At 65.6% G+C, this 172,499-nt stretch carries 188 protein-coding genes, 5 tRNA genes and 2 pseudogenes; 58 read left to right on the top strand and 137 right to left on the bottom strand.

The genetic code is table 11. From position 1 onward, the window contains the following. The 4 genes from AO501_RS31685 to AO501_RS31670 form a co-directional block, all read right to left on the bottom strand. Positions 1–1,147 (bottom strand): serine/threonine-protein kinase (locus AO501_RS31685; RefSeq protein WP_082658958.1); only part of this gene is annotated, 1,147 nt, incomplete at its 3' end. 236 nt (positions 1,148–1,383) lie between these two features. Beyond that, entirely contained in the window at positions 1,384–1,677 is a 294-nt protein-coding gene (locus AO501_RS36565; RefSeq protein ID WP_231752677.1) for a DUF732 domain-containing protein, read from the bottom strand. A gap of 93 nt (positions 1,678–1,770) precedes the next feature. After that, positions 1,771–3,354 (bottom strand): gamma-glutamyltransferase, encoded by a 1,584-nt coding sequence (ggt, locus tag AO501_RS31675; protein WP_055581521.1) that lies wholly within the window; start codon positions 3,352–3,354, stop codon positions 1,771–1,773. Between the two features lie 79 nt (positions 3,355–3,433). Continuing rightward, positions 3,434–4,345, bottom strand: a complete 912-nt coding sequence (locus tag AO501_RS31670; RefSeq protein WP_055581520.1) for an esterase — start codon at positions 4,343–4,345, stop codon at positions 3,434–3,436. A gap of 55 nt (positions 4,346–4,400) precedes the next feature. Here AO501_RS31670 and AO501_RS31665 point away from each other — a divergent pair, with 55 nt between their 5' ends. After that, complete coding sequence (locus AO501_RS31665) at positions 4,401–5,063, top strand: TetR/AcrR family transcriptional regulator (protein WP_055581519.1); 663 nt, start codon at positions 4,401–4,403, stop codon at positions 5,061–5,063. Here the strand turns inward: AO501_RS31665 and AO501_RS31660 are convergent. Beyond that, a complete protein-coding gene (locus AO501_RS31660; RefSeq protein WP_055581518.1) occupies positions 5,006–5,764 on the bottom strand; it encodes a DUF429 domain-containing protein in 759 nt (252 codons plus the stop codon). The genes AO501_RS31665 and AO501_RS31660 overlap by 58 nt on opposite strands. 109 nt (positions 5,765–5,873) lie before the next feature. On the opposite strand from AO501_RS31660, the gene purB reads away from it, so the two are divergent. Together purB and AO501_RS31650 are read left to right on the top strand one after the other, a co-directional pair. Next, entirely contained in the window at positions 5,874–7,292 is a 1,419-nt protein-coding gene (gene purB / locus AO501_RS31655; protein WP_055581543.1) for an adenylosuccinate lyase, read from the top strand. Continuing rightward, complete coding sequence (locus tag AO501_RS31650; RefSeq protein ID WP_197419992.1) at positions 7,268–8,527, top strand: cytochrome P450; 1,260 nt, start codon at positions 7,268–7,270, stop codon at positions 8,525–8,527. Before purB ends, AO501_RS31650 begins: the two co-directional genes overlap by 25 nt. Before the next feature lie 13 nt (positions 8,528–8,540). Here AO501_RS31650 and AO501_RS31645 read toward each other — a convergent pair whose 3' ends face one another. Further along, positions 8,541–9,158 (bottom strand): hypothetical protein, encoded by a 618-nt coding sequence (locus tag AO501_RS31645; protein WP_055581516.1) that lies wholly within the window; start codon positions 9,156–9,158, stop codon positions 8,541–8,543. Positions 9,159–9,219: 61 nt separating this feature from the next. On the opposite strand from AO501_RS31645, the gene AO501_RS31640 reads away from it, so the two are divergent. Next, on the top strand, positions 9,220–10,107 hold the full coding sequence (locus AO501_RS31640) for a phosphoribosylaminoimidazolesuccinocarboxamide synthase (protein ID WP_055581515.1): 888 nt from the start codon (positions 9,220–9,222) through the stop codon (positions 10,105–10,107). Next, positions 10,104–12,218, top strand: coding sequence for a S9 family peptidase (locus AO501_RS31635; protein WP_055581514.1), 2,115 nt, complete (start codon positions 10,104–10,106; stop codon positions 12,216–12,218). The genes AO501_RS31640 and AO501_RS31635 overlap by 4 nt, the downstream gene beginning before the upstream one ends. Here AO501_RS31635 and AO501_RS31630 read toward each other — a convergent pair. Then, complete coding sequence (locus AO501_RS31630) at positions 12,215–13,825, bottom strand: DHA2 family efflux MFS transporter permease subunit (RefSeq protein WP_055581513.1); 1,611 nt, start codon at positions 13,823–13,825, stop codon at positions 12,215–12,217. The genes AO501_RS31635 and AO501_RS31630 overlap by 4 nt on opposite strands. A 123-nt stretch (positions 13,826–13,948) precedes the next feature. Here AO501_RS31630 and AO501_RS31625 point away from each other — a divergent pair, with 123 nt between their 5' ends. Both AO501_RS31625 and AO501_RS31620 read left to right on the top strand, forming a co-directional pair. Then, positions 13,949–14,653, top strand: a complete 705-nt coding sequence (locus tag AO501_RS31625) for a DUF2334 domain-containing protein (RefSeq protein WP_055581512.1) — start codon at positions 13,949–13,951, stop codon at positions 14,651–14,653. A 45-nt stretch (positions 14,654–14,698) separates the two neighbouring features. Continuing rightward, positions 14,699–16,366 carry an FAD-binding dehydrogenase gene (locus AO501_RS31620; protein ID WP_055581511.1) on the top strand — a complete coding sequence of 556 codons (1,668 nt, stop codon included), beginning with the start codon at positions 14,699–14,701 and terminating at the stop codon, positions 16,364–16,366. 72 nt (positions 16,367–16,438) lie between these two features. Here the strand turns inward: AO501_RS31620 and AO501_RS31615 are convergent, their stop codons facing one another. Beyond that, entirely contained in the window at positions 16,439–17,077 is a 639-nt protein-coding gene (locus tag AO501_RS31615) for an MBL fold metallo-hydrolase (protein WP_055581510.1), read from the bottom strand. On the opposite strand from AO501_RS31615, the gene AO501_RS31610 reads away from it, so the two are divergent. The 4 genes from AO501_RS31610 (at position 17,054) to purQ (ending at position 19,528) form a co-directional block, all read left to right on the top strand. Next, positions 17,054–17,785, top strand: coding sequence for an ATPase (locus AO501_RS31610; protein ID WP_197419989.1), 732 nt, complete (start codon positions 17,054–17,056; stop codon positions 17,783–17,785). The two genes, AO501_RS31615 and AO501_RS31610, sit on opposite strands and share 24 nt — an antisense overlap. A gap of 20 nt (positions 17,786–17,805) precedes the next feature. Continuing rightward, positions 17,806–18,555 (top strand): LLM class flavin-dependent oxidoreductase, encoded by a 750-nt coding sequence (locus AO501_RS31605; protein ID WP_055581508.1) that lies wholly within the window; start codon positions 17,806–17,808, stop codon positions 18,553–18,555. Between the two features lie 62 nt (positions 18,556–18,617). Then, entirely contained in the window at positions 18,618–18,857 is a 240-nt protein-coding gene (gene purS / locus AO501_RS31600; RefSeq protein ID WP_055581507.1) for a phosphoribosylformylglycinamidine synthase subunit PurS, read from the top strand. After that, positions 18,854–19,528, top strand: a complete 675-nt coding sequence (gene purQ / locus AO501_RS31595; RefSeq protein ID WP_055581506.1) for a phosphoribosylformylglycinamidine synthase subunit PurQ — start codon at positions 18,854–18,856, stop codon at positions 19,526–19,528. Before purS ends, purQ begins: the two co-directional genes overlap by 4 nt. Before the next feature lie 5 nt (positions 19,529–19,533). Here purQ and AO501_RS31590 read toward each other — a convergent pair whose 3' ends face one another. The 3 genes from AO501_RS31590 to AO501_RS31580 form a co-directional block, all read right to left on the bottom strand. Beyond that, positions 19,534–20,004 carry a hypothetical protein gene (locus AO501_RS31590; RefSeq protein WP_231752676.1) on the bottom strand — a complete coding sequence of 157 codons (471 nt, stop codon included), beginning with the start codon at positions 20,002–20,004 and terminating at the stop codon, positions 19,534–19,536. A gap of 91 nt (positions 20,005–20,095) precedes the next feature. After that, complete coding sequence (locus AO501_RS31585) at positions 20,096–21,097, bottom strand: TIGR03619 family F420-dependent LLM class oxidoreductase (protein ID WP_055581504.1); 1,002 nt, start codon at positions 21,095–21,097, stop codon at positions 20,096–20,098. Between the two features lie 3 nt (positions 21,098–21,100). Then, positions 21,101–21,910 carry a GntR family transcriptional regulator gene (locus tag AO501_RS31580; protein WP_055581503.1) on the bottom strand — a complete coding sequence of 270 codons (810 nt, stop codon included), beginning with the start codon at positions 21,908–21,910 and terminating at the stop codon, positions 21,101–21,103. A gap of 25 nt (positions 21,911–21,935) precedes the next feature. Between AO501_RS31580 and AO501_RS31575 the strand changes: the two genes are divergently transcribed. After that, positions 21,936–22,361, top strand: coding sequence for a VOC family protein (locus AO501_RS31575; protein WP_055581502.1), 426 nt, complete (start codon positions 21,936–21,938; stop codon positions 22,359–22,361). Between the two features lie 7 nt (positions 22,362–22,368). On the opposite strand, the gene AO501_RS31570 is transcribed toward AO501_RS31575, so the two are convergent. The 6 genes from AO501_RS31570 to AO501_RS31545 all read right to left on the bottom strand — a co-directional run bounded on the left by AO501_RS31570 (position 22,369) and on the right by AO501_RS31545 (position 28,401). Then, a complete protein-coding gene (locus tag AO501_RS31570; protein WP_055581501.1) occupies positions 22,369–22,815 on the bottom strand; it encodes a cupin domain-containing protein in 447 nt (148 codons plus the stop codon). A gap of 15 nt (positions 22,816–22,830) precedes the next feature. Beyond that, a complete protein-coding gene (locus tag AO501_RS31565) occupies positions 22,831–24,282 on the bottom strand; it encodes a dihydrolipoyl dehydrogenase family protein (protein ID WP_055581500.1) in 1,452 nt (483 codons plus the stop codon). A 2-nt stretch (positions 24,283–24,284) separates the two neighbouring features. After that, the gene (locus tag AO501_RS31560) at positions 24,285–24,974 is read right to left on the bottom strand and encodes a haloacid dehalogenase type II (RefSeq protein WP_156452889.1); all 690 of its coding nucleotides are present in this window, start codon (positions 24,972–24,974) and stop codon (positions 24,285–24,287) included. A gap of 18 nt (positions 24,975–24,992) precedes the next feature. After that, on the bottom strand, positions 24,993–26,051 hold the full coding sequence (locus tag AO501_RS31555) for a zinc-binding alcohol dehydrogenase family protein (protein ID WP_231752675.1): 1,059 nt from the start codon (positions 26,049–26,051) through the stop codon (positions 24,993–24,995). Positions 26,052–26,135: 84 nt separating this feature from the next. Further along, complete coding sequence (locus tag AO501_RS31550; protein ID WP_055581499.1) at positions 26,136–27,470, bottom strand: TetR/AcrR family transcriptional regulator; 1,335 nt, start codon at positions 27,468–27,470, stop codon at positions 26,136–26,138. A 58-nt stretch (positions 27,471–27,528) separates the two neighbouring features. After that, positions 27,529–28,401: an alpha/beta fold hydrolase gene (locus AO501_RS31545; RefSeq protein WP_055581498.1), complete on the bottom strand. Its 873-nt coding sequence runs from the start codon at positions 28,399–28,401 to the stop codon at positions 27,529–27,531. Positions 28,402–28,516: 115 nt separating this feature from the next. Here AO501_RS31545 and AO501_RS31540 point away from each other — a divergent pair, with 115 nt between their 5' ends. Then, the gene (locus AO501_RS31540) at positions 28,517–30,199 is read left to right on the top strand and encodes an MOSC and FAD-binding oxidoreductase domain-containing protein (RefSeq protein WP_055581497.1); all 1,683 of its coding nucleotides are present in this window, start codon (positions 28,517–28,519) and stop codon (positions 30,197–30,199) included. Here AO501_RS31540 and AO501_RS31535 read toward each other — a convergent pair whose 3' ends face one another. Genes AO501_RS31535 through AO501_RS31525 form a run of 3 tightly spaced genes read right to left on the bottom strand, consistent with a single transcriptional unit; the run spans position 30,200 to position 32,771 of the window. Then, a complete protein-coding gene (locus AO501_RS31535; RefSeq protein WP_197419988.1) occupies positions 30,200–30,937 on the bottom strand; it encodes an SDR family NAD(P)-dependent oxidoreductase in 738 nt (245 codons plus the stop codon). Positions 30,938–30,942: 5 nt separating this feature from the next. Continuing rightward, complete coding sequence (locus AO501_RS31530) at positions 30,943–31,749, bottom strand: family 1 encapsulin nanocompartment shell protein (protein ID WP_055581496.1); 807 nt, start codon at positions 31,747–31,749, stop codon at positions 30,943–30,945. Beyond that, positions 31,746–32,771: a Dyp-type peroxidase gene (locus tag AO501_RS31525; RefSeq protein WP_197419987.1), complete on the bottom strand. Its 1,026-nt coding sequence runs from the start codon at positions 32,769–32,771 to the stop codon at positions 31,746–31,748. Before AO501_RS31525 ends, AO501_RS31530 begins: the two co-directional genes overlap by 4 nt. A 44-nt stretch (positions 32,772–32,815) precedes the next feature. On the opposite strand from AO501_RS31525, the gene AO501_RS31520 reads away from it, so the two are divergent. Both AO501_RS31520 and AO501_RS31515 read left to right on the top strand, forming a co-directional pair. Next, positions 32,816–34,081 carry a M18 family aminopeptidase gene (locus AO501_RS31520; protein WP_055581495.1) on the top strand — a complete coding sequence of 422 codons (1,266 nt, stop codon included), beginning with the start codon at positions 32,816–32,818 and terminating at the stop codon, positions 34,079–34,081. 10 nt (positions 34,082–34,091) lie between these two features. After that, on the top strand, positions 34,092–34,439 hold the full coding sequence (locus tag AO501_RS31515) for a VOC family protein (RefSeq protein WP_055581494.1): 348 nt from the start codon (positions 34,092–34,094) through the stop codon (positions 34,437–34,439). On the opposite strand, the gene AO501_RS31510 is transcribed toward AO501_RS31515, so the two are convergent. Next, the gene (locus AO501_RS31510; protein WP_055581493.1) at positions 34,433–35,077 is read right to left on the bottom strand and encodes a GNAT family N-acetyltransferase; all 645 of its coding nucleotides are present in this window, start codon (positions 35,075–35,077) and stop codon (positions 34,433–34,435) included. The genes AO501_RS31515 and AO501_RS31510 overlap by 7 nt on opposite strands. Positions 35,078–35,161: 84 nt before the next feature. Here AO501_RS31510 and purL point away from each other — a divergent pair, with 84 nt between their 5' ends. The 3 genes from purL to AO501_RS31495 are packed head-to-tail and all read left to right on the top strand — an operon-like array spanning position 35,162 to position 39,090. After that, positions 35,162–37,438 (top strand): phosphoribosylformylglycinamidine synthase subunit PurL, encoded by a 2,277-nt coding sequence (purL, locus tag AO501_RS31505; protein WP_156452894.1) that lies wholly within the window; start codon positions 35,162–35,164, stop codon positions 37,436–37,438. Continuing rightward, positions 37,426–38,076, top strand: coding sequence for a CPBP family intramembrane glutamic endopeptidase (locus tag AO501_RS31500; protein WP_197419991.1), 651 nt, complete (start codon positions 37,426–37,428; stop codon positions 38,074–38,076). Before purL ends, AO501_RS31500 begins: the two co-directional genes overlap by 13 nt. A gap of 57 nt (positions 38,077–38,133) precedes the next feature. Next, positions 38,134–39,090, top strand: a complete 957-nt coding sequence (locus tag AO501_RS31495; protein ID WP_055581491.1) for a phosphodiesterase — start codon at positions 38,134–38,136, stop codon at positions 39,088–39,090. On the opposite strand, the gene AO501_RS31490 is transcribed toward AO501_RS31495, so the two are convergent. From AO501_RS31490 to AO501_RS31480, 3 genes are all read right to left on the bottom strand, one after another. Further along, positions 39,035–40,615 carry a stealth family protein gene (locus AO501_RS31490; RefSeq protein WP_055581490.1) on the bottom strand — a complete coding sequence of 527 codons (1,581 nt, stop codon included), beginning with the start codon at positions 40,613–40,615 and terminating at the stop codon, positions 39,035–39,037. The genes AO501_RS31495 and AO501_RS31490 overlap by 56 nt on opposite strands. A gap of 162 nt (positions 40,616–40,777) precedes the next feature. Continuing rightward, entirely contained in the window at positions 40,778–42,013 is a 1,236-nt protein-coding gene (locus tag AO501_RS31485; RefSeq protein ID WP_082658951.1) for a haloacid dehalogenase-like hydrolase, read from the bottom strand. Further along, on the bottom strand, positions 42,010–43,224 hold the full coding sequence (locus tag AO501_RS31480; RefSeq protein ID WP_055581489.1) for an MCE family protein: 1,215 nt from the start codon (positions 43,222–43,224) through the stop codon (positions 42,010–42,012). Before AO501_RS31480 ends, AO501_RS31485 begins: the two co-directional genes overlap by 4 nt. A 19-nt stretch (positions 43,225–43,243) precedes the next feature. On the opposite strand from AO501_RS31480, the gene AO501_RS31475 reads away from it, so the two are divergent. From AO501_RS31475 to purM, 3 genes are all read left to right on the top strand, one after another. Then, positions 43,244–43,636 carry a sterol carrier family protein gene (locus AO501_RS31475; RefSeq protein WP_055581488.1) on the top strand — a complete coding sequence of 131 codons (393 nt, stop codon included), beginning with the start codon at positions 43,244–43,246 and terminating at the stop codon, positions 43,634–43,636. A gap of 137 nt (positions 43,637–43,773) precedes the next feature. Beyond that, positions 43,774–45,309, top strand: a complete 1,536-nt coding sequence (gene purF, locus AO501_RS31470) for an amidophosphoribosyltransferase (RefSeq protein ID WP_055581487.1) — start codon at positions 43,774–43,776, stop codon at positions 45,307–45,309. Between the two features lie 60 nt (positions 45,310–45,369). After that, a complete protein-coding gene (gene purM / locus AO501_RS31465; RefSeq protein ID WP_055581486.1) occupies positions 45,370–46,464 on the top strand; it encodes a phosphoribosylformylglycinamidine cyclo-ligase in 1,095 nt (364 codons plus the stop codon). Between the two features lie 48 nt (positions 46,465–46,512). On the opposite strand, the gene AO501_RS31460 is transcribed toward purM, so the two are convergent. Both AO501_RS31460 and AO501_RS31455 read right to left on the bottom strand, forming a co-directional pair. Continuing rightward, entirely contained in the window at positions 46,513–46,692 is a 180-nt protein-coding gene (locus AO501_RS31460; RefSeq protein WP_055581485.1) for a DUF3073 domain-containing protein, read from the bottom strand. 150 nt (positions 46,693–46,842) lie between these two features. After that, complete coding sequence (locus AO501_RS31455) at positions 46,843–47,937, bottom strand: YgfZ/GcvT domain-containing protein (RefSeq protein WP_055581484.1); 1,095 nt, start codon at positions 47,935–47,937, stop codon at positions 46,843–46,845. A 132-nt stretch (positions 47,938–48,069) separates the two neighbouring features. Between AO501_RS31455 and AO501_RS31450 the strand changes: the two genes are divergently transcribed. After that, positions 48,070–48,936 (top strand): aminodeoxychorismate lyase, encoded by an 867-nt coding sequence (locus tag AO501_RS31450; RefSeq protein ID WP_055581536.1) that lies wholly within the window; start codon positions 48,070–48,072, stop codon positions 48,934–48,936. A 253-nt stretch (positions 48,937–49,189) separates the two neighbouring features. On the opposite strand, the gene AO501_RS31445 is transcribed toward AO501_RS31450, so the two are convergent. The 7 genes from AO501_RS31445 to lmeA form a co-directional block, all read right to left on the bottom strand. After that, on the bottom strand, positions 49,190–50,710 hold the full coding sequence (locus AO501_RS31445; RefSeq protein ID WP_055581483.1) for a sensor domain-containing protein: 1,521 nt from the start codon (positions 50,708–50,710) through the stop codon (positions 49,190–49,192). Between the two features lie 111 nt (positions 50,711–50,821). Continuing rightward, positions 50,822–53,191 (bottom strand): RyR domain-containing protein, encoded by a 2,370-nt coding sequence (locus tag AO501_RS31440; protein ID WP_055581482.1) that lies wholly within the window; start codon positions 53,189–53,191, stop codon positions 50,822–50,824. A gap of 93 nt (positions 53,192–53,284) precedes the next feature. Beyond that, positions 53,285–53,938, bottom strand: a complete 654-nt coding sequence (locus AO501_RS31435) for an FABP family protein (protein WP_055581481.1) — start codon at positions 53,936–53,938, stop codon at positions 53,285–53,287. Between the two features lie 194 nt (positions 53,939–54,132). Next, complete coding sequence (locus tag AO501_RS31430; protein ID WP_055581480.1) at positions 54,133–54,435, bottom strand: DUF1416 domain-containing protein; 303 nt, start codon at positions 54,433–54,435, stop codon at positions 54,133–54,135. A gap of 1 nt (position 54,436) precedes the next feature. After that, positions 54,437–55,270 carry a sulfurtransferase gene (locus AO501_RS31425; protein ID WP_055581479.1) on the bottom strand — a complete coding sequence of 278 codons (834 nt, stop codon included), beginning with the start codon at positions 55,268–55,270 and terminating at the stop codon, positions 54,437–54,439. A gap of 123 nt (positions 55,271–55,393) precedes the next feature. Beyond that, the gene (locus tag AO501_RS40910; protein WP_396891262.1) at positions 55,394–55,483 is read right to left on the bottom strand and encodes an Ms5788A family Cys-rich leader peptide; all 90 of its coding nucleotides are present in this window, start codon (positions 55,481–55,483) and stop codon (positions 55,394–55,396) included. 68 nt (positions 55,484–55,551) lie between these two features. Continuing rightward, on the bottom strand, positions 55,552–56,358 hold the full coding sequence (gene lmeA / locus AO501_RS31420) for a mannan chain length control protein LmeA (protein WP_055581478.1): 807 nt from the start codon (positions 56,356–56,358) through the stop codon (positions 55,552–55,554). A gap of 236 nt (positions 56,359–56,594) precedes the next feature. Between lmeA and AO501_RS31415 the strand changes: the two genes are divergently transcribed. From AO501_RS31415 to pstB, 6 genes are read left to right on the top strand one after another with little or no spacing between them, the layout of a single operon-like run. After that, positions 56,595–57,365 carry a winged helix-turn-helix transcriptional regulator gene (locus AO501_RS31415; RefSeq protein ID WP_156452888.1) on the top strand — a complete coding sequence of 257 codons (771 nt, stop codon included), beginning with the start codon at positions 56,595–56,597 and terminating at the stop codon, positions 57,363–57,365. After that, the gene (mshD, locus tag AO501_RS31410) at positions 57,362–58,267 is read left to right on the top strand and encodes a mycothiol synthase (RefSeq protein ID WP_055581477.1); all 906 of its coding nucleotides are present in this window, start codon (positions 57,362–57,364) and stop codon (positions 58,265–58,267) included. The genes AO501_RS31415 and mshD overlap by 4 nt, the downstream gene beginning before the upstream one ends. A 57-nt stretch (positions 58,268–58,324) precedes the next feature. Next, complete coding sequence (gene pstS / locus AO501_RS31405) at positions 58,325–59,446, top strand: phosphate ABC transporter substrate-binding protein PstS (RefSeq protein ID WP_055581476.1); 1,122 nt, start codon at positions 58,325–58,327, stop codon at positions 59,444–59,446. A gap of 37 nt (positions 59,447–59,483) precedes the next feature. Then, positions 59,484–60,524, top strand: coding sequence for a phosphate ABC transporter permease subunit PstC (pstC, locus tag AO501_RS31400; protein WP_055581475.1), 1,041 nt, complete (start codon positions 59,484–59,486; stop codon positions 60,522–60,524). Beyond that, a complete protein-coding gene (pstA, locus tag AO501_RS31395) occupies positions 60,521–61,435 on the top strand; it encodes a phosphate ABC transporter permease PstA (protein ID WP_055581474.1) in 915 nt (304 codons plus the stop codon). The genes pstC and pstA overlap by 4 nt, the downstream gene beginning before the upstream one ends. A 16-nt stretch (positions 61,436–61,451) precedes the next feature. Beyond that, entirely contained in the window at positions 61,452–62,228 is a 777-nt protein-coding gene (pstB, locus tag AO501_RS31390; protein ID WP_055581473.1) for a phosphate ABC transporter ATP-binding protein PstB, read from the top strand. Between the two features lie 129 nt (positions 62,229–62,357). Here pstB and phoU read toward each other — a convergent pair whose 3' ends face one another. The 5 genes from phoU to AO501_RS31365 form a co-directional block, all read right to left on the bottom strand. Continuing rightward, on the bottom strand, positions 62,358–63,026 hold the full coding sequence (phoU, locus tag AO501_RS31385) for a phosphate signaling complex protein PhoU (protein ID WP_055581472.1): 669 nt from the start codon (positions 63,024–63,026) through the stop codon (positions 62,358–62,360). Between the two features lie 70 nt (positions 63,027–63,096). Then, on the bottom strand, positions 63,097–65,223 hold the full coding sequence (locus tag AO501_RS31380; RefSeq protein WP_055581471.1) for an LCP family protein: 2,127 nt from the start codon (positions 65,221–65,223) through the stop codon (positions 63,097–63,099). Between the two features lie 194 nt (positions 65,224–65,417). After that, positions 65,418–66,551: a tRNA dihydrouridine synthase DusB gene (dusB, locus tag AO501_RS31375; RefSeq protein ID WP_055581470.1), complete on the bottom strand. Its 1,134-nt coding sequence runs from the start codon at positions 66,549–66,551 to the stop codon at positions 65,418–65,420. A gap of 6 nt (positions 66,552–66,557) precedes the next feature. Continuing rightward, positions 66,558–67,580 carry an acyl-ACP desaturase gene (locus AO501_RS31370; RefSeq protein ID WP_055581469.1) on the bottom strand — a complete coding sequence of 341 codons (1,023 nt, stop codon included), beginning with the start codon at positions 67,578–67,580 and terminating at the stop codon, positions 66,558–66,560. A gap of 146 nt (positions 67,581–67,726) precedes the next feature. After that, on the bottom strand, positions 67,727–68,359 hold the full coding sequence (locus AO501_RS31365; protein WP_055581468.1) for a TetR/AcrR family transcriptional regulator: 633 nt from the start codon (positions 68,357–68,359) through the stop codon (positions 67,727–67,729). A gap of 66 nt (positions 68,360–68,425) precedes the next feature. Here AO501_RS31365 and AO501_RS31360 point away from each other — a divergent pair, with 66 nt between their 5' ends. Next, positions 68,426–69,457, top strand: coding sequence for an oxygenase MpaB family protein (locus AO501_RS31360; RefSeq protein ID WP_055581467.1), 1,032 nt, complete (start codon positions 68,426–68,428; stop codon positions 69,455–69,457). A gap of 4 nt (positions 69,458–69,461) precedes the next feature. On the opposite strand, the gene AO501_RS31355 is transcribed toward AO501_RS31360, so the two are convergent. The 3 genes from AO501_RS31355 to AO501_RS31345 are packed head-to-tail and all read right to left on the bottom strand — an operon-like array spanning position 69,462 to position 70,622. After that, the gene (locus AO501_RS31355) at positions 69,462–69,659 is read right to left on the bottom strand and encodes a hypothetical protein (RefSeq protein WP_055581466.1); all 198 of its coding nucleotides are present in this window, start codon (positions 69,657–69,659) and stop codon (positions 69,462–69,464) included. A 35-nt stretch (positions 69,660–69,694) separates the two neighbouring features. Then, on the bottom strand, positions 69,695–70,063 hold the full coding sequence (locus tag AO501_RS31350) for an ArsR/SmtB family transcription factor (RefSeq protein ID WP_055581465.1): 369 nt from the start codon (positions 70,061–70,063) through the stop codon (positions 69,695–69,697). 49 nt (positions 70,064–70,112) lie between these two features. Continuing rightward, on the bottom strand, positions 70,113–70,622 hold the full coding sequence (locus tag AO501_RS31345; RefSeq protein ID WP_055581464.1) for a nucleoside deaminase: 510 nt from the start codon (positions 70,620–70,622) through the stop codon (positions 70,113–70,115). An 84-nt stretch (positions 70,623–70,706) separates the two neighbouring features. Here AO501_RS31345 and AO501_RS31340 point away from each other — a divergent pair, with 84 nt between their 5' ends. Continuing rightward, complete coding sequence (locus tag AO501_RS31340; RefSeq protein WP_055581463.1) at positions 70,707–71,612, top strand: SAM-dependent methyltransferase; 906 nt, start codon at positions 70,707–70,709, stop codon at positions 71,610–71,612. Between the two features lie 18 nt (positions 71,613–71,630). Here the strand turns inward: AO501_RS31340 and AO501_RS31335 are convergent, their stop codons facing one another. Further along, positions 71,631–72,449, bottom strand: coding sequence for a TIGR04255 family protein (locus tag AO501_RS31335; RefSeq protein ID WP_055581462.1), 819 nt, complete (start codon positions 72,447–72,449; stop codon positions 71,631–71,633). 485 nt (positions 72,450–72,934) lie between these two features. Here AO501_RS31335 and AO501_RS31330 point away from each other — a divergent pair, with 485 nt between their 5' ends. Continuing rightward, the gene (locus AO501_RS31330) at positions 72,935–73,726 is read left to right on the top strand and encodes a tyrosine-type recombinase/integrase (protein WP_231752673.1); all 792 of its coding nucleotides are present in this window, start codon (positions 72,935–72,937) and stop codon (positions 73,724–73,726) included. Between the two features lie 63 nt (positions 73,727–73,789). Beyond that, positions 73,790–74,377 (top strand): DUF732 domain-containing protein, encoded by a 588-nt coding sequence (locus tag AO501_RS31325; protein ID WP_055581461.1) that lies wholly within the window; start codon positions 73,790–73,792, stop codon positions 74,375–74,377. A gap of 82 nt (positions 74,378–74,459) precedes the next feature. Here the strand turns inward: AO501_RS31325 and AO501_RS31320 are convergent, their stop codons facing one another. The 70 genes from AO501_RS31320 to AO501_RS40430 form a co-directional block, all read right to left on the bottom strand. Next, on the bottom strand, positions 74,460–74,819 hold the full coding sequence (locus AO501_RS31320; protein ID WP_055581460.1) for a DUF7427 family protein: 360 nt from the start codon (positions 74,817–74,819) through the stop codon (positions 74,460–74,462). A 13-nt stretch (positions 74,820–74,832) separates the two neighbouring features. Then, positions 74,833–75,219 (bottom strand): DUF2746 domain-containing protein, encoded by a 387-nt coding sequence (locus tag AO501_RS38525; RefSeq protein WP_055581459.1) that lies wholly within the window; start codon positions 75,217–75,219, stop codon positions 74,833–74,835. After that, on the bottom strand, positions 75,216–75,650 hold the full coding sequence (locus tag AO501_RS38520) for a hypothetical protein (protein ID WP_055581458.1): 435 nt from the start codon (positions 75,648–75,650) through the stop codon (positions 75,216–75,218). Before AO501_RS38520 ends, AO501_RS38525 begins: the two co-directional genes overlap by 4 nt. Then, on the bottom strand, positions 75,647–77,026 hold the full coding sequence (locus tag AO501_RS31305) for a M15 family metallopeptidase (protein WP_231752672.1): 1,380 nt from the start codon (positions 77,024–77,026) through the stop codon (positions 75,647–75,649). The genes AO501_RS38520 and AO501_RS31305 overlap by 4 nt, the downstream gene beginning before the upstream one ends. Positions 77,027–77,121: 95 nt before the next feature. After that, positions 77,122–77,250 carry a hypothetical protein gene (locus tag AO501_RS40440; protein ID WP_269435195.1) on the bottom strand — a complete coding sequence of 43 codons (129 nt, stop codon included), beginning with the start codon at positions 77,248–77,250 and terminating at the stop codon, positions 77,122–77,124. 200 nt (positions 77,251–77,450) lie between these two features. Next, a complete protein-coding gene (locus AO501_RS31300; protein ID WP_055581457.1) occupies positions 77,451–77,966 on the bottom strand; it encodes a hypothetical protein in 516 nt (171 codons plus the stop codon). Positions 77,967–77,980: 14 nt separating this feature from the next. Next, positions 77,981–80,131: a hypothetical protein gene (locus tag AO501_RS31295; RefSeq protein WP_055581456.1), complete on the bottom strand. Its 2,151-nt coding sequence runs from the start codon at positions 80,129–80,131 to the stop codon at positions 77,981–77,983. Further along, the gene (locus tag AO501_RS31290) at positions 80,128–80,979 is read right to left on the bottom strand and encodes a hypothetical protein (RefSeq protein ID WP_055581455.1); all 852 of its coding nucleotides are present in this window, start codon (positions 80,977–80,979) and stop codon (positions 80,128–80,130) included. The genes AO501_RS31295 and AO501_RS31290 overlap by 4 nt, the downstream gene beginning before the upstream one ends. Before the next feature lie 7 nt (positions 80,980–80,986). Beyond that, positions 80,987–82,702 carry a hypothetical protein gene (locus tag AO501_RS31285; RefSeq protein ID WP_197419986.1) on the bottom strand — a complete coding sequence of 572 codons (1,716 nt, stop codon included), beginning with the start codon at positions 82,700–82,702 and terminating at the stop codon, positions 80,987–80,989. Positions 82,703–82,759: 57 nt separating this feature from the next. Then, positions 82,760–84,454 (bottom strand): DUF7257 domain-containing protein, encoded by a 1,695-nt coding sequence (locus AO501_RS31280; protein ID WP_055581454.1) that lies wholly within the window; start codon positions 84,452–84,454, stop codon positions 82,760–82,762. Beyond that, a complete protein-coding gene (locus AO501_RS40435) occupies positions 84,451–88,215 on the bottom strand; it encodes a transglycosylase family protein (RefSeq protein WP_055581453.1) in 3,765 nt (1,254 codons plus the stop codon). The genes AO501_RS31280 and AO501_RS40435 overlap by 4 nt, the downstream gene beginning before the upstream one ends. A gap of 12 nt (positions 88,216–88,227) precedes the next feature. Continuing rightward, complete coding sequence (locus AO501_RS31270) at positions 88,228–88,587, bottom strand: hypothetical protein (RefSeq protein WP_156452886.1); 360 nt, start codon at positions 88,585–88,587, stop codon at positions 88,228–88,230. Positions 88,588–88,636: 49 nt separating this feature from the next. Next, positions 88,637–89,218, bottom strand: coding sequence for a hypothetical protein (locus AO501_RS31265; RefSeq protein WP_055581451.1), 582 nt, complete (start codon positions 89,216–89,218; stop codon positions 88,637–88,639). Positions 89,219–89,318: 100 nt separating this feature from the next. Continuing rightward, entirely contained in the window at positions 89,319–90,371 is a 1,053-nt protein-coding gene (locus AO501_RS31260) for a hypothetical protein (RefSeq protein WP_063892965.1), read from the bottom strand. 134 nt (positions 90,372–90,505) lie between these two features. Beyond that, positions 90,506–90,847 (bottom strand): hypothetical protein, encoded by a 342-nt coding sequence (locus AO501_RS31255; protein WP_055581449.1) that lies wholly within the window; start codon positions 90,845–90,847, stop codon positions 90,506–90,508. Then, positions 90,831–91,052: a hypothetical protein gene (locus AO501_RS37550; protein WP_156452885.1), complete on the bottom strand. Its 222-nt coding sequence runs from the start codon at positions 91,050–91,052 to the stop codon at positions 90,831–90,833. Before AO501_RS37550 ends, AO501_RS31255 begins: the two co-directional genes overlap by 17 nt. Then, entirely contained in the window at positions 91,052–91,480 is a 429-nt protein-coding gene (locus AO501_RS31250) for a hypothetical protein (protein WP_055581448.1), read from the bottom strand. Before AO501_RS31250 ends, AO501_RS37550 begins: the two co-directional genes overlap by 1 nt. Continuing rightward, the gene (locus tag AO501_RS31245) at positions 91,477–91,815 is read right to left on the bottom strand and encodes a hypothetical protein (protein ID WP_055581447.1); all 339 of its coding nucleotides are present in this window, start codon (positions 91,813–91,815) and stop codon (positions 91,477–91,479) included. Before AO501_RS31245 ends, AO501_RS31250 begins: the two co-directional genes overlap by 4 nt. Beyond that, on the bottom strand, positions 91,812–92,390 hold the full coding sequence (locus tag AO501_RS31240; RefSeq protein WP_055581446.1) for a hypothetical protein: 579 nt from the start codon (positions 92,388–92,390) through the stop codon (positions 91,812–91,814). The genes AO501_RS31245 and AO501_RS31240 overlap by 4 nt, the downstream gene beginning before the upstream one ends. A 3-nt stretch (positions 92,391–92,393) precedes the next feature. After that, positions 92,394–92,807 (bottom strand): hypothetical protein, encoded by a 414-nt coding sequence (locus tag AO501_RS31235; protein WP_055581445.1) that lies wholly within the window; start codon positions 92,805–92,807, stop codon positions 92,394–92,396. Next, a complete protein-coding gene (locus tag AO501_RS31230) occupies positions 92,807–93,064 on the bottom strand; it encodes a hypothetical protein (protein WP_055581444.1) in 258 nt (85 codons plus the stop codon). Before AO501_RS31230 ends, AO501_RS31235 begins: the two co-directional genes overlap by 1 nt. Before the next feature lie 74 nt (positions 93,065–93,138). Further along, on the bottom strand, positions 93,139–94,674 hold the full coding sequence (locus AO501_RS31225) for a phage major capsid protein (protein WP_082658949.1): 1,536 nt from the start codon (positions 94,672–94,674) through the stop codon (positions 93,139–93,141). Further along, positions 94,671–95,588, bottom strand: a complete 918-nt coding sequence (locus tag AO501_RS37545) for an HK97 family phage prohead protease (protein ID WP_055581443.1) — start codon at positions 95,586–95,588, stop codon at positions 94,671–94,673. The genes AO501_RS31225 and AO501_RS37545 overlap by 4 nt, the downstream gene beginning before the upstream one ends. Then, positions 95,572–97,017, bottom strand: coding sequence for a phage portal protein (locus AO501_RS37540; RefSeq protein WP_055581442.1), 1,446 nt, complete (start codon positions 97,015–97,017; stop codon positions 95,572–95,574). The genes AO501_RS37545 and AO501_RS37540 overlap by 17 nt, the downstream gene beginning before the upstream one ends. Continuing rightward, positions 97,014–97,196: a hypothetical protein gene (locus AO501_RS37535; RefSeq protein WP_197419985.1), complete on the bottom strand. Its 183-nt coding sequence runs from the start codon at positions 97,194–97,196 to the stop codon at positions 97,014–97,016. Before AO501_RS37535 ends, AO501_RS37540 begins: the two co-directional genes overlap by 4 nt. Further along, positions 97,178–98,746, bottom strand: a complete 1,569-nt coding sequence (locus AO501_RS31210) for a hypothetical protein (protein WP_055581441.1) — start codon at positions 98,744–98,746, stop codon at positions 97,178–97,180. Before AO501_RS31210 ends, AO501_RS37535 begins: the two co-directional genes overlap by 19 nt. Beyond that, positions 98,727–99,020: a hypothetical protein gene (locus tag AO501_RS31205; RefSeq protein ID WP_055581440.1), complete on the bottom strand. Its 294-nt coding sequence runs from the start codon at positions 99,018–99,020 to the stop codon at positions 98,727–98,729. Before AO501_RS31205 ends, AO501_RS31210 begins: the two co-directional genes overlap by 20 nt. Before the next feature lie 370 nt (positions 99,021–99,390). Then, complete coding sequence (locus tag AO501_RS31200; RefSeq protein WP_055581439.1) at positions 99,391–99,627, bottom strand: hypothetical protein; 237 nt, start codon at positions 99,625–99,627, stop codon at positions 99,391–99,393. Positions 99,628–99,655: 28 nt separating this feature from the next. After that, a complete protein-coding gene (locus AO501_RS31195; protein ID WP_055581438.1) occupies positions 99,656–99,964 on the bottom strand; it encodes a phage tail assembly protein in 309 nt (102 codons plus the stop codon). A gap of 21 nt (positions 99,965–99,985) precedes the next feature. Then, positions 99,986–100,387: a hypothetical protein gene (locus tag AO501_RS31190; RefSeq protein WP_055581437.1), complete on the bottom strand. Its 402-nt coding sequence runs from the start codon at positions 100,385–100,387 to the stop codon at positions 99,986–99,988. A 5-nt stretch (positions 100,388–100,392) separates the two neighbouring features. Continuing rightward, positions 100,393–100,593, bottom strand: coding sequence for a hypothetical protein (locus AO501_RS31185; RefSeq protein ID WP_055581436.1), 201 nt, complete (start codon positions 100,591–100,593; stop codon positions 100,393–100,395). A 2-nt stretch (positions 100,594–100,595) separates the two neighbouring features. Next, positions 100,596–100,895 (bottom strand): hypothetical protein, encoded by a 300-nt coding sequence (locus AO501_RS31180; RefSeq protein ID WP_055581435.1) that lies wholly within the window; start codon positions 100,893–100,895, stop codon positions 100,596–100,598. Continuing rightward, the gene (locus AO501_RS31175; RefSeq protein ID WP_055581434.1) at positions 100,895–101,371 is read right to left on the bottom strand and encodes a hypothetical protein; all 477 of its coding nucleotides are present in this window, start codon (positions 101,369–101,371) and stop codon (positions 100,895–100,897) included. The genes AO501_RS31180 and AO501_RS31175 overlap by 1 nt, the downstream gene beginning before the upstream one ends. Positions 101,372–101,563: 192 nt before the next feature. Continuing rightward, positions 101,564–101,719, bottom strand: a complete 156-nt coding sequence (locus tag AO501_RS37530) for a hypothetical protein (RefSeq protein ID WP_156452883.1) — start codon at positions 101,717–101,719, stop codon at positions 101,564–101,566. A 37-nt stretch (positions 101,720–101,756) separates the two neighbouring features. After that, entirely contained in the window at positions 101,757–102,068 is a 312-nt protein-coding gene (locus AO501_RS31170; RefSeq protein ID WP_055581433.1) for a hypothetical protein, read from the bottom strand. Between the two features lie 228 nt (positions 102,069–102,296). Continuing rightward, positions 102,297–103,247, bottom strand: coding sequence for a hypothetical protein (locus tag AO501_RS31165; RefSeq protein WP_156452882.1), 951 nt, complete (start codon positions 103,245–103,247; stop codon positions 102,297–102,299). A gap of 101 nt (positions 103,248–103,348) precedes the next feature. Next, positions 103,349–103,744: an HNH endonuclease gene (locus AO501_RS40905; RefSeq protein WP_197419984.1), complete on the bottom strand. Its 396-nt coding sequence runs from the start codon at positions 103,742–103,744 to the stop codon at positions 103,349–103,351. Positions 103,745–103,952: 208 nt separating this feature from the next. After that, entirely contained in the window at positions 103,953–104,573 is a 621-nt protein-coding gene (locus AO501_RS31160; RefSeq protein WP_055581431.1) for a hypothetical protein, read from the bottom strand. Positions 104,574–104,760: 187 nt separating this feature from the next. Beyond that, positions 104,761–105,198, bottom strand: coding sequence for a hypothetical protein (locus AO501_RS31155; RefSeq protein ID WP_156452881.1), 438 nt, complete (start codon positions 105,196–105,198; stop codon positions 104,761–104,763). A gap of 112 nt (positions 105,199–105,310) precedes the next feature. After that, on the bottom strand, positions 105,311–105,649 hold the full coding sequence (locus AO501_RS40900; RefSeq protein ID WP_419775692.1) for a hypothetical protein: 339 nt from the start codon (positions 105,647–105,649) through the stop codon (positions 105,311–105,313). Beyond that, positions 105,646–105,861, bottom strand: a complete 216-nt coding sequence (locus AO501_RS31150) for a hypothetical protein (protein ID WP_055581429.1) — start codon at positions 105,859–105,861, stop codon at positions 105,646–105,648. The genes AO501_RS40900 and AO501_RS31150 overlap by 4 nt, the downstream gene beginning before the upstream one ends. Next, positions 105,854–106,228, bottom strand: coding sequence for a hypothetical protein (locus AO501_RS31145; protein ID WP_055581428.1), 375 nt, complete (start codon positions 106,226–106,228; stop codon positions 105,854–105,856). The genes AO501_RS31150 and AO501_RS31145 overlap by 8 nt, the downstream gene beginning before the upstream one ends. Next, positions 106,225–107,160 (bottom strand): hypothetical protein, encoded by a 936-nt coding sequence (locus tag AO501_RS31140; protein WP_055581427.1) that lies wholly within the window; start codon positions 107,158–107,160, stop codon positions 106,225–106,227. The genes AO501_RS31145 and AO501_RS31140 overlap by 4 nt, the downstream gene beginning before the upstream one ends. A gap of 37 nt (positions 107,161–107,197) precedes the next feature. Continuing rightward, the gene (locus AO501_RS37520; RefSeq protein WP_156452879.1) at positions 107,198–107,428 is read right to left on the bottom strand and encodes a hypothetical protein; all 231 of its coding nucleotides are present in this window, start codon (positions 107,426–107,428) and stop codon (positions 107,198–107,200) included. Further along, positions 107,421–107,837: a hypothetical protein gene (locus tag AO501_RS31135; protein WP_055581426.1), complete on the bottom strand. Its 417-nt coding sequence runs from the start codon at positions 107,835–107,837 to the stop codon at positions 107,421–107,423. Before AO501_RS31135 ends, AO501_RS37520 begins: the two co-directional genes overlap by 8 nt. After that, positions 107,830–108,144, bottom strand: coding sequence for a hypothetical protein (locus tag AO501_RS31130; RefSeq protein WP_055581425.1), 315 nt, complete (start codon positions 108,142–108,144; stop codon positions 107,830–107,832). Before AO501_RS31130 ends, AO501_RS31135 begins: the two co-directional genes overlap by 8 nt. Further along, positions 108,137–108,814: a hypothetical protein gene (locus AO501_RS31125; protein ID WP_055581424.1), complete on the bottom strand. Its 678-nt coding sequence runs from the start codon at positions 108,812–108,814 to the stop codon at positions 108,137–108,139. Before AO501_RS31125 ends, AO501_RS31130 begins: the two co-directional genes overlap by 8 nt. Positions 108,815–109,102: 288 nt before the next feature. Then, entirely contained in the window at positions 109,103–110,191 is a 1,089-nt protein-coding gene (locus AO501_RS31120; RefSeq protein ID WP_055581423.1) for a DUF5131 family protein, read from the bottom strand. After that, the gene (locus tag AO501_RS31115; RefSeq protein WP_055581422.1) at positions 110,184–110,432 is read right to left on the bottom strand and encodes a hypothetical protein; all 249 of its coding nucleotides are present in this window, start codon (positions 110,430–110,432) and stop codon (positions 110,184–110,186) included. Before AO501_RS31115 ends, AO501_RS31120 begins: the two co-directional genes overlap by 8 nt. Further along, entirely contained in the window at positions 110,429–111,961 is a 1,533-nt protein-coding gene (locus tag AO501_RS31110; RefSeq protein ID WP_055581421.1) for a DNA cytosine methyltransferase, read from the bottom strand. Before AO501_RS31110 ends, AO501_RS31115 begins: the two co-directional genes overlap by 4 nt. Continuing rightward, positions 111,961–112,416 (bottom strand): HNH endonuclease, encoded by a 456-nt coding sequence (locus AO501_RS40895; RefSeq protein ID WP_055581420.1) that lies wholly within the window; start codon positions 112,414–112,416, stop codon positions 111,961–111,963. Before AO501_RS40895 ends, AO501_RS31110 begins: the two co-directional genes overlap by 1 nt. Further along, positions 112,416–112,883 (bottom strand): hypothetical protein, encoded by a 468-nt coding sequence (locus AO501_RS31100; RefSeq protein WP_055581419.1) that lies wholly within the window; start codon positions 112,881–112,883, stop codon positions 112,416–112,418. Before AO501_RS31100 ends, AO501_RS40895 begins: the two co-directional genes overlap by 1 nt. A gap of 6 nt (positions 112,884–112,889) precedes the next feature. After that, a complete protein-coding gene (locus tag AO501_RS31095) occupies positions 112,890–113,120 on the bottom strand; it encodes a hypothetical protein (protein WP_055581418.1) in 231 nt (76 codons plus the stop codon). Then, complete coding sequence (locus AO501_RS39845) at positions 113,117–113,302, bottom strand: hypothetical protein (protein ID WP_055581417.1); 186 nt, start codon at positions 113,300–113,302, stop codon at positions 113,117–113,119. The genes AO501_RS31095 and AO501_RS39845 overlap by 4 nt, the downstream gene beginning before the upstream one ends. Next, positions 113,299–114,126 carry a hypothetical protein gene (locus AO501_RS31085; RefSeq protein WP_055581416.1) on the bottom strand — a complete coding sequence of 276 codons (828 nt, stop codon included), beginning with the start codon at positions 114,124–114,126 and terminating at the stop codon, positions 113,299–113,301. The genes AO501_RS39845 and AO501_RS31085 overlap by 4 nt, the downstream gene beginning before the upstream one ends. 16 nt (positions 114,127–114,142) lie before the next feature. Further along, positions 114,143–114,817 carry a lambda exonuclease family protein gene (locus AO501_RS31080; RefSeq protein WP_055581415.1) on the bottom strand — a complete coding sequence of 225 codons (675 nt, stop codon included), beginning with the start codon at positions 114,815–114,817 and terminating at the stop codon, positions 114,143–114,145. A gap of 121 nt (positions 114,818–114,938) precedes the next feature. Next, a complete protein-coding gene (locus AO501_RS31075) occupies positions 114,939–115,226 on the bottom strand; it encodes a WhiB family transcriptional regulator (protein ID WP_063892963.1) in 288 nt (95 codons plus the stop codon). A gap of 115 nt (positions 115,227–115,341) precedes the next feature. Then, on the bottom strand, positions 115,342–115,647 hold the full coding sequence (locus AO501_RS31070) for a hypothetical protein (RefSeq protein ID WP_055581414.1): 306 nt from the start codon (positions 115,645–115,647) through the stop codon (positions 115,342–115,344). Further along, complete coding sequence (locus AO501_RS31065; RefSeq protein WP_055581413.1) at positions 115,644–116,102, bottom strand: hypothetical protein; 459 nt, start codon at positions 116,100–116,102, stop codon at positions 115,644–115,646. The genes AO501_RS31070 and AO501_RS31065 overlap by 4 nt, the downstream gene beginning before the upstream one ends. Continuing rightward, positions 116,099–116,707 carry an exonuclease domain-containing protein gene (locus tag AO501_RS31060; RefSeq protein ID WP_231752671.1) on the bottom strand — a complete coding sequence of 203 codons (609 nt, stop codon included), beginning with the start codon at positions 116,705–116,707 and terminating at the stop codon, positions 116,099–116,101. The genes AO501_RS31065 and AO501_RS31060 overlap by 4 nt, the downstream gene beginning before the upstream one ends. 81 nt (positions 116,708–116,788) lie before the next feature. Continuing rightward, a complete protein-coding gene (locus AO501_RS39840; RefSeq protein WP_231752670.1) occupies positions 116,789–117,403 on the bottom strand; it encodes a hypothetical protein in 615 nt (204 codons plus the stop codon). A 480-nt stretch (positions 117,404–117,883) separates the two neighbouring features. Then, the gene (locus AO501_RS31050; protein ID WP_055581411.1) at positions 117,884–118,588 is read right to left on the bottom strand and encodes a hypothetical protein; all 705 of its coding nucleotides are present in this window, start codon (positions 118,586–118,588) and stop codon (positions 117,884–117,886) included. Further along, positions 118,585–118,851 (bottom strand): hypothetical protein, encoded by a 267-nt coding sequence (locus AO501_RS31045; protein ID WP_055581410.1) that lies wholly within the window; start codon positions 118,849–118,851, stop codon positions 118,585–118,587. Before AO501_RS31045 ends, AO501_RS31050 begins: the two co-directional genes overlap by 4 nt. Continuing rightward, the gene (locus tag AO501_RS31040) at positions 118,848–119,027 is read right to left on the bottom strand and encodes a hypothetical protein (RefSeq protein WP_055581409.1); all 180 of its coding nucleotides are present in this window, start codon (positions 119,025–119,027) and stop codon (positions 118,848–118,850) included. The genes AO501_RS31045 and AO501_RS31040 overlap by 4 nt, the downstream gene beginning before the upstream one ends. Next, the gene (locus AO501_RS31035; RefSeq protein ID WP_055581408.1) at positions 119,027–119,251 is read right to left on the bottom strand and encodes a hypothetical protein; all 225 of its coding nucleotides are present in this window, start codon (positions 119,249–119,251) and stop codon (positions 119,027–119,029) included. The genes AO501_RS31040 and AO501_RS31035 overlap by 1 nt, the downstream gene beginning before the upstream one ends. Next, positions 119,248–119,514, bottom strand: coding sequence for a glutaredoxin domain-containing protein (locus AO501_RS31030; RefSeq protein WP_055581407.1), 267 nt, complete (start codon positions 119,512–119,514; stop codon positions 119,248–119,250). Before AO501_RS31030 ends, AO501_RS31035 begins: the two co-directional genes overlap by 4 nt. Beyond that, complete coding sequence (locus AO501_RS31025; RefSeq protein WP_055581406.1) at positions 119,511–119,717, bottom strand: hypothetical protein; 207 nt, start codon at positions 119,715–119,717, stop codon at positions 119,511–119,513. The genes AO501_RS31030 and AO501_RS31025 overlap by 4 nt, the downstream gene beginning before the upstream one ends. After that, a complete protein-coding gene (locus tag AO501_RS37515) occupies positions 119,714–120,247 on the bottom strand; it encodes a hypothetical protein (RefSeq protein ID WP_156452878.1) in 534 nt (177 codons plus the stop codon). Before AO501_RS37515 ends, AO501_RS31025 begins: the two co-directional genes overlap by 4 nt. After that, positions 120,244–121,038: a phage regulatory protein/antirepressor Ant gene (locus AO501_RS31015; RefSeq protein ID WP_055581404.1), complete on the bottom strand. Its 795-nt coding sequence runs from the start codon at positions 121,036–121,038 to the stop codon at positions 120,244–120,246. Before AO501_RS31015 ends, AO501_RS37515 begins: the two co-directional genes overlap by 4 nt. Then, positions 121,035–121,235 carry an excisionase family DNA-binding protein gene (locus tag AO501_RS40430; RefSeq protein ID WP_082658945.1) on the bottom strand — a complete coding sequence of 67 codons (201 nt, stop codon included), beginning with the start codon at positions 121,233–121,235 and terminating at the stop codon, positions 121,035–121,037. The genes AO501_RS31015 and AO501_RS40430 overlap by 4 nt, the downstream gene beginning before the upstream one ends. A gap of 91 nt (positions 121,236–121,326) precedes the next feature. Here AO501_RS40430 and AO501_RS40890 point away from each other — a divergent pair. Next, positions 121,327–121,494 (top strand): annotated as a pseudogene (locus AO501_RS40890) (helix-turn-helix domain-containing protein); the annotation flags it as partial. A gap of 113 nt (positions 121,495–121,607) precedes the next feature. Here AO501_RS40890 and AO501_RS31010 read toward each other — a convergent pair. Continuing rightward, positions 121,608–121,683 (bottom strand) — tRNA-Lys (locus AO501_RS31010). Positions 121,684–121,808: 125 nt separating this feature from the next. On the opposite strand from AO501_RS31010, the gene AO501_RS31005 reads away from it, so the two are divergent. From AO501_RS31005 to AO501_RS30995, 3 genes are all read left to right on the top strand, one after another. Next, positions 121,809–121,881, top strand: a tRNA-Glu gene (locus tag AO501_RS31005). Positions 121,882–121,921: 40 nt separating this feature from the next. Next, a tRNA-Asp gene (locus AO501_RS31000) sits at positions 121,922–121,998 on the top strand. Between the two features lie 33 nt (positions 121,999–122,031). Then, positions 122,032–122,108: transfer RNA gene (locus AO501_RS30995), tRNA-Phe, on the top strand. A 146-nt stretch (positions 122,109–122,254) separates the two neighbouring features. On the opposite strand, the pseudogene AO501_RS40885 reads toward AO501_RS30995, so the two are convergent. The 5 genes and pseudogenes from AO501_RS40885 to AO501_RS30975 all read right to left on the bottom strand — a co-directional run. After that, positions 122,255–123,121 (bottom strand): annotated as a pseudogene (locus AO501_RS40885) (tyrosine-type recombinase/integrase); the annotation flags it as partial. 177 nt (positions 123,122–123,298) lie between these two features. Beyond that, complete coding sequence (locus AO501_RS30990; protein WP_156452891.1) at positions 123,299–123,526, bottom strand: helix-turn-helix transcriptional regulator; 228 nt, start codon at positions 123,524–123,526, stop codon at positions 123,299–123,301. A gap of 19 nt (positions 123,527–123,545) precedes the next feature. Then, positions 123,546–124,895, bottom strand: coding sequence for a hypothetical protein (locus AO501_RS30985; protein WP_055581402.1), 1,350 nt, complete (start codon positions 124,893–124,895; stop codon positions 123,546–123,548). After that, a complete protein-coding gene (locus tag AO501_RS30980) occupies positions 124,892–125,314 on the bottom strand; it encodes a hypothetical protein (RefSeq protein WP_055581528.1) in 423 nt (140 codons plus the stop codon). Before AO501_RS30980 ends, AO501_RS30985 begins: the two co-directional genes overlap by 4 nt. Positions 125,315–125,632: 318 nt before the next feature. After that, positions 125,633–127,246: a class I SAM-dependent methyltransferase gene (locus AO501_RS30975; protein WP_055581527.1), complete on the bottom strand. Its 1,614-nt coding sequence runs from the start codon at positions 127,244–127,246 to the stop codon at positions 125,633–125,635. A gap of 29 nt (positions 127,247–127,275) precedes the next feature. Here AO501_RS30975 and AO501_RS30970 point away from each other — a divergent pair, with 29 nt between their 5' ends. Beyond that, positions 127,276–130,320, top strand: coding sequence for an Eco57I restriction-modification methylase domain-containing protein (locus tag AO501_RS30970; RefSeq protein ID WP_055581401.1), 3,045 nt, complete (start codon positions 127,276–127,278; stop codon positions 130,318–130,320). A 73-nt stretch (positions 130,321–130,393) separates the two neighbouring features. Here AO501_RS30970 and AO501_RS36525 read toward each other — a convergent pair whose 3' ends face one another. From AO501_RS36525 to AO501_RS40880, 3 genes are read right to left on the bottom strand one after another with little or no spacing between them, the layout of a single operon-like run. Next, a complete protein-coding gene (locus AO501_RS36525; protein ID WP_082658944.1) occupies positions 130,394–132,280 on the bottom strand; it encodes a UvrD-helicase domain-containing protein in 1,887 nt (628 codons plus the stop codon). Next, positions 132,277–134,481, bottom strand: a complete 2,205-nt coding sequence (locus AO501_RS36520) for an ATP-dependent endonuclease (RefSeq protein WP_082658943.1) — start codon at positions 134,479–134,481, stop codon at positions 132,277–132,279. The genes AO501_RS36525 and AO501_RS36520 overlap by 4 nt, the downstream gene beginning before the upstream one ends. 55 nt (positions 134,482–134,536) lie before the next feature. Then, positions 134,537–136,027 carry a rolling circle replication-associated protein gene (locus tag AO501_RS40880; RefSeq protein ID WP_055581400.1) on the bottom strand — a complete coding sequence of 497 codons (1,491 nt, stop codon included), beginning with the start codon at positions 136,025–136,027 and terminating at the stop codon, positions 134,537–134,539. A 173-nt stretch (positions 136,028–136,200) separates the two neighbouring features. On the opposite strand from AO501_RS40880, the gene AO501_RS30960 reads away from it, so the two are divergent. Then, positions 136,201–136,265: transfer RNA gene (locus AO501_RS30960), tRNA-Phe, on the top strand. A gap of 190 nt (positions 136,266–136,455) precedes the next feature. Here the strand turns inward: AO501_RS30960 and AO501_RS40575 are convergent. Then, positions 136,456–136,518 carry a hypothetical protein gene (locus AO501_RS40575; protein ID WP_331457995.1) on the bottom strand — a complete coding sequence of 21 codons (63 nt, stop codon included), beginning with the start codon at positions 136,516–136,518 and terminating at the stop codon, positions 136,456–136,458. Between the two features lie 184 nt (positions 136,519–136,702). Between AO501_RS40575 and AO501_RS30950 the strand changes: the two genes are divergently transcribed. From AO501_RS30950 to AO501_RS30935, 4 genes are all read left to right on the top strand, one after another. After that, positions 136,703–137,470, top strand: coding sequence for an ArsR family transcriptional regulator (locus AO501_RS30950; RefSeq protein ID WP_055581398.1), 768 nt, complete (start codon positions 136,703–136,705; stop codon positions 137,468–137,470). A gap of 93 nt (positions 137,471–137,563) precedes the next feature. After that, entirely contained in the window at positions 137,564–139,033 is a 1,470-nt protein-coding gene (locus tag AO501_RS30945; protein ID WP_055581397.1) for a multicopper oxidase family protein, read from the top strand. Between the two features lie 15 nt (positions 139,034–139,048). After that, the gene (locus AO501_RS30940; RefSeq protein WP_055581396.1) at positions 139,049–139,729 is read left to right on the top strand and encodes a phosphate ABC transporter ATP-binding protein; all 681 of its coding nucleotides are present in this window, start codon (positions 139,049–139,051) and stop codon (positions 139,727–139,729) included. Next, on the top strand, positions 139,726–140,544 hold the full coding sequence (locus AO501_RS30935) for an ABC transporter permease (RefSeq protein ID WP_055581395.1): 819 nt from the start codon (positions 139,726–139,728) through the stop codon (positions 140,542–140,544). The genes AO501_RS30940 and AO501_RS30935 overlap by 4 nt, the downstream gene beginning before the upstream one ends. A 7-nt stretch (positions 140,545–140,551) precedes the next feature. Here AO501_RS30935 and AO501_RS30930 read toward each other — a convergent pair whose 3' ends face one another. After that, positions 140,552–142,234 (bottom strand): PE family protein, encoded by a 1,683-nt coding sequence (locus AO501_RS30930; RefSeq protein WP_055581394.1) that lies wholly within the window; start codon positions 142,232–142,234, stop codon positions 140,552–140,554. A gap of 650 nt (positions 142,235–142,884) precedes the next feature. Here AO501_RS30930 and AO501_RS30920 point away from each other — a divergent pair. The 3 genes from AO501_RS30920 (at position 142,885) to AO501_RS40875 (ending at position 146,694) form a co-directional block, all read left to right on the top strand. Then, positions 142,885–143,169, top strand: a complete 285-nt coding sequence (locus AO501_RS30920) for a GlsB/YeaQ/YmgE family stress response membrane protein (protein WP_055581392.1) — start codon at positions 142,885–142,887, stop codon at positions 143,167–143,169. Between the two features lie 1,372 nt (positions 143,170–144,541). Beyond that, a complete protein-coding gene (locus AO501_RS40425) occupies positions 144,542–145,321 on the top strand; it encodes a PE family protein (protein WP_063892962.1) in 780 nt (259 codons plus the stop codon). A gap of 8 nt (positions 145,322–145,329) precedes the next feature. Beyond that, complete coding sequence (locus tag AO501_RS40875) at positions 145,330–146,694, top strand: PPE family protein (RefSeq protein ID WP_156452877.1); 1,365 nt, start codon at positions 145,330–145,332, stop codon at positions 146,692–146,694. Between the two features lie 8 nt (positions 146,695–146,702). Here the strand turns inward: AO501_RS40875 and AO501_RS30905 are convergent, their stop codons facing one another. Next, the gene (locus AO501_RS30905; protein WP_055581390.1) at positions 146,703–147,353 is read right to left on the bottom strand and encodes a heme oxygenase (biliverdin-producing); all 651 of its coding nucleotides are present in this window, start codon (positions 147,351–147,353) and stop codon (positions 146,703–146,705) included. A gap of 85 nt (positions 147,354–147,438) precedes the next feature. Then, complete coding sequence (locus AO501_RS30900) at positions 147,439–148,005, bottom strand: TetR/AcrR family transcriptional regulator (protein ID WP_055581389.1); 567 nt, start codon at positions 148,003–148,005, stop codon at positions 147,439–147,441. A 163-nt stretch (positions 148,006–148,168) separates the two neighbouring features. On the opposite strand from AO501_RS30900, the gene AO501_RS30895 reads away from it, so the two are divergent. Continuing rightward, the gene (locus AO501_RS30895) at positions 148,169–148,801 is read left to right on the top strand and encodes a sensor domain-containing protein (protein WP_055581526.1); all 633 of its coding nucleotides are present in this window, start codon (positions 148,169–148,171) and stop codon (positions 148,799–148,801) included. On the opposite strand, the gene AO501_RS30890 is transcribed toward AO501_RS30895, so the two are convergent. Next, entirely contained in the window at positions 148,798–150,510 is a 1,713-nt protein-coding gene (locus AO501_RS30890) for a CocE/NonD family hydrolase (RefSeq protein ID WP_055581388.1), read from the bottom strand. The genes AO501_RS30895 and AO501_RS30890 overlap by 4 nt on opposite strands. 112 nt (positions 150,511–150,622) lie before the next feature. Between AO501_RS30890 and AO501_RS30885 the strand changes: the two genes are divergently transcribed. Both AO501_RS30885 and AO501_RS30880 read left to right on the top strand, forming a co-directional pair. Continuing rightward, the gene (locus AO501_RS30885) at positions 150,623–151,369 is read left to right on the top strand and encodes a M15 family metallopeptidase (RefSeq protein ID WP_197419982.1); all 747 of its coding nucleotides are present in this window, start codon (positions 150,623–150,625) and stop codon (positions 151,367–151,369) included. 61 nt (positions 151,370–151,430) lie between these two features. Then, entirely contained in the window at positions 151,431–152,246 is an 816-nt protein-coding gene (locus tag AO501_RS30880) for a class I SAM-dependent methyltransferase (RefSeq protein ID WP_055581387.1), read from the top strand. A 12-nt stretch (positions 152,247–152,258) separates the two neighbouring features. Here AO501_RS30880 and AO501_RS30875 read toward each other — a convergent pair whose 3' ends face one another. Next, the gene (locus AO501_RS30875; protein ID WP_055581524.1) at positions 152,259–152,909 is read right to left on the bottom strand and encodes a cutinase family protein; all 651 of its coding nucleotides are present in this window, start codon (positions 152,907–152,909) and stop codon (positions 152,259–152,261) included. 482 nt (positions 152,910–153,391) lie between these two features. Between AO501_RS30875 and AO501_RS30870 the strand changes: the two genes are divergently transcribed. Genes AO501_RS30870 through AO501_RS30855 form a run of 4 tightly spaced genes read left to right on the top strand, consistent with a single transcriptional unit; the run spans position 153,392 to position 157,370 of the window. Next, positions 153,392–154,969 carry a methylmalonyl-CoA mutase family protein gene (locus tag AO501_RS30870; RefSeq protein WP_055581386.1) on the top strand — a complete coding sequence of 526 codons (1,578 nt, stop codon included), beginning with the start codon at positions 153,392–153,394 and terminating at the stop codon, positions 154,967–154,969. Then, positions 154,970–155,395, top strand: a complete 426-nt coding sequence (locus AO501_RS30865) for a cobalamin-dependent protein (RefSeq protein WP_055581385.1) — start codon at positions 154,970–154,972, stop codon at positions 155,393–155,395. After that, entirely contained in the window at positions 155,380–156,336 is a 957-nt protein-coding gene (locus tag AO501_RS30860; RefSeq protein ID WP_055581384.1) for an LLM class F420-dependent oxidoreductase, read from the top strand. Before AO501_RS30865 ends, AO501_RS30860 begins: the two co-directional genes overlap by 16 nt. Then, positions 156,333–157,370, top strand: coding sequence for a CaiB/BaiF CoA transferase family protein (locus tag AO501_RS30855; protein ID WP_055581383.1), 1,038 nt, complete (start codon positions 156,333–156,335; stop codon positions 157,368–157,370). The genes AO501_RS30860 and AO501_RS30855 overlap by 4 nt, the downstream gene beginning before the upstream one ends. Before the next feature lie 7 nt (positions 157,371–157,377). On the opposite strand, the gene AO501_RS30850 is transcribed toward AO501_RS30855, so the two are convergent. The 4 genes from AO501_RS30850 to AO501_RS30835 all read right to left on the bottom strand — a co-directional run bounded on the left by AO501_RS30850 (position 157,378) and on the right by AO501_RS30835 (position 162,187). Next, positions 157,378–158,568, bottom strand: coding sequence for a sensor histidine kinase (locus tag AO501_RS30850; RefSeq protein ID WP_055581382.1), 1,191 nt, complete (start codon positions 158,566–158,568; stop codon positions 157,378–157,380). Positions 158,569–158,774: 206 nt separating this feature from the next. Beyond that, positions 158,775–159,905, bottom strand: a complete 1,131-nt coding sequence (locus tag AO501_RS30845) for a PPE family protein (RefSeq protein WP_063892961.1) — start codon at positions 159,903–159,905, stop codon at positions 158,775–158,777. A gap of 14 nt (positions 159,906–159,919) precedes the next feature. Further along, positions 159,920–160,801 carry a sterol desaturase family protein gene (locus AO501_RS30840; protein ID WP_055581380.1) on the bottom strand — a complete coding sequence of 294 codons (882 nt, stop codon included), beginning with the start codon at positions 160,799–160,801 and terminating at the stop codon, positions 159,920–159,922. Between the two features lie 78 nt (positions 160,802–160,879). Next, a complete protein-coding gene (locus tag AO501_RS30835; RefSeq protein ID WP_055581379.1) occupies positions 160,880–162,187 on the bottom strand; it encodes a hypothetical protein in 1,308 nt (435 codons plus the stop codon). Between the two features lie 193 nt (positions 162,188–162,380). On the opposite strand from AO501_RS30835, the gene AO501_RS30830 reads away from it, so the two are divergent. Beyond that, entirely contained in the window at positions 162,381–163,028 is a 648-nt protein-coding gene (locus tag AO501_RS30830) for a response regulator transcription factor (protein ID WP_055581378.1), read from the top strand. 5 nt (positions 163,029–163,033) lie between these two features. Here the strand turns inward: AO501_RS30830 and AO501_RS30825 are convergent, their stop codons facing one another. After that, the gene (locus AO501_RS30825) at positions 163,034–163,342 is read right to left on the bottom strand and encodes a DUF4286 family protein (protein ID WP_055581377.1); all 309 of its coding nucleotides are present in this window, start codon (positions 163,340–163,342) and stop codon (positions 163,034–163,036) included. Between the two features lie 19 nt (positions 163,343–163,361). Then, on the bottom strand, positions 163,362–163,643 hold the full coding sequence (locus AO501_RS30820) for a 2Fe-2S iron-sulfur cluster-binding protein (RefSeq protein ID WP_055581376.1): 282 nt from the start codon (positions 163,641–163,643) through the stop codon (positions 163,362–163,364). 93 nt (positions 163,644–163,736) lie between these two features. On the opposite strand from AO501_RS30820, the gene AO501_RS30815 reads away from it, so the two are divergent. Genes AO501_RS30815 through AO501_RS30800 form a run of 4 tightly spaced genes read left to right on the top strand, consistent with a single transcriptional unit; the run spans position 163,737 to position 167,879 of the window. Continuing rightward, entirely contained in the window at positions 163,737–165,140 is a 1,404-nt protein-coding gene (locus AO501_RS30815; protein ID WP_055581375.1) for a class I adenylate-forming enzyme family protein, read from the top strand. Beyond that, positions 165,118–166,035, top strand: coding sequence for an acyl-CoA dehydrogenase family protein (locus AO501_RS30810; RefSeq protein WP_055581374.1), 918 nt, complete (start codon positions 165,118–165,120; stop codon positions 166,033–166,035). Before AO501_RS30815 ends, AO501_RS30810 begins: the two co-directional genes overlap by 23 nt. Then, the gene (locus tag AO501_RS30805) at positions 166,022–167,110 is read left to right on the top strand and encodes an acyl-CoA dehydrogenase family protein (protein WP_055581373.1); all 1,089 of its coding nucleotides are present in this window, start codon (positions 166,022–166,024) and stop codon (positions 167,108–167,110) included. The genes AO501_RS30810 and AO501_RS30805 overlap by 14 nt, the downstream gene beginning before the upstream one ends. A 1-nt stretch (position 167,111) precedes the next feature. Continuing rightward, positions 167,112–167,879, top strand: coding sequence for an enoyl-CoA hydratase/isomerase family protein (locus tag AO501_RS30800; RefSeq protein WP_055581372.1), 768 nt, complete (start codon positions 167,112–167,114; stop codon positions 167,877–167,879). A 59-nt stretch (positions 167,880–167,938) separates the two neighbouring features. On the opposite strand, the gene AO501_RS30795 is transcribed toward AO501_RS30800, so the two are convergent. The 3 genes from AO501_RS30795 to AO501_RS30785 all read right to left on the bottom strand — a co-directional run bounded on the left by AO501_RS30795 (position 167,939) and on the right by AO501_RS30785 (position 170,070). Then, complete coding sequence (locus tag AO501_RS30795) at positions 167,939–168,175, bottom strand: CsbD family protein (RefSeq protein WP_055581371.1); 237 nt, start codon at positions 168,173–168,175, stop codon at positions 167,939–167,941. 145 nt (positions 168,176–168,320) lie between these two features. After that, positions 168,321–169,124, bottom strand: a complete 804-nt coding sequence (locus tag AO501_RS30790; protein ID WP_055581370.1) for a transglutaminase-like domain-containing protein — start codon at positions 169,122–169,124, stop codon at positions 168,321–168,323. 85 nt (positions 169,125–169,209) lie between these two features. Beyond that, the gene (locus AO501_RS30785; RefSeq protein WP_082658940.1) at positions 169,210–170,070 is read right to left on the bottom strand and encodes a proline iminopeptidase-family hydrolase; all 861 of its coding nucleotides are present in this window, start codon (positions 170,068–170,070) and stop codon (positions 169,210–169,212) included. 102 nt (positions 170,071–170,172) lie between these two features. Here AO501_RS30785 and AO501_RS30780 point away from each other — a divergent pair, with 102 nt between their 5' ends. Continuing rightward, positions 170,173–171,114, top strand: a complete 942-nt coding sequence (locus AO501_RS30780; RefSeq protein ID WP_371934994.1) for an ArgK/MeaB family GTPase — start codon at positions 170,173–170,175, stop codon at positions 171,112–171,114. Between the two features lie 9 nt (positions 171,115–171,123). Here AO501_RS30780 and AO501_RS30775 read toward each other — a convergent pair whose 3' ends face one another. Further along, positions 171,124–172,293, bottom strand: a complete 1,170-nt coding sequence (locus tag AO501_RS30775) for a glycosyltransferase family 4 protein (protein ID WP_055581368.1) — start codon at positions 172,291–172,293, stop codon at positions 171,124–171,126. Between the last annotated feature and the right edge of the window lie 206 nt (positions 172,294–172,499).

The following is a 172,499-nucleotide window of genomic DNA, read 5'->3' as shown; positions in this document are numbered from 1 at the left end:
GCAGGACGCCGTCGGCTTCGGAGCCGACGATGACGTCTCCGACCCGCGGCCGTCCGGGATAGTTCTCGGCCGCCAGCCGAGGTTGCACCGAAGCGGCTGACGCGGCCGGTGCGGCGACCTCGGATCTGTCGTCGATCTGGTAGTCACTGGCGGCGACGCCGGTGAGAGCTACTGCCGTTGCGGCAGCGGCGAAGATGCGCCGGCGTCGCCGTGCTGGTGTCGCGGGTGGTGGGGTTGTCGTGGTGGGTGTTCTGACGGCCAGGGGTCTGGGCATGGTGCGTGCTGAGTTGGTGGCCGGGGTCAGGGTGTGGGCGGCGCGGCTGAACGCGTGGGCGAAGTCGCTGCATCGGGTGTATCGGTCGGTGGGGTCTTTGGCCAGGGCGGTGGCGAAGACGGGGTCGAAGGCGGCCAGTGTGGGGCGGGTTTCGGCCAGTGCCGGCGGTGGAGTGTTGAGGTGGCGGCTGATGACGACGGCGGGGTTGGCGTGGGGGAACAGCGGGGCGCCGGTCAGCAGGTGGTAGGCGGTGGCGGCCAGGGCGTATTGGTCGGCGCGGCCGTCGATGGGTTCGTCGGTGAGTTGTTCGGGCGCGGCGTAGGGGAAGGTGCCGATCATCATGTTGGTCGCGGTCAGCCCGCCGGTGTCGCCGATGGTGCGGGCGATACCGAAGTCGCCCAGCAGGATTCGTTGTTCGTCGGTGCCCGGGGCGGCGAGCAGGATGTTGGCCGGCCCGACATCGCGGTGCAGCACGTCATGGTGGTGGTGGGCGTAATCGAGTGCGGCGGCGATCGCATCGATGATCAGGTCGACCTGATCGACGGGCATGCCGGCCGGATACTGTTCGCGGAGCAGGCTGGCGACGTCGGTGCCGTCGACGAAGTCCATCGCGATCCACAGTTGCCCGTCGGATTCGCCTCGGTCGTTGATGCGCACGATGTTCGGATGCCACAGCGCCGCAGCCAGATCGGCTTCTTTGATGAACCGCTGCCAGTAGGCTGGGTCGGCGCAGATGTCGTCGTTGAGGATCTTCAACGCCTCCCGGCGCGGCAGCCGTGGATGCTGGGCGAGATACACCTCGCCCATACCCCCAGACCCCAACAACCGGTCAATTGTGTACCCGGCGAACACATCTCCGGCACTCAAGCCCATGCCGGAGGGAATCGAGCCAATCATCGCACCATCCGTTACAGGAATGCCGACGCAGCATCCGCGTCAGCCCGCATTGCCGATCCGATATTACCCGCCGATTCACCATGCAGTCACGCTTAGTTTCCTATGAGTTTACCTTTAGTTCACCTTGGGGCTGCCGGGGCGACGGTGGCCTGCGCGCTGCGGGATCGGACCGGGCTCCGCGAGAGACGAAACGGCTCAACGCATTAGACGACCTAATGCGGATATTGCGGGCAATAGACGCCGATGGCGGCGTTGACACCGGCCGCGGCCTGTGCGGGCGTGAAGCCACTGTTGCCGTTCACACTGGCCTGCACGGACTCATTGCGGGTCCCCCCGTTCTTCAGGCTCTTGCAGATGGCGCGACCCGTTGCGGCGGCCGTCGCCGGGTCGGTGGCGGTGAGGCCGGGAATGTTGGAGAGCTGGTTGACGAACGTCTGGTCGCGAACGACCACTGCCGGCGGCGTGGGAGCGGGTGTTTTGACTTTCGGCGCAGCCGGAGCGGACACGGCGGCAGGTGCGCCGCGCGAGGAGCGGCGGGAACCGGTGCCGGGGAGGGCGGTTGCGCCGGCGCGGGGGCAATCGATGGTAGGGCCGGCGAATCAGAACGCGGCAGCTTGCCCGTCCCGCCGCGGGTCGCTGGCCGCGAGATACCCGTCGTCCAGACACCAGATCGCCTGGCAGCTACCGAACGCGTTGTAGTCGTCCACGGTGAGCAGATCATGCCCGCGCTGCCGCAGGTCGTCGAGCGTCGCGGTGGGAAATCCGTTCTCGCAGGCCACTTGCATGCCATCCACCCAGCGAAAGCGCGGGCCGTCGCAGGCTGCCTGCGGGTTCTGGCCGTGATCGGCGATGCGCACCAGCACCTGCAAGTGACCCTGCGGCTGCATCGGCCCGCCCATCACCCCGAAACTCATCACCGGTGCGCCGTCTTTGCTCACGAAGCCGGGGATGATCGTGTGGAAGGGACGCTTGGCCGGACCGATCTGATTGGGATGGCCCGGCGTCGCAACGAAATTCGCGCCCCGGTTCTGCAGTGCAATGCCGGTGTCCGGCACCACCACGCCGGAGCCGAATCCCATGTAGTTCGACTGGATCATCGACACCATCATCCCGGACGCATCGGCGGCAGTCAGATAAACCGTTCCACCCCTGGGTGTTCCGGCCCAAGCGGGCGTTGCGCGCCGAGGGTCGATCAGCGCGGCCCGCTGACTGAGGTACTCCTTATCCAGAAGACGTTCGGTGGTCACAGTCATGTGGTCGATGTCGGCGACACATGCGTGAGCGTCCGCGAATGCCAGCTTCAACGCCTCGATCTGTAGGTGGACGCTATCGGCGGAATCGACCGGCAACGAGGACATGTCGAAGTGTTCAAGGATGCCCAGCGCGATCAGAGCGACGATGCCCTGACCGTTGGGCGGTATCTCGTGCAGCGTGTAGCCCCGATACTGACCACTGATGGTGCCGACCCAGTCGGCCTGATGGGCCGCCAGGTCGCTGGCCCGCATCGCGCCGCCGTGGGCGGTTGAGTGCGCCTCGATCCTGGCGGCCAACTCGCCTCGGTAGAACGCCTCGCCGCCGGATAACGCGATCTTCTCCAGGGTGGTCGCATGGTCCGGGAGAGTGACCAATTCCCCGGCTTGGGGTGCTCGTCCACCCCGCAGGAAGGCGGCGGCGAACCCAGGCTGCGATGCGAAGACGGGAACCTGCGCCTGCCACTGCGAGGCCACCATCGGAGACACCAGGAAGCCGTTGCGGCCGTAAGAGATAGCGGGCGCGAACAGCCGGTCGAACGACAGCCTGCCGAACCGCTCGTGCAACTGCACCCATCCCGACACGGCTCCGGGCACCGTCACCGAATTCCAGCCGAAGGCCGGAACACCCTGACCGCCAAAGTATTCCGGTGTCCACGCCGCGGGTGAGCGTCCCGACGCGTTGAGGCCGTGCAGCTGCTTGCCGTCCCAAACGATCGCGAACGCGTCCGATCCGATGCCGTTGGACACCGGTTCGACGACCGTCAGGGTGATCGCGGTGGCGATGGCCGCGTCGACCGCGTTGCCGCCGGCGGCCAGCATCGACAGGCCGGCCTGAGCGGCGAGCGGTTGGGAGGTGCAAACGACGTTGGCACCGAGTACGGGTGTGCGAGGCCAGGGGTACGGATTGTGCCAGTCGAACGGTGCGCTCACATGACGACGGTATCCACGCGACGGCAGATGGCGGCGACCCGCGTCGCCCGGCGTCGCCGCGCTTGCGATGGCCGCGGGGCTACGCCGTCAATATCGGCGCCATCCACGTCATCTCGGCCGGCAGCTGCGAGCTCCAGAACCCCCCGTCGTGTCCGCCCGGTGAGAAACCGCCGGCCGGAGGATTCGGTAGCTGAGCGATGAACTGCTTGGTCGCCGAATAGAACGGGTCGCTGTCGCCGCAGTCGATGCGGATCGGGATGGAACCCAGGGCCGGCATCCCCCACACCGAGTTGGCCGCATAGTCGTCGGGCCCGTCGAAGGCACCGGGCGCGGCCGCGCCCGAGGACGTCCACAGCGCGGGGCTCACCGCGCAGATCGCCGCGGTACGACCCGCGCCGAGCCGGCCACCGAGTAGCAGCGCCCCGTAGCCGCCCATCGACCAACCCAGAAATCCCACCCGGGAGGTGTCCAGGCCGTGGCTGTCCAGCATCGGGATCAACTCGTTGAGCACCATCGCCCCGGCGTCGTCGCCGTCGGCCCGCTTGTGCCAGTAACCGCCGCCGCCGTCGACGGCGACGACCGCAAACGGCGGCAACCCGGCGTTGACCGCCTGCGCCAGGCCTTGCTCGACACCGCCGGCCATCACGGCGGCGGCGTCGTTGCCTTTTCCGTGCAACGCGATGACCGGTCGCAGCGGCTTGGTCTGTCCGGGCGGGCGCGCGATCGCCCAATTGGTCGATATGCCGCCCCGGGCTGCCGAGACGAACGAGCCCGTCAGCATCGTCGGAGCCGCCTGCGCCGGTGGTGCCGGATCCAGCGGCCGTGCCGGCGCCAATGGAACGTTTGTCCCAGTCCAGGAAACCGGGGCGGCGCCCGACGTGCGCGGCTGAAACAGCACGTCGAGCGCATATGCGCCGCCCGCGCCGCATGCGGCGGCAGCGCCGAGGCGCAGTACGGCGCGGCGGCTGATGTCTGGCATGCGGGCAATCATGCCATGTTCGTTTCGCGAAAATGGCAATGCAGTACCACTTTGGCTGGCAGCATGGGTGGGCGTGACAGCAGCAGCAGTTACTCCTAAAGGAGAACGACGGCGGTACGCGTTGGTGAGCGCCGCCGCCGAGCTGCTCGGCGAAGGCGGGTTCGAAGCGGTACGCCACCGGGCGGTCGCCCGGCGAGCCGGCCTGCCACTGGCGTCTACTACCTACTATTTCTCGTCGCTCGATGATTTGATCGCCCGCGCGGTCGAGCACATCGGGATGATCGAGGTGGCGCAGTTACGGGCCCGGGTCAACGGCCTGTCCCGGCGCCGCCGGGGGCCGGAGACCACCGCGGACGTGCTGGTCGATCTGTTGGTGGGGGACGTATCCGGACCGGGGCTCGCCGAGCAGCTGATATCGCGATATGAGCGCCATATCGCCTGTACCCGTCTTCCCGCCCTGCGGGAAAGCATGCGGCGCAGCCTGCGGCAGCGCGCCGAGGCCGTCGCCGAGGCCATCGAACGATCGGGCAGATCGGTCCAGATCGAGCTGGTGTGCACCCTGATCTGCGCCGTTGACGGTTCGGTGGTCTCCGCGCTGGTGGAAGGACGCGACCCGCGCGCCGCGGCGATGGCGACGGTGATCGACCTGATCGAAGTACTGGCGCCGGTCGATCAACCCCCGGTGCGGATCGTCAGCACGTCTTTGGACAACGACGGCGTCGCGATATAGCCACTCGTCGCGTCGCCGTAGCAGGTGATGTCGTCGGGGCGACGCTGCGCGTAGAGCGCCACATAGGCGCAGACCACGGCATCGGCGGGGTCCTCCGCGCGCCGCAGGTGGCTTTTGCGCTGCGCCGTCACCACGGCGTGGCGCAGCCGGACCCAGTCGGGGTGGTCGCCGACGTGCAGTGGTACCGGCGCGTCGGCCAGTGTCTCGACGAGATCCATCAGCCGCAGCAACTCCGACCGGAGCTGCCCGAGGTCCCTGCCCGGCTTGGCTTTGTACTTCAGCGTGCGGGGCAGCCGGAACAGGGCGACCGTCGCCGCGTGCGGATACACCTCGAGGGCCCGTCGCGGCGCGGGTGAATACGGGTCGAGGTTCAGGTCCAGGGCCGCCGCCAGCCGCGCGGCACGTGTTCCGTCGGCAAATTCGGGTTTGCCGGTATTGGATGGGTGCGCCCCCGCCTCGAACCTGCGGAAATCCCGGTTGAGCGCCGTCTCGGCCGGACGCTGACCGGTCGGATTGGTCACCACCAGCGGCGCATCGAAACCCACCACGCACTCGGCGCCCACCCACGGACGCAACGTTTCCAGCACGTCAGCGTCGGTGCGGACCGCGCCGACGCTGACCAGGACGCCGTCGTCATCGACCACCGCGATCCCGGTCGGGTTGCGGCCGGCCCAGGCGAGGTCGACGCCCGCGAAGTACATGGCGGCATCATGTCACTTGCGCCGCGGTGATCATGGCCCGGAGGGCGCCCCGTCGGGCATCGGCAGTCCTTCCTGGCCCAGACCCATCCCGACCGTAAGCTGTGTGTTCGTGAGCATTCCGAACGTGCTGGCCAACCGGTACGCAAGCGCTGAGATGGTGGCGATCTGGTCGCCCGAGGCCAAGGTGGTAGCCGAGCGGCGGCTGTGGCTCGCGGTGCTACGGGCGCAGTCGGGGCTCGGAGTGGACGTGCCGCAGCAAGCGATCGCCGACTACGAGCGGGTCCTGGACAACGTCGATCTGGCCTCCATCGCGGCGCGTGAGCGAGTGCTGCGCCACGACGTCAAGGCCCGTATCGAAGAATTCAACGCCCTTGCCGGCCATGAGCACGTCCACAAGGGCATGACCAGCCGGGACCTGACGGAGAACGTCGAGCAGCTGCAGATTCGGCAGTCGCTGGAACTGGTGTTCGGCCACGGGGTGGCGGTGGCGGCGCGGCTTGCCGAGCGGGCCGTGGCCTACCGCGACCTGGTGATGGCCGGGCGCAGCCACAACGTCGCCGCTCAGGCCACCACCCTGGGCAAGCGGTTCGCCTCGGCCGCACAGGAGACGCTGATCGCGCTGACCCGGCTGCGGGAACTGATCGACCGTTACCCGCTGCGCGGCATCAAGGGGCCGATGGGCACCGCCCAGGACATGCTCGACCTGCTCGGCGGCGACGCGGGCAAGCTCGCCGCCCTCGAGCGGCAGGTGGCCGAGTTCCTCGGCTTCACAACGGTATTGCACAGCGTCGGTCAGGTGTACCCGCGTTCGCTAGACCACGACGTGCTGTCCGCGCTGGTGCAACTGGGCGCGGGACCGTCGTCGCTGGCGCACACCATCCGGTTGATGGCCGGGCACGAGCTGGTCACCGAGGGATTCGCCGAAGGTCAGGTCGGTTCGTCGGCGATGCCGCACAAGATGAACACCCGCAGCTGCGAACGGGTCAACGGACTCCAGGTGGTGCTGCGCGGTTACGCCTCGATGGCTGCCGAGCTGGCCGGCGCGCAGTGGAACGAAGGCGACGTCTTCTGCTCGGTAGTGCGTCGAGTTGCGTTGCCGGACAGCTTCTTTGCCATCGACGGTCAGATCGAGACATTCCTGACGGTGCTCGACGAGTTCGGGGCCTACCCGGCGGTGATCCAGCGTGAACTGGACCGGTACCTGCCCTTCCTGGCCACCACCAAGGTGCTGATGGCTGCGGTGCGTGCGGGTGTGGGACGCGAATCCGCGCACCACGTGATCCGCGAACACGCGGTGGCCACGGCACTGGCCATGCGGGAACGCGGCGCGGAGCCGGATCTGTTGGACCGGTTGGCCGCCGACGAGCGGTTGCCGCTGGACCGCAAGGCGCTCGACGCCGCGCTGGCCGACAAGGAGGCTTTCATCGGCGCGGCCGGCGACCAGGTCGACGCGGTGGCCGCACTGGTGGACGAACTGGTGGGCCGCCATCCGGAGGCGGCCAAATATACGCCGGGGGCGATCTTGTGACCGCCGCGGTGACCAGTATCGACTTCACCGATCTGGACAACTTCGCCGACGGCTTCCCGCACGATCTGTTCGCCGTCCACCGCCGCGAGGCGCCGGTGTTCTGGCACGAGCCCACCGAAAACACACCCGACGGAGAAGGGTTCTGGTCGGTGGCCACCCACGCGGAAACCCTTGAGGTGCTGCGTGATCCGGTGACGTACTCGTCCGTCACGGGTGGTGCCCGTCCGTTCGGTGGCACACTGCTGCAGGATCTGGCGATCGCGGGTCAGGTGCTCAACATGATGGACGACCCGAGGCACTCGCAGATCCGGCGACTGGTCAGCTCCGGGCTCACGCCCCGGATGATTCGCCGCGTCGAGGACGACCTGCGGGCCCGGGCCCGCCGCCTGGTGGACGAGGTGGTGCCCGGCGAGCCGTTCGACTTCCTGGTCGACATCGCCGCCGAGTTGCCGATGCAGATGATCTGCATTCTGCTGGGAGTGCCCGAAAGCGAACGACATTGGCTGTTCGAGGCCATCGAGCCGCAATTCGACTTCGGCGGCTCGCGCAAAGCGGCGCTCTCACAGCTGTCCATCGAGGAAGCCGGGTCGCGGATGTACACCTACGGGCAGGAGTTGATCGCCGCCAAGCGTGCGCAGCCGACCGACGACATGCTGTCAGTGGTGGCCAACGCCATGGTCGAAGACGAAGCCGCCCAGCCCCTCTCCGATCTCGAGGTGTATCTGTTCTTCAGCCTGCTCTTCAGCGCCGGCGCGGAGACCACGCGTAACGCCGTCGCGGGCGGGCTACTGGCCCTGGCCGAGCATCCCGACCAATTACGCGTGCTGCGAGCCGATTTCGGGTTGTTGCCGACGGCGGTCGAGGAGATCATCCGGTGGACTTCGCCGTCACCGTCCAAGCGGCGCACCGCCACCCGCGACGTGACCCTCGGGGGACACGCGATCGGGGCGGGTCAGAAAGTGCAGATCTGGGAAGGCTCCGCCAACCGCGACGACGCCGTCTTCGAGCGCGCGGCCCAGTTCGACATCACCCGCAAACCCAATCCGCACCTGGGCTTCGGGCAGGGAGTGCACTACTGTCTCGGGGCAAACCTGGCCCGGCTCGAGCTCCGCGTGCTCTACGAGGAGTTGCTGTCCCGGTTCGGCGCAGTCCGGCTGGTGGAACCGCCGGAGTGGACCCGCAGCAACCGGCACACCGGCATCCGGCATTTGGTCGTGGAACTGCACCAGGGTTAGGGAGGCCGCCGGCTCAGGGCATGCGCAACCTGATCCCGGCGGCGCGCAGTTCCAGTGCGGCCAGGCCGCGGATGACCATCGGGTCCTCGTGGCGCCAGCCGCCGACCGGGTCGGCACTGACCGCCGCGAGTTTGGCCGGCGACCGGTTGGCCAATGCCCGCAGCGCCAGCAGTTGCTGTCCCGCCGCCGTCGCCGCCAACGCGGTCACCACCCACTTGCGCCGGAAGAACCGCCACCGCAGCAACAGCCACGGCACGGTCACCGCCAGAATCGGGGGCGACGCGACCGCCAGCGCCAGCACCCAGGCCAGCCAGCTCGCGGTGTAATCGAGGCTGTGACCAGCGCCGGCCACGTCCAGCGCCGCCTGGCTGGCCGCGTCGAGCGGTTTGCCGAGCGCATCACCGAGCAACGGAACGTTGTGCGCACCGTGCCCCGCCGACGCCAGGTTGCCGGCCAGGTCCTTGGAGCCGCTCTCCACTTGTCGGCCGGCCTCCGCGATCGTCGCGATCGCGTCGTGCACCGCGATGCCGACGAATACCCAGATCACGGTCCACAGCGAAATGGTGATGTCGCTGATCAGTTGACCGAACAGGCGGAAGGGCCGGGTGGAGTACGGCAGGTACCTCGTCATGTCTCCGATACCAGCACAGCTCGCCCCCAAATGGTGCCGGCTCGCCCGATAGGCTGACCCGATGCGACCCCCGTTGTCCGATTACCAGCATGTGGCCAGTGGAAAGGTTCGGGAGATCTACCGGGTCGACGACCACCACCTGTTGCTGGTCGCCAGCGACCGGATCTCCGCCTACGACTTCATCCTGGACAGCGTGATTCCCGACAAGGGCCGCATCCTGACCGCGATGAGCGTCTTTTTCTTCGGACTCGTGGACGCGCCTAATCACCTGGCCGGGCCGCCCGACGACCCCCGCATCCCCGAGGAGGTGCTCGGCCGGGCGCTGCTGGTGCACCGGCTGGAGATGCTCGAGGTGGAGTGCGTTGCCCGCGGCTACCTGACCGGCTCGGGACTGCTGGACTACCAGGCCACCGGAAAGGTCTGCGGTATCGCGTTGCCGCCGGGGCTGGTCGAAGCCAGCAAGTTCAGCGAGCCGTTGTTCACCCCGGCCACCAAGGCGGAGCTGGGCAGCCATGACGAGAACATCCCGTTCGACCGGGTGATCGAACTGGTGGGCGCCGTGGCGGCCAACGAACTGCGGGACCGCACGCTGCAGATCTACGTGCAGGCCGCCGACCACGCGTTGACGCGAGGAATCATCATCGCGGACACCAAGTTCGAGTTCGGCACCGACCGCAACGGCAATCTGCTGTTGGCCGACGAGATCTTCACCCCCGACTCCTCGCGGTACTGGCCGGCCGATGAGTACCGGCCCGGCGTGGTGCAGAACAGCTTCGACAAGCAGTTCGTCCGTAACTGGCTCACCAGCCCCGAGTCGGGCTGGGACCGACATGGCACCGAACCGCCGCCGCCGCTGCCGGACGACATCATCGCAGCCACCCGCGGCCGTTACATCGAAGCCTACGAACGGATTTCGGGCCTGCGTTTCGAAGACTGGATCGGTGCATGACCGACGCGCCGGTGCCGCCCGTCGCCAAACGGGTAGAGAAACGCCGCGAATTCCACGGCGATGTCTTCATCGACCCGTACGAGTGGCTGCGGGACAAGGACAGCCCTGAGGTCATCGGCTACCTCGAAGCCGAGAACGAGTATGCCGACCAGAGCACCGCCCACCTGGAGTCCTTGCGGCAGCAGATCTTTGACGAGATCAAGTCGCGCACCAAGGAAACCGACCTGTCGGTCCCGACCCGGCGCGGCGACTGGTGGTACTACGCCCGGACTTTCGAAGGCAAGCAGTACGGTGTCCATTGCCGCTGCCCGGTCAGCGATCCCGACGACTGGACACCCCCGCAGTTCGACGAGCACACCGAGATTCCCGGCGAGCAGGTCCTCCTCGACGAGAACATCGAAGCCGACGGTCACGATTTCTTCGCACTGGGTGCCGCCAGTGTCAGCCTCGACGCCAATCTGCTGGCCTACTCCGTCGACGTCAAGGGCGACGAACGATACACCCTGCGATTCAAGGACTTACGCACCGGCGAGGTATATCCCGACGAGATCGCCGATATCGGCGCGGGTGCTACCTGGGCGGCCGACAATCGCACCGTCTACTACAGCACCGTCGACGAGGCCTGGCGTCCCGACACGGTGTGGCGTTACCGGCTCGGTTCGGGCGGACCGTCCGAGCGGGTCTATCACGAACCCGACGAACGGTTCTGGGTGGGCGTGGGCCGCACCCGCAGCAACGCCTATGTGCTGATCGCGGCCGGGTCGTCGGTCACCTCGGAGGTGCGCTACGCGGACGCGGCCGAACCCGACGCCGAGTTCACCGTCGTGTTGCCGCGGCGCGAGGGCGTCGAGTACTCGGTGGAGCACGCCGTGGTGGGTGGGCAGGACAGGTTCCTGATCCTGCACAACGAGGACGCGGTGAACTTCACCCTGGTCGAGGCGCCCGTCGCCGACCCGACCCGGCAGAGCACCCTCATCCCGCACCGCGACGATGTGCGTCTCGACGGCGTGGACGCCTTCGCCGACCACCTGGTGGTCAGCTATCGCCGGGCAGCGCTGCCGCGAATCCAGTTGTGGCCGTTCGGCTCCGACGGCAGTTACGATGAGCCGCAGGAGATCGCGTTCGACTCCGAACTGATGTCGGCCGGGCTGGGGGCCAACCCGAACTGGCGCTCACCCAGGCTGCGGGTGGGAGCCGGGTCATTCGTCACACCGGCGCGGATCTACGACCTCGACCTGGCCACCGGGGAACGCACCCTGCTCAAAGAACAACCGGTGTTGGGCGGTTACCGCCGTGAGGATTACGTCGAGCGCCGCGACTGGGCGCTGACGGCAGACGGCACCCGGGTGCCGATCTCGATCGTCCATCGGGCAGGCATCGAATTTCCAGCTCCGGCACTGGTTTACGGCTACGGCGCTTACGAGATCTGCGAGGACCCGCGGTTCTCGATTGCCCGGCTTTCATTGCTGGACCGCGGCATGGTGTTCGTCATCGCCCATGTCCGCGGCGGCGGTGAGATGGGCCGATTGTGGTACGAGCACGGCAAGCTGCTGGAAAAGAAGAACACCTTCACCGACTTCATCGCGGTGGCACAGCATCTCGTCGACACCGGGCTGACCACCCCGCGGCAACTGGTGGCGCTGGGGGGCAGTGCCGGTGGGTTGCTGATGGGCGCGGTGGCCAATATGGCGCCGGAACTCTTCGCCGGCGTCCTGGCGCAGGTGCCCTTCGTCGACCCGTTGACCACCATCCTGGATCCCTCGCTGCCGCTGACTGTCACCGAATGGGATGAGTGGGGAAACCCGTTGACCGACAGCGATGTCTACGCGTACATGAAGTCGTATTCGCCGTACGAGAACGTGGAGGCCAAGCGGTATCCGGCGATCCTGGCGATGACGTCGCTGAACGACACCCGGGTCTACTACGTCGAACCCGCCAAGTGGGTAGCCGCGCTGCGCCACGCGAACACTGACGGTGCCGGTTCGCAAGGCAGTCCGGTGTTGTTGAAGACCCAGATGAAAGCCGGACACGGTGGAATCAGCGGCCGCTATGAACGGTGGAAGGAAACCGCTTTCCAGTACTCGTGGCTGTTGACGACCGCGCAGGACTAGACGGCCGGTTTTTTCGGCAGAAACGATGCCGGGACGAACGTGGTGGCCACCAGGGCGACCGCGATCACCAACACCACGGTGTAGGCGTGCGATAGATCGTGCAGCAGATTGGTGGCGAAGTCAGGGCTCAGGGTCCGCTGCGGCACCGCGGACGGGTCCAGCGGCACCCCGCGCCGCGCGGCCTCCTGCTTGCGGCGCACGAATTCGTTTGCCGCGGTGATGTTCTCACTGCGATTGAACTGGCTGGTCAGCACCATCGACATCAGCGCGGTCCCGATCGAGCCGCCCACCTGGAAGTTGACGCTGATCAGCGTCGAACCGCGGGCTATCTGGTGCGGGTTCAGTGCCTGCACCGACGCCCCGGACAGCGGCATCATCGTGCAACCCATGCCCATGCCCATGATGCCCAGTCCCAGTAGCAGGACGGGTGAGAAAACGGCCTGCCGGGCGACCCCGAAGGTGAAGAAGGCCAACCCGACCGTGATGAGCGAGATGCCGAACAGCACGCTCTTCCCGGGCCCTTTGCGGTCCATGAAGACCCCCGCCCACGGCATGGTCAGCATGGCGCCGAGTCCCTGCGGAATCAGGTGCAACCCGGACTGCATCGGAGTCTGTCCCATCACCTGCTGCAGATAGCTGGGAAGCAGCAGCATGGACCCGAAGAAGGCGATCGAGAAGATGAATGCGGTGACATTGGCCTGGGTGACCGCTGGAACCCGGAACAGTCGCAGGTCGATGAGCGGGTGATCTGCCCGGTACCACGCATGCAGGACGAAGGCCGTGATCAGCGCCAAGCCGATGATCACCGGTATGAGCACTTGGCGGTCGGCCAGTGTGCCGCGGCCGGGGATTGAGGACACCCCGAACAGAAACGTGGCGAGCCCGGGTGACAGCAACAGCACGCCGATGACGTCGAACGTCTCCGAAGGCGCCGGATCGTCCCGCGGGAACAGGAACTTGGCAAGGATGAACGCGCACAACCCGATTGGCAGATTGATCAGGAATATCCAGGGCCAACTGAAGGCGTTGATCAGCCAGCCGCCGAGGATCGGCCCCCCGATGGGGCCGAGCAGCATCGGGATACCCAGTACCGACATCAGACGTCCCAGCCGCTTCGGGCCCGCGACGCGCGTCAAGATCGTGAACCCCAACGGCATCAGCATGCCGCCGCACATCCCCTGCACCGCCCGGAATATGTTCAGCAGCAGAATGCTCGGCGCTATCGCACACAGCAGCGAGCCCACCATGAACGCCACCACCGAACCCATCCACAGGCGTTTGGTGCCGAAGCGGTCGGCCGCCCAGCCGGCCAACGGAATCACGGTGGCCAGGGCCAGCGTGTAGCCGGTCATGGTCCAGCCGACGACGGTCTGGGTGGATTCGAACTGAACGATGAACGTGCGCTGCGCGACGCTGACGACGGTGGTGTCCACCGACATCATCACCGAGGCCAGGATGCACACCCCGGCGACGCGGAGGGTGGCCGCGTCGAGCTTGTCGGGATAGCCGGGCGCGGTCGACTCTCCCGTTGCGTCTCCGGTCGGGGTGGTGGGCAACGCGGCGTCGGCCGGTGCGGATGGCGCCTTATCCATGGCGTTGCTGAGCATATCTAATTGATTGTGACGCCCGCCTCATGGGGAGGCCCGTTCGAGCAGATCAAAGGCCGGATATACGTCTGCCGTCCGTGTGTCCTTCACCGCTTCGACACTTGTGCTCGGCAAACTGCAAATATGTCTGGAAAACTGATCGTCTCGGTTTCAGGGATCGGCGAGCAAACGTTGGGCGATGTCGCGGACTTCTGCGCGCAGATGGATGCCCGTTCGGTGCCGGTGTCGTTGCTTGCGGCGCCGCGGCTGGGCAGTGACTACCGGCTCGACCGCGACCCGCGAACCGTGGAGTGGTTGACCGAGCGGCGTGCCCGCGGCGATGCCCTGGTGCTGCACGGCTACAACGAGGCCGCCACGAAGAAGCGACGTGGTGAGTTCGCCACGCTGCACGCCCACGAAGCCAACTTGCGCATCAAGGCCGCCGACCGAGTGCTCGAGCATCTCGGCCTGCGCACCCGGCTGTTTGCGGCACCCGGCTGGCTCGTCTCCCCGGGAGTCATCAAGGCACTGCCGAACAACGGCTTTCGTTTCGTCGCCGACGCGTACGGAATGACCGACCTGGTCCGCGATCACACGGTGCGGGCCCGGGTGCTCGGTATCGGCGAAGGGTTCCTGGCCGAGCCGTGGTGGTGCCGGATGGTGGTGTTGTCCGCCGACCGGATCGCGCGGCGCGGGGGTGTGGTACGGATCGCCGTGGCGGCCCGTCATCTGCGCAAGCCCGGGCCCCGGCAGGCGATGCTGGATGCCGTCGACCTGGCGCTGCTGCAGGACTGCGCGCCTTCGGTGTACAGCTGGCGTTCCGGCAGAGCGGTACTCGACGCCGCCTGACGCTCGGCCGGTGGCACCGCAGCGGGGGCACTACCCTGTTTCGACATGAGCGATGCGGGTTCGGACGCCTTCACAGCTGACGCGATCATCGTGGGGGCCGGCCTCGCCGGGCTGGTGGCGGCGTGCGAACTGGTGGACCGTGGCCTGCGGGTGCTCATCGTGGATCAGGAGAACAGCGCCAACCTCGGTGGTCAGGCCTACTGGTCGTTCGGCGGCCTGTTCTTCGTCGACAGCCCCGAGCAGCGGCGGCTCGGAATCCGCGACAGTCACGAACTCGCCCTGCAGGATTGGCTCGGGACGGCCGCCTTCGACCGTCCCGAGGACTATTGGCCGGAACAATGGGCGCACGCCTACGTCGATTTCGCGTCGGGGGAGAAGCGCAGTTGGCTGCGGGCCCGCGGGCTGAAGATTTTCCCGGTGGTCGGCTGGGCCGAGCGCGGCGGCTATGACGCGCAGGGACACGGCAATTCGGTGCCGCGTTTCCACATCACCTGGGGCACTGGTCCCGCTCTGGTGGAGATTTTCGCGCGGCAGCTGCGCGACCGGCCGAACGTGCGTTTCGCGCATCGCCATCAGGTCGACCGGCTGATCGTGGAGGGCGACGCGGTGACCGGGGTTCGGGGCACCGTCCTGGAGCCCTCCAATGAACCACGTGGAGTGGCATCGTCACGAAAGGCTCTGAGCAAGTTCGAATTTCGGGCCTCAGCGGTAGTGGTGACGAGTGGGGGCATCGGGGGCAACCACGACCTGGTGCGAAAGAACTGGCCGCGCCGGATGGGGCGGGCGCCCAAGCAGTTGCTCAGCGGCGTGCCGGCCCACGTCGACGGCCGGATGATCGGCATCGCCCAGAAAGCCGGTGCGCGGGTGATCAACCCCGACCGGATGTGGCACTACACCGAGGGCATCACCAACTACGACCCGATCTGGCCGCAGCACGGCATCCGGATCATTCCCGGCCCGTCGTCGCTGTGGCTGGACGGCGCGGGAAATCGCTTGCCGGTACCGCTTTTCCCCGGTTTCGACACGCTGGGCACCTTGGAGTACATCGCGGCGAGCGGCTACGACTACACCTGGTTCGTCTTGAACGCCAGAATCATTGAGAAAGAATTCGCACTTTCGGGTCAGGAGCAGAACCCCGACCTGACCGGGCAGAGCGTGCGTCGCCTGGTGCGGGCGCGGGCCCGGTCCGGCCCCCCAGCGCCGGTGCAGGCGTTCATCGACCGCGGCGTGGACTTCGTCAGTGCCGATACCTTGCCGGAGTTGGTGGAGGCCATGAACGGGCTACCCGATGTGGATCCGCTGGACTACGAGACCGTGGCGGCCGCGGTCACCGCCCGCGATCGTGAGGTGGCCAACAAGTTCACCAAGGACGGTCAGATCACCGCGATCCGGGCCGCCCGAGGTTATCTCGGCGACCGGCTGGGCCGGGTGGTGGCGCCACACCGGCTGGTCGACCCCAAGGCCGGGCCGCTGATCGCCGTCAAACTGCACATTCTGACCCGAAAGACGTTGGGCGGCATCGAGACCGATCTGGATTCCCGGGTGCTCAAGTCCGACGGCACCCCGATCACTGGGTTGTACGCGGCGGGCGAGGCCGCCGGCTTCGGTGGCGGCGGGGTGCACGGTTACCGAGCCTTGGAAGGGACCTTCCTGGGTGGCTGCATTTTCTCCGGTCGCGCCGCCGGCCGCGGTGTCGCCGACGACATCACCTGACCTTCCTTGGGCGAGCAGACGCAAAATCACCGTGGAGCATACGCTCCCGGGTGATTTTGCGTCTGCTCGTCGTCAGAACGTGACTGCGCTCTCTTCCGGCAGCACCTGGAAATCGGTGGTGGTCATCTCGGTGAGCCGGCCGTAGTAGATACCCCGCGCCTCGGGCGCGATCACACCCTGGTGAATGGGCACCGCGCGGTCCGGCGCCACGGCGCGCAGATAGTCGACGGCCTCCGAGATCTTCATCCACGGGGCGGCGGCCGGAGTGGCCAGGACGTCGACCGGTTCCTCCGGAACGAACAACGCGTCACCGGGATGCATCAGTCGGGCACGGTGTTCGCCATCGCCCACCAGAAACGAAATGTTCTCTATCACCGGTATTTCCGGATGGATGACGGCGTGCCGTCCGCCCACCGCCCGGATACTGAGCTGGCCGACCGAGAGCTCGTCGCCGACGTGCACCGCCCGGCACGGCTCGCCGAGTTGCTCGGTGGTCTGCGGGTCGGCATACAGCACGGCGTTCGGGTTGCCTTCGAGCAGCGCGGGCAGCCGCGAGACGTCGACGTGGTCGGGATGTTGGTGGGTGATCAGAATGGCCGACAACCCGGTGATCCCTTCGAAGCCGTGCGCGAAAGTGCCGGGATCAAAAAGAATTTTGGTCTGACCGAACTCGGCGAGTAAGCAGGAATGTCCGAAATGCGTCAGTTGCATGTCTACGATTGTGCCTTGATGGGGGCTGTACAGCTGAGGGTGTTTCTGGCGACCATGATGGTCGCCGGCAGCTTCGCGATCGCGCTCGTCGCCGCGACCCCTGCCCATTCCGAGCCGGAAACCTGCCCGCCGGTATGCGATCAGATCCCGGGCAGCGCCTGGATCGGCCAGCGGTCGATACCTCTGCACTCGGTGTACAACTGGCCGGCTTTGGCCGGTATCGACTCCGCGGTGACGGGCGGAGCAACCCCGCAGTTCAGGTTCGAGCAAGTGTGCAACACCATGGCGTTTCCCCAGGACAGCCGCAATTCCGCGGTGGCTGCGCGGGCCACGGTGGCGCGGCCGGAGGGGCAGTGGCAGCTATCCGCGCAGATCGTGCACTGGCGCGGGGACACCGCGCGCGGGGGTGCGCTCGCCGCGTCGGTGTTCGGCACCGCCGTCGCCGCGTTGCGCGGATGCCAGCTGGGAGCTCCCGCGCAATCGCCTTCGGTGACCGACGACGAACCCACCCGGATGGCCGCCGTGATCAGCGGTCCGGTCATCATGCACACCTACCTGGTCGCGCACGTGGCGAGCAGCACGATCAGCGAACTCACACTGTGGGCGGCCGGGACCCCTCAGGTGGACTGGCCGGTGCTGAGCGACGCCGCGGTCCTGGACGCCCTGACCGCCCCGCTGTGCGAGGCCTACATCGCGTCCTGCCCCTAGCTGAAACATGTTCTGAGACAATGAAACTCGACGTCCTCTACAGCGCGGCCAACCATCCCTGGCCGCAGCTTCGCGACCAGGTCCGGAAGGCCGAAGCCGAAGGCTTCGGCAGAGCGTGGATTTTCGACCACATATCCGGTGCCATGTTGTCCGGGACCCGGATGCTCGAGTGCTTCACGCTGGCCGGCGCCCTGGCGGCCGCGACCTCCACCATCGGCATCGGCACCCTGGTGGTGAACGCCGCCAACCGGCCGGCCGGAGTGGCGGTCGCAGCGGCGGCTTCGGTGCAGGAGATCAGCGGCGGGCGATTCGTCTTCGGCCTCGGCGCGGGTGCGGCTCCCGGCAGCTCGTGGGCCCGGGAGCATGATCTGCTCAACATCCCGCTGTACGACTCGATACGCGAGCGCCACCGCCACCTCGTCCACGTTCTGGACTTGTGTGACGCTCAGTGGGACCCCGATCGGGCCGACCGCTGGGCCGGCTTCCCGCTCCCTTCCCCTCGTCCGCCGGTGTTGCTGGGGGTCAACAGCTTGAGCCTGGCCAGGATCGCCGGCGCGCGATGCGACGCCATGAACATTGCGCTCGACCATCCCCGGATCGAGGAATTCATCGCGGCGGCCCGCGCCGCCCGCGCCGCGTCTGACCTGGCCGGCCGCGAATTCGAGGTCAACGCGTGGACCGCGCGCAGCGACGCCGCTCTGGATCCGGACGGGGACCCGCAGCGCCGCATCACCGAGCTGGGCGGCGACGGCCTGGTTCTGGTCGCCTAGGTGTCGCGGGGGTCGGTAGAGTTGGCCCGGACGCGCAGGCGTCAGAGCTGAGGAGGAACGCAGTGGCCCGGGTGGTCGTGCATGTGATGCCCAAAGCGGAGATCCTTGACCCGCAGGGTCAGGCGATTGTCGGTGCTCTGGGGCGGCTGGGCCACCCCGGAATCTCAGATGTCCGTCAGGGCAAGCGATTTGAGTTAGAGGTCGACGACACGGTGGATGACTCCCAGCTCGCCGAAATCGCCGAATCGCTGCTGGCGAACACCGTGATCGAGGACTGGACCATCAGCCGGGACCCGCAGTGACGGCGCGGATCGGCATCATCACTTTCCCGGGCACCCTCGATGACGTCGATGCCGCGCGTGCCGCACGCATGGTGGGCGCCGAGGCGGTCAGCCTGTGGCACGCGGATGCCGATCTCAAGAGCGTCGACGCCGTGGTGGTTCCCGGCGGCTTCTCCTACGGTGACTATTTGCGCGCCGGCGCCATCGCCAGATTCGCTCCGGTGATGGGGGAAGTGGTAGCGGCCGCCGGCCGTGGCATGCCGGTGCTGGGAATTTGCAACGGCTTTCAGGTGCTCTGCGAGGCGGGTCTGCTCCCGGGTGCTCTGACGCGCAATATCGGGTTGCACTTCGTCTGCCGTGATGTGTGGTTGAGCGTCGCTTCCACCTCGACCGCCTGGACGTCGCGTTTCGAGTCCGACGCCGACCTGCTGATACCGCTGAAGTCCGGCGAAGGCCGCTATGTCGCGCCCAAGCCGGTACTCGAACAGCTGGAAGGCGAGGGGCGGGTGGTCTTCCGCTACCGCGAGAACATCAACGGCTCACTGCACGACATCGCCGGCATCAGCTCGGCCAACGGGCGCGTTGTGGGCTTGATGCCGCACCCCGAGCACGCGATCGAGGCGTTGACCGGTCCGTCCGACGACGGCTTGGGGCTGTTCTATTCGGCGCTCGACGCGGTCCTGACCGCCTGACCGGGTCAGCTCGCGTCGAGTAGCAGAGGCGGCGAGGTTAATTCCGCGGCGACGGTCAACCGGCTGAACAGATCGATGGCCGCCGCGGTGGCCCGGTCGGCGAACGCCGCCAGGTCATCGAAGCGCACCCGCTCACCGATCCACCGGGACTGCTCGGCCATGACACCGATGCGCTGCGGGTCGGACGATCCGTGCACGATCGCGGTGACGTCGCGATGCTGCTCGTTCCAGGCGCCGGCGAGGGCCGCCAACCGGGGGCGTTCGGAGGCGGGGTAGAAGCACGCGGGGGTGACGCGGATGGTGAACACGTCCGGGTGCATGGGCGGGATCTCGAGATGGACATGCAAGCGCAGGGCGGTGTTGAGGACGAAGAAGAACTCGCCATCGTGCCGGCCGCGGAAGTAACGCCGCGCCCGAGTGCACAGGTAGCGTTCGATCAGGTTGGTGTTCAGCGGCTCGCCCATGGGCTCAGACATGGTCCCATGCTCCGGGAGCCGACTATGTGAATCCTTGAGCCAGGGCCAGGGAATCCGAAGAATCAGTTGAGAATTCGCTGAGCGACTCGGCTCACCCGGCTGCAAACCGCGGAATGATGTCGCTGCCGACGATATCGAGGTACTGGGACTCGACGACGTGCGGGATCGTGACGAGAAACTGGTCTATACCGCAGCTTCGGTATTCGCCGATGCGTTCGATGCATCGCTCGGGTGACCCGATGATCAGACCCGACTCGGGGATGGAGGCGAACTCGGTGCGGAGGCGTGCCTCCTCTTCCGCGGAGTCGGTCGGCGCGAGCAGCACCGTGACCGACATGCGCAGCGTTGCCGGGTCCCGGCCCGCCGACTCGCAGGCCCGGTCCAGGAAGTCGCGACGCCGGGTGACTTGTTGAGGCGACCACCACCGCACGTTGAGACCCTGGGCGGCCCGGGCGGCGATCCGTTGCACCCGATCGCCCTCCCCGCCGATCCACAGCGGCGGATGGGGTCGCTGAACCGGAGGCGGATCGCAGATGGCGCCGTTCAAGCTGTAGAACTCGCCGGTGAAGGCGGGGTTGGGTTGCGTCCACACCGCCTTCATCACCTCCAGCGCCTCGGCCAGCGCCGAGACCCGTTCGCGCACCGGCGGAAACGGAATCCCGTAGGCATCGAACTCACGCTGGAACCAACCGGCGCCCATCCCGAGATCGAGGCGGCCACCGGAGATGACGTCGAGCGTCGCGGCCATCTTCGCCAGCACCGAAGGGTGGCGGTAGGAATTGCACAGCACGCTGGTGCCCAGCCGTAGCCGGGTGGTGTCGCGTGCCAGCGCGCTGAGCGCCGTCCAGCACTCCAGCAGCGGAAGCGATGTGGGTGGCGGGCCGGACTGCGCCTCGCCCGATTCGCCCGCAATGCCGGCATCTTTGACGTAATCGTCGGGACTGATCGTGAGGAAGTGGTCGCACAACCACACCGAATCGAAGGCGTATCGTTCCGCCTTCTGCGAGACGGCGACCATGTCCGGATAGGCGCTCACTGCCAGGCCGTTGACGGTGAGCGCCAGGATGAGCCCGAATCGGGTATCGGAAGTCATTGGTCAGTGCCCACTTTCGATGAGTCCGGCCCCGGGACCGTCGATCCTTCGTGGCAATGTGACGGAGAACCGGTACCGCTCGGGACGATGGTGGAACACCACGACTTCGAGAGGTTTGTCGTCCTCGGCGTAGGTGATCCGGTCGACAACGAGGACGGGTGCGCCGGCCGGGAGGTCCAGCGCGGCGACGATGTCGTCCGACGCGCCCTCGGCTTGGATCTCATAGGTGGCGCGACCGATGCGCACGCCCAGTCGCTGCTCCCACATCGAGTAGGTGGTCTCGGTCGCCGGCGTGCCTTCGAGTAGTGGCTCGACGGCCAGGCCCAACCCCGTCGGCAGGTACGCGGTGACGACGGCCAGCGGTTCGTCTCCGGCCCGGAAGCGCCGACGCACGCAGAGCACCTCGTGGGTACCCAGGATGTCTGAGATCCGTTGCGGTGCGTTGGTGATGCCGTGAGAAAGCACATCCACCAACGGCGTGATGCCGGAGTCCGACAACACCTCGGTGATGGTACGGACGCCGGATGTGAGCTCCTGCTTGACGGGCTCGGCGACGAAGGTGCCCAATCCCTGGCGCCGAACCAGCCATCCCTGGCTTTCGAGCATCCCCACCGCGGCCCGCACGGTCACCCGGCTCAGTCCGGTGCGATCGATTAATTCCTTTTCGCTGGGCAACCGACCGCCGGCGGGTAAGCGTTGTGCGACGATCTGCGCCTTCAGGGCCTCGGCGAGCTGGGTGGTCGCCGGCACGCTGCCCCGCGATATTCGTAGCTCGGCGTCATCGAGGTCCAGTCGGTGCGATCCAGATGTCATAGGACGTATTAAAACGTCTTATAAGATGGGCGTCAAGTGGTGTAATGGGAAGGTGGGCATCGCCATCGAACGCTTCGACCACGTGGTGATCAATTGCCGCGACGTCGAGGACACCGCGCGGTGGTACGAGCGGGTACTGGGCATGACGCGCGAGACGTTCGGTGAGTCCGGCAGAACGGCGCTGCGTTTCGGTGATCAGAAGATCAACCTGCGCCCGGTCGGCGCGCTCGCCGACGATCCCCAGTGGGTGACCGGTTCGGTCGAAGCGGCCGGATCCGAAGACCTGTGCCTGATCACCCGAGCGAGCCCGGACGAGGTGCGTGCGCACCTGAGCGCCTGTGGCGTCGACATCGTGGCGGGACCGGTGACCAGGACCGGCGCTTTAGGACCGATGACGTCTCACTACTGCCGGGACGTCGACGGCAATCTGATCGAGATAGCCGTCTACTGAGCGCGTCTCACAGGGGATAGAGCTCCGGCAGGTTCACCACGATCGCCTCCTGGCTGTTGCGGGCGATGACCACCTCGGCCGGCGTGGCCGGGTCCGGGTTCTCCTCACGGTGCGGCACGAACGGTGGGACGAAGATGTAGTCACCGGGCCCGGTCTTGATGCGGACTTCCTGCACGCCATCGTGAAAGACGAACTCCGGGTGGCCGCTTCGCACATAGATCGCTGTCTCGGACTCGCCGTGGTGATGGTTGCCCGACGCCGTGTCCGGCTCGATGTAGGTCTCACCCATCCACAGTTGCTGTGCGCCCACCGATTTGCCGCTGATGGCGGCGAAGCGTTGCAAGCCGGCTGTCTGGGCGGTGTCCGAATCGAGTTCGGACGCCCGAATGTGATGAACGCGTTTACGGCGCTCGTCGGCATCGTGGGCGGTGAAGTCGGGATGGAATCCGTCCATCGTGGCTCCTTCTTCTCAGACCACCACGATAAACGAGTCTCGATACGCCTCAAGCAGTCTCAGCCACAGTTCACTGATCGTGGGAAAGCACGGCACGGCGTGCCACAACCGCTCGATCGGAACCTGACCCGCGACGGCGATGGTGGCCGCGTGCAACAGCTCGGTGACCCCGGGGCCCACCATTGTCACGCCCAGCACGTGGCGCGTGTCGACGTCGACCACCATGCGCGCCCGGCCGGTGTAGCCGTCGGCGAACAATTTTGCGCCGGTCACGACCTCGCCGATCTCGACGTCGATGATCTTGGCGCGATGGCCGTTCTGGGCGGCCTGCTCCGCGGTGAGTCCGACGGCGGCCGCTTCGGGGTCGGTGAAAAATGCCTGCGGCACGGCATGGTGATCGGCAGTGGTGGCATGCTCACCCCACGGCGCGGTGTCGAGGGGGCGTCCCGCGGCGCGGGCGCCGATGGCCGCGCCGGCGATCCGGGCCTGGTACTTGCCCTGGTGGGTCAGCAGCGCGCGGTGATTGACGTCGCCGGCGGCGTAGAGCCATCCGTCGTCGACTGCCGTCACCCGGCAGGTGTCGTCGACCTCGAGCCAGCTGCCTGGGTCCAAACCGATTGATTCCAAACCGATGTCGCCGGTCAACGGCGCCCGTCCGGTGGCGAACAGGATTTCGTCGACCTCCAGTTCGTTGCCGTCGTCAAGTGTGAGACGCACGGGCCCTTCCGGGTCCGGCCGGCTCAGTGCCCGGACCGAAACGCCCAGGCGCACGTCGACTCCGGCCGCCGCCAGTCCCTCACCGACGAGTTCACCGACGAAGGGTTCCATCCGGCCCAGCAGCGCGGAGCCCCGGACCAGTAGGGTCACCGATGCTCCCAATCCCTGCCACGCCGTGGCCATTTCGACGCCGACACCGCCCGCGCCGACGATCGCGAGCCGGCCCGGTACCGAACTGCTGTCGGTGGCTCGACGATTGGTCCACGGCCGGGCTTCACCGATGCCGGGCAGGTCGGGTAGCGCCGGACGGGTGCCGGTGCAGATGACGACCGCGTGTCGTGCCGTGAGCGACATCTGCTCACCGGCCGAAGTGGTGACGGTGACGCGGCGGGGACCCGCCAATCGCCCGTGGCCGCGGATCAGCGTGGCGCCGATGCCGTCCACCCAGTCGGCCTGACCGGTGTCGTCCCAGTCGCTTACATACCGATTGCGCCGGCCGAACACACCGGCGGCGTCGATCTGACCGGTCACCGCCTCGCGTGCGCCGTCCACCCGACGGACGTCAGCGACGGCAAGGACCGGACGCAGCAGCGCCTTGCTCGGGACGCAGGCCCAGTAGGAGCATTCACCCCCGACCAGTTCGCGTTCGACGACCGCGACGCTCAACCCCGTGGCCCGCGCCCGGTCCGCGGCGTTCTGCCCCACCGGGCCGGCGCCGAGCACTATCACGTCGTAATCGTCTACTGGCATGGTCAATCGGGTCCTTCCGCTGTCAGTTGCCGGGCGAGCGAGGGCAGGTCGGCGGCCACGAAATCCGGTTGCGGCAGCCCTTCGACAGGTAGTGGTGCATTGCCTGGCCGGGTGATCAGTGCCGTGCCGAAACCGGCGTTCCGGGCGCCCAACAGGTCCCACACATGTGAGGCCACCATCAGGCAATCGGCTGGCGTCACCCCGAGTTCCCGGCACACGTATTGGTAAACCGGTGGTGCCGGCTTGAACGCCTGGCAGGCGTCGACGGTGAACCGCCGCTCGAAGAGGCCGGCGAGCCCGGAGTTTTCCAGTGCGGTCGGCGTGCCCGGCGGGTGGGGCGAATTAGTCAGCGTGACGAGCCGAAAACCTTTGTCGCGCAGTAGTTTGAGTCCGTCGAGCGTGTCCGCGTAGGCGGGCATGGCACCCATGCGCGCGATGAGGCGGGTGACGTCGTCGTCGGTGACCTGGGCACGGTGGACGGCTCCCAGCATCCGTAACACCCCGCCGGCGAGCGTCGCGAAGTCGACGTAGCTGTTGGACAGCGTCGCCGTCATCGAATACATGACGAGTTGGTTGAACCATTCCCGCAATACCCGTCGGTCGCCGAACAGGTCGTCGAACAACGGCGCCATCGACTCGATATCGAGCAGAGTCTCATTCACATCGAATACGAGCACGGGCGGTGCGGCCACGCAACAGCCTCCTCTGCGTCACTCACGATCCATGACCACCACCATCTTGCCGCCGGCTTCACCGGCTTCCATGACGCGGTGCGCCTCGTGAATCTCCTCGAAGGAGAAGACCCGCGACGGTGTCGCGTCGAGCTCGCCGTCGGCCACCTGCTTCGCGATGCCCTGCAGTGGCACGTCGGAGAGCGCGAAGCCGGGTGTGCCGAAGACGAAGCTGGCGAAGAAGTTCAAGTTCACGCCGCTGGCCATGCGCAGCAGCGGGTTGAAATCCCCGATGGGGTCCAGGCCGCCCAGCCATCCGGCGAGGCAGGCTGTGCCGCCGCGACGCAGCATGTCCAGGGAGTCGAGGATGGTGCTGTTGCCCACCAGATCGAGGACGGCGTGCAACTGCTTGGATTCCGGCAGGTGGGCGGCGAGATCGGTTCTCTCCAGCTCGACGCGCGCGGCACCGAGTTCCTCGAGCATCGGGATGCGTCCGTGGCTGCGGGTGGTGGCAATGACGTGGGCTTCGGCGGCGACCGCCATCTTCAGCGCCGCCTGGCCGAAAGATGATGTCGCGCCACGTATCAGCAACGTCTGTCCAGACTTCACCTGTAGGTTGCGGAACAGGCAGGTCCAGGCGGTCGCATAGGTTTCGGGCAGCGCGGCCAGTTGCGACCAGGGCAGGTCGGATTCGATCAGCGCGACATTGGCCGCGCGCACCCGGGTGTATTCGGCGTAGCTGCCGTTGATGGTGCGGCCCAGGCCGCCCATCAGTGCCGCCACTTTCGCGCCGACCGGAAACTCGCCGCCCGGGCAGGCGTCGACGACGCCGACACATTCGATACCGCTCACTTCGGCGGCTTCAGCCCATTCGCCGCGCCGCATGTGCATCTCCGCGTGGTTGATACCGAAGCCCTTCACTTCGATGACCACCTCGCCGTCCTTGGGCAGCGGCTTGGGAATGTCGGTGTACACCAGACTGTCGAGTCCGCCGAAGCTATCCAAAATGATTGCGCGCATTGTTGTGTCGCCACACGTCTCACGTACGACGGCCGGTGCCGTGGGCAGTGTGCTGGTCCCCCGCGAGATGGTCTCCATCGGTGTCTCCCTCCCGAGACAAATGGGCTATGCGTCCCATTATTATGGGCGGATCATCCCATAAAGTCGAGACGCCCCGGGGTATCAGGATTTGGTGCGGCGCCGCGCCGCCCCCTGTGTCGCGTCGGGTGTGAAGGAACACACATAATCGACCGCAGCGGTGAGCGCGGCGCGAATCGGTTCTGCCTGACCGGTAGCGTGCGTGATCATCGCGCCACCCTGGTGGGCGACGACCAACGACACCGCCAGGTGGCGCGGGTCGGCGTCGGAGCGCAAATCTCCGCGTCGGCGCATGGAAGTCAGTCCGGTCGAAAAGATTTCGATCCACTCGTCGTAACCACGGGCGACGTCATCGTGAATCTCGCTGTCGGCGTCGATCAGTTCACCGGCCAGTGATCCGTACACGCACCCGCCGAGTCGATACACGGTGTCCACATCGGCCATGCAGGCATCGGCCCAGGCGCGCAAGGCATCGACGTTGTCGAGCGCACCCATCCGGTCCTGAGTGTGAAACGTTCGTACGTCTCGGCGGCGGTTGGCGACGACCTGACGGATGAGATCGCGTTTGTCCCGGAAGTAGTGCGTGATCTGCGATCCGCTCACCTCGGCACGGGTGCGCACCTCGTCGATGCTGGTGTTGGCCACCCCGCGTTCGAAGACCAGGCCGGCCGCGGTGTCGACGATCCGGCCTCGCGTGGCCATTCCTTTCTGGGTGAGCCGCGGGGCGGCATGGGCGGTCAGTTGTGGTGGGCGCTGGACGCGGCGACGCCGGGGCGGCCGGGGCGCGCGTTCGGCGGGGTCGGTGGCGAACATGCGCAGATAGTTGACGGCAAACCGGGTCGCATCTGCGTGCGGCCATTCCGCCCGATAGGTGAACGCCAGGGTGCCACCCCCTTGGTGTGCGCACACCAGCACCGATGCCAGAGCGCGCGGTTGCGCCGCGGCCGCGAGCAGACCGTTGTCCTTCATCTGCCGGATCGCCTGCTCGAACAGTTCGATCCACTCCTGATAGCCGGCGGCCAGGGCCGCGCGCGTCGAGTCATCGGACTTGGCGAGTTGGGCGGCGAGGGCGTGATAGGTGGGCGTGCCGGTGTATTTGATGCGGCGCAGGTAGCGCATGTTGAGATCCAGCCAGCGCTCGTAGTCGTCGAAAGTCGCCAGATTGCCCAGCTTCGGCTGGCGGTGGAAGTCTAGGACGACGCCGATCTGGCGCTCGATGACGGCACGGATCAACGCACGCTTGTCGGTGAAGTAGTGCGCCAGTTGGGAACCGCTCACCGAAGCGGCCTTGCGCACGTTGTCCATGTTGAACGCCGTCAGGCCCTCCGCGCCGATCAGTTCGGCGGTTGCCAGCACAATCCGGTCGCGGGTGGCGCGCCCCTTGGCGGTCAGCCGCTGTTCGACCTCCGGTTCGGCCATCGCGCCAGGCTAACCCCTGTCAGGCCGCAGTTATGGGATATTCAGCCCATTGACCGCGTCATGCGGCCACGCGATTGCCTGCCAGGAACGTTCGGGTCAGTTCGGCGACCTCGGCGTGTGCCGACTCCAGCAGGAAGTGCCCGCCGTCGAGCAGATGGACTTCGGCATGCGGCAGATCCGTGGTGAAAGCCGTGGCTCCGGCCGGGCCGAATATCTCGTCGCCGCGGCCCCACACTGCCAGCAGCGGAACGCCGGACGCGCGAAAGTACTCGTGCAGGCGTGGGTACAGCGGGGCGTTGGTCGCATAGTCGCGAAACAGCTTGAGCTGTAACAGATCATTGCCGGGCCGGGAGATCAACGCGAAATCGTGATGCCAGCACTCCGGGTCGACCAGCGTCTCATCCGGTACGCCGGTCAGGTACTGCCAGCGGGTGGCGTCCAGTGTGAGGAACTGCCGCACGGCCGCCTCATTGTCGGCGGTCGGGGCGTCCTGGTATGCCCAGACCGTCTTCCAGAAGCCCTCGACGAAACCGGCGTCATAACCATTGCCATTCTGGCTGATGATCGCGGTGATCGCGGACGGGTTGCGCAGCGCCAGGCGCCAGCCGATGGGTGCGCCGTAATCCTGCACGTACACGGCGTAGCGGTCGATGCCGAGCGCGAGCAACAGCCCGGCCGTCAACTCGGACAGTGCATCGAAGGTGTAGTCGAACTCATCGACGGACGGCGCGTCGGACAATCCGAAGCCCAGGTGGTCGGGTGCCACGACGTGGAAGCGGTCGGCGAGTTCGGGGATGAGGTTGCGGAACATGTAAGAACTGGTCGGAAACCCATGCAGCAGAACCACTGTAGGCAAGTGCGAATCGCCGGCCTCCCGGTAGAACAGGCGGTGACCGTCGACGGTGGCGTAACGATGGTGAACGGTCGGCATGTCGAACTCCTCGGCGGATAATTCTGGGTTACACATCCCAGTATGCACAACGCAGCCCGCCGGCACTAGGGTCAGTCGGTGACGGCACCCGATCCGGTGCCCGCTAGGAGGGCAGATGGCCAAGCTGGTTTCGGTCAACGTGGGCATGCCCAAAGATGTGCAATGGAACGACAGGACCGTTCACACCGGAATCTGGAAGACGCCTGTCGACGGGCGGGTGATGGTGCGCCGCCTCAACATTGACGGCGACGGCCAGGGAGACCTCGGCGGCCACGGCGGTGAGCAGCGCGCCGTGCTGGTGTACCAGACGGAGTCCTACGAGTACTGGGCGGGATACCTCGGCCGTGATGACCTGCGACCGGGTCATTTCGGCGAGAACTTCACCGTCTCCGGGCTCCCGGACGACGAGGTGTGTATCGGCGACCGCTACCGCATCGGCGACGCCGAGTTCGAGGTCACCCAGCCGCGCGTCACCTGTTTCCGGGTCGGGATGCGCCTGGGCGATCCGCGAATGCCGAATCTGCTTGTCTCCCAGCATAGACCAGGTTTCTATTGCCGCGTCATCTCCGAGGGCGGCGTGCAGGCCGGCGACGACATCGTGCGGACCCGCCGTGGCCGGCATGAGCTCACGGTGGCCGACGTCGACGCGCTGCTCTACCTTCCGGATCGCAACCCCGAGCAGCTGCGCAAGGTCGTCGACGTCCCCGAGCTGAGTCCCGGGTGGCAACAATCATTCACCGAGATGCTGGCGGCACCGGGCGGTGCGGCCGCTGCCGCGATTACGCCCAGCGGCTTTCGTCGACTGAGAGTGATTGCCACGCGACGTGAATCACCCTCCGTGCTGTCGATCACGTTGACCTCCGAGGATGGAACCGCGCTGCCGCCGGCGCTTCCCGGTCAGTACCTGACCGTGCGGATACCCGGCGAAACCGCCCAGGTGCGCAGCTACTCCCTGTCCGGCGATCCGCGCGCCGCCGAGTACCGCATCAGCGTCAAACGCGAAGAACACGGTGTCGTGAGTCGATGGCTGCACAGCCACGTCGAACCCGGTGCCGTCATCGAAGCAGCTGCCCCGCGAGGTGACTTCTGCCTCATCGAGGACGACAAGCCGGTGATATTGATCTCGGCGGGGATCGGTGTGACGCCGGTGCTGGCCATGCTGCACGCACTGTCCGCCGGGGGCGCCGACGTCGGTATCTGGTGGCTACACACCACCCGGAACCCGGACACCGAGGCGTTTGCCGCAGAGGTCGACGAGCTGATAGCCGTTATGCCGCAAGCGGTCCGGCGTGTCTACTACACCGAAACCCAGAATCGCCTGAATCGGCAGGCGATCGCCGCGCTGGGCCTGCCGACCGGCGCCACCGCGTACCTGTGTGGGCCGGCGTCGTTCATGGCGGATATGCGCACCGCCCTGACCGGGCTCGGATTCGATCCCGGCAGTATCCACAGTGAACTCTTCGGTGCGCGGGCGGCGATCAACCCCGGAGTAGTCGGTGCGGTGGCCAGGCCGCCGCACCAGCCGGCGGGCACTCCGGGCGCCGGCCCGGCCGTCACCTTCGCGCGCAGCGGACTGACGGTCAACTGGTCACCGCACTACGGCAGCATCCTCGACCTGGCCGAATCCTGCGATGTGCCAACGCGTTACTCGTGCCGCAGCGGGGTGTGCCACATGTGCGTCACCAGCGTCGTCTCCGGCACGACGACCTATGTCCAACCACCGCTGGAGTCGCCGAAGCAGGGTGAAGTGCTGATCTGCTCTGCCGCTCCCGAAACCGACCTGGTGCTGGATCTGTAACTACCGGGCGAACGACGTCTCTCCGCCGGTGACGTTGAAGATCGCACCGTTGACATAGCTGGCGTCCGGGGATGCGAGAAACACGACCGCGCTTGCTATTTCGCTGGCATCAGCGATGCGGCGCAGTGCGGTGACACCGGCCAGCTTCTCCAGGAGGCCGGGGGTGGCCTCCGTTCCGGGAGTGTCGGTGGGTCCTGCCGCCACCGCGTTGACCCGCACACCGGATTCCCCGAATTCGTCCGCCCACACCTTGGTCAGCAGTTCCAGGGCGGCCTTGGTGGCACCGTAGATTCCGCCTTTGCGTTTCGGCGCCGAGGCGGCCAGCGTGCTGATATTGACGATCGCACCGCGGCCCCGTTGCGCCATTGCCGGCGCGAGTTCCTGCACCAGCAGGTACGGAGCGCGCATGTTGACGTTCACGTGTTCGTCGAAGACGGCGTCGTCGGTGTCGACGGTATCGCCGAATATGAAGACGCCGGCGTTGTTCACCAGGATGTCGACGTCGCCGGCCTCGGCCGCCAGTCGCCGGACCTGGGCGGCGTCGTTGAGCTCCGCGGCGACGAATCGTGCGCTGCCGCCATCACTTTCGATCTCCTGTACCACCTCACGGCCGCGTTCCGTGTTGCGCCCGTGCACCACTACGTCGGCGCCCCGCTGGGCCAGTTGCAGCGCGATCGCGCGGCCGATCCCGGAAGTGGCGCCGGTGACCAGGGCCGTGTGGCCGCCGAACGTCGTCACGCTCCTCAGTCCCGCGGGGGCGTCAGCGCCACCGAGGCCTCGGCGGTGTAGCACAGGAACGTCAATGTCTCCTGTAGGTAGAGCTGCACGGTGTCGGCGTCGTGGCTGAGGTATCCGATCGACACGTCGGTGCCCAACTGCAGGTCGAAATCGCCACCGCGAGTGGTCAACACGAACGCGCCGTCGATGGCCGGCGCCCAGATGATGTCGCCGTCGACCAGCCGGTTGAGGTGCTCGAGGATCGGATAACCATGCTCGGTGGTCTCGCTCACCTTGGTGTAGGCGTCGGCTGACAACAGCACCGAATACGGGCCGTCGACGCCCGCCAGGCGCAGTTCCGTCAAAGCCTGGGTGATCACGTCGGGGATGTGGCGCGGGTCGTCGGGCAGGGTCAGGGGAGGGTTGGAGCTGCAGCTGCGGATGCCCTGGATGGACGCCGGGGCATACCCCTCGAAGATGCCGCGGTCCTCGACGAACGCCAGTTTTTTGGCGGCCACCTTGACCGGTTCCCAGTCGGAGTCGTTGGAGCCGCGCTCGACATCGTCGATCTCGTTGCGGGACAGGGTGAACGGTACGCGCAGCCGCACCAGGGGACGACTGTCGCGCAGATGAGCGACGACGCCGTCGGTGGGCGACTCCAGGTCGATCAGCCGGCCCGTGCTGACGGCCGCCGTCACCGGACCGCCCGGCTCGCTGACGTCGACGACGCGGCGGCCGGCGATGTGCCGCTTGAAGGTCCGCGCCGCTTCCACTTCGATCTCCGCCCAGGCGGATTCGGTGATCGGCGCCAGGTCGCGGTACAGATTGTTCATTGAGAGATTCCTTTCAGGCTGCCGATCGAAAGTGAGCCGTCATGCGAGGTCGAAGGCGGTGCGGCGGCCGGCGCCGGGGATTGCGGCAACGCCGGTGGGTCATCGAGAAAGTCGACGGTGGGAGAGAAGAACAAACCACCGGTGACGGCGGTCGAGAAGTCGAGGACCCGGTCGGTGTTGCCGGGCGGATCGCCGAGGAACATATTGCGCAGCAGGCGCTCGGTGACCGCCGGCGTGCGCGAATAGCCGATGAAGTAGGTGCCGTATTCGCCCTTGCCCACCTCGCCGAAGGGCATGTTGTGCCGCACGATCTTGAGCTCGGTGCCGTCTTCGTCGGTGATCACGTTCAGCGCGATATGCGAGTTGGACGGCTTGACGTCGTCGCCGAGTTCGATGTCCTCCAACTTGGTTCGCCCGATCACCCGTTCCTGCTCGGTGACTGAGAGCGAATCCCAGGACGTCATGTCGTGCACGTACTTCTGCACGTGCACGTAGCACGACCCGGCGAAGTCGGGGTCTTCGTCGCCGACCGTGGTCGCGCTGACCGCGATCGGACCGTCCGGGTTCTCGGTTCCGTCGACGAATCCCAGCAGGTCGCGGTTGTCGAAGAACCGGAAGCCGTGCACCTCGTCGACCACCGTCACCGCTCCGGCCATCGCCTTGAGGATGCGCCCGGCCAGTTCGAAGCACACGTCCATGGACTCGGCCCGAAGGTGCAACAGCAGGTCGCCGGGGGTCGCGGGTGCGGTGTGGCGTGGGCCGGTCAATTCGGTGAAAGGGTGCAACTCGGCGGGCCGTGGGCCCGAGAACAACCGGTCCCAGGCGTCGGATCCGATGGAGGCGATCGCCGACAGTCTCTTGGTCGGGTCGCGGAAGCCGATCGCCCGCACCAAACCGGAGATGTCGGGCAGTGCGGCGTGAACCGCCTCCTCGCCACCGTCGTTGATGGTGGCCACCAGAAAGATCGCGGCTGGCGTCAATGGCGCCAGTATGGGCTGCGGCTGAACAGCGGGCACAGGCATGACCCTAACGCCCCGGCCAAGGGGACGGTGCTTAACCTGGCTATATGGTGGCCACCGCCCCGGGCCTGGGTGAATTCATTGATGCGTCCCCGTCGCCGTTTCACGCGTGCGCCACGGCGGCCGCCCGGTTGCGCGACGCCGGCTACACCGAACTCAGCGAGTTCGATCGTTGGCCGGAGCAACCCGGGCGCCACTTCATCCTGCGCGCCGGATCGCTGGTCGCCTGGAGCGGGAGCGCCGGTCTCACCCCGTTCCGGATCGTCGGCGCGCACACCGACAGCCCGAACCTGCGCGTCAAGCAACACCCGGACCGCTGTGTGGCCGGCTGGAAGGTGGTGGCGCTGGAGCCCTACGGCGGCGCCTGGCTGAACTCCTGGCTGGACCGCGACCTCGGCATCAGCGGGCGGCTTTCAGTGCGGGACGGGAGCGGGGTGAGTCATCGGCTGGTCCGGATCGACGAGCCGATCCTGCGGGTTCCGCAGCTGGCCATCCATCTGGCGGAGGATCGCAAGTCGCTCGCGCTGGATCCGCAGCGACACCTCAACGCGGTCTGGGGCGTGGGTAGCGTGGCCGAGTCGTTCGTCGGGTACGTCGCCGAAGCGGCCGGAGTGGCGGGCGACGATGTGCTGTCCGCCGACCTGATGACGCACGACCTGACGCCCTCGACGGTGGTCGGCGCCGACGGCAGCCTGCTGAGCGCTCCGCGGCTGGACAACCAGGCGAGCTGCTACGCGGGACTGGAAGCGCTGCTCGCCCTGGACGCGGAACCCACTGAATTCCTGCCGGTGCTGGTGCTGTTCGACCACGAGGAGGTCGGCTCGACATCCGACCACGGCGCGCAATCCAACCTGTTGGGCACCGTTCTGGAACGGATCGTGCTGACCGCCGGCGGCAACCGCGAGGACTTTCTGAGGTTGTTGCCCGCCTCGTTGCTGGCGTCGGCCGACATGGCGCACGCCACGCACCCCAACTATCCGGAACGCCACGAACCGGGTCACCAGATCGCGGTCAACGGAGGCCCGGTGCTCAAAGTGCACCCCAACCTCCGGTACGCCACCGACGGACGCACCGCCGCGGCGTTCGCCCTGGCCTGCGAGCAGGCGGGGGTGCCGCTGCAACGCTACGAACATCGGGCCGACCTGCCCTGCGGGTCGACGATCGGACCGATGGCCTCGGCGCGCACCGGCATTCCGACGGTGGACGTCGGCGCTCCGCAACTCGCCATGCATTCGGCGCGGGAGTTGATGGGCGCGCACGATGTCGGTGCGTACGCGGCCGCCCTGCAGGCGTTTCTCGCGCCGCAGGCATAGTGTCGAGCCTATGGCGCTCAAACTCGAGATGGTCACGTTCGACTGCACCGACCCGGCGACGTTGTCTGGTTGGTGGGCCGAGCAATTCGGCGGCACGACACATGAGCTGCTGCCCGGGGAATTCATCGCGGTAGCCACCGCCGAAGGGCCGCGGTTGGGATTTCAGAAGGTCCCCGATCCGACCCCGGGCAAAAACCGAGTCCATCTCGATTTCGACACTCAGGATCTCGAGTCGGAAGTGGCCAGACTTACCGCGGCCGGTGCCAGCGAGATCGAACGGCACAGCTTCGGCGAAAACTTCCACTGGGTGGTGCTCGCCGACCCGGAGGGCAACCAGTTCTGCATCGTGAGTCAGTAACTCAAACCGAACAATGCTCGGCAGCGGTCGAACCCTTCGACCCGCACATTGTCCGCGTGACGGCGCTGCCAGTCATCGCGGGTCAGCCGGAACCGCAACTGCTCCACCATGATGCCCTCACGCGCCTTCTGCTCCGAGCCGTCGTCGCGGTAACCGAGGTGGCGCGAGACGGCGATCGAGGCCGGATTGTCGACGAAGGACGCGGACGTCGCGACTTCCGCACCCAGCGTGCTGAACGCGAAATGAAGTGCCGCTGAACGCATCTCGGTGCCGTAACGCTTTCCCTGGTGGCGCAGGCCCAGCCAGGATCCCGTTTCCACCTGGCGCGTCACCGGAAAGTCCTTGGCGATGAGTCCCTGCACGCCGACCGCGGCTCCGTCGACGATCACAGCCAGCGGCAGATGCCAGTCATCCGGGTTGAACCGGGCCAGTTCCCGCCACAGGAACGACAGCGTGTTGAACGGCAGCTGCTCGCGCGGCGCCCGCGTCCAGGGCACCGCGAACGGCATCCGGGTGGGGTCGTGCACGCCGGCGAGTGCGGTATCGATCAACTGGTCGATCAGATTCTCGGTGGGCAGCCGCAACTGCAGCCGCGGCGTGGTGATCCGCAGGTCGAACAGTGGCCAGTGGCGAGACATCCCGCCCATTATCTGGACCGCAGCGATCGAAGTCAGCTGGTTTTCCGGCGGGAACCTAGACTGTGGTCCGTGACGAGCCCCCACGTGACTGACACCGTCGAGCACGCCGCGAACAGCCCCGACCAGCCGCAGCCGTTTCACGAGCTCGGCCTCAAGGACGACGAGTACCAGCGGATCCGCGAGATTCTGGGGCGCCGGCCCACCGACACCGAGCTGGCCATGTACTCGGTGATGTGGAGCGAACACTGCTCGTACAAGTCGTCCAAGGTCCACCTGCGCTATTTCGGCGAGACCACCACCGAGGAGATGCGCACCGGGATGCTTGCCGGCATCGGCGAGAACGCGGGCGTCGTCGACATCGGCGACGGGTGGGCGGTCACCTTCAAGGTCGAGTCGCACAACCACCCGTCGTACGTGGAGCCCTACCAGGGTGCGGCTACCGGCGTCGGCGGCATCGTCCGCGACATCATGGCGATGGGAGCGCGCCCGGTCGCGGTGATGGACCAGCTGCGGTTCGGCGCCGCCGACGCGCCCGACACCCGCCGGGTCCTCGACGGGGTGGTCCGCGGCATCGGCGGCTACGGCAACTCACTGGGACTGCCCAACATCGGTGGCGAGACCGTCTTCGACGAGTGTTATGCCGGCAACCCGTTGGTGAATGCGTTGTGCGTCGGCGTATTACGGCAGGAGGACCTGCATCTGGCGTTCGCCTCCGGCACCGGCAACAAAATCATCCTGTTCGGCGCGCGCACCGGGCTGGACGGAATCGGCGGGGTATCGGTGCTGGCCTCGGACACCTTTGACGCTGAGAATTCGCGTAAGAAGCTGCCGTCGGTGCAGGTCGGTGACCCCTTCATGGAGAAGGTGCTCATCGAGTGCTGCCTGGAACTGTATTCCGGCGGCCTGGTGATCGGTATTCAGGACCTCGGTGGTGCCGGATTATCCTGTGCTACATCGGAGTTGGCGTCCGCCGGGGACGGTGGCATGGCGATCGACCTGGACACGGTGCCGCTGCGGGCCAAGGAGATGACTCCCGCCGAGATCTTGTGTAGCGAGTCCCAGGAGCGGATGTGCGCGGTGGTCGCGCCGGAGAACGTCGAGGCGTTCATGGCGGTGTGCCGTAAGTGGGAAGTGCTGGCCACCGTCATCGGCGAGGTCACCGATGGTGATCGGCTCCGCATCACCTGGCACGGCCAGACCGTCGTCGACGTGCCGCCGCGGACGGTGGCCCACGAGGGCCCGGTCTACCAGCGTCCGGTCGCCCGTCCCGACACGCAGGACGCGTTGAACGCAGACTCGTCGAAGAAGTTGCCCAGGCCGGTCACCGGGGACGAATTGCGTGCGACTCTGCTTGCGCTGCTTGACAGTCCGCATCTGTGCAGCCGCGCTCTGATCACCGAGCAGTACGACCGGTACGTGCGCGGCAACACGGTGCTCGCTGAGCACGCCGACGGCGGTGTGTTGCGCATCGACGAGGCGACGGGCCGGGGTATCGCGTTGTCCACCGACGCATCGGGGCGCTACACCAAGCTGGACCCCTACACCGGTGCGCAGCTCGCGCTCGCCGAGGCGTACCGCAATGTGGCCGTCACCGGCGCCACCCCGGTCGCGGTGACGAACTGCCTCAACTTCGGCTCGCCGGAGGACCCAGGCGTCATGTGGCAGTTCTCCCAGGCGGTCCGCGGCCTGGCGGATGGCTGTGCGGCTCTGGGGATTCCGGTCACGGGCGGCAATGTCAGCTTCTACAACCAGACCGGATCGACGGCTATCATGCCGACGCCGGTGGTCGGGGTCCTGGGGGTCATCGATGACGTGGGCCGGCGCATCCCCACCGGCCTCGGTACCGAGCCGGGAGAAAGCCTGCTGCTGCTCGGTGACACCCGGGACGAATTCGACGGCTCTATCTGGGCGCAGGTGACCGCTGATCATCTGGGCGGGTTACCGCCGGCCGTCGACCTGCAGCGCGAGAAGCTGTTGGCCGAGGTGTTGGCCGCCGGTTCGCGCGACGGGCTGATCACCGCGGCCCACGACCTGTCCGAGGGTGGCCTGGCGCAGGCGATTGTGGAGTCGGCTTTGGCCGGTGAAACCGGTTGCCGCATCGTGCTTCCCGAAGGAACGCAAGAGGGGCTGGACCCGTTTGTCATGCTCTTTTCCGAGTCTGCCGGGCGGGCGCTGGTCGCGGTGCCGCGCACCGAGGAGAGTCGCTTCCGGGCGATGTGCGAGGCGCGGGGCCTGCCGGCTGTCCGCATCGGCGTCGTGGATCAGGAGTCGGACGCGGTCGAGGTGCAGGGGCTGTTCACGGTGTCGCTGGCCGAGTTGCGCGAGACGTCCGAGGCGGTGCTGCCGCGATTCTTCGGTTAAGGCTTCGCGCACTGGGTCTGGCGGCCGCGCTGGTGGGCTGGAGCTTCGTCAGTCCGCGGCTTCCGCCGGCGTACCGGACGCCGGCGCAGGCGGCCGCCGGCAGCCTGCTGGCGCTGGCGACCCGCGCGCCGTTGGGATTCCGCCCACCACAGGTGTGGACGGGACTGCGACTGGGCTCGACGGCAGCGGCACTGGTGACGGTCACCATCTTGGCGACGACCCCGGTGCCCAAGGTGCGCCTGTCGATGTCGGCGCGCGAACTGCCCGTGTCGGTACCGGGCTGGCTGGGCTGGCAGATACCGGTCGGCACGGTATGGGCCGAGGAGGCCGCCTTTCGTGGCGCCCTGGGCCGCACGGCCGCCGAGGGTTTCGGCGCCACCGGCGGACGGTTGCTGCAGGCCGGCGCGTTCGGTCTGTCACACGTCGCCGACGCACGCGCGCTGAGTGAGCCGCTGCTGCCCATCGCGGTGGTCACCGGCGTGGCCGGCTGGGTGTTCGGCTGGTTGGCCGAGCGCAGCGGGAGTCTGATGGCGCCGATCCTGGTGCACCTCGCCATCAACGAGGCGGCAGCGGTGGCGGCGGTCGCCGTGCAGCGTCGGCAGTGGAACAGCTCACATGGCGCGCGATCTGGCGGCTGACGCCCTACACTTGTTAATTGCTTGTTAAATCCCCAGCTAGAGAGGGCGGCACCGGCGGTGCACAGACTCAGGGCCGCGGAGCACCCGCGGCCGGATTATGTACTCCTGCACATCAGCGACACCCACCTCGTCGGTGGGGACGGTCCGCTCTACGGTGACGTGGATGCCGACGGCCGGCTGGGTGAGCTGCTCGGGCAGCTGAACCATTCCGGGGTGCGCCCCGACGCGATCGTCTTCACCGGTGATCTGGCCGACAAGGGTGAGCCCGCCGCGTACCGCAAGCTCCGCGACCTGGTCGAGCCGTTCGCAGCCGAGCTGGGCGCCGAACTCATCTGGGTGATGGGCAACCACGACGACCGGGCTCAACTGCGCCGCATGCTGCTGGACGAAGTGCCGTCCATGGCGCCGCTGGACCGGGTGCGCAGAATCGACGGACTGCGCATCATCACGCTGGACACCTCGGTGCCGGGCCACCATCATGGTGAGCTCCGGCCCGCTCAATTGGATTGGCTCGCTGAAGAATTGGCGACACCGGCCCCCGACGGCACCATCCTGGCCCTGCACCATCCACCGATCCCCAGCGTGCTGGACATGGCCGTCACCGTGGAACTGCGCGACCAGGCCCCGCTGGGCCGGGTGCTGAAGGGCAGCGACGTTCGCGCCATCCTGGCCGGTCACCTGCACTACTCGACGAACGCCACCTTCGTCGGGATCCCGGTGTCGGTCGCCTCCGCTACCTGCTACACCCAGGACCTCACGGTCGCCGTCGGCGGAACGCGCGGCAGGGACGGGGCCCAGGCCTGCAACCTGGTGCACATCTACCCGGAAACCGTTGTGCACTCGGTCATTCCGCTGGGCGGCGGCAACACCGTGGGCACGTTCGTCTCTCCCGGTCAGGCGCAACGCAACATCGCCGAGGCGGGCATCTTCATCGAGCCGTCCCGTCGCGACTCACTTTTCAGGCACCCTCCGATGGCGCTGACGTCGACGGCACCGCGAGAGTCGGCGGACTGACCCCGCCGGCAACCTTTTCCCAGGGCGCCGGAATCGGGAAGTACCGCTCCAAGAAGTCGATGACCCGTGCGGCGCGTTCGGCCGCCGAGACCTCGGGAAAGCTGCTGTCGTTGAGGCAGAAGAAGTGGTGGCGGCGTCTCTTGCGCAGCTCCGGCAACAGGTCCAGGCCCGCCCGCGTGGTCGTGTTCACGTAGCGGACGTTGGCCTTCTCCTGCTGTACGGCGCGTCCGGTCAGCAACGCGTAGTAGTGATAGAGCGAATTGGTCACCGAGATATCGGTGCTGGCGCGAAACGGGCTGGCCTGAGTGCGGGCGAACTCGGCCGGGAATTCACGCTCCATCTCCAGCAGCACGCTCTTGCGCAGCGGGACGGCGGTGTGCTCGAGATGACGGGTGATGAGCTGCCCGAACCGCTCATTGAGTAGTTGCCGGTTCACCCGCGCCGCATTCTCGAATCCGCTGCGGCTGGGGTCGTTGGTGCCCAGGCCGATTCGGGTCTTGGCTTCGATGAACTTGCTGACCCCACCCGGGGAGAAGAACATGCCGGCCCGCAGCGGCCGGCCGAAGAACATGTCGTCGTTGGAGTACAGGAAATGCTCGCTGAGGTCGGCGATGTGGTGCAGCTGGCTCTCCACCGCGTGCGAATTGTAGGTCGGCAGCGCGGCAGGGTCCGAGAAGTGCTCGACCGCAGGGACAATGGTGATCTTGGGATGTTCGGCCAGCCACGCCGGCGGCGCCGAATCGGTCGCGATGAAGATGCGACGGATCCAGGGGGCGAACATGTTGACCGAACGCAGCGCGTATTTCAGTTCGTCGATCTGACGGATACGGGCGTCCGCGTCGTCGCCTTCGCCGACCACATGACCGGACAGCTGAGCTGCCCGCCGGGCCCGGAATTCCGGGTCGCTGCCGTCGACCCAGGAGAAGACCAGGTCGATGTCGAACGCCACGTCGCTGGCGTGCGGGGTGAACATTCCTTCCAGGGTCGGCCACTTGTAGCCGTGGAGCTTGACGGTCGCCGGCGTGACTTCGTCGCGGGGTAACACCGTGCGGGTCAGTGAGTTCGGCACCGGGCATCCGATCGCGGTGTCGTCGAATGCCCAGAATTGCAGATCGACACCGAACGCCGGGCCGTACCGGAATCCGCCCGGCGCGATCCGGTGCCGGTACAACCGCAGGGTGCGTGTGTCGGCAGCGGTGGACAGCCGTCCCTCGGCCAAAAGATGATGTCCGTCAACACTTTTCGCGTACATCGGTTCTGTGGCGCAGGCGGCCGCCAGGGTCCGCTCGACGGCGCCGCGCAAGCGGATGTCTACAGCCAGGATGGGCCGGTCTTTGTGATCGCGAACCAGTAGGTAGGGAATATCAGCCCGGTTCAACGTTTTTCGGAGGAAAAGCAGATCCTCGATCTGTGCCTCGTGTGGCGTGAGGCTTGCCTCCACCCGTGCGATCTTGCCGCGGCGGGTCACCACCACCGGTGCACCCTCGGCGGACCGATCACCGCCACTGGGAAAGGGCTCTGGCATCGGACACCGCCTCAGGTTGAAGTCACCTCGTCAACCGCAGAATTGCATACTTGGGCCGGGACCGCGCGGTGAGACGACAACTGTTGCAGGACAGTCGCTTCAGTCGAATACCGATACCTGGACTTAACTGTCAGTTCACGTTGATGTCATGTCGGAGCCGGATCAGTGAACCCGGTCCTGCTGGTCGGGCACGACGCTGCCGTCGGGGCCACGCAGCGCGGCCTGACCGCCGTCGGGTTGGTCGAACCCCTGGGTGGCACACGGATACGGTGGGCTCTGCGGCAGGGGGTCGATGAACGTCGGGTTGATCAGCCAGCGCCCGTCGGCATTGGAGTAGGCCCGGCACATCAGCTCGATCTGGTTGCGATTGAGGGCCAGTCGCAGCGCCGTCGCATCCGACACGAAGGTGGCGTCACCGTCAGAGTCACCGGCGGCGAACACCTGCCTTCGGGATTCCGGCGCCGGCTCGAACGCCGCGGGACCCCGTATGCCGAGCAACTGCTGGTTCACCCGGCACCGCTTGCCTTCGTTGAACGGCATGGACGGTTCCCCGCCGCATGTGGCGAGACGTGTTGTCACCACGTCGCCGTCGTGTTCGGTGAGCACGCCCATCACCCGGTCGGCCGGGATGCCGACATCCGCGGCCCAGACCCGCACCACCAGCTCAGGTGAGGCGGAGACGACGCGAACGTCGAATCCGTTGGCCTGCAAGGTGCCGACGAGATCACGCATCTGCCGGTAGTAACGCACCCAGCCGGTCTGCCGGGTGCCGCCGACGGTCTGCTCGGCGCCCTGGGGCGCGTCCAGGTTCTCCTGCCTTGCGGCCGAGGCGAATCCCGTGATGTCGCCGTCGGTCCAACCGGCCAGCAGCTGCAGTAGCCATGCGTCCACCGGCTTGAAGCGGCGATGGTTGTATCCGGTGAATGCCGTTTCACCCGATCGGGTCTGGCCGTTCGAGTAGATCGACACCAGCTCGTCGGCGCACCTGGTGTCGCGATCGGTCGGTAGCGGCTCGCCGGGCGGTACGAGGTTCCCGCACGCGGCGGCGAGGGCGGCCGCAGCCCCGGACGACAGAAAGGGGCTGGTGGTGCTCCAGTCTTTCGGCTGGCGAATCTTGGAGTTCCGCACCACCCAGTAGAAGGTCGCGTGGCCGATGTCATTGCGGATCATGGTGTTGTCCCAGTCGAACAACGCCAACGGCGCCGGAGTGCGAGAACTGGCGCAACTGCCAAGCTGTTTGATCATCGCGTCGATCCGGTCGCGGTTGTCGCCGTACCAGCCGGAGTCGACGACCAGTGTGCGGCAATCGTCATGCCGTGCGGTGCCGGTGCTGTGGCACGCGGTGACTACGAGCAGGGTTGCGATCACAGCGGTGAGCGCGCGCGCCACTGACGTCATGGATTGATTGTGTAGTCACCGATTTGCCGGCCCCACACGTAATCGAGAAACATCGGTGAACCCAGCTCGAAATGGTTGTACGGCGCCAGGTCGTAGCCGGCGTCCATCACCAGATAGGGAGCGGGCCACAAATCCCTGGTGATCTTCTGCCAGCAACCCGGTTTCCCGCCTGGGCCACCCCTGGTGTTGATCCGGGGCAGATTCTCCGGCCAGATATACGGGTTAGGTGCCCCGGAGATCGCGCCCGACGATGTCGCTCCGAGCGCATAGCCGTTGAAGCCCAGTGCGTTTCGGATTCTGGGCGCCACCTCGTCATAGTTGCGGATGGTGCACGCGATCTGCGGGCTGTACTCATCGAGCAGCTGGGCTGTGGGAAGAAGATCGGCGGCCCCCCGGGCGAGGTAGGGCCCCGACCGCTCGAACACCGGCGTCGCGGTGGCCGCGAACCCGGCCGCCGCCAGCAGTGCGGCGTCGAGGTCGGTGCGCTGCTGGCTGAGGGTGCGCGCCGTGGTCGTCGCCGCATCGAGCGCCGCCAGCAGGTCCGGCGCGGCGTCGGCGTAGACGTCACCGAGGGCCGCCAGCCGCTGTACGTCCACGCGGGCCGCGGGCAACCGCGGGTTCAGGTCGTCCAGGATCGCGTTTCCGTTGGTCAACGAGGCGCCGAACTTGTCGCCAAGGCCGGTCAGTGCCAGACCGGCCGCGCTCAGCGTCAGGTTGAGTTTCACCGGGTCGACCTTCTCCGCGATCGCGGTCAAAGTCTGGAACAGCGTGTTGAATTCGGTGGTCACCCGGGTCGCGTCGATAACGACTGCTGGCGTGATATGTTGCGGCGCAGATATTTTCGGTGAACTGAGCGACACGTACTTGTTGCCGAACACGGTGGTGGCCTTGATCTCGGCGGCCACATTCGCCGGGATCTGCGGGATGTACCTCGGGAAGATGTCGAGGACGAACTGGGCCGCCGGGACGCCGTCGCGGGTGATTTCGGAAATCTCGGCCACCCGGCCGATCTGAACGCCGTTGTAGGTGACCTTCGCGCCGGGGTCCATCACCAGGCCGGCGCGCGGGGCGACCATCGTCAGCTTCGTCATCGGGGTGAAGTTCCCGCGGAACTGCCAGTAGAGCGCGCCCAGGACGAGCGTCAGCGCCACCAGCGCGACAAGACCGATGGTTCGGTAGGGTGGCCGCGCGCCCGAACGACGACGCTCCATGATTCTGAGACCCTAAGGTATGGTCGCCCGTCCCAAAGCCGATCCGGCAAAGACACGGCAGGCCGTGTCGGTCATCGCGGACTGGTTGCGTGACGAGACCGTTCCGGCACCCGACCGGGCCGCCCTGGCGGGCGCCGTCCGGCTCACCGCGCGCACCCTGGCCGACCTGGCCCCCGGCGCCAGCGTGGAAGTGCGGATCCCGCCGTTCGTCGCCGTTCAGTGCGTGTCCGGTCCGCGGCACACCCGCGGGACGCCGCCCAACGTGGTGGAAACCGACCCGCGCACGTGGCTGTTGGTGGCAACGGGACTGATGGGGTTCAACGAGGCGTCGGCCAGTGGCGCGCTGTCCCTCTCGGGCTCGCGCGCCTGTGAAATAGAACACTGGCTGCCGTTGTTGCGTTTAGCGCCCTGACCTCTATTGACCTGGAGTTACGTGCGCGACACGCCGATTCTGCCCGGCGCAACACGCGGTTCGGCATTGCGCGGCCGGCCCGCGGTGCCCGTAGACTCCGTAGCGTCACCAACCGCGCCCTAGGGAGCCGCCACACCGTGACCGCGCAGCAGCCCGAAGAAGACTTCAGTTCGCCTCGTGAAGAGTGTGGCGTATTCGGGGTCTGGGCCCCCGGTGAGGACGTCGCCAAACTCACCTATTACGGCCTGTACGCCTTGCAGCACCGCGGCCAGGAAGCCGCGGGCATCGCCGTGGCCGACGGATCCCAGGTGCTGGTTTTCAAGGACCTCGGTCTGGTCAGTCAGGTGTTCGACGAGCAGACGCTGGCCGCCATGGAGGGCCACGTCGCCATCGGGCACTGCCGCTACTCCACCTCCGGCGACACCACCTGGGAGAACGCCCAGCCGGTCTTCCGCAATACCGCCGCGGGCACCGGGGTTGCGTTGGGGCACAACGGAAATCTCGTCAACGCCGCCGAACTTATGGCGCGTGCCCGGGACGAGGGGCTGATCGCGAAGCGGGCACCCGCCCCGGCGACCACGGACTCCGACATTCTCGGTGCATTGTTGGCCCACGGAGCCGCCGACTCCAGCCTCGAGCAGGCGGCGCTCGAACTGCTGCCGACCGTGCGCGGCGCGTTCTGCCTGACCTTCATGGACGAGAACACGCTGTACGCATGCCGCGACCCGCACGGGGTGCGGCCGCTGTCGCTGGGACGGCTGGATCGCGGCTGGGTGGTGGCGTCGGAAACCGCTGCTCTGGACATCGTCGGCGCGTCGTTCGTCCGGGACATCGAGCCTGGTGAGCTGCTTGCGATCGACGCCGACGGAGTGCGGTCCACCCGCTTCGCCAACCCCACGCCGAAGGGTTGCATCTTCGAGTACGTCTACCTGGCCCGCCCGGACAGCACCATCGGCGGCCGGTCGATCCACGGTGCCCGGCTGGACATCGGTCGCCAGCTGGCCCGCGAATGCGCGGTCGACGCCGACCTGGTCATCGGGGTCCCGGAGTCCGGCACCCCGGCTGCGGTGGGGTACGCGCAGGAATCCGGCATCCCGTACGGGCAGGGTCTGATGAAGAACGCCTACGTCGGGCGCACCTTCATCCAGCCGTCCCAGACCATCCGTCAGCTCGGCATCCGGCTCAAGCTGAATCCGCTCAAAGAGGTGATCCGCGGCAAGCGGCTCATCGTCGTCGACGACTCGATCGTCCGCGGCAACACCCAGCGCGCGTTGGTGCGCATGTTGCGTGAGGCCGGCGCTGTCGAGGTGCACGTCCGAATCGCCTCGCCGCCGGTCAAGTGGCCCTGCTTCTACGGCATCGACTTCCCGTCGCCGGCTGAGTTGATCGCCAACGCCGTCGAGGACGAGGGGGAAATGCTCGAGGCCGTCCGGCACGCCATCAACGCCGACACGCTCGGGTACATCTCGCTGCGCGGCCTGATTGCGGCCACCGAGCAGCCGGCGTCGCGGCTGTGCACGGCATGCTTCGACGGCACGTACCCGATCGAACTGCCCAGCGAGAGCGCTCTGGGCAAGAACGTCATCGAGCACATGCTGGCCAATGCGGCGCGCGGTGCGGGCCTGGGCGACCTGGCCGGCCAGGACGCGCCGGAAGTTCCGGTCGGACGCTGACGCGGGCTCTGCATAGGTAACCGTCACCAGCGGTGCCTAGGACCGGTAGCCTTTATCGCGATGACGGATCCCGAACTTAGCGCCAAACGCGGCGCGGGCAACCAGGGCATCACCTACGCATCGGCCGGGGTGGACATAGAAGCCGGTGACCGCGCTGTCGACTTGTTCAAGCCGCTGGCGACCAAGGCCACCAGACCCGAGGTGCGCGGAGGGCTCGGCGGCTTCGCCGGGTTGTTCGCGCTCCGCGGCGATTACCGCGAACCGGTGCTGGCTGCCTCCACCGACGGCGTCGGCACCAAGCTGGCGGTCGCCCAGGCGATGGACAAGCACGACACCGTCGGCCTCGACCTGGTGGCGATGGTGGTGGACGACCTCGTCGTCTGTGGCGCCGAACCGCTGTTTCTACAGGACTACATCGCCGTCGGCCGCACGGTCCCGGAGCGGGTCGCGGCGATCGTCGGCGGCATCGCCGAGGGTTGTGTGCGCGCCGGCTGCGCGCTGCTCGGCGGGGAGACCGCCGAGCACCCGGGCCTGATGGAACCGGACCACTACGACATCTCGGCCACCGGTGTCGGCGTCGTGGAAGCGGACGACGTGCTGGGACCTGACCGCGTCAAACCCGGCGACGTCATCATCGGGATGGGTTCCTCGGGACTGCACTCCAACGGGTACTCGCTGGCACGGACGGTGCTGCTGGAGATCGACCGGATGAATCTCGCCGGCTACGTCGAGGAGTTCGGGCGCACGCTGGGCGAGGAACTTCTCGAGCCCACCCGGATCTACGCCAAGGATTGCCTGGCGCTCGCCGCGGAGACCCAGGTCCGCACCTTCTGCCATGTCACCGGGGGAGGACTGGCCGGAAACCTCGAACGCGTCATCCCGCACGGTCTGGTTGCCGAGGTGGACCGGGGCACGTGGACGCCCGCACCGGTGTTCGCGATGATCGCCCAGCGCGGCCGCGTCGCCCGGCCCGAGATGGAGAAGACTTTCAACATGGGCGTGGGGATGATTGCCATCGTCGCGCCCGAAGACACCGACCGCGCATTGGCGATTCTGACCGCGCGGCATCTGGACTGCTGGGTCCTGGGCACGATCTGCAAGGGTGGAAAGGAAGGCCCGCGCGCAACGCTCGTCGGGCAGCATCCGAGATTCTGAATAGCTGCGGTGCCGATAGGCGCGGCTGGCGCGGTCAGTGGTGTCAGATCAGCGACGCCAGGTGTCCTCGTCGTCCCATGAATCGCTCTCGACGCTGTCGGATTCATCGGTGCTCGTGCTCGTCCCTGACAACTCGCGCTGAAGCCGCGTGAAGTCGGTCTGCGGGGAGCTGTATTTCAGTTCTCGAGCAACCTTGGTCTGCTTTGCCTTAGCCCGGCCGCGGCCCATGGGGGGACCCCCTCGCGAAATAACGGAGCGGCCTACGAGTAGGCGGCTCCGATCTCTAGTGTCGTTATTGTCCTGTCGACAGCTTACCGTGCCCCGAGGCCGAAGGTGGGCGCGCCCTGCCCAGCCGCGCATGGCGGATGTCACGTTGACTCATCGGGCGCCGCCGCGTAGCCGGTCGACCGCCAGCCGCCCGGCACCGACCTCATCCGTCGGTGGCAGCGAGTCCGCGTCGATCACCGCGGCGACCTCGCCCTCGGCCCCCGTCGTCAGCTGCGTGTCGGCGGGGATGCCGCGCTTGACCAGCGCCAGCGCCACCGGTCCGAGGTCGACGTGCTCGACCACTGTTCCCAGCCGGCCCACGGCGCGACCACCGGCGAGCACTGCGGCGCCGGTCGACGGCCGGTCCGCCGAGCCGTCCAGGTGCAACAACACCAGCATCCGCGGTGGCTTGCCCAGGTTGTGCACGCGTGCCACGGTCTCCTGGCCGCGGTAGCAGCCCTTGTCCAGGTGCACCGCGCCCTCGCCGGGCCCACCTATCCAGCGCACTTCGTGCGGGATGGTGCGCTCGTCGGTGTCGACGCCCAGCCGCGGACGCAGGGCGGCTACCCGGTGGGCTTCGTAGGCCCACACCCCGGCCGGCCGCACGCCGGCGCCGGTCAGCCGCTGCCTCCAGTCGGCCGCCTTGTCGCGCGGCACCAGCAGATCCAGCTCAATCGGGCCGTTCGTGGTGCTCGGCATCCGGCGCAGGAATCCCCCCGCGGGCAGCGGGACGGCCGACCATTCCGGCGGCAGGGCGTCCACACCCAACGCGGCCAGGACCGGAGCGTCAGCCAGTCCCGGCCCGATCAGCGACAGCACCGCCAGGTCGGCGGCGGCCGGCGCCACCTCCGACCAGAAAACCATCTTGCGCAGGTAGCCCAGCAGGGGTTCGCCGCGCCACGGCTCGGTATCCAGGTAGGTGGTGTCGCCCATTTCGGTCTGCACCCAGTGGTCCTCGACCCGGCCCTGGCCGTCCAGGCTGAGGTTCTGCGTGCTGGCACCCTCGGGTAGCTCACTGACGTGCTGGGTGGAGATGTTGTGCAGCCAGGCCCGGCGGTCGGATCCGGTCAGTGTGATCACCGCGCGGTGTGAGCGGTCGACGAGAATCGCGTCGGTCTGGCTCGCCCGCTGCTCGCCGAGCGGGTCGCCGTAATGCCAGATTGCGCCTGCGTCGGGCCCGGGATCGGGGGCGGGGACTGGATTCACACATCAACTCTACGGCGGGGCCGGTTCGCCCAGCGCCGAGCGTGAAGCAGGCCGCACGCTCGCCGGCGGCCGTGAAGCCAGCCGCACGCTCGGCGAACGCCCGGCCGATTAGGCTCACTCCCCATGGCTGGTGTGGTCGTCACTCTGGACGGCGAGGTTCTCGATACGGACACGCCCCTGCTGCACGCCGATGACCTCGCGGCGGTGCGCGGCGACGGCGTTTTCGAGACGGTGCTGGTACGCGACGGCAGAGCGTGCCTGATCGAGTCGCACCTGCAGCGATTGACCCACTCCGCGAAGTTGATGGACCTGCCCGAACCGGACCTGGCCGGTTGGCGGCGCGCGATTGAGACCGCGACCAGGCAGTGGCTGACGATCACCGACGATGAGGCCGCGATGCGTCTGGTGTACAGCCGGGGCCGGGAGAGCGCACCGGCGGCGCCCACGGCTTATGTCATGGTCAATCCCGTCCCGGACCGGGTGACCGCGGTGCGCCGCGACGGCGTCGCCGCGATCACGCTCGACCGCGGGCTGCCGGCCAACGGCATCGACACCATGCCCTGGCTGCTGGCCGGCGCCAAGACGCTTTCTTACGCCGTCAATATGGCCGTCCTGCGCCATGCGGCCCGGCAGGGCGCGGGCGACGTCATCTTCGTCAGCACCGACGGCTTCATCCTGGAAGGTCCGCGCTCCACGGTGGTCATCGCCGTCGACGGTGAGGATGGCCGGCCGTGTCTACTGACCCCGCCGCCCTGGTATCCGATCCTGCGGGGAACAACGCAGCAGGCACTGTTCGAAGTCGCGCGCGCAGGCGGGTACGACTGTGACTACCGCGCGCTGCGGCCCGCCGATCTGGTCGCGGCGCAAGGCATCTGGCTGGTGTCGAGCATGACGCTGGCTGCCCGGGTGCACACCCTCGACGGGCGGCGGCTGCCGCGGGCCCCGTTCACCGACACCTTCGCCGAACTGGTCGACGCGGCGATCGTCATTGATCGCTGAGCGCTTAAATCTGTTGTCGCCGGGCGACAGTCGCGGTAGCGTCGGCTTTACACAAGGAAGGAGGTGGTCCGCGAAATTGATAGCTTCATGGACATGTGAGGTGGCTGCGCGCTAGCTGCATTGGCTCGGAAGAGTCAGCGATTTACGCGCGCTGGCGAATTTCCCGCAGCCACCCGGCCCTCGAGCGTCCGGTCTGTCCAACCGGAGCGTCGCTCGGGGGCCGCTCCATCTCTGGGACCTTTTTTCAGGACCGCTACTTGTTCGCCCTCGCCATGATCTGGTCGGCCAACTTCGCGCCGCCGTCGGTGATGTCGTTACCGCACGCCTGAACCTCGATAACCAGGTCGCCTGCCGCGCCGAGCACATGCTGGCACGTCCGGGTGTTGTTGTCGGTTTCCGCGCGGGTCATGGTGATCTTCGGAGCAGCGCCGTTGACTTCGCCGAAGCTCCACTCGGTGCTCTTGCTCGGACCGGTGAATGTGACGGTCTTGTTGGCGCATGCCCGCCATTTCCCGGCGGATGACTCCACGAACGCGCGGGCCTTCTCGGCCGACGGGAATTTCGCGACGGCCTCGACGACCCGGTGAACGTCACCGGACGACTGCACGACCTGAGTGTGGATCGCGGTCGGGTCGTGCGGCCGGTACACCGACTCTTGGAACGGTTCGAATGCCGACAGGCACTCCTGATCGGACAAGGTGCCCTGCGGAGCGCGTAGTTGGTCGCTGTGTGCACTTTCCTTCATGTTGGGGTCGCCGAGCACATTTCCGATGTCGACGGCGCCGAGCAGGATGGAACCGGTTTCGGCCGGGGCGGTGGCCCCGTTGGAGGCGCCGGTCGCAGCGCCGCTGGGATTGGCCGCCGTCGGCTTGCGGGTATTGCCGCCGGAGGCGAAGACGACGATCAGGACGATGGCCAGCACAGCGGCCAGCGCGGCACCGCCGATGATGAGCAGCTTCTTGTTCGACCCTCCGGAGCTGGGCGCGGGTGCGGCGTGGCCGGTGGCGGGGCGGGCCTGTGGTGCGGCCGCCGGGGCCGCCGGGGCCGCCGGGGCCGCCGCAGGAGCAGCGGAGGCCTTGGCCGGCGCCCCGCTCGGCGCGCCCTTCGCCGCACCATCCTTTGCCTCGATTTCGGCCAGCACGTTGTCGATCTCGGTCCGGGTGCGGTAGGTGACGTCGTGGCGCATCCGCAGCATCCGCAGCAGCTGGGCGATGTCGCCGCGCGCGCTCGGGTCGTCGCCGTCCTCGTCGAGCCCGGTGCGCAACTCGAGCAACAGCTGGAGCTGTTGGGCGGGGGTGAGTTCCTTCTCGGACAGGTCGTTGCCCAGACGCATGATGTAGCCAAAGGGCACCGGCGGCTCCTCGGGCAACGGCGACGGCAGCGGCGCTGCCTTATCGCGCATCGCATGGATCGCGGTGACCAACTGGATGCCGGCATCGACGGTCGGGTTCTGGTAGTCGATGATCTGCAGCGTGGAGACGGGATTGACCCGCACGCTGTCTACCGGGCCCACCTTGACCGGCAGGATCGGGCGGTTCAGGGCTTGCGCGTAGCGCAGCTCGGCCAGGCTGGGCTTGGACTGCAGCCAGTTGTTGGACAGTGCGACGATGAACACGTCGCACGAGCGGATCTGCTCGAGGATCGCGTTCCACCAGGCGTCGCCGCCACCGAGTTCCTGGTCGAACCAAACCTTCTGCTGGGCGCGCTTCAACGCGGTCGTCAGCGCGTCGAGCGACGTCCTGTCCTGGCTCGAGTAGCTGATGAATATGGCCACGGCAGTCTCCTCAATTGAGGGCAGGGGGAGGCGGATACGGCGAAACCGTCATGCGACGGTAGCGCATGGTACTGGTCGCAGCAATCGGCTCTGGCAAACCTGACGCGGGGGTCAGTCCGTGGCGGGGACGTGCGCTTCGTCCGGCGGCTGGAACTCGGCGTAGCGCTGCGCGAACTCATGACCGGGCACGGGCCACTGTTCGCCCTCCGCGCCCCGCACCACCCAGTCGCCGTCGGCTGCGTTCGTCGGGCCTTCCAAGGTGTTGATCGACTCGCCAGGCTGCGCCGGACGGGCCTGGACGCGTCCCTTTCGGCGCCAAAGTCCGTCACCGGCCGGTTCGTAGGTGGCGTGGAAGATGTCGTCGCGCACCGACCAGGTCTTGCCGTCCGAGCGCACTTCCCAGTCGCCGGCGTCGGCGTGCATGGTGTGCCCCGAATCCGATGTCCAGGTCCACGGCGCGGTGCGTTGCTCGGCGGACACGGTCCCGACGCGGGTGAACGTGCGCCACAGCGGGCGGGAGCGGTAACCGAGCTGACGCAGGCTCCACAGCGTGGCCGCCAGACTGCGCACGGCGGCGTTGAGCAGGTCGGGGTTGTTCTCGACGGTGGACCAGTCGACCAGCTTGTCGTGGATCTTGCGGGCGTCGTCGCGCGGCGTGCCGTACTTCCAGCCGTTGCGGCGGTAGTAACGGCACCAGTCCTCGTGCTCCGCCTGTGCCATTGCCAGTGCCGAGTGCTGGTCGAAGCCCATCAACGCAAGCTGTTCCAGCGGCGGCGAATCCGCCATGTCTCGGCCGGACAGCTGGGCAGGGGGGCTGCCCCAGGTGTTCCACGTGTGGCCGGCGATCTGTTCGACCATCCACAGCGCGTTTCGCACCTGACGCCGGTTCGAGCCGCGGTAGAACTCGTCGAGTTCGACCCACGGCACCGAGGCGGGGCCCCGGGGCCAACTGGGGTCGATGGTGGCGACGTACCGCTCGTGGATCAGCCGGGCCGCCCGCTCCCAGGCGTCCTGAACCTGGCCTTCGCGGCTGTCCAGCACCAGCGAGTACGACTGCAACATGCCGACCACCTGTATCGAGTCGTCGGCGATGCTGGTGTTGAGGTCGGAGGTGTAGACGGGCATCTCGGGGAAACGGGCGGCCAGCCTGGTGCCGGTGGTCGCGGTGTGCGTGTCGACCAGGATCACCGCGCTCGTGTGGGGGTCGGTGTCGCCGATCAGCCGCAGGATGGTGGGTATCGTCGGACCCTCCGACACTGCGTCGATCGTCGGTCCGTTGGACGCGAATCCTGCTTGCTGCCGGTAGAACTCGTGATCTTTCAGGTATTCCTCGGCGTCGCGTTCCACCAGTGTCAGCGACGGCAGCGGGACTGCCCCCGGGGGCGTGTAGAAGTCGCGTTCCAGCGCGCGCCGGGTCAGGTCCGCGCATAGCGCCAAGGTCAGTTGTGAAGTGCCACAGACGAATACACGCTTGGTCCGGCCGGTCGCGACGATCCCGTCCAGTAACCGGCTCGCCGTGACTTCGTACTTGCCGACGACGTCGGCCGCCCAACGGGTGTCGGAGCCGCCGAACTGCTGGGCACGCCAGGCCTCGGCGAGCCAGGGATCGTCGATGCGCACGATGAGCGGTAGCCGTCGCTTGTTGGCGACTTCGGCCAACCGGCGGCTGATCAGGTCCAGCCACAGCAGGTTGATCGCGGGGTCGGGTGCCATCAGGTAGAGCCGGCTCAGGTGGCGCCACAGTCGCAGCGTCACCAGCGTGGCGGGCGTGTTGAAGTCCACCAGCACGACGCGGGCGCCCATTCTGCGGACCCGCTGTACGCGGTCGTCATTGGCGCTGGTGATGACGACCAGGGTGCCGCGCCGGTCCAACGTCCGTGCGACGCCGCTGATCATCGATTCGGTGTCGTCGTCGACCCCGACGATCGCGGTGACAGAATCGGCGAAGTTTGCGCGTAGCCGGTCCACCTGGGACCGGAAGACGCCGACCACCACACCGCCCAGGCCCGTGAAGATCGCCGAAACGGCTGCCATTCGGGCTAATTCGAGGCCCACCGGTGTCGGGCTGGGGCAGACGTGCCCGCCCAGCGAGTAGTCGCCGCTGCTGCCTTTGATCAGCTGGGCGGTCAGCATCAGCGGGGTGAAGACCGCGGGATGGTTCTCGTCGTGGCAGTTCCAGTACGAGCTGAGGCCCAGAATGGCGCTCATGGTGATCAGCACGGCGATCACGGTGAACGACACGCCCACCAGGCGGTGGCTGGCGTTGGACCGGAAGGTCATCACACACACCGCGGCCAGGACGGCGACGACGATCGCGGTCGTCGGCATCGATCCCGGCCGGCCGAACCAACCCACCCCGGACGGCAGCAGGTCCAGAATCGCCGGCTGGGCCGCCACCGCGGCCAGATAGGCGATCAACAGGACGGCGAGGACCGACATGGCCCAGCGCACCGGGGGCGGGGCGATTCTCTTCTGGCCCATCAAACCTCCCGTCCTGCAGCCCACTCGGACGCGAACAGTACACGCGCAAGCGCACGGGAAGGCAACAGCGAGAACTCGTTACGGAGGTTGCTCTCAGCCGACGAAACGGGACAACCGCGCCGACAGATGGGGGACCAGGCCGCCGTCGGCGTCCACCCGCTCTTCGACGTAGGCCAGATCGCCGCCCTCGACGATGCCGTAGAGCCGCTTGGCACCGCCGACCAGGACGCCCGACCGGCTCCGTGCCAGCGCATCGGTGACCAGTTCCCACGACGACTGGTTACGCGGGCGCCCGTAGAACAACTCGACATAACCGGCCGAGTGCGCCAGCAGCAGTTCGATGGCCTGCGATTCGCTGGGGTCGTCGGGGTCGGGCACAAACCGCCAGAATCCCGTTTCCCGCAATCCCGGCTGGTGGTACTCGCCGGCCTCGTCGAGGCGCCAGGAGCGTGCTTCCCAATTCAGGTAGTCGCCGCCGTCGTGCGAGACCACGATCTGCTGGCCGAACCGGTAATCGCCGTCGTGGGCACGGCCCTCGCCCTCGCCGCGCCACACGCCGACCAGCGGCAGCAGCGCCAGCAAAGCGTCGTGAAGGTTGGCGCCTTCGCGCAGGTTCGCGGTGTCGGCCGGCAGCGGCAGGTCGTCAAAGGCGGGGATATTCCGGGCAGCGGTCAGTTTCGCCCGCTCGGCCGCCTGTGACAGTTCGTCGGGGGCGTCTGGGGCGTCTGCGCCCTCACTGGAGGTCACGACTCGTCGGTGATCAACCGATAGAGCGCATAGAGCGCGAACCAGGAGATGACCACAGTCGCAAGGACCAGCATGATCTCGAAGAACAGCACCACGGGGACGAGTCTATGCGATCAAGTTTGTCGTTGACTCTGCGTTGAGGGTGGCGAGCACTCGAACTTCGTCGCCCTCAACGCAGAGTGAACCGCTGCCGGTCAGGCGACCTTGATGTCCACCTCGTGGATGCCGGCACCCGACGGCGCGATCACGGCGTCGCCGTTGCCGACTCGGGACAACGCCCGCAGCGTCCACGAGCCGGGCGCCGCGAAGAACCGGAAGTCACCCGTCGCCGACGCCACGACCTCGGCAGTGAACTCGTCGGACGAGTCCAGCAGCCGGACGAAAGCGCCGCCGACGGCCTGGCCCTCACCGTCCACGACGCGGCCGGTGATCACGGTTTCCTTCTCCAGGTCGACGCTGGCCGGCAACGTCAGCCCTTGCTTTGGTGCAGTGCACATGTCAGTTTCCCAACTCGATCGGGGCACCCACCAGGGAGCCGTATTCCGTCCAACTGCCGTCGTAGTTCTTGACGTTCTTGTGTCCGAGCAATTCCTGCAGCACGAACCAGGTGTGCGACGAACGTTCCCCGATCCGACAGTAGGCAATCGTTTCCTTCTGTCCGTCCAGTCCGGCGTCGGCGTACAGCTTGGCCAGTTCCTCGTCGGACTTGAAGGTGCCGTCCTCGTTGGCGGCCTTGCTCCACGGCACGTTGATGGCGGTGGGGACGTGGCCGGGACGCTGGCTCTGCTCCTGGGGCAGGTGCGCGGGTGCCAGGATCTTGCCGGAGAACTCGTCCGGGGAGCGCACGTCGACCAGGTTCTTGGTGCCGATGGCGGCGATCACCTCGTCGCGGAAGGCGCGGATGGAGTTGTCCGGCGCGGACGCGGTGTACGAGGTGGCGGGCCGGTTCACGACATCGCTGGACAGCGGCCGGCCATCGAGCTCCCACTTCTTGCGGCCACCGTCGAGCAGCTTGACGTCCCGGTGGCCGTACAGCTTGAAGTACCAGTAGGCGTACGCCGCGAACCAGTTGTTGTTGCCGCCGTAGAGGATCACGGTGTCGTCGTTGGCGATGCCACGGTCGGACAGCAGCTTGGAGAACTGCTCTGCGTCGACGAAGTCGCGCTTGACCGGGTCCTGCAGGTCGTCTCGCCAGTCCAGCTTGATCGCGCCGGGGAGGTGGCCTCCGTCGTAAGCGCTGGTGTCTTCGTCCACCTCGACGAAGACGACGTTTTCGGCATCCAGATTGCTCTCAGCCCAGTCGGCGGAGACCAGGACGTCGGAGCGTGCCATGGGGGATCCTTTCGATTTCTTCTGATGAACAGCTTTGGGGCTGGGTACGGCTATTGCGCGAGGAAGACATGCCACGGTGAGGACCCTGACCGCTTCGAGCACAGCGCAGATAGGCGCGGCTACTCAGCAGCAACAGCAACAGCAACAACCCGCGACGCGGCACAGTTGAACTGCGCGGCGCTTGGTGAGCACAGGCTCGATGCGGGCTGACACGTCGGTCAGCTTACCCAATGAAACAGTGATCAAGCCAACAGCGGCAGACAGCTCACAGCTGGCGAGCGTCACGACTGCTTGAAACCCTCCAGCGTGACGGTGACGTCGCGGGTGATGCCCTCGATGATGACGTCGGACCCGCGCGCTCCGACCGTGTTCGGTGCCACCCCGAACGGCAGCCTCTGGTTGGGCAGCCGGCCGGCGAATGCCCGCAGCACCGCGTCGCGTTTGTCGTCGGGGACCGCCTGGTTGGCGGTGTCGGGGCCGGTGAGCACCCCGGTCGGGCTGATCACCAGCGTGGCGGGGTCCTCGGGGGCAATGGCCAGGTCCACCGAGATGCTGACCCGGTGGTCGAAGCCGGCCGATTGCGGCGTCCCGCTGAACACCAGTCCGTGGCTGCCCGAGATACCGGACTCGGTGGTGCCACCGGTCGCGTCGTTGGATTCCTGAGGAGGCGCCTCCACCATCAGGTCGGTGATGCCCATGAAGCGGCCCAGGTGCACCGAGTCGATGATGATGCGGCTCTCCAGCTTCCCGACCGGCAGCTTTGCCTCGGGCCTGAGCAACCACGACGCATCGGTCAGGTCGATCGAGTGCATGGTGGCCTCGAGGGTGGCCTTGCCGACGGTCGCGTGATCGACGGCCCCGGCCTTGATCTCCAGCTCGTCGTAGTGGTGGGCCATCGCCTGGGGGATGAACGGAAAGGCGATGATGGCCACGAACGGGTCAGACCCCAGATCCGCGGCTCTGCGCACGTTGGTCGAGAGCCGGTACTCGGCGTAAATGCTCGCGCCGTAGTCGACGCCGACGGCGCCCAGCGCGATCACGCCGACGGCGATCGCCGCCGCGGTGGCACCGGTCAGGACTTTGCGCACGCGGACATTCTGACATCGCCGGGCCGTGTTGGGTTGCTCACAGTGGTCTTGCGGCCGGCAGCGCCCGCCCGCAGGTGGCGGGGGCATCGGCTAATCGTCCGGCTTGCGGTCGTTGCATCGCGGAAGGCCTCGTCGCCAGGCCGAATAACACGCGGCAAGTTATCGTTAGATGATCTTGCCGCTAACGTCATATGTCGCGATGATCTGGGAGGCCTTGCCCACGACGCTGGAGGGGCGTGTTGGAGCTACTACTGCTGACCTCGGAGCTGTATCCCGACCCGGTCCTACCCTCGTTGTCCCTGCTGCCGCACAGCGTGCGGACCGCGCCGCCGGAGGCGTCCTCTTTATTGGAGGCCGGTAACGCCGACGCCGTGCTGGTCGACGCGCGAAACGATCTCTCCGCAGCACGCGGTCTGTGCCGTTTGCTCAGCACGGCGGGCCGGTCCGCACCTGTGCTTGCGGTGGTGAGTGAAGGCGGACTGGTGGCCGTGAGCGCCGACTGGGGCCTGGACGAGATTCTGCTGCCCAGTACGGGGCCTGCCGAAATCGACGCGCGGCTGCGGCTCGTCGTGGGCCGCCGGGGTGGTCTGGCCGACCAGGAAAGCGTCGGCAAGGTGAGCCTGGGCGAGCTGGTGATCGACGAGGGCACCTACACCGCCCGGCTGCGTGGTCGCCCGCTCGACCTCACCTACAAGGAATTCGAGTTGCTGAAGTACCTGGCCCAGCACGCGGGCCGGGTGTTCACCCGCGCCCAGCTGCTGCATGAGGTGTGGGGGTACGACTTCTTCGGCGGCACCCGCACGGTCGACGTGCACGTACGTCGGCTGCGCGCCAAGCTCGGCCCCGAGCACGAGGCTCTGATCGGCACGGTGCGCAATGTGGGCTACAAAGCGGTCCGGCCGGCGCGCGGCCGGGCCCAGGCCGCCGAGCCCGACGAGCGCGAATCTGACGACGACGAATCCGACGCCGATATGGACCCGCTGGCCGACCCGTTGCGCAGTCAGTGACCGCGCCGCAATGGCGCCCGGCCCTCACCCGCGATGAACAGCGTCAGGTCCGTGAGCTCGTAACGGCCGCAACCGAATTCGACGGTGTAGCGCCAGTGGGTGAGCAGGTGCTGCGGGAATTGTCACAGGACCGCACCGAGCACCTGGTGGCCGGGGATCCCAGCGCCGGAGTCACGGGTTATCTGAACCTCACCCCGCCCCGAGACGACGCCGGCGCCATGTCGGAACTGGTGGTGCACCCGCAAGCCCGGCGCGGGGGTGTCGGCACGGCACTGGCGCGCGCGGCACTCGCCAAGACCGGCGGTCAGACCCGGTTCTGGGCGCACGGCACGCTGGATCCCGCCCGCGCCACCGCGTCGGCGCTGGGCCTGGTCACGGTGCGCGAACTGCTGCAGATGCGGCGTCCGCTGCGCGATATCGCCGAGCCCCTGACACCTGAGCGGCTGCGTGAAGTGCGGATCCGCACCTACGCGGGCCCTTCGGACGACGCCGAACTGCTGCGGGTCAACAACGCCGCGTTCTCCTACCATCCGGAACAGGGTGGTTGGACCGAACGCGAGATCGAGGAGCGGCGTGGGGAGTCCTGGTTCGATCCGGCCGGCCTGTTCCTGGCGTTCGACCGCGACGACAGACTGCTCGGCTTTCACTGGACCAAAGTGCACCCCGACCCCGCCGGGCTGGGCGAGGTCTACGTGGTGGGCGTCGACCCGTCGGCCCAGGGCAGCGGCCTGGGGCAGTTGCTGACCTCGATCGGCCTGGTGTCGCTGGCGGCGCGGCTGGCCGAGATGCCCGACCCCACCGTGATGCTCTACGTGGAGTCCGACAATGCGGCCGCGGTGCGCACCTATGAGAAGACGGGGTTCGCCGTCTACAGCGTCGACACCGCGTACGCCGCCGGCTGAGCCGTTCCCGCGGATGTTTTCTTGCGGGGCGAAGCATAGTTTCCGCGCTACCTGGCAATGTCCCCGTGGGTGAAATCCCGGTCCGTGCTGCGAGCGACGGCTGTGGCGCTGACCATCTGCGGTGCGGCCGTGACCGCCTGCGGCAGCGACGACAACCGCGGCGCCCTGACGCAGAGCTCGAGGGTGTCCGGCGAGGGCTCGTGCGGTGGTAAGAACGCGCTGACCGCTGAGGGTTCGACGGCCCAGCAGATCGCGATCGCGCTGTTCAATCAGGTGTGGGGCCAGCTGTGTCCCGGGAAGTCGGTGGCGTACAACCCCACCGGCTCGGGCGCCGGACGCGAGCAGTTCATCGCCGGCCATGTGGACTTCGCCGGATCTGATTCGCCGCTGGTCGCCTCCCAGATCGGCCCCGCTGCCCAGCGGTGCAACGGAAGTTCGGCATGGGATCTGCCGCTGGTGTTCGGGCCGATCGCGTTGGTGTACAACCTGCCGGGCGTCCCCAAGCTGGCCGTCGACGCCGACGCGTTGGCCAAGATCTTCAGCGGCGGCATCCGGCGCTGGGACGACCCGCTGCTGGTTGCGCTCAATCCCGGTGTGGCACTGCCCAAAACGACGATCACTCCGATCTACCGCAAGGACTCGTCGGGAACCACCGACAATTTCCAGAAGTACCTGACCACCGCGGCGCCGCAGAGCTGGTCCCGGGGCGTCGGAACCGAGTTCCAGGGCGGCGTGGGCGAGGGCGCCCCCCGGTCGGCCGGCGTGGTCGAGGCGGTGCAGACCACTCCGGGGGCAATCGGATACGTCGAGAAGGGCTTCGCCGATCGCGCCCGGGTGCCGTTCGCGCAGATCGACACGGGCAACGGCGTCGTCGCACTGACCGAGGAGACCGCCCGCAACGCCGTCAACGCCGTTACGTTCGCGGCCGGCGGGAACGATCTGGTGCTGGAGCTGGGCTCGATGTACGCCATCCAGGAGCCGACGGCCTACCCGCTGGTGCTGGCGACCTACGAGATCGTGTGCTCCCGGGGCTACGACCCGGACACGGCCGCCGCGGTGAAGGCGTTCCTCACCACTGCCGTCGGCAAGGGCCAGGCCGTGCTCACCTCCGCCGGGTACGTCCCGTTGCCGGATAAGGTCAAGGAGCGCCTGATCACCGCGATCAACGCACTGCAGTAACCGCACGGAGCACTTCGACGGGATCAACAGTGACTTGATGGACCGACAGCCAAACCCAGCCGACGCGGGTTCGGGTGAAGTCGTCGCCGCGCCCTTCCCAGAGCCGCCGGTGGTTCCGATCAGCCCGTGGGGCTATGGCCGGCCGCCGCTGGCGGACCGGATTTTCCGCCGCCTCTCGCTGGGGGCGGGCTTATTGGTCGTGGCCCTGATCGCAGGCGTCGGCGGGTTCCTGCTGTGGCATGCCATGCCGGCGCTGGCACGAAATCAGGTCAACTTCTTCACCTACCGCGGCAACTGGGTCACCACCGACCCTTCGGCGATGCGGTTCGGAATTCTCGAACAGCTGCACGTGACGATCTTCGTCTCGGTGTTCGCGCTGGCCCTGGCAATGCCGGTGGCGCTGGGTGTGGCGCTCTATCTCACCCAGTACGCGCCGCGCAGGCTGGCCGCGCCGCTGTCGTACACGGTCGACCTGCTGGCCGCGGTGCCGTCGATCATCTACGGGGTCTGGGGCCTGTACGTGCTGGCGCCGCGGTTGCGGCCGGTGGCCGTCTGGCTCAACGTCCACCTCGGGCAGCTGTTCCTGTTCTCGACCGGTAACGCATCGGCGGCCGGCGGCGGCACCATCTTCACCGCCGGAATCGTCCTGGCGGTAATGATCCTGCCGATCATCACCGCGGTCACCCGTGAAGTGTTCGTCCAGACCCCGCAGGAAGAGATCGAGGCCGCGCTCGCACTGGGTGCCACCCGCTGGGAAGTGGTCAAGACGACGGTATTGCCGTTCGGGCGGTCCGGATTCATCAGCGGGTCGATCCTGGGGTTGGGTCAGGCCCTGGGTGAGACGGTCGCTCTGCTGATCATCCTGCGCGGCACGCAGACGGCGTTCGGTTGGTCGCTGTTCGACGGCGGGTCCACCTTCGCCACCAAGATCGCCGCCGCCGCACCCGAATTCGACAATCAGTACAAGGCGGGGGCCTACCTGGCCGCGGGGCTGGTGCTCTTCCTGCTCACGTTCGTGGTGAACGCGCTGGCCCGAGCGGCCGTGGCCGGCACCAGAGCCGTAAGGCCGCGGTCGTGACCTCGATGCTGGACCGCCCGCTTAAATGGCGGACGCTCGCCGGGCGCGGCCTGCGTCGTCGCATCGCCAACACCGTCGCCACCATCCTGGTGACGCTGGCGATGCTGGTCGCTCTGGCGCCGCTGCTCTGGTTGCTCTGTTCGGTGGCGGTCAATGGGTTCAGGGCGCTGGCGTCGAGCACGTGGTGGACGCATTCGCAGGCGGGAACGACGGCTCTGAATTCCGGTGGGGGTGCCTACCACGCCATCGTCGGCACGCTGCTGCTGGGATTGGCGTGCGCGGCGATCTCCATCCCGATCGGTGTATTGGTGGGCATATACCTGGTCGAATACGGCGGCCGCAGCGCGTTGGCCCGGCTGGTCACCTTCACGGTGGACATCCTCGCGGGAGTGCCCTCGATCGTCGCGGCACTGTTCATCTACGCGGTGTGGGTCGCGGCGCTGGGTCTGCCACGCTCCCAGTTCGCGGTGTCGCTGGCGTTGGTCCTGATGATGCTTCCGGTGATCGCGCGGGCGACCGAGGAGATGTTGCGGATAGTGCCCGTGGACCTTCGGGAGGCCAGTTACGCGCTCGGGATACCGAAGTGGAAGACCATCGCCAGAGTGGTGATTCCGACCGGCCTGTCCGGCATCCTCACCGGGATTCTGCTGGCGCTGGCCCGGGTGCTCGGTGAGACGTCGCCGCTGCTGATTTTGGTCGGCTATTCGCGCGCTATGAACTTCGACATGTTCAGTGGGTTCATGGGGTCGTTGCCCGGCATGATGTATGACCAGACGACCGCCGGCGCCGGTGCCGACCCGGTTCCCACGGAGCGGATGTGGGGTGCCGCGCTTACTCTGATCTTGTTGATTGCAATCATCAATATCGGGGCCAGGATGGTCGCGAAGGCCTTTGCCCCGAAGAAGACTTAGCCAGGAGCTGCATCAGTTGGCCAAACGGTTGGACCTCAAAGAGGTCAACATCTATTACGGGTCGTTTCATGCGGTCGCCGACGTGACCCTGTCGGTGCTGCCCCGCAGCGTGACTGCCTTCATCGGCCCATCCGGCTGCGGCAAGACCACGGTGCTGCGCACTCTCAACCGCATGCACGAGGTGGTCCCCGGGGGCAGGGTGGAAGGCAGCGTGCTCCTCGACGATGAGGACATCTACGGCCCGCGCATCGATCCCGTCGGCGTACGCCGGGCCATCGGCATGGTGTTCCAGCGGCCGAACCCCTTCCCCGCCATGTCGATTCGCGACAACGTGGTCGCCGGTCTGAAGTTGCAGGGCGTACGCAACCGCAAGGTGCTCGACGAGACCACCGAGCACTCGCTGCGCGGCGCGAACTTGTGGGACGAGGTCAAAGACAGGCTGGACAAGCCCGGCGGCGGCCTCTCCGGTGGTCAGCAGCAGCGGTTGTGTATCGCCCGCGCCATCGCCGTGCAACCCGACGTGCTGTTGATGGACGAACCCTGCTCGGCGCTGGACCCCATTTCGACGATGGCGATCGAGGAATTGATCAGCGAGCTGAAGCAGGAGTACACCATCGTCATCGTCACGCACAACATGCAACAGGCGGCGCGCGTGAGCGATCAGACAGCGTTCTTCAACCTGGAGGCCGTCGGCAAGCCGGGGCGGTTGATCGAGATCGACGACACGGAGAAGATCTTCTCCAACCCCAGCCAGAAATCCACCGAGGACTACATCTCCGGCCGATTCGGGTAAGCGTCCCCGCTCGGCGGGGGTTGCGGGCCGCGTGCGCGCCCAGGCTGCAGATTTGCAGCGAAAGTTCGAGTGGCAGCCGCCAGATTTGCAGGCTCGGCGGTTACACCGCGTCCGCCCTCCTCCGCCCCGTCAGTGCGAGGTAGGGCTCGGCTCGCCCTCGGGGAATTTGCCCGTGGCTTGGAAGATGACCCGGCGGGCCACCTCGACGGCGTGGTCGGCGAAGCGTTCGTAGAACCGACCCAGCAGGGTGACGTCCACCGCGGCAGCTACGCCGTATTTCCACTCCCGGTCCATCAGCACGTTGAACAGGTGGCGGTGCAGGTCGTCCATCGCGTCGTCTTCTTCGCGGATCCGGGCGGCCTTCTCCGGGTCGCGGGTTTGCAGTACCTCTTGCGCGCTGTTGCCCAATTCGACTGCGATGCTGCCCATTTCGGCGAAGTAGCCGTTGACCTCCTCGGGCAGCGCATGCTGGGGATGGCGCCGGCGGGCGATCTTGGCGACGTGCAGCGCCAGGGCGCCCATCCGGTCGATATCTGCGACGATCTGAATTGCGCTGACGATCGACCTCAGATCACCGGCTACCGGCGCCTGCAGGGCCAGCAGGACGAAGGCGCTCTCCTCCGCCTGCGCGCTGAGCGCCGATATTCTTTCGTGGTCGGTGATGACCTGCTCGGCCAGCACCAGATCGGCCTGCAACAAGGCTTGGGTAGCCCGCTCCATCGCAATCCCGGCCAGCCCGCACATCTCGCCGAGTCGCTCGGATAATTCCGCGAGCTGCTCATGGTAGGCGGTTCTCATGTGTAAAGCCTACGTTCTGCACATAGCCGATGGCGTGCAGCGGCACGTGCTGTTCACAAACGTTGTCGCGCTATTCGCAGGTGGTGTCTGCCGCATTGGTGACCGTCAGATCCTCGGGCAGCCTGGTCGGCGTGCTGCTGGTGTTCCGGCTGACCTGCATGCTCACCGAGGAACCGCTGGGCGGGGGCGAGCTCACCGCGCTGAAGTCCGGCCCGAGCACCACCTGGACTACCGAGCCGATCCCGGTCACCCGCTCGACCTTCGAGTTACCGAACGCCGCGGCCACTGTGGCGGCGGCCTGTTCATTGCCGGGTGAGAAGAACACCGTCGTCGTCTTCAGTGAATTCGGATAGTCGTCCGGAGTCATCACGTTGAAACCGTTGCGCTTGAGTTGGCTCGCGGCGGTCGCCGCCAGGCCCTCGGTGCCGGTGCCGTTGGACACCTGGACCGTGACCTCCTGCGGGGAGGTCGTCGTCACCTGCTCGCGGTGCGTGTCATTGGCCGGGGCCGGCTGGGACTGAGGTTGCGGCGGCTTCTTGGTGGGGCTGGTGCCCGACCCGGACGTCTGCGAGGTGCCCAGACTCTGTGCGTTCTGATCGTTTTCCTTGGGCAGCGGATCGTCGTTGATGATCGCGGTGAACAGCGCTTTCATGTCCGCGGTCCGTGGCGGCTCGTTGCCGTCCTGGTCGGTGATGCCCGTGGGCACGGTGACGAACGTGACGTGCCCGGCCGCCATGTGTTGCAGGGAGCGGCCGAGTTCGACCAGGTCTCTGGTCTTGACGTTGTCGACGTAGCTGTTGCCGATGAACATGTTGACGACGTTGTTGAGCTTGTTGAGGTTCATCAACGTGTCCTCGGAGATCATCGTCCGCAGCAGCGAGGACAGGAACAGCTGCTGCCGCTTGATGCGGCCGTAGTCGCCGTTGCTCTCAGTGGTGACCTGCCGGGCGCGCACGTAGTTCAGCGCGGTGGGGCCGTCGATGACCTGGCGTCCGGCATGGGCGAGCACCGTGCCCAGTTCGTAGTCCTTCAGCGGCGTGGTGCTGCACACCTCGACCCCGCCGAGCGCCTCGACCATGCGACCGAATCCGACGAAGTCGATGGCGATGAACCGGTTGACGCTCAAACCGGACAACTTCTGGATCACCTTCACCAGGCACTTGGGGCCGCCGAAGGAGAACGCGGAGTTCAGCTTGGTCTCGGTGTAGACCATCCGGGGACCGGTCTTGCCGGTCTTCGGGTCGTAGATAGGTCCGTACTTGCCGTCCTCGGGATTCCACGCCTCGCACTGGATGGGAGTGATCGCCAGGTCACGGGGGAACGACACCGCGACCACACGCTTGCGGTCGGCGGGGATGTTGACCAGCATCACCGTGTCCGAACGGGCGCCGCCGGCGTCCTCGGTATCACCGGCCCCCACGTTGGCATTGGCCCCCAGGCGCGAGTCCATGCCGACGATCAGGAAGTTCTCGTCGCCGTACTGCGCGTTGGGGTCGACGATGTCGGCGGACCCGGGGTCCAGGGCGCTGACGGTGTTCAGCTGGTTGTTCTTCGACGAACTCCAGTGCCACGCGCCGCCGGTGAGCACCAGCGACAGCAGCGCGACGACCGCGACCAGGGAGCGGCCCGCGATCAGGATCGGCCGCCGGTGGGACTTTCGCTTCGGGGTGGTCGAGACGTTGGCCGGTGCGGTGGCGCGGCGCCGCTTCCGGCGCGAGGCCTTCTCGTCTGCTCCGGAATCCTCCGGGTAGTTGGCCGCCCCCAGGTCGGGGATTTCGGAGAGCAACTGCAGGGAGTACGCCGGAGTGGGGATCACCTGGGTGTCGAGCAGGTCGTCGCGCTCGCGTTCTTCGGCGGGTTCCGGCTCGTCGTCCACCTCTGGTTCGTCGGCCACGTGATGGTGAGTGGGGCGCTCCGGAAGGGTGGCACCGAGTTTTGCGATCAGGTCCGCGACGCTCAGGACCCCGTCGTTGTGGCTGCCCGGCTGGCCGTCCTCAGGTTCGGCGGGAGTCTCGGCTTTAGTGACGGAACCGGCGGACCAACGACTCAGTTCGTCATCGGCCGACGTCGCCGTGAAGCGCTCCCACGGCGCGGCGCCTGGCAATGCCTGCGCGTTTGCGGTAAGGAAGTCAGCAGCATCCCCGGCGCTCCGCGCGCGCCGATGGTCAGGAGTGGCGTCTTTCTCGCCGTCACTCATGTCCTACCGGCCTCCGAATGTCACTATGCGGACGTCCCCACCGATGGGGTGGTTTTTCGGGCACAACGCGCACACGTAGACGCAGCACCGCCGAACTCGGCGCCGCGGAATTGCATTAAGGCTCATATCGTACTGATTTCTCGGCTGAGACGCGATTTCGAGAGTGTCTCGGTTCAGCCACCGCGGCTTGCGGATCAGCCGCCGGAGTGCATGACGTCGGCGCCCTCGGGCACCCGGCAGTCGTCGGGATCGCTGAGCCAGCCGTCGGGCAGAGCCACCCGCGCCGGCGAACCCTGGCGGCCGCGCGGGCCGTTGCCGGCCTCCGGGAACGGCACGTCACGGTCCAGGCGGTCGAGCAGCTCGTCGAGTTCGTCAAGTGTCTTGACCAGCGCTAATGCGCGCCTCAGGTCGGATCCTGCGGGGAAGCTGTGCAGGTACCAGGCGACGTGCTTGCGGATGTCGCGCATGCCCTTGTCTTCACCGAAATGGGCGGCCAGCAGCGCGCCGTGCCGCCGGATGATGTCGGTCACCTCGCCGAGGGCGGGCGGCTCCGGGGCCGGTATCCCGGTGAACGCGGCCGACAGTTCGGCGAACAGCCAGGGCCGGCCCAGGCAGCCGCGGCCGATGACCACGCCATCGCATCCCGTGGCGGCCATCATGGCGAGCGCGTCGCTGGCGTCGTAAATGTCGCCGTTGCCCAGCACCGGAATAGTGCGCACCTGTTGCTTGAGCAGGGCGATCTGATCCCAGTCGGCGGTGCCGGAATAGCGCTGCGCGGCGGTTCGGGCGTGCAGCGCGACGGCCGCGGCGCCCTCGGACTCGGCGATGCGGCCGGCGTCCAGGTGCGTGTGGTGGTCGTCGTCGATGCCGATGCGGAACTTGACGGTCACCGGGATGTCGGTGCCGGCGGTGGCGCGCACCGCGGCGGCGACGATCTGGCCGAACAGCCGCCGCTTGTAGGGCAACGCCGCTCCGCCGCCGCGCTTGGTCACCTTGGGAACCGGGCAGCCGAAGTTCATGTCGATGTGGTCGGCCAGTCCCTCGTCGGCGATCATCTTGGCCGCCGCGAAGGTGGTGTCCGGGTCAACCGTGTAGAGCTGCAGCGAGCGCGGCGATTCGTCCGGCGCGAACGTCGTCATGTGCATGGTGACCGGGTGCCGCTCGACAAGCGCGCGCGCGGTCACCATCTCGCAGACATACAGTCCGCTGACCGTACCTACCTTCGACAGCTCCAGCTCACGGCACAGCGACCGGAATGCGACGTTCGTCACACCGGCCATGGGTGCCAGCACGACGGGGCTGGCGAGCTCGATCGTGCCGATGCGCAATGGGCGCTACCGCCCGCTCAGCGTCAGCTTGCCCGCGGTCTGGTGCAGCTCGAACGCGGTGGTCTTCTTGCCGGTGCGAACTTCCCGGTCCAGCTGGCGTTGCTTGGACTGCTCGAACTTGTCGCAGGACGCCTCGAGCTCCTTGACCAGCACGCCCAGGTCGTCGCGCAGAGCCGCGGCCTCGCCGGTGAAGTCCTCGCGCTCGAAAATGCGCCACTTCTTCAGTACCGGCATGACGACGTCATCGAGGTGGATCCGGGGGTCGTAGACGCCGCCGACGGCGATGAGCACTGCTTTGCGGCGGAACTCCGGCACCTGGTATCCGGGCATCTGGAAGTTGCGCAGGATCTTGTGCAGCGACTTCATCGCCTGGTTGGGTGCGATCTCGAACCCGGCTTCGCTGACGTCGCGGTAGAAGATCATGTGCAGGTTCTCGTCCGCCGAGATCTTGGCCAGCATCTGGTCGGCAATCGGTTCGTCGCAGGCCTTGCCGGTGTTGCGGTGCGAGATCCGGGTGGCCAGCTCCTGGAAAGTCACGTAGATGACCGAGTCGAACAGGCTCTCGGCGAACAGGTCGTCGCGCACCTGGTGGTTCTGGCCCGGGCTGAAGCCGCGGTTCACCACCTCCACGCGCAGCTTCTCCAGCTCGTAGGGGTCGACGGCGCGGGTCACCACCAGGTAGTCGCGCAGCGCGATCCCGTGCCGGTTCTCCTCGGCGGTCCAGCGGTTGACCCACTGGCCCCAGGCGCCGTCCAGCCCGAAGTTCATGGTGATCTCGCGGTGGTAGGACGGCAGGTTGTCCTCGGTCATCAGGTTCTGCACCATCGCCACCTGGGCGATGTCGGACAGCTTGGACTGTCCGGGCTCCCAATCCTGGCCGCCCAGCGCATAAAAGTTCTTCCCGTCCGACCACGGGATGTAGTCGTGCGGGTTCCAGTCTTTGTGCATGCTCTCGTGCCGGTTCAGGTACTTCTCGACCATCGGCTCGAGTTCCTGTAGCAGCTGCAGATTGGTCAGCTCGCCTGACATGGCAACTCCAGTTATCTGTGTCTGTTGGTTGCAGTCAATGTTATCTGTGCCTATCAGTAGCATCAAGTTTGCCGCCGGTGTGGCGCATCACGGTGCGGTCAAGGTTGATCGGCTACCTCGGAAAGGGTGCCCGGGGGCTGCGGCGGCTAATCGTGCGGCAGCGACGCGACGGTGATTTCGGCCGAGCCCTGTTCAACGTAGGTGGCGGCGGTGCCGAGCAACATGTTGACGCAGTAGTCGATGAACTGCTGGCGGGTGGCGCCCAGTTGATCGTTCAGGTAGGCGGTGAACAGCGCGGTCAACGCGCCGACCAAGCTGGTCGCGACCAGTTTCTGGGTCACCGGGTCGACTATGCGCGAGAGCTTGCGCTGCAGCAGATCGATGAAGTTGGGCATCCACTCGGCCCCGGAGCGGGTCAGTACCGGCTCGACGGCGGGAGCCAGCAGCAACACCCGCCCGCGGACCGGGTCGTCGACCATCAGCGCCACGAACTGCTCGACGGCCTCTCTGGGAGTTTTCGCTGACGTCAGCGTCGCCATCGCCCGGGTGCAGACATCGTCGTAAACCGCGCGAACGAAATGCTCGCGATCGTCGAAGCTTTCGTAGAAGTACCGCTCGGTCAGGTTGGCCTGGCGGCAGGCGGCGCGCACCGTGAGTGCGGGGCCGCCTTCGCCTCCGAGCAATTCGACGCCGGCCGCTATAAGCGTGTTACGGCGCAACGCGTGGCGGTCCTCCAGGGGGACGCCTGACCAGCGGCCCCGTCGTTGACCCGCCTGCACTTCGCTCCTAGAATTGATTCTGACAACGCGCGTAGTCAGATTTCCGACAGTTGAGGAATGACACCAGTGACTCAAGATACGTCCGCGACCTGCCCGGTGACCAGCGCCGAGCCGGCTGCCCCCGCTGACCGGCCGGCCGATCTGGCCGTCGGTTGCCCGGTATCGCCGCTGGGCTACGAGGCACCGCCGCAGCCGCTGGGTCCGGACTCGCTGACCTGGAAATACTTCGGCGACTGGCGCGGCATGCTGCAGGGGCCGTTCGCGGGATCCATGCAGAACATGCACCCTCAGCTGGGCGCCGCGGTAAAGGATCACTCGACATTCCTCCGCGAGCCGCTGCCCCGGGTGATGCGGTCGCTGTACCCGATCGGCGGGGTGGTCTTCGACGGTGACCGGGCCCCGACCACGGGGGCCGAGGTGCGCGACTACCACATCGACATCAAGGGCGTCGACGACCAGGGTAGGCGCTACCACGCGCTGAACCCTGACGTCTTCTACTGGGCTCACTCGACTTTCTTCGTCGGGACGCTGCACGTGGCGGAGTGGTTCTGTGGCGGTCTGACCGAAGCGGAGAAGCGGCAGCTGTTCGACGAACACGTCCAGTGGTACCGGATGTACGGGATGAGCATGCGGCCGGTGCCGAAGTCCTGGGAAGAGTTCCAGGCCTACTGGGACCACATGTGCCGCAACGTTTTAGAGGATAATTTCGCGACCCGGGTGGTCCTCGATCTGACCAATTACGGCAAGCCGCCGATCGCGCCGTGGCTTCCGGACTGGCTGTGGTCGGCCATGACCAAGCTGTCCGCGCCGTTCTTTCTGTGGTTGACCGTGGGCCTGTATCACCCGGCCGTCCGGGAGCGGTTGGGTTATCGATGGTCAGGCCGCGACGAGTGGCTGCACCGGCGCTTCGGCAGCGTGGTGCGGGCGATCTTCGCGTTCGTGCCTCCCCGGTACCGGAAGCACCCGCGGGCCCGTGCCGGCCTCGACCGCGCATCCGGGCGCATCCCGGCCGACGCACCGCTGCCGCAGACGCCTGCCCGGAACCTGCCGCCCCTGGATGAGCGGGGCGATCCCAAGCATTACTGCCCGCAGGTCTGAGCGCTCAGTGCGTGTGGCTGTGCACCTCTTCGAGGCCGGACTGGTGCACGTGCTCGTGAGTGTGTTCGGTGCCGTCGCTGTGTGAATGTGCGTGCTCGTGCGCGACATGCTCATGCTCGTGAGTGGTGTGGGCGTGGCTGTGGTGCACGTCCCCGTGCTGGTGTTCGTGGGCGTGTGCTTCATCATGGGTGTGCTGGGACATTTTGCTTCTCCTTATCGTGAAAATTGTTGTGGTGACTAGCTTTTGATTGCCTTCACCGCGCTGTCGCCCCGATGGTGACCGGGAACGCCGGGCCCGGCGTGTTCGGCGTTGTAGACGGCGTCGATGACGAGCTGGCGCACGTGGTCGTTCTCCAGGCTGTAGAAGATCGTGGTGCCGTCGCGCCGGGTGCGCACCAGGCGAGCCATGCGCAGCTTCGCCAGGTGTTGAGAGACCGAGGCGGCGGGTTTGCCCACGTGTTCGGCGAGTTCGTTGACCGACATCTCGTGCTTGGCCAGTGACCACAACACCTGCACGCGGGTGGCGTCGGCCAGCATCCGGAACACCTCGACCACCAGGCCGACCTGGTCGTCCGGCAACCGGCCAGCTCTATTATCTGCGTGCATACGTAGATAATAGGTTAAGTCACCGGCGCGGTGTCAAGGTGAGTCGGGGTCAGCCGGGAACGTCAGTCGCCCGGCGCTCCCCGCCGTTGCGCTCCTGCCAGGCCCGGTAGACGTCCACCGCCGCGGTTCTGATCGCGGGACGGGTTTCCTCGCGCATCGGCAGGCGGCGGTCCCGCCAGTCCTTGGCGAACTCGTCGTAGAAAGTGGCGAGCTCGAAGTACTTGCGGTCGTCGACGTAATGCGGCTCGTAGGCGTCGCGTGACGTCAGGAAGACGACCTCATCGGGGGAGCAGTAGTAGAGCGAACCCAGGCACATCGGGCAGGGGTGGGCCAAGACGTAGATGGTGGTGCCGACCAGATGCTCGGTGCCCAGCTTGGTGCACGCCTCGCGGATCGCCAGGATCTCCGCGTGAGCGGTGGGATCGCCGGTCTGCGCCACCTTGTTGGCGCTTTCAGCGAGAATCTCGCCGTTCCGGACGATGACCGTCGCGAACGGGCGCCCGCCTTCGGCGACGTTCTGACGGGCGAGGTCGATGGTTCGCTGTGCGAAGTCGGTCACACCCGGCAGAGTAGCCGCGCAGAATCATTGGCGGTTCTGTGATAGTAACTAGGTTATCTATATTTCTGAAGTCGAGGGAGTGCAATGGTGCGTACTGATCGGGATCGCTGGGACCTTGCGACGAGTGTCGGTGCGACGGCAACCATGGTCGCCGCCCAGCGGGCGCTGGCTTCCGACCCTGAATACGCGCTGATTGACGACCCCTTCGCGGCACCGCTGGTGCGCGCGGTGGGCATCGACGTCTACACCCGCCTGGTGAACGGTCAGATTCCCGTTGACGACGACTCCGAGTTCGATCCGCAGCGCATGGCCCGGGGCATGGCGTGCCGGACCAGGTTCTACGACGAGTTCTTCCTGGACGCCACCCGCGGCGGCGTCACGCAGGTGGTCATCTTGGCGTCGGGCCTGGACGCGCGCGCCTACCGCCTGCCGTGGCCGGCCGGCACCGTCGTCTACGAGGTCGACATGCCGGAGGTGATCGAGTTCAAGACGCTGACGCTGAGCGAACTGGGCGCCGAGCCCACCGCCGAGCGCCGGACCGTCGCCATCGACCTGCGTGACGACTGGGCTTCCGCTCTGCGGGCGGCCGGGTTGGACGCTGCCGCCCCGTCGGCGTGGAGTGCCGAGGGCCTGCTGGTGTATCTGCCGGACGACGCCCAGGATGCGCTGTTCGACAACATCACCGCGCTGAGCGCGCCCGGCAGCCGGCTTGCGTTCGAGTTCGTCCCGGACACCCGGATCTTCCAGGACGAGCGCTGGCGCGCCCATCACGAAAAGATGGCTGCGCTCGGGTTCGAACTCGACTTCAACGACCTCGTCTACCACGCCGAGCGCAGCCACCTCCTGGACCATCTGACCGGTACCGGTTGGCAGACCACGCCTCGCACCACCGCCGAACTGCACGCGGCCAACGGGTTCGACTACCCGGACGACGAGCTGGCGGAAGCATTTGCCGACATCACGTACACCAGCGCGGTGTACCAGCCATAGCGGCCCTGCTGGCCCGCTTTACTGGCTGCGGAGCAGTTCGTCCTTCAGCCGGCTGGTGAGCATGTCCTGGAACACCGTCTGTGCCGGGGCGTAGAGATCCCGGTACGTCGAGAGCAGGGCATCGCGGTTGTACTCCGGGATAGCGCCGGTGGGCGGGGTCCAGAAGCTGTCGATGTCCATCAGGAAGAACTGACCGGTCTGCGGGGGCGTGACGCGACGCAGGTGGTAGCTCGGGTCGAGTGCCTGACCGACGCCCGGTCCGTAACGCACGATGAGTGACTTACCCGGCTGGGCCTCACGGTAGACGGCGGCCCCCTGCCATTCGGTCAGGGTCAGCCCGCCCGGAGCCAGACGCTGGGGGCCGAGCAGGCTCTCGTCGATCCAGTTGGTCCATTCGATCCGGCCGTCGACACCGGCGGGGACCCGGATCTCCAGGACGTAGCGCAGGCCGATGCGCTCGATGCCCACGATCGACGAGACCGCCGAACGCGCGTCGACCACCCGCATGGCGATTTCCAGGAAGGTGTCGAAGTTGCTGTATGCGCTGGTCTCGACGACGATCGCCTGGTTCTTGAGCGAAGCGGCGGTGGTGTTCTCGCGGTTGGAGTAGCGCACGAAGCGGTCCGCGACCGGTTGGGGCGGCTGGCCGGGGGCGGTCATGCCCCACTGGACATCCTGGGCCTGGCGTTCGATGGGCAGGTCGTTGAGCAGCAGATGCTTGAGCTCGCGGCTTGCCGTCTCGGTGAGAGAGTCTGTTGCCGGGTGACGGATCTCCAGCGTCACCAGGGCTACGGGGGCGTTGGGTTGTACCTCAGCGGGATTCACGTCCGGAAGCATAGCCGCGAGCTTAACGAAGCGTGACGGCAATCACCCGGAGCGTCCGATCTCGTCCGATCTTTGCGGCTGTGGGTGCCTGGCGTGCCAGGTCACAGCCATTTGAGGGCGGCCTGAGGCCGGCGCGGTGCCCCCAGTAGGACTCGAACCTACGACCTGCGGATTAAACGACCGCCAGTCACACCCTTCCCCGTCCGTAAGACTGCCGCGTGAAGGTGGGCATGTCTTGCATACCGGAATAGGTCTCACGCCAGCTATCCCATACTTTCGGATGTATCCAACGTGGATTCCGTACCGCCTTCCTTTACACCAGCGGCGCGAGACGTGAGCGAAGTCGCATCGTGACCGCTCCGTTCTCGCATCAGCAAACATGGCTGCTGCAAGATATGCCGATGACAACGACGACCGGGCTTAGCGAATGGCGGGTTTGGCAAGTCGCTCAACGTCTTTCGCGCCGAACAATTGATGAGCGACTGCGAGTTGTCCAGATGCTGCACGCCGAGACGGGCACTCAGCCGATAGACATCGACGCGCACGGAATTGTGGACTGGATGGCCGACCACGAGGACTGGTCGGACGCCACGGCGTGCACCTACACCAGCTACCTCGCGGCGTGGTTCAAATGGCTGCAGATCACAGACCGGCGCGCCGACAACCCCATGGTCAAGGTCGGCACACCGCGCACCCCAGACCGCGAGCCGCGCCCGATATCCGACGCCGATGTGGTCACGCTGCTGCGAACACGAATGTGGTCGTCGACGCGCCGCATGATCATCCTGGCACTGCTCGCCGGACTGCGGGTCCACGAGATAGCCAAGGTGCGCGGCGAGGATGTCGACCTGAATGCCCGGCTACTTTGGGTCAAAGGCAAGGGGCGCAAGTTGCGATCGGTGCCGCTGCATCCGGCGCTGATTGAGATGGCCTCCGAAATGCCCGCGAACGGATGGTGGTTCCCGATGCGAGGCCATGAAGGCGAGCACGTGTTGTCCAAGTCGGTCTCAGACATCATCGGCCGCACAATGCGACGCGCCGGCATCCGTGGCACCCCGCACAGCCTGCGGCATTGGTACGCCACGGCATTGCTGGAAAACGGGATCGACATCCGAGTGGTGCAAGAGCTGATGCGACACAAGTCACTCGCGACGACGCAGGTCTACACGAAAGTGTCCAACGAGCGCAGGCAAGAGGCCATCGCGACGCTGGACCTGTTCCGCGCATTGCGGCCGCAGCTGAGCCCCGCCAACCGACTCCGCGCCACCGACCGAGACAGCGCCGCCTAGCTGATCATCGCAACTTGACCTGAGCCCTACCCGGCGGTCGCCTGACGGGTCTACCATGCCTGCATGGCCGAGTCGGTCGATGATGACACCGCCGTGCGAGGTGGCGAGGTTGAGACGGCCGTTGTGCCGGACCTGGCGCCGACACAGGCCGCTGAACTTGCATGGTCTGATGCGGACCCTCCGGAGCCAAAGGTGCGCAAGCCTCTGCCGCGCTCGCTCCGCTGGCTACTGGTCGTCGTTGCGGTCGGCGCAGTAGCGGCCGGGGCGTTTGTGGTCGGACACCAGGTGGCGCCGTCCATTTCTGCACCTAAGACCGTGACGGTCACACAAAGCGCCTTGGCCACCACATCGCCGACTGCCGCACCGCCGCCCATCGTCGGATCAACCACCAGGCGCCCAAGAGCGCGCGTTGACCAGGCGTTCCTCGATAAGATTCACGCGGCTGGACTCCCCTTCTATGGGGGGGACGACGCCGCGATCATCTCGGCGTACAGCATGTGTAATGCGATGTCGGATCGCGCGCATCCGATGTCGGTGGCTGATTTGATCGGAATATCGCAACGCTCAATCCCGTGGACTTATGAGCAGAGTGCCACGTTCGTACGGGAAGCAGTGCAGTCGTTCTGCCCGTGGCAGTGGAATCCGGAGTGATCCCCCTGAGAAACGCTAAAACCGCCCCCGCCTGACCTCGGAGCAGGGGAGGTCAGGCGGGGACGGTGTAGTTCCGGCGGGGTTAATTTTTCACCCCAGTTGCCGCGGCGGTGCAGGTCAGGGCTGTGCCGGTATGAAATCCGGTTATGTTTTCACCCTGGTTTCGTCTAGTGCGGGGTTGCCACGATTGTCTAGTGCGGGGTAGACGCCGCGCCGCCCAGAACTTCTGCGCCAGCAGGTCGTAGCGGTACGGCACGACATCGGCCAGGTGCCCGACGACCACGACACCGGCGGCCAGGATCACGGCGCGTCCGGCGACCGGCCACCGCGCGGTGAGGCGGCGGCACTCGTCGGTGATCAGCATGCCATCGCGTAGGTGCTCAGCCTCGTAGGCGATCAGGTCTGCCAGCATGGCCAGCATCTGGCGCTGGGCGGTGTTCACGGGGCCGGGTGGGTCAGTTCGGACGTTCGAGGCGCTTGAGGCGGTCGTCCAGCGTGCGGGCCAGATCGACGCGGGACTCACGCTCTTGGCGGATCTCACCGCGGATTCCGCCGATGTCCTCACGGATTCCGCCGATGTCGGAGCGGATGCCGCCGATGCCCGACTGTTGGGCGGTGAGCATCTCTTTGACCTCGCCTACAGTCTTGGCCAGGTTCGACCCGCCGTTCGTGACCTGTTCTTTGATCTTGTCCACGGCGTCACCGGTGGCCGCGATCTTACGCCCCTCTGCCCAGACCTTGATGATCAGCGTCCCCCACCCACCGACGACACCGACGACGGCTAGGGCGACGGCGGGCCAGGTGTTGACGGCCTGGGAGACGGACTCGGCGAGGGCGATCACCGGGGACCGCCGAGGCCCTGCGCTATCTCCATCGCCTGCTGTGCGAGCGGGCCGAGCGGTTGGCGCCACGCCTCTTGCGGGACCTGGTTGAGCACGTTCGTGATCGCGGGCACCGGCAGTAGCGTGCCGAGGTCGCCGACGGCGGCCTTGACGCGCTCGATGGACTCCACTGCCTGCGTGGTCAGCTTCTCGTGGGCTTCGGCGGTCTTGGTCACCACGTCCTGCACGGAGGCGACGGCCTTGTCGTTCGGCGTGGTCTTGCCGGACGGCGCCAGCAGCGCACCTGCGCCCATCACGCCGGCGAGCAGCATGGAGACGAGCTGGCCGGTGGACAGGGTGGCCCAGTCGCCGCTCTCTCCGGCACCGGCGGCCAGCGCGGGCCCGAGGAACGCCAAGACGAACCGCACGGGCATGGGGACGTTGAACTTCACTGGGGGGCTCCGTTCGCTGCGATGAAGGCTTTGAGCATGTCGGGGTTGTCGCGCTCGAGTTCGGTCATGAACTGGCGCGCTCGAGCAACGACGTACGGGTCGGTCGTAGCGCCGCGGCCGGTGGCGACGAGTGCGATGCGGGCCAGCTCGCGGAAGTCGCCCAGGCGCGCGGCGTCCTCGACATAGCGCGGGTGCTCCATGCCGTCGAGGTTGCGTATCTGCTCCCAGATCTTCCAGCGCGGACCCTCGCCGGGGGTGGCGTAGATGGACTGCGACGGGTACCTGCGGTCCACGTAGGTTTCCCACAGTTCGCGGATCATGCGTTCGGCTTCTGCGGACAAATCGTCACCACCTATCAAGGTCAGGAGCTGCTCGCCCAAAGCGAGGGCGCGGTTGTATCTGTCGCGGCGGTCGGCCAGCCCGTTGGTGCCGCCGTTGATGCGGCGGGTGACGGTTTCCAGGTCGCCGCGGTCGGCCAGTGCGTTGATGTCGGGGCGGGCGACAACCCAGTACCAGGCGGCGCCGAGTCCGGCGTACTCGTCGGAGGCTAGGGCTGCTGGGTTGTCCACAAAATAGGTAGCCGAGGGCACCAGCCCCTTGCTGTTGGCCCACTTGGATAGTTGTGTGTAGTTGCTGCGCCCCGTGATCTGAATCCACGAGCGGCCTTTGAATCGGACGCCGTCGCCGGGTTGGGTGTTACCGAGGTCGGCTCGTCCTTCGTATGCAGCTCCACTGGCTATCTCCTCGGTGTAGTAGAGGCCGCCGGACTCATGCCCGATCTGCGCGCACCACATGGCGATCCGGTCGACGGTGGTGCACTCGCAGGCGGTGAGGGATGCGGAGACGGCCGGGAGTAGTTGCCGGTAGCGGTCTAGGGACAGTCGCGCACCCATCGCGCGGGAGAGGGCGTCCGCCGCGCTCTCATCGCGCGGGAGAGGGCGTCCGCCGCCGGCATCGGGGTCGGACGGCGGGACAGCGCCGCGGCGGAACGTGCTGTACCCGTCGGCGCGAATCTTGCGCTTGACGAAGTCGCCCGTCTTCGGGTTGTTCCAGGTGCCATAACCCATCTGGTGGTGCATCTCGTCGATGGGGTCGTTCCAGTCGCCGGCCCAGAACACGGTGCCCTCGTAGAAGTCGAGCATCTGCCGTAGGGTTGCCATCTGAGACGCGGTGAACGTGCCGCGGACCCGGAACGGGTGAGTGTTCCAGTTCAAGTCACACGCGGTGCCGTTGAGGTGGTTGCTGGTGGCGACGGAGTTGGTTGGTGTCCAGGCCGCGGAGTCGGGGTCACGTAGCGGCTCGATGAAGGCGTTGTAGTCGGCGGCCCACGCCCGCAGGATCTGCAGCGGCCAGCCCTTCATGAATTGAAGGCGCACGTTGGTGCCAGGGACGGTTATCCACTCGGTGAGGTCCGGCGTGGCGCGCGCTGGCCGCCAACCGTTCTCGCTTTCAACGCCGACCTGAACCACGGCTAGACCCCGAGTGCGTTGGCGATCTGCTTGACCAGCCAGTCATCCACCTCACCGGGGATCAACGTGGGGTGGTCACGCAGGTATCGGATGACCTGGACGAGTAGGAACTTCGCGATCTTGGCTTTCATTTGTGTCCTTCTTTCATGTTGTCGCCCAACCATTTACAGACTGCGACGATCCCGGCCAGCGCGAGCGCGGCCGCTGCTGCGGTGGCCCACGGAGGGACGGTGATCATCGGCGGGCCAGTTGGGTGATGGCGTGCAGGAGTGAAAGTCCCGCGTGTCTGCGGCGGGTATGGCGGTGGGGGCGGCAGAGGCGGCAGCGGGCCTCACTTGGCGGGTAGTGCATCTCCGGCCAGCAGTGAGTCGGCACCCTGCGGGGCCTCGACAGGTGTCTCGATTTCGGCCGGGACCTCAACCTCGACAGGCGGTTCCACCTTCGGCCGCAGATACTTCTCTGGCACCTTCGGGGCCGCGACTTCGGCGAACTCGGCGGCGAAGTCTTCCCGGTTGAACGGCTGCGCCGGTCCACCGCCGTAGAGGGTGACGCTGGTCGTGGACGAGACGTACCACTCCTTGACCAGGCCGGTGTTCTCGTCCTTGGCGAAGTAGGCGTTTGACACCTTCAGCCAGTCGCCGTCGTAGGCGTGCTGGTCGGCGAAGTCTGCCCGTCGGATTGTGAGCCGCCCGATGCCGTCGAACTCTGCGGCGCAGTCCAGCTCAAAACGGTAGTTGTAGTCCTTGAGTGCACGGCCCAGCGAGATGATGTCCGCGAGAGACGTTGCAGTGACCTCGATTCCGACGTACGTCGCCGGCTCGATGCGCGTGACGCTGATTACTGTCATGTCTCTGTCTCTCCTTAGAGGGGGATGACCGCGATCCGGCGGTCTGCGAAAGTGCCTGTCGTGGCGCTCACCCGATACTTGGCCGTGAAGGTGTTCGATCCCGGGGCGAGGCCGGTCACCAGAAATGACCCAGCGAAGTGGCCCATGTTGGCAACGCTCGCGGCGATGCCAATTGCGATGGAGTAGGAGTCTGCGGCGGCTTGGGTAGATGCACCTGACACCGCGAACCCCATGTAGCTTCTGCTGGCCTGTGTGTTGTTCTGCAGGTTGGCACTCACCGTCACCAGCGCCATTCCGCTAGAGCCGATGGTGGTGGTCACCGCCGGGCCCGCCGTCGACAGATCGGTGAAACTCGTGGAAGTGGTTGTCTGGCTTGTCGAAACATAAGCCGCTGCGGCAGGTCCCGGCTTGAAGACCTGATCCGCGATGCTGAACACATTGATACCGAAGTTGTGCGGCTGCGTACCGGTATTGACCCCACTGAACCCGAATCCTGCGTAGCGGTAGGACGCCTCGACCTGGTGGGCAACGGACGTACCGACACTTCGCACGAGGACATCGTTCTCGTACAGGAAGATGTCTCGGGCCTGTGCCAGGTCACCACACTTGATGGTGTACTTAGCTCCCGGCCTCAAGCCGAAACTGAATGAGCCCTCGTTGGTCGGAGTTCCAGCTACCACGGCGATTATGCTGAGTGTGTCACCGTTGTTGAGCTCGAACTTCAGGTAAGAGGTTGCCGCCGAGTTCATCCGGGCGTATATCGCCACCAGCGACGGGCTACTATCCTGATCCCCCGTGTGCACCCAAGAGATCTCCTGGTAATCCGTGGTGGTTGGTGCGACGTTGTACCGGGCAATCTTCTGACTGGTGCCGGTGCCGCTCTTCTTGTAAACAGCACGACCATCGACAATCTCGATGCTGCCGCTTGTGCCGGCGTAGTAGGCGTTGTCGTTACTCAGGGTGAAGCTGCCGGGGAGGGCAGCCGATCCGTAGTCACCGAAGTTGAACTTGACGCTCATCAAGTTGGCCTTGGCAGCTTCGGCATTCTGCACACCCACAAAGGTGGCTGCGTTACCCACGTTGTTGGTGATGACAGCTTCAGCCGCTGCATCGACTTGTGCCTGTGAGTAGTTGGCGGGGGATGGTTGCCCCGTCAGGCCACCGAACAAGCCGTTGAGGAGTCCTGAGAAAGCCGTCTGCACCTGTGTCGCAGCGGTATTCAGCGAGCCGACGATGCCGGCTGCGGCATTCTGTGCTGCAGTTCCTATCTGGGCGATGTTGGTAGCAGCCAGGTTGATGTTCGTGGCGACATCGGCAGCAGTCGACGCGCCGGAAACGCCCGCGATCAACGAATTCACGTTGGTGACAGCGGCATTCCAGTTGGTCGCCAAGGTTCCGAGCTGGGTCCCGCCGACCGTGGCTGCGGTGTTGATTGCGCCCGTGATGCCCGCGCCGAGTAGCTGGCCGGACGAGTTGATGTTCGTGAACAGCGTCGACAGCGTCACGCCGCCGACTGTGAGCCCGGTGCCGAGCGCGCCCGTGATGCCGGCGGCCAGGATCTGCCCGGAGCTGTTGATGTTCGTCACCAGCGTGGACAGCGTTGTGCCGCCGAGTGTTACGGCACCGTTGAGTGCGCCGGTGAGTTGGGCGGCCGAGAACTGGCCTGCGGAGTTGAGGTACTGCAGGAGGGTGGACAGCGCCGTGCCGCTGAACGTGAGCGCGGTGTTGATTGCGCCGGTGAGCGCGGAGGCGTCGAACTGGCCGATGTCGCCGCCGGTCGGCGTGAGGTTCTTGAGCAGGGAAGTGGAGAGGTTGCCGAAGCCTGCCGCGGCGTTGTACAGGCCCGTCACACCGAGGTTGCCGAAATAGCCCAGCACGCCGCCGATGTCGCCCACCGACAGCCCGGACAGCAGCGCATCGAAGTTGGCTTTGGCCGCCGCGATGTTCTCGCCGATCTCCACCAGCGCCTCGTACGGCTTGAACCCGAAGATCTCGATGGCCCCGAGCGCAACAGCGACCTGGCGCAAGAACTCGTTGACCAGGCCGGAGACGATCTGCTGTAGCTGCTGCCAGGTGAACGCAACCGGGTCCGGCGCCGGGACGCGCGGGGGCGCGTTGTGAATCCCCGGCGTGAGCTGCGACCACCAGTCTGGCGGCTGGGTCATACGGGCACTGCCCAGATCTGGAAGAACGTCACGGTGTTACTGGCCGTGTAGGTGTCCGCGCCCGTGGAGCGTTCGGTGCGCAGGTGGAAATTCTTCACGTTGCCCGCGGTGACCTTGTCGAAGCTGTCGCCGCTGCCGGCAGCCAGCGCGGAGACGATCGTCAGCCGGTCGGTGACACCGGGCAGGCCGATGCAGCGCGCCACGATGTCGCCGTCGGTCGCCCCACCCATTCGGCACACGAGGTCAACAGCGACGTCTGCGCCCGTGCCGACGCGGATCGTGTGTGCGAACACGAGGGGCCGGTAGTCGTGGGTCTTGGCGTCGATGGAGATCGTGGCCATCGTGTAGTTCGCGTTGCCCGAGGGAACACTGCTGATCGTCGCCGGGACGTGGCGGGTGATGGGCTTGGGTGAGACCAGCTCGAACGCGCTCAGGTCGCCCTTGACCGCGAGAATCTGCCCAGCCACCGGGGTTTCGGCGTAGTCCTCGGGGTCCAGCACCGTATCGCCGTCGTCGCCCTTGGGGCCTTTGCGGTAGGTCGTGTTCAGTTGGTAGACGCCGGGGGTGTCCTCGGTGGGTGGCGTGAGGATCGTCCACGACATCGAATCTGGTGTGGCGTCCTCGTATTCGAGCACGTCGGTGATGACGATTTCCTCGTCGATCTCCGCGTGCTGGCCGGGGTCGCCCTGGACCAGTGGGCCGACGTTGGCGATGCCGCCGTTGGGCGTGCCGATCAGGATGAGCACCTGGGCGTTCGGGTCGGACTCCTTGGCAACACGGAACTTTCCGTCGACCTCCCAGTACTCCTTCTCGCCGACAACAACGGTCGGCCACGGTTCTACGGGCATGGCGCTCCTACTGACTCGGGGTAATCATGGCGACGTTGACGCTTTCTTGCAGTCCGGTGATGAGGCGCTGGAAGCGGGCCAGCGGTGCCTCTTCGCTCTTGCCGTCACCGATCTGGATGAACAGATCCCGCTCGGTCGGGCTGATCTTCCAGAATACCTGCTCGATGTAGTCGGTGAAGATCCGTTGCGGCCCAGTGGGACTGCTGTAGATCAGCGACATCAGGCCGCCGCGTGCGACATCGCGGCCGTAGGCGATGACCGACCCGTGGCGGATGATCACCTGTGCCGAGGTGTATCCCCGGCTATCCCATGTGGCGTTGATGAACGCGAAGAATGTCTCAATGTTGTACGGGGCCGAATTGGTGGGCGTGAACACCTCGACGGCGGGGTGGTACGGGCCGACATCGCTTCTGCGGCTGTATAACTGGACCAACTGAAACGCCATGATGCTGTCGTTGAGCAGGCCGGAAAGCAGATCGCCGGGAATGCCGGAGATGCCGACCAGAATCATGATGCTGTCGATCAGCCACGAAAGGGCTGCGTTGATAAGGGAATTCAGCCACCGGGGGCTCTTTCCGCCGATGATGTGCTGCCAGCCCATCGGCGTGTGATCGAAGATCTCACACGAGATGAGCGGGCTTCGGGGGTCTGGGGCGCCCGGGCGTGGTGCCACCACCACCACCAGGGGACGCACGAAGTTCAGGCCGATGGCGGGCGCGGTGAACACGCCCTGTGGCGCCCACGGATTCGCCGGACCCAGCAGCGGCGCAAGCAGATTGCCCAGCACCGAGCCCTGCACGTCGACCGCCGTGCGCAGCACCGAATCCAAAATCGTTTTCGTCGGCCCCTCGACCTGGCTGCGGTCCTTGACCGTCACGACGTACGTCGGCTGCGTCAGGTTGGCCCACGGGTCCGGCTGCGGCATCCCCGGCCGCCACAGGTCCACCCGCACGTCCACGCCATAGGGACGGGTGATGTCGGTGATCACCGCGCCGCATGACTGCATGCGAACGGTCCTGGCGTACAACGGACTTGAGTCGAAGAACGGGTTAGTCCTGACCACATACAGGGGCGTTTTCAACATCGTGAAGATGTTCCCGTTGGACTGCAGCAGCGTGCCGAACCACGCGCGCATATCCGGGTTGAGCGAGGTGACGTTGTTAACGAATTCCCAAAGGCCCGACTGGATTCGCAGCGCGCACTCCGAGATCATGTTCTCGATCACGGTGACCAGTGGGCCAATGAAGATCGCGTGCGAGAACGGCTGGAATATCAGCGGCATCCACCACACCGGCCAGATCTGGTAGAAGTTCAGAATGTCCCAGATGCCGCGGATTTCGAGAGTCGAAGTGTACGCGCCCTTTTCGTACTTGTAGCCGTGCCGCTTGACGTAGAAAGCGAACGTCAGCCCACCAACCTCGGCCTCGATGCCGATCATGGTGGTCTTGCAGGCCATGAACGTCTCGATCAGATCCGATTGGCCCTTGACCTTCAGCGTCGCGGTCGGGACGTTGTTGCGCGGGTCCAGCCCAGAGCCCTCCATGAGGTCCCCGCCGACCTGGCCGATCCGCGTCCAGAGTCGGTCGTTGACGTAGAACCGGAATTCGATCGGGATCTCGGTGTAGATCTGCGCCAGACGGTCAGCGGCATCCGCGCGCTGGGCGAGGCTGCCGTACTTGAGCAGCTCGTTCAGGCGCGCGAGTTCGCCGGGCTCGATGCTCACCGGGCAGCCTTCTTCGGCCGACTCCCCAGTGGGGGCCGGCTGACGCGGGTGGCCATCCTAGAGCGGGTACCTACGCAAGGGGGTCCCCGCGGCGACAATCATGGAGTCGGCAGTCCCTCCACTGATGGACACCGGAATGTACTGCGTTTCAGCGGGTTTGCCCGGTGACTTCGGCGGTATCGGGTTGCTGAAGCCGCCCGAGAGCAGCGAGTACGGATGGCCCTGCGGCGGCACGATGCCGAACTGGGACTTGATCTGCTGCAGCAGCGGCGGCACGTTACCCGCGGTAGCGAAGTTGATGAAGTCGTTGAGCGCTCGCTGAAAGAGCGTCATCTCCTGTGGCGTTGGCGCCACCGAGGTCATGTCAACAACGGGCCGCATCTCTTGGTCCGTGCGGACCTGCATCACCTGATTGGGCAGTAGCGGCCCGAACTGCACAAAGTCGTTACTTCCCGGGCCGTTGGCGAACCGGAACGTGCCCGGACCAAAGCACGTGTAGCGCGGCCACATCGGCTGATCACCGATGTTGGTCAGCTTGATGAACCCCGACTGTGCGCCAATGTTGTTGTCGGCGACATTCCAGCGTCGGATGGTCGCGGGGGTGGCCTGCGTGAGGATCGCGGCGCCGGCGTGCATTCCGAAGCCTGCCCCGCGGTACTCGGCACCGATGTTGGCGCCAGTCGGTTCGATCGCGGACAGCACTTCGATGTTGTTGCGGTAGACCTTGTAGAGGTTGGGGTTGCCGGGGAATCCACAAGCGAGCGTCCACTTTTCACCAGGCAGCGGCGGCACGATCAGCCCGCGGTCACGGATCACGTACTCGACCCCGTCGACGAACGACGACAGCCGCACGTAGCTGATACCGAAGATGAGCCGGATGCCCCACGCGCCGGGGGTGCCGGTGGTCTTCATCCGGCCCCACAGGAAGTTGTAGGCGTTATCGGGATACGACCACTCGGGGAAGCTGCCGATGATGCACTGGACCACTTGGTTGTCGGTGTCGGTCTCGAAGTCCACGCGTCGGCAGTCGGCGGTGCGCCCGCCGGTCAGGATCGGGTCTTCGGGGTCGTCCTGCCAGCGCGCCAGATCGCCGTCGGCGTAGATGAATCCGCCGCCGGTGCCGGTGTAGTTGACATCCCAGCCCTCACCGAGGTCTGTTGCGACATAGGAGAAGTCGTCAACGTCGGAGTCGTAGACGAACCCGAACGAGTCTGTCTGGTCGTAGGACTGCCAGAACGCGTTATCCGCCCGCCACACCTGCGTGAACGGCTGATTGCGCAGCAGCGCCAACAGGATCGAGTTCGGCGGGGACTTGTACCAGCGCAGCGGCGCCCACCACCGGCCGAGTTCCGTCGTGATGAACGACAGCTCCCCGGTCTTCATGTGCTCGTTGCCGGCGATCCACGCGCGCACCAACTCGCGCAGCGCCTTGCGGTCATCGCCCATCAGCTCGAGCTCGGCGGTGACCTCGATCGGGTCGAACAGGTTGGCCACCGTCGTGACGCCGTGCTGAGTCGCGCCCTTCTGGTCGACGAACTGCCATGGCGCGATCAAGCCCTTGAGCGACCTGACCAGCACCGCAGGCTGTTTCGGGTCGCAGTACGGGGCGGCCAGCCCGCCGAGCATGCGGAAGTCGATCGATCCGTCGTGCGCGTGGAAGTGCATCGACGGGATCTGCCCGTTGAGCAGGTGGTATTCGCCGTGTGGTGTGATGCCCGCGGGGTAGCGGACCACCTCGTCGAGGTTGGTCATGCGTACATCGCCTGCTGCTGCATCGCAATGGAGTTGGCCATGGATTGCTCGTTGTTGATGTTGGCCCCGTTGACGGTGATCTGATTGGTGACGTTCTTGCTGTTGTCGACGTTCTTGGCCTGGTCGGCGCCCGGCAGGCCCATGCCCTGCCCTTGGCCCACCACCTGATCGGGGGTGAGCTGCTGGGAACCCTCATCGCCCTCGCCTGCGATATTGGGAAGCATCGGGGCGGCGCCCGCAAGTCCGCCGGCAATCTTGGTGATCCAGTTGTTGTTGGCCAGCTCCGAACCGGCGGGCAGGAACGTCTCTGCCAGGCCCTGGACGCCGATGCCGGCGGCTTGACTGGCGAACTTGATCCCGCGGTTGGCCAGCTCCATCATCGCCTGGGCTGCAGCCGCTCCGGCCTGCCCGCCGAACGGGGCGCCGGCCATACCCGCCGCGCCGATACCGGCCTGGATACCGGCCATTGCCAGCCCGCCGAGCCCGGCGCCGCCACCGCCTTGGCCCTGCGGCGGTGGCACGCCGCCGATGCGGGTGGGATTGGCCGTGTAGGGCATCCCAGGTAGTCCCGGGCCGGGCCCAGCGCCCCAGCCGTGGATGTCCGACGCGCCACCACCGCCACCGAGCCCGCCTCCGATGCCGCCGCCCTGGCCGAAGCCCGCGGCCTGCACGCTGAAGCCGCCACCGGCGCCGCCAAGGCCCGGCATCATGCCGCCGGGGAGTGGGATCGACGTCGCCTGCCGGGTATGGACGTGGTTCTGGTGGTCGCCGTAATCGCCTGCGTAGTAGCCCGTGCCGCTGACATCGCGGCCGCCGGCAATGCCGATCCGCTGGCCCGTTCCGGGGTTCTGCCAGATGACTTGTTCCATCCCGGGCACCGAAGACACGTACTCGGCGAATCGCTGCATGTTCTCGACAGAGCCCGACCAGTCGATGCCACGGTTGAGGTGATTGGGGTTGGGCGCAAACCCCGCCTCTTGCCGGTCGCCTTCCTGGTGGCCGCCGTAGGTGCTCGGCTTAACGCCGAACGCTGCGCCGAGCGCATTGACCCAGTCGGGGAACTGCACGCCCGATCCGCCGTAGCCGCCGCTGTTAGACCCGGCGGGCAGGCCGTAGGGAATGCCGCCGCCAATGCCGCCGCCGCCAGTGCTGTAGCCCGCGCCGCCGAACATGGCCGCGAGCCCGCCGCCGGTGAGCCCCAGCGGGCCACCGCCGCCACCGCCGCCGAGTTGCTGCCAGTTCTGCGGCCATAGGGACTGCGGGCCGCCGCGGGCCTGAATTCCAGCCATGCCCGCTGCTATCTGCTGCTCACGCGTCGCCAGCGCGGGGTTGTCCGGTGCGCCGGCGGGCTTGTACGCCTTCCATGTCGGGAGGTCGAACTGCAGCCCGCCGAAGTAGCCATTGCCGGTGTTGGCGGCCCAGTTGCCGCCGGATTCCTTGGCGGCCAGCGCGTCCCAGTTGAGCGCGCCGCCGCCCACCTTGGCCATCGCCTGCGCGATGCTGCCGGAGATCTGGTACTGCGAGCCGAACGCGCCCTGTCCGGCCAACATGCCCATGAGCCCCTGCCCGGCCTCGCCCGGCTTGTAGCCCGCGGCGATCTGCGACGCGCCGAGTTGGCCCAAGATGGGCGCCGCCGCCAGGTTGGCAATGAACTTCGTGATGTTCTCCGCGATGCCCGCCAGGCCCTTGGAGATGCCGAAGTCCTGATCGAGAGAGGCGCCGATGTCGCCCAGTTCGGACAGCCAGGACTTGATCTGCTTGTTGTGCTTGGTGAAGATTCCCGCGCGTTCCTCGTACAGCCGCATCTCGGACTGCTGCAGGTCGCGGCCCGCGGTCACCACGTCGTTGCGGGCGTCGAGGACATCCTGCTCGGTGGCCGCGCCGTCCTTTTCGAGCTGAGCTAGCCGCGCCTGCTTCTCGGCCAACTTGTGCTTGTTGTCGAGATAGCTCGACTCGGCGCTGTAGAGCCCCGAGGACATCGGCAGGTTCTCGAAGCCGGGCGGCAGGGCGGTGTCGTAGGGAACGACGGGGGCCTTGGGGAGGTGCTTACCGTCGCCTTTGTCCCGCGGCGGCAGGAACGGGTTGCTGTTGTCCAGTCCCGGCGCTCCACCTGGACCGGGCCGGTTGCCTTTGTCATCGACCCAGCCGCCCTTGGCCCAGTCCCAGTGATACGTCGGCATACCCGGGCCGGGACTCCATGGTGTTGGCGTCGGCATCGGGGGCTTATCGCCGGGCTTGGCGCCGGGACGGAAGAACGGGGCGAGCTCCTGGGGCATCGGGCCGCTGCCCTGTAACCACTGCTGATAGCCCGGGGGCATCTTGCCGAACTTCTTGAAATATTCGTTGCCCGCGATCTGCTTGTCGTTGGCGGTCTCGGCCTTGCTCCCCGGAGCGTCGCCAGCCGTAAGTAGCGGAGGCAGGACGATGGCGGCGAACGACGCGCTGATTGCCGCTGCCGATGCCGCCGCCTGTGCGGGGAGTGTCACGCCCAGGAATGTGCTGATGGTCTTCAGGCTGGTGATCAAGGATGCGACTCCATCGATCGCCTTCCATGTCCCGAAGGCGACGACCACAGCCTTGATGGCGCCCTCGTGTTCGCCCAGATACCGCAGGACTTCGCCCAATACGCGCCCCAGTTCCCGGGCGGTCTCGGCGGCGTTCTTGAAGAAATTGTGGATTTCCTGCTGGTGGGCGGTCACCCACGCGCCCATCTCGTCGAGGCGGTCCTTGATGCTCTTGAGCGCCTCAACCATGGTGTTGTTCTGGTCAGTGGGCTTGCCGAAGATCGCGGCCAGGAAGTTCGCGCCCGCCCGCGAGACTGACGACTGCACATTGCTGATCGCGCCCTGGATCGTCTCGCCCATCGCCTTGGCCTGGCCGCCGGCGTGCTGCTCGATCGCCATTTCGAGCGCCTTGAGGCTGATCTGGCCCTTTTCCTGCATGCGCTCGTACTCGTCGCCGGTGAGTTTGAAGGTGTCCTTGAGCCACGCGGCGGCCGGGATGTTCTTCTCTGCGAGCTGCAGCACTTCCTCGCCCATGAGGCGGCCCTTGGCCTGCACCTGGCCGAATACCAGCGCGATTTCCTCGAAACTGCGCCCGGAATAGCCTGCGGCGTCAGCGATGTCGGTCAGATACCGCTTGAGTTCGTCACCCTGCTTGATGCCCGAACCGAGCGCCACCGTCACCGCACCCATGGCCTTGTCGATCCCCACGGGCGTGCCGATGACGACGTCGTTGACCGTCTTCATGATCCCGGCGATGTCGAGACCCGCCTGGCCGGCCGCCTGCATCGTCTTGGAGAGGTTCTGCAGCCGGTGCGTGGCGGCGTCGATCGTCTCGTACCGCTCGAAGCCCTTGAATAGCGTGTACGCACCGGCGCCCATTAGCGCGCCCGCGGCCGTGGTGAACGCCATGCCGAGCGCGCGGCCGGCGAGCGCGCCGGACTTCGCCGCCGCGCCCTCGTAACCCGCCATGGCAGAGGTGAATCCACTCACGCCGGGCAGGGATCGCGCCATCTGGGCGCCGAATCCGGCGCCGAAGCTCAGGCCCGCGTGCTCACCGTGCTTGGCGAACTGGTTGCGCAACTCGGCCTGCAGTTTGTCTGTCGCGATCTTGGAGCGCTGGGCCTCTTTTTCCAGGGCGGCCCTGAACGCCTCTCCGGAAACCTCCCCCGCGCGGACCATCTGGCCCTTGAGTCGGTTCGCCGCTGCGGTCGCTGCGCGTTCGTTCAGTTCGGCAACGATGTCGACGCGTAGGGCCATGATTAGTTCACCTCACTCTCGCTGGGTCCACATCGCGGCCATGCCGCCGGGTTCGTCGTCCTGTATGCGTTGGCGCTCGGCCTGCATGCGCTCGCGCTCGGCCCGGTTCTGACGCGCAATGGCGGGCGGCAGGAAGAATCCTGAACCGTATTGCGACGCATCAGCATTCGGTACATACGCCGCCCTGATCACCGCGGCCTCGTTCGCGATCTGGCGCGTTGCCTGCACGAGTTCCGTGCTTTCGCCGTCCCGCATCGCCTTGGCAACCGCGCCATCCTCCGGCGCGAAGTCCATATGGATGGTGCGGACTCTCGTCTCCGGGTTTTCGACGATGCGGGCGCCGAACATCTCGAGCAGCTTGTAGCTGCTCATGCGTTCCTGGTGCCAGTCGGCTATGTCCAGGTGGAAGAACCGCTGCAGATCACTGGCTATCTGGCGCGGCCACAGGCGCCAAATCGCCTGCGCCGTCCGCACTTTTCGAGTCGCGCTTCTGGCGCTCCATCAGTCGCAGGCCGCTCTCATTCCAGATGCGGCGCACGTCGCCCGCACCCGCCCGGCGGCCGTTGATCGTCTTGGACCGCAGAAACTCGTACTGCTCGGGCCCGATCGCCGCCTTGACCTCCTGCACCTCGAACGGTGGGCTCAGTAGGACCCCGCCCTTGTGGTAGGGCTGGCGATACGGCCCCTTCTTGGTCTCCGCGGGCAGCGTCATCTCGTTGCCCTCGTCGTCCTTGATGGTGCGCTCGGGCAGCTCAATATCCTCGCGGTCGTAGGACTCCGCCTCGACGATCAGCTGGTCGTAGGCGGCCAGGCAGTCGTCGTCGAGCTGACGCAGACTCGGCTGCGGGGGAATCTGCATCGACGACCCGTCGTCGAATGTCAGTGTCGTCCAGGCGAAGATACTGGCGTCGTACTCGGTGGCCTGGTCGGTCGCCTGTCGGCCGGCGTTGGCGTTCAGGTCGTCGGCCGGGGTCGTGCTTTCGGCAGAAAGAGGCTGTGTCATGGGGTCGGCTGCTTCCTTTCGGCTGTAGGGGTTTCGGCTGATTGAGTGGAGACCCCGGCGGGCGCAGCAGCCGACCACGCCCGCCGAAGTGGTTCGCGGGTTACGGGGTGGTGATCTGGTTCGAGACGCCGGAGTACGCAACCGTGCCGTCGTCGTCGGTGACCTTTGCCCGGAAGTAGTAGGCGGTGGCGGTGGTCAGGCTGGTGATACTGCTGGTGACCACGCCGCTGGTGACCGACTCGGAACTGGTTGCCGCCGTCCAGCCGGTCAGACCGTCTGCCGAGCGCTCGACGTCGTAGGTGTAGGGCGACACGCCGCCGAGCGGCTGCTTGTACACCAAGTCGGCGGTGGTGGCGGCCGTAGCGGTCGCGACCGGCGCGGTGCCAGTGAACGTCAGGCCGGGAACCTCGTTCTGGTCCCAGATAGCGCCCGTGGTCCAGCGACCGTCGATGAGCGCCACGCCGTTGGCGTCAACGAAGAACGGATCGATCTCGCGCGAGAGGGTGAATTTCGCGGTGTCGGCGTCCTTCTTGTTGCCCTTTTCGGAGCCGAGGTCGGTCAGGATGCAACGCGGGAAGGGGAAGGCGTTGCGGAAGTCCAGGCCCCCCTGCTTGTCCTCGTGGAACACGAAGACCTGACGCCGAATTGCCTGATCGTCGTTGGACTCCCCTGCGAAATAGATTTCGCCGGTCGCGGCGCGTTCGAGCACGTCGACCAGCGGCTGATTGAAGCGCAGCGCGTCCACTACCAGGCTGCGCTCCAAGGGCGTGAACATCAGCGTCTTGTCGCGCTTCTGCATGTCCACGCGCACCGGGTCAAGAGCCTGCAATCCTTCCAGCGGGTCGCTGTCAATCTTCGGCGCCCGCTCGATGCCGTCGGGGTGCACGAAGCCGACCGGGAAGAACCCCAGGTTGGGCTTGGTGTTGTAGACCCATTTGCCGCTGGCGTTCTTGACGATCGCATAGAAGTCGTCTCGCCACAGTCCGTCTTGGGCCATGGGGCTGCCGAAGCTGCTGCCGGGGCTGATGTTGGTCAGCGAGCCGCCGTAGTCGCGGACCGCGACCGACCAGCGGCCACCACGGGTGACCAATAGCGAGTTGAGGTACGCGAGCCCAGATGCCTTGAAGCTCACGCCAGTTGCCGGTGCTGCCATTTACTCATTCCTTTCGCGGGATGGGTTGTACCGGAAGGGAATCCGGCGGATTAGGTGCGTGAATGACAAACGCCCCGTGCAGGTATGCACAGGGCGTGAGGGTTGATGTGTCGCCGAACGGCGTTCGGCGATAACTACCGGCGGCGGCGCTTCTGGCGCTTGTTGCCGGTTCTCAGGTCGGCACCTTGGCCGACGAAGTGCGCCACGGTCTTTGCGCGCACCGCGAATTCGGGGGTGTCCTCGGAGCCGTACTCGATGATGTTGCTGACGGGGTCGGTCCACTCAACAGAGACGCCGGTCTGGCCGCGGCGGCGTATCTTGGTGTCTCTCTTGTACTTTCCGGTGTCCTCGGGGGAGATCGACCGCGCGTAGTCAACGACCGCGTCGGCCAGCGCGAGCTTTTCGCGCATCACCTCGGCCGACTTCAGGTAGTCGTCGATCTCGGACTGCGGGATGAAGTCACTCAGTTTGGCCATCGTCGCCGTCTTGGGGCTTGGCGCGCTGGCTGCGGCGCGGCTTCTCGTCGGCGGCCGGCTCCGGCGCGGCGTCGACAGGCTCGATAACCCCCGCGGCGACCAGCGGCTTGGCCTCGACGGTGCCAACCTCGACCGGCGCGGCACTGGGGCGCGTGTAGTGCTTTCCCGCCACGATGCCCGGCGCAACCACGTTGTAGAGAGCCATCATTCCCCTTCGGTGTCGGTGAACGGCACGCCCATTTCGTAGCGGCCAATCCTCTGCTTGACGGTGTCGGAGTAGTACTCCGCATGCGGGCGCTCGAGCGTTTCCAGCCACTCGATCGACATCGTGGAATCGTCACTGAGCACGATGTCCTGCAATGGGTCCCGGGCCAGCAGCAGCATGCGGCGGTGCACCCGCGAGGCCGCCGTTTTCACCTCGGCAACGGTCGCGGCCAGGATGTGCAGCGATACCACCGGGTAGGCACTGATCTGCTGGGAGTCCTCGGTGGCCGTGATTTCGTTGACGATCACCATGGGCAGCGGGTCGCCCGACTTGCGCTCGGTGGCCAGGCGGTATTCCAGCGGGCCCAGCCACGCGATGATCAGCCGCTCGGCGTCGGTCGCGTCCTGGTCGAGCAGCTCGGCCGTCATGGGCGGTCAATCTTCGACAGGATCGTGACCTTGAACGGGTCGGCGAAGTCCTCGAACGGCTGTGCGCCGCCGATGATCTCGTACGTGACACCGTCCACGGTGAGGCGGCCGGTTGACTTCGCAGCCACAGCAGCGGCCTCGGGCGGCGCCGTGGTCTTCCAGACCTGTGTCGCCAGGTTCGTCAGCCACACCGGCGTCTCTTCGACCTTGAGCGGCCGGTGCCGGCATCCCGCGACCGCCACTGGCGTCGGCGTGGTGACCTCGATGCCGTCGGCGTCGTAGACACCAGTGCCCGTCAGCGTGGTGAACGTGACCGTTTGACTGCCGAAGCTCATGGGCTCGGCAGGATTCGATAGGAGTCAACCAGCTCGTGATTGAGCATGCTGAACAGCAGTTGGTTGCCCGGGTCGCCGACGGTGGTCTGCCACTTGTAGGTGACATCGTCGACGGTCTTTTCGACCATCGGGCCGCTGTTGCCCGCCACCGCGCCGACGGCCGCCGACATGCGGTCGACCAGCTCAAGCACCGCCTGCCGCCAGTCTGCCGCCTCGGTCTCAGTGAACCCGTGCGTGACGACGGCGGTGATGGCCCCGTCGCGCCCCGTCCAGCGCCCGAACCGTTTGGTGAGCGTGCCTTTTCGCCGCGAACGGTCCAGCGCGTTCACGTCGAGTGTTGTGCCAAGTTCGGTTACCGATGTGACCGACACCAGGTTCAGCGTCGGCAGCGACAGTACGGGCCCGCCCGGGCCGTCCAACTCAACGGTCTGGTCGGAGTTGAGCGGGCAGACGTGCCAGCCGCAGTACCGCCGCGCGGCGGCCAGCGCCGCGTTGATCCACGCCTGGGCGGCAGTGTCATTGGCGAACCTGGCCCGCACGGCGGCGGGCAGGTCACCTGGCGCCAGTTCGGCCATCGCTTAAGAGCGTGCAACCGGGTTGTTGCCGCCGTTACTCAAGATCGCCACGGCGCCGACAGCACCGCCCGAGGATGAGCCGGCATCGGTGATAGTCAGCCGCACATACCGCTTCGTAGGCCGGACGCCGAATTGGAACACGGTGTTGTCATCGGCCGCAACGATCTCGGGCAGGGTGCCTGAGATGCGCCATGACTCGACCGCGCCGTAGTTTGAGCCGGACGAGTCGGACTCTTCGACGGTGATCGTGTGGGTTCCGTCGGTGATGGTCGCGGTGTACACCGCGAACGTCACGTCGCGGAAGTTGTTGCCGTACACGCCCGTGTCGACCGCCACACCCGTTGCTGCGGAGTTCGACGACCGTACTGCGTAGTTCAGTGCCCGCTGGACGAGTGACTGGTTGTGTGTGGTGCGCATCAGGCGTCGCCCTTCGGCTCGGTGTGGATCTTGGGTGCGGCCTTCTTGGGCAGCGGCTTGCGGGCGCGGACCTCGCCGGGGGCCGCCGAAGCGGTCTCGGAGGCGCGGGCCGCCGTGCGGGTGACGGCGTCGGCTAGGGGCTCGAAGAACTGCTCGCGGCCCTTGAGGTTTGGGTTGTCGCTCGACCAGATCTCACCAGCCGTGGCGACAGCGTTGCCGTAGGCGAACGGCTCTTTCACGCGGAAGTAATCAGCCATGTTCTCTCTCCTTGGTGAGGCAGAGGAATGGGTGGCCCCGCAACCATGGGGCCACCCATTCGCACCTGACTGCTTTAGCTGGCGCTCGCGACGTCCAGCATGCGGAACGCGCCGTCGTTGACGGAGTCGGCTCCGATGCGGCAGTGGGCCAGCCATGCGCGCTGGCCACTCGGGCGGTTGTTCGACGTGTGGAACAGATTCGGAATGAACTCCACACTCATGCCGATGCGGTCGGTGATGACGTAGTTGGAGAAGTCGCCGAAGATCAACACGAAGTTCGACACCGCACCAGAGGTTCCGATAACGCCATCCATCGCCTCAGCCTCGATCGCCGACCGGCCCAGCAACTGCGGGGGGCGCCCGTCATTGAGGTTGGCCCAGAACCCGCCGCCACCGGATGTGTCGAACTGCCGAATCTTGTTGTAGATCAGGTTGTTCGCGAGCCAGGAGGCGTTGGCGCGGTACCGGGCCGGTAGGGCGCCCTGGATGGTGTACACGTCACCGATGGCGAAGGTGTCATCGGCCGCCGCGTTGATCTCCGAGCTGGTGCCCGTGAGCGCGGTGACGATGCCGGTGGGCTGGGCGTTGCCAGAGCCGGTGATGTAGGCGACCGCCTCAAGGTCCAGCTTGCCACCCGCGAGCAGCTTGCCGACCTCTTGGGCGACGTTCGCCTCATCCTGCAGCGCCTCGAAGCTGATCGGCACGAAGCCCTGCGCCTTGTGGTTCGGGATGCTGGGCTGAGCGAACGCCGGTGCGTCGTCGGACACCTCGGCAGCTTCCGCATCCCACGACCAACTGACGTTGGCCGCAGACACGCCATTCCACACGTCACCAGTGGCGACGACCTGGCGGGCCACCTGGCGGATGTCGTTGCGCGACCCGTTCGACGTCACAATGACGGTGGGGTCGAGCTGGAAGGGCACCAGGTAGCCGCCCGCGTTGTCCGTCAGGGACATGGCGCGGTACTGCTCCACCTCGCGAACTGCGCGTTGCTCAGCCTCGCTGAGCATGTGGCCACCGGGGTCTTTGGCCAGCTTCGACCAAGCCCGGAGGTAGGCCGGGGCTGACGTTGCCAGGCACATCCGAGCCAGCGACGACCTGCTGTCGTCGTACTGCTCGATGATGTTGGCCGCGGCCTGTCGGATGTTGTCGGACGCGCCCGGCATCTTCTCAATGGCAGACAGCGCGCGTGCGCGGAACTCGCCGGAGATCTCGCCGGCGTCGCGGCCGAAGGTGCGGACCTCTGAGAGGTCCCACGGGTTTTTGAACCGGCAGTCCTCGATGGAGTCGGGCTCGAGGATGCTGTCGCGGTCGTAGTCGTCGCGGCCACGCTGTGAGCCGGAGTCGACGCGCAGGCGACGCTTGCCCTGCGGGGCGGCCGACCGTACCGACGCCAGCTCGGCGGCGACCTCGAGGCGCTCGGCGTGAACGCGCAACCCCTCGAATTCGCTTCGCAGGTCGTCGAATTCCTTGCGCTCCTCGGGAGAGATCTCGTCGAGTTCGCCGATTTCCTCCATGCGCGCGTGAATTTCGTCCATACGCTTGATGGACTGCGGGTGCGTCAAGGTCGGGGCCTTGCGCTCTTCTGTGGTGGTGGCTTCGTCGCTCATCGCAACGTTCCTTTCGATTTGTGGGTGATCAGCGAATCGCGCTGATTCCGCAACACCAGATCGATGTCACGGGCCGGGCGCGGTTTCGACGGGCGCTCACCTACAGCAGTTGTGGATCGCTGCGCGTCGTTGGACTCGGGCGGGCTCTCGACTGCGGGCTTATCGCCGGCGTCTCGTTGCGCGTCGTCGTCCTGCTCGGCCGCATCCGCGAGGAATACGGCCCTGGCGAGCAACTTGCGCTGCTCGGGTTCATGGAGTCGGCCCAGATCGATCACTGAGCGGACAGATACAGAGGTCTCCCGGTAGGCCGGCCACATGACGGGGCCAATCTCGGGGATTTTGAGCTCTTTGAGTGTGCGGAGAAGTAATTCATCCTCGGGCACGTCGTCATACCAGGTGCGCCGCAGCTCGGCCATTAACTGGTCTTCGTCGCGAATAACCTTGCCGTCGGGCGTTTCCCACTGCTCACGCACGATGGTCATACGCATAGACATGCCGTCGATGGCTTTGCCGTCGATCGCGTCGCGCACGGGGGCTGTCAGCCAGTTATCGAAGACGCGGGCGATGATGTGCGCGCCACCCTTGGGCGCCAGCACGGGATCGATTTCTTCGGTGGCTGATCGCAACGCCGCGATAGGAATTGAGCCGATGAGCGGGTGCCGGCCGTGGTCGTACTGCACCTTCGGCGGCGTCTCGCGAAACGACCGCCTCATTGAGCCAAGGGCGACCTTCTCTTTGAATCGGCCCTCGTAGCTGTCGATGACGGTGATGGACTCGAATACCGCGCCGTAGCCGTCGAGGGTCAGTCCGTCGTTGGGCTCGCTGTCGTCGGCGGCCCGGAGCGCGAACGGGGCCTCGCGCAGTACACCCTCGCGCGGCGGCCGGGCGGCGCGCTGCTCAGTTGGTTGCGCCATTGAGTACACCTCCTTTGGCCTGCCCATTGGTGCTGGCCGGCGTTGTTGGCTGTTCTGCGCCCGGCTTCTGTAGCTGCACGCTGTACATGCCCGAATGCCTGAGCAGCCGCAGGTCGTTAGCCTCGACGGCCTTGACCACCGAGTCGGGTTCGTAGCCCGCAGTGATGTAGGAATTGATGGTGGCGGCAGTCTTCGCAGCAATCTCCGCGGCGTCCTTCTCGTCCTCACGCAGGAACGGGACATCGGTCGCGTCGTACCACAGCCTGTTGCCGGCGCCAGGTGGCCGCTGAACGATGTCTTCGAGCGACCCTGCGACGTTCTGCCACAGCGGATGTATCGTGCCGTCAGCGAACCGCTTGCGGGCCAGTAGGTAGTTGGAATACGTCGCCGCCTCAAGCCCTTCGGACAGCCCGACGATGATGGGCGGAACCTGTGCGGCGGCCGCAATCCTGGTTTCACCGCCACCGCGGACCTTCTTGAAATCGATCTCCTGGAAGTTCGCGCCCACTGGCGTCGCGTCGGCGCCGGGGTAGAGTTGCAGCGTCTTGTAGGCGTTCTCCGGTCCCGTGAACTTCGCCCGGAACTCTTTCTCCCACTTCTCGACAGCGGCCTGCGTCGCACCCTTTTCGTGCTTGATGACCATGTTCACCGTGGCGCCGTTGTCGAAGAATGCCTGTTGGTGGCGCGACATCGACTGATCGTTCTGAATCTCCCGCAGGATCGGCGTCAGCCACGACATGCCCCGGTAGCTCGCGAGTGGATCGGGGATCGGGGCGAAATGTGCGATCTCGTCAGCGAGCAAGCCGACCGGGTCATTGCCCGACTGAAGGCCGCCCTCGGTGTAGACAAACCCGAGCTTGCGCCAACCGATCTGACCGCGGCCGTCAGCAAGCATCCGCTCGGTGACCACGACGTCGGTCCAGTCGGGGCGAAGTCGCACCATCTCGCCGCCTGGGTCGGCGGTTCCCAGCCGGGCGAGCGATGTGTCCCGAAACCAGTAGCCGTTGCCGGCCAGGTCGGCGTCCTGGATGGTGCGGATCAACATGTCCTGCGTGGTGCCGCCGGTCCATGGCCGCTCAAGCACCCTGAGTTCGGGCGTGCCGAACATGTCCGACGGCTTTCCGTCGGTGATCGTCTGCCACCGAAAGCGGATCGACGAGAAGACCAGCATGCGGACCAACATGCAGGCGAACACCACGCCGTTGGCGGCATAGGCGTGCGCCGCCAGCCCGCGGAAGTTGTTCGGCGCCATCTCGGTCGCCGGCCCCTTGAGCGTCTGCTGGACGCCGTTGCTGAGGCCGTTGGTGTAGCCGTAGCCGTAGGTGTGCCCGCCGAACGCGAATTGATTAACCGCGGCGGCGTACTCGTCGATTGTCGAGATGTCGCGCGCGGGAGAGCTGGCGCCCTTGAGGCGGTCTAGCCACCTCATGGCGTGGGCTTACCAGCGGGGTCGTAGAGCAACCACGCACCGACGAGCGCGCACACTCCGAAAGTGATGAGACCCCACGCGGCGCCCGCCAGCAGCACCACGCCAACAACGATCGCCGCGACGGCGAGCAGGGCCAGGATGGCGGATAGCTGCGGCGCTTTCACGTTAAGAATCCCCATACCTCGACTTCCTCGGTTGTTCCGTGCTCGATCAGCCCGTGCATGCCGAGAGTCACGGCCATAAGTTGAGTGATATCGCTGTCTTTGTCCTTGCGGTCCCATGCCCAGGCGTCGGACAGGTCTCGCTTCTTGGCCGATGTCACCGACCTGGTGAGCGGTGTCGCGGCCCGGTGTCGCAGACTGGCCGCCGAATCCGGCTCTGCCATCACCGCGTCGTAGAACAGGCCGCACGCTTTGGCCAGATCCGTCGCGTTGGACTTCACCACCTCGACGCCGAGGCCCTCAATCGTGGTGATGAGTGACGCCGCGGCCGAGTGGCCGTCAATGACCACCGCGCACGGCTTCCACTCGTCGGCCAGTTCCTTGACCCGGTCAGGAATCCACGCCGTGCCTGGTAGTGAGTCGATCGACTTTCCACGCACCGCCGGCACGATGCCGACGTGAAACTTGCCATCGGCGCGGCGGCCCACGACGCCGATGGCCGAAGCGGTGCGGTCGAGCTTGACGTACACGCCGAAAGCCACCGGGTCGAGCGGCTCAGACAGCGGGTCTTCCAGCGCCTTCCACTGATCAGGCTTGATCAGGGCCTCGGTGGCCGAGTCCGGCTTGTCGTGCCAGCCGGCCCGCTCGCGGCCGAACTCATCAGCCGGTAACGCCTCGCGCTCGGCGCGGATGTAGTCGATGCTGATGCGGCGTTCAAGGGCTGGATTGGCCTGCCGGATGTACTCGATGTCGTCGAGTGCGCACCCCTCAACACCGAAAATGTGCGTGCACGCCTCGTCGGCACACGCGCCCTCTTCGGGTTGCGAGCAGAACTCGAGGTAGCCCAGCCGCGGGCTTGTGCCCGCCCGGCCGCGTTCAACCAGCGCGCGCAGCACATCGGAATCCGGGTGGCAGGCCGACGAGCCGTAGACCACCTGGGGGTCGTCCACCGCCGACAGCGTCGGCAGCAGCGAGCCCATGTGCACCTTCTTGAGCGCATACGCCTCGTCGAGGATGATCTTGTTGCCCGTCAGTCCACGGGCGCCGCCGTGGGTTCGCGCCTTGAACTTGAGGCGCTGACCATGCGGACACTCTGCGCTCGGCCGGAGCTTGATCAGTTCCTTGCCGTTGCCACGCTTGATGCCCGGGTCTTTGCCGAAATCGGGATCCAGACGCCTACTCAGCGCCGGGGTGTCCATGATCAGGTTGACCATGTCCTCGAACGCCTCGTTGGTGGTGTCCATCTCGTGCGACGACCACACGACCAGCTCTTGATCGGTGACGTACAGCCAGCCCAGTGCCGCCTGCTTGAACAGCCCCGTCTTCATATTCTGGCGAGCGCAGACCGCTCCGAACTCGAAAGCAGCCGTCGCGACCTTGCCAGATAGGGTGCGCAGCGTCGGGTGCAGCGCGAACATCGCATTGAGCGCCAGCTCCTGCTCAGGATCGGGCGCATAACCAGCTAGGGCCGCGAGGTCGCACACCTCCGGGCCCAAGGTCTCGACGTACTTCGGGAAGTTCGCGTAGGCCGGCTGGACAATCTGCCGCTTAGCCAGCGCGTTTGGCATCTCTCCGCGCCCTCAACTCGTCGACCTCGTCACCCTGGCCAGCCGCCGGGGGTGCCGCCGGAGCCGTACCGATCGCCGCGGCCATGACCGTGCGCAACTCCCGGGACAGCGACGCATAGCCCGCGACAGTGTCCGCGCCCGACATTCGCGCCGCCAAGGCGAGCGCCTGCTGACCGAGCATTGAGTCGAGCTTGCCGGCGGCTTCCAGTTCGCGTTTCGTGGCCGCTACCAGCGGGTTGTCCGAAGTTTCAGCCTGCTCCGGGGGTTGGCGCATGTGCCGCTTCCGGCTCCGGCAGGTCGCGCTACACGTGAGCGATTCCTTGCGTTTTGCCTGGTAGGGGCGCTTGCACACGACACATGTTTTTTGCACGGGAGCACCCCTTTCCAAATGTGGCCTGCCGCATGGTGTTTCAGGCGCCGGCGCACCGCCCCCACCTGTGCCAACGCACTCGGGGGAGGGAAATCACGCGAGATTGGGCCCTCGCCATGGGGTCGCTACAATGCGCGATACAAACCCACCCCCCGGTACAAAGGGTGGCACAATAGATACAACCGTAGGCACAATGCATAACCGCAGGTCAGAGCCATGATGCTGCGACCCACCACGCCCCATCACCACCACGCCCCATCACCACGACGCCCCATCACCACACGCGCGATGTGTCCACCACATTCAGGGCCTTGTGCGTTGAGGTGGCACGGTTGCAGGCGACATGCTCAGGCCCCATGTACTTCGTGGGGTCGTTGTCGTCATGCCCTAGATCCCAGTCGCTGCCCGGCGCAATGGGCTTCGTGCACCGCCAGCAGTACGCCTTGCCCGCCTCGACCTGCTCGGCCTCGCGCTTGCGTCGGGCCTTGTGGGCACCGCCATAGAACGGCATCGGCGTAGGTTTTAGTGAGCGCAGCGCATCAGCTGCGCCACTTCCCCAGCACCTTCATCGTCAGCACCACATCCCCGTCCAACTCGGCCAGCAACTGCTCGCCCTTGTCGGCCACCAGCCGCAGGATGTCGGCGGCGATGTGCGCCTGCCGGTTGGCCTGCTCGGTCACCGCCGGGTCCTGGCCGTCGAGGTCAGCGAGCTTGGCCATGACCGTGTCGCGCACCGTCTGCGGCAGGCGCAGCAGTGGGGTTAGTGTGGCGTCGGTGCCGTCGCCCAGCCCGACAGTGACCGGCGGGTGTTCGGCGTCGGCCTCGGTGCGTAGGTCGTTGAGGTTCACGAGCTTGCCTCCATGTCGGGCTTATGGGGTGCGGGCGTCCTCAACCTGCTCGGCCAGGAACGCCAGCTTGAGCACTGGGCACGGCTTGGCCCCGACAACTTGGTAGCCGTCCTTGCTGACAAACCATGGGAATGGCCGGTCACCAATAACCGGCGAGCTTTCCTTGCTGACAAACCATGGGAATGGCCGGTCACCAATAACCGGCGAGCTTCTGTCCCCGTGGCACGTAATGTCCAGCACCGGCCCAGTCCCGCCGGCGAGAATCGGCAGGATCTCGACGTTGACGAACCAGGGCACGCCCGGGTGTCCGGTGTCGGTCACCGTGACATCCGGCGCGACATACCACGGGAAGGGTTCGCCGTCGACCAGCAGCTCATGGTCACCGATCCGGACGTGTCCGGCCAGCTTCGGGCGGTCGGCCACTTCCCTTAGTCCTCGGCTTGCCGGGGTAGCAGCACATACCGACGGCACAAGTCGGCGGCGGCCCGGGTTGCCGAGCTGTGATCATCCTCGTCCGTGTACGGACCGCTCTCGCCGTACACGTGATCACCGATAATGGCGGCCACTTCCGATTCGGTGGCTGCCACAAAGGCCGAGAGGTCAGGCTTCACCTGAACTGTGATTGCCATCGTCAGATCCCTCCCGGGTTGCGGCTGTCCCAGATGTCCGCCCGCGCCTCGTAGTGTTTGGGCGTGTTGCTGACGTCGACGGTCCAGCCCTGCGCACGGGTGGTGACCTCGATGCGCAGGTCCTGATCGTTGGCGACGGCCTCGGCAATCGTGAAGATGACCGCCTTCATCCATGGCTCCGGCCGGGCGCCGGGCTGCAGGTAGCTGGCGAGCTCGGCGGGCAGGTGGGTTGCGCCGTGGCCGCGGGCAGTGTTGGCGTTCATCCACTCGGCGCCGTCGACGGTGATGAGCAGGTGGGGCATCAGGGCCGCCCGCGGTGTTGGGTCGAGCAGTCGGGGTCGAGCTGGCGCATGGCGGTGATGAGCTGGCGGCCGTTGACCCGGAACTTGCCGGGGTTGACCTGGGTCATGGCGCAGCTCACGCACTTCTGTCCGCAGATGCATTCCAGCGTGACTTCGCGTGCCGCGTCAGCTTCGGCGCCGATGGCACGCAGCCGCTCAAGCTCGGTGGTGTTGATCAGCGTGTGGCCCGCGCCCTGCAGGGTGTACACCAGTGCTTCGGCGGTCAGTAGCGCGAAGTCGGTGCTGGGCAGTCCAGCCTCGTGCGCGAAGTGCTCAGCCTGCTCGGGTGGCAGCTTGGCCAGCTGGTAGGCCGGGAGCGCCGGCAAGGCGAACGGCTCGGTCTTGTCGTCGCCGGGGTGAATGACTCCGGTGGCCAGCGCCTGGCGTATCAGGTCGATGGCCATCCGGTTGGACGGAACGATATCGGCTTCGGGCATTGGGCGGCTGCTCCCGTGGGGTCGGCTGAATGCACAAACGCCGCCCTGCTCAGCAGTGGCGGCGCGGGAACCGGATTCCGGGGACGGCAAACGTCCCATACGTGGTTCATCGGCAGGATAGCACGGGTTACTTACACGGCTGTCATTCTCGGCAACTCCCGCGTGGCGGTTCGCCGCGTATGAGGTCTTCTGTCAGATTTCGCCGTGGCAACGGAGCCAATCATCTCCGTCTACCGCGTAACCGCCCGCGCAAAAACCGTCGTCGGATGCGGGGCATTTCCGCTGGTAGTCCTGGCACAGCATGAACGGCCCCGCCGCGCGCGCGTCATCAATCGTGACATCGCTCAACGTCGTTCCTTTCGCCGCGTACCTGGTCTTCTGTCAACTAGTCCGCTGCCGCCGCGACTTCGCGCAGCACCTGGGCGACCGCCGCGCCGACGTTGCTGCCGCCAACCGGATACCGCGCCGATTCCGCCTTCTCGGCGGCGGTGAGGAGCATCGTGCCGTTGGTGTCGCGGGGACCCTTGAAGGCGATGTTTGGGACGCGCACGATGGCAAAACCCGCGTTCCGTAGAGCGGATTTCACCGATTGGGCATTGCCGAGGTTGGCTAGGCCATCCTGCCCGCCATCGCCCTCCGGCATGAACTCAGCGATAGCGTCAGCGATAACCGCTGTGGCTTCCTCCATGATGGTCATTCCTCCTGTTGTTTCGTGCCGATAACTGTGCGGACGGTCAACTACCCGGTGGGTAGAGGTCGATGCATTCGCCGGTTTCCGGGTCGATTCGCCAGGGCTGCCGCGCGGGGTATTTCGCGCGGCAGGCCGTGCAGAGAATCAGGTCTCCGTACTGGGTGGTGGCGGGTACGCAGTTGTCGAGGTCATGGCAACCGTCGCACTGTGATTCGCAGGTTCTGTCGCACGCGCTCACGCCTTCACCCCTGACTTCCGTGGCACCGGATTGCTCTGCGCCATCTTGCGCCGCACCCGCCGCACGTCACCCACGCGGTATTCGGGCTCATCCTCGGGACCATGCCGGAAGAACCCGCGCCGGCCATTCGGGCGCAGGTAGCGCACCGGCCGCAGATGCCCGTCGCGAATCCAGCGGTTGAACGTCTGCCAGCGGACCTCTTCGTCGAGCGCCCCCATGATCCCGGTGTTGTGCAGCTCGGGATTCGCCGCGCGCTGGTTGCCGATCATCTCATCGCGCGAAACGATCTGGTAGTCAATGGCATTGCGCCAGCGGTTGTACAGCGCCTCGATGTTGTGTGTCGTGCGGCATGCCGGATTCGGGCAGGTGACCTCGATCGCTTCCCTGCGCGCATAGAGCATCAGCCCACAGATTTTCCGGTCAATCTTCGTGTCACACTGCCCACAGAATCGCGGCGCCGGCGGCCGGTCGATCACCTTCTCGATCTTGCGCACCAGGCCGTCAACCTCAAGTTTCCAGATGCCCGCCGACTCATCACACGCCAGCGAATGTACATGCACCGCAAGCCAATTCGCCAATTCCGGCGGCGCTGGTCGCCAATCACCAGAAGCGCGTCGCCACCCTGGCGGCAATGGCCCGATGAAAGTTCGGTTGACCACCCGAAACGTCCGACTGATGTCCACGCCGCGCGTTTCACAGAGGTCGCGCACGATGGTGGTTAGCGTGTTGCGGGCCTCGCGCAGCAAGTCGCTCGCCTGGCCCTGGCGCGTGCGCTTGACCTTCTCGGCGGTGCTGTCGGCGGCATCGGGCTCGAACGGGTCGCAGAGTTCGTCGCCACGTTTGCGGTGGCCGCCGCTCGTGCCCATTTGAGTTTGCCGGGTGACCACGTCCTCAAGGTCCGCAAGTAGCCCTTGTGTGCGGCGCTCAATGCCCGACTCGCTGGTCACCAGGGGGCCTTTGGCGAGAGTTTCGAGGTCCGCCTTTAGGCTGGTCACGCATTGGGCGCAAATCCACAATTCAGCTGGGGCAGTGCAGCTTTGGCATTGGTTCATGAAGCCTCCGGGTGCTCATGGGTCGCCCTTTCAGGCACATGCTTCCAGCCTTTCCCGGTTGCTATACGCCAGACTGTGGCCTGCTGGACCCCATAACGCGCCGCAATGCCGCGTTGCGATAAGCCCTGCGCGAGCAGGTCGCGTATCTCAATGACCTGGTACTCGCCGAGCTTCGCAGCACCGTTCCTGGATGATCCCCGTGGCGCGACGTGGCGACCTTTTTGGTCCCGATCAGCGTTGTTCTCCGCGGAGGTCCCCAGAAAAAGGTGCCTGGTGTTAACGCAGTTGGGAACGTCGCAGCGATGTAAGACGCCGAGCCCTTCTGGGATCTCGCCGTGTTCAAGAATCCACGCAACGCGATGGACACCTGTCGGCTTCCCACGAAAGCTCATTAGCCTATGGCCAGAGTTTCGGCGGTAGCCGGCGGTGTACACGACGCATTCGCCTTGGCGTTGTGTCCGCTCGCGCAATCGCTTCGCTGGGTCAATCTCGACGTTATTGCCATCGCGAACTGTGTTGACATCACCAGTTCGCCACCACCGCGTGTAGTGCATCTTGCACAGCCCGCGCCCAAAATGCTTCCGATCACAATCTGGTAGCTCACACGTTCGCACCTTGGGTAATCCCTTCTGGCCAGTCGATCGAGTTGTGCATGGCTTCGATATGGCGCCTGCGCGGGAGAAAGTGAAGGGGTTCACCGAGATACCGCGCTCCGGCCTCGGCAAGGGTCAAGGCATCGCCAATATCGTCGTTGGTGATGTGCGCGGCCCACGGCGCCCATGTCTCCCGCACGGCCAGCATCACCTCGCGCTTGTGCTGAGCGCGTGTGATTTCCTTGCTCGACTTGCCGCCCTTGCCGGTCGCCCACTTGCAGCGGGTGAGGTTGTTGACCACCACCGTGGGCGTCTTCCAGTGCTGCAACTGCCGCATCAGTTCGACGAACAGCGCGTAGCGGTCGTAGGCATCCCCGCCGGTGTCGAACGTCAATGGCGCTTCGATCATCGCCAGGTCCGGCAGCACACCCGGGCCGACGCGCTTGACCAGCGTTGTCTCGATGAGCCGCACAATGTTCCACGTCTGGCGGGTGATCCGGCGCACGCGGTGATCCCAGTCCTTGATGTCTGGGCCGGTGCCGATCGAGCGCAGTAGGATCGGGCGGCCGTCGCGGAGGATGGCGACGCCGGTGCTGGTCAGGCTGGGGTCGATGCCGAGGATGATCATGCACACTCACCCGCGTGTGTGGTCCAGCACTCCATACACGCCCGCTCATTCCGTCGCGGCGCATCAAGATCCGGCGTCGGCACACAGTCGTCGTGCACTAGCTCGTCGTCCTCGTAGCGGACCTGTTGCCCGGGTTCGATGCGGTTGTCGCAGTGTCCGCAGCGGCCGGGGTACTTTGCGGAGAAGCTCATCGCTCGTGCCTATCGCGAGTCTCGCCGCAGTAGGTGGCATTAGTGCCGTCGCTGCGGTAAGTGCATTCGTCGTCGTCAGGGTGACCACGGACGGGCAGGAAATCATGGCCAGTAATGGGTGCCCCGCATCCCACCGCGACGTCGCACGCGCCGCACGCTTCGCACTTCCAGCCCCAGTCGGTGTCCACCACCGCGCCGCGCCGGCACGTCGGGCACTGCCGGTTTGCCGCGTCGATAAACTCGGCAACAGCGGTCTCGAACGAGCCGCACGCGACACCAGTAGGGCCGTCTGAGAAGCCCGCCGGATAGTCCATCGCCCACGGGAACACCGGCGCGCCGGTCTTGTGGATGCGGAAGCGGTCGTTTTTCCGGCCCAGCGCGTCCCCCTGCGCCCGATCCCCACTCCCGGCGGGTAATTGCCTACCCCCGGCCATCACCGGCGCTCCTGGGACGATTCAGGTCGAATCAAGCTTAACCGGGGCCGCCGCTCGCGCCGGAGTTCGTCGGCGGTCTCCTGAACAGCTTGCAGGGTGGCTGCTTCGGTGGTCATTTTCGTGGCCCTTCCCACGTGCCGGGCAGCGACCAGCCGGGCCAGGATCGGTCGGCGACGACGAACGCGGGTTCGCCCGATTCCGTCCGCAACGTCTCCGGGTCGCAGCACTCGAAGCCCTTGCGGTGGCGGTCGAACGCGCCCACCGACGTGAAGCTCTGGTGGCACCCGGAGCAGTGCGCAGCGGCCAATCCTGTCCACCACGTCCCGCAGCTGGCGCAGCAGACGTGGTTTTCCGTGCTTCTGTCGCGCGCCGAGCGATTTTCAGGGGTGGTCTGGATAGATGACACTGGGGAGGGGTCTTGCGTGGCTGAGAATCGTTCTACGGCGGTCATTTCTTCCCCTTCGCCAGCATCTTGCGGATGTGCTCACGCTGCGCCCGGCCGACGTTCTCGTGGCGCTTGTGGTCGCAGATCACGCGCCGGGCCGGGAGCCGGTAACCCTCGTCGTCGCAGAGCGGGCAGCGGGCACGGGCGGCCGGGGCGAGGTGTGCGTTGCCGGTGTCGTCGAGGTCGGCCATGGAGGCGAATCGGTCGCGGTCAGGCATCGGCTAGTCCCTTACCGGGCACGGTTGAGCCTGTGCGGCTGGTTATCTGCGCCAAGGCGCGGCGGTCCAGCTCGGCGTCGCGGCGGTCCTCGCGGGCACGTCGCTCAGCCTCGGACTCACGCTCGGTGCGGTCGCGCCGCACCTGCCGAGCCTTCTGCACGATGTCAGCCGGCAGCGGTCGGAATCCGGAGCCGTTGTCGCGATAGGCGATCCGCACGCCCTGCAGGACGTCGCGCTCGTCGAGCTGGTATTCGGCGATCTGGTCGGCCCACGCCTCGACGGTGGCGCGGTTGGCCTGGGGGAACCACGGATCGTGTGCGGCGCACAAGGCGAGCGCACGTGCGGCGGTCTGGTGGTAGTCGCTCATCGTTCGATGGCCTCCTGCGAGTGGGGATTTCGGTTGCCCAGCGCGGCCCATTCGGCAACTTTCGCTTCGCCTGCCGTGAGCCCGTTGATGCCCGGTGCTGCGCGGGGCTGCTGCGATTTGATGACCTCGGAGACGAGCGAGGGCAGCGCGTGCGGTCCGAGGTTCGGTTTGGTCAACCAGAGGCGAAGCGCGGCCTCGACGGTCTTCGGGGGGGTTCCGGTGTTGACGAGTTCGCTTGCGCGGTGACGCAACGCGGTTTGCACGGCGGCGGGGTGTTCGCTTGGAATGATGCGGCGGACCAGATCGGCCCCACTGGTTGCGGCGATGGCGTCGAGGGGTTCGGGGATGGCCACCGCTGCAGGTGCTGGTGCTGGGTGATCGGTGTAGGTGCTGGTGTTCCCCTTACCTACGTAACTAACTCCTACACCAGGGGGTTCGGGTAACCCTTCGGCGAACCCTTCTGCTAACCCTTCGCTTAGGGTTCGACTTAGCCCTTCTACCAGCCCGTTTGCGGTGTCAACCGTCGTGTCCTGGTCCTTATGGGCCGGAAGCCGCTTCAATTCGTCATGAAGTACCCACCGGATCGCTTCGGACTCGACCTGGCGGGCGAATTTCAGCGCTGATTTCATCAGGTTCGGCTGCTTGTAGACCTCGTCATTTCGGACGAAAGTCCGGACGAGAACCTCTTCGGTGTCCCAGTCGACGACGATGAAATCGTTTGCTGCGAGCACTATTAGGGCCTGTGTGAGAGCGTCAATCGTGGCGTCAGCGGTGCACTTCGCCCACCGCTTAAGGGTCAACGGAAGGACGCCGGCGACATTGCGCGTGGCGTAGGAAATCAGGAGGCAGTAGACCTGCTGCGGGCGCGCGTCCAGCGCAATGAAATGGTGGTCGGCCCATATGCGGGACAGCAGCTTTCCGTAGTCGGCCATCTATGCGCTCTCCCTCTCTCGTCGTTGAAGTCCCGGCTCAACCGGCGTCACATGCGCCCGATGGCAGTTGTCGCACCGCGGCCGTCCGGCGCTGTGCTCCACCTCGCCGCAGCCAAGTGGGGCAGGCGCAGTCGGGGTCGGCGTGCTTGCTGCTTGCGCAGGCGGCGATGACTTCCCACCAATTCAGCGGCTGGTCGGCGAACGGCTTACCGTCGGGGGTAGGCCAGTGGTCGACAACGAGGCGGTACACGTAGCGGCGCTCAGGCATCAGTAACCGCCTCTGCAGCGTCAGCAGCAGCCAGGAGCACAGCAGCGAGAGCGCGGGCCTGGTCGGGCGTGTGTTCGTGAATCGCGCTGGTGTGGACCTCGCCGTGCTCTGCCCACACGTCGTGGCCGTCCCAACGCGGTGCGTGGTGGGGATCGTTATCGGGGTATCGGCCCCACCATGCGTCGAACTCACCGCCCTGGCCGCTGCCGGTGTCGTCGGGCTCCGGTAGTGCCACGATGGCGACACCTTCCAGAGACAGCAGCACATCGACCATGTGGTCGGCCCAGTCGCGATAGTCGCCGGCCGCCTTGCCGCAATCGCACCAATACATCGCGGCGTCACCGTCGTAAGACATGGCGTGCTGTTCCCGCAGTGCTTCGGTGAGTTTCACGCGGACGACGTCAGGCATTCTCGATCTCCTCGGGTGTGACGTATCGCCAAGGGCCGTAGTGGATTTCGCGGACGATGATGCGGGCGCCATCAGCGAAGTCGGCAAGATCTTCGATCGGTCCAGCTAGCTCACTGTCACCTGCGCAGGCATGACCACCACGGCGCGGCTCAACCGCGTACTCCGTTTCGGTGCGGCCATCTTCGCGGTCCTCGCCGCCGATAGCCCAATCAAACTCGGGCCGTGCGACGTCAGCGACCGCGGCATGGGCGGTGGCGATCGCGTACGCCGCAGGTGAGTCATAGTCGTCTGGGTCAAAATCAGGCATCGTTCTCCTCTGCTGTGCCGTCGGTGATTGCGAGCGCGACGATGACGCGGTTCCGCTCACCGTCTTCAAGGAACAACCCGAGTTGGCGTCCGACCTGCCGCAGTTGCGCCCGTGTGGTTTTCAGCTCGGCCTCGACATCGGGCGCGTGGACGTAGGCGAAGGCGTGGTCGCGTCCATCGCCGCCACATTCATCGCAGCCTTCGTGAGCACCGGTAGCGGTGCCCGGTCCGCAGCCACTCCCGCCGCATTCCTTGCAGCTATCAACGTGCTCGAAATGTTCATGGGCTTCACACCACACGGGGCATTCCGTCTCGTGCTTCCGCGCCGTTTCAGCGTGCGCGCGAACGTAATCGAGGATCGTGTTGTCATCCGCGAGGATCGCGTTCCCGACACTCTCAACGCATTCGACGAAGCCGACGGCGTCGGCGACCTTGTAGCGGAACTCGCGTGTGGTTTTCAGCTCGGCAACCAACTCCGGGACAAGCTGGCGGGCAGCAGCGATGAACTCCCCATTGCGGCGGTCGTTGACCTTCCCCGTGTCGGGGTTCCAAACGCAGCCGTTTGGGGTCATCACGACGTGCGCCCAGTGCCCGTTGAACCTGATTTTCCACGGACCGGGACTGATGCCTTCCAGCGCGGCTTCGGCCCGGGCGATGATGTCGTCACTCATTGGTGTTGTCCTTCCGTACCCACCCAGACACCAGCCGGGACTCAATCCACCAGCCGAGACCGCGTAGTCGGTCGCCGAGATCCCCTTCGTCAGGACGGAGGACGCGAGATGTGCCCTGTGGAGTCATGACACGGCGCTCTTCGACAATCCCCCTTGCTGAGGCGAAAGTATTCAGCGCCCGCGTGGCAGCCCGCCGGTAGTACATGTACATCTCCGGGTCGTTTTTGGGGTCCCATCGGCAACCGCAGGCCTCGCTAATCGCTTGCGCTACTGCGTCTACGGTGTCCATCAGCTGGCCTCCCCCGGGTAGCCATCCCAGGTTCTGCCGTCCAGCTCGCGGCCGGCGCGGTGCTTGCCGACGCGACACATGGCAGTCCACAGCCCGGAAGCCTCGCCGCTGTCGTACGGATCTCCGGTGATTGCACCTGTCTCGCGGTGCACATAAAGGAGGCGGCCCGGCTGATCGCTTAGCTGCCAACGCCGAAACTCACCATTTTGCTTATGCAGGTAGGCGACTCCGACCGCCTGGCATTGGTCGCGGATGGACCGGAACCAGTCGGGGTGTGCCGGCCGCGCGCCGGGGCCGGACTCGCCGCCGGTGATCACCCAGTGCAGTCCAACGTTCGTAACGGTGCCGTCGAGGACGCTGGCCCTGCATTGGTCGCAGCGCCATCGCTTCGTCGGACTCGCGATCGGCTCCTGATCGACCCCAGAGAGGGAATCGTGTGGGCAGCCAATCCAACTGGTTAGATCAATCGGTCCCAGCAGCGGCTCCGCGCTGACGAACCTGACCGCAGCAGGGGTGTCGAGCAGCGCGGGGATGCGGATGTTGGCCCACTGCTGATTCTCGGCCGAGACACCGAGCCACACGTTCGGCAACGGCCACGCGACAGCCGTCCGAGAATACGAGCTGTTGCCATGCGGAAGCCCTAATGCAGCGCCTGCATGTATGCGCCAAGCCCAGGTGGTTACCAACTCCGGAAAGCTCTGCTTTGAAAGCACCGCTCGCATCCGTCCGTGCCGCTTGGTGAGCACCTGAAACGTATGCCGCCGCGCGACCGCCATGACGGCGAACACTTTGGCGATGTACTCGTCAGGCACCTGGTCGTGGAACAAATCGCTCATCGAGTTAACGAAAATCCGTTGCGGTTTCCGCCATTTCAGCGGCAGGCCCAGCACGTCGGGGTGGACGCTGACACCGAAGCCGGGGCCGGACGTGCGCGGGTCACCGTCGCGCTGATACTTGGCCGAGCCCATGCCCTTGAGCCGCTTAGCCATCGTCATCGCGTAGCAGTGATCGCAACCAGGTGACACGCGGTCACATCCCGTGGTGGGATTCCATACGCGGTCGGCCCATTCGATTGCCGTGTCAGCCATTCCGCGCCCCCTGGTGGTCGTGCTGGCATTCCTCTGCCCGCCGGCACAGGTGGTCGAGTTCGTTGAGGATGAACGTGTCCTCCGCGTTGGCCGGGATACCGAGCAGTTCGGCGACTTGGGTGCGGAAGTGTTGCAGGCGCGCGGTTTCCGCGGCGGCGTTGTCGGCCGCCGTGAGTAGCGCGTCGGCACCGGCCTTCGTGTGCTGGGGGAAAAGTGCGGCGGCGAAGTGGAGGTTGGTCATGCCGTGACTCCCAGCGATTCAGCGACGACGCCGACGAGATCCCGCGCGGCTGGCGGTGTTACGGCGTTCCCGGCCTGCCTGACCTGTTCGCGGCGGTTGCCGAGGATGCGGTAGGTGCCTGGGAAGTCCATCGCGGCGGCTATCTCGCGGGGCTCAAGCATCCGGAACAGGACATCGTCGAGGTCGATGGTCGGCCGTTCGGCGGTCAGCAGCGACTGGTGGCCTGCGGTGGTGACGGTGCGGGCCGGTTCGCTGGCGGGCGTGACCATCTCGGCCCCATCGCCCTTGCTGCTGTTGTTGCGCATCAGCAGCGCGTGCCGCTCGGTGGCGGTGACGGTGGCCAGGGCGTCGCTGGTTGGCCGGGTGGTGCCGTTGCCGTAGTAGGCCGTGACGAGGCCGTGGTGGTTGCCGTTGGCGACTACCGTGCACAGCGGGTCGGACACCGGCCGGTGCTTGGAGCCGCCGCCGCGCAACTCGGCGATGAACGCCAGGCCGTCGTTCTCCCGTGTTGTGCGGGTGGGCGCCGGATCAGCGAGGGCCGTGGCGCGGTCCCGCCACGTACCGCCAGTCGGTACAAGGAACCCAGTCTCGCTGCGCGTCGTCATCGTGCGCACCGGCTGATCAACCGGCGCAGCCTGCTTGCCGTCGCGCCCTTCAACGGGCACCAGCAGCGGAGCCCAATACCGGTCAATCCCCGCCTGGATACGCGCCAACGTCTTCGCCGCAAGAGGCTTCGCCCGGTCCCCGATCCGCTGGCCCAACAGCGCCCAGTCGATGATGTCGGCGGCCGGACGGTAGTGCGGCTCAACGACGGTCACGCAGCCCCGCACCGGGCAGGTGTAGACGTACTGCTGGCGGTAGCGGCCCCACGGCGCGCGGTCGGCGCGCTTGAACACCTGCCGCGCCCGCACCGGGCCGTGGGTCGGGCAGACAGCGGCTGGCGCGGTGACCCGCTCCAACTCGGGCCGGGGGTTGCCCTTGCGCCAGAACACCACGTACATCCGGTCCCGCGACTGCGGTGCACCCGGGCCGAGCGCCTGGGCGTGCATGGAGTTCAGGAACACCACGTGGTGCTCGTACCCGAGGCTGTCCATCGCCATCAGCCACGCCTGGAACGGCTGCCAATGCCAGGCGTCGACAACGTTCTCCACGATCACCGCGCGGTAGCGGTGGTGCTCGGCGAACCGCGGGACGTCCCACATCGTCGCCCGGGACCGCTCGGCCGCGGCATCAGGCAGCACTTCGCCGAACAGGTCCGGCTGCGCATCATCGCGCTTCTTTCCCCTGGCAACGCTGTGCGAAGTGCATTCCGGCGACGCCCATAACAGTTCGGTGCGCGGGAACCTGCGGGGGTCGATCTGGGATAAGTCGGCGCAGATGTGATCGGCATTCGGGTGGTTCGTGCCGTGCGTCTCGACTGCGAGTTGCCAATGGTTGCTGGCTACGCGAACCTCGATGCCCGGCACTTGGATAGCCCCGGTACTAGATCCCCCAGCTCCGCAAAACATGTCGAGTAACGTCAAAGTCATTATCTCGCAGCCTTTCTGGCCGCGTATCGCTGCCGCAGGTAGATTCGGTCACATTCGGCGCAGTAGCGGCGGCCGTTCGGCCGTGTCCGCACATTGCGTGGGTTGGTCCAGTCGTGGCCCGCTCTGCGGCAGGCGGTCTGCGCTTGACTGAGGCGCCTCATATTCTCGGTGTGAGTGACGGCTTCGTGATGTGATGGGCGAACGCAGGCCGCATTTCGACACACGTGATCGAGGTCCAGTCCGTTGATGTCCTGCCCCGTCAAGAGTGTGAAGACAATGCGGTGTGCCGGCTGATCGCGCCCGTCGACGCTGATGTACGGATAACCAGCTGAGTTGTGCCAGGAGTCGAAAAGCCAGCACTTGCCCGCTATAGGACGCAGCGGGTTGGTTGGCAGCGGTCCATCGGCGTTGATCTTGCCGTGAATCCTGGTTGGCAGGTCGGTAAGGGTCAGCATCAGTCCGCGACGCCGTTGTGGCTGAACGCCGGATCAAACTCGTTGAGCCCGTCGTCATCCGGCTCGGTCTCGACGTGCACGTGGTCGTTATGCCCGCCGTCGTCTTCCGGCTCGTCGTCGGGGATGTTGCCGTGCTCGTCGATCATGGCCGGGTCGTCGTTGGGTGGCGGGGTGTCTTCGGCTTCGGGCTTGTAGGGCTCGGTGGTGACCTTGGCGGCGACGAAACTCATTACGCGGTAGTGCTCGATCCCGCCATCGGCCAGCAGCGTGCGGCCGTCGTTCTTGCACCGCATCGTCACTTCCATCTTGACGAACTCGCCCATCTCCGGCGGCCGGTCCATGACGAGCATGTCCTTGCCGGACATGCGGATGGTGGCCGGCGCGGGGCCGAGCAGATCGTCCGGAATATCCCGCAGCGTGTTCTCTTCGGGTGGCAGGCCGCCAGGGTTTTCGGTGATGAGAGCCATTGTGTGTCAGTTTCTTTCGGTCGGCTGGTTGTCGACAACGGAGTTGTTGACGACATGGAGGGGTGTACACCCCGCGAGCCGTGCGTGAATATCGGCCAGCGCGAGCTTCGCCTTGGCGTAGGGCAGTTGCAGCTCGTGCACGTGCAGTTGGTCGAGTTCGCCGACGAGGCGGTCAGCGATGGCGAAGTGCTCGGCGGGTGTGCGCGTCGGGGTGAGGCGGTCGCGGAAGGCGGTCATTTGTCGCCCCGGTGGTACGACTGCCAGTCGCAGTCAACGCCGTATCCGCTGGTGACACACCAGACCTTGCGACCGTGGTCAGGGCCGTCGATGTAGCCACCCTGGACGTAATCGTCTGTTGCGCATCCGGAGAGCAGGAGTGCGGCAAATACTGCGACGAGAAGCGCGCGGAAGGTGGTCACTGGTCGGCTCCGAACTCGTCGATGACCGCCTGTGCCTGTGTCTCGGTGAGCTGCCCGTCAGCGGCGACTTCGGCGCCAGTCAGGGCCTGGACGTAGGCCCGCCATTCGTCGTCGGCCTCCCACTTCTCGGCCTGGCGAATCGCGTTGAGGCGCTTGAGTTGCTGGGGGGTTGCCATCGTCACGTCGGCGGGCGATGGCTCGGCCGGGGCGACGTCTGCTGCCGCCTCGGCCTTCCCTGCGTCCTCTTTTTGTGGCGATGAAACGGAGCTTGTGACAGCGGCGCGGCGGTCCTTCCAGGCGGATTGCAGGTGCCCGCGGTGGCTGCCGAGGTCGCGCGCCTTGAGATCCCGGCCGATCGCGTCGAGGTCTTGAATCGTGTTGGCGTCGGCAATGCGGCGCTCGAAGTCGGCGGCGTCGGCGGCGGTGATGCCAGCGCTGGGCAGCGGCTCGACAATGAACGGGGCACGCCGGCCGCGAGTGACCGTCAACGCCACCGACAACCGGGCGGAGATATCCGACATCGCACTGATGCGGATGCCACCGACCTTGTCCTTGCCAAAGGTGATCTCAGGATCGCGGTAGATGACCAGGCGGCGTCCGACGTAAGCCTGTGCGTCGGTGCCCCATGCGGCGACCAGCACGCGGCGCATCGTTTTTGAAGGCTTATAGGGCCTAGCCGGGCCAAACTCGGCGGTGACGATGTCTACCGGCTGCTCGTCGGTACCGCGCTTGACCGCAGTGATGGTGATGGTTCGGGGTCCGGTAAGCAGGTCTTCACTGTTGATCTGGTCAGATCGCGGGATGATGGTTTCTGCAAGATCCATTGTCAAGCAACCTTTCTCAGATCATGATCTCTAGTTCGGCAGGTCGATCGGTCATGTGTAGCCCTTCGATGGAGGCGTTGTAGGTGCGCACCATGTTGGCCACCACCTCCTCAAAAGCACTGACTGCGTTCAGGATTGCTTCGTGCCATGCCTCGATCGGATAGACCCGGGTCACGTACAAGGGCATTCCGCCGCAGTAGCTCACGTAGTCGATCCACTTGCGGCCCGACACCAGGAGCCCGCATTGAAGCTGGGCCATGTTTTCGGCGGGAACCTGGTCGGCGAGGATGGTGGCCAATTGCACCTTGGACCGCCGCGATTTGATCTCGATCAGCCCGTCGTCGCCCACGAGTCCATCGGGCGAGTAGCCGATTCGGAACCCCCAACGGTCCTCGACCATGAACCCGGCTTCGGCAACCGGCGCGTAGTGCTCGGCATACTTCGCGCGCGCCCGCGGCTCGTCTTCGATGCCGCGCCACATGTCGTCGGAGGTGAAGGTGGGATCGGTCCACCCGGTGATGCGCTCGGCGGCCAGCAGCATCGCCATCCCGCGCGACTCTGGGTTGTCGGCCGGCTGAATCGTTTTCGGCGTGACGAGCTTGCCAACAGCCGAGGCGGTGACGATCCCGCGCCGTTGGTCGAACCATTCCTGGGAGCCTTGAATCAAGCTCTCGTGCACAGTAAGTGTCATGGCCAGCGCACTCCATCCGGGGTCATCGTGTCGTCATATGTCTGAGGGTCGTCGTGTAGCGCGCGGTCAAACTCACTAAGATCGCTTACGGCGCGGCCCCATTCGGAGGTCTCCCAATCCATCACGACACCGCTTTCAGTTCGGCGAGCTTCCTGCGCTCGCGCGGATTCTTGCCACCCCAGATCCCATGCATTTCGTCGTTCGCGATCGCGAACGCGAGACACTCCGCGGTCACTTCGCAGACAGAGCAGATGTCCTTCGCGGTGTCGTGCCGCTTGCCCCTGCCCGGAAAGAACGCCTGCAGCAGATCGGGTGTGGTGCGCCGGCACAACGCCTGGGCCTGCCAGTCGAGGGTGCCGTGTGGGTACGGAGGATCGGCAATCAGCGCCTGGCCGGGTAGCGTGCTCACAGTTCGCCACCACACGGGTGAAAGCGCAACCACAACTCAGCCAGCCGCGACGTCTGCATCCAACGGCCGCAACCACATTCGCAGCAGAGGGCAAGGAATAGCTCGGCGGTGGTGATCATGCGGGATCGCTTTTGTGCCAGCCGTCTTCGATGAGCGCCTTCGCGAGAACGAAGTGCGGCGTCTCGGCGCTGGTAAACGGGCGGTAGATGATTTCGAGCGCTTGTCCAAGCGAGGCGGTTTGGTTCTGCCGCTCAGCTTCCTCGCGCGCATCCTGCTCAATCCGCTCAGCCTCAGCGCGCAGCTCGCTCGGCCGCCAGTGCACATCGGGGTGCGGCATGTCCATGCTGACGCTGAGCGCCTGGACGGTGTCGGCGGCGGTGCGAACCTCTTCGGGCGTTGGGGTTTGCAGCTTGTCGTTCATGCGCCGACCCTCCGCAAGTTTCGCCGCGTCAGCATCGCGGACGCGCCACAGATTGCTAGCTCGCGCGCCGGGGCCGGTGTCGCCGGTGCTGGCGCTGGTGTCGGTGCTGGACGGCGCACGGGGGGCGTCTCCGGAATGACCTCGATGCGGCGGGGATTGGGGCCGACTTCGCCCATGTAGATGGTCATGACCCGCGCCTCAATCTCTGCCCGCCACAACGCGATATCCACCTCGGCCTCGTCGAAGTCGAGCGCGAACAGCCCCGCGTTGATCGCCAACACCTGCTCGGCCAGTGGGTAGTACGGGGCCAGGATCAGCACTGCCTCAGCGACCGCGCGGTGTGTCGGGTTGGCCGGGTCCAGCTCGGCGAAGATGCGGGTGGCGATGCGCTCAAGGCTCGCTGTCGGTGAATACCGTTGGGCGAGAGCGGCAGTCCAGCCACGGATCACGGTCATTTCACCGGCTCCATCCGCTTGCCGTAGTGCTCGGTCAGGATGCGGAAGCACTTCGCCGCGGCCCGCGCGTCACCCAGTGCCGTGTGCTCGTCCTCGTTCTTGACGCCGAGCCGCTCGCAGATCTGCGCCAGGCCGACCAGCTCATTCGGCGCCAGCAGCAGTGCAGGGCCGGCGTAGGCGGCGAGGTCGGCTAGGCGGTGGTGCCAGGGCTCGCGCACGAACGGCATTCGCGTTAAACCACGCTCGCCACGATCGCGCACCGCAGAGAATCCGGCCGTGACCATCGTGGCGTCGAATGCAGGATTGGAGCCAGCGAAGGTGTTGCCCGACAGCATCATCCACAGATTGCAGTAGTCGCCATCGGTCGCTTCCCACATTTCTGGCCGCTGCTTAAACAGGCCGCGTTCGAAGTAGCGGTTGATCTGCAGCGCCTCATCGGCGGCGTTGTCGAACGTGCCCTTGGGGACTTTCGGCACGAAGTGCAGCTCTTCGCCAGTAGTGACGTTGACCGCCGCGACCTCGATGGGTAGGTGCAGGCCGGGCGTTAGGCCGGTTGTCTCCACGTCGCAAACTACGAGTTGGCGCGTCACGACACCACCGCCCATAGTCGGATATCGTTACTAGTGCTCATCAGAGCCCTTTCTCTGTTGGGTTGGCCCTCGGTCGTGACAGCGGCCGGGGGCTGCTTACTTGGCGATGTCGGCTAGTGCGTTGTTGACTGCGTCTGCGTCGACGGGCGTGTTGTCGAGTTCGGCGAGGTCGCGCCAACGCTGGATGGCCCAGCGGGTGAACTCAATTCGTGCGGCTGCGGCTGCGTCTGCGGCTGCGTATGCGGCTGCGTCTGCGTATGCGGCTGCGTATGCGTATGCGGCTGCGGCTGCGTCTGCGTCTGCGGCTGCGGCTGCGGCTGCGGGTTCTTCTGCGGCTGCGTATGCGGGTGCGGCTGCCTCATTCCACTCGGCGCGCGACACCACATCACCCACCGACTCCCGCACGCACAGCGCAGCCACCCTCCGAATCGCCCCAGCACTATCGGGGCGCGCGTAACGCACCACACCCATCTCAGGGTCCACCAACAAATCCGCTAGCCACCGCCACACCACCGTCCCTGGGGTGTCCGCAGTGCCGACTGTCTTCCACCCGAGGTCGATGACGGTGACACTGTTCTCCGGCGACAGGAACCCATCCGGTCCCGCGAGACGGTCATTCAGCGCCTGCACCAGCCGCGCCAGCGGCCGCGCGGAACACTCCGGAAAATCGGTGATCTCCACATCACCGTTGATGTACGAAATCACGTTCATGGCACAACCTTTGCCGGAGCCGCGCTGGTGTGAGCCCCTGGCCAGGCGGAGGGGGTGGGTGATGCGGTCAAGGTCAAGAGTCATGGGGGGGACTGCCTTTCTGTTGTGGTTGGCTCCGGCTGTTCACGCAGCCGGAGCCGCATTTAATTGAGGGCGTCGAGTGCGGCGTGGTAGTCAGCGATTTCAGCGAGACTCATCGCTTTGCCGCAGCCGCAAGTCCATTGCCCGTCCTGGACCTCCCAGTCGAAGGCTCCGCAACGGGAGCAAGTGACGTTCTCAGTCCAGGCCATCACTGCTCCCGGGCTTCGTAGTAGCGGACAACGGCGTTGTCGTGCCGCCCGCAAACGCCTCTGAACAGTCCAGGCAGTTCGCCACAATCGGTTTCAGACCTGCGGAATAGGTTCACGATTCGGTGCGCCCACTCATCCACTAAGCACCACGGCGACCACCAACCGCACTCGAAATACCACGGCGGCCTCATCACTGGCCCCGGCCTTCGTTGTGTCGTTGCCTCATGGTGCGGTCATGAACAGAAGCAGGGTCCTGACCGAGAGTCGCCGAATGTGTTGCGGCAGCGGCGCGTAAATCGTTGGCGTAGCCGAGCGCGAACGGTGAATCGGTGGTGGCCAGGATGTCGGCCACCTGCCGCATCTCGGCCGCGCACCACGGCAAGCCCGGCTGCCCCGCGCCAGCCTCCGGGACGGGCGGCGCGGGGCTCTCCGGAGCGGCATCGGGCGTGAAGGTGGCGCCCGGCGCTGCGGAGGTCAGATGGTTCTGGATAGCGGCCAGGCGCGCGTCCACGGATGCGAGCCACGCGATGAAGGCGGGTTCGTCGGCGGCGGAAGGCGGTCGAGCCACGGACAGCTTCGGGCGCGGCCCCATCTCGGACGTCTGGCCACCGGAGCGGAATATCGACTCAACGCCGAGCTGCTCCGTCAGCGCTTCGGCGCCGATGTCGGCAATGCTGCTGCAGGTATCGCACGACAGCCCGCCGCCGGGGTCGCACAGGCACTCATCCGCCTCGCCCAGCCCGCAGTCCGCGCCCGGCAGTTCGGCGTGCGCCCGCGCCAGCCGCTCGGAGTACGGGTCGGCGTCGTCCGGCACCGGCGCGGCGAACCGGCGCAGCGCGGGCCCAATGTCACAGGCGAGGTCAGCCAGGGCGCGCAGGGTTGAGAAGATGCTCATTCGGCACCGCCCGTCGTTTCGCAGCGCACCGGGCCGACGAACCCGAACGCCTGATGCCAGACGGCGGCGTCGTGGTCCCATTCGCCCCGCCGGTCGAAGTAGGCACCAGCCGAGGCGGCGGGCGACTTGACCAGTCGCGAGCGGACCTGCGCAATCGCCTCGTGCCAGGTGTAGAACGCTCCGAGGTGGCCGCCATCCGGGCGGCGAACCATCCACCGGCCGCGCCGCTTGGTGACGCGCCACTTGTTCACACTCGTGCTCATTCGGCACCGCCCACCGCGTCGTGCACGTGCTCGGACCAATCAGTGACAATCGGCTGAAACGGTTTCGGCTCAATGTCACTCGCGCGCACGCCAACGATGTCGGCACCGATCGCGGCGAAGTACGCCGCGAGACTGTTGGTCACCACCGCGAAGCAGTCATCGGTCCCGGCGGCCATCACGACACCAGCCCGTCGAGCAGCTCCGGCTGGTACCCGCACCACGGCTGGTGACCCTCGGCCACGACGATCGGCATGGACGTCAGTCCCTGCGACTGCGCCCACTGGGCTTTGAAACCGTCCAGTGGCAATTCGGTGAACTCGATGCCGAGCTTGGCCAGGTGCGAGCGGGTGCGCACCGAGGGGGTGTGCTTGCCGGGGAGGGCGTACAGGGTGACGCTCATGCCGCCACCGCCAGCGCGTCGATGCGGTCTGGCCGGTACCCCGCCCAGTGCTGCTCGCCGGTCGCCGTCGCGGCCACCACAACCGGGATGCCGGTGTAGCCCATGTAGGCCAGCGCCTCGCGCGTGAGCGGGTCGGCGTCGATGTCAACCTCGGTGAACGAAATGCCCTTCGCGGTGAGCCGGCGCTTGGTGGCCTCGCACTGGTAGCACTTCTCGGTGGTGGCCAGGGTGCGCGTGTAGACCGTGACGGCGGAGGCGCTCATCGCAGCCCCTCCCGCTCCCGCATGCGGCGCTCGTGCTCGTGCTCAAGGTGGTGAGCCCAGATCGCGCCGCCGAGCGCCAGGGCGACGACGACGGCCGCGACAGTGGCGGGCCCGTCCATACCGAGGACGAAGGTCACGAAGAAGCACAGCGTGGCCAGGGTGGCGACGATGATGCAGCGGAAGTGGACGGCGGCGCGGGTCACTGGGCACCGCCCTTGGGGTGGCCCGGCCCGGCGGGATCACCGCCGGTGGCCGGGCCGTCTCCTACGCTCAGGCTGTCGAGACCGTTATGCGAAGGAGAAGTTTGATGGGAGACGTCGTGTACTACGCGGGCCACCGGATCGAGGTGCCCACGCAGGTTGCGGACGCGCTTGAGGATGCGTTGAGTAAGGCCGTTGACACGGGCGCCCTGGGTGTGGTGAGGGCGACCAATGGGGTTCGCAATGGAGATGTCAACTTCCCAAACCGGCGCTGGGTCTTCACCGTCGGCCCCGGCATCCCCGTGTTCATCGAGCGGACCTTCGGGGGTGTCCCGGACATCGTTGACCGGTAGCGCGCGGGCCAACTCCTCGCGGACAATCTCGCGGATGCGATCTTCGCTGGGAGGCTCGGGAGGGGCCGGGATGACCGTGAGACGGGTCAGGCAACGAGCTACGCCGTCGATCGCGCGCTGGAAGGGGTACAGCCCACCGAGCAGATCGCGGGCTCCGGCGTTGGCGGCGTCGGCGGTCATGAGGCGCTCCTGTCGTCACCGACACCCATCGGCAGCGGGTCAATCGTCGGCAGCCCCAACTTCTTACGAATAAAGTCGATGCCGCTGGGCTGGACGTAGGTGGTGTAGGAGCAGCCCATCTCCCCGTTGCTGCGCTCGAACTCGTGCGGGATGACCTCGAAGTGGTGCGCGTACTGCTGGTACGGGGTGTTGCGCCGCGAGCCGGACGCGATGAACACGTGCCGGTTGCGCAGCTCCCGGAAGAGTTTGTTCTGCGAGGTGCCGAGCATCTGGGCGACCGCGCCGACTGCGTACTTACCGGTCGCATCAAGGAAGCTGTCGTACGCCTCGGCCTTCGGGGCCAGCACCTTGTTCTGGGCTTCCAGGGCCAGGCGCTCGTTCTCGGCGTTGAGCGCCATTGTCAGGATTTCGGCGCGGGTAAGGCTGGCCGGGTCGAAGGTTGGGCGGGTCTCGGCCTCGCGACGCAGCCGGGAGAACTCGCGGACCAACCGCTTCTTGAAGTCCTTCACGACCTCGTTGTTGCGCATGTAGGTCAACAGCAGGGTTGCGTGCTCCTCGTTGAGGACTGCGACCTCGCGCCGTTGCACGCCGCCCGCGGTGTCAAAGGGTGCGATTTCAAATCCGACCCCTCCGAACTCCTCGAAATCAGCCAGGTTGTCCCGGATCAATCGGAGGACAGAGGCGTGCTCATTGCGGGTGCCGTTGGCGACGCGCATGGATGTCGTCGTCGGCACGCCGTTTGTGACCTGGACGATGGGGCTGGCCTGTTCCAGCTCTGCGAAGCCGCTCATGCCCCGGCCTCGGCACTGAGCAGGGCCTCGACATCAGCGCGGCGGAAGCGGAAGTGACCGCCAGGGGTGCGCAAGGGGGTGAGGCGTCCGGCCTTGACCGCACGCAGGATCGTCACCTTGGAGACACGGCCTAGGGCAGCGGCTTCCGAGGATGTTACGAGATCATCTGGGGAGTAAGTATCCGTACTTTCCGGCATGGACAGACACTTACATACGCATACTTACGGCGTCAAGCGACACGCGTAGGTATCCGTACTATTGATCGCGATTGACAACACTTGAGTGCGAATGAATACTGACGGTATGAGCACAGATGCCGCCCCTGAATTCGTCCCCGAGTGGACAGATGGCGACAAGCTGCGGAAGGTGCGTCGGCACCTCAGGCTGAGCCAAGAAGAGTTCGCCGAGCGACTACAGGTGAACCCATCGACCTACATGGCGTGGGAAAGTGACCGCAATCACGTCAAAGACCTGCGGACGATCGCCCGGCGCATCAAGGCAATGACCGGAACGCCGCTGTGGTGGTGGTTCGACACTGAACCGCCCACCGGCGACGACAACGGCCCTGGTGGTGCCCCCAGTAGGACTCGAACCTACGACCTGCGGATTAAAAGTCCGTAGCTCTACCAACTGAGCTATAGGGGCAGCGGAGAATCACAATACTGGGTGCCGGCGGAGGGCTCGTTTGAGGATTGGGGCCGGGGTGACCTAAGCTGGCTTGGCTCCCAACAGTAATCGCGTTGCGAGTGCCCCGGAGAGATTCGGTTCTGGCCCCCTTCGTCTAGCGGCCTAGGACGCCGCCCTTTCAAGGCGGTAGCGCGGGTTCGAATCCCGTAGGGGGTACTGGCTACGCGGTCGCCCGCGGAGCAGAGCAGTAGAGCAAGGCCCTGTGGCGCAGTTGGTTAGCGCGCCGCCCTGTCACGGCGGAGGTCGCGGGTTCGAGTCCCGTCAGGGTCGCCAGCACGGCGAGGCACATGCTGCCTGCCGGCTTCCGGCCAGGTAGCTCAGTCGGTACGAGCGTCCGCCTGAAAAGCGGAAGGTCGGCGGTTCGATCCCGCCCCTGGCCACCAGGTTTGACCTGCTTAGACACGGTGACAGCACTCTTTGGATGGATTGTCTTGTCCGGTTCCTGTCCGCTCACCTGGTCGGCGACGGAGTTGCAGAGCCGGTCAAGGTTCGCGGCTACGTGATCGAGTTCGTCTGAGTAGAGGTCGCTGTAGATATTCGCGGTGACGGTCGGTGTCGAATGCCCCATTGTTTTCTGGACGTAGCGAAGGTCGGCGCCTGATGCCCGGGCCAGGCTGGCGTAGGTGTGTCTGAGGTCGTGGATCGTTAGGGGCGCAAGTTCGGTTTCCTCGAGGGCTTCGTTCCAGTGGGTGTGTCTGCGCCAGTTGTTGGACCGCAGGAAGCCGCCATTCGGTGAGGTGATCGCTTGTTCTTTGGGTGAGCGGCCGGCAATTCGTGGCTTGAGTGCGTCGATGACGACTTGGGGGAGTGGGACGGTTCTGACCGCGGCGCGAGTCTTCGGTGGGCCGACGATTATTCGGCCTTCTACTTCCGGTGCGGCCTGGCGTACGAAGAGGCGACACGAAGCTAGGTCGATGTCGCCGACGCGGAGGCCGACCAGTTCGGACCAGCGAAGTCCAGTGAAGGCCAAGATCGTGACGATGTCGCCCTGGTCGCCGCATGCCGCTGCCAGGGCGAAAACTTCGCCGGCCGTGAGGTAGCGGTGGCGTTCTCGTACGGGCATTCGCCCGGATGACACTCCCTGGGCGGGGTTGGTGTGAATTCGGCCGTCATCGCGGGCCATGTCGAGAATTGACCGCAGAAGGCGCAGCGTGGCGACTTTTGCCCACGGGCCGACGGTGAGGCTACCGATGAACTGCTGAACATCCTCGCGGGTGATCTCGTCAACCGGGACATGGCCGAAGCGCGGACCGATGCGGAGTTCCCAATGTTGGCTGTAACCGCTCCAAGTCTTGGGTGATACGGCCGGGTGTTTCGATGCGCTGAATTGCGTCCAGATGACGGAAAGACTGGCACGGCCGAGTCGGGGGTCGAAGCGTCTGGCGCCGATAGCCATTTCTCCATCGCGTTCGGCCTTGAACGCCCGCGCTTCTCGCAAAGTGGCGAACGTGGCCGACGTTTCAACCCATCCCGACTTCGAGTCTGGGTCGCGCACGAGGTAGCGCACTTGGTAGCGCGCCTGGCCGTCCGAATTGATGCGCTTTCTGATGCCACGCGGTGTTGAGCCGGCCATCTAGCGGCGCACCTGGTGGAGCCATGTGCGCACTTCCGCTGCATCCCAACGTCTTACGCGGTCGGACAGCGTGTAGCAGGGTGACCCCACTTCTTCGCCTTGGTCGCGCAGTGCGCCCCACCGGCTTACCGTCGCGGCGGATACGCCGATCAGATCGGCCACCTGCTCCGCCGTCAGAAGCGTTGGAAACGCCCCCGCCGCGGTCCCCGCGGTGTCGGAAGATTTCATGTCGTCCATGTCCTCAGCTCTATGCCTGCCCGGTGTGGGCTCGGCGCGTGTATCTGTATTCGCTTGCAACGGAGCGGATTAGTGTGTCCGGCCAGTAGTCGGCTCGAACCCGCATCGTTGATCCGTCCTCGTTGACGACGTATCCGGTGCCCGGCTCACTCGGGCTGATGCGGTGGGCGGGCGCGCGATCAGCCACGCCGTCGCCCAGGACCATCGTGACCTCCTCGCGCGACCGCAACCGCATTGCGATGGTTTGGGTGAAAAGTCCGCGCATAGGGAGGATCTCCTTGCGCGGGTCCTGCATGAAGGCGGCGACGACGACGCCAACGGCACGCCCCTTTGTCAGGATGCGGGATAGCGACGCCGCGATTTGCTTCTTGAGCGCGGCATCCGTGACGTAAGCGGTCAAACCGGCCATTTCGTCGATGAGCAGCACGACGAGCGGACTATCGCTGCTTGGTGTGTGAGAGCGTTTGTGGCCGGCCATCTCTCGCCCGCGCATGTCCAGTACCTCTTCGAGTTTGGCGAGTAGTCGGACGGCCTCGGTCTCTGTCGTTGCGATTCTGGTGAAGAGGTCAGATCCGACCGATACCTCGATGCCGTACTTGAGATCGATCGCGCACAGCAGTGCCGTTTTCGATTTGACGGCCGGGCCCAGTCCACCGGCGATGCCCCAGAAGATCGAGCCCTTGCCCGCGCCTGAGCACCCGACTGTCAAGGTGTGTAGCCCGGCTATGGGAAGACGCCACGTCGACCCGTTCTCGCGTCGGCCGATGTCGACGGCGCTCGCGTCGCTTCTGGTTGGCAGTTTCGCGGTCTCAACGACCGATAGTTGTTCCGCCATAACGAACTCCATGCGTACTGTGCCTGGTGCAACTACCGTCGAACGACCGGAATGTGCTCCGACAGCGTCACGAATAGCGGGTACCGCCTTTTCGAGGTCGTCCACGGTCTGACCCGACCGTGTGCGGACGCTCATGTGTAGACAGTGGCCGGACATCCGTATTCCGAGGATCTCGGGGTGAGTCCACTCGGTCTTCGTGGTTGGCTTGCCCTGCATGTCTTTTCGAGTCACACTCCTTGAGGTTGACAGGCCGGAGTCCCTGGCGATTCGTCGCCAGGCGGTCAAGCTCCAGAGCATCCAGCGGGCCTGCCGTGCATGTCTGCCAAAGTAACGCTCGTATGTGACAGGTGATCGCAGTCGCCAGACGACGAGTGCGACACTCACAGCGATAATCAGGCCGAAGAGCCATGCGGTGCAGAGGTTTAACAGGTGTGCAAGGTAGTCGAGATCGATCCCGACGTCGGCATCTGGCACTGAATATGGATCGTTGGGTATTGCGGGGTAGGGGTCGTCGAACTGGCTCATGCCGACGCGCGGCCTGATCCTGACGATGCTGCCTTGCCTGTGTCGGCGGCCATGCTCGAGGCCCGAAACGACCACGCGATACGACCGCCTTCGCTTGAGCGGTCCACATACGGCAAGATGGACAGGCCTTCGAAAACTACTGGTGTGAAGGGCATTCCACTTGTATTAGGTGGGCTGTCAGGCTGCTTCGGGTTCGCGAATTTGACGGTGATTGTCCGTGCTCGCTTGGTCGCGGCCGGGTCGCCGTCGAGGACTTCGACCTGCCATAGCGGATGGCCTGACTCTCGATCAGCCGCCTGGACTTTGTTGTCCTTGGTCGACCGCTCGTAGTCGATTACCGCGGTCACCTCGGACACGACGAACGCTCGGTGGGGGAACACCTGTTGGTGAGAAACCTTGAGCCACTTCGGTACTGACACCTGTTGACCTTCCACTGGGACTGCTCCAATGAGTAAATCGTCCCATCGCGGTAGGGGTTACGCGACAGTCGACCAAAAATATTTTGAGAATCTTGTCCTCGGCGCGCAATGATCTCGAGCCGGAGCACATACGATCCTTCGTGGCTTCGCAGACTTGACTCCGGCGTGCTCAACGTCTTGGGTCGCCCGCGGGACTGTCAGGACCGACTTCAGCGTTGCCCTGATAGTCCGTCGGACCCGTTGGTTCCTGAGGTCACGATCGTCGATCACTGGGCCATGACGGACGACACCGTCCGCTCAGTAGTCAACGGCGTCGCGTTAGCGACTTGGTCTCCGTTTCGACCGTGCCCTGCGCCGATCGCGTAAGGCAACCCAGGCTTGTCGCATGGCGGTCACATCGTCGTGGTCGAATCCAAGCCGTTGGACTAACACCTCTTCGTCGACGAGGTCTAATGCGTCTTCCATCCTGCGCTCGCGTAGTAGCTCGTCAACCTTCTGATGGAGGGTCGCGGGCACGATCGCTGGATCGGGGACCGGCAGGTGTTCGCACTCGCTCGGCTCCAACTCAAGGATCCCGCCGCCGTAACTTCGCCCCAGGACCTCCGAGAGCGCAAAGGTGGCTGAGTTGAACGCGCCAGCGGCTAGGCGTTCGATCTCCACGCCTTCTGCCACGCGGACGCGGTGTACGGTATCGGTGCTCGTCGCTCCCGCCAAGTTAGCGATGACGCGCGGGTGTGTACTTATCTGCCGCAGCATGAATCCGTCAGGCACCCACGTCGACGGGACTTCCCACCAGGTCCGGCGAATGCTGCATTTGTAACCGTCTGGGACGCCGTCGGACTCGCCCTCTGCAAGGTATGCGGCCAGCATCTTGTTGCGACGCAAGTTAATTCCGGGGGGGATTGCAAGGAGTCTATTGGGTGCAGCTACACCATTTGGCGCTTCGAGGTCTTGGCTAGTGAAACTCAGAGCGGGTGCCTGCACACTCCGCGACAGCAGCGGCATCGTCATCTTCGTGAGCCCACGTTGGCCGGCTTCGGCCGACGACAAGCAGAAGAATGCATTTCTGCCCGTCACGACTCCGACGTCGACTTCCGCATATCGGCTCAGCGGCTGAAGACGGCCGCCTTCACGAATTCGACGGATCAAGCGAATAGCGTCACTGCCCAGGTAGTACTTTGTCCATTTCTCGGATTCATGGAGGTGGGCTCGGGCTACAGCCTTCGTAGCTCCATCAAATCCGTTCAAATCGTCGGAATTTGGCAATTCAACGGTCTTGACCTCGGCAGGGCCGATGCCACGGACGGCCAGCAGCAGCACTACTTCTTGCAAAATGCCCGGGAAGACAAGCTGTTTGAATGACACCAGCGTAATCGAGGCACATTCGTCAATCAGGTACGACCGCAGTGCCGCCGCATACCCGACTTGCAGTAGCTCGGCTGGCAGCACGAGGCCGATGCGGCCTCCGGGGCGCACTGCAAGGACCGATGCGACAACGAACGGGACCCACGCGTTCGTAAGGCGGGTCGGACGCATACCTTGCGCCCTCATCAGTGCAAGTGCCGGATCCCGTGCCGTCGGTTCCCATGAGCCGAAACGGATGTAAGGCGGATTACCCGCTACTGCGTCAAACGCGCCGTGGCGGCGCTTCTCAAACCAAGAAAAGAAATCGCCGACCACAACCGGCACACCAGTCTTAGCCGTCGCCTTCTTTGCTTCGTGTGCGATTAGTTCGACCGCCGTGATTTTCGGAGCCGTGGTGGCTGTGACCAGGTGGCGAAGGATCGCACCATCGCCGCACGAAGGTTCGAGAACGCGCCCGCCGTCCACGCCAACCCATCTCGCGATGAAACGAGCGATCGGATCGGGCGTGTAGTACCCGCCTCGCAGCTTCTCCCCTTCAGGTGCGGCCTTCGCCGCGAACTTCGCCATAGCGTCCATCCTCACCCGTAGGTCCGACAATGGCGGTTATCGATGCGGTCGGCGTGCCGCCCTACGAACACTTACACAGCACCTACGGTCGGAGTATGCCGCACCAGCGCTTGTCGAAGGAGCAAGCGCGGGCCGCAATGGCGCAGTTTGTCGCCGATTACCAGCGACAATCTGCTGACCTCGAACGTGTCAACTCTCGGTACACGGAAGCCGAGGTCCGGGGTGAGTTCATCGACCGGTTCCTCCGCATCTTTGGGTGGGACGTGCATAACGACGCTGGGTTGCCACAAGTTCGTCGTGAGGTCGTCCTCGAGCGGGGGAGCGAAAGCGACATAGGTGGTCGGCCGGATTACCGGCTTCGGCGTAACGGACAGGACCGCCTCCCGATCGAGGCGAAGAAGCCGTCGGTCAAACTCTCTACGGGTGCGGATGCCGCACGGCAGGCCCGCTCATACGGTTGGTCCCTCAAAGTGCCGGCTGCCGTTCTAATCAACGTCGCCGAAACGGTTATCTATGACACCACCGTCGAACCCCGTGAAGGAGACAGTCCTGATGTCGCGGTAATTCCAGGCGGCAGAATCACACTATCGGAATATCTCGACCGCTTCGATTACCTATGGCTACACCTTTCGTTTGAGTCCGTCAGCAGCGATGGCTACTACGACCTCTACTCCTACGTGGAACCCCCGCGTGGGACTTCTACCTTCGACCGGTCCTTCCTCACGCAGTTCCGCAATTGGCGGCTTGCCCTCGCATCGGACATCGCGTTTTGCAACCCCGACCTGCCAGCCGCCGAGGTAGGTCGCCGGACTCAACGGTTGCTTAATGCGCTTCTATTTCTCCGGGTGTGCGAAGACCGCAACATCGGGCAATACGAGACACTTCTCACCTCAGCCCAGTCAGACGGCTTGCTTAGCGTGTTTCGGTCTGCGGACCGAACCTTTAACGCCGGGCTATTCGACGTTTTGAACACCACCAAATTCACCGGGGTAGCACTTACGTCGGTGATCAACGAGATGTACTGGCCGAGAAGCAAGTTCGCATTTGGCGTGTTGCGGCCCGACATCCTGGCGGCAGTCTACGAGCAATACCTAGCCGAGCGGGTCGAGTTCGACGATCGCGGAAGAGTGTCGCTTGCGCAGAAACCAGAGTTGACCCATGCGGGAGGCGTTGTCCCGACACCCGCTTGGGTGGTACAGCACCTAGTTGCCGGAGGCTTAAACGGTCTGCTCGTGCCGCAGCAGCCGGCATCGGTAGACCTTCGCATACTGGATCTCACTCTAGGCTCCGGATCGTTCTTGATTGAGGTGTTTGAGCGGCTCGTTGACGCGGAAGTCGCGGCGGGAAACGACGTAGGCCTCGCCGAGCGCTCGGCACTTGTTAAAGATCATCTTTTCGGCGTCGACATCGACGGAGCAGCGGTCGAAGTCACGAAGCTCAGCCTTCTCCTCGCTGTGCTCGGCGACGAGGTGGTCGACCTAGACCGTGGCCGCAATCTGCTGCCCGACCTGTCGAAAAATCTGCTGGTCGGTAATGCGCTGATCGAATCCGACTTTGACAACCTTGTTCCGAGCGCCGCTGTCATCCCAGAGCGCCGGGCTGCGGTCGCGCCACTAAACCTGACTTCCGCGTTCACCCAGGTGTTGCAGAACGGAGGATTCAATCTCATCGTCGGCAATCCTCCGTACGTCCGAATCCAGACATTGTCGGAGTTCATGCCGGACCAACTGGCGTACTTCCAAGACGCGCGAAGCGGTTACGAGAGCGCACTGTCGCACAACTTTGACCTGTACCAGCTCGTGGTGGAGCGAGCATTCAAGCTCCTTGCTGCGGATGGGTACCTCGCCTACATCCTGCCCAACCGGTTCACCAACCTTGTCCCGGCCGGAACGATCCGTGGGCTGCTTGGGCCTCGATTGCTACGGCTCGTCCACTTCGGCGAAGAGCAAGTTTTTGAAGGGCGAACTACCTACACGGCATTGATTTTTATCGGACCACCATCAAGCGGTCCCGCGCAGCTAGAACTGGTCCGCGATCTCCACGCCTGGCACGAATCCGGCAGCTCTGAACTAGCGCAGATCGACCGCTCCTCGCTCGGCGCCGAAGTGTGGCCGATCATGAGCGAGGCGCGTGCCAATGTCTTTCGAAAAATGGATGAATCTGCGATCGCTCGGCTCTGCGATGACGACTGGGTGAACGTATTCGTCGGGGTGCAAACGTCCTGCGACAAAGTCTTCTTCATAAAGCCACTGCCAGAATCGACTGGCGAGATTGTAAAGTTCCGAGACCCCGGCACCGGGCAGCTAAATGAGATCGAACGAGGAATTCTGCGAAAAGCTGTGCAAGATAGACGGTTTCAGCCTTACGGCCGGAACCCAGAACCCGACGCTTTGGTTATTTTCCCGTACGAGGTCGTGCCACCCACGCCGGGTCGAAAACGTGGTACGGCAACGGTTTACTCGGCTGAGAGGATGGCGGCCGATTTTCCAATGGCGCTGGAGTACCTCACCAGCAAGCACGCGGATCTTGGTGCACGAGACGTATCGCCAGATCCGGGGGATCGATTTTGGGCGTACGGTCGTTCGCAATCATTGACTAAGCTTGACGAGCCCAAGCTCATCCTGCGAGTCCTGTCATTAACACCTCAGTACGTGTTGGATGACGAAGGCCTCGTCGCCCCAGGTGGAGGCGACGGTGGCCCTTACTACTTCTTGCGCCCGACACAGAACTGCCCGTACTCAATTCGTGTGATCCAGGCTGTTCTTTCGCACCCTGCTGTCGACGCATACATTGCATCGCGCGGCCGGGCGTATCGAGGTTCCTATCTTGTTCACCGAAAGGAGTTCATAAAGAACGTTCCCATACCAATGCTTTCCGATGCGGCCCAGCAGCAAATCGAAAACGACATCGCCGAGATGCAAGATATCCAAAAGCGGCTGCGCACTGAGCAAGACACCACGATACGTACCACGTTAGCGGGCAGGCATGAAGTCCTCCGGCAGCAGGTCAACGAGGCCGTCGCTGCGGGCTACGGGTTGATGGCCGACGACTCGTTAGCCATTGCAGACGACTAGTGCGACTATCTACGCTCAGCGAAGCGATGAATCAATACCGTTCCAATTTCTTGGGTAACACCCTTCGCCGGTTTTAATGAACTCCCGCCAGATCATCCAAAGTCTTAATTTCAACGTGTTCGCCGAGTATAGAATCTCGCGCACTGCTCGTGGCCGCCGCAACATTCTTCGCAAATAGCACTATCGCGAGTGACTTCCTCGCCCGCGACACGCAAACATAGAAAAGCCGACGAGTTCGTTCCACCGCCGAATCCTTACCTGCCTCTTGGTTTTCTCGGTCTGTTTTCGAGAGTTCTTTAAGTCCGAAAAACTTGTCGAAAGAGTATTGATTGTGACGAGCTTCATCATCATCGAGCACTACAATTACCCGATCGAACTCCGCTCCCTTGGTTCCATGCTGCGTTGAGTAGGGAGATTCCATCTTGATGTAGTTGTAGTAGCCCGTGAGCTCGGAGAGGCTACATGCTTCCATCGCTCGGAGCACCGCTAAGACAGCTTCGTCAAGAACTACATCGCCGTGCTCGCCGGAAGGCTGGAGATACGCAGCCATACGAGGGTCTAGCTCGATCAGGTCGCGTTCAGCCGCGAGCCTTAAAAGCCCGCCCAGATCAGCTGTCGACTGTTCACTTGCTAGAGAACGGAGTGCGTCGACGCCGGTCCGGCCGGAACTCAGCGCTGTTCGAATCTGCCGCGACGCGCGTGCATTGCGTATCAGCGGACTATTAAGCTTCAACACTTCTAACACTTCGGGGGACGTCGGCTCAGCCGCCAAACAAAGCGGCAGGATTACATCACGGAAAGGCGTGAGCGGCCAAGCTGCCCCCTCGTCGAAAGCCTGGCTTAGATTACCTGCACCGTTATCGTGAAACGCAGAATATAATGCAGCGAATCCCAACCTTTCAGCGGCCATTCTGTGAACGATCAGGAGAACTTTCGAGCCACCTTCACGGTCACTTAATGTCCAGTTGCCTGCTGTGCTGTGGCTATCGAGCCAGGTTCTCACGCGTTCTAGGTTGGAGCTTCTTTCATCGTCTGCTGGGAGCACAAAGAAAAAGGCCTCGCCTTCATGTTGTTCTTCTGGCCGCAGTCCTGATATCTGCTGTAGTTGGTCACCTTCTGCCCTAACTGCATTGACGCACTTAAGCACCCGTCTAGACGAGCGGAAATTCTCGGGCTTATCTATCTTTTCCCAGCCTGGCTCACGTGGGATTTCTCCCACTCCTGTCAGATAAATCTGCTGCATCGGATCGCCGAAGAAACCAAGGCACATCTTTCCATTAGCTATTTTCCATGCGTATTTCAAGCTGATGACCACATCCGCGAACGTGTCCTGACTTTCATCAACGAAGACGATGGGATATTGCCTTGCAAGAATGCGTGCCAGCAGTGGGCGCTCTAAAATTAATTGCGGCACCATCTGAATAATGTCGTTATGGCCTAGTATGCCTCGGGCGTAATCGCCACCAATCCCGTATGTCCACACTCGTATAGAGTCAATAGCTGCCGCTTGACGGTGGAGCTTCTCCATATCAGCGGTGTCCTTGTCGATGGTGCTTTGCCATGTGCGACTGGAATAATTCGACTGCTTCTCTCGGAGTTCAGCTAGTTTTTCGCCGATACGAACTTTTACCCAAAGGGCGATATCTTTTTGAAACGGCTTGATAAGCGACCATAGAAAACTGTGAATAGTAGAGACCGAAGCAAGTTGATCATTACCGATCTCGTCGTGAATCTCACGCGCGGCCACTTCTGTGTAGGTTATGCACGCTACGCGCTGGGTATTCGCTGATAGATCTGGCCCTTGCTTGTCCGTCACATAGGCCAAAGCCTTCACAAGCGACGTTGTCTTACCGGACCCGGCGCCCGCAACAACCGTGAACCCGGTCAATGGAGCCATATCGAGGACCTCGCGCAGGCGTATGTCAGCATCAGTGTCGGGAGCATTGACTCTCAAGGTCATTTAGAATCCTGTAGCTCGCTAGGGTCGGCTTCTGATTTCGAATTTAAGCTAGCGGCAGGAGGAGCAACTTTGGTGAGCAACCATTCGAGTCCCTCAACAATGTATTTTGGAGATTGCCACTGAGCGTCTTTTGCAGCGATAACTGCAAGGGCAAACTTCGTCTTATCAAAGCTCTTCACACGTTTGAAAAGCCGGTCGTGTAAGTCGTCGATATTCAGGTTGGTGGCATCTTTAATCCGAAGCCCCAACTGCGACCCCTCATTCCCTTGTGTCCACGCTAGATTTTGCAACGCGAAGGCTTCCTCCAACGTCCGTGCGGCCCGCTCCTCGCTTTCTCCTTGCCAGGAAACTGTCTCGACTGTCTGGTACGCAACACGAACCGCCCCTGATGATCCATCCGCGGCGCCCAAAACCTTCGTGCCTTCGTCAGCCGCAAGGAGGGCCTGAATAGACTCCATTTTGGGAAGCCAACTTCTTAGAGTTTGGTTGGAGGTCACCGCTCCCGCCGTACTGACGGGACAGGCCCTACCCCGAGAGGCTGGCCCATCGGTTACTTCGTCCTCATCGTCAGTTGAACTAGTCGGATCAGTGCTGTCTAGATCTGTGATTATTAGGGTGGGGAGCGAGAGAAATGCAACTAGATTCTCGAAAAGGTGTGCAAAAGCACCGCCAACCTCAAGAATCGTTAGATGGCAGGAACGGAGATTGGGAACATTGCGCTCGATGATTAGCGGTAACAGTAGTCGTTCAACGTTTCCTTCTACCAGCACCGCGGCGTCGGCGAAAAACAGATCGCAATGAGTCAATTTAATGTATTGCTGAAGAAATTCCCGCGTCGGTCCTGCTTCGTTGTCATAGAATAGGGATAGGTTTCTTACGTCGCTCAGCTGCAGACCGTTCGGCGAACCCAATCTGCAAAAGTACCGAATCGGGGTGAAATCACTTTCGTAGATGATGTGTGGTGAATGTGTAGTTACAATAAGCTGCGTAGTAAATGCTTCTTCGGGATCGGGTAAAATTTCAATTATCTTCTTGATGAATACTTGCTGAAGCTGAGCGTGCAAATGAACCTCAGGCTCTTCAATGATCAGAAGATGGACAGGGGGACGTTCTTCGGGTGACTCCCTCCACGCTTGATTAAAATCAAGTATTTCTACTACCATATAGATTAGATTCTTGAACCCAAGTCCGTTATATTGGTCCGGTAATGTTATCCCAATAGTGGCAGGTTCAGGGAAATCGCCTCCGGCTAATTCGTAGTGAACGCTAGCGCTAGAGGTCAGTATGTTGTATGCGTTGAATGATGCTTTCACCAGTAAGCGAGGGTTCGCTACTCCCGGGTAACCAACTTGGCCCAGTCGGTCTAGAGTCGGTTTGAATACCTGCGCGAAGTGTTCATTCAAACGCTCTTCGGACTGCGCGATGACACCGAGGGCATCGAGATCATTTTCGAGCTTTTCTAGATTTCTGTCATAAAACCGGCTCAGCCTTTTTGATAGCTCTTCGCTTCTGCCATGCGAGTCGAGATCGGAAAGATGACGTTGAGCGTTGAGGAAATCAACCCGCACAATAGCATCGACGATCTTGGCAGCGCCCGTGAGGTGCGTACCAAAATACTGAGGTTTATAATTTGGTAGAGGATTGAGATCATTGTCGCACTGCTTGGAATCCAGTTTCGCGTACTTGATTTCGTATTCTTGCTGTAATCGCTTGGTTAGATAGTCGACCATAGTCTGCGGCCACGGTTTGTAAGATCCAGTTTCGTCGTCTCCGGCAGGCCCGGCCTTCCGGCGAGCTTCAGTATAGTTAGCAATGAGCTGCGCTCCATCGCGTGGCGCGTATTTCATCCGTAAGCCGACAAGCCTGCCATCCCAATCAAGACTGGGGAGGAGATCGAGGGCGCGGTGCAAGTTGTCCTCGTCGACCGAGAACCAGACGTCAAAAGTAATTTGCGGCAGGTCCGTGTCGGGGTTTCCGTTTTCGTAGTCGAATGAGTTGAATTCGCTCCAGCAGTCCGCCGTGAAGTCATAGATTTTAAAACTGCCGCGTGACTGCTTATTAAGGAACAATTGGAAAAGATGCGTCGCTGAGGTCTTGCCACTGTTGTTAGCGCCGACAAATATGGATTTATCTTGCTCGAGGTCGACTCGCGCATCCTTTAGACGGCGAAAGTTCTTGACACGGAATGTTTTAATGTGCATAAAAGGTCCTGGTGAAGGCGCCGTTTCCTATCTTTCCGCTGTTCATTGCATCATGTTAGCGCTGCACTGCTTGATGTGCCGACAGCCGATGTGCCGATAAAGCCATTGCGAGCTGAGACGCAAAGGTGGGGCCGTCGTTCACGAGCGCGTAGCCGCCGGCCAGGCCGCTTTGACCACACAGCGGCCGGCGCCGGCGGACCTTGCGTTGGCGGACTTTGCCGGTCTGAGTGTCCCCTCGTTGAACTGCGACGCGTGCCATTCGCGGAACGACTGCGGTGGGAAAGCGACGCGTGCAATCGCCGTACGCTGCTTGCGAGCGAGACCAGCGACGGGTGATCCGCCGGGCCATCAGGTATGCGTCCTGGGCGATCTCCACGACTGCGGTAGCTCGCTGCAGCCCGTGGACGCCCCAAAAGCGACCCGGTCCGCGTCCCGGCGCCCGCCAAGCTTGGGGAACGATGTGCTGATATTCCTTGTCTCCCTCCTGATTCGGTGACGAGTGTTTGGTGAAGTAAATCGCCAAGCGTTTGGGGTCGCAGGCACGCAACCCGTTCAGAATGTCGACAGCTGTGCCGGCCAGCACGTGCCGGGTGCCCTGTTCGGCGTCAGGATGGCCGACGATGTCCGCCCATTCCTGCGAATGCCAATCCCGGAACTTGCGGCCTGATCGGCCGACACCGTGCGGTGGAGCCATCCACAGGTGAATATGCGGTGCGCCGCGCCGCTGGAACTCAAGCTTCCAGATGTACCGCGCCGGTTCACCCCATTCGCGCTGAAACCGTTTGCGCCACAACACCATATGCCGCTTAACACTGGCTCCATCCGGCGCAACAGTTTCCCAGTCGCCTGGATAGGTCAGCGTAACCATCGCAGGCACACGTCCGCTTTCCGCCAATGGCGTGTAGTCGAGCTCGGCGAACGTGCGACACATCGCCGCCCGCGACTTTCGGGACCATTCGGTGATCGTGCGCCCGCGCGGATCGGGCATGTCCCGGCCGGCCTTTACCCGATCCTCCTCGTTGGCTACGTCGAGGCGATGTCGATCGACGGCCCGCTCAGACGCCTTCTCAGCACGAACGGGCCTAGTCCAGCCCAGCCGAACGACGCCGGGACCAATAGTGATCCGGAACCGACCTGACTCAGGTTCGACCCCCAGCCGATCCGGCCCGGAAGCCCACGGTTGCGCCGGCTCAAACAAGGCCGCCGCCGCGGCCACCTTGTCAGGAGTCGGAAACCGCAATCCCAGTGCATCCGCAGCCGAGAACTCCGCAGAACCCCCGACATCTACGCCGTCGCGGACACTTTTGGGACATATAACAAGCCCGTTGGTCCCAGCCGGAACACGGCCTACGCCGCTACCGCCGTCCGGCCGACCGCTGTCGCTCTCGCGCCCTGCGGCCTTGGCGGCCTCGGGCACTCGCGGTCTACCGGCGTCCGCGGCTCCGGCCGTGTTCCGGCTGGCCGTTCGGGTTGTGGTCGGTCCAAGAGGTGATTGCTCCGCCGCAACGCCAATAGAGCGCACGGTCGGCACAGAGATGCTGGGCATCGGGTACCTACTCCCCGGGAGCCCAAGGCACGCGTCATCAAGTGATGGGCGACGAAGGGTTCCCTGTTGGGAGTGCTGTCACTGTGTCCGGTTTCTGTCCGGTCGCCGGACAGACGGCATGCGTCAGACGCGCTCAGCGCGCCACATATGACGCATGAAATCCGTTAATCCGCAGGTCAGCGGCTAATCCGTCCGCCTGAAAAGCGGAAGGTCGGCGGTTCGATCCCGCCCCTGGCCACTTCTTCACTGCGCCGCCGTATGGGCGTTGCGCGCCAGGTAGGCGTCCAGGGACCAGGCTCTCGCTCCGGTGAGGAGCAAGAGCAGGCTGCCGCACAGCCGCGCCAAATCCAACCGGGATTCGTGGAGGAAGTCGCACCAGCCGTGCTCGCCCCGGACAGCGTCGCCCCACAAGATCGGCAGTTTGGTGATCAGCAGCGCGCCAGCATGTCGACGATCATCGGCACCGCTGTCGGTCGCGTCAGCAGTCCCACCAAAATCAAAGCACAGCAACCTATTTCGAACACGCCATCCAGGTCGGCAGCGCTGCGGGAATCCCAGCTTCATGAAACCGGTCGGCGCCGCATGAGTTGACCCGCACGAACTACCGTTGGCCGAAGCGAGTTTTGGCATGCCGGCAGAATTCGTATCAATCTTGATTGATGTAATTTGGTTCTAATGCAGAACGGTACAGCAGCGGCCGACGCCTCACCGCCCGCGTTCTTGCGGTTGGCCGGCGAGCCACTGCGGTGGCGGCTGCTGTCAGAGCTGGCGCGCAGCGACCGGCGGGTAGGCGAGTTGACCGAGTTGGTCGGACAGCCCCAGAGCGCGGTGTCGTACCACCTGGGCCGGCTGCGCGCCGGTGGGCTGGTGTCGATGCGGCGCAGCTCGGCCGACGGTCGCGACAGCTATTACCGCATCGAGCTGGTTCAGTGTGCCCAGCTGCTCGCCGCGACGGGTGCCGCGCTGCATCCGGGTTTGGCTTCCGAGCCTCCGGCGGCTGACATCCGTAGGTCCGCGCCGGTACGGGTGCTGTTCCTGTGCTCCGGCAACAGCAGCCGCTCACAGATCGCCGAGGCCTTGCTGCGTAAGGCCGCCGGGCGGCGCGTGCGAGTGGCCAGCGCCGGCAGCAGCCCGAAACCGGTACACCCCAACACCGTGCGGGTGCTTGGCGAGTACGGCATCGACGCGGCCGGACTGCGCAGCAAGCACCTCGACGAGATGCGCAGGCGGCGATTCGACTGCGTCGTCACGGTGTGCGACAAGGTCCGCGAGATATGCCCGGAGTTTCCCGGCGGTGGGCAGGCCATTCACTGGAGCATTGCGGACCCGGCAGCCGCGGGTGCCGGACGGGCCAGCTATCCCGCTTTCCGCGCGGTGGCCGCAGATCTGCACTCGCGGGTCGGCTATCTCGCCCAAGCCCTGTCACACACGCAGAGAAGGTGATTTGCTCGTGAGTCTCGATGAAGGCCTGGTCAGCGTCCGCTATCTCGTCGACGACGTGGCGGCCGCAGTTGAGTTCACCCCCGCCGGACCGAGATGAGCAGCGGCAGTCGGCGTGACTTCTTGAAGTGGAGCGGCGCCGCGGCCGTGGCAACGATCACGGCGACGGTGGGCTGTTCACGGCCGGCGCCTCCGGCCCCACCCGGGGGCAAGGCCGACTACACGCTGCGAATCGGCACCGGCACCGTTGAGTTGGCCCCCGACCAGATCGTGTCGACCCTGCTCTACAACGGCCAGTTCCCCGGCCCGCTGCTGCGGCTGAAGGAGGGCCAGCGAACCTGGGTGGACATCTACAACGACACCGGCACGCCCGAGCAGCTGCACTGGCATGGCCAGCACGTGGGTGTCGATGTCGACGGCGCCGCCGAGGAGGGCACCCCGTACATTCCGGCACACGGCATGCGGCGCATCTCCTTCGTCCCCGGCCCGGCGGGCTTCCGCTTCTATCACACCCATGTGGTGCCGCGCGCCGATCTCTCCGGAGGTCAGTACAGCGGGCTGGTGGGTCCGGTCTACATCGAACCCAGACAGAATCCGGGCCGCTACGACCAGGAGATCTTCTTGACGCTCAAGGAGTTTGAGCCGGTCTTCAGCCGTGGGGGAGACATGGCCAGCGACTTTCTGGCCGGCGAGCAAGACCCCGACCTCAAGCAGAAAGGCGAATCCGCCATGGACGCGTCGCTGAACCGCGGCGATCCGCATGGCTACGAGGTCAGTTACGGCGCGTTCGCCGTCAACGGACGCATGCTCGGCCACGGCGACCCGGTCCGGGTGCAGAACGGTCAGCGAGTGCTGTTGCATGTGCTCAACGGCAGCGCCACCGAGACCCGCAGCCTGGCCCTGCCCGGGCATGCATTCGAGGTCATCGCCCTGGATGGCAACCCGGTGCCCAACCCCACAACGGTGCCGGTGCTGTGGCTCGGTGCCGCCGAACGGATCTCGGCGATCGTCACGATGGCCAATCCCGGAGTATGGGTGCTCGGTGATCTGTCCGACGACGACCGCGGTCATGGAATGGGCATCGTCGTGGAATACGCCGGGCAGAGCGGGGAGCCGCGGTGGCTGCCACCTGCCGCGTTCACCTGGGACTACCGCCTGTTCGCCGAACCCGGCTCGGCGCCGGGCGTCCCGCCGGATCACACCATCGATCTGCTGATCGAGAAGCGCAACGCCGCCGACAACGGCTTCAACGTCTGGACGTTCAATGGCACGCCGTTCTCCATGGACGGACCGATGCTCGATCTGAAACTGAACCAGCGGTACCGTCTGCGCTTCCGCAACGCCACCGACGACCTGCACCCCATGCATCTGCATCGGCACACCTTCGAGATCACCCGCTTCGCCGGGACACCCACCGGTGGCGTGCGCAAGGACGTCGCCATGCTCGGCGGTTACCAGACCATGGAGGTCGACTTCGTCGCCGACCAACCCGGCCTGTCGCTACTGCACTGCCACCAGCAGATCCACATGGATTACGGCCTCATGTCGCTGCTGAACATCAACTGAACGGAGCTGGCGTAAGTGGGACCCGAGCGTGCCCTGTTCATCTTCGAGGGCGTCGAGGTTGAGCGCGACGGAGTGCGTGCCCTCGACGGGTTCGACGCGGCCGTGCCCGAAGGGGGAGTGACGGCAGTGTTCGGGCCCTCAGGGTCGGGCAAGTCGACGATGCTGCGGCTGTGCAATCGCCTGGAGGTGCCCACCGGTGGCCGGGTGCTGTTCCGGGGAGCGGACATCGCCGATCTGGATCCGTTGCGGCTGCGCCGCGAGGTCGGGATGTGTTTTCAGCGCCCCACCCCGTTTCCCGGCACGGTGGCCGACAACCTGCACGTCGCCGATCCGGAAGCAACGGAGGCGCAGATGGAAGAGGTCCTGGCCCGGGTAGCGCTGACGGGGTCATGGCTGGACCGCGACGCGACCGCGCTCTCCGGAGGGGAGGCGCAGCGAATGTGCTTGGCCCGCACCCTGATTGCCCGGCCCGAGGTGTTGCTGCTGGATGAGCCCACGTCTTCGGAGGACGCCGAGGCCGCCCGGGTGATCGAGCGGGCGGTGCGGGAGTTGGCGGACGCCGGGTTGACCGCGCTGTGGGTCAGCCACAACGCCGAACAGGTGGGACGAATCGCCGACCGGGTGCTGCGCATCGAGCGTGGACGCTGCCTCGGCATCACGTCGGTCTCCGCCGGCCCGGGGCAGGTGTCGCAATGAACGGTCCGGTTTCCTGGGTCGGGTTGGTCATGTCACTGGCGCTGGTGGCCTTCGCTGCTGGGATCTCGCTGTGGCAACGGCTGGGCCTGGAGCGGCAGGTGCTCTGGGCCGCGACTCGTGCCCTGGTCCAGCTGCTGATCGTCGGGGTGGTGCTGGCCTGGCTGTTGCAGCCGGGCCGCTCGCTGTGGTGGTCGTGGGCCTGGACCGCGGGCATGGTTCTCTACGCCGGGGACGTCGCCCGCCGCCGCGTCCCTGAGGTGCCCCGGCTGGGCAGGCTTGCCATCGTCGCGTTCGCCGCTGCCGCGGTGGTCACGCTGGGAGTGGTGTTCGGACTGCGGGTCTTTCCGTTGCAGAGCCGCACCCTGGTACCGATCGTCGGCATGATGATCGGCAACTCGATGACCGCCGTGGTGCTGGTGGCCCGGCGTCTGGTCGACGAGCTGCGCGACAAACGCGACGAGGTCGAGGCCCGGCTCGCACTCGGCCAGCCGTCGCGCCAGGCCGCCACTCCCTATGTCCGCGTCGCCCTGCGCTCCGCGCTCACCCCGCAGATCGAGTCGACCAAAGCCACCGGGCTGGTCTTCCTGCCCGGTGCGATGACCGGTCTCATCCTTGCCGGTGTGCCGCCGCTGCAGGCCGTCCTGGTGCAGGCGGTGGTCATGTTTCTCGTCCTCGGCTCGACCGCGACCACCACCGTCGTCATCGCACTGGGGCTGCTGCGCCAGATATTCACGTCCGACCATCGGCTGCGTCCGCTGCCCCGACGCCCGGAGGTCACCTCGTCGCGCAGGCGCGGCAATCGTTCGGCGGCTTGACCTTTGATCAGGGACTGGGGAAGGGAGTGCCAGTCAGGATCGAATCCCCCGCCAGTGCGAAGCTTGCCAGTCCCAACCCCGCCAGGAACGGGAGCAACCCCATGTTCGCGGCGATCGGGTTACCGATCGCGTTCATCAGTCCTTCGACGGGCTGGCCGTTGACCATCTGAATCAGACCGTCCAAGAACAGGTTGTAGTCATAGGACGGCAACGAGATCAGCGCGGCAGTGGCGATATCCGCGGTCGGGAGCAGCGTCGAGTACGCGGTTGAGAGCGCCGTTGTCGACGACCCGACGAATTGGCTGTTCGCGGATTGTATTTCGCGCAGCAAGTCGGTGACGCTGGGCACCGTAAGCGTGCCGGGCCCTTCGGAGAACGACGAAAGCGCATCCGGAAAGGACGGCAGCGCAGGCAAAGTGGGCGGTGTGGACAGGTGCGCGGCTCCGGCGGTTACCGCCTCCTGAAATCCGTTGACCAGGGCCGGTCCGAGGGCGATGGTGGTCTCGGGTGGGGGCAGGAACCCGAACGGTGTGGGCACATTGGCGGGTCCGGTGGACCAGCCGTAGTTCGGGTCGCCGTAGCCCCAGTTGACCAGGGGGCGCAGAATCGGTTGCAGGACATCGGCAATGGGATCCCCGACGATCGGTAGGTAACGCAGGGGCTCCAGCAGCGGCAGGTTCTGGGTCGGGATCATGTAGTAGGTGGTTGTGGTCGGCCCCTGCGTCGGCAGGACCACGGCGGAGGCGAGTTGCGCGGCCGTGAGGCTGTCGTATCCACCGTGCACGGTCACCATGCCGAACAGCGCGTTCAGGGTCGACAGGGGATTGATCGGGTATCGCGGAAAGTCGGCCCAGCCGTCGTATTCGATCGTGTACGCCGTGGTGGGGAAAGAATTGCTCGGTGCTGCGCCCAGGGCCGTGAAGCCCAGACTCGGAAAATTCAGGCCGGGGAAGCGGGCGTCCCAACCTCCGTTCGGATTCATCGAATTTCCCAGCAGCACAAAGTTTATCGGCAGTGAGCTCGGCGACCCGGTGGGGTTCAGCTGCTGCATCGCCAACGAGGCGACGTTGGCGCTCTGCGAATAGCCGACCACATTCACGGTCATTCCAGCGGCGAGTTGCTCGCGGATTGTGGTGGTGAGTATGTCGACGCCGCGGGCTATCGACACATCCGAGGTCAGATCCTTGATTCCGCTGTCGGGATACTCGCCCGCCGGAAGGTAGAGCGCTCGCACGAGCCCGGCGGGGAAGTTGGGCGTGACGTACCTGCTGACGACGTTGGCGACGAATTCTGGCGATGGGATGGGTGTTCCGCTGCCGTCCATGACCAAGGTGACGTACGGGCCGGTGGCAAGGGCGTAGGTCAGTGCGGTCGGGCTTCCGGTCAGCGGCGCGGCGAGCGCACTCAGGTTGGCGGCCTCCGCGCTGACGTAGGAATTCCCGGCCGCGCCCAGCAGCTGGGCGAATTGGTCATGAAAAGCTGCGGCCTGCGCCATGGCCGCCTGGCCCTGCCTGGCGAAGGCGTTGAACAGCCCGGTGATCGCTTCTGATACTTCGTCGGCCGCCATAGCCGCCATGTCCGTTGTCGCCCGCGCCGCCGCATCGGTGGCATCGCTGATCGCCGTGCGTATGGACGCCACGTCCGCGGCCGCGGACGCCAGGATCTGCGGCTGTGTCTGCACATGTGTCACTTGGTCGTCTCCCCCACCACAAGCACACTGCCACGTCTGGGGTGTCTCAAGCCGGTGTATCGGCGGTTACCTAAGCTACATCCAGCCAATTCTCAGCTGGCACAAAGCAACACGAAGAGAAACCGGCTTGTTCGGTTTATCGATATCCGCTTCGTATGCGGGATTTAAAACCGGCACCGCGCCATGCAATCAACCGTTTTTGATCGCGGCTATTGATCGCAATGAGCAGGCGGTGATTCAGCTTGCCATCGGCCCGGGCCACGCGCCGATACGCGCAGTGGAATACGGGTCGGAGTCTCGCACCGTGATCCAAGATCGTTCGTACTCGGGCATCCTCGTGAAGGCCACCCGCCCAATTGCCTGGTTGCCGGTTTGGGCCTCGCTCGGACAGCAGAACGCGCATAGGGCGTGTTGCAGGGTGGGGTAGCCGCACGCGGGGCAGATGCAGGTGGTCATGTGCGGGAACTCCTCGAACGGTGTGGACGGACAAGTCGCGGTCTACCCCGGTGTCGGGGCGGGTAAACCCTGCTGTGGCAAGCATCAAAGGCAGTCGGCGGATACACCCAAAAGGGTGGTTATAAGCCTGCAGAATCCGGGAACCCGCACCTCAGCGGCGCCCGCTCGGGGCGCCCTTAGGTCAGGAGACTGAAATGGTCGGAACAATTGTCTTGGCTCTTGTTGTCGGCGCAATCATCGGTGTGGTGGCACGAGTCGTCATGCCGGGTAAGCAAAATGTCGGCATGATCGTGACGGTTCTGCTCGGCGCCGCGGGCGGATTACTCGGATCGGCTATCGCAAGCCATTTCGGATACTCCAATGCCAACGGCGGAATAGCTTGGATTCCGTTCTTTATCGGCGTGGGTCTGGCAGTCATCTTCATCGCGGTTTACGAAGCGGTCACCGGTCGCCGCACCCGGACCGGGACGCTGCGCTGACCCTCGCCGCAAAACCCGGTCCCTGTCGATGGGCTTCCTTTCTCGACAGGGACCCGGGTCGAGGGTGAAGGAGAACCAGACCTCGGCGACGGCGCGAGCAACGGCGTCGTCGCCGAGGTCAGGGTCGTACGTGTGAAGGAGAGCCATTCGGCTGCCACGGCCCCGGAGACATCGCCGGCGCAAAGCCGCCGCCAGGGCAGCTTCAGATTGTCGTGATCGGCTGGGGACGCAAAGGTCAACTGGCCAGCGGACCAGACCAAGCGTCGGTAGTGGCAGGTGTGGTGTAGCTGTAGCCCGAGAATGCCGATGGCAGTGAGCGAGAATTCGCGGCAACGTCACCCGGCTGGCAGAACGCGCACAGTGCGGGGCTCAGCGTGGGGTATCCGCACGCGGGGCAAACGTTGGTGCTCACCAGCCGTGGCCCTCTCTCTAGACGTGTGTTGAACGATGCCACCGTATTACCCCGGTGAGGTAAGTCCAAACGCCTCGACACACCCGCATTTCACAATGATATTGCTATATCACTATTGATTATCGATTTGTCGCAGAGTGGCCCGATGCCCCGGCCCGCCGGTTCGATCTCATGCCTGTTCCAGTCGGCTCGGTCGCCGGTTCCACGTCGACATCCAGGCGATCGACATATGAATCATCGGCTTTGTTGGCTTCGCCTATGTAAAAACGGGATTCGAGGCGTCCTTGGTAGTACCGCGTCTCGGTCGCGCCAACAGATCCGTCTGGCAACCGAATTGACACATTTGAAATCTCTGCGTCTTCTTTGAAAGCCGAGGGCCGGCCTCGGCCACGCGGGCCTCGATCTCAACTTCGTTTTCTGGCAGATGGTTTCGCGCATCAGTGATCGCAGCACGATCGACCGCCACAGTCGCCGCGATCAGCAGCATCGGTCAAAAGTGCTGGTTGACAGCATCTTTGGTCTCGCGAGTGGGAAGAGCCTCCTGAACAGGGGTCAGTGTTTCAGATCAACACGATCGTATGAATAGGGCCGGTGCCGCCAGTGCGCTGCCCCGACGCCGCCGTCAAGACCACTGGCGCCATCCTGGCGGGGTATCCGCCGGTCCACTGGCCGGCGGCGAAAACGGCTGTACAAGAGCGTAATTGAGTTCACCTGTGCAGGGCTGGGCGGGTCGATCCGGTGCGCTGAAAGTGCGCCTGAACGCCGTAGGGCAGGGGCCCGGCCGACACCGCCGTTCCGGAACGCAGCCGGATCTGCCAGCGCCAGTGGTCGCTTCGCTTGTGCCAGCATCGTTGGCAGGACACCGTCGCCAGAGTGACATCGCGACTAGTTCACCCGGCCTACGGAGTCTTCTGGCAACGCCCGCATCGTTCGGGTTCATCGGCGTCCAAAGGAGGAATCGTGTCATTTGTCACCGTCGCGCCGGAGTTGATTACTGAGGCCGGTGCCAGTCTGCAGAGCATCGATGACACCGTGAGTGCCGGGCTGGCGTTCGCGGCTGCGCCGACGACCGGCGTCGTACCGCCGGCCGTTGACCCGGTATCCACGCTCACCACTGCGTTGTTCGCGGGCTATGCCAGCGCCTACCAGGCGGTGGCCGCCGAAGCTGCCGCTGTTCAGGAGCAGTTCGTCGCCACCATCGCGGCGAGCGCGGAGTCGTATTCGACCGCCGAGGCGGTCAACGACGCCTTGACGTCGCTGGACACCGAACTGACCAGGATCGCGCAGACATTCATCACCGGGACCATCAACGCCCCACCCATTTCCTACTTGAGTGCGCTCATCCCCTACCTGCTCGGGATCAACGTCACGGCGACCGGGGTGGCGTCGGCCCCGGCGCCTGCCGCCCCCGCGCTGGCCAGTAGCGAGAGCCCCGTAGCGGAACCGGCGGTCGCGGCCGGACTGGGGTCGGTCACCAGTCGGTCAGTGCCGGTTACATTAGCCAAAGTCACTGCGGTCGAACAGAGTTGGGCCGCGATTGGCCCGCAGGCTGCGGTGAACCCTGTCCTTTCCACGTCGCTCGGCAGCGGGACGACCGCGGCCTTCAGTGCCGAGGAAGGTGCTGCACCGATCCCGGGATTCCCGGTAAGCGGTCAGGGCGGGCTGCACGACGAGGGTGACGGTGAACCGCGGTTCGCGGTTCGCAGGACCGTGATGGCGCGTTCGCCGATCGGCGGATAGGAGAGATGGTGGACTTCGCGTTGATACCGCCGGAGATCAATTCGGCCAGAATGTATTCGGGTCCCGGGGCCGGCCCCCTACTGGCCGGCGCGGCCGCCTGGGACGGATTGGCCGCTGAGTTCACCGCATCCGCGTCCGCCTATCAGGCGGTGGTCGCCGAGCTCACCTCCGGGTCCTGGCAGGGACCGTCGTCGATCGCGATGGCGGCAGCGGCGGAACGCCATGTTTCTTGGATGACGGCTGCCGCGACCCGGGCCGAGGAGGTGGCTGTCCAGGCGAAGAACGCGGTAGCGGCGTATGAGGCCGCGTTCGCGATGACTGTCCCCCCGCCCGAGATCGCGGTCAATCGCACGCTTTTGATGACGTTGATCGCCACGAACATCCTCGGTCAGAACACCGCGGCGATAGCGGCGACCGAGGCGCAGTACGTCGAGATGTGGGTGCAGGATGCCACGGCGATGTACGGCTATGCCGGCGCCGCGGCGGCCGCCTCCACGCTGACCCCTCTCACCCTCGAGGAACTCAACAGCAATCTGGCGGGCCTGCGCAGTAGGTTGCCGGGGCTGGTGCAGTTCGCTGTCACCACGGCCGAACGGCGGCTCTCGACGTTGATCTCCGCGGTTCCCAACGCACTTCAGTCACTGGCATCGGCGACCACGCCCGGAGATGTGCTCGCGGTGCAGGCCGGACTCCTGACCACCTTCGCCGGTCCCAACCTGTTCGGTTACCCGGTCGGCTTCGCGCCGGCCATTTCGACCCTGGCATCGGTGAACACGTTCAAAGCCGCGGGAACCAAGTTCTTTCCCGCCGCCAAGGCACCGGCACCGGCTGCGGGGGCCGGGCTTGGTGCTCAAGGTGGGGGGAAGTTGCTGTCGGCCGGGGCCGCGGAGACCCGGGCCGGTATCGGGGTGCAGGCGCAGATGGGCCGGGCATTCACCACGGCGGGGCTGTCCGTGCCGTCGGGTTGGCCGGCTTCGACTCCCTTCGTGCGCCCCGCCGCCGTCGCGTTGAGTACTCCGCTGGTTCTGGCCGACGGATCGGGGACTCTGCTCAGCGAACTCGGCATGGCGGCCCTGGCCGGACGTGCGGTCGGCCGCGTCGCATCGGGATATGCGGCCCGCGCCACTGCGCCGTCGCGGTCCTCCGCCGATGCTCCACCGGGCACTCCTGAATCGCTCGAGGAGTTGCACGCGGCGATTGTCAGCGAGGTGCTTGCCGCCGCGGACTACTGGGGAGGGTTCGGTTCCCGCGCCTGCCAGGACTTCATCATGAAGCTCGGCTTCAACTTCCAGGTGATCTACGATCACATCGAAAAGCAAGGCGCGGCAACACGAGTCGACGACAAGGCGGCCGCCCGCCACGACACTGGATAACGCGGGTCTCAGTCCCGATAGGCAGGCAGGTTCTCCGCGAGCTCGGCGAACACCGCCTGGTTGAGGCTGAAGGCGACACGGACCTCGTCCACCGCGCGATCGATGGCGTCATCCCCGAGTCCGAGATCATCGAGCCTTGCCCGGTAGGCGTCCTTGTAGGGCTTCGGCCGCACCGGGAAGTCGAAGAAGGCCAAGCCTGCTCCGTCGAGTTCGAACGTGCGGTCCAGAATCTTGCCGATCGCCTGTCCGCCGGAAAGGTCGCCGAGGTAGCGGGTGTAGTGATGCGCCACCAGCGCGCCGCCCCAGGAAGCTCCGGCAAGCCGGTCCCGATACATACGCGCCGCGGGGGATTCGACCTGGCGCGCGGCGCCGGGTGCCCAGTAGTCCAGGTCGGCGTCGATGGCCGTCAGTCGCTCCAGAGACGGGTCGTAGACGGCGGCCACCAACGGATCGTCGCGGCGGGCCCGCACCGCGGTCTCCAATGCCTCGTAGATCACCCGCAGCCGCAACAGGTAATCGGCGTAACCGCGGCGGTTGACCCGGCCGGACAGCAATTCGGACACAAACGGGGAGTTCTCAGCCGCCTCGTGCTCGGCCGTCGACCCTTCCTTCATCGCAACGGAGAAGGCGCGGACGGCCTCGGCGGTTTTCCGTCGCATCTCGGCTCCACATCCCGGTACATCACGGTCAAAGGTTTTGACAACCTGTCAGAAACTTACCACAGGTCTCCCGGCCCCGCTCGTCCTACGGTGTCCTACCGAGTGCCCGCAGCACAAATTGCTCGATCGTCGCAGTCGGGAGGTCTCGCGGACCCAGGCAGGCATGGATCAGCGAGATGGTGGCGTCCTGATCCTCGATGACGAACTGGCCGCCGGCCACGCCGTCGGTCAGAATTTCGCGCAGCACATCCTCGATAGCAAGCACGTGCTCCCGGATGGCGTGCATGGCGTCGTGCGACAGAGCTCCGTAGAGCCGCGGCCCCAGTCCCATATGGAACTGCTCGCCGGCATTGAGCTGATGCCTGATGTAGATGGCCAGGCGCTCCACCGGGTCGTCGACTCCGGACAGTTCAGCTCGCAGGCCCTCGATGTAGCGGCTGGTCTCGTGCGAAGCGAATGCGACCACCACGGCGTCTTTGTCGGCGAAGTGGTGATAGATGGCGGTGCGGCCGATGTCGGCCGCTGCGGCGAGCTTGGCCATGGTGATGGCGTCGAAGCTGTGCTGTGCCATCAGGCTGGCGAACGCTTCGAAGACACGTCGCTGTACCTGCTCGCGGTGCTCCTCCACGGACGAAGCGCTGATCTTGGGCACGCGGCGACTCTAACCCCAACGTAGGAGCCCCGACGTAGGATGGACAGCGGCAACGAACAGCAGGGGACAGGGGCGGGTGCGCTCGCCCGGGGAATCGTCGCAGTCAATGCGTCGCCGACCGCGGATTGCAGTCCGCACAGAACGGCTTGTGATGACGTCATCGATGATGAGGCCACTACGAGGCCTGCTTTCCGGCTGCGCGCTCCTGGTGGTCGCAGCGTGTTCGCACGGCGGCACATCGGCTCACCCCGACACCCCGGCTGTCTCTCGTGCCGATTCGCTGATCGTCAGCATCGAAGAAGTCCGCCGCATCGCCAACTACGAGGAACTTACCGCGCATTCGCACGCGGATCTACGGCAGCCGCCGGCAGGAGACATCAATGCGCCGGGGCCGTGCCGGGCCGCGGGAATCAGCGACGTCACATTCGGTACCGGTTGGTCGGAGTTCCGCAGCGCGGGCTATCACGGCATCACCGACGACCTGAAGCCCGGCGGGCCCGCCATGATTCAGACCGTCAGTCAGGCCGTCGCCGTCTATCCCGACTCGAGCACCGCCCGCGGAGTTCTGCACCAGCTCGATAACTCGCTGCAGGCGTGTGCCGCACTGGGTGACCCGCGCTACGACTTCACCATCGACCGGCCGGATTCGGGGACCGTGCGGATCAATGCCCGCGCGTGGAGCCACATCTACCGCGAGAAGTCGGCGGTGTTGATGTCGGTGGGGGTGTTGGGACTCGAACCGGCCGACCAGATCGCCCGGACCATTCTGCAGACGGCCACCGAGCGCATCGACTAGTTCAACACCGGCACCAACAGCCGCGACGACGAGCGGACGGTGTTGCGGCTACTGGTGCCGACGCTCGCGTGACGGAAGCCCATGATCGCCGGGATCGACGGGTCCTGGTCGTCGCTGGTGAGCACCAGCCGGATGCGGTGGCCTGACTGGAACCGTCGAGCGTTGGGAACCAACGGGATTCGATACTCCACGTCCTGGCCGATCGGCACCGCCTGCGGGTTTCGGCACGGCAGCACCGGAGCGCCGGGACGGCTGGCCGCCTCGTCGACCTCTCGCAGACTGGCGCGCAGCCACCCCGCTGTCACGTCGGTGACCTCACCGTCGGGTGCCACGTCCTGCAACGTCACCATCCAGGCGGTGTCCATGGCCGTTGCGGAAGCGACCAGGCGCAGTTCGATGTCCCCGACCATATCCAGCTCGTCGGTGAGTGGGGCGCTGGTCCAGTCCAGCAGCGCGGGTGGGTCGATCGCACTGGGCTTGGCGCGACCCAGCCCGGAACCCAGGACCAGGTAGTCACGCGAGCCCGGCTCGCCTTCGTCCTCACCGAGGGCCCCGTCGGCGCACAGCGCGAACTCCCGGTGCGTGGCTTCCGGCGGCGGCCAGGACTCGGCGGTCCGCCACTCGCCGCCCTCGGGCAGGAAGTAGCGGACGGGCGGACCTTCGACGATGCCGGTGTCGCGGCCCTTCAGCCAATGGTCGTACCAGGCCAGCGCTTCGGTGTGCATGCTTTCCCACGGCCAGGTCAAACCGAATTTGTCCAGCATGCCCATCCGCACGCAGGCGTTGTCCGACAACCCTTTCCACGCGGCGAACGTGGATGGCAGGTGCAGCGGCACGTTTTCCCAGTCGCACCCCAGATACACCGGGATGTCGATCTCCTTGAGCAACGGCAACAGGTTTCGCTCATCCCACCACTCGTCGTGAGTGGGGTGGTTGACCGCCGCGTCGAGCCACAGCTCATCCCATGGGTGAGGGTTGTGCGGCAGCTTGATCAGCTGGCGCAACATGGTGACCGCGGACTCGCCGTTCATCGTGGCGAACTTCTTGTGTAGCCGCGGGGTGTGCAGCACCCGGCGGACCAGGCTCACCGGCAGGCTGCGCCACAGCTTGTCGCTGCGTTCGGCGGTCAGGCCGGTCATCGCCAGAAACGGGGTGACGAAGGACGAGCTGAACAGGCCGTGGTGGCTGGCGGCTTCGTAGAGGTCCGCCGTCACAGCGACCGGGAAGATCGCCTTGAGGTGCGGTGGTCGCTCGACGGCGGCCTCGAGCTGAGACATCGCGAAGTAGCTGATGCCGATCATGCCGACGTTTCCGTCGCACCACGGCTGGGCGGCGACCCACTCGACGAGGTCGTACATGTCCCGGCGCTCCTGCGCGTCGAGGAAGCCGAAAGTTCCGCCGGAGCCGCAGGTGCCGCGCAGGTTGGCGATCACGTGCGCGTAACCGCGCGGAACCCAGAAGTCGGTGACGCCGGCTTCGATGAACCCCGCCGGGGCGCCGAAGTCCTGCATCTGGCGCGGGTACGGCGACGCCGCGAGCAGTGCGGGGAACCGGCCCTGCGCGTCGGGCCGGTGGACGTCGGCCAGCAGCGTGACGCCGTCCCGCATGGTGGCCGGCAGGTTGTTCTCGCTGCGGCGGCGGTGCCGCGGCTCGCTGAGGTTGCGGTATTCGCGGCCGGTGGTCTGGGGCCCGTTCAGCGCCTTCGCCATAGTTTCACGCTACGTTGAAATTAATCTCAACGCAAGAGGAAATTCGTGCGCGAGGTTCCGCGGCGGGCGTGGCGCTGCCCGGTGCCCCGCGACGGACCGGGAGAATGGCGTGATGCGTTGCCGGAAGCCTCTGCTGGTGGTGATGGCCGCGGCCGCGCTCGTCGCGCCGTTGAGTGCTTGCCAGGCCGAGCGCTCGGCGTCCATGCCTGTGCGACCGGTCAATACGACTGCCCCGTCCGGTCCCGGCGTGCCGCCGCTGAGCCAGGAGGCGCATGCAGCCGAGTTCGTCGACGTCCGGTCCGTGGTCCCGGACGCGCTCATCGACCTGCGATACGCGACGACGAACAACTTCACCAGGACGCAGTTGTATCCCGCCGATGCGCGCTGCCTGGTGCACCAGTCCATGGCGCCCGGTTTGACGGCGGCGGCCAGTGCACTGCGGGCGCAGGGTCACGTGCTGGTGTTCTGGGACTGCTACCGGCCGCATGACGTCCAGGTGAAGATGTTCCAGATCGTTCCGAACCCGGCCTGGGTGGCACGGCCCGGTCCCTACGCGACCAGTCACGAAGCGGGACGTTCGGTTGATGTCACCTACGCCGGCGGGCGACCACAATGCCCGGCGCAACAGCTGGTCAGCGGAATCTGCCTGGCCGACATGGGCACCGACTTCGACGACTTCACCGCGCGCGCAACCGCTTTCGCCACCCAGGACGTCAGCGTCGAAGCGCAGGCCAACCGAAAGCGATTGCGCGACGCGATGAACTACGGGGGGCTGAACGTCTATTCCGGCGAGTGGTGGCATTTCGACGGTCCCGGCGCCGGTGTGCAACGCCCAATCCTGAATGTGCCGCTCGACTAGTTGTCTCATATTATGAGACATATGTCTCGATATATGAATTCGCACGCTAAACTGGGCCGCTATGAGCGAGCATCACCAAGCCGTCTACACCCATGGGCATCACGAGTCGGTGCTGCGGAGCCATCGGCGGCGGACCGCGCAGGATTCTGCGGGCTACCTGCTGCCGCATCTGCGACCGGGGCTGTCACTGCTCGATATCGGTTGCGGCCCAGGAACGATCACCGTGGACCTGGCCACCCGGGTGGCACCCGGTGGATCGGTGACGGCCGTCGAACGCACCGACGACGCGCTGGACCTCGCGCGTGAGGAGGCGCGGCGACGCGACGTATCGAACGTCTCATTCGTCACCTCCGACGTGCACGCGCTCGACTTTGCCGACGACACCTTCGACGTCGTCCACGCGCACCAAGTGCTGCAGCACGTGGCCGATCCGGTGCAGGCGCTGCGCGAGATGCGACGGGTCTGCGTGCCGGGCGGTGTGGTGGCGGTTCGCGATGCCGACTACGCCGGGTTCGTCTGGTTTCCGCGCATACCGGTGCTGGACCGCTGGCTCGAGTTGTACGAGGCGGCGGCGCGTGCGAACGGCGGCGAACCGAACGCGGGCCGACGCCTGTTGTCCTGGGCGCAGCAGGCAGGCTTCGGCGACATCACCCCGACCGCCGGCATGTGGTGCTTCGCGACGCCGGAGACCCGGGAGTGGTGGGGTGGAATGTGGGCCGATCGAATACTGCAATCGGACCTGGCGCGTCAGCTGGTGAACACGGGCATGGCGGATACCGATGAGCTAGAGGCGATTTCGGCGGCCTGGCGAGAGTGGGCCGAGACACCCGACGGTTGGCTGGGGATCCCCAATGGTGAGATCCTCTGCCGCGCCTAGGTTTTGACGGCTCTACCGGGACAGCTTGCTGCGGGCGAAGTCAGCGGCCTGGTTGGCCATCCCGTTGTCCCGGTAGGAGCTGTGCGCGGCGCGGTCGCGCCCGCCGGGCGCGCACACCGGATCCCCGTCGGCGCACAATTGCAGTGTCTTGGCGGCGTACAGAGGGCCGATGTTGATGGGTGGCGCGCTGCGGTCGACCAGGTGCAGGAACCCGTCCGAGGGGGGAGCGAAGAGCACCACGGCCGCGACCTTGGAGGCCACGCCGGGCGGCATGGGCCCGATCCCGTCGGGCAGGGCAACGCCGTCGGGAACGGAATCGGTGGTGGTGTAGGCCGCGACGGCCGCTCCCTGGGAGTAGCCACCCAGGACGATCTTGGTGTTAGGGCAGTTGGTCGCGGTGGCCTCGACCTTGCTGCTGGCGTCGGCGACACCGTCGACCGCTCGGCCGAAGTCGAGTGACGCCGGGTAGTTGACCGGGTCGACGCCCACCGTCCTACCGGCCAGGCGCGCGTTGAGGGCGTCGACGAACGCCTGACCCGTGGCGCCGACGCCGGGCGCCTCGAATGTTCCGCGCGCGAAGACTACGTCGACGTCGGGACAACCGGGATCGGCGGACGCTCGCGGCGCGGCCCCCAGTGATCCGACCAGGGCCACCACGGACATGACGACCGCGGCCAGCCACGGCGCCACCCGGGGTGACGATGGGACGGGCAATCTGCTGCAGCTCAAGGTCGGCTCTTTTCGTCGGGCGAGGGGGTACCGCCGATTACGAACCTGTGGCGGGGGCAGTTTGTTCCGGCTTGGTCGTTTGTTCCGCCGTCCGGGCCCGTCTTCTTCAGGCGCGTGCTGAGCCTAAATCACGCTGCGGCCCGCCGCAGTTCGCGCGACGGGCCCGCCACCGGCGTTCGCCGGGTCAGTGCGGTGGTGTTTGTGCACGTGGCCGATGGTGTCGGGCAGCCTCGGATTGGTCCCTCCGGACCCGGCCGGTGTGCTTATGTTCACACGATTGCCAGCAGACCGCGCGGGACCCCGAAAACCCGTCCCTGACCCCTCGCGCCGGCGCATCAGCGCGGGCGACAGGGGTATTTTGCCAGCTCAGACTATGGTATTGGCATTCTCTTTTTTTGCAAGTACGTTATGCACTGATGGATAACGCAGCCCAGACCCCATCGGGCATCCCGCTCGCGCCGGTGTATGGCCCGGCAGATCGGCGCACCGAGCCTCCGCCGCCCGGGGAGTATCCCTTCACCCGGGGCAACTTCGCGTCCGGGTACCGCGGCAAGTTGTGGACGTTCCGGCAGTATTCGGGGTTCGGCACGGCCGAGGAGTCCAACCGCCGGTACCGCTACCTGCTGGACCAGGGGGGCACCGGGTTGTCGGTCGCGCTCGACCTGCCGACCCAGTGCGGCTACGACTCCGACGATCCCGACTTCGGTGAGGAGGTCGGGCGGGTCGGCGTCGCGGTCGACACGCTGGCGGACTTCGAGATCCTGTTCGACGGCATCCCGCTGGACAAGCTCAGCACCAGCATGACCATCAACGGCACGGCGGCTATCCTGCTGGCTTTCTATGTCGCCGCGGCGGAGCGGAAAGGGATACCCCGCGCCAAGCTCACCGGGACCATTCAGAACGACATCCTCAAGGAGTACGCCTCGCGCGGGACCTGGATCTGGCCGCCCGAGCCGTCGCTGCGACTGATCGCCGACACCATCGAATTCTGTGCGGCTGAGGTGCCGAGATTCAACGCAATCTCGGTGGCGGGGGCGCACTTTCGGGACGCCGGCGCCACCGCGGTACAGGAGATGGCGTTCACTCTGGCCGACGGCGTCACCTACTGCGACACCGTGGTGGAACGCGGACGTATGAGCATTGACGAGTTCGCGCCGCAGATCTCCTTCTTCTTCTACACGCACGGCGACTTCTTCGAGGAGGTCGCCAAATACCGTGCGGGACGGCGGCGTTGGGCCACAATCGTGCGGGAGCGCTACGGCTCCAGCAAGGACAAGGCGTCGATGTTCCGGTTCGGCTGCGTCTGCGGCGGAGCGTCGCTGTACGGGCCGCAGGCCCAGAACAACCTGGTGCGGGTCGCCTACGAGGCGATGGCGGCGGTTCTGGGCGGGGTGCAGTCGATGTTCACCGCCGCCTGGGACGAGCCGTTCGCGCTGCCGTCGGAGGAATCCACCACTCTGGCGCTGCGCACCCAGCAGATCCTCGCCTATGAAACCGGCGTCGCCCAGGTCGCCGACCCGCTCGGTGGCTCCTACTTCGTCGAGGCCCTGACCGATGCCACCGAGGCCCGCATCGTCGAGATCATGGCCGACCTCGAGCAGCACGGAGGCATGGTCACCGCGATCGAAGACGGTTACCTGCAAGGCCTGATCGCCGACGAGGCCTACAAGATCCACCAGGACATCGAGTCGGGCGCCCGCCCGGTGGTCGGGGTCAACCGATTCGTGTCGCAAGAGCCGGAGCCCGACGTCGTCAGCTATGAACTCGATGCCGAGGGGCGCGATCTCCAGCTCAAACGGCTCTCCAAGGTGAAGTCCGAAAGAGACAGCGCCGCAGTCGAATCCGCCCTGGCCGCACTGTCTCGCAGCGCCGAGGGAACCGACAACCTGATGCACAAGCTGATCGACTGCGCCAACGCCTACTGCACGGTGGGCGAAATGGTCTCCGCGCTCAAGGCGGTCTGGGGCGAATTCCAGCAGCCGGTGGTGTTCTAGATGGCCGCCCGCATCCTGGTCGCCAAGCCCGGTCTGGACGGTCATGACCGGGGTGCCAAGATCGTCGCCCGCGCCCTGCGCGACGCGGGTTTCGAGGTCATCTATACCGGCATCCGGCAGCGCATCGAAGACATCGCGTCCATTGCCGTGCAGGAAGACGTCGCGGTGGTGGGATTGAGCATTCTGTCGGGTGCTCACCTGGCCCTCACCGCACGCACCGTCGAGGCTCTGCGCGCGGCCGATGCCGCCGACATCGCGGTGGTGGTCGGCGGCACGATCCCGCACGCCGACGTGCCCAAGCTGCTGTCCGCCGGGGCGGCCGCGGTCTTTCCCACCGGAACCGCGCTGGACGTTCTGGTGCGCGACATCCGCGCGCTCACCGGTACTGCCGAACCCGCGCAGGAGGAACCGTGCGCGTCGGAGTGATGATCGGCGCCGAGCGCGGCGACATGGCCCGCAAGGTGGCCAAGCTGGTCGCTGATATCGAATGGGCCGAAGCGGCGGGACTGGATACCGCCTGGATGCCGCAGGTGCCCGACGATTTCGACTGCCTCACCATGGTGTCGCTGATGGCATCGCACAGTTCACGCATCGAGCTGGGTACGGCGGTGGTGCCGCTGCAGGCTCAACACCCGATTGCCCTTGCCCGCCAGGCGCTCTCGACGCATGCGGTGGCGGCCGGCCGGCTGGCGCTGGGCGTCGGACCGTCGCACCACTGGATCATCCGCGACATGCTCGGCCTGCCCTATGAGAAGCCTGCCGCCTACACCCGCGACTACCTCCAGGTGCTCAACGCCGCCATCGCCGGGCCGGGACCGGTTGACGTCGAAAACGATTCGTTCGCCGTGCACAATCCGACAGTGCTCTCCGCCGACCCCGCGATGCCCGTGCTGGTGGCCGCGCTGGGGCCGGTAATGCTGCAGATCGCCGGTGAACTGGCCGACGGCACCGTGTTGTGGATGGCCGACGAACGTGCGATCGGCGATCACATCGCACCGAAGATCACCAAGGCTGCCGCCGATGCCGGCCGCCTGGCGCCGCGGATTGTCGCGGGAATCCCGGTATGTCTATGTGCGCCTTCAGAAGTCGACGCGGCAAAGGAACGGGCCAACCGCATCCTGGGTGAGGCCGAGGTGTCCCCTAATTATCAGCGACTGCTCGAGCGCGGCGATGCCCGCGACGTCGGCGATCTGTGTGCGGCCGGAGACCCGGAACAGATTCTGGCCCGGATGCGTCGTTTCGCCGATGCCGGCGTGACGGATCTTTCGGTGCGGCTGCTGCCGATCGGTGACAACCGCGACGAACTGATCGCGTCGAAACGCCGGACGCGGGAGATGATCGCCGAATTGGCCACGGAGCTCCGGTGAGCGGGGGAACGGGCCCACTGGACGGCATTCGCATCCTGGAAGTCGGCACCATGCTGGCCGGGCCGTATGCCACCATGCTGCTCGCGGATCTCGGTGCCGAGGTCACCAAGATCGAGCCGGTCGGCGGCGAGATCTCCCGCGGGGTCTCCGACAGCTACTTCGCCAGCCTGAACCGCAACAAGTCCAGCATCTGCCTGGATCTGAATTCGCCGGAGGGTCAACGGCGCCTTGGCGAGCTCGTCGCCAATTCGCATGCGCTGCTGGTGAATCTGAAGCCGTCGGCCATCCGCCGGCTGGGCCTCACCTACGAGGCTCTGCGGCGGCACAACGACACGATCGTGTGTGTCGCCATCACCGGTTTCGGGCTCGACGGCGGCGACGACCCGGCGTTCGACTACGTGGTGCAGGCCGGCGTCGGCATCGCTGCGCTGACCGGTGATCCGGAGGGTCCGCCGACTCTGCCGGGCTATTCGTCGGCAGACAACTCCACCGGAATGTGTGCGGCGCTGGGTCTTTTGGCCAAGATTGTCTCCGGTAGCGGGGGCCAGGTGGACGTGTCGCTGCGCGACGTGATGTTCTCGCAGCTGAACTACCACGCGGCGGCCTACCTCAACGACGGCATCGAGCCGCAGCGCCGTCCCTTTGGTGCCCACTCCTATTACGCTCCCGCTCAACTCTTTCCGACTTCGGACGGATATCTGGCGCTGTTCGTCACGCATGACGGATTCTGGAAATCCTTTGCCGCCGAGGCCGGTATCGACGGATTCGAGACGATGACGCAACGGGTCGCGCGGCGCGATGAGGTGTTGGCGGCGGTCACGTCCGCTCTTGAGACCGACACCGCGGCAGGCTGGGAGCGACGCTTGCGCCCTCTGGGGGTGCCGGCTGCGGCCGTGCGGACCTTGCCCGAGGCGCTCGAGGCGACACCGGAAGTGGTCGTGCAGGCCGGCGACTTTCGGTTGGTCGGCAGCCCGGTCCGGGTTTCGGACTATGAACCTCGATACCGGCCGCCTCCCAGTTTGAATATCGGCTGACTTGACCTCACCCGTCCTTCAGCGGCACCACGACTTCGATGTGGGTACCTCGCTGCGTAGCAATCGTTTCCATGGTGCCGCCGGTCGCCTCCACCCGGGTGCGGTGGGAGGCCAGGCCGATGTGGCCCTGCGCCAGCCGCTCGGCGGCCCGTTCCGGCGACAGGCCGACGCCGTTGTCGATCACGGCGAGCCGGCAGGTGTGGTCGGCGACGTTCAGTGTCACGGTGACCTCGGTGGCCTGAGAGTGACGCACGACGTTGGAGAGCAACTCGCGTGCCACGCCGAACAGTAAGGGATCCCGCCCATTTGATGCCGGGTAGTCGATGTCGGCGGTCACCTCGATGCCTTTGCGCTCGGCCATGACTGAAGTCAGCTGTTTGATGGCGGCGGCCAACCCGGAGTGTTCAAGGACCGCGGGATGCAGCTCGAAGGTGGCTTCCCGCAACTGATCCGATGCGGTCTTCAGGCTCGCCAGGGCATCGCTCAATCGCTCGTCCGGATGCTTGCCGAGGTGTTCGGCAATGTCCTGGCGAGCTGCCAGCAGGTACTGCAGCGGCCCGTCGTGGAGGAACTCCGACATCTTGCGCTGTTGCTCGTCGGACGCGGTCATGGTCTGAGCGAGCAGACGCTCGCGCGAGGTGCTCAGCGTCGCAATCTCGTTCACGTGCCTGACTTGCAGGTACACCACGCAGATCGCGGTGCAGCAGAGAAACAGAAACATGAGCACGACCAGCGTCGGCCGGGTCCAACCGACTTTGTGTAGCAACACGTTGTCGGTGTACACCGAAATGCTGAACGCGACCGCGGCGACGGCGAGTACCGCGGCGGCACGCTTCAGCGACACATCGAGCACGACCATCATCGGCAGCAGCGCCAGGATCATCAGCGGTAGGTACGCACCCGGCGGCGAGAGCATTTTGTACCCGAACACCGCGCCGATGTCGACGATCGAGTACACCGCTTGCAGCCGCTGCGGTGTCCCGGGTGGTCCCAGCACGAAGAACGCAACAATCGCCGCGCACACTGCCAGAACGCCGTACCCGATTGTCAGCGCGAGTTGCTCGCGCCAGTGCGGTGTCACCCCCACTTCGACGGCGACGAACATCAGTGCCACCAGTCCCGCGCGCAGCACAGACTGGATCTTCAGTGCGCCCAGTTGGCGGGTTTGGCGGACCCGGTCCAGATCCTGGTCACTCATTCCGACCGTGCCCCGGCCCAAACACGATGTGCCCGGGCGCAGCCGGGTTTCCTGCGGCCCCAAGAGTCATCGTGGCTCCTCCACCCCGAAAGCAAGACCTCACATCATCATTCAGGATGTGTCAAGGCTTGCTCGCAGCCGCGCCGCATCAGGCCGGCGACGCGAACCCGGCGCTCATTTCCGGGCGGAACAGCGGTGGCACGCGGCTACAGCACGCATATCAGCCGGCCCAGCATCGGGCGGTCCGGCTGAAACCGGCGGGGCCCGCCGGTATTTCCTGCGGCGGTGCGCGATGCCATCGGCAGGGGCGCTCCGGCGGGCACACCGGCCGTCGCGCCGGCTTCAGCGGCCACCGCGGCACCTGCTCCGTCGGCCAGGTTCACCGCAGAGCCGGCCGGCGGGGTCGCCACCGCCCAACTCGGCGGCGCGGACATGGCCCCGATCCTCGTTGCCCCACCGAGCTCAGCCGACACCGACATGTGCTCCAGCCCGGCCGGAGCTGAAGCCAGTTTGCTCGCCGTCGACGTCACCGCGGCAGCCGATTTAGCCGCAGCCGCTCCGGGAACCAAGTTCTTCGCCGCGCTGAACAACGAGTTCACCGTTGTCAGTGCGGGATTGGCGAAGGTCAGTCCGGACCGCACCTCGTTGAGCACCATCGTCTCGGCGTGTATGACTGCGCCGGGCGTGGCCAGTGAGGACAGTTCCCTGATGGCCGAAAGGATCAGGAACGAAATTTCAGACCGAGTCTGCGTCCCGGCTAAAGCGGCTGCCGAGTGGGCGGCAGCGGCGGCCCGGCCACCCAGGCCGCCCGGATCAACGAATCGAGGGGGCGGGGCGAACGGGGTCAGCGTGGCCGCCGCCGACGACGCCGCGGCATAGCCGTACATGGCCGTGGCGTCCTGCGCCCACATCTCGCAGTACTCGATCTCGGCGGCCGAGATTGCCGCGGCATTCTGACCCAGGACGTTCGTGGCCACCAGCGCGGCCAGCAGCGCACGGTTGGCCGCGATCACCGCCGGCGGCACGGTCATCGCGTAAGCCGTCTCGTATGCCGAGACCGCGGCCCGCGCCTGGCCCGCCGTCTGATGGACCTGCGCGGCGGTGGCGTTGAGCCAGGCGGCGTAGGTGGTGGCGGTGGCAGCCATCGACTGCGCCCCCGCTCCCTGCCACGGTCCGGCGAGCAACCCTGACACCGCCCGGCTGTGCGAGTCCGCCACCAGTGATATCTCGTCGGCGAGGCAATCCCAGGCGGCCGCGGCGGTCACCATTGACCCCGCGCCCGGCCCGGTGTACATCCGTGCGGAATTGATTTCTGGCGGGAGCGCCCCGAAGTCCATCGCTCTACCAGATCTCAAGCACTGACGGTGGTCTCGGCGTCGGCAGCCCGGCTGTCCGACCATCCGGGCGGGCCGAAGACGTACCCCACGCGGGCCCGCCACGTCCGGGCCTTGGCGACATCGCGCACCATCGCCGCGGTCTCGTAGTAGTTGAACTTCAGCGGGTTCTGGGTGGTGACCTCGTGGGTCAGGCCGAAGCGGACCTGCTCGACTTCTTCGGCGTGGGTACCGAACATCCGGTCCCAGATGATGAACATGCCGCCGTAGTTCTTGTCGAGGTAGGGCTGGTTGGAGCCGTGGTGCACGCGGTGGTGCGACGGCGAGTTGAAGATGAACTCGAAAGGCCGCCAGAGCTTTCCGATGCGTTCGGTGTGGAACGGGATCTGGAAGAGAAGGCCGACGGTGTTGAGCAGGAAGATCATCCACACCGGGAATCCGAGCAGCGCCGCCGGCAGCCAGGCCAGGCTGCGGATGGTGTATGCCACCGGGTGAAACCAGGGGAGTCTGAGGTTGGTCGAGATGTTGTAGTAGGTGCTGGAATGGTGCACGCTGTGTGCCGACCAGAGCAGCCGGATGCGGTGGTCGCCGCGGTGGGCCCAGTAGTAGCAGAAGTCGGTGACCACCAGGCAGGCCAACCACACCCACCAGTGGCGCGGCGAAAGGTGCACCGGAGTCAGCGCGCTGGCCACGATGATCGTCGAGAACGGCAGGAAGTAGTGGCCGAACATCCTGACGGCGGTGTTGAACAGGTAGGTCATCCAGTTGCCGACGGTGTCGCGGGTCGAAAAGGTCTCCGTGGCCTTTTCGGTGTCGGCCCGGTCGTCGATCCATTCCACGATCGACAACAGGATGAAGGCGGGTATCGTCCAAAGAAGCAGTGTGAGAGTGAGATCCATGCACAGATCGTCGGTCGCGCCGGCGCTTCGCAGTATCGGACGATGCTGTGATGCGGTGGGCGATTGTCGATCCTCGGTTCAGATGACGGACGCCCTCCTACGATCAGAGGAGGCCGGCCGGCGGCGGCCAGTTCCCTGCAGTGCCGCGGCGACGGCGACGACCTCGAGCGCCAGCAGCATCATCACCGGCCAGGAGGCGTTTGTCTGCTGTGCCGCCGCATACATTCCCGCGCCGAGCACCAGCCTGAGCAGTGCGGCGATCGCCGCGGTGAACCCGATGAGAATGGCACGGTCACGTTCTTTCGCGATGGTGCCGAGCCATTCCGTCGATGCGGCCAGCAGAGCCTGGTTACCTGCGGCGGTAAGCGCGAAGACGAGTCCGTGAACCCAAGTCTGCGGCCATAATTCGAGCAGGTGCGCTGCTACGCAGACGACGCCGGCGGCCACCGCCATCCCCGTGCTGCCGATGAGCATTCCCCGTATCCCCGCAGCTCGGTGAACGACCCGCCACAGCACGGCGCCGACCAACAGTCCCACTGCGCTGCTGACGATCACGGCGGACAGGTTGCTGTGACCGCCGTCGGTCGGCGCGTGGAGTGCGTAGAACGTCGGGCTGAGGGAGATGGGAATGAAGATCGCCTGCGCGATCGCGTACTTCCGAAACGCCGGCTGCGACGTGACGATCACAGACGTTCGGCGCATCGCGTCACCGAATCGCGGCACGACGGCGCCGGAACGGACAGGGAACGCGCCGATCAGAACGCCGGCTGCGGAGGCCGCGAACATGCTCGCCGCGCCGATCGACAGCACGGTCAGTTCGCGATCACCGGGTCCGGACAACGCAGGTACCACCAAAAGCGTTGCAAAGACGATGATCACGGCGCTCACCGCGCACTCGGTCAGGATCAGGGCGCCCTGCCGATGCGCCGGCAACATGGCCGCCACCAGCTCGCGATATGTGCCGTCGCAGATTCCCCGCACCACACCCATACCCGTCGCGACAACAAGGAACACCGCATCGACGAACACCCGGTGCTCTGCCGCAAAGGCGGCGCAGGCGATCAGTGCACCCATCGATGCGCATCCGCCCACCAAGACGAGATGCCTGAGGTGGCTGGCTCGTCCGAGAACCAGCGGGGACGCGGCGAACCCGGCGACCATTGCGATGCTGAACAGGGGGAAGACCAGGCCGGCGGCCCAGGCGCTCCCGAACTTTGCGCACAGGATCGGCAGCACCGCCGACACACTGCAGAGCTGTATCGAACTTCCGTACGCGCAACCGTAGGTCAGCAACTGCCGGCACCGATTACTCGGCGAACCGCCTTCTGCCGCATAGCCATCGGTCCGCGACTCGAATGGATCGTTGGACGGGATTGTCTGAAACACGCCACGACGCTAGGAGCGGGAGTCACGGCCCGCCATCCGCCGATCGAGCCTTTCGCCGACGATGTTCACACCATGCGATCGGAGGATGCGGCCTCGAACCCGTGGTCGCGGACTTGGTTGCGCGAGCCGTGATGCCATAATCGCCGTGAGCCGGCTATGTGTTTTGCGGGTTCGGGAAAGGCGGAAGCGCATCATGGCCGGATCCACGCCCCAGGTGACGGTGGTGGTTGGTGACGATCATCCGGTGTACCGCGAGGGAATCGTCCGCGCTCTGAAGGAAACCGGGACCATCAGCGTCGTCGCCGAGGCGAGTGACGGTCTTGCCGTGTTGGCCGCGATCCGGGAACACCGCCCCGATGTGGCGCTAGTGGACTACAAGATGCCAGGGCTGGACGGACTCGAAGTGATACAGGCCGTCGAACGCGACGGCCTGCCGACCCGCCTCGTCATCCTGTCGGCATTCGATGACACCGCCCTGCTCTACAAGGCGCTCGCGTCGGGCGCCAGCGGGTACCTGACCAAGGAGGCCGAGCGCGGCGAGATCGCCGACGCGGTATGCCGGTGCGCGCGCGGCGAAAGATACGTCGCCGCCCAGTTGGTCGGCGGTTTGGCCGGAGAGGTACACCAGCGCGCTCGCGGCGATGCGTCGCTACTCTCCCCGAGGGAACTGGAGGTGGTGCGGATGATCGCCGAGGGGCTCTCCGTACCGCAGATGGCGAAGACGATGCATCTGGCGCCCACCACCGTGCGTACCCACGTCCAGAACCTCTACGAAAAGCTCGGTGTTTCAGATCGCGGCGCGGCTGTGGCCGAGGCGATGCGCAGACGACTGCTGGAGTGAGCCGGTCAGCCTTCGTACTCGGTGATCACCTCGAGTAGCCGCGGGATGGGCGGCGGATCCAGTTGCAGCGCACTGGACATCGTCAGCTTGGCTCCGCTCATGCCCTGCAGGACGGCCTGCAGATCGTCGCCTTCGATCTCGTACAGCGCGATATAGGGTCCGTCGCCGTTGACCGGTCGCAGCCGGCGGGCGGAGACGATCCCCTCGATGGCCACCAGTTCCGGCAGATGGATCTCGTCGTACCAGGTGTTGTACTCCTGCTCGCGCTCCGGCGAACTCGGATAGGTCTCGACGTAGATGATGCCTTTCGCCATGATCGCTGGCCTTTCCTGGCTACTCGTAGTGAACGGTGATCGGTGTGGTGTCCGGAATGCCCTGGCACGTCAGAACGTAACCGTCGGCCACCTCGTCGTCGTCGAGCGCATCGTTGACGCGCATGGTCGCGCTGCCCTCGGTGAGCCGCGCCATGCAGGTACCGCAGTTGCCGGCCTCGCAGTTGAACGGCGGGTCCAACCCGGCCCGCCGCGCAGTCTCCAGCAACGTCTCACCGGGCACCAGTGGCACCGAGACTTTCCTGCGGTCGAGGTGAATCGTCACCACGGCGGCCTCCGTCATACGCACCTTCCACGCACTTGTATTCTTCACTATAGAGAATAGTATTCTCACTTGACGATAGGACCTTCTCAAGACTGCCGGAGGGATCGAGACGTGACCGAGCCGGCCGCGCTCGTGTTCGAGGATCGGCACTTAAGCCTGCCTGAGCTCGGTGCGATGACCGAGAGTCTGGCCGTGACCCTGCGGAAGAGGGGAGTCCAGGCCGGGCAGCGGGTCGCGCTCATGGCGTCCAACCGGCCGGAGTTCATCGCCGCGGTGCACGCTGTCTGGCGGCTCGGCGCAGCGGCCGTTCTGATCAGCCCGGCCTGGAAACGCGACGAGGTCGAACACGCACTGGCGCTGACGGATCCGGCCGACGCGGTTGGGGACCATCCGGTGCTGGACGGCTTGTCACCCATGCTGCACCTGGACGAACCGCTCACCCCGGCCGAAGCCGGGAGCACGGCGGTGCGGCAGAACGGCGACGCGGCGCTGGTCTTCAGTTCCGGTACCACCGGGCTGCCGAAGGCCGTCCGGCACACCCACGCGTCGCTGGACGCGGCGGTGCGGCACTGGCGTGCCGCCCTGGGATTGACCGAACGGGATCGCCTGCAGGTCACCACCCCGCCGTCACACATCCTGGGTCTGCTCAACATCCTCACCGCGCTGCGTACCGGGGCTCTGGTCAGGCTGCACCCGCGCTTCGACATCGACCGGATGCTGCGGCACATCGAAACCGACCGCATCACAGTCGAAATGGCGGTTGCCCCAATCGCGTTGGCGCTGGCGTCACACCCGGACCTGGAGTCCTACGACCTGTCGTCGCTGCGCTACATCATGTGGGGCGCCACGCCCGTCACCGGCAGCATCGCCGAGACGGTGACCCGGCGCACCGGCATCGGCTGGGTGCCGGCCTACGGCACCACCGAACTACCCGTCATCACCTGCAACCCGCTGAGCGGGGCCCGCCTGGACTCGGTCGGCCGTGCGGTGCCCGGCGTCGAGTTGCGGGTGGTGTCGCTAAACACCGGCGAACCGGCCGGTCCTGGTGAGGCCGGCGAGATCCAGGCACGGTCCGATTCGCTGATGGCGGGCTACCTGCCCGCTGCGGCCACCGCTGAGGTGTCTGACGACGGCTGGTACCGCACCGGGGACGTCGGGTGGCTGGACGCCGAAGGCTGGTTGCGGATCACCGACCGCCTCAAGGAGATGATCAAGGTGCGGGGTTTCCAGGTCGCACCCGCGGAGATCGAAACCGTGCTGCACGGCCATCCGGCGGTGAAGGACTGCGCGGTCTTCGGCGTTCCGGACGGCGCCAACGGCGAGGCCGTCGTCGCCGCCGTCACCACCCACATCCCGGTCGACGCCGGGGAACTCATTGCCCGGGTGGATGCGAAACTCGCTTCCTACAAGCACCTGAGCCGGGTGGTGTTCGTGACCGAGATCCCTCGCCTGCCCTCCGGCAAGGTGCTGCGCAGAGTGCTCAAGGAGAGCTATGGATGTACGTCTGACCACTGAACAACAGCAACTGCGCGACGCCGCGGCCAAGATGGCTGATGATCTCGGTTTGGCCGCTGTGCAAGAACTCACCGACCAGAGCCGGATCATGCGTCTGGACAAGCAGATCGACCAGACCGGCTGGCGGTCGCTGCGATCGGACGGCGCCTCGGGGGTCGAAGTCGCACTGGTAGCAGAGGAATTCGGCCGACGACTCGTCGACGCTCCCTTTCTGGGGCCGGTGCTTGCCGACGACCTGGCAAGGTGTCTGGAATCCGGCATCGGCGCCGCGACGGTCGGCGTCAACGGGCTGGCCTTCGACTCCCGTGGGTATCAGCGCGCCGTGCTGCTCTCGGGGACCACGGTGCTGACGGCCGATATCGGCGGCGCGGACGGCGGCGCGGGCGGCGGTGCGGACCTCACCCGCGTCTGCACTGAAATCGGTTCGACGCCATCACCTTTAGGCGAGGTGTCCACCCCAGCAGCCGATCGATGGCTTGCCCTGGCACTGGTCGGCACGGCGGCGGATCTGGTCGGCACGGCGCGCGGCGCTCACGCGCTGGCGTGCGACTACGCGAAAATCCGCGAGCAGTACGGCAAATCGATCGGGTCCTACCAGGCCATCGCCCATCTGCTGGCCGAGAGCCTGGCGCTGATCGAAGGCTCGGTGAGCGTGCTGCGCCACGCCGCCTGGGCAGTGGACGAACTCGAGCCGGCCGACGCGATCCAGGCCGCGCGGGTGGCCAAGGTCTACTGCGCCCGCGCCACCCGAACGGTGTGCGAAACGTCGATCCAGGTGCATGGCGGGATCGGCAACACGTGGGAATGCCTGGCGCATGTGTACCTGCGCCGCGCGTTGACATCGACCGAGCTGTGGCCGGTCACCCTGAAGGAGGTCGGCCGTGGACTTTCGTGACTCACCGCAGGAGGCCGAGTTCCGGCAGCGGCTGCGCACCTGGCTTTCCCTGCACGCCAAGGAGTTCGGCGGATCGGGTGACGAGTACTGGGCGAAGCAGGCGGACTGGCACCGTGCCCTTTACGAAGAGGGGTTCTTCGGACTGTCCTGGCCGCGCGATTACGGCGGGCTGGAACTGCCGCCGGTCTATGACGTGATCGTCGACGAGGAGATCGCGCGTGCCGGCGCCCCGCCGCGCCCCAGCGTCGGGTATCTGGTGATGGGCATCGGCCACCACGGCAGCGACGCTCTGCGACAGCGCTTCCTGCCCGGCATCATCAACGGTTCCGAGCGTTGGTGTCAGGGATTCAGCGAGCCGGGTGCGGGTTCAGACCTGGCGTCGCTGACCACCACCGCGACCCGCGACGGCGAGGACTACGTGATCAATGGCCACAAGATCTGGACGAGCTACTCCGACGTCGCGGACTGGTGCCTGTTGCTGGCCCGCACCGACCCGGGTGCCAAACGGCACCGCGGTCTGTCTGCGTTTGTCTTGTCGATGAAACAGCCTGGCGTGCAACAGCGTCCGCTGCAGATGATCAACGGCGTCACCAACGAGTTCGGTCAGGTGTTCTTCGACGGGGCCACCGTCCCGGCGGACCGCATGGTCGGCGCGCCCGGTGACGGATGGGCCGTGGCCATGACGGTCGTCGGGCACGAACGCGAACCGTCCACGCTGGGTTACGCGGCCCGCTACAACAAGCTGGTCGCCGAGTTGGTGGCGCGAAGTGACGGAGACGTCGGTGACGAGGCGGCGTGGGCGGCGGTGCAGGCCGAGATGTTGACGCACCATGTGCGGCGCCGACTGTCCGAGCAACTCGACGGCGTATCCCACGGTCCCGAAGGCTCACTGGACAAGCTGCTGATGACGTGGGTGGAACAGTCTGTCGGGCACGCCGCACTGGCCGTCGGCGGCACCCGTGACTCGAGCCTCTTCAACGCCTATCTGTACAGCCGTGCGCAGAGTGTGATGGGCGGGACATCGCAGATTCAGAAGAACATCATCGCCTCGCGAATCCTGGGATTGGGAGTCTGACATGTACGACATGCCAAGCGAAATCGACGTCCGTGCCGAGGGGGCACTGCGGATCATCACGCTGAACCGCCCGGATGACCTCAACGCCGTCAACGACAGCCTGCACGTCGGGCTGGCTCGGCTGTGGCAAAGGTTGACGGACGACGCCTCGGCGCGCGCCGCGGTGATCACCGGCAGCGGGAAAGCCTTCTCGGCAGGCGGGGATTTCGCGTATCTTGCCGAACTCGCCGAAGATGCCGCCTTGCGCGCCAAGACGATTCGCGATGGACGCGAAATCGTACTGGGGATGGCGCGGTGCCGGATCCCGGTGGTGGCGGCCGTCAACGGCCCGGCCGTCGGGCTGGGCTGCAGTCTGGTGGCGCTGAGCGACATCGTCTTCATCGCCCCGGACGCGTTCCTGGCAGACCCGCACGTGCAGGTGGGACTGGTGGCCGCTGACGGCGGACCGCTGACCTGGCCGTTGCATATCAGCCTGTTGCTGGCCAAGGAATATGCGTTGACCGGCACCAGGATTCGCGCCCAACGGGCAGTCGAACTGGGCCTGGCCAACCACCTAGCCGACGATCCGTTAGCTGCGGCGGTGGAGTGCGCCGAGAAGATCATGGAACTACCGCAGCAGGCGGTGGAGAGCACCAAGCGGGTGCTCAACATCCACCTGGAACGTGCCGTGCTCGCCAGCTTGGACTATGCGCTGTCGGCCGAACATCAGTCGTTCGTCACCGAGGACTTCCGCGCGATCGTCAGCAAGCTGAACGCCGGCAAAAACTGATCAACACCCGGCGTGGGGTCCGCCTGCAGAGCAGGCGCCCCACGCCAGGTGCTGAATCCCTACTTGGAGGTCTTGGCCTTCTGGCGCGCTTCAGCGGCGCTGGCGGCTCCGCGCGCGGCCTCAGCCTGCGCCTCTTTCTTCGCCACGTTGCGCTGCGCCTCAGCCTTGTCCTGCTGGGCGCGGCCTTCGTTGCGCAGACCGTCGTTGCTGATGATGATCCCGATGATTTCCTTGGCTTTACCGATGACGTCCTCGATGACGCCCTTGATGCCTGCCACAGGTCCACTGTCGGCCATGGTTGTGCTCCTTTCGTTCGGAAGCGGTCCTGTATCGCGTACCCCGCAGGACCCTCCGCACAGTCCTAATGTGGCGACTGTCACTCGGTGGTCCGTCTCACGAGCGCCGAGCGCGAACGGGCCCAAGCGCCCTGAACCTGGGCCGTCAGCCCAACGAGACGAGTTCTTCGACCGAATCGCGGGGCAGCGGGTCCGTAGTGACCGCCGTGATCACCGATTCTGTCAATTCGATTGAGCCGCCATGGTTATCCAGGAAGGCGGTGTCTGCCGCGTCGCGTCCGGTGGCGATGCGCAGCATCGTCTGGCGCGGCGCCAGGCAGGTCGCGTCCACCACCTGCCACTGGCCGTCGATGAGCGCTTCGGCCACGGCGTGGAAGTCCATCGGGTCACAGCCGGGTGCGTATACCGCGACCAGGCGGGCGGGTACATTCACCGCGCGCAGCAACGCGACAACCAGATGTGCGTAGTCGCGGCACACCCCGGCGCCGGCGAGCAGGGTGTCGGTCGCGCCGTCGATCGGATCACTGGATCCCGGAACGTATTTGAGCCTGGTCCCCACCCAGGAGGACACCTTCTCCAGCAGTGTCACCGAGTTGGTGTACTGGCCGAATTCGGTTGCCGCGAAGCCGAAGAACTTGTCGGCCTCGGCGTAGCGGCTGGGCCGCAGATAGGTCGACACGTCCAGATCCTGCACCGCGATCGGATCGGCCCGGCCCGTCACCGTCGCCTCGTAGGTGACCTGCAGATCACCCGTCCCGACATCGGCGGTGTGGATGCGGGTTCCGTGTTCGCCGGGAATTTCGCGCACCGAGACCGGTTTGCCGTCCAGCTGCACCGTCAAAGACTCGTTGATCTGTAAACCGGGCAGCGACGCGACCGCGATCTGGAACTCAAGAGCCGTGGGATCGGTGACGGTGACCCGCAGGCTGGCCCCGACCTCACGCTTCATCAACGCGTCCCCCTTCTTACGATCACGCCGCAACTTCATCGTCTGTAGCCAACCACAGCTCGCCTATACCCGCATTCGCTGGCGATCAAGCTCGGTCGTGCTGTGCGAGGAAGTCACGCATCACCTCGTCGAAGCGGTCCGGCTCCTCGATGAACGGCAGATGGGCGGTGTTCTCGAAGAACTCGAAGCGCGACCCTGGGATGCGCTCGTGCATGTCCCGCATGTGCTCCGGTGAGCATTCGTCGAAGCGGCCGGCGAGCAGCAGGGTAGGCAAGGTGATCTCAGTGAGCCGATCGATCACATCCCAGTCCCGGATGGTGCCGACGATATTGAAGTCGCTCGGCCCGAACATGGTGTGGAAGATCTCGGCGCCCATGTTCTGGAAGGCCAGGTAGAGATCTCGAGGCCAGGGCTGGGAGCGGCACAGATAAGTCTGGTTCCAGGTGGTGATCGCCGCCTGGTATTCCGCGGAATCGGTGGTGCCCGCGGCTTCGTGGCGGTCGATCGCGTCCTGAGTGGCGGGGTCCAATTGTGACTTCAGCCGGATCACGTTCTCCGCAAACACCGGGATGGACGCGGCGCTGTTGGAGATGGTGAGACTGACGGCGCCCGAGGGCATATCGAGCACGTACTGCTGTGCCAGCATGGCGCCCCACGAATTGCCGAAAATGTGAAAAGCGCTGAGTCCCAATGACCGAACTACGGCGTCCATTTCCGCCACCGAGCGCTGCATGGTCCACAGACCCGGGTCTGACGGGTGTTCGGAATTGCCGCAGCCGAGTTGATCCCAGAAGATCACCTCACGCTCGTCGGCCAGGCGTTCCAGTGAGCTGAGGTAGTAGTGCGGCAGGCCGGGGCCGCCGTGCACCACCAGCAGGGGCAGGCCGTCGCCGGAGCCCACCCGCTTGAACCACACTCTGCCGCCAGGCACCTCGATTGTGTCCACGGTGCCATTATGGTGGCGCGAGCAGACGCAAGATCGCACGGTTTCCTTCGGAAACGTGCGATCTTGCGTCTGCTCGCGGGGGGTCGTGAGAGAGATGCGAGAATGGGGTTCTCGCTAACAAACACGGCCCGCCGAACGGACGCAATCCTGGACGTCTCCGATTTGATCATCAAGGCGCGCAACGGTTCTCCGCGCGCCGCCGGCCGACTGCTCAGCCTTTGCGAGGGCGAACGCCGGGACGAGGTGCTGACTGCCATCGGCCCGGCGGTGCCGGTGCGCGTGATCGGCATCACCGGCCCCCCGGGCGCCGGGAAGTCGACGACCATCGGCGCCCTGGTCGGCGCGTACCGGGAGCACGGCCAGCGGGTCGCCGTACTCGCGGTGGATCCGTCGTCGCCCTTCAGCGGCGGCGCCCTGCTGGGCGACCGCATCCGAATGACCGCCCATATCAACGACTCCGATGTGCTCATCCGCTCGGTGGCCAGCCGGGGCCATCTCGGCGGCCTCGCCGCCGCCGTCCCCGCCGCCATCCTGTTGCTCGGCGCGATCGGCTATGACGTCGTTCTGCTGGAGACCGTCGGAGTGGGCCAGTCCGAGATCGAGATCGCCGCCGTCGCCGACCCCACCGTCGTCATCCTCAATCCCGGAGCGGGCGACGCGGTGCAGGCCGCCAAGGCCGGACTGCTGGAAGTCGCCGACATCGTGGCTGTCAACAAGGCCGACCGCGAGGGCGCCGAGCAGACCGTCCGCGACCTGAGGGCCGAGACCAGCGCGCCGATCGTCAGCCTCGTCGCGGCCCGTGGCGACGGACTCCAGGAGCTGGTGGCCGCCATCGACGCCCACCACCGCTCTGACAACCGTGCCCGGCGGCTGGCCCGCGCCCGGGCGCAGATCCTCTCGCTGGCGCAGACCTTGCTGCGGGCCCGGACGGATCTGGATCTGCTCGCCGAGTCGGTGGTCGACGGACATGACGACCCCTATAGCGCCGCCAACCGCCTGCTGTCTCCACTCGAGGGTGACGCTCGACGCCCCCGGATGCAGTAGTCGGGGCCATTACGTTCCTGACGCGGCGCCACTGTCGATCAAGCGCCCAACGGCGGTGTTGTCGGTGATGGCGCGGACGTAACTGCGCCGCAACTGTTCAGTGGCCGACGTCCAGCTCCATCGCTCGGCCTCCTGCCGTGCAGCCCAGCTCATCGCCTGGCGCAAAGCGCCATTCGTCAGTAGCCGCTTGCTTTGCGCGAGTAGGTCATCAGGACGGTCGGGGTCGTACAGGAAACCTGTGACGCCATCCTCGACGACGTCAGGAACGCCGCCTCGGTTGGCGGCGATCACGGGGCAGCCTGCAGCCATCGCCTCTAGCAGCACCAGGCCCAGAGTCTCGGTGCAAGAGGTCAGCAGGAAGGCGTCGGCACTGGCATAGGCCGCTGCCAGCTGTTCACCGCTCAGGTAACCCAGAAACGTGGTCGCGGTGCCGGCGAAATACTTCTCCAACTGTCGGCGGTGCGGACCGTCACCAACGAGGGCCAACCGAGCTTCGGGCAACGCATCCAGCACCAGACGCATCTGTTCGATCTCCTTCTCCACAGCCAAGCGGCCGACGTAGAGCAGCAGGGCGCCGTTGTCACTATGGTTTCCCAGCAATCTATTTCGCGAGTCCGACGATGCTCGGTGAGGATGGAAGAGTTCGGTATCCACCGCGCGCGGCCACTGTGTGATGCGCTGGACGCCCCTGTTGCTGAGGTCTGCTCCAAGTGGTGTGGAGGTGCAAAGAGTCAGCCTCGCCTGGTTATGCGCAGTCTTGACGAGTTGCCAGCTGGCCCGCTTCACCGGCCCCGGCCACCCATAGAAGTCGGCATATTTCAGCAGATCGACGTGGTAGCTGGCGACGAGCGGTATTTTCTTACGCCTGGCGAACCAGATGCCGCCTATACCTAAGAACCCGAAGGCGTTGACAACGTGGATCACATCCGGCTGAAAACGATCCAGCGCAGCGGAAACAGTGCGGGTGGGCAGCGCCAATTTCACTTCGGGGTACGACGGCAATCGGACTGATGGCAAACCAACAATCTCAGCTTCGTGGTAGCTGGACGGCACATCTCCGGGACAGAAGACTTGCACTTCGTCCCCGCCGGCGGTGAGCTGCTGCACCGTCATGGTGAGCCTTGTGACGATACCGTCGACTTTCGGCAGGAAATTGTCCGTGAATATTGAAATGCGCATCAGGTACCTCGCGTCCGGGGAATGGTGGAGCGGCTTGCGCCGCCACGTCGAAATCCGTGCAGAGACGGGTGCTATTTCATAACTCAGCCGTGAGAGCGCCCAACGGGATCATCGATGCGCTGCTGATCTCCTGAATTAGGTCACCTCCGGAGCGTTTTCCGACCGGCACTTGGCTGACCTGCTGGTTTGGCGGCCCGGTGGGGTGG

Source organism: Mycobacterium gordonae (assembly GCF_001417955.2).
Lineage (GTDB): Bacteria > Actinomycetota > Actinomycetes > Mycobacteriales > Mycobacteriaceae > Mycobacterium > Mycobacterium gordonae_B.
Note: the sequence above shows the minus strand (reverse complement) of the source record. Positions and strands in the feature narration are given on the sequence as shown.

Excerpts from the sequence above, each read along its gene's own strand:
- AO501_RS31260 (WP_063892965.1), bottom strand. The coding sequence starts at position 90,371 with ATGGCAGCACCGGCAACTGGCGTGAGCTTCAAGGCATCTGGGCTCGCG.
- AO501_RS31085 (WP_055581416.1), bottom strand. The coding sequence starts at position 114,126 with ATGGATCTTGCAGAAACCATCATCCCGCGATCTGACCAGATCAACAGT.
- AO501_RS37550 (WP_156452885.1), bottom strand. The coding sequence starts at position 91,052 with ATGGCTCTCTACAACGTGGTTGCGCCGGGCATCGTGGCGGGAAAGCAC.
- AO501_RS31525 (WP_197419987.1), bottom strand. The coding sequence starts at position 32,771 with ATGCCTGTGCCCGCTGTTCAGCCGCAGCCCATACTGGCGCCATTGACG.
- AO501_RS31250 (WP_055581448.1), bottom strand. The coding sequence starts at position 91,480 with ATGACGGCCGAGCTGCTCGACCAGGACGCGACCGACGCCGAGCGGCTG.
- AO501_RS31635 (WP_055581514.1), top strand. The coding sequence starts at position 10,104 with ATGACCGACGCGCCGGTGCCGCCCGTCGCCAAACGGGTAGAGAAACGC.
- AO501_RS31230 (WP_055581444.1), bottom strand. The coding sequence starts at position 93,064 with ATGGCTGATTACTTCCGCGTGAAAGAGCCGTTCGCCTACGGCAACGCT.
- AO501_RS30895 (WP_055581526.1), top strand. The coding sequence starts at position 148,169 with ATGATGAGGCCACTACGAGGCCTGCTTTCCGGCTGCGCGCTCCTGGTG.
- AO501_RS31490 (WP_055581490.1), bottom strand. The coding sequence starts at position 40,615 with ATGCCAGAGCCCTTTCCCAGTGGCGGTGATCGGTCCGCCGAGGGTGCA.
- AO501_RS30975 (WP_055581527.1), bottom strand. The coding sequence starts at position 127,246 with ATGGCGAAGTTCGCGGCGAAGGCCGCACCTGAAGGGGAGAAGCTGCGA.
- AO501_RS40430 (WP_082658945.1), bottom strand. The coding sequence starts at position 121,235 with ATGCCGGAAAGTACGGATACTTACTCCCCAGATGATCTCGTAACATCC.
- AO501_RS31280 (WP_055581454.1), bottom strand. The coding sequence starts at position 84,454 with ATGACCAACCTCGACGAGGTGGTCCGCTACCCCGCGGGCATCACACCA.
- AO501_RS36520 (WP_082658943.1), bottom strand. The coding sequence starts at position 134,481 with ATGCACATTAAAACATTCCGTGTCAAGAACTTTCGCCGTCTAAAGGAT.
- AO501_RS31530 (WP_055581496.1), bottom strand. The coding sequence starts at position 31,749 with ATGAACAATCTGTACCGCGACCTGGCGCCGATCACCGAATCCGCCTGG.
- AO501_RS31330 (WP_231752673.1), top strand. The coding sequence starts at position 72,935 with ATGCTGCACGCCGAGACGGGCACTCAGCCGATAGACATCGACGCGCAC.
- AO501_RS31460 (WP_055581485.1), bottom strand. The coding sequence starts at position 46,692 with ATGGGCCGCGGCCGGGCTAAGGCAAAGCAGACCAAGGTTGCTCGAGAA.
- AO501_RS31235 (WP_055581445.1), bottom strand. The coding sequence starts at position 92,807 with ATGCGCACCACACACAACCAGTCACTCGTCCAGCGGGCACTGAACTAC.
- AO501_RS31380 (WP_055581471.1), bottom strand. The coding sequence starts at position 65,223 with ATGAGTGACGGCGAGAAAGACGCCACTCCTGACCATCGGCGCGCGCGG.
- AO501_RS31185 (WP_055581436.1), bottom strand. The coding sequence starts at position 100,593 with ATGGCAATCACAGTTCAGGTGAAGCCTGACCTCTCGGCCTTTGTGGCA.
- AO501_RS31175 (WP_055581434.1), bottom strand. The coding sequence starts at position 101,371 with ATGCCCGAAGCCGATATCGTTCCGTCCAACCGGATGGCCATCGACCTG.
- AO501_RS30795 (WP_055581371.1), bottom strand. The coding sequence starts at position 168,175 with ATGGCCGACAGTGGACCTGTGGCAGGCATCAAGGGCGTCATCGAGGAC.
- AO501_RS40440 (WP_269435195.1), bottom strand. The coding sequence starts at position 77,250 with ATGAAAGCCAAGATCGCGAAGTTCCTACTCGTCCAGGTCATCCGATAC.
- AO501_RS31630 (WP_055581513.1), bottom strand. The coding sequence starts at position 13,825 with ATGCTCAGCAACGCCATGGATAAGGCGCCATCCGCACCGGCCGACGCC.
- AO501_RS31565 (WP_055581500.1), bottom strand. The coding sequence starts at position 24,282 with ATGCCAGTAGACGATTACGACGTGATAGTGCTCGGCGCCGGCCCGGTG.
- AO501_RS31040 (WP_055581409.1), bottom strand. The coding sequence starts at position 119,027 with ATGGCCGCCGGGACCGATGACTGCTTCGCGGTGGTGACCAACAGTCTC.
- AO501_RS37545 (WP_055581443.1), bottom strand. The coding sequence starts at position 95,588 with ATGGCGCAACCAACTGAGCAGCGCGCCGCCCGGCCGCCGCGCGAGGGT.
- AO501_RS31515 (WP_055581494.1), top strand. The coding sequence starts at position 34,092 with ATGGCGCTCAAACTCGAGATGGTCACGTTCGACTGCACCGACCCGGCG.
- AO501_RS31265 (WP_055581451.1), bottom strand. The coding sequence starts at position 89,218 with ATGACACAGCCTCTTTCTGCCGAAAGCACGACCCCGGCCGACGACCTG.
- AO501_RS30920 (WP_055581392.1), top strand. The coding sequence starts at position 142,885 with ATGGTCGGAACAATTGTCTTGGCTCTTGTTGTCGGCGCAATCATCGGT.
- AO501_RS30830 (WP_055581378.1), top strand. The coding sequence starts at position 162,381 with ATGGCCGGATCCACGCCCCAGGTGACGGTGGTGGTTGGTGACGATCAT.
- AO501_RS30880 (WP_055581387.1), top strand. The coding sequence starts at position 151,431 with ATGAGCGAGCATCACCAAGCCGTCTACACCCATGGGCATCACGAGTCG.
- AO501_RS31625 (WP_055581512.1), top strand. The coding sequence starts at position 13,949 with ATGTCTGGAAAACTGATCGTCTCGGTTTCAGGGATCGGCGAGCAAACG.
- AO501_RS31135 (WP_055581426.1), bottom strand. The coding sequence starts at position 107,837 with ATGCCTGACGTCGTCCGCGTGAAACTCACCGAAGCACTGCGGGAACAG.
- AO501_RS31540 (WP_055581497.1), top strand. The coding sequence starts at position 28,517 with ATGGCCAAGCTGGTTTCGGTCAACGTGGGCATGCCCAAAGATGTGCAA.
- AO501_RS31475 (WP_055581488.1), top strand. The coding sequence starts at position 43,244 with ATGGTCGCCCGTCCCAAAGCCGATCCGGCAAAGACACGGCAGGCCGTG.
- AO501_RS31125 (WP_055581424.1), bottom strand. The coding sequence starts at position 108,814 with ATGAGTGACGACATCATCGCCCGGGCCGAAGCCGCGCTGGAAGGCATC.
- AO501_RS30905 (WP_055581390.1), bottom strand. The coding sequence starts at position 147,353 with ATGCGACGGAAAACCGCCGAGGCCGTCCGCGCCTTCTCCGTTGCGATG.
- AO501_RS31115 (WP_055581422.1), bottom strand. The coding sequence starts at position 110,432 with ATGACCAACCTCCACTTCGCCGCCGCACTTTTCCCCCAGCACACGAAG.
- AO501_RS30950 (WP_055581398.1), top strand. The coding sequence starts at position 136,703 with ATGCAGAACGGTACAGCAGCGGCCGACGCCTCACCGCCCGCGTTCTTG.
- AO501_RS31205 (WP_055581440.1), bottom strand. The coding sequence starts at position 99,020 with ATGCGCCAACCCCCGGAGCAGGCTGAAACTTCGGACAACCCGCTGGTA.
- AO501_RS31150 (WP_055581429.1), bottom strand. The coding sequence starts at position 105,861 with ATGCCTGACCGCGACCGATTCGCCTCCATGGCCGACCTCGACGACACC.
- AO501_RS31060 (WP_231752671.1), bottom strand. The coding sequence starts at position 116,707 with ATGGGCGGTGGTGTCGTGACGCGCCAACTCGTAGTTTGCGACGTGGAG.
- AO501_RS30780 (WP_371934994.1), top strand. The coding sequence starts at position 170,173 with ATGGGGTTCTCGCTAACAAACACGGCCCGCCGAACGGACGCAATCCTG.
- AO501_RS31080 (WP_055581415.1), bottom strand. The coding sequence starts at position 114,817 with ATGACACTTACTGTGCACGAGAGCTTGATTCAAGGCTCCCAGGAATGG.
- AO501_RS30810 (WP_055581374.1), top strand. The coding sequence starts at position 165,118 with ATGGATGTACGTCTGACCACTGAACAACAGCAACTGCGCGACGCCGCG.
- AO501_RS31140 (WP_055581427.1), bottom strand. The coding sequence starts at position 107,160 with ATGGCCGACTACGGAAAGCTGCTGTCCCGCATATGGGCCGACCACCAT.
- AO501_RS31225 (WP_082658949.1), bottom strand. The coding sequence starts at position 94,674 with ATGAGCGACGAAGCCACCACCACAGAAGAGCGCAAGGCCCCGACCTTG.
- AO501_RS40905 (WP_197419984.1), bottom strand. The coding sequence starts at position 103,744 with ATGAGCTTTCGTGGGAAGCCGACAGGTGTCCATCGCGTTGCGTGGATT.
- AO501_RS31550 (WP_055581499.1), bottom strand. The coding sequence starts at position 27,470 with ATGGCCGAACCGGAGGTCGAACAGCGGCTGACCGCCAAGGGGCGCGCC.
- AO501_RS31065 (WP_055581413.1), bottom strand. The coding sequence starts at position 116,102 with ATGACCGTGATCCGTGGCTGGACTGCCGCTCTCGCCCAACGGTATTCA.
- AO501_RS31155 (WP_156452881.1), bottom strand. The coding sequence starts at position 105,198 with ATGGCCGGGGGTAGGCAATTACCCGCCGGGAGTGGGGATCGGGCGCAG.
- AO501_RS31555 (WP_231752675.1), bottom strand. The coding sequence starts at position 26,051 with ATGGAGACCATCTCGCGGGGGACCAGCACACTGCCCACGGCACCGGCC.
- AO501_RS31045 (WP_055581410.1), bottom strand. The coding sequence starts at position 118,851 with ATGAGCACGAGTGTGAACAAGTGGCGCGTCACCAAGCGGCGCGGCCGG.
- AO501_RS31425 (WP_055581479.1), bottom strand. The coding sequence starts at position 55,270 with ATGGCACGCTCCGACGTCCTGGTCTCCGCCGACTGGGCTGAGAGCAAT.
- AO501_RS31670 (WP_055581520.1), bottom strand. The coding sequence starts at position 4,345 with ATGATTGCCCGCATGCCAGACATCAGCCGCCGCGCCGTACTGCGCCTC.
- AO501_RS31615 (WP_055581510.1), bottom strand. The coding sequence starts at position 17,077 with ATGCAACTGACGCATTTCGGACATTCCTGCTTACTCGCCGAGTTCGGT.
- AO501_RS31575 (WP_055581502.1), top strand. The coding sequence starts at position 21,936 with ATGGGCGTCAAGTGGTGTAATGGGAAGGTGGGCATCGCCATCGAACGC.
- AO501_RS31240 (WP_055581446.1), bottom strand. The coding sequence starts at position 92,390 with ATGGCCGAACTGGCGCCAGGTGACCTGCCCGCCGCCGTGCGGGCCAGG.
- AO501_RS31290 (WP_055581455.1), bottom strand. The coding sequence starts at position 80,979 with ATGCCCGTAGAACCGTGGCCGACCGTTGTTGTCGGCGAGAAGGAGTAC.
- AO501_RS30985 (WP_055581402.1), bottom strand. The coding sequence starts at position 124,895 with ATGAGCCAGTTCGACGACCCCTACCCCGCAATACCCAACGATCCATAT.
- AO501_RS31145 (WP_055581428.1), bottom strand. The coding sequence starts at position 106,228 with ATGAGCGACTACCACCAGACCGCCGCACGTGCGCTCGCCTTGTGCGCC.
- AO501_RS31355 (WP_055581466.1), bottom strand. The coding sequence starts at position 69,659 with ATGTCCCAGCACACCCATGATGAAGCACACGCCCACGAACACCAGCAC.
- AO501_RS31620 (WP_055581511.1), top strand. The coding sequence starts at position 14,699 with ATGAGCGATGCGGGTTCGGACGCCTTCACAGCTGACGCGATCATCGTG.
- AO501_RS31120 (WP_055581423.1), bottom strand. The coding sequence starts at position 110,191 with ATGGCTGACACGGCAATCGAATGGGCCGACCGCGTATGGAATCCCACC.
- AO501_RS40895 (WP_055581420.1), bottom strand. The coding sequence starts at position 112,416 with ATGCTGACCCTTACCGACCTGCCAACCAGGATTCACGGCAAGATCAAC.
- AO501_RS31170 (WP_055581433.1), bottom strand. The coding sequence starts at position 102,068 with ATGACCATCATGGAGGAAGCCACAGCGGTTATCGCTGACGCTATCGCT.
- AO501_RS31545 (WP_055581498.1), bottom strand. The coding sequence starts at position 28,401 with ATGCCGACCGTTCACCATCGTTACGCCACCGTCGACGGTCACCGCCTG.
- AO501_RS31610 (WP_197419989.1), top strand. The coding sequence starts at position 17,054 with ATGTCCGAAATGCGTCAGTTGCATGTCTACGATTGTGCCTTGATGGGG.
- AO501_RS30935 (WP_055581395.1), top strand. The coding sequence starts at position 139,726 with ATGAACGGTCCGGTTTCCTGGGTCGGGTTGGTCATGTCACTGGCGCTG.
- purM (WP_055581486.1), top strand. The coding sequence starts at position 45,370 with ATGACGGATCCCGAACTTAGCGCCAAACGCGGCGCGGGCAACCAGGGC.
- AO501_RS30870 (WP_055581386.1), top strand. The coding sequence starts at position 153,392 with ATGGATAACGCAGCCCAGACCCCATCGGGCATCCCGCTCGCGCCGGTG.
- phoU (WP_055581472.1), bottom strand. The coding sequence starts at position 63,026 with ATGAGAACCGCCTACCATGAGCAGCTCGCGGAATTATCCGAGCGACTC.
- AO501_RS40900 (WP_419775692.1), bottom strand. The coding sequence starts at position 105,649 with ATGACCGCCGTAGAACGATTCTCAGCCACGCAAGACCCCTCCCCAGTG.
- AO501_RS31570 (WP_055581501.1), bottom strand. The coding sequence starts at position 22,815 with ATGGACGGATTCCATCCCGACTTCACCGCCCACGATGCCGACGAGCGC.
- AO501_RS30825 (WP_055581377.1), bottom strand. The coding sequence starts at position 163,342 with ATGGCGAAAGGCATCATCTACGTCGAGACCTATCCGAGTTCGCCGGAG.
- AO501_RS31095 (WP_055581418.1), bottom strand. The coding sequence starts at position 113,120 with ATGACCGCCTTCCGCGACCGCCTCACCCCGACGCGCACACCCGCCGAG.
- AO501_RS30945 (WP_055581397.1), top strand. The coding sequence starts at position 137,564 with ATGAGCAGCGGCAGTCGGCGTGACTTCTTGAAGTGGAGCGGCGCCGCG.
- AO501_RS31350 (WP_055581465.1), bottom strand. The coding sequence starts at position 70,063 with ATGCACGCAGATAATAGAGCTGGCCGGTTGCCGGACGACCAGGTCGGC.
- AO501_RS31050 (WP_055581411.1), bottom strand. The coding sequence starts at position 118,588 with ATGAGCATCTTCTCAACCCTGCGCGCCCTGGCTGACCTCGCCTGTGAC.
- AO501_RS31370 (WP_055581469.1), bottom strand. The coding sequence starts at position 67,580 with ATGTCAGGCGAGCTGACCAATCTGCAGCTGCTACAGGAACTCGAGCCG.
- AO501_RS30970 (WP_055581401.1), top strand. The coding sequence starts at position 127,276 with ATGGCGGTTATCGATGCGGTCGGCGTGCCGCCCTACGAACACTTACAC.
- AO501_RS30820 (WP_055581376.1), bottom strand. The coding sequence starts at position 163,643 with ATGACGGAGGCCGCCGTGGTGACGATTCACCTCGACCGCAGGAAAGTC.
- AO501_RS36525 (WP_082658944.1), bottom strand. The coding sequence starts at position 132,280 with ATGACCTTGAGAGTCAATGCTCCCGACACTGATGCTGACATACGCCTG.
- AO501_RS39840 (WP_231752670.1), bottom strand. The coding sequence starts at position 117,403 with ATGAACGTGATTTCGTACATCAACGGTGATGTGGAGATCACCGATTTT.
- AO501_RS31510 (WP_055581493.1), bottom strand. The coding sequence starts at position 35,077 with ATGTCTCGCCACTGGCCACTGTTCGACCTGCGGATCACCACGCCGCGG.
- AO501_RS37540 (WP_055581442.1), bottom strand. The coding sequence starts at position 97,017 with ATGAGGTGGCTAGACCGCCTCAAGGGCGCCAGCTCTCCCGCGCGCGAC.
- AO501_RS30845 (WP_063892961.1), bottom strand. The coding sequence starts at position 159,905 with ATGGACTTCGGGGCGCTCCCGCCAGAAATCAATTCCGCACGGATGTAC.
- AO501_RS31180 (WP_055581435.1), bottom strand. The coding sequence starts at position 100,895 with ATGCCCCACCTGCTCATCACCGTCGACGGCGCCGAGTGGATGAACGCC.
- AO501_RS30990 (WP_156452891.1), bottom strand. The coding sequence starts at position 123,526 with ATGAAATCTTCCGACACCGCGGGGACCGCGGCGGGGGCGTTTCCAACG.
- AO501_RS31015 (WP_055581404.1), bottom strand. The coding sequence starts at position 121,038 with ATGAGCGGCTTCGCAGAGCTGGAACAGGCCAGCCCCATCGTCCAGGTC.
- AO501_RS30850 (WP_055581382.1), bottom strand. The coding sequence starts at position 158,568 with ATGAGTGACCAGGATCTGGACCGGGTCCGCCAAACCCGCCAACTGGGC.
- AO501_RS31585 (WP_055581504.1), bottom strand. The coding sequence starts at position 21,097 with ATGACTTCCGATACCCGATTCGGGCTCATCCTGGCGCTCACCGTCAAC.
- AO501_RS30890 (WP_055581388.1), bottom strand. The coding sequence starts at position 150,510 with ATGGCGAAGGCGCTGAACGGGCCCCAGACCACCGGCCGCGAATACCGC.
- AO501_RS31210 (WP_055581441.1), bottom strand. The coding sequence starts at position 98,746 with ATGCCAAACGCGCTGGCTAAGCGGCAGATTGTCCAGCCGGCCTACGCG.
- AO501_RS40435 (WP_055581453.1), bottom strand. The coding sequence starts at position 88,215 with ATGGCCCTACGCGTCGACATCGTTGCCGAACTGAACGAACGCGCAGCG.
- AO501_RS31485 (WP_082658951.1), bottom strand. The coding sequence starts at position 42,013 with ATGACGTCAGTGGCGCGCGCGCTCACCGCTGTGATCGCAACCCTGCTC.
- AO501_RS30875 (WP_055581524.1), bottom strand. The coding sequence starts at position 152,909 with ATGTCCGTGGTGGCCCTGGTCGGATCACTGGGGGCCGCGCCGCGAGCG.
- AO501_RS30865 (WP_055581385.1), top strand. The coding sequence starts at position 154,970 with ATGGCCGCCCGCATCCTGGTCGCCAAGCCCGGTCTGGACGGTCATGAC.
- AO501_RS31645 (WP_055581516.1), bottom strand. The coding sequence starts at position 9,158 with ATGACGAGGTACCTGCCGTACTCCACCCGGCCCTTCCGCCTGTTCGGT.
- AO501_RS31130 (WP_055581425.1), bottom strand. The coding sequence starts at position 108,144 with ATGCCTGATTTTGACCCAGACGACTATGACTCACCTGCGGCGTACGCG.
- AO501_RS31480 (WP_055581489.1), bottom strand. The coding sequence starts at position 43,224 with ATGGAGCGTCGTCGTTCGGGCGCGCGGCCACCCTACCGAACCATCGGT.
- AO501_RS37515 (WP_156452878.1), bottom strand. The coding sequence starts at position 120,247 with ATGACCGCCGACGCCGCCAACGCCGGAGCCCGCGATCTGCTCGGTGGG.
- AO501_RS31110 (WP_055581421.1), bottom strand. The coding sequence starts at position 111,961 with ATGACTTTGACGTTACTCGACATGTTTTGCGGAGCTGGGGGATCTAGT.
- pstC (WP_055581475.1), top strand. The coding sequence starts at position 59,484 with ATGGACCGACAGCCAAACCCAGCCGACGCGGGTTCGGGTGAAGTCGTC.
- AO501_RS31245 (WP_055581447.1), bottom strand. The coding sequence starts at position 91,815 with ATGAGCTTCGGCAGTCAAACGGTCACGTTCACCACGCTGACGGGCACT.
- AO501_RS31300 (WP_055581457.1), bottom strand. The coding sequence starts at position 77,966 with ATGACAGTAATCAGCGTCACGCGCATCGAGCCGGCGACGTACGTCGGA.
- AO501_RS31295 (WP_055581456.1), bottom strand. The coding sequence starts at position 80,131 with ATGACCCAGCCGCCAGACTGGTGGTCGCAGCTCACGCCGGGGATTCAC.
- AO501_RS30800 (WP_055581372.1), top strand. The coding sequence starts at position 167,112 with ATGTACGACATGCCAAGCGAAATCGACGTCCGTGCCGAGGGGGCACTG.
- AO501_RS31430 (WP_055581480.1), bottom strand. The coding sequence starts at position 54,435 with ATGTGCACTGCACCAAAGCAAGGGCTGACGTTGCCGGCCAGCGTCGAC.
- AO501_RS31325 (WP_055581461.1), top strand. The coding sequence starts at position 73,790 with ATGGCCGAGTCGGTCGATGATGACACCGCCGTGCGAGGTGGCGAGGTT.
- AO501_RS40880 (WP_055581400.1), bottom strand. The coding sequence starts at position 136,027 with ATGCCCAGCATCTCTGTGCCGACCGTGCGCTCTATTGGCGTTGCGGCG.
- AO501_RS31580 (WP_055581503.1), bottom strand. The coding sequence starts at position 21,910 with ATGACATCTGGATCGCACCGACTGGACCTCGATGACGCCGAGCTACGA.
- AO501_RS31100 (WP_055581419.1), bottom strand. The coding sequence starts at position 112,883 with ATGGCTCTCATCACCGAAAACCCTGGCGGCCTGCCACCCGAAGAGAAC.
- AO501_RS31660 (WP_055581518.1), bottom strand. The coding sequence starts at position 5,764 with ATGTACTTCGCGGGCGTCGACCTCGCCTGGGCCGGCCGCAACCCGACC.
- AO501_RS30775 (WP_055581368.1), bottom strand. The coding sequence starts at position 172,293 with ATGCGCATTTCAATATTCACGGACAATTTCCTGCCGAAAGTCGACGGT.
- AO501_RS31590 (WP_231752676.1), bottom strand. The coding sequence starts at position 20,004 with ATGTCTGAGCCCATGGGCGAGCCGCTGAACACCAACCTGATCGAACGC.
- AO501_RS31520 (WP_055581495.1), top strand. The coding sequence starts at position 32,816 with ATGGTGGCCACCGCCCCGGGCCTGGGTGAATTCATTGATGCGTCCCCG.
- pstS (WP_055581476.1), top strand. The coding sequence starts at position 58,325 with ATGTCCCCGTGGGTGAAATCCCGGTCCGTGCTGCGAGCGACGGCTGTG.
- AO501_RS31200 (WP_055581439.1), bottom strand. The coding sequence starts at position 99,627 with ATGCCGTTCTATGGCGGTGCCCACAAGGCCCGACGCAAGCGCGAGGCC.
- AO501_RS30840 (WP_055581380.1), bottom strand. The coding sequence starts at position 160,801 with ATGGATCTCACTCTCACACTGCTTCTTTGGACGATACCCGCCTTCATC.
- AO501_RS31640 (WP_055581515.1), top strand. The coding sequence starts at position 9,220 with ATGCGACCCCCGTTGTCCGATTACCAGCATGTGGCCAGTGGAAAGGTT.
- AO501_RS30790 (WP_055581370.1), bottom strand. The coding sequence starts at position 169,124 with ATGAAGCGTGAGGTCGGGGCCAGCCTGCGGGTCACCGTCACCGATCCC.
- AO501_RS31340 (WP_055581463.1), top strand. The coding sequence starts at position 70,707 with ATGGTGCGTACTGATCGGGATCGCTGGGACCTTGCGACGAGTGTCGGT.
- AO501_RS31255 (WP_055581449.1), bottom strand. The coding sequence starts at position 90,847 with ATGGCCAAACTGAGTGACTTCATCCCGCAGTCCGAGATCGACGACTAC.
- AO501_RS37520 (WP_156452879.1), bottom strand. The coding sequence starts at position 107,428 with ATGCCTGAGCGCCGCTACGTGTACCGCCTCGTTGTCGACCACTGGCCT.
- AO501_RS31035 (WP_055581408.1), bottom strand. The coding sequence starts at position 119,251 with ATGAGCGTCACCCTGTACGCCCTCCCCGGCAAGCACACCCCCTCGGTG.
- AO501_RS31070 (WP_055581414.1), bottom strand. The coding sequence starts at position 115,647 with ATGAACGACAAGCTGCAAACCCCAACGCCCGAAGAGGTTCGCACCGCC.
- AO501_RS31335 (WP_055581462.1), bottom strand. The coding sequence starts at position 72,449 with ATGCTTCCGGACGTGAATCCCGCTGAGGTACAACCCAACGCCCCCGTA.
- AO501_RS31440 (WP_055581482.1), bottom strand. The coding sequence starts at position 53,191 with ATGGGCCAGAAGAGAATCGCCCCGCCCCCGGTGCGCTGGGCCATGTCG.
- AO501_RS31160 (WP_055581431.1), bottom strand. The coding sequence starts at position 104,573 with ATGATCATCCTCGGCATCGACCCCAGCCTGACCAGCACCGGCGTCGCC.
- AO501_RS37535 (WP_197419985.1), bottom strand. The coding sequence starts at position 97,196 with ATGGGGATTCTTAACGTGAAAGCGCCGCAGCTATCCGCCATCCTGGCC.
- AO501_RS31605 (WP_055581508.1), top strand. The coding sequence starts at position 17,806 with ATGAAACTCGACGTCCTCTACAGCGCGGCCAACCATCCCTGGCCGCAG.
- AO501_RS30885 (WP_197419982.1), top strand. The coding sequence starts at position 150,623 with ATGCGTTGCCGGAAGCCTCTGCTGGTGGTGATGGCCGCGGCCGCGCTC.
- AO501_RS31270 (WP_156452886.1), bottom strand. The coding sequence starts at position 88,587 with ATGAGCAGCTACAAGCTGCTCGAGATGTTCGGCGCCCGCATCGTCGAA.
- AO501_RS31030 (WP_055581407.1), bottom strand. The coding sequence starts at position 119,514 with ATGAGCGCCTCCGCCGTCACGGTCTACACGCGCACCCTGGCCACCACC.